We start from the raw sequence: 222,153 nt of genomic DNA, 5'->3' as shown, positions 1-222,153 counted from the left end.
CGGCGGCGTGCTGCGGCTTGATGGCGAGCCCACTTCTGTGGCCGTTGCCGGAGCGAAGGTGCTGGTGGCCGTGAACACCTCGGTCAGCCGCGCCAGCCCGTCCGGCCGTCTGGCCTCGGTCGATCTTGCCTCCAGGGCGGAGGCGGGTACCTGCGAGCTCGGTGGCCAGCCGGACTCCGTTGCGGTCAACAAGGACCGGACGCTGGCGGCCATCGCGATCGAAAACGAGCGTGATGAAGAGGTGAATGACGGCGCATTGCCGCAGATGCCGGCTGGCGATCTCGTCATCCTTCGGCTCAGTGACGGCGTACCGGACTGCGCCTCGATCCGCCATGTCGCGCTGACCGGCCTTGCCGAGATCGAAGGCGGCGATCCGGAGCCGGAATTCGTTTCCTGGAACGGCCGCGACGAGATCGCGCTGACCCTGCAGGAAAACAACCACATCGTCATCCTTGATGGCCGCAGCGGCACCGTGACCGCGCATTTCTCGGCCGGGACGGTCGATCTCGAAAAGGTCGATGCCAAGCGGGATGGCGCACTGTCTTTCACCGAGACCCTGAAGGGCGTGCGGCGGGAGCCGGATGCGGTGAAGTGGCTGGATGACGAGCGTCTGGTGGTTGCCAATGAGGGTGACTGGAAGGGCGGCTCGCGCGGTTTCACCCTCTTCGACAAGGCCGGCACGGTCCTGTTCGAATCGGGCGCGGCCTTCGAGCATGCGGCGGCAGCGATCGGCCACTATCCAGAGAAGCGATCCGCCGCCAAGGGGGTCGAGCCGGAAGGGCTGGAAGCGGCGACCTTCGGCGAGGACCGGCTGTTCTTCCTGCTCGCCGAGCGCGCGTCGCTGGTCGGCGTCTACAAGGACACCGGCAGTGCGCCTCAGCTTCTCCAACTGCTGCCTTCGGGCATCTCGCCGGAAGGCGCCGTGGCCATTCCCGCGCGCAACCTGCTGGTGACCGCCAACGAGGCGGACCTGGTGGAAGACGGCGCAGCCCGCTCGCATGTCATGATCTACGAACGCAAGGACGGCACGCCCGCCTATCCGCAGATCGTCTCGGCCGAGAAGGACGGCGCCCCGATCGGTTTCGGCGCCCTGTCGGGGCTGACCGCCGCAGCAGACAAGCCGGGCATTCTCTATGCCGTCAGCGACTCGGTCTATGGCGGCCAGCCGCGCATCTTCACGCTGGATGCCACGCAGACCCCGGCCGTCATCACCGACGCCATCACCATCACCCGCGACGGCGCGCCGGCGCAGAAGCTCGACATCGAAGGCATCACCGGTGACGGCAAGGGCGGGTTCTGGCTGGCGTCGGAAGGCAACAGCGACAAGCTGGTTCCCCATGCGCTGATCCATGTCGACGCCAAGGGCAAGATCAAGGCCGAGATCCCGCTTCCCGAGGCGCTGCGTGCCGCGGAAACCCGCTACGGCTTCGAAGGCATTGCCCGCGTCGGCGAAGGCGATGACGAGACGCTGTGGATGCCTGTCCAGCGGGAATGGAAGGACGATCCCAAGGGCGAGGTGAAGCTACTGGCCTACAAGCCGGAGAGGAAGGAATGGAGCGGCGTCCGCTATCCGCTGGATACGGTCAAGGGCGGCTGGGTCGGCCTTTCCGAGATGACGATCTCGGGCGACTATGCCTACTTCGTCGAACGTGACAATCTGATCGGCAAGGCAGCGCAGCTCAAGGCACTGACGCGCGTTGCGCTCTCGGCGCTCAAGCCGGCGAAACTCGATGGCGCCCTGCCGCTCGTCGCCAAGGAGCCCGTGCGCGACCTGCTGCCGGATCTCAAAGCCGGCCATGGCTATGTGCTCGACAAGGTCGAAGGCTTCGCGATCGACGCGGCCGGCAACGGTTTCGTGGTGACCGACAATGACGGGGTCGACGATTCCTCCGGCGAGACCATGCTCCTGCGTCTCGGCACCATGGCCGCGATGTAAGCGCCAGGCTGTCCAACAAAAACGAAAGGCGCGCGGGAGACCGGGCGCCTTTTATCCGTCGAGGGACAAAGCGAGGACGATCAGTCCGCCGGTGGCTCCTCGCCGCGCTGGCGGCGCTCGCGGATATCGTCGGCCTTCTCGACCAGGCGGCTGACGATCTCGTGCATCTGGTCGAGCTGCCGGTCGTCGAGCGCGGAGAAGATTTCCTCGATCAGCTGCCGGCGCGGATGCTCGGCCGCTTCAAGCGCGATGCGACCCATTTCGGTGATGGAAACGATCTTCGCGCGGCGATCCTCCGGGTCCGGCTTGCGCATGACCAGCTTGTCGCGCTCCAGCCCGTCGATCGCTTCGGTGACAGTGCGCGGCGCGAAGTTCAGCGCGCCGGCGATGTCGGTCGAGCGGCAGGGCCCGAGCTTGCACAGGAAGAAGAGGAACTTGCTCCGCGCCAGCGAGACACCTTCCTCGGTCATCGACTCGTTGATGAGGCGATGGACGCGGTGATAGAGCTCAAAGAGCTTGTCGGAGACTTCGAGAGGCCTTTTCATGGGGCTGACATGGAACTTGTGAGGGCCCATGTCAAATGGATCATGGCGGCTGCGCGCTGGGCGCAGGGCTGTGGTGCCGGCACCTTGAGAAGGCGAGGGGAATATGTGGGTCGAGGCGCCCGGCGGATTGACCTGCGCCCCTTGCCGGTTGCATGGTCGTTCGCATGACGTTCCGCTTTGTTCACACGGCCGATCTTCACCTCGATTCGCCGCTTCGCAGCCTCGCGCTGCGCAATCCCGAACTGGCCGCCCTGGTGCGCGGCGCCACGCGCGAGGCGCTGTCGGCGATCGTCGACCTCTGCATTGCCGAAGAGGCGGACGCGCTGATCGTTGCCGGCGACCTCTATGATGGCTCGCAGACCTCGATGAACACCGGGCTGTTTCTCGTCGGCGAGTTCCGCCGGCTGCAGGCCGCCGGCATCCGCGTGTTCCTGATCCGTGGGAACCATGACTCCGCCTCGGCCATTCGCCGTGAGCTCAGCTTCCCCGACAATGTCCACCTCTTCTCCGGCCGCAGCCGCTCGGTGCTCGCCAAGGTAATGGAGAGCGGGCGCGCCGTGCATGTCCATGGAATCGGCTTCGATGATCCGCATGCACCGGACAGCCTGCTGCCGCGCTTCCTGCCGCCGGTGCCCGATGCGATCAATATCGGGCTGCTGCATACCAGCCTGGCGGGTGCGCCCGGCCACGACGCCTATGCGCCCTGCAGCATCGCCGATCTCACCGGCCATGGGTTCGATTACTGGGCGCTCGGCCATGTGCATCTGGGCGCCGACCATGCCGAGCGGCCGGCCATCATCATGCCGGGGATCCCGCAGGGGCGGGATATCAACGAGGCAGGCGAGAAGGGCGTGGTGCTGGTCACGGTCTCGCCGGACGGCACGATGGCGCGGGAGCGGCGGCGGATCGGCGCGGCGCGCTTCGAGCGGCTGCCGATCGACCTCACCGCGCTCGAGACCTGGCGCGACATGCTCGCGCGTATTGCTGAGGCGCTCGAAGGGGCGGCGCGGCAGTTCCTCGGCCCGCTGCCCAATGCCCAGTTGATCCTGCGCCTGCAGCTGACGGGCGCGATGCCGCTTGCCTGGCGGCTGCGCCGCGATCCGGATTTCCTTCTCGACGAGGTGACGAGCCTCGCCCAGTCCGTCCCGGGATGCTGGGTGGAGAAGATCGAGATCGACTGCGTGCCGGCGCTCGATGGCGCGCCGCCCACGGCGCTGGATCCCGCTGCCGAACTGGCGGCTCTGGTCGAGCGCGACGTGCTCACCTCGCATGGCTTCCGGCATCAGGCCGGGGAAATCATGGCCGAACTCCTGGCCCAGCTTCCGCGCGAGTTGAAGGAGAGCTTCGGCACTCATGAAGAAGCGGCGCAGATGCTCCTGGCAAGGATTGGCAGCGAAGGCAGCGCCGAGGTGCTGGCGCATCTGCGCACCGAGGGCGATGCGGCAGGGAGCGCAGGCTGATGCGGCTTTCTGCCCTCGATCTCATCCGCTACGGCAAGTTCACCGACCGCCGCCTGATCTTCGGCCCCGCCGAACCAGGCCGACCGGACCTTCACATCGTCTATGGGCCCAATGAGGCGGGCAAATCGACGCTGTTCTCCGCCGTTCTCGATCTCTTCTTCGGCATCGAGACCCGCAGCACCTACGGCTTTCTCCACCCCTACGAGACCATGCGGATCGGCGGGCTGGTCGAGACAGGCGGGACATCCCATGCCGTGGCCCGCCTCAAGCGGCGGCAGAACACGCTGGTCGGGCCGGATGACCAGCCGCTGCCGGAAGGCCTGTTCGCCGCGGCGCTGGCCGGCATCGACCGGGGTACCTACCAGACCATGTTCTCGCTGGACGACGACAGCATCGAGAAGGGCGGCGACAGCATCTTGCGCAGCGAAGGCGAGCTGGGCGCCTTGCTGTTTTCCGCAAGCTCCGGCCTGTCCGACATCGGCCCCTTGCTGACCGGACTGAAGGGAAAGGCGGACGCCTTCTACCGACCCCAGGCGCGCAAGCACCGGCTGGCCGAACTGAAGGCGGAGCTGGAGCGGCTGAAGACCGAGCGGGCCGCCATCGATGTCAGCCACAGCCAGTTCTCCGCCATGCGCAAGGCGCTGGAGGCGGCGCGCGGCCATTATGAGATGGCGGTTGCCGAGCGGGCCGAACTGCGTCTGGCCCTCGATATGGCGCGCCTGCAGCAGGGCGCCCTGCCGATGCGGGCGCGGCTGCGGGCGCTGGAGGCAGAACGGGCGCGCTTCGACGACACGCCGCCGCCGCCCGAAGCTTGGCACCGGCTGCTGCCGGATCTCATGCGCGAAGAGACGGAATTGTCGATGACCGGCCGGCAGATCGCGCATGATCTCGAAGCTTTGGAGGAAACCCTGGCCGGCCTCGGCCAGGATCCGCGAATTCTGACCCTTGCGGCGGACATCAGAGCTGTCGCTGCGGGCGGCTTGGAGGCGCGCTACCGCACGGCGGTCGAGGACCTGCCGGCGCGGCGCGCCGAGCGGGATCGTGTCGCGACGGCACTCTCGGCCAAACTCGTCCAGGCCGGCCGAGCGGGGGACGAAGACCCGACCCCGCTGCTGCTGCCCGCAGCTCGCATCGGGCGATTGCGCATGCTCGGCGAAGCCTATGGGCGGTTGCGGGAACGGGCGGAAGCGGCCGTGCGGGAACACGGGCGCGCCAGCGCGCTGCTGCGCGATCTCGACGCCGCGGCTGAGGACGCAGCCCAGCGCGCGGAGCAGCCCAGCGCGCATCCTGGCCTTGCCGATCTATTCCGCCAGCTCCGCCGTCAGGATTTCGCCGGGCGTCGCCGGACGGCGCAGGCGGCGCTGGAGGAGGCGGAGGATGCGCTTGCCGATCAGCTGGCGACGCTTGGCCTCGCCGACGAGACGGACCTTGGCCGCATCGCTGTTCCAAGCGCCGCCGAGCGGGCGGCATTGGCCGAAGAGACGAGTACTCTTTCCGCGCGTGTGCAGCGTCTCGATGAGCGCTTGGGCGATGAGGCTGCGCGGCTGGCTGCAGCCAGGGCGACGCTTGCTGCCGAGGCCGCCGGCTCGAATTTCGCCGACGATGCGACGGCCAAGGCGCTGCGCGAGGCGCGGGATCGTGCTTGGCAGAAGCACCGTGGAACACTGGACAGCACAACGGCCGATGGGTTCGAGGCCGCGCTGTCGGCCGATGACGCCGCCTCCGCCACTAGGCTTGCCCAGGCTGACCGTCTGGCCGCGCGTCGCGCGCTCGAGCAGAGCGTCGCCGAGCTCGAGGCCCGGCACCAGGCCGGACTTGCCGAGCGGGCGGCGCTCTGCGCGGCGGAAGAGACGCTGTCCGACCGGCGCCTTCGTCTTCTCGAAGCCTGCGGCCTGCCGGCGGAGACGCGCCTTGCCGCCTTTTCCGCCTGGTGCGAGCGCTTCGAACGCACGCTGACGCTTCGCGCCACCTGCCGAACTTCGCGCCGGGCGCTTGCCGCGGTCACCGAAGAGGAGCGCGAGGCGCTGTCGAGCCTTTCCGCCTTCGTCGGTGCCGAACGCACGGACCGTGGCGTAGAGGCCGCGCTCGCCGCAGCGGAAGAGATGCTGGAGGCGGAGCAGGCCGCAGAGGCCGCCCAGCGCGCGCGGACGGAGCAACGGGTTAAGGCGCAAGCGGCCCACGCAGCCCGGGCGCAGGAGCGGGCCGAGGCCGAAGAGGCCTTGGCGGGCTGGCAGGCAGAGTGGCAGGCGGCGCTGGAGGGAAGCTGGCTTGCAACCCTTAACGGCGCGGAAAGCCCGGCGATCATCCAGCCGCTTCTCGACCTCCTCGCCACGATCGAAAGTCTCGCGTCTCAGAAGGCTGGCTTCGACCATCGGATCGACGCCATGGAGGCGGATCTTTCCGTCTTCGCGCAGCGGCTCCAGACCCTGGCGCAGGCAGCCGGCGAGCGCGGCGACGAGGCCCCGCTCGATTGCCTCGCGGCCCTTCAGGCCCGGCTGGCCGAAGCCGAGCGCGTGGACGTGGAACGCGAGCGCCTGGTCGCCCGACAGGCGAGCCGACAGGCGGATCAGGCGGCCCTGGCCGACCGGATCGCCCGCCACGAAGCGGTGCGCGCGGCGATGGCGGCGCATTTCGGCGTGTGGACGCTGCCGGAGATCAATGTGCGCCTGGAGGAAGCGCGGGCGCGGGCGCGGATCGACAGCGACATCGCCGAGCGGACGCAGGAGCTGTGCGAGCGGCTGCGCGTCGAGAGCCGCGCGGCGGCAGACGATATGTTGGACGAACTGGACCCGAGTTTGCTCGACCGGTCGATCGCCGAGATCGGGACGCGGCTCATCCAAGCGGAAGAGCGGCTGCAGGAGCGTCACACGGCGTTGCGCGATGCAGAGCGCATCCTGGAAAAGGCGGCCGGCAGCGACGAGGCTGCCTATCTGGACGAGCGGCGGCGAACCGTGCTGGCCGAGATCGAAGAGGAGGCGCTGCGCTATCTCAGGCTGCGCACCGGTGTGCTCGCCGGCGAAATGGCGTTGCGGCTCTATCGCGAGCGGCACCGCAGCGCGATGATGCGCCGTGCCTCGGATGCCTTCGCCACCATCAGCGGCGGCGATTACAGCCGCCTTTCGACCGAGAGCGCGAAAGAGGGCGAGTATATGATCGCCCATTCCGCCGATGGCGGTACGAAGCTTGCCAGCAATCTTTCCAAGGGCACGCGCTTCCAGCTGTATCTGGCGCTCCGGATCGCAGGCTTTCACGAGATCGCCGCAAGCCGCGAGCCCTTGCCCTTCATTGCCGACGACATCATGGAGACCTTCGATGACAACCGCGCCTTCCACGCCTTCCGCCTGATGGGCGAAATGGCGGGCGTCGGGCAGGTCATCTACCTGACCCACCATGAGCACCTCTGCGCCATTGCCGAAAAAGCCTGCCCCGGCGCCACGCTGCATCGGCTCTAGAGCCTGCCTGCCCGGGAGACAGGGCAGGACTGGCGTCGCGCGCCGCTTGAGGCTAGAACACCGCCGGTTCACCTGCGCGCGGAGCGGACGATGATCAATTTCCATGTCGGTCAGAAGGTCGTCTGCATCGACGACACGTTCAAGCATGTCTCGATCGACCAGGGCATCCGCAAGGGTCAGATCTATACGATCCGCTGGGTGGGGCCCTACAGCCATTATGTCGATGGCGAGTTCATCGGCGTCAAGCTGGAAGAGATCCACCGCGGCAATGACGACGGCCCGGAGGGATACGGCGCCGCCGACATGCCCTACCGCGCCACGCGCTTCCGCCCGCTGCTGAAAGACCGGCTTTCCGCACTGAAGAACCTGCTCGCGCCAACGCCGAAAGGCGAAACGCCCTATATGCCTTCCGCGCCGGAAGAGCCGAAGCGCGCTGCACCTGTGCGTGAGCGGGAGAAGGAAAAGGAAAAGAGCAGGCTGTAGGGCGTCCCAGCATCATCCCGCGCGAGCCCGGCGCTCCGTGCCCTTTCGGACCGTCTCTGTCCGATTCTGACGTTCCATGCTAGACGATTCGCGTGGGGTGTAGCCGCCAGGGAAACCTGCAGCGCGATCCGAAGGTCCGTTCTTGCGGGTGTTCGAAGGGGGTAGGCGTGGGCGAAGCCGAAAAAGCCTTGGAGCCGAAGCGCAAGCTGGCGAGACCGGCGACGCTGGTTGCCTTTGCCGCGCTGTTTTTCTCGGCCGTCATGGCGCTGGTGGCGCTGATGGTCTGGCAGAATTACCGCGCCGCCGTCACGGCCGGTGAGGCACGGGCGCTTGCCTCCGCCCATGTTGTCGCCGCCCATGTCGAATGGATGTTCGCAGCCAGCGATCAGGCGCTGCGCCGGATCGACGACGCCCTGGGCGATGGCCCGCTTTCCGACGACGCGCCGAGCATCAAGGACATTACGCAGGCGGTCGGCGATCTTCCGGTCGGCTTCGAATATTCGGTCTTTGACGACGCGGGCATCCTGCGTCTCTCCAGTCTGGAGCGGTCGGAGACGACCCGGATCGGCGATCGCGATTACTTCCGATCGCTCAAGGACGGAAAGACCGTCATCGTCTCGCCGCAGCTCTCGGATCGCCTGACGGGCTCGACCGCCTTCGTCATCGCCCGGCGCATCGCCCGGAACGGCGTGTTTCGCGGTGTCGCGAGCATTGCCATTCCGCTGGCGCGCATCAATCAGTTCTGGAGCTCCATGGCGCTCGGCCCGCATTCCACGGTCTCGATCGTGCGCGAGGATGGCTGGGTCGTCGCCCGCCACCCGTCCATAGCAAAGCCGCTCAACATCGCCTCGTCGCCGCTGTTCACAACCTGGCTGCCGCAGAGCCCCAGCGGCGTCTATCACAATGCGGCGTCGCCGGCAGATGGTCGGGGCCGAATCGTCGGCTATTGGCGCGTGGAAGGCTGGCCGCTCGTCGCGATCGCCGGCGTGGATGATTCCGAAGCCATGGAGATGTTCTGGAGCGGCTTGCGCTCGCAGTTCGTGCTCGGCTTGCCGCTCGTCTTCCTGCTTCTCCTGAGTGCGACCTGGATCGCCCGCCTGCTGCGCGCCTATGCGCTGCGCAACGAAGAACTGGAGCTCTCGATCGAGCAGAACAATTTCCTGCTTCGCGAAATCCATCACCGGGTGAAGAACAATCTGCAGGCGGTCTCGGCGCTCGTCCGTCTCCAGCCGCTGCCCGAAACGGCGCGGACCGACATGATTCGCCGGATCTCGGCCATGGTCGCTGTCCATGAGCAGATCTACCGCAACGACCAGTTCGCCGATGTCGAGGTGGCGGCCTATGCCGAACGTTTGATCCGCGAGATCGCCGCCGGCTATCCGGGTGCGGTGGATCTGGACGTGGCGCTCGAGCCGGTGGCGGTGAAGCCGGATCACGCCTTGCCGCTCGGCCTCATCATCAATGAGGTGGTCTCGAACGCCTTCAAACATGCCTTTGCAATCACCGGCCGCGGCCGCCTGACCGCGCGTCTGACACATGATGGCGCCGGGCGTGCCTGCCTGACCATTGCCGATGATGGCCCCGGCCTGCCGGCGGAGGTCGGGCGCGGTGGCATGGGCAGTCGCCTCATCGGTGGCTTCGTGGCACAGCTCGGCGGCAGCTACCGCTATGAGAGCGAGGGCGGCACCCGTTTCGTCATGGAGTTCCCCGCCATGGCGGCAAGCCCGGCCGAGCAGGGCGCACTCTCCTGGTCCTGATCGAACTTCAGCGGTAATCGACCCGGCGACTTTTCATGCTCCTTCCGCCCTCGGCGCGCTGAGCTTGCAGGGGCGAACCATCGCCTGCGGAACAAAGCGCGGGCTCTTCCGGTTCCCTTGATCGAGACTGGACGGCGCAGAGCCGTCGATCGAACAAGACAGGAGCCCGATCATGGACGCGATGAACGCCGCCGACCTTGCCAATGCCCCCAGTGAACGGCTGCAGGCCTGCATGGACGCGCTTCGGCCGGCTTTCGAATCGGCTGTCGAAAGCGGCGGCGTTGCGCTCGGCAGTGCGGCCGGCTCGGAGCTGCCGAACGAGTTGGAAACTCTGGCATCGGAGGCCGAGCGCGCCGGGTGGCCCGCGGATCTCGCCCGCCGGGCGATCCACGAGCTTGCGCGCGAGGGCCTCGGTGCCGAAGGCGCGGTCTACGATTGAGGCGCGACCGGCGTCATTGAGAAGGAGAGGGACGATGTTCAAGTCACTGGTGACGGAAGTGCTCGGCGTCGGTGTCGACCCGGAGCAGCAGGGCGCGAGCCTGAAGGATTATGAATGGCGCAGCCGCGTGCTCATCATCTTCTCCGACGAGGAGGGAACGGAGGCAGGCCGGCAGGCGAGCCTGCTTCTTGCCCGGCCGGATGCGTTGCGCGAGCGCGATCTCGTGGTTCTGGAAATCGCTGGCGGCCTCGTTCGCGGCCTCTATGGTGCCGCCGATGAGCTGAGTGCCGAGGCAATCCGCGCCGATTGCGACGTCGCGCCGGGCTTCTTCAGTCTGGTGCTGGTCGGCAAGGATGGCAGCATCAAACTGCGAAACGACCATGTCACGCCGCCGGACGAGATTTTCGCGCGGATCGATTCCATGCCGATGCGCCGCGCCGAAGCGCAGCACTGACCTCGGCGCATAGAGACACAGACGCCACAGCCGCTTTTCGTTCAGTAAGGAAAGGACACGTCCATGAGCCCGCTTCCCGCAGAACCAGGTCCCGTCCCCGGCCGCGAGCCTCCTCCCGGACCTGTGCCGGGACTTCCGCCGGTGCCGCCGATCGGCGAGCCGCAGCCGGACCGACTGCCTGACGAGGAGCCTGTTCCGAACCCGGATGAGAACGACGCGCCGCCACTCTCAGCCATGATCCGCCACCTCGGCGATACGCCGGCCCCGAGCTGGGGCCTGCTGTGCCAGGGAGTGGGCCTCTACGCGCAGAGGTACCGCCAATAGAACAATGCAGAGAAGGGGGAAGGTTTGGTGGGCGATGAGAGACTCGAACTCCCGACATCCTCGGTGTAAACGAGGCGCTCTACCAACTGAGCTAATCGCCCGCCCGCGTTGGTGGCCGTGATCTATTCAGTTCCGCGGCCAAGCGCAAGCCCTTCGGCAGACCTTTTCGGCAAAAATTTCGAGGTGCAGAATTTTTCCCTGCAAATGCGGGATTCCCGGCTGCGAAATCCGGCGACCAAGCGCCTTCAGCGTGTGCGTCCGGAGCAGCTTCGACCGCTGTGGAAAAAGGAAGATACTGCAAGCTTCTGTTTTAAAACAGAAAAACCGATCAGTTGGGCGAGGGGGCGGCACTGGCCGGTCGTTTCCTGTATTCGGTCGGTAAGAAAATTCGCTTCGTCATCATTTTGTCTCGAGGCGCGCTTGACACTCTCCGGAGAACCCCGTAATCAGCCGCTCATCGAACGGCGCAACGCTGATCGACACGGAAAGCGGGGCCAACGGCCATGACTTTCCGGACAATGCGCGGGTGTAGCTCAGTCGGTTAGAGTGCCGGCCTGTCACGCCGGAGGTCGCGGGTTCGAGCCCCGTCACTCGCGCCATTTCACTCTCTCTCTTCTTCTACGAAACGAATACCGGTCGACTTTCGATCGGGAGCAGGTCGCGGACTGCGACCTTTTGTCCGTCAGCATTGAAGAACGCTTCACGCGCACCGAAATAGGCTCTGACCGAACCTTTACGGGGCTTTTCCCGGACGGATCGCCGATGCGGAATTCCCGAACATTGTCACCCTCTTCGTGAGAGCGGTGAAAACATCCGGCAAGGCTTGCGCGGTGGCGCGGGCTGCGCTAACGACTTCGCTATCGCAACATCTTTCGGCCGGCAGGCTTTCAGGATCCATCCTCCCCGGATCCCGCGCTTCGGGACATCGATCCTCTGGCGACCCTGCAGGCAGGGAACAAGACCATGACAGACCTTCTCGGTTCCTATATCCCGATCGCGATCTTCATCGGCATCTCTCTCGTGATCGGCCTGGCGCTGCTGGCAGCGCCCTTTGCGGTCGCCTTCAAGGCGCCCGACTCCGAGAAGCTCTCCGCCTATGAGTGCGGATTCAATGCCTTTGACGATGCACGCATGAAGTTCGACATCCGCTTCTATCTGGTGTCGATCCTCTTCATCATCTTCGATCTCGAAGTGGCCTTCCTCTTCCCCTGGGCTGTCGCCTTCAAGGGCATGGGCTGGTTCGGCTTCTGGTCGATGATGGCCTTCCTCTTCGTGCTGACCATCGGCTTCATCTATGAATGGAAGAAGGGAGCGCTCGAATGGGAGTAGCAACCACGAACACCACCGGCACGCTGGTCTCGCCGGCGCCGAAGGGGATCATCGATCCCAACACCGGCAAGCCGCTCGGCGCCAACGACCCGTTCTTCGGCGAGATCAACAACGAGCTCGCCGACAAGGGCTTTCTGGTCACCTCGACCGACGAGCTGATCAACTGGGCCCGGACCGGTTCGCTGATGTGGATGACCTTCGGTCTCGCCTGCTGCGCGGTCGAGATGATGCAGATGTCCATGCCGCGCTACGACGCCGAGCGCTTCGGTTTCGCGCCGCGCGCCTCGCCGCGCCAGTCGGACGTGATGATCGTCGCCGGCACGCTGACCAACAAGATGGCGCCGGCGCTGCGCAAGGTCTATGACCAGATGCCGGAGCCGCGCTACGTCATTTCGATGGGCTCCTGCGCGAATGGCGGCGGCTACTACCACTATTCCTATTCGGTGGTGCGCGGCTGCGATCGCGTCGTGCCGGTGGATATCTATGTTCCGGGCTGTCCTCCGACGGCGGAAGCGCTGCTTTACGGCGTGCTGATGCTGCAGAAGAAGATTCGCCGGACGGGAACGATCGAGCGCTGATCCGGCGCTCGGGTTTCATGAGGCAGGGGAGGGCCGGGGTCGGCCCTGTCCGGTAAGGCGCGGCGGCGGACTGTCCCGCTCCGGTCAACGACAATCAAGGACACGACATGAGCGACGCTCTGAACAGCCTTGCCACCTATATTCGCGAAAGCCGCGGCGGCCTGATCACCGAAGCGACCTTCGCCTATGGCGAGCTGACGCTGGAGACCCGCGGCGAGACGCTTCTCGAGCTGATCGCCTTCCTGCGCGACGATCCGCGCTGCGGCTTCATCTCGATCATCGATGTCTGCGGCGTCGATTACCCGGGCCGCGCTGAGCGCTTCGACGTCGTCTACCACTTCCTCTCGCCGAAGCAGAACCTGCGCATCCGCGTCAAGGTCGCGACGGCGGAAGACGAGCCGGTTCCCTCGCTCTGCGGCCTTTTTCCCGGGGCCGACTGGTTCGAGCGCGAAGCCTACGACATGTATGGCATCCTCTTCACCGGCCACCCGGACCTGCGCCGCATCCTCACCGACTACGGGTTCGAGGGCTATCCGCTGCGCAAGGACTTCCCGCTGACCGGCTATGTGGAAGTGCGCTACAACGACGAAGCCAAGCGGGTTGTCTATGAGCCCGTCGAACTGAAACAGGAATTCCGCAACTTCGACTTTCTCTCCCCCTGGGAAGGCACGGATTATGTGCTGCCGGGGGATGAGAAGGGGAATAAGTGAGCGGTGATCGGTGAGCAGTAAGCAGGGACAGCAAGAGAAGAGGTGACGGACGGTCTTGGGCGGGGAAAGGATCGCATCCTATCGCGATTTGAAGGTCTGGCAGTTGGCCATCGATATCAGCATTGAATGCTACGACCTGACCCAGACCCTTCCGAGATCGGAGCTGTTCGGGATGACCAGCCAGATACGGCGCTCATCCGTTTCGATTGCGGCGAATATTGCTGAGGGCTACGGAAGGGAAAGTCGAAGCGGGTTCATTCAGTTTCTGAAGATCGCGCAGGGTTCCCTGAAGGAACTGGAAACGCATCTGATTATAGCCTCGCGCGTGGGTCTCTTGGCGGAAGCCGACTGTGATCCGCTGCTCGGCAAATGCGAAGAGAATGGAAGAATGATCAGTGGTCTGATCCGCGCTATCGAGCGCAAGCAGAGAGAGGAATGATTATGTCGCAAGGAACTGATCACTGCTCACTGCTTACTGATCACTGCGGAGCACGCACATGAACGAACACAATATCCGCAACTTCAACATCAACTTCGGCCCCCAGCACCCCGCCGCCCATGGCGTGTTGCGGTTGGTGCTGGAGTTGGACGGGGAGATCGTCGAGCGGGTCGATCCGCATATCGGGCTTCTGCATCGCGGGACCGAGAAGCTGATCGAGGCGAAGACCTATCTCCAGGCCGTGCCCTATTTCGACCGGCTCGATTATGTCGCGCCGATGAACCAGGAGCACGCCTTCGCGCTTGCCGTCGAGCGGCTGACGGGCACGGAAGTGCCGATCCGCGGCCAGCTGATCCGCGTCCTCTATTCGGAAATCGGCCGTATCCTCTCGCATCTCCTGAACGTGACGACGCAGGCCATGGACGTCGGCGCGCTGACGCCGCCGCTCTGGGGCTTCGAGGAGCGCGAGAAGCTGATGGTGTTCTACGAGCGTGCCTCGGGCGCGCGCATGCACGCCGCCTATTTCCGTCCGGGCGGCGTCCACCAGGACCTGCCGCACGAGCTCGTCGAGGACATCGGCAAGTGGATCGACCCGTTCCTGAAGACCGTCGACGATATCGACGAGCTCTTGACCGGCAACCGCATCTTCAAGCAGCGCAACGTCGATATCGGCGTGGTCAGCCTCAAGGAGTGCTGGGAATGGGGCTTCTCGGGCGTCATGGTCCGCGGCTCGGGTGCCGCCTGGGACCTGCGCAAGTCGCAGCCCTATGAATGCTATGCCGACATGGATTTCGACATTCCGATCGGCAAGAACGGCGACTGCTACGACCGCTACCTGATCCGCATGATCGAAATGCGCGAATCCGCCAAGATCATGCGCCAGTGCGTGAACCGGCTGCTGGGCGATGCCAAGGTCGGCCCGGTCTCCTCGCTCGATGGGAAGGTCGTGCCGCCGAAGCGGGGCGAGATGAAGCGCTCGATGGAAGCGCTGATCCACCACTTCAAGCTCTATACGGAAGGCTATCACGTACCGGCCGGTGAGGTTTATGCGGCTGTCGAGGCGCCGAAGGGCGAGTTTGGCGTCTATGTCGTTTCCGACGGCACCAACAAGCCTTATCGCTGCAAGATCCGGGCGCCGGGCTATGCGCATCTGCAGGCCATGGACCATATCTGTCGCGGGCACCAGCTTGCCGACGTGTCGGCCATTCTCGGCTCGCTCGACATCGTCTTCGGCGAGGTCGACCGCTGATGGCGCGCCGCATGGAAGCCGCGCGCCGCTCCGTCATCGTGGCGCTGGACCGGCTGCTCGCCGAGGCTGCAGGCCGCTCGAGCGGCAGCACCGCCGGCGATGCCATCCATTCATCTGCCGAGACGCAGGGTGCGTCCGGCCTGCGCTTCAGCGCGAGACACTAGAGTTAGGGTGCGGGAAGAATGTCCGTTCGTCGTCTAGCCGATGAGAATGTCCAGCCGACCGGCTTTGCCTTCAGCGAAGCCAATTCCAGCTGGGCCGAAGCCACGATCCGCAAATATCCCGCGGGACGCCAGCAGTCGGCGGTCATCCCGCTCCTGATGCGGGCCCAGGAACAGGATGGCTGGGTCACCAAGGCCGCCATCGAGACCGTCGCGGACATGCTGGCCATGCCCTATATCCGCGTGCTCGAGGTTGCGACCTTCTACACCCAGTTCCAGCTCAAGCCGATCGGGACACGGGCGCATGTGCAGGTTTGCGGCACGACGCCCTGCATGCTGCGCGGCTCGGAAGAGCTGATCAGCCTCTGCAAACGCAAGATCCATCCCGAGCCCCTGCACCAGAACGAGAGCGGCACGCTCTCCTGGGAAGAGGTCGAATGTCAGGGCGCCTGCGTCAATGCGCCGATGGTGATGATCTTCAAGGACAGCTATGAGGATCTGACGGTCGAGCGGCTTGAGCAGATCATCGATGCGTTCGAGGCCGGCCGTGGCGCCGAGATCACGCCCGGCCCGCAGATCGAGCGGGTCTATTCCGCACCGATCGACGGCCTGACGACGCTGACCACCGAGCCGAAGCCGCAGCGCAACCAGGTGACCGAAGCGGCGGCGCCGGCCTCCGGCACCGAGGGCGCGGCCGTTCCGCCATCGGAGGCTGGCCGGCCGAAGAGCACGGATGCCGAGACGAACCCGACGATGAAGACGCCGCATACGGCAAAGGGCGAAGCGGCGGCGAATGCCAAGAGCGAAGGCGGCAACGCCGACACCGGCAAGCCCGAGCCGACGGTGGCCCCGGCCAGCTCCGGCTTGAACCACCCGGCCGCGGACACGGACAAGAAGACGGACGGGAAAGCCTGAGGACGGGGCGGTGATGGCCGAGGTTTCAAACGATCTGATCTACGAAGTGCTGAAAGGCATTCAAGGAAGAATGTCCAATGTAGAGCACAAGTTGGGCGAAATTGACGTTCGGCTTGGATCACTCTCTTCGCAAATTCAGGGCTTGTCTCTCGGTGTGAGCGCGACGCAAACCGATATTGCCAACATCTATCACTCGCTCGGCCGCCTGGAGCGGCGTATCACGCGCATCGAAACGCGCCTCGACATCATCGAAGAACCGGCGGATTAAGCCATGCTAGACGATAAAGATCGCATCTTCACCAATCTCTACGGCCTGCACGACAAGTCGCTGAAGGGCGCCATGGCGCGTGGCCACTGGGACGGGACGAAACAGATCCTGGAGAAGGGCCGCGACTGGATCATCAACGAGATGAAGGCTTCCGGCCTTCGCGGCCGCGGCGGCGCTGGCTTCCCGACCGGTCTGAAATGGTCCTTCATGCCGAAGGAGAGCGACGGCCGCCCGCATTACCTCGTCGTCAATGCGGATGAGTCGGAGCCCGGCACCTGCAAGGACCGCGACATCATGCGTCACGATCCGCATACGCTGATCGAAGGCTGCGTGATCGCGAGCTTCGCCATGGGCGCGCATGCCGCCTATATCTATGTGCGCGGCGAATATATGCGCGAGCGCGAGGCCCTGCAGGCGGCGATCGACGAATGCTATGATGCAGGCCTGCTCGGCGCGAACAACAAGCTCGGCTGGGACATGGAGATCTTCGTCCACCATGGCGCCGGCGCCTATATCTGCGGCGAAGAGACCGCGCTGCTCGAGAGCCTGGAAGGCAAAAAAGGCCAGCCGCGCCTGAAGCCGCCGTTCCCGGCCAATATGGGCCTCTATGGCTGCCCGACGACGGTCAACAATGTCGAATCGATCGCGGTCGCGCCGACCATCCTGCGCCGCGGCGCCGGCTGGTTCTCGGCCATCGGCCGTCCGAACAATGTCGGCACGAAGCTGTTCATGGTCTCCGGCCATGTCAACAAGCCCTGCACGGTGGAAGAAGCCATGGGCATTCCCTTCCGCGAGCTGATCGAGCGCCATTGCGGTGGCATTCGCGGCGGCTGGGACAATCTGCTCGCCGTCATCCCCGGCGGCTCGTCCTGTCCGGTCGTGAAGGCCGAAGACATCGCCGATGCGCCGATGGATTTCGACGGCATGCGCGAGGTGAAGTCCTCCTTCGGCACGGCGGCCGTCATCGTCATGGATCGCTCGACGGACATCATCAAGGCGATCTGGCGGCTTGCGGCTTTCTACAAGCACGAGAGCTGTGGCCAGTGCACCCCCTGCCGCGAAGGCACGGGCTGGATGATGCGGGTCATGGAGCGCATGGTGCAGGGTCGCGCGCAGAAGCGCGAGATCGACATGCTGTTCGACGTGACGAAGCAGGTGGAAGGCCACACGATCTGCGCGCTGGGGGATGCGGCCGCCTGGCCGATCCAGGGCCTGATCCGTAACTTCCGCCCGGAAATGGAAAAGCGGATCGACGAATACACGCGCAACGCAAGCAGCCACGGCGCGGTTCTGCAGGCTGCGGAGTAAGGGGCAAAAGGGAGCACTGTTCGGGGTCGCGAGGCTGGAGTTCTTCACGAACGGGTGATATGCCCGAGGGCGAGGGAAACGCCCGGGGTGAACGCGGAAAGTGTGGAGCGGGCGTTCGAGAGGAAGGCAAGTAGACAGTCTCGTCCGTCCTGCAGAGCAGGGACAACAGAAGGAACAGTCCATGTCAGTCTCCGATGCGCAGAACCCCGACACCAGCGACCAGACAGGCCGGACAGCGGAGGCAGAGAGCGCGGATCATGACTTTGCGCAGGATGCCGCCCGTTGGTTCAAGGATCTCGGATCCTTTCCTCCCCTGATGAAGAACCCGACGGCTGCCATGGCGGCGGCCACGGCTGTCGGCTTTGGAATGACGAGCCATTTCGCCGGATTTATGCTCGGCGCAATGCAGGGAATGGTCGAGGCGGCGACGAAGGCTGCCGGAGCTGCCGAGGAAGCTGCCAAACAGGCGGTGGCCGAAGCGGAGCGGGCAAAGGCCGCAGCCGACGCTCTGGCCGAACAGGCGGAGCGGGCCGGCGCGAGCCAGGCGGCGCGCGCAGCCGAGGCCGTTCACCCGGAGGTGCAGCCGGCAGCACCGGTTGCTGCTGTTGCCTGCGTGGCGGAGCCCGGCGTCGCCAAGCTGTCGCAGCCGGCGGTTAGGCCGGTTCAGCCGGCGGCGGACGCGATGATGGCGGTGGCGCCCGCCGTGGCAAAAGCCCCGAAAGGGGAGGGTGCAAGCGAAAAGCCGGCGAGAAGCCGGAAGGCCAAGGTCGACGATCTCAAGCGGATCGGAGGCGTGGGCCCGAAGCTGGAACAGGTGCTGAAAGGGCTGGGCGTCACCCGGTTCGCCGACATCGCCGCCTGGACCGAAGAAGATATTCGGCGTTTCGACGCCGCGCTCGGCATTCCCGGCCGTATTGCCCGGGATCGCTGGGTAGAGCAGGCAAAGGCCCTGTCACGGGGCTGAGTGAGGATGAGAGGGGCGCGGCGTGCCGCGCCTCACAGGGTCTCCGGCCCGACAGGATCGATCCCCGGCATTGCGCCATGCGGATCAAGCACAGGACTGAGTAGGACGATGGCTAAGCTGAAAGTCGACGGAAAAGAAATCGAGGTTCCGGATCATTTCACGCTGCTACAAGCATGCGAGGAAGCCGGCGCCGAGGTTCCGCGCTTCTGTTTCCACGAGCGGCTGTCTGTCGCCGGCAATTGTCGCATGTGTCTGATCGAGGTGAAGGGCGGGCCGCCGAAGCCGGCAGCCTCCTGCGCCATGGGCGTGCGCGACCTGCGCCCGGGTCCGAATGGCGAAGCGCCGGAAGTCTTCACGACCACGCCGATGGTCAAGAAGGCCCGTGAAGGCGTGATGGAATTCCTGCTGATCAACCACCCGCTGGATTGCCCGATCTGCGACCAGGGCGGCGAGTGCGACCTGCAGGACCAGGCCATGGCCTTCGGCGTCGATTCCACGCGCTATCATGAGAACAAGCGGGCGGTGGAAGACAAGTATATCGGCCCGCTGGTCAAGACGGTGATGAACCGTTGCATCCACTGCACGCGCTGCGTCCGCTTCACCACGGAAGTGGCTGGGATCGCCGAGCTCGGCCTGATCGGCCGCGGCGAGGATGCCGAAATCACCACCTATCTCGAACAGGCGATGACCTCGGAGCTGCAGGGCAATGTGGTCGATCTCTGCCCGGTCGGCGCGCTGACCTCGAAGCCCTATGCCTTCAACGCACGCCCCTGGGAACTCGGCAAGACCGAATCGATCGACGTCATGGACGCCGTCGGCTCGGCGATCCGCGTCGATACGCGCGGTCGCGAAGTGATGCGCATCATGCCGCGCGTCAACGAGGAGATCAACGAGGAGTGGATCTCCGACAAGACCCGCTTCATCTGGGATGGTCTGAAGACCCAGCGTCTCGACCGGCCCTATGTGAAGAAGGACGGTCGTCTGCAGCCGGCGAGCTGGGGCGAAGCCTTCGGCGCCATCAAGGCGGCGGTTTCGAAAACCAGCGGCGACCGGATCGGCGCGATCGCCGGCGACCTCGCTTCGGTCGAGGAGCTCTATGCGCTGAAGTCGCTGATGACGGCGCTCGGCTCCACCAATCTCGACTGCCGGCAGGATGGCGTGGCGCTGGATCCAGCGCTCGGCCGCTCGACCTATCTCTTCAACCCGACCATCCAGGGCATTGAAAATGCTGATGCCCTGCTGATCGTCGGCTCCAATCCGCGTTTCGAGGCCTCCGTTCTCAATGCCCGCATCCGCAAGCGTTTCCGCATGGGCAATTTCCCGATCGGCGTGATCGGCGAACCTTCGGAACTGCGCTACGCCTATGACTATCTCGGCGCCGGCACGGATACGCTCGGCGAACTGATTGCCGGCCGCGGCAGCTTCGCCGAGGTTCTGTCCAAGGCTCAGCGCCCGATGATCATCATCGGCCAGGGCGCACTGGCAGGCGAGGGGGGTGGCTCCGTTCTCGCCGCCATCGCCAAGCTTGCCGGTGCGATCGGTGCGGTGACGGGCGAGTGGAACGGCCTGGCCGTTCTGCACACTGCGGCGTCCCGTGTCGGGGCGCTCGATCTCGGCTTCGTGCCGGGCGCGGGTGGCCAGACGGCCGCGCAGATGCTGACCGGAACCGACGTGCTGTTCCTGCTGGGCGCCGATGAGCTCGATTTTTCCGGCAAGACGGCCGGCTTTACGGTCTATATCGGCTCGCACGGCGACAACGGCGCCCATGGCGCCGATGTGATCCTGCCTGCCGCCGCCTATACCGAAAAATCCGGCACCTGGGTCAATACCGAAGGCCGGGTGCAGATGGGCAACCGCGCCGGCTTCGCGCCGGGCGATGCCAAGGAAGACTGGGCGATCCTGCGTGCGCTTTCCGACGTGCTCGGCAAGCGTCTCCCCTTCGATTCGCTCGCCGATCTGCGCCGTCGTCTCTATGTGGAGTACCCGCATTTTGCTGCCGTCGACGAGATCCCGACGGTGGGTGATCGCACGGCGGCGGACGAAATTGCCGCACTCGCACAAAAAGCCGGTGAGATGGTCAAATCCGCGTTTGCGTCGCCGGTGAAAGACTTCTATTTGACGAACCCGATAGCGCGCGCTTCCGCCGTCATGGCCGAATGCTCGGCCCTGGCGCGCAACAATTTCAAAGCTGCCGCGGAATAAGCGCGAGGGATTAGGATATCATGGACGGCTTCTTCTCGACCTATGTCGTGCCGACACTGATCATGATCGGCCAGTCGCTGCTGCTGCTGGTCGCTCTGTTGATCTTCATCGCCTATATTCTGCTCGCGGACCGCAAGATCTGGGCCGCGGTGCAGCTGCGCCGTGGACCGAACGTGGTGGGTCCCTTCGGGCTTTTCCAGTCCTTCGCCGATCTTTTGAAGTTCGTCGTCAAGGAACCGGTGATCCCGGCCGGCGCCAACAAGGTGTTGTTCCTGCTGGCACCGCTGGTATCGGTCACCTTGGCGCTCGCGGCCTGGGCCGTGGTTCCGCTCAATGACAATTGGGTGATGGCCAACATCAATGTCGGCATTCTCTATGTGCTCGCCATCTCCTCGCTCGAGGTTTACGGCATCATCATGGGCGGCTGGGCATCGAACTCGAAATATCCCTTCCTGTCGGCGCTGCGCTCGGCCGCGCAGATGGTGTCCTATGAAGTCTCGATCGGCTTCGTCATCGTCACCGTGCTGCTCTGCGTCGGGTCGCTGAACCTGACGGATATCGTCAATTCCCAGCGCGACGGTCTTGGCACGATGATGGGCCTGCCGGGCTCCTTCCTCGACTGGTACTGGCTGCCGCTGTTCCCGATGTTCATCGTGTTCTTCATCTCCGCACTCGCCGAGACGAACCGCCCGCCCTTCGATCTCGTGGAAGCGGAATCGGAACTCGTGGCCGGCTTCATGGTGGAATACGGCTCGACGCCCTATATGATGTTCATGCTCGGCGAGTATGCCGCCATCTGCCTGATGTGCGCGCTCACCACGATCCTGTTCCTCGGCGGCTGGCTGCCTCCGGTCGATGTGTGGTTCCTGAACTGGGTTCCGGGCATCATCTGGTTCGTGCTCAAATCCGCGCTGGTCTTCTTCATGTTCGCCATGGTCAAGGCTTTCGTGCCGCGCTACCGCTACGACCAGCTGATGCGTCTCGGCTGGAAGGTCTTCCTTCCGCTCTCGCTCGTCATGGTCTTTCTCGTCGCAGTCACGCTGAAGCTCGGTGGATGGGCGTGATGCGCCCCTTCGCCCGCTTCGCGTCAGTCGCCGGTTCTGCCGGCTCATTCGGAGGTCAATGATGGCCGGTCTTACACAAGCCGTCAGCTCACTGTTCCTGAAGGAATTCGTCGGCGCATTCTTTCTCTCCATGCGCTATTTCTTCTCGCCCAAGGCAACCGTGAACTACCCGTTCGAGAAAGGCCCGACCTCGCCGCGTTTCCGTGGCGAGCATGCGCTGCGCCGCTATCCGAACGGCGAAGAGCGCTGCATCGCCTGCAAGCTCTGCGAGGCGATCTGTCCTGCCCAGGCGATCACCATCGAAGCCGGCCCGCGCCGCAATGACGGCACGCGCCGCACCGTGCGCTACGACATCGACATGGTGAAGTGCATCTATTGCGGCTTCTGCCAGGAAGCCTGCCCGGTGGATGCCATCGTCGAGGGGCCGAACTTCGAGTTCTCGACCGAGACGCGCGAAGAACTCTACTACGACAAGGCCCGCCTGCTGGCGAATGGCGACCGGTGGGAGCGCGAACTCGCGCGCAACATCGCCATGGACGCGCCCTACCGCTAAGGGCGTTTCGCGGGGGCCGCCTGCGGCGCTGTGGCGCCGGGCGGCGGGGACGATCGGCGCCGAGAGGCGCGAGAGACTTTAAGCATCGAACGTCGGCCGGGTGCACCATCCGGTCGGCCGGAGCGCGACCGTCCTGGCCGCGCTTTCGGGCAAGACGAAAAAGGCACCGGTCATGGGTCTGCAGACTCTCTTCTTCTATCTTTTCGCCTTCATCGCCGTCGCTTCGGCGTTCATGGTGATTTCGGCCAGGAACCCGGTCTATTCGGTCCTGTTCCTCATCCTCACCTTCTTCAACTCGGCCGGCCTCTTCCTGCTGACCGGGGCGGAGTTCCTGGCGATGATCCTGCTGGTCGTCTATATCGGCGCCGTCGCGGTCCTCTTCCTCTTCGTCGTCATGATGCTCGACATCGACTTCACGCAGCTGCGCTCGGGAGTGATGGAATATGCGCCCGTCGGTGCGCTGATCGGACTGATCCTCGCGGCCGAGCTGATCATTGTCGTGGCCGGCAGCGCGATCTCGCCGGAAATCGCAAGCACCGTGTCGATGCCGATCCCGCCGGTGAGCGAACGGACCAACACCGCCGCGCTCGGCGACGTGATCTACACCCACTACATTTACTACTTCCAGATCGCCGGCCTCGTGCTGCTGGTCGCCATGATCGGCGCCATCGTCTTGACGCTGCGTCATCGCCAGAACATCAAGCGCCAGAACATCTCGGTCCAGGTCGCCCGCGCACCGGCGACTGCGGTCGAGGTGGTCAAGGTCAAGCCCGGGCAGGGCGTGTGAGCGGCACTGAAGGTCAAGGACAGAACACCCCATGGAAATCGGCATCGCCCATTATCTGACCGTCAGCGCCATCCTCTTCACGCTCGGCGTCTTCGGCATTTTCCTGAACCGGAAGAACATCATCGTCATCCTGATGTCGGTTGAGCTGATCCTGCTCGCCGTCAACATCAACATGGTGGCCTTCTCGTCGTTCCTGAACGACATCACCGGCCAGGTCTTTGCCCTGTTCATTCTCACCGTCGCGGCCGCCGAAGCCGCGATCGGTCTTGCGATCCTCGTCGTCTTCTATCGCAACCGCGGCTCCATCGCGGTCGAAGACGTCAATACGATGAAGGGCTGAGCGGCCATGGACCTCCTGATCAAAGCCATCGTCTTCCTGCCGCTGATCGGCTTCCTGGTCGCCGGCCTGTTCGGCACCACCACCGGCGCCAAGGCATCCGAATATGTGACCAGCGGCCTGATGATCCTCGTCGCCGTCTTCTCCTGGATCGTGTTCTTCCACGTCGGGCTGGGTGAAACCGAGATGATCACCGTTCCGGTGATGCGCTGGATCCAGTCCGGCGGTTTCGACACCGAATGGGCCTTCCGCGTCGATACGCTGACGGCCGTCATGTTCGTGGTCGTGAACACGGTCTCCTGCCTCGTTCACATCTATTCGATCGGCTACATGCACCACGATCCGCATCGGCCGCGCTTCTTCGCCTATCTCTCGCTGTTCACCTTCGCCATGCTCATGCTGGTGACGTCGGACAATCTCCTGCAGATGTTCTTCGGCTGGGAAGGCGTGGGCCTCGCCTCCTATCTGCTGATCGGTTTCTGGTACAAGAAGCCGTCGGCAAGTGCTGCGGCGATGAAGGCCTTCATCGTCAACCGCGTTGGCGACTTCGGTTTCGCGCTCGGCATCTTCGGCGTCTTCGTGCTGTTCGGCTCGGTGTCCTTCGAAACGATCTTCGCCGCCGCGGCCAGCTACCTGCCGGCCGAGGGTGCTGCGGAAGGCGGCGAAGCGGTCATCCGCCTGTTCGGCCTGTCGCTCGATCGCGCCGATGCGATCACCGGCGTCTGCCTGCTGCTCTTCATGGGTGCGATGGGCAAGTCGGCGCAGTTCCTGCTGCACACCTGGCTGCCGGACGCCATGGAAGGCCCGACCCCGGTTTCGGCGCTGATCCATGCCGCAACCATGGTCACCGCCGGCGTCTTTCTGGTCGCCCGCATGTCGCCGCTGTTCGAACTGTCGCCGACGGCGCTGACCGTGGTGACCCTGATCGGCGCCATCACGGCGTTCTTCGCCGCCACCGTCGGCCTGGTGCAAAACGACATCAAGCGCGTCATCGCCTATTCGACCTGCTCGCAGCTCGGCTACATGTTCGTGGCGCTCGGCGTCGGCGCCTATGGCGCGGCCGTGTTCCACCTCTTCACCCACGCCTTCTTCAAGGCGCTGCTGTTCCTCTGCGCCGGCTCGGTCATCCATGCCGTCGATGGTGAACAGGACATGCGCCACATGGGCGGCCTGCGCCCGCACATCAAGATCACCTTCGCGATGATGCTGATCGGCACGCTCGCCATCACCGGCGTCGGCATTCCCTTCACCCCGGTCGGTTTTGCCGGCTTCTTCTCCAAGGACGTGATCATCGAGGCGACCTATGCCTCGCATTCGCCACTCGCCGGCTTTGCCTTCACGCTCCTGGTGATCGCCGCGCTCTTCACCAGCTTCTACTCCTGGCGCCTGATGTTCCTGACCTTCTTCGGCAAGCCGCGCGCCTCGCACGAAGTCATGCACCATGTGCATGAGTCGCCGATGGTCATGCTGGTGCCGCTTTTCGTGCTCGGCTTCGGTGCGCTCTTTGCGGGCGTGCTCGGCGAGGGCTATTTCTACGGCCATCACTATGGCGAGTTCTGGCAGGGTGCGCTCTTTACGTCGGCCGAAAACGAGCTGCTGGAAGAGTTCCATCATGTGCCGGCGCTGGTGGCGCTCAGCCCCTTCATCGCCATGGTGCTCGGCTTCGTCACCGCCTGGTATTTCTACATCCGCTCGCCGGAAACCCCGAAGGAGCTGGCGCGCCAGCATCGCGGGCTCTACCAGTTCCTGCTCAACAAGTGGTATTTCGACGAGCTCTATGACTTCCTGTTCGTCCGTCCGGCCAAGCGCATCGGCACCTTCCTGTGGAAGGAAGGCGATGGCCGCGTGATCGACGGCTTCGGCCCGAACGGTGTCGCCGCCCGGGTGATGGACGTGACCCGAGGGGTCGTGCGCCTGCAGACCGGTTATCTCTACCACTATGCCTTCGTGATGCTGCTCGGCATCGCCGCCCTTGTTACCTGGATGATGCTCGGGAGCTCCCTCTGATGACCGATTGGCCCATTCTTTCGGCGGTCACCTTCCTGCCGCTGGTCGGCGTCGTGCTCCTGTTGCTCACGCGCGACGACAGCGCCAGCGGCCGGCGCAATGTGCTCAACATCGCGCTGCTGACGACCGTCGTCACCTTCCTCCTGTCGCTCTTCATCTGGGCCGGCTTCGACAATGCCAATCCGGGCTTCCAGTTCGTCGAAAAGCACGCCTGGCTCGGCACAGGCATCTCCTATCATCTGGGCGTCGACGGCATTTCCATGCTGTTCGTCATCCTGACGACCTTCCTGATGCCCTTCTGCGTGCTCGCCAGCTGGGAGTCGGTGGAAAAGCGCATCAAGTCCTACATGATCGCCTTCCTGCTGCTCGAAGTCGTCATGACTGGCGTCTTCGTCTCGCTCGATATCGTGCTCTTCTACGTCTTCTTCGAAGCGACCCTCATTCCGATGTTCGTCATCATCGGCGTCTGGGGCGGCAAGGAGCGCGTCTATGCGAGCTACAAGTTCTTCCTCTACACGCTGTTCGGCTCGGTGCTGATGATGCTCGCCATCATGGCCATGTACTGGCAGGCCGGCACGACCGATATGATCGAGCTCCTGAAGTTCGGCTTCCCGGCCGGCATGCAGACCTGGCTGTGGCTCGCCTGCTTCGCGGCCTTCGCCGTGAAGATGCCGATGTGGCCGGTGCACACCTGGCTGCCGGACGCCCACGTGCAGGCGCCGACCGCAGGCTCGGTCATCCTGGCCGGCGTCATGCTGAAGCTTGGTGGCTACGGCATGGTACGCATCTCGCTCTCCATGTTCCCGCTCGCCTCCGAGCAGTTCGCACCGCTCGTCTTCACCCTGTCCGTCGTCGCCATCATCTACACCTCGCTGGTGGCGATGATGCAGCAGGACATCAAGAAGCTGATCGCCTATTCCTCCGTCGCCCATATGGGTTACGTGACGATGGGGATCTTCGCGGCCAATGCGCAGGGCATCCAGGGCGCGATCTTCCAGATGCTCTCGCACGGCATCGTCTCCTCGGCGCTCTTCCTCTGCGTCGGCGTGGTCTATGACCGTTTGCACACCCGCGAAATCTCGGCCTATGGCGGTCTCGTCAACAACATGCCGAAGTATGCGGTCGTGTTCATGGTGTTCACCATGGCCAATGTCGGCCTTCCCGGGACCTCCGGCTTCGTCGGCGAAATCACGACCCTGCTCGGCGCCTTCCGCGCCAACACCTGGGTTGCGCTCTTTGCCACCACCGGCGTCATCCTTTCGGCCTGCTATGCGCTCTGGCTCTATCGCCGGGTCATCTGGGGTGCTCTGGAGAAGGAAAAGCTGAAGGGGCTCCTGGACCTCACGACGCGCGAGAAGATCATTCTTTATCCGCTTGTGTTCCTGACGATTTTCTTCGGCGTCTACCCGGCGCCGGTCTTCGATGCCACGGCGGCCTCCGTCGATCTGGTGATCAACAACTACACCGCCGCGCTGCAGGCAGCGCAGTCGGTTGCGCTTTCGGCGAACTGACGGGACGGAGCTTGAGATGACTGCTGAACTCTTGAACGCAAGCCTGCAGCTGTCGCTGCCCGAGCTGACGCTCGCCCTCGGAGCTCTCGCTCTGCTGATGATCGGCGTCTTCATCGGCGAGCGCGCCACCGGGATCGTCACCTGGCTTGCCATCGCGCTCCTGGCCGTGGCCGGCCTGCTGCTCTTCACCACGGGCGACGGCGTCGCCTACAACGGCGCCTTCGTCTCGGATGCTTTCGGGCGCTTCATGAAAGGCCTCGTGCTCATTGCCTCGATCATCGCGCTTTTCCTCGGCGCCGGCCAGTCGAAGCTCTATGGGATTGACCGGTTCGAATATCCGGTGCTGATCGTGCTCGCCACGCTCGGCATGCTGTTGATGGCCTCGGCCAACAATATGATGTCGCTCTATATGGCGCTCGAGTTGCAGTCGCTCGCCGCTTACGTGGTCGCCGCCATGAACCGCGACGACGTGAAGTCGACCGAAGCGGGCCTGAAGTACTTCGTGCTTGGCGCACTGTCCTCCGGCATGCTGCTCTATGGCATGTCGCTGGTCTATGGCTTCACCGGCCATACGGGCTTTACCGAAATCGCGGCTGCCCTGCAGGAGGGACGGTCGCTGGGTCTCGTCTTCGGCCTGGTCTTCGTTCTTGCCGGCGTCGCCTTCAAGATCTCGGCCGTTCCGTTTCATATGTGGACGCCGGACGTCTATGAAGGCGCGCCGACCCCGGTCACGACCTTCTTTGCCGGTGCGCCGAAGATTGCCGCCATCGCCATGCTCATCCGCGTCGTGATCACCGCTTTCGAGCCGGTCACCGCCGACTGGCAGCAGATCATCGTCTTCATTTCGATCGCCTCCATGGTGCTCGGCTCCTTCGCGGCCATTGGCCAGCGCAACCTGAAGCGCCTGATGGCCTATTCCTCGATCGGTCACATGGGCTATGCGCTGGTCGGCCTTTCGGCCGGCTCGGTCGCCGGCGTTCGCGGCGTCGTGCTCTATATGCTGATCTACATGGTCATGACGCTCGGGACCTTCGCCTGCATCCTCGCCATGCGCCGCAAGGACGGCAAGGTGGTCGAAGAGGTCCAGGATCTGGCAGGCCTCTCGCAGACCAATCCGTTCATGGCGGTCGTGCTGACGGCGCTGATGTTCTCACTGGCCGGCATTCCGCCGCTGGCAGGCTTCTTCGCCAAGTACTTCGTGTTCCTGGCAGCCATCGAGGCGAAGCTCTATGCGCTGGCGATCATCGGCGTTCTCGCCTCGGTGGTCGGCGCCTATTACTATCTGCGCGTCGTCAAGCTGATGTGGTTCGATGAGCCGCAGGGCGAGTTCGCGCGTCCGGCGACGCCGCTGAAACTGGTCTACGGCCTTTCCGGCCTGTTCCTGGTTGCCTATGTGCTGATCGGCGGACCGATCGGCTCGGCTGCCGACGTCGCGGCGCGGACGTTCTTTTGAGCGAGGGACGCGCGCTGCCGCAGGCGGCCTATGACGCCTACCGGCACGTCGCGCTCGAGGCGACGGGCTCTACCAATGCCGAGGGGCTGGCCCGCGCGCGGGCCGGCGATCCGGGCAAGCTCTGGATAACCGCCGGGCGGCAGACCGAAGGTCGCGCCCGGCGTGGTCGTTCCTGGACCTCCGAGCCCGGGAACCTCTATGCCTCGCTGCTGCTGATCGACCCAGCGCCCGCGGCCGCCCTTGCCAGCCTGCCGCTTGCCGTTGCGGTGGCCGTGCGCGACGCGGTCCAGTCGGTGCTGCCGCCGGGTGCCGGCGTGCCGGACATCAAATGGCCGAACGATGTGCTGATCCATGGCCGCAAGGTTTCCGGCATCCTGCTCGAGGCCGAGCAACTTCCGGATGGCCGCCAGGCTCTGGTCATCGGCTGCGGGATCAATATTGCGCATGCGCCCGAGGCGGCGCTCTATCCGGTTGCGCGGCTCGGCGCGGAAGGCGCGACGGCCGCGCCGGACGAGGTTTTTGCCCATCTTCTCATCGCCATGGCAGACATGCTGGCGCTTTGGGACCACGGGGCAGGCCTATCTGCGGTCATTGCCCGCTGGCGGCGCCATGCCATCGGGCTCGGGCGCCCTATTACCGTGCGGCTGACGAGCGAAACGCTCCTCGGGCGTTTCGACGACATTGATGACGAAGGCCGCCTTGTCTTGACCGAGGACAGCGGCCGTCGCCGGCTCATTGCCGCCGGCGATGTATTTTTCGGATGATAAAGGACAAAGTCCTCTGATGACGGACAAACATGAATTTGTGTTCCTGCCGCTGGGCGGCGTGGGCGAAATCGGCATGAACCTCGCGCTGTACGGCTACGGGCCGGCCAAGAACCGCGAGTGGATCATGGTGGATTGCGGCGTGACCTTTCCGGGTCCGGATCTGCCCGGCGTCGATCTCGTCCTGCCCGATATCAGCTTCCTGGCGAAGGAGCGGAAGAACCTCAAGGGCATCGTGATCACCCACGCCCATGAGGACCATTACGGGGCGCTTGCCGATCTCTGGCCGGGCCTCAATGTTCCGGTCTATGCCTCGGCCTTCACCGCCGGCATGCTGGAAGCCAAGCGCAATTACGAGCGCTCGCGCAGCGAGGTGCCGATCACCCCGTTCAAGGAAGGTGATCGCATCCAGATCGGACCCTTCGAGGTCGAGGCTGTCGGCGTCAACCACTCGATTCCCGAGCCTATGGCGCTCGTCATCCGCACCCCGCTCGGCAATGTGGTGCACACCGGCGACTGGAAGATCGACCTCCAGCCCTCGCTCGGCCCGCTCACCGACAAGCAGCGCTTCACCGAAATCGGGGACGAGGGCGTGCTCGCGCTGATGTGCGATTCGACCAACGCGATGCGCGACGGTGTCTCCCCTTCGGAAGAAGAGGTGGCGGCCAGCCTGACCGAGGTCATCGGCAAGGCCGAAGGCCGTGTGGCGATAACCACCTTCTCCTCCAATGTCGGCCGCATCCGCTCGATCGCCAAGGCCGCCTCGGCAGCCGGGCGCGAAGTTCTGTTGCTCGGCTCCTCCATGAAGCGCGTCGTGCAGGTGGCGCGCGATGTCGGGCTGATGGACGGTGTCGCGCCGTTTATCGGTGAGGATGAGTTCGGCTATATCCCGCGCGACAAGGTGGTCGTAATCCTGACCGGCAGCCAGGGCGAGCCGCGCGCGGCGCTGGCGAAGATCGCGCGGGACGAGCTGCGCAATGTTGCGTTTTCTGCAGGGGATACGGTGGTGTTCTCCTCACGCGCCATTCCGGGCAATGAGAAGGCGATCAACGACATCAAGAACGGCCTGATCGAGCAGGGCATCCATGTGGTGACCGATCATGAGGCGCTGGTGCATGTCTCCGGCCATCCGCGGCGCAACGAGCTGCAGCAGATGTATCAGTGGATCCGTCCGCGGCTGCTGGTGCCGGTGCATGGCGAGGCCGCACACCTGACCGCCCAGCGCGAGCTCGGCCTGCAATCGGGCATTCCCGAGGTGCCCTTCGTCCGCAATGGCGATATCCTGCGCCTCGCGCCGGGACCGGCCGTCAAGATCGGCGAAGCCGAGCATGGACGCATCTTCAAGGATGGCGACCTGATCGGCGATTTCGAGGAGATGGGGATCGGCGACCGGCGCAAGCTGGCCTTTGCCGGCCATGTTTCGGTGAACGTGCTCCTCGACGAACGCTATGATTTCCTCGGCGATCCGGTGGTCGTGCCGATCGGCCTGCCGGAGTATGACGACGAGGGCGAGGACATGGCCGATACGCTTTACGATGCCGTGCTCGGCGCGGTCGAAAGCATCCCGCGCGGCAAGCGGCGGGATCTGGGCCTCGTCCAGGAGGCCGTTCGGCGCGCAGTGCGGGGCGAGGCAAATTCCGTCTGGGGCAAGAAGCCGCTCGTAACGGTGTTCATCAACCGCGTCGCCTGAGGCCGAAAGCGCCGCGCGAAGGGGCGGGACAGTCTATCGCATTGTCCGCCCCCCATTCGCCGGTGTATGGAGGGACCAGGCGTGAGCAGGGGCATTGGATCGGATGCCGCGTTGCGCGGCGAGGGGAGGGTTCGATGGCGCTGTTTTCGATCTTCGCGATCTATTTCATCATCTGGTGGCTGACACTGTTTCTGGTGCTGCCGCTCGGACTCCGGACGCAGGCGGAAGCCGACGAGGTGGTGCCCGGCACCGTCGAGAGCGCGCCGGCCCGCTTCCGTCCTCTGCTCGTCTTCGGCCTCACCTCGGTGCTGGCGGCCATCATCCATCTGGGGTGGTATCTTTTCTCCGTCAAACTCGGCATCGGGCTCGATACGTTCCCGGACATCGTGCCGAAATTCTACTGACAAAGCCTGGTCTGACATTCCATTCCGCGCGATCTCCCACGGTTCTCCGCACCCGTGGAAAGCCCCTGTAGCTTTTGCCCAAGTTTTGAACAGTTGCTCGCAGTCGCGTTCCAGGGCTTGACGGGCGAGGGCCGCATGAAGCGCCTTTGCAGTGAGTCGCCAGATTGCCGTCGGCAAATGCCCGGGCCGCTTGGCATCAGGACAAAAAAAAACAAGGCAATCGCCTTGTTTTTTGAGTTTCGCGTGATCTGTTTCCGTTTCCGGACGGCTGCGTGTGATCGCGCCGAAGATCTGATCCTCCCAAGACTTGACCGCGAATTCAGCAGGATTTGATGCGCCTGCCTGTTTTGTAAGCTAAAATTATCTGGCTTTTCCCGGCTTGTCACCCGTTTTTTTGCAAATTTGCTACACAGGCAGAAAATTTTTCGATTGACTTTGAATGGCCGTTTTTGCTTATTTCGCTCCCTTTCGCGCATGGCGAAAGCCGGGGCAACAGCTTGATCCCACCGCGTTTTCGCCGCGGCTTTGCGAGTTTCCTTCCCAAGCCGAACCGGCTAAGAACGCTCCGTCCGCGGACATGCGCCGGATTCGCCTGCTCTTGCACGCAGGCGCCGCGCAAGGCCCGCCCTGTACCGAACCTTTTTCCGCCCCAATCCGCTGCTTGATGCGGGGCGCGCGCCACACTGGAACCCTTCATGCGTCTTTCCCGCTATTTCCTGCCGATCCTCAAGGAAAACCCCAAGGAAGCTGAGATCGTGTCTCACCGCCTGATGCTCAGGGCAGGCATGATCCGACAGCAGAGCCAGGGCATCTATTCCTGGTTGCCGCTCGGCAAGCGCGTCCTTGACAAGGTCAACCGCATCATCCGGGAGGAGCAGGACCGCTCCGGCGCCATCGAGCTCCTGATGCCGACGCTGCAATCGGCCGAGCTCTGGCAGGAAAGCGGGCGCTACGACGCCTACGGCAAGGAGATGCTGCGGATCAAGGATCGCCAGGAGCGCCCGATGCTCTATGGCCCGACGAATGAGGAGATGATCACCGACATCTTCCGCTCCTCGGTCAAGTCCTACAAGAACCTGCCGCTCAACCTCTACCACATCCAGCTGAAGTTCCGCGACGAGATCCGCCCCCGTTTCGGCACCATGCGGTCGCGCGAATTCCTGATGAAGGATGCCTATTCCTTCGACCTGACGAAGGAGGGCGCCGAGCACTCCTATCGCAAGATGTTCGCCGCCTATCTGCGCACCTTTGCGCGGCTGGGGCTGCGCGCCATCCCGATGCGCGCCGATACCGGGCCGATCGGCGGCAATCTCAGCCACGAATTCATTATCCTCGCCGAAACGGGCGAATCGGAAGTGTTCAGCCACAAGGACTTCGTGAGTTTCGACATTCCGGCGGAAGACACGAATTTCGACGATGTTGCCGCCCTGCAGGCGATCTTCGACCAGTGGACCTCGGTCTATGCCGCCACCTCCGAAATGCATGACGAGGCCGCCTTTGCGGCGATCCCCGAGAGCGATCGTCTCTCGGCGCGCGGCATCGAGGTCGGCCATATCTTCTATTTCGGCACGAAATATTCCGAGCCGATGGGCGCCAAGGTGCAGGGGCCGGACGGCAAGGAGCATCTGGTCCATATGGGGTCCTACGGCATCGGGCCGACGCGCCTGGTTCCCGCGATCATCGAGGCCTCGCACGACGAGAACGGCATCATCTGGCCGGACTCGGTCGCCCCGTTCGATGCAGTCGTGATCAATATGAAGGCGGGCGACGCGGCCTGCGACACGGCCTGCGAGCGGCTCTACGCCGAACTGACGAAGGCCGGGCTCGATGTGCTCTATGACGACACCGACGACCGCGCCGGGACGAAGTTTGCGACCGCCGACCTCATCGGCGTGCCGCAGCAGATCATTGCCGGGCCGCGCGCCGTTGCCGCCGGCGAGGTCGAGATCAAGAACCGGAAGACCGGCGCGCGCGAAACGCTGTCGATCGACGCGGCCATCGCCAAGCTGACTGCCGCCAGATAAGGATCGCCGATGAGCGCCGCCACCACGGACGAAACCGCGGCCAGCCCGCCTGCGAGCCGACCCTTCTCCGCCTTCGAGCGGCTGGTGGCCTGGCGCTATCTGCGTGCGCGGCGCAAGGAGGCCTTCATCTCCGTCATCGCCGGCTTCTCCTTCATCGGCATCATGCTAGGCGTGGCGACGCTCATCATCGTCATGGCGGTCATGAACGGCTTCCGCACCGAGCTGATCTCGCGGATCCTCGGCATCAACGGGCATATGATCGTGCAGCCGCTCGATGGCCCGCTCGACAATTATGCCGACCTCGCCACCCGCTTTTCCGGTGTGACCGGGGTGACGATGGCGATCCCGATGATCGAGGGGCAGACGCTCGCCTCCGGGCCGGGTGGGGCGGGAACCGGCGCGCTCGTGCGGGGCGTGCGCGCCGAGGATCTGACCAAGATGACCTCGATTTCCGACCATCTGAAATCGGGCGACCTGACCGGCTTTGCCGCCGGCACCGGTGTCGCGATCGGCTCGCGCATGGCCGATCAGCTGGGCCTGCAGGCAGGCAGCACGATCACGCTGGTGGCGCCGGAAGGCGATGTGACGCCGATGGGTGTCAATCCGCGGGTCAAATCCTACACGGTGTCGGCGATCTTCGAGATCGGCATGTCGGAATATGACGCCTCGATCATCTTCATGCCGCTCGAGGAGGCGCAGCTCTATTTCAACGCGGAAGGCATCGTTCAATCGATCGAGCTTTTCGTCCAGAACCCGGATCTGGTCGACAGTCTTCGCCAGCCGGTGGAGGACGCGGCGGGGCGGCCGGTGCTGATCAGCGACTGGCGCGACCGCAACAAGACCTTCTTCTCCGCCCTGCAGGTGGAGCGCAATGTCATGTTCATGATCCTGACCCTGATCGTGCTGGTGGCCGCGCTCAACATCGTGTCCGGCCTCATCATGCTGGTGAAGGACAAGGGCAGCGACATTGCCATTCTGCGCACCATGGGGGCGACCTCTGGGGCCATCATGCGCATCTTCTTCATGACCGGCGCGGCGATCGGCATCGTCGGCACCTTTGCCGGCGTCGGCCTCGGCGTGCTCGTCTGCCTGAACATCGAAAAGATCCGGCAGTTCTTCTCCTGGATCTCCGGCACGACGCTCTTCAACCCGGAGCTCTATTTCCTCAGCCAGCTGCCGGCCGATATGAACCTCGGGGAAACGGTGGCCGTGGTCGGCATGGCGATCGGCCTGTCCTTCCTGGCAACCATCTTCCCCGCCTGGCGCGCATCCCGGCTCGATCCGGTGCAGGCGCTGCGTTACGAATGACCCGGAGTGCATGACATGGCGCCGCGCGTGGCACTGGAACTGGCGGCGGTCGAACGCCGATACGATCAGGGCGAGCAATCGCTTTCGATCCTCAAGGGCGCCGATTTCCGCCTGATGACCGGGCAGACCGTCGCGCTGGTTGCGCCGTCCGGCACCGGCAAATCCACCCTGCTTCATCTGGCCGGGCTTCTGGAGCGTCCGGATGGCGGCGAGGTGATGATCAACGGCCGCGCCTGCGGCACGCTGGACGATGCTGCCCGCACGGCGATCCGCCGCAACGATATCGGCTTCGTCTACCAGTTCCACCATCTGCTGCCCGAGTTCACGGCGGTGGAAAACATCATGATGCCGCAGCTGATCGCCGGGCTTCCGCGCAAGGAAGCGCGCGAGCGGGCCGCCGCCCTGCTCGACTATATGCGCATCGGCCATCGCGGCGAGCATCGCCCGGCCGAGCTTTCGGGCGGCGAGCAGCAGCGCGTTGCGATCGCCCGCGCGGTGGCCAATGCGCCGCGGGTTCTTCTGGCCGACGAGCCGACCGGCAACCTCGACCCGAAGACCGCCGGCTATGTCTTCGAGGCGCTGAAGGCCCTCGTGAAGCAATCCGGCCTTGCCGCCATGATCGCCACCCACAATCACGACCTGGCCGCCATGATGGACCGGCGCGTGACGCTGGAAGCCGGCAAGGTGGTCGAGCTCGACTGAGCCGTTCTCAAGGCACTGCCGCGCAGACCGCTTCGATCCGATGCCCATCCGGATCGAAAAGAGCCGCGCGGCACAAAGGCGTCCCCACGACGGGAAGGCCTGACCCATGGCTGGCCTCGGACCCGCCGGCTGCCAAGCCCGCCAGCCGAAACGCCGCCACCGCCGCGCAATCGGGCGCCGCGAAGACGAGCTGCACGCAGCCGATCACCGGCCCGCCGCCAAGCAGGCTGAAGGCTGGCCCGGTCTCCCCGTAATAGCCGAGGAGGCCGCGCTCTTCGGGCGGAGTGTGGGGAATGTCGACATCGCAGACAATGCCAAGCGGCGTCAGCGCCGCGTTGTAGAAGAGCCGCGCGCGATCGAGGTCGGCGACGGGGATCTCGATATGATCATACATGGTTGGTCTCCGTCTGGGTGATAAGTCGCGCCGTCTTGCTTTCCCAAAGCCAGGCCGGCGCTCAGGCCGGGCTGTGGCAGACGGCTTCGATATTGTGGCCGTCGGGGTCGAGGACGAAGGCGCCATAGTAATCCGCATGATAGTGCGGCCGCAGCCCCGGGGGGCCGTTGTCGCGGCCGCCGGCTGCCAGTGCCGCTGCGTAGAAGGCGTCAACCGTGGGGCGGTCCTTGGCGGCGAAGGCGACGTGCAGCCGGCCCTCGATCGCCCGGCCGTTCGAGATCCAGAAGAAGGGGCCGCCGGGCACGCCATAGCCCAGATGCGCCTCGCCGCCGCTCATCTCCACGGTGACCTCGATCTGACGGCTGATGCCGAGCGGCACGAAGGCCGAGTCATAGAAGGCGGAAGACCGTTCGAGATCCCGCACGGGAAAGCCGAGGTGGTCGATCATCATTGTCTCCTCAAACACGAATCGCGTATATGGCCTTAACCATCCTGCAAATCGCCCTCTTGATCAAGGAACAAAATGAGTACATAAAGGGAACATAACGAAAAGGAGATTCCCATGTCCGACTTCCTGCGTGATCTGGCTGCCCTGACCTCCATCGCCATGTTCATCACCAGCTTCTCGATCCTCCTTCTCGGTCTCTGATCGGAGCACCGGCACGGGGCAAGGCGGAGCGCCCGTCTTCTGCCGGAAAGGCGCTTCGGTTCGCGTGAGGCTGCCCCGTTCGTTGCCGCCGGCAGATGGGGAGAAGCGCAAGGTTCCGGTCGCCCCCGGTGGCGCGACGCTGTATGGTCGAGGCTCGTGACAAGCAGGAGTCGGACATGGCGGAACTCAGCGCAATGCAGGGGACAGGCGAGGAGACCAGGGCGGCGCCGCAGTTCGTGCACCTGCGGGTCCATTCGGCCTTTTCGCTGCTGGAAGGCGCGCTGCCGGTCAAGAAGATCATCGCCAAGGCGGCCGCCGATGCCCAGCCGGCGATCGGCATTGCCGACACCAACAATCTCTTCGCTGCGCTCGAATTCTCGCTCAAATGTATGGATGAGGGCATCCAGCCGCTGATCGGCTGCCAGATGGCCATCGACATGGAAGACGAGGGCGAGGGGGACAAGCGTGGCCACGCACAGCATCTCGTCAAGCTGCCGTCGATCGTGCTGATTGCCGCGAGCGACGCGGGCTATGCCCATCTCGTCTCGCTGGTCAGCCGCGCCTACCTGGACGGGGAGGGCAGCCAGAGTGCCCGCATCGCGCTCTCCTGGCTGCAGGATGGGGCTGCGGATGGGCTGATCGCCCTGACCGGGGCTGCCAGCGGGCCGATCGACCGGGCGCTCCGGGCGGGCAATGCCGCGCTGGCCGAGCGGCGGCTGGAGGGGCTGCGCGCCGCCTTCGGCGATCGGCTCTATGTCGAGCTGCAGCGCCATGGGCGGTATGACAGGCGTCATGAGGGCCGTCTGCTCGAACTCGCCTACCGCATGGACCTGCCCATCGTCGCCACCAACGAACCCTTCTTTCCGACGCCTGACGACTATGACGCGCATGATGCGCTGATGGCCGTGGCGCACAATGCCATGGTCTCCGACGACAGCCGGTTCCGCCTGACGCCCGACCATTATCTCAAGAGCCGCAAGGACATGGCCGCACTTTTTGCCGATCTGCCTGAGGCGATCGACAACACGGTCGAGATCGCGCGGCGCTGCGCCTTCGTGCTGAAGACGCGCGGGCCGATCCTGCCGCGCTTCACGGGCGCCTCCGACGATCCGCAGGAAGCGGAACGCGCCGAAGCGGAGGAACTGCGCCGCCAGTCGGTCGCCGGCCTCGAGATGCGCATCCGGACGCTCGGCATGACGGCCGGCTATACCGAGCAGGATTACCGCGAACGGCTCGATTTCGAGCTGAGCGTCATCGAGCGCATGAAGTTTCCAGGCTACTTCCTGATCGTGTCCGACTTCATCAAATGGGCTAAGCAGAATGATATCCCGGTGGGTCCCGGGCGCGGCTCGGGCGCCGGTTCGCTGGTCGCCTATGCGCTGACCATCACCGATGTCGATCCGCTGCGCTTCTCGCTGCTGTTCGAGCGCTTCCTCAACCCCGAACGCGTCTCGATGCCCGACTTCGACATCGACTTCTGCCAGGATCGGCGCGAAGAGGTCATCCGCTACGTCCAGTCCAAATATGGGCGCGAGCAGGTGGCGCAGATCATCACCTTCGGTTCGCTGCAGGCGCGCGCGGCGCTGCGCGATGTCGGCCGCGTACTGGAAATGCCCTATGGCCAGGTCGACAAGATCTGCAAGCTGGTGCCGAACAACCCGGCCAATCCGACGCCTTTGTCCAAGGCGATCGAGGAGGAGCCGCGGCTGAAGGAGGAGGCCGAGAAGGAGCCCGTGGTCGGCCGTCTGCTCGATATCGCCCAGAAGATCGAGGGCCTCTACCGCCACGCCTCGACCCATGCGGCGGGCATCGTCATCGGCGACCGGCCGCTCTCGCAGCTGGTGCCCATGTATCGCGATCCGCGCTCGGACATGCCGGTCACCCAGTTCAACATGAAGTGGGTGGAGCAGGCCGGCCTCGTCAAATTCGACTTTCTGGGATTGAAAACGCTGACGGTTCTCAAGACAGCGGTCGAATTCGTCGCCAAGCGCAAGATCGACGTCGTGCTGGAGGCCTTGCCGCTCGACGATCAGAAGACCTACGAGATGCTGTCGCGCGGCGATACGGTGGGCGTGTTCCAGGTGGAAAGTTCCGGCATGCGCAAGGCGCTGATCGGCATGCGGCCGGACTGCATCGAGGACATCATCGCGCTGGTCGCGCTCTACCGCCCCGGCCCGATGGAGAACATCCCGGTCTACAATGCGCGCAAGCATGGCGAGGAGGAGATCGAGTCGATCCATCCAACCATCGATTACCTGCTCAAGGAAACCCAGGGCGTCATCGTTTACCAGGAGCAGGTGATGCAGATCGCCCAGGTGCTCTCGGGCTATTCGCTGGGCGAGGCCGATCTCTTACGCCGCGCCATGGGCAAGAAGATCAAGGAGGAGATGGACAAGCAGCGCGCCCGCTTCGTGGACGGCGCGGTGAAGAACGGGGTCAAGAAGGCGCAGGCCGATATGATCTTCGATCTTCTGGCGAAGTTCGCCAATTACGGCTTCAACAAGAGCCATGCGGCGGCCTATGCCATCGTGTCCTACCAGACCGCCTATATGAAGGCGCATTATCCGGTCGAGTTCCTCGCGGCCTCGATGACCTTCGATATGGCGAACACGGAAAAGCTGGTGGATTTCCGCCAGGATGCCGCCCGTCTCGGCATTACCGTCGTCCCGCCCTCCGTGCAGACCTCCTTCCGGCGGTTCGAGACCGGGGAGAACTGCATCTTCTACTCGCTGAATGCGATCAAGGGCGTCGGCGAGGCGGCGGTCGATCACATCGTCGCGGTGCGTGGCGACAAGCCGTTCGAGAGTCTCGAAGATTTCTGCCTGCGCATCGATCCGAAGCTGTTGAACCGGCGGGTCTTCGAAAGCCTGATCTCGGCCGGCGCCTTTGATTGCTTCGGCCATGATCGCGCAGCGCTGGTTGCCGGGCTCGACCGGATCCTCGGTTTCGCGCAATTCGCCGCCGAGAACCGGCTGCGCGGCCAGCACGACATGTTCGGCGCCGGCGCGGCAACGGGGCCGGAGAAGATCAGTCTGCCGGACTATACGCCCTGGCTTGCGTCCGAGAAGCTGCAGCGCGAATTCCAGGTGCTGGGCTTCTACCTCTCCGCCCATCCGCTCGACACCTATAATGACCTCCTGGCGAAGATCCGGGTCCAGACCTTTGCCGATTTCGCCGTGTCGGTGAAGAAGGGAGCAACCGCCGGGCGGCTGGCGGGCACGGTGACCTCCAAGCAGGAGCGCAAGACCCGCACCGGCAACAAGATGGGCATCGTCGCCTTTTCCGACAGTTCGGGCCAGTTCGAGGCGGTGCTGTTTTCCGAAATGCTCGCCCAGTATCGCGATCTCTTGGAGCCGGGAACCTCGCTTGTGATGACCGTGCAGGCGGAGGAGCGGCCGGAGGGCATCGGTCTCAGGATCCAGACCCTGCAATCGCTCGAGGAGCGCTCGCGCGACATGCAGAAGGCGCTGCGGGTGTATGTGCGCGATTCCGGGCCGCTGCGCTCGATCGCGGCGCATCTCAACACGCGCGGTGATGGCGCCGTGTCCTTCATCGTCATCAAGGACAATGGCCAGCGCGAGATCGAAGTGGAACTCTCCGACCGCTATCGCCTGTCGAACGAGATCGCCGCGGCGCTGCGCAGCGCGCCCGGCGTGATCGATGTGGAGCTGGTCTCCTGACCGCATGAGAAAGGCGCCGGCAGAACCGGCGCCTGTGATGATCGATGGGTCGACTGCCGATCGGGCGATCGCCCCTCAGAGATCGAAGAAATCCTTGGTCACCGTGATGGCGGTGTCGAGGCGAAGGGTCAGGTCGGCACGGCCGTCGCCATTGGTGTCGCCGGAGATCAGCGTCTCGCCGTCGATCTTCTCGTAGCGCAGCTCGCCGGCCTTGCCGGTGAAGTCCTTCGTGCCGATGAAGCTGAACTTGCCGTTGCCGGCGGAGAGGCTGTTCGCGTCGATTCCGGCGAGGTCGATCCTGTCGCCGCTCTTGCGGGAGAAGTCGAAGATCGTGTCGGTGCCGAGCCGTTCGTTGGAGTCGGTGACCGAGGCATAGACGAAGCGATCGGCACCGGCGTCGCCGAACAGATCGTCGGCGCCGATGCCGCCCATCAGTTTGTCGTTCCCCTTGCCGCCATGAAGGCTGTCATCGCCGCGCCCGCCCTTCAGCAGGTCGTTGCCGTCAAAGCCCATCAGCGTGTCGTCCTGGTCGCCGCCATAGAGCTTGTCCGGACCGTTGAACGCCTGCTTGAAGAGAGCCGCGAGCCCGCTCTCATTGCCGTCCTCCACGAGATCGTTGATCTTGGCGACCGAAAGCTTGAGCCCGGTCAGCGACAGAACCGGCTCCTTGCCATTCGTCACCTCGAGCCCGAAGATCGTCCCCTTGACCGGGTTGCCTTGGCTGATCGCCAGGTTCTCGCCGCGGATGACGAATTTGAAACCGTCGACGAAACCGACGATCGCCTTCTTGCTCTGCGACTGGATCGTGAAATCCGACATGGTCAGCAGGTCGAGAGAGATCGGCTCGCCGATCTTCAGTGTCACACCCATCAAAATCTCCTCTTGTGTGATGGTGGGGTTCAAGTCGGCGCGGGGCAGGAGAGGGTGAGAGGCGCAGGCCTCACGGCTCAGCCTTTCCGCTCCTGCGTCACCGTGACGAAATCCGTGCCGCGGCCGGTTTCCTGGCCGAGGCCGAGATCGGAAATGGTCAGCGAAGAGCCGTCCGCAAGCAGCGCCTCGATCCGCCGGCGCGCCTCCTCGGGAATGGCGATCCGCTTGAGGCTTGCTTCCGCCGCGCCGTCCGCATGGGAATCGGCCTGGACGGTGATGCCCAGGCGCTTGCGCATCGGGCCGGGCAGGGCATTGTCGAGCGACAGGGCAAACCATTTGCCCTTGCCGCTGTCCGGGTCGCGATCCTGGAACTGGAAGAAGTGGACGCCGAGCGCCACCGTCGGATCGGCGATCGTGACCGGCACTTCGAAGAGCGGCGCGAAATCGCGGCGGACGAGGAGCTGGCCGTTGGGCGGCGGCGGGCGCTTGGTCTTGGCGAAGATCGCTTGCGAAACGGAGGGGCCGTCACGGCCGGTCTCCGGCAGACGCTCCGCCCGTTCGAAGGCGCGAATGGCCTCCGCAGTCTGGCTGCCGGCGGCGCCGTCGAGCGGCCCCGTGTAGAAGCCGAGGTCGGACAGCGCGCCCTGCAGGTCGAGCATGTGCTCGCGCGGGCCGCGGCGGGTGATGAGGATGCGGATCGGCGCCCGGTCGTCCGCCTCGATCCCGGCGTCCTGCGCAGGCGCCGGCGTGCTCATCGCCACTTCCACGGCGGTCCCGGGCGGATGATCCATGCTCGGGCGGAGCGTCGCATCGGTCAGAAGCTGCGGCGTGGGCGGAGTCGGCTGGAAGAGGGCGGGTTCGTCCACAAGGCGTGGCACCAGCTGGTCGCCAGCAATAATCACGTGCAGGCCACGGCCGGTCATCGAGAATAGGCTCTTCGCAAAGCTTTCCGGCAGGCGCACGCAGCCGTGCGAGGCGGGACGCGGCGGGACATGCCGCGCGCCGTGCAGCGCAATGCCGGACCAGGTCAGCCGCTGCATGAAGGGCATCGGCGCGTTGGAATAGATGTTGGAGGCGTGGAACTTGCGCTTCTCCAGGATCGAGAAGATGCCGGTCGGTGTCTCGTGGCCGCGCTTGCCGGTGGAGACATTGGAGGTGGCGACCACCGTGTCGCCATCATAGACCACCAGCGATTGCTGATCCTTCGACACGATCACCTGCAGCGGCGCGCCGCCCGCGGCGAGTGCGCTGCCCGCGCCGAGCACCATTCCAAGCAGACCGAGCATCGGTGAAAAACGAGAAACCATGACCACCATCCCATGCCTGATCTTGCCCCGACACCGGCGCGCCATGCGGCTGACCGGGCGCAGGGGCCTTCCTCCAGCCTAGGCCGGCAAACTTTAAGGAAGCTTTGTCACCTTCGACTGACACACGCTGCGGCTGTGTGCAGGGAGGGCTTTCGGGGCGTTATGCACAGATGATTGTCGAACGAGCCCCGCCGGCGCGATGCGCGAACTACGGCTCTCGATGGTGGGGCGTGCTCTTAGTCGCCCCTTTGGCGGTGGCCAAAGGTATAGCCGGTCTCGACGCTGCCGCGGCCGAACTTGTCCCGCAGCCGGTTCATCGCCGCTTCCGCGGCGGCGCGGCGCGCGGCCTGGTGGTCGACAAGATCCGGCGGGTCGGCGCGGGACGGGTCGGCCAGATCGCTGACGCCGATGCCGATCAGACGGAAGCGGGTGCCATCCGCTTCGCGTTGAAGAAGCGCCAGGCCGGTGCGGAAGATCCGGTCGGCAAGCTGGGTCGGGTCTTCGAGCCTGCGGTTGCGCGTGCGGATCTTGAAGTCGGCAGTCTTGAGCTTGAGGACCACCGTCTGGCCGGCGGTCTGCCCCTTGCGCAGCCGCAGCGCTACTTTTTCGCTCAATCGCCGCAGATGCGGCACCAGATCGGCATGGTCGCAGAGATCGTCGTTGAAGGTCGTCTCGGCGGAGACGCTCTTCGCCTCGCCATTGATCTCGACCGCGCGCTCGTCCTGCCCGCGCGCCAGCCGGGCCAGCCGCTGGCCGATCGTGCCGTAGCGCCGCATGAGGTCGCTCTCCTCCATGCGCTGCAGCTGGCCGATCGTGTGGATCCCATCCCGCGCCAGAGTTTCGGCGAAGGCTTTCCCGACGCCCCAGATCGTCGTGACCGGGCGGTCTTGAAGGAAGGACAGCGCCTCGGCCCTGCCGATCACGGAGAAGCCGCGCGGCTTCTGAAGGTCGGAGGCGACCTTGGCGAGGAACTTGCAATAGGACAGGCCGACCGAAACGCTGATGCCCAGCTCCGCCTCCACCCGCTTGGCGAAGCGGGCGAGCGTGCGGGCGGGGGGATCGCGGTGCAGCCGCTCGGTGCCCTTTAGCTCCAGAAAGGCCTCGTCGATCGAGAGCGGCTGAACAAGCGGGGTCAGATCCTGCATCATGCTGCGGACCTGCCGGCCGACCCGGGCATATTTCTCCATGTCGGGCTTGATGACGACGGCGTCCGGGCAGGCTTCGAGCGCCTTGAACATCGGCATGGCCGAGCGCACCCCATGGATGCGGGCGATGTAGCAGGCGGTCGACACCACGCCGCGCTTGCCACCGCCAATGATGACCGGCTTGTCGGCAAGCTCCGGCGCGTCCCGCTTTTCCACCGAGGCATAGAAGGCATCACAATCGATATGGGCGAGCGTCAGCGCATAGAGCTCGTCATGCTCGACCACCCGCGGGCTGCCGCAGGCGATACACCGGCGCCGCTGCGCAGACAGGCCTGCCTGAAGGCCGGCCAGGCAATCCCGGCAGAAGGCCGGGTGACGTGCAGGATCGAACGACATGGCACGCACCGGAACAAAGATTGAACAAACCGACCCTATGCCCGCCCACGCAAAGGCGCAAGACCGTGGTGCCTGCCGGCTTGGGAAGGATGTGGATAAGAGACCGCTCAGGCCGCGAGGTGGGCGCGGATGAGAGCGGCGGCGTGCGGCCAGTCGGCGGCGGCGGCGATGTCCGGTCCCGGTGTCGGCATCATCGCCCGGAACTCGGCATTGGCGATCAGATGGATCAGCAGGCAGTCCGGCGCGTGGTCGCGCACCGAATGAAGATTGCGCAGGATATCGTCGATGAACACCAGCTTTTGGCTGCGGCCGTCATGAAGGCGCCGAACCACCGGACCCTTCGGCTCTTCCGTCGCGAGCAGCGGGAAGGACAGCGCATGGCGGTCGAGCAGCGCGCGCCGCAGGGCCGCGTGCCGCGGCGGCATGGCGGTGAGGAAGACGATGTCCGCCTCCGCCGAGAGGCTTTCCAGCGTCTCGCAGACCGCGGCGGCCGGTCCCTGCCAGTCGAGCTGGGCTGCGAAGAACGCCTCGATCAGCGCACTGACCTCCGCCTCGCTGATCGGCTCGCCGTCTGCTTGGCGAATGATGTTGCCGTGCAGGCGGAAGGAGCGGGGAAGCAGCGTGCAGCCGCCGGCCTTGAGGAAGCCCTGGAACGGGGTCAGGAACTCCAGCACCACCTCGTCGATATCGCAGACGATCAGAGGTCGGTCGGTCAAGGAAATATGATCGAAGGAGAGGGGCTCGGCCATCAGATGCTGCCGGTATCGCCGCGAGGGCCGGCAAGGACCGCATGGGCGCGCACGACCGTTTCCGGCTTTGTGTCGGTGGCCGCGCAGAAGGCCATCAAGGTCGGTTCGTGGTCCATGACGAAGTCGAGCACGCCGGCCAGAAAACCCGGATCGGCAGCGGAACTGCGGAGCGTCGAGGGGTCGGTTCCGGTCAAGGCAAGGAAGCGGCCGAGCAGGTCCGGTTCGTTGGCAATCCAGGCGAGCACGGCAATGGCCGTTTCGTCGGCGGGGGTCATAAGGCAGGCCTTTTTTCGTGGAGCTCGGCTTTTCTCGCCGATGATTTCCTCTTTTTCAACCAAATAGACCTAACTCTCGATGCGGAGACCGGTCCATTCTTGGCTCGGTCCGCCGCAGGGCCTGGCCTCACAAGGGTCGGCCCGCCCAAAGGAAGGTGCCCATGCCGAAACAGGTGATGATCGTCGAGGACAACGAGCTGAACATGAAGCTCTTCCGCGACCTGATCGAAGCATCCGGCTACACCACGATCCAGACCCGCAACGGCATGGAGGCGCTGGAACTGGCCCGCCGGCACCGGCCCGACCTGATTCTCATGGACATCCAGTTGCCGGAAGTGTCTGGCCTGGAAGTCACGAAATGGCTGAAAGAGGATGATGAATTGCATGTCATCCCGGTGATTGCCGTCACGGCTTTCGCCATGAAGGGGGATGAGGAGCGCATTCGCCAGGGCGGTTGCGAGGCTTATGTCTCGAAGCCCATCTCGGTGCCGAAATTCATTGAAACGATCAAGACCTATCTCGGCGACGGCTAGTCCGTTCCTTGGGGGCGAGAGCCCTGCCGAGCTCATTCATTGACACACGGGCCGCCATGATGGCGGCTTCTCGAGGCCAAATGCTGCGCCATTTTTCGGCTGCAGGGCTCAGACAGGAAAGAACGCATGACCGCACGCATTCTTGTCGTTGACGATATTCCGGCCAACGTCAAATTGCTCGAAGCCCGGTTGCTGGCCGAGTATTTCGACGTGCTGACCGCTGCCGACGGCTTTGCCGCCCTCGCCATTTGCGACCGTCAGCCGGTCGACCTCATCCTGCTCGATGTCATGATGCCGGGCATGGACGGCTTCGAGGTCTGCGAGCGGCTGAAGGCCAATCCCCGCACGTCGCATATTCCGGTGGTCATGGTCACCGCCCTTGACCAGCCTTCCGACCGTGTGCGCGGTCTGAAGGCCGGTGCCGATGATTTTCTGACCAAGCCTGTCAACGATCTGCAGCTGATGTCGCGGGTCAAGAGCCTCGTGCGGCTGAAGAATGTCAGCGACGAGCTGCGGCTGCGGGCCGAAACGGCGCGCACGATCGGCCTCGAGGAGGCGCTGCGCTCCGACCGGCCGGACGAGCCCGGCCATATTCTGCTCGTCGATGCGCGCGCCAGCTCGCAGGAACGAATCGGGCGCGTGTTGCGCCCGGTGGCGGAGATGACCGCCATGGCGGATCCGCAGGCAGCGCTGTTCGAGGCGGCCGAGCGCGCCTTCGATCTCATCATCGTCAACGCCAATTTCGAGGATTACGATCCTTTGCGGCTCTGCTCGCAGCTGCGCTCGCTGGAGCGCACGCGCTACATCCCCATTCTGCTGGTGGTGGAGCAGGGGGCGGAGGAGGTGCTGGTCCGCGCGCTGGACCTCGGCGTCACCGACTATCTGATGCGGCCGATCGAACCCAACGAGCTCATGGCCCGCAGCCTGACCCAGATTCGCCGCAAGCAGTGCAATGACCGGCTGCGCGCGAGCCTTCACCAGACGATCGAGCTCGCCGTGACGGATGGGCTGACCGGGCTTCACAATCGCCGCTATCTCGACAGCCACATCCGCCTCCTGATGGAGCGCGCCGCCCAGCGCAACCGCGCGCTCACCGTCTGCATGACCGATATCGACCGATTCAAGAGCGTCAATGACAGCCATGGCCATGATGTGGGCGACGAGGTTCTGCGCGAGTTCGCGCGCCGCATCCGCTCCGTCGTGCGCGGAGCAGACCTTGCCTGCCGCTTCGGGGGCGAGGAGTTCGTGCTCGTCATGCCGGACACGGATGGGGCGGCAGCCAGCGGCATCGCCGAGCGCCTGCGGCACACGATCGAAAGTCAGCCGTTCCTTATCGATAACGGTGCGCTGTCGCTTTCCATCACCGCCTCGCTCGGGCTGGCGAGCTTCCTGCCGGGCGATACGCCGGAGGGCTTGATGAAGCGTGCGGACACCGCGCTCTATCAGGCCAAGCGCAATGGGCGGAATCAGGTGGTTGCAGCCGCCGCGTGATCGAGTGAGTCGCGCACCAGCCGCGTTTTCCACAGCATGCGGTGGGATTTCGCTGGCCGGCGGGCCTCGGCGCCCGCTAGAGGCTTGAATGTATACAATATTCGGCGTGCGAGGCGACGCGAACTGGGCATTCTCCTATTCGCTTCTCGGTTGTTCCGCAGGTTTTTGCAAAAAACCATCTGCAACAAGGGCTTGCACCGGTCCGCTGTGGCGAAGGGCGAAGAGGGGAAAGAGCGCGCGCCGTTGTGGCACAGCATTCCGGCTCGGCTCTAGTGTCTTGAAATTAACCACAAACGAACGCAAGGGCGTGGTTCTTTTAAGAAAACGTTGACCTTCGCAATTTCTCAGTCATTGTCATCAGCATTGCTTCTGCCTTTCGGGGCAAGACTTACCCCATGATGCTCAGGTCCGCCGCATCTCCTGGGTCGTGGGGTTTGTCGGCTGGTATGCAAGACGGTTCCTCGTGCCGCCGCGTGCCAGCCGACATCCTATCGAACACAACGCCGTTCTGCCTGCCGGGCCGAGCGGCGTTTTGTTTTGGGAAATGGTTGCTCCCCGCTGATCATGATCGGACGACAAGCAAGAGCGCTGCCGCCATCACCGTAATGTTGAGCCCGCACGGCCCCCCGTGCTCCAGGCAAAGAAAAAGGCGCCTGGCAGAGCTGCCGGCGCCTCTTTGCGGGTCTCGAACGACCCGGAACGCGAAGAGCTTACTTGATCTTCGTTTCCTTGAATTCCACGTGCTTGCGGACGACCGGGTCATACTTGGTCTTGGTCATCTTGTCGGTCATCGTGCGGCTGTTCTTCGAAGTCACGTAGAAGAAGCCGGTGTCGGCCGTCGACAGCAGCTTGATCTTGATTTTTGCAGCTTTCGCCATGGTCGTCCTGCCTTTGAAAAAAAGAAGCCGGACTTCGTGAGAAGGCCCCGGCGAACGTGGCGCGAAACTACAAATCGCGCCCGAAATGTCAAGCCCGTTTCGGGTTATAGACGAGGCGGAGCAGGGAGAGCAGGATGTAAAGACCGAAGAAACCGGCAATCGACCAGGCAAAGCCCTGGTTTCCGAACAGATCCATCGAGGTGCCGATCACCTGGGGTCCCGCCACCGTTCCCAGCGCATAGCAGAAGACGAAGGCCGCATTGGCGGCCGCGAGCTCCGGCCCGTGCAGGCGGGAGCCGAGATGGCTGAGGCCGATCGTATAGAGGCCCGAGACGATACCGCCGAACAGCAGCAGCACGACCGCGAGCGTCGCCCAGTGCAGCGCCAGCCAGGGAAGCGAGAGCGCCCCCACGAAGCCGATCACCGTCAGCGCTATCAACAGCTTTCTGCGGTCGCGCATATGGTCGGAGAGCAGGCCGAGCGGAATCTGGAAGATCAGATTGCCGACACCCATGATGGTGAGCAGCAGCGCGGCCTGCGATTCGGTGAAGCCCATGCGCGTGCCATAGACCGGAAAGAGCGAGAGCCCGCCATATTCGACGGCCCCGAACACGAAGACCGCGGCGGTCGCCATCGGCACCATGAAGACATAGCGCAGGAAATGCATCTCTGGCATTTCGTGGATGATCGGGCTTTCCCGCCGGGCGATGATGATCGGGATCGCGGCCAGCGTGATGATGCCGGCCCCGACGGCAAAGGGGAGAATGCCCTCGCTGCCGAGGATCGAGAAGAGCAGCGGGCCGGTCGCGAAGCCGAGCGAGAGCACCGTGCCGTAGATGCCGAAGACCAGGCCACGCCGATGCGAGGGGGCGGTGGCATTGATCCAGAACTCGGAGAGCACGAAGAGAATCGTGATGCCGCTCTGGAAGACGATGCGCAGCGGAAACCAGAGCCAGAAATTGTCGACGAAGTAGAAGCCGAGCGCCGGCAGCGCCGCCATGAACACCGAGAAGACCATGACCGGCGCGACGCCGAATCGATGGGCGAGGCGGGTGGTGAAGGAGGCTGCGACCATGGAGGCAAGGCCGGCCACGGTGGAGTTGAGCCCGATCAGCGTCGAGGAGATGCCGCGCTTCTCCATCATGATCGACAGCAGCGGCACGCCGAGGCCGATGGCGATGCCGACGGTCGTCACCGCCGCCAGGGCGGCGATCAGCGATAGCCAGTGGATCTCCTCAACCGGCAGGGTCTTGCCGGGGGATGGATCAGACATTCGGTGTCCTCACAGTAGGTCGCGGATGAAGCGTCCATGACGCACGTGGAAATAGGGTGCCGGTGCCTCGAAGCCCAACTCCGGATCGGCTGAAAGTCGTTCGGCAAGCGCCGAGAGCACGGTGCGGGTGATGTCGGGCACCGCGACCGGCGAGGGATCGGCGATCGAGACGAGCCGCAGGTCGGACAGCTCGTCGCTGTCGCGCGCGCTCGCCGGGTCGATGCCGACCTCGTCGGCAAAAAGCGCGAAGAAATGCGTGTCATAGCGGCGGGGATGGCCGGGCGGAGTCACCGCACGGGCGATATAGCGCAGATGCTTGAGACCGGCGGAGAGGGGCAGGGCAACCCCCTCGCGCGCGCCGCCGACGATGAGCCCCGTTTCCTCGTGCATCTCGCGAATGGCGGCCAGCGCCAGCGCCCGGGCCCGCGTTGCGCTGAGCCCCAGCCGCCGAAGGCGGGCGAGCACCTCCGGCGCAAGGTCGCTCTCATAGGGGAGGCGATGATCGCCCGCATCGCGGCGCCCGCCGGGGAAGACGTAGACGTCCGGCATGAAGACATGGGCGGAGGAGCGGCGGCCGACGAGAACCTTCGGCTCGGCGCCGGCGCGGCTGATCAGCATCAGCGCCGCAGCCTCGCGCGGGCGCAAGGCTGCGCGACGCGCCGTGATCGGCGTGGCCTCCATCCGCTCCAACCGGTTGATCATCGCGCATCGTCTCGCGGCGACAAGAGGTCCGCCGGCTGGTCGTCTTCTCCACTGAACCCGTGCATACGCAAGGCCCATTGCAGGCCGATGACACCGCCCTTGGCGGGCTGCATCAACAAAAGCGACAGCACGATCGCCACAGGGACCCAGATCGCCAGCTGGCCCCAGCTCGACAGCGTGAGCGTCAGCTCGGTGGCCAGATAGCCTGCCACGACGATATGGCCGATGACGAAGATGACGATATAGGGCGGGAAATCGTCGGCCCGGTGATGGTCCAGCTGCTCGCCGCACACTGCGCATTGATCGACGCTGCGCAGGAAGCCGGAAAAGAGCCGTCCCTCGCCACATTTCGGGCAGCGGTTGAACACGCCGCGGCGGATGGAGCGGGCGACAGGCCGGGGCTCCGGCGCGTCGCCGCCGAGTGTCAGATCGTGGGGGCGGCGGTCGGTCTGGTCGTCCATCGGGTCTCCTGACTTACCGTCGGCCGCGCGGCGGCCGGGTGCCGGGTTTGCGGGCCGGGCTGCGGTCGCGCCGCGTGGCCTTGTGGAAGGACCGCACCGCCGTCGGCAGCTTGCGGCCCTCGCTCAGCATTTCGAAACGCAGTGCGCCGGCAAGCGGCACGGCCTCCACCAGCTTCACCCGCACCGTATCGCCCAGCCGGTAGCCGAGGCCGGTCTTCTCGCCGGTCAGCGCCTGATGAGCCTCGTCATAGATGTAGTAATCCCGGCCGAGCGTGGACACCGGTACAAAGCCATCGGCGCCATACTGTGGCAGGGAGATGAAAAGTCCGGCTTTCGTCACGCCGGAAACGCGGCCGTCGAACTCCTCGTTGATGCGGGCGCTGAGGTGATGGGCGATCAGCCGGTCGACCGTGTCGCGCTCGGCCGCCATGGCGCGGCGCTCGAAGGTGGAGATCTCGGCGGCGATGTCGTCGAGCGCGCCCTCCTCGGCCGGCGTGATGCCGCCTTCGCCCAAATGCAGGGCGCCGACCAGGGCGCGATGCACGATCAGGTCGGCGTAGCGGCGGATCGGCGAGGTGAAATGGGCGTATTTCATCAGGTTGAGGCCGAAATGGCCGATGTTCTCAGGGCTATAGACCGCCTGGCTCTGCGAGCGCAGCACCATCTCGTTGACCATCGTCTCATAGGCCTTGCCCTCGGCCTTCGAGAGGATGCCGTTGAAATGGTTGGCGCGCATGTTGCCGCCCTTGACGAGCGAGAGCTCGAGCGTGGCCAGGAATTCGCGCAGCGTCTCCTGCTTGGCGAGCGACGGCGCATCATGGACCCGGTAGACGAGTGGCTGACGCTTGGCTTCCAGCGTCTCGGCGGCGGCGACATTGGCCTGAATCATCATCTCCTCGATCAGCCTGTGGGCGTCGAGGCGGTCGGGCACGAAAACACGGTCGACCGTGCCATCGGGCTTCAGCAGGATCTTTCGCTCGGGCATGTTCAGCTCGAGCGGCTGGCGCCGGTCGCGGCCGATGGTGAGGATGCGGTAGGCGTCCCACAGCGGCTTCAGGATGGGTTCCAGCAGCGGCCCCGTCTTGTCGTCCGGCTGCCCGTCGATCGCCGCCTGCGCCTGGCTGTAGGAGAGCTTGGCGGCGCTGCGCATCATGATGCGGTGGAAGCTGTGGCCGAGCTTGCGGCCTTCCCTGGTGAAGCGCATGCGCACGGCGAGCGCCGGCCGGTCGACATTCTCCTTGAGCGAGCAGAGCTCGTTGGAAATCCGCTCGGGCAGCATGGGCACGACACGGTCCGGAAAATAGACCGAGTTGCCGCGCTTCAGCGCCTCCTGGTCGAGCGCCGACTTCGGACGCACATACCAGGAGACATCGGCGATCGCGACCGTCACGATCACGCCGCCCGCATTCTCCTCTGCCGTGTCCGGCTCGGCATAGACCGCGTCGTCATGGTCCTTGGCGTCGGCGGGATCGATGGTGATCAGCGGCAGGGTCCGCCAGTCCTCGCGCTTGACCATGCTGGCCGGGCCGGCGGCGTCGGCTTCGCGCAGCACGCTGTCGGGGAAGATATAGGGGATCGAATGGGCATGGATGGCGATCATGGAGATCGCCTTCTCCGAGGCCACCGAGCCGATGATGGACTTCACCTCCGCCCGCGCCAGGCCGAAGCGGCCGGTGCGCGACACATCGACCTCGACGAGATCGCCGTCCTTCGCCTCGCCGACACCGGAGGCCTCTACCTGAAGCTCCTCGCCGCGCTTGTCGATCGGCATGATGCGGCCGGTGCCGCCCGGCATGGCCCGGAACACGCCGAGCGCCGCATTGGCGCTGCGACGACGGTTGAGGACCTTGATGATCCGGGCGGTGTAGGCCGGCCCGGTCGCGTCCTTGTTCGGGAAGATCTTGGCGAGCACGCGGTCGCCCAGCCCGCCGACCGGCGTCTTGCCCTTGGCCTTCTGCGCGCTCGACTGGCGCACCAGCACGGCGGGCGCCACGCCGGCATCCTCCGGCCATTCGGCGGGACGGGCGATCAGCTCGCCATCCTTGTCGCGTGTCGTAATGTCGAGCAGCGCCACCGGGGGCAGGGCGCCCGGACGCGTCAGCGTCTTGCGGGTCTTTTCGACGAGCCCGTCATCCTCCAGCGCCCGCAGCGCCGCCTTCAGCTCGACGCGCGCCTCGCCCTTCAGCCCGAACGCCTTGGCGATCTCGCGCTTGGAGGCGCGGTCCGGGTTTTCGGCGATGAACTGCATCAGCACATCGCGTGGCGGGACGGCACCGTGAATGATCACGGTCTCGGCGGGGAGACGGGCGACCTTCGCCGCCCGGCCGAGGCGGACCGATGGCTTGCCGGTCCGTTCCTTGCCATCGCGGGGAAGCTTGCTCACGGGTTTCAGTCCTTCTTCGCCTTCGCGGCGGTCTTCTTCGCCGCTGCCGGTTTCGCTGTCGTCTTGGCGCCACTCGTCTTCGATGCGGCGCTCTTGCCGGCTGTCTTGGCCTTCGTTGCCTTGGCGGGCTTGACCTCGCCGTCAGCCTCGGCAGCCTTGGCTTTGGTCGTCTTGGCCTTGCTGGTCTTGGCGGCCGCCTTTTTCGGCGTCTTCACGCCGCTCTTGGCTGCCCGTTCCGCCAGAAGCGGCAGGGCTTCCTCCAGCGTGACCGAGGCCGGATCCTTGCCCTTGGGCAGGGTGGCATTGACCTTGCCCCAGTTGACATAGGGCCCGTAGCGGCCATCACGCACGGTGATCGCGCCGCCATCCGGATGCTCGCCCAGCTCCTTCAGCGCCGCAACCGCCGCCCCGCGGCCGGCACCGGCCTTGGACTGCTTGTCGGCCAGTACGGAGACCGCGCGGTTGAGGCCGATCGAGAACACGTCCTCGATCGTTTCCAGATTGGCGTATTTCCCGTCATGCAACACGAAGGGCCCGTACCGGCCGAGGCCGGAAGAAATCATCTTGCCGCTTTCGGGATGCTTTCCGATGTCGCGCGGCAGCGAGAGCAGGGCGACGGCCTTCTCGTGGTCGACGCTTGCCGGTGTCCAGCCCTTCGGCAGGCTCGAGCGCTTGGCATCCTTGCCTTCGCCGCGTTGGACGTACGGGCCGAAGCGACCCGAGCGCAGCGTGATCTCTTCGTCCGTATGCGGGTCCTTGCCAAGCGACTGCGGCTCGTTCGAGGCCTGGGCCTCGGCATCGCCATCGGAGGAAAGCTGACGGGTAAAGTTGCAGTCCGGATAGTTGGAGCAGCCGACGAAGGCGCCGTACTTGCCGAGCTTCAGCGACAGCTTGCCCGTGCCGCAGACCTGGCAGATGCGCGGATCGCTGCCGTCCTCGCGCTTCGGAAAGACCAGCGGCGCCAGCTCTTCGTTCAAGGCGTCGAGCACGTTGGTGACGCGCAGCTCCTTGGTGTCCTCGATCTGGGCGAAGAAGTCCTTCCAGAAGTCGCGCAGCACGTCCTTCCAGTTCAGCTCGCCGGCCGAGATCTGGTCGAGCTTCTCCTCGAGCGAGGCCGTGAAGTCATATTCGACATAGCGCTGGAAGAAGCTTTCGAGGAAGGCGGTGACGAGCCGGCCCTTGGCCTCGGGGATCAGCTTGCGCTTGTCGATCGTCACATATTCGCGGTCGCGCAGCGTGGCGAGCGTCGCGGCATAGGTGGAGGGACGGCCGATGCCGAGCTCTTCCATCTTCTTGATCAGGCTTGCTTCCGAATAGCGCGGCGGCGGTTCGGTGAAATGCTGGGAGGCATTGACCTTCTCGCGGGCCAGCGCCTCGCGGGCGTTGATCTCCGGCAGGCGGCCATCGTCCTCGCCCTCGTCTCCGGCCGGTTCGCCTTCTTCGCGCTGGTCGGTATAGGCGGCGATGAAGCCGTCGAAGCGGATGACCGAGCCGACCGCGCGAAGGCCGGCCTTGCCGCCGCTCGCATCCGCGGTGATTTCCACCGTCGTCCGTTCAATCTCGGCGCCGGCCATCTGGCTGGCGATGCCGCGTTTCCAGATCAGGTCGTAGAGGCGCAGCTGGTCGGCATCGAGGAAGCGCCTCACCTGGTCCGGCGTGCGGTTGAAATCGGTGGGGCGGATCGCCTCGTGCGCTTCCTGGGCATTCTTGGCCTTGGTGGAGTAGATACGCGGCTTGTCCGGCACATAGCGGGCGCCGAACTGCTCGCCGATCGCCTTGCGGGCCGCATCGATCGCCTCGCCGGCCATCTGCACGCCATCGGTTCGCATATAGGTGATGAGACCCACCGTCTCGCCGCCGAGGTCGATGCCCTCATAGAGCCGCTGCGCCACCTGCATGGTGCGGGAGGCGGAAAAACCGAGCTTGGAGGAGGCGGCCTGCTGAAGGGTCGAGGTGGTGAAGGGCGGCGAAGGGTTGCGCTTGACCGGCTTCGCCTCGACGCTGTCCACCACGTAGGATGCGCCTTCAAGCATAGCCTTCAAAGCGGAGGCCTGCTCTCCATTCGAAACGGCGCGCGGGCCGAGGCGCTTGCCGTTTTCCGAGACAAGGCGCGCCTCGAAGCTCTCTCCACGCGGGGTGCGCAGCAGAGCGGAGATGTTCCAGTACTCCTCCGAAACGAAGCGCTCGATCTCGGACTCCCGGTCGCAGACCAGCCGCAGCGCGACGGATTGGACACGACCGGCGGAGCGGGCACCGGGCAGCTTGCGCCAGAGAACCGGCGAAAGGTTGAAGCCGACCAGATAATCGAGCGCGCGGCGGGCGAGATAGGCATCGACCAGCGGCACGTCGATATCGCGCGGATTGGCCATGGCTTCCAGCACGGCCTTCTTGGTGATCGCGTTGAAGACGACGCGCTTGACCGGCTTGTCGCCGATCAGCTTCTTCTTCTTCAAAAGATCGAGGACATGCCAGGAAATGGCCTCGCCTTCGCGATCCGGGTCGGTCGCCAGGATCAGGCCGTCGGAGCCCTTCAGTGCCGCACCGATATCGGCCAAACGCTTGGCCGACGCGCTGTCGACTTCCCACGACATGGCGAAGTCCTCGTCCGGTCGGACGGACCCGTCCTTGGCCGGGAGGTCGCGCACATGGCCGAAGGAGGCCAGAACCTTGTAGCCGGGACCAAGATATTTGTTGATCGTCTTGGCCTTGGCCGGCGATTCGACGACGACGACATTCATGGTCATGAGTGTTGAGAAGCCCTTCAAGGGTCTCCGCCCAGATTTTGCGGGCGGGCCGGAACTATCGATGCCTCGACATGGACAGTGATTTGCCGCCGGTCAAGTGGCGGAGCCGAAATTCGCGGTACAACGCCGCACAACCTAAAAGAGATATGCGAATTATTGCAATTAAAGATATTTGCGATATCGTTCGTTAGGTGTATCGCATCTGCAGCGGGTCGGCGCACACGGCGTCGATCCTGAACCCCCGGTAGAGTTCCTCCGCCGAGCCCCGGCGAGCATCACAGGACAGGACATGGTCGCGACGGACAGACATCAGGCGCATGATCTTTCGGAAGAGTCCCGGTCGAAGATCGGCTATATCCGCCAGATGCTCGGCGAGCTGCGCGGCGTGGCCGAGGCCGAGAATGCCGATATGCTGTGCTATCTGCTGGAGATGGCGTTCACGGAGGCCGGCGACATTCTCTCCGGGCGTCGCACGCTAAGCTGCATCACCGGCCAGAGACACGAGCCCACCGGCGTGCCGCTCCAGCCGCCCGGCAAGATCAAGTTCTAGCAGGACAAGATAGACGGTCCCCATGCCCAGTCCGGTGTGGCGGATGATGTCGTCGATCTCGACAGGGGTGGGGCCCAGCGCATCGATCACGGCGCTGCGTTCGTCCTCGGCGGGCGGAAGCGGCATGCGGCCTTCGCCCTCGTCGGGTTCCTCCGCCTGCGGGCGGGTGAACAGGTCGATGCGCGAGAGGGGCGCCAGGGCTTCGAGAATGTCGCGCGGTTCGGTCACGAGCGTTGCGCCGTCCTTCAAGAGCTGGTTGGTGCCCTGGCAGCGCGGGTCGAGCGGCGATCCCGGAACGGCAAAGACCAGACGGCCGAACTCCCCGGCGAGCCGGGCGCTGATCAGCGAGCCGGAGCGACTGGCCGCCTCCACGACCGCAAGCCCCAGGGCGGTGCCGGCGATCAGACGATTGCGGCGCGGAAAATCCCGTGCCCTCGGCTCCCAGCCGAAGGGCATCTCGCTGATCGCCAAGCCGCGCCCCTCGGTGATCTCCCGCAGAAGATCGGCGTTTTCCGGCGGGTAGGGCTGGTCGAGCCCGCCGGCCATGGCGGCGATCGTGCCGGTATCGAGGCTGGCCCGGTGTGCGGCCGTGTCGATGCCGCGCGCCAGGCCGGAGATGATCGCATAGCCGGAGCGCCCGACATCGCGGGCGATCATCGCCGCAAACTTCGCGCCGCTGATCGAAGCATTGCGCGCCCCGACGATCCCGAGCGCCGGGAGCGCTGTGAGCGACACGTCGCCCTTGACTGCCAGAAGGGGAGGTGCCGCCTCGATCTGGCGGAGGGCAGCGGGGTATTCCGGTTCGCCGATGCCGACGAATCGGGCGCCGAACCGAAGACAGAGCGCCAGTTCCCGCTCCGCCTCGGCAACGGTGGCGATTCGGATGGCGCGGGTGGAGCCGCCCCGGCGGGACAGCTCCGGAAGCATCTGCAGGGCCGTTTCGGCCGAGCCGAAATGGTTGATCAGATCGCGGAAGGTGGCCGGGCCGACATTGTCGCTGCGGATGAGGCGCAGCCAGGCGAGACGCTGGCGGTCGGTGAGGGTGATGCCTCTGCGCGCCTCGCCCGCCATCCGGCCTCAGCCCTTCTGGCCGATCCGGCTTTCCGTGCCGGCGAGGAGGCGCTTGATGTTGGCATGGTGCTTGGCCCAGGTGATGAGACTGAGCAAGACGAAGAGCAGGCCGATCCGGCCATAACCGGCGGCAAGCAGCACGACCGGCACGACGACCGTGGCGCAGAGCGCGGACAGGGAGGAGTAGCGGGTGATTTTCGCGACCCCGAGCCAGACCGCTGCGAAGACCAGCACGACCAGGGGCGCAAGCCCCAGCAGCACGCCGATATAGGTGGCAATCCCCTTGCCGCCCTTGAAGCCAAGCCAGACCGGGAAGAGATGGCCGAGAAAAGCGCCGAGACCGGCGGCAATGCCGGCATCGGGACCCGCATAGTGCCAGGCGATCGTGGCCGCCGCCGTGCCCTTCAAGGCGTCGAGGAGCAAGGTGGCGGCGGCGAGCTTCTTGTTGCCGGTGCGCAGCACATTGGTGGCGCCGATGTTGCCGGAACCGATCTTGCGCACATCGCCCAGGCCGGCGGCCCGGGTCAGCAGCAGGCCGAACGGGATCGAGCCCAGCAGATAGCCGAACAGCAAGAAAAGAAGCGTGACGCCCAGTGGAAGCGGCCAATCGAACATAAGCGAAATGATCCCCCGATCCGCGCCGGCGACTAGCCGAAGACGCGTCGACCGGCAACATAGGTGCGAAGGGCGCGGCCCGTAAAGCGGGCATTTTCGAAGGGCGTGTTCTTCGAGCGCGAGACGAGGGCCTCCCGCGCCACGATCCAGGGTTCCTCGAGGTCGATCAGCGTCACATCGGCACGGGCCCCCGGCTTCAGCGTGCCCGAGTCGAGCCCGAAGATCTTGGCCGGACGGGTCGATAGCGCATCGATGAGACGCATCAGCGGCACGTCCCCGCTGTGATAGAGCCGGAGGGCGGCCGCGAGCATGGTTTCGAGCCCGATCGCGCCATCCGCCGCGTCGGAGAAGGGAAGGCGCTTGGTATCGACATCCTGCGGATCATGCGAGGAGACGATGATGTCGATGCGGTCCTCGGCCAGGGCCTGCACCATGGCAGCGCGATCATCCTCGCCGCGCAGCGGCGGGCTCAGCTTGAAGAAGGTGCGGTACTCGCCGATGTCGTTCTCGTTCAAGGCGAGATGATTGATCGACACTGCGCAGGTGGCCTTCGCGCCGCGAGAGCGCGCAGTCTGGATCGCTTCGACCGATTCGGGCAGCGAGATCTTGGCGGCGTGGTAGGCAGCGCGCGTCAGGCCGGCGATGCGCAGATCGCGTTCGAGCGGAATGATTTCCGCTTCGCGCGGCACGCCGGGAAGCCCGAGCCAGCTCGCCAGCAGGCCTTCGTTCATGACGCCGTTGGCGCCGAGAGTGGGGTCGCGCGTTTCGAGCGCGATGACGGCGCTGAATTCGCGCGCATAGGTCATGGCACGTCGAAGCACGGAGGTGTCGGTAATGCCGCGCCGCCCATTGGTGAAGCAGACGGCGCCGGCTTCGCGCAGGAGCCCGAACTCGGTCATCTCCTCGCCCTTCAGCCCCTTGGTCAGCGCCGCGGCGGGATGGACGGTGATCATGGCCTTGTCGCGCGCGGTCTTCTGCACGAACTCGACCAGCGCGATATCGTCGATCACCGGATCGGTATCCGGCATGGCGATGATGCTGGTGATGCCGCCGGCTGCGGCCGCGCGGGCGGCGGACTCGATCGTCTCGCGATGCTCGGCTCCGGGCTCGCCGATGAAGACCCGCGCATCGACCAGGCCGGGCACGGCAAGAAGGCCGCCGCAGTCTTCCACGGTCGCGCCCTCCGGCATGCCCTGGTTCAGCGCGTCGGGCCCGGCGGCGAGGATCACGCCGTCGCGGATAAGGATGCTGCCCGGTGCGTCGAGGGAGCGCGAGGGATCGAGCACGCGCAGGTTCTGAAGGACAAGCGTGCTCATGCGCGGGGCCCCTTGGTCTGCGAGACGAGCAGGGTTTCCATTACGGCCATGCGCACGGCGACCCCCATCTCCACCTGTTGTTCGATGACGCTTTGCGGCCCGTCGGCGATCTCCGAGGCGATTTCGACGCCGCGGTTCATCGGCCCGGGATGCATGACCAGCGCATCCTCGCGCGCCGCCTTCAGCTTCTCGGCATCGAGGCCGTAATAGCGGAAGTACTCGCGCACCGAGGGCACGAAGGAACCGGCCATGCGCTCGCGCTGCAGCCGCAGCATCATGACGACATCGGCGTCCTTCAGCCCGTCTTCCATGGAGTGGAAGACCTCGGCCCCCATGTCGGCGATGCCGGTCGGCAGGAGCGTCGCCGGTGCGACCACGCGCACCCGGGCACCCATCTGATTGAGAAGCAGGATGTTGGAGCGCGCGACGCGCGAATGCAGGACATCGCCGCAGATCGCCACGATGATGCGCGACAGCTTGCCCTTGGCGCGGCGGATCGTCAGCGCGTCGAGCAGCGCCTGGGTGGGATGTTCATGCTGCCCGTCGCCGGCATTGACAACGGCGCAGGACACCTTCTGCGCAAGCAGTGCCGCTGCACCGGCCGAGGAATGGCGCACCACCAGCACGTCGGGATGCATGGCATTGAGCGTCATCGCCGTATCGATCAGCGTTTCGCCCTTCTTGACCGAGGAATTGCCGACCGACATGTTCATGACATCGGCACCCAGCCGCTTGCCCGCGAGCTCGAAGGAGCTCTGCGTGCGGGTGGAGGCTTCGAAGAACAGGTTGATCTGCGTGAGGCCGCGCAGCGTGGAGGTTTTCTTCTCCCGCTGCCGCGAGATCATGACCGCCTCGTCCGCCTTGTCGAGCAGCAGCGTGATATCCCGCTCCGTCAGACCCTTGATACCGAGAAGATGACGGTGGGGAAAAACATCCATCCAGGGAACTCCCGAAAGATCGCAGCGGCGCAATCGCCGTGGCGTCTATAGGCGGTGTGACCCATGGGAGCAAGCGGCGCAGGCCCCCTTGCGCACAGCAGACTGCTTGCCTTCGATCATCCGGATCCCTATATTAGAAACATGGCCAAGAGGTCCCGACCGCTCTCATACCACATCGATCTCTCCAGCCCGGAGTTTCTGAAGGAATTCCGTAGAACAGCCGCGGCTTTCAACAAGAAACACAATGCGACGCCCGCGACAGCGCTCAAGCAGTTGGTGAAAGAGAAGGTGCTCACACCCACCGGTCGCTTTACGAAGCACTACTCGGGCAACTAGGTGCATCGCCTTTCAACGAGCTTCGTTCTGGGGTATCACGGATGCGACACTGCCGTGGCCGAAGCGCTCCTCGCGGGCGAACCATTCAGAGCTTCGGAAAATGCCTATGACTGGCTTGGACACGGCGTCTATTTCTGGGAAGCCAATCCTGATCGAGGGCTGGATTTCGCGAAGGTGAGCGCTGCGCGCCCGCGCAGCAAGATCTCCGAGCCGACGCTCGTGGGAGCCGTTCTCGACCGGGGACTATGTCTCGACATGACAACGCTCGGATCGATCGCTTTATTTGAAGAGGCATACCAGTCGCTGAGAGAATCCCTTGAGATCTCGGGCAAGCCATTGCCGAGGAACAGCAAAGATATGCTCAGGCGCGATCTCGACTGCGCTGTCGTGAACCGGCTCTACGAAATGCTTGTGGCTCAGAACAACCCCTTCGACACGGTCAAGGGCATCTTCGTCGAGGATGATCCGATCTATGTCGGATCGGGGTTCCATCGCAGCACGCATGTGCAGATTGCGGTGCGCAATCCCGGCTGCATCAAGGGTGTTTTCCGCGTGCCGCGCACCCATCTGGCGCTTCTCGCGCGGGAAACGGGGACGGCCGCTTGAACGCTGTTCCGCTTTGGCCCTTGCTCGGCTAGAACCGCAGCATGACCCAGACTCGGACCGACCCCTCCCTTGCCGATCTCAACCAGCCCAAGCCCTGGTCGGGCATCAATGCCTATCGGTCCGATCCGCTGCTCAGCGACGTCTCGGCCTCGCTGCCGCAGGCAGTGCGCGATGATGTGGAGGCGATCGGCAAATATGTGACCTCGCCGGAAGCGCAGGATCTGGCGCGCATGGCCAACCAGGGCGTGCCGCAGCTGCGCACGCACGGGCCGCGCGGCGAGCGGCTGGATGTCGTCGAGTTTCACCCGGCCTGGCATGCGCTGATGCGCCGCTCCATGGGCGCGGGGCTGCATTCCTCGATCTGGGAGCCGAACCAGGATGAGAGCGGGCGGGCGCACAAGGCGCGGGCCCTGCGCTTCTATCTCACCGCCCAGCTCGAGGCCGGCCATCTCTGCCCGCTGACGATGACGAGCGCCGCGCTGGCCGCCCTGGCTGCCGCCCCGTCGGTCGGCGCCGAATGGAGCCCGAAGATCCTCTCGCGCCGCTATGATTCGACCAATCGGCCGATCACCCAGAAGAGCGCGGTGACGATCGGCATGGGTATGACGGAGAAGCAGGGCGGCAGCGACATGCGGGCGCTGACCTCCAGCGCCGAGCGGGTGGGCGAGGGGATCTACCGCCTGGCGGGCCACAAGTGGTTTCTCTCCGCGCCGATGAGCGACGCCTTCGTGATGCTGGCAAAGACGCGCGAGGGCATCGGCTGCTTTCTCGTTCCGCGCCTGCTGGAGGACGGTTCGGCCAATGGCCTGCGGCTGCAGCGGCTGAAGGACAAGCTCGGCAACCGGTCGAATGCCTCGGCCGAGGTCGAGTTTTCCGAGACATTCGGTTTCGTGCTGGGCGCCCCCGATTCGGGCCTGCGCACCATTCTCGACATGGTGACGCTGACGCGGCTCGACTGCGCGGTCGCGTCCGCCGGCATGATGCGGGCGAGTCTGGCCGAGGCGGTGCACCACACGCGCGGCCGACAGGCCTTCGGGCGGCCGCTGGTGGCGCAGCCGATGATGACGCGGGTTCTGGCGGACATGGCGCTCGATGTCGCGGCCGCGAGCGCGCTGTCCTTCCGCCTGGCGGATGCCTTCGACCGAGCGCCCGGCAACGATGCCGAGGCGGCCTATGCCCGGATCATGACCCCTGTCGCCAAATATTGGGTGACGAAGATCGCACCGGCATTGATTGCCGAGGCGATGGAGTGCCTGGGCGGCAATGGCTATATCGAGGACCGCCCGATCGCCCGGCATTACCGCGAGGCGCCGGTCAACGCCATCTGGGAAGGGTCGGGCAATGTCATGGCGCTTGACGTGCTGCGCGTGCTCTCCCGCGGCCGGGAGACCTTCGAGCCGCTGTTCGAGATCATCGGCCGCGATCTCGGGCCGGCAGCGCGCAAGACGGTGGACGTGCTGCGGGCCGCGCTGTCGCTTTGCGAGCGCGACGAGGGCGCAGCCCGGCTTCTGATGGAGCAGCTTGCGCTTGCGGCGGCGGCGGCGGAACTCTACCGCTTAGGGGCCGGGCGCATCGCCGATGCCTTCCTGGAATCCCGTCTGGCCGCAGGCTGGCGCTCGACCTACGGCATGCTCGATTCGCGCTTCGACTGCGCGGCGATTGTCGATCTGCTCTATCCGGCGGAGAGATAGGCCGTCGCGGCCAGGATCAGAGGGATGGTGAAGAAGGACGCGACCGTCTGAAGCGTCGCGGTCGCGGCGTAAAGCGGTGCGTCGCCCCCCATCTGCTTGGCGAGGATATAGCCGTTCATCGCCGTCGGAACGCTGGCGCCGAGCGCCACGACGCCGAGCGCATCGCCGCGCATGCCGAGCAGATAGCCAGCCCCGACCATGAACACCGGCATCACCACCAGCTTCAGCACCACGCCGATCAGCGCCTCGAGACTCGGTCGCAGCGCATCGCCCAAGCGCAGGCCGGCGCCGACCATGATCAGGCCGAGGCTGAGCGAGGCTCCGGCCATCATTTCCACCGCCGACATCAGCGGCGGATAGACGCCGAGACCGGCTCGGTTGACGAGGATGCCGGCGAGCGAGGCGAGGATCATCGGATTGGAGAGGATGCGCAGCACGAAGGCGCCGAAATTTCTCTGTCCGCCACCGAACCATATGAGCACGGCGATGTTGTAGATGTTGATCGGCAGAATGAGCAGCGTCATGACCAGCGCCGTGAGCGTCAGACCCAGTTCGCCGAACAGCGTATGGGCGGCTGCAAGCGCAATGAAGCCGTTCCAGCGCGTCGAAGTCTGGAAGATCGTCGTGAAGGCGGACGGCGTGACCCCGCGCCTTCGCAGAGGCGGCCAGGCGGCGAGCACGGCGAGCGACATGAGCGTGACGCTGCCGATGGTGGCGAGCCCCGTCGCATCGGCCTGCAGCCCGGTGAAATCGGCGCGGGCAAGGGTGGAGAAGAGCAGGGCCGGAAAGAGGACGAAGAATCCCAGCCGCTCCATGCCGTCCCATTGATCGCCGGACATGACCCGGCAACGCTTCAGCACGGCCCCGAGCACGACCAGGAGGAAGACGGGGAGAATGCTTTCGAAGATGACGAGCATCGGACTGGAAGGCCTTCAAGAGGGCATGCGGGACGTGCGGCAAAGCGTGGCATAGACCCTTGGCAGCGGCGCAGCAACTGCGCTGTTAACCTTAACAAAAGGTTGACGTTGCCTCGCAATGGTTAACGCGCGATGTCAGTTCGGTAACGATGAAGAAGGGAAGCGGCTCATGCGCTCCATCCTGACCTGCACGCTGATGATGCTGTTTGCCCTGCTGGCGCTCGATATCGCCGTGCCGGCGCTCGTGCTGCTGACCGTGGTGCTGATCGAGCAGGTGGCCTTCCGTGTGTTGCCGATGCGGAGCGCCGAACAATGAAGTGGTTTCTCCTTCTCTGGGCCGGGCCCATCGCGTTTCTGGCCGCCTGGTACACGCTCTCCTATTACGACATGAGCTTCGGGCTGTTCATCCTGTCCAGGCAGGGGCATGACCTCGTCTTTTCGATTTATGGCAGCGTGCTCGGCATGCCGCCGGAGGCGATCCCGCCGTTGGTCGCGCGCGCGCTGGCGCTCGATACGCTGCTGGTCTTCGCGCTGATGGCGTTGCGCAAGCGCAAGCGAATCCTCGCCTGGCTGCAGGCGCGGCGAAGCCGCCAGGCTCAGCCTTCGTCGGCCTCGTCCGCCGATCTTGCCAAAAGCGTCAGCCTGTCCAACGCGCCCTGAAGGATGAAGGCTGCGGCCGCCGAATCGATTCGCTCGGCCCGCTTGGCGCGCGAGACATCCATGGCGATCAAGGTGCGTTCCGCCGCGACGGTGGAGAGCCGCTCGTCCCAGTAGACGAAGGGCAGGGCGGTCAGTGCCTCCATGTTGCGCACAAAGGCGCGGGTCGCCTGAACGCGCGGACCGTTCGAGCCATCCATGTTGACCGGCAGGCCGATGATGAAGGCGCCGATCGCCTCGCGCTCCGCGAAGGCCAGCAGCGCCTGCGCATCCGCGCCGAACTTGACGCGCTTGAGCACCGGACGCGGGGTGGCGAAGCGCCGCCCGAGATCGGACATGGCAAGGCCGATGGTCTTGGTCCCGAGATCGAGCCCGGCGACGGCCTGGCGCGGCGGCAGCGTGGCCTGCAGGGCTTCGATCGTCAAAACGCTCATTCTCATGCCTCTTTATCTCCGACCTCCGGGATCCATATGCTTCCCTGCGCAAGAATTCACCTGCCGGCGGCGAGAATCTTCTGCCGCGGCGCTTGAGGAGCTTCCCATGAACATTCGCTGGCTCGGCCACTCCGCCTTTCGCATCGACACGGCAAAGGCCAAGATCCTGATCGACCCCTTCTTCACCGGCAACCCTGCCTTCGACGAATCGACGCGCAAGGACGCGGTCGCCGGCGTCACCACGATCCTCCTGACGCATGGCCACGGCGATCATGTCGGCGATACGGTGCAGATCGCGGCGGAAACCGGCGCGACGGTCGTCGCCAATGCCGATCTCGCCGCCTGGCTGGGCTCCAAGGGCGTCAAGGCGCTGGAAATGGGCAATACCGGCGGCACCATCCACCTGGACGGCTTCTCGACCACCTTCGTCAACGCCTTGCACTCTTCGGCCCAGATTACCGAAGATGGCGTGTCCCATTCGCTCGGCAATGCCAATGGTCTCGTGCTGCACTTCGAGGACGAGCCGACGCTCTATCACATGGGCGATACGGACATCTTCTCCGACATGGCACTGATTGAGGAGCTGCACCAGCCGCAGATCGGGCTCGTGCCGATCGGCGACCGCTTCACCATGGGCGGGGCCGTGGCGGCGCTCGCCTGCCAGCGCTACTTCAACTTCCAAACCGTGCTGCCGTGCCACTATGGCAGCTTCCCGATCATCGCCCAGACGCCGGACACCTTCGTCACCGCCATGGACGGCGTATCGACCAGGGTCGAGACGCCTGCCGTCGGTGGAACGGTCACGCTCTGACACTCGAGGCGGATCCCGCAGCAGCGTGGGGTTCGCCCGTGCCCGCGGCGCGCCTTGATGGTTGCGCCGCCGCGCCCCCGTCAGTATAGCGAGACGACATCAATCCAGCGGAGCCTGCCATGTCCGTCGATCTCGCCACCGTCAAGCGCGTCGCGCGCCTCGCCCGCATCGCCGTGGACGAGGAGGATGCCAACCGGATGACGGGGGAACTCAACGCCATCCTCGGCTTCGTCGAGCAGCTGTCCGAGGTCGATGTCTCGGGTGTCGAGCCGATGACCTCCGTGACGCCGATGGCGATGAAGAAGCGCCAGGACGCGGTGACGGACGGCGGCAAGGCGGACGATATCGTCGCCAACGCCCCGAACAGCGACCGCAATTTCTTCCTGGTTCCGAAGGTCGTCGAATAGGCGGCACTGCCGCGCTCGCCCGTCCTTCCCGGCCTTGCCTCCCTTTGTTCGAAAGCCCGTCCGTTCCATGACCGACCTGACCCGCCTGACCATTGCCGAAGCCCGCGACGCCCTTGCCAAGCGCGAAACAACGGCTCTTGCGCTGACCGATGCCTATCTCGCCGCCATTGACGCCGCCAATGGTGCGCTGAACGCCTACGTCACCGTCACGCCGGAGAAGGCACGGGCCATGGCAAAGGCCTCGGACGAGCGGATCGCTGCCGGCAAGGCCGGTCCGCTGGAGGGCATTCCGCTCGGCATCAAGGACCTCTTCGCGACCGAAGGCGTCCATACCCAGGCCTGCAGCCACATTCTCGACGGCTTTGCACCGCGCTACGAATCGACCGTCACGGCCAATCTCTGGGCCGACGGCGCGGTCATGCTCGGCAAGCTGAACATGGACGAGTTCGCCATGGGCTCGTCGAACGAAAGCTCCTATTACGGCCCGGTGAAGAACCCCTGGCGCGCGGAAGGCTCGAACACCGATCTCGTGCCGGGCGGCTCGTCCGGTGGCTCGGCGGCTGCCGTTGCCGCCTTCCTGTGCGCCGGTGCCACCGCCACCGATACGGGCGGCTCCATCCGCCAGCCGGCCGCCTTCACCGGCACGGTGGGCATCAAGCCGACCTATGGCCGCTGCTCGCGTTGGGGCATCGTCGCTTTCGCCTCCTCGCTCGATCAGGCCGGACCGATCGCCCGCGATGTGCGCGACGCTGCCATTCTGCTGAAATCGATGGCCAGCACGGATTCCAAGGATACGACCTCGGTCGACCTGCCTGTTCCGGATTATGAGAAGGCGCTTGGCGGATCGCTGAAGGGCATGAAGATCGGCATTCCGAAGGAATACCGCGTCGAGGGCATGCCGGAGGAGATCGAGGCGCTCTGGCACAAGGGCATCGCCTGGCTGAAGGACGCCGGCGCGGAGATCGTCGACATCACGCTGCCGCACACGAAATATGCGCTGCCGGCCTATTACATCGTTGCTCCCGCGGAAGCCTCGTCCAACCTCGCCCGCTATGACGGCGTGCGCTACGGTCTGCGTGTCGACGGCAAGGACATTGCCGACATGTATGAGCAGACGCGTGCGGCCGGCTTCGGTCGCGAGGTCAAGCGCCGGATCATGATCGGCACCTATGTGCTCTCCGCCGGCTATTACGACGCCTACTACCTGCGGGCCCAGAAAGTGCGCACGCTCATCAAGCGCGATTTCGAAACCGTGTTCGATGCCGGGGTCGATGCGATCCTGACCCCGGCCACGCCGTCCTCGGCCTTCGGCATTGCCGACCAGGAACTGGCCGCAGATCCGGTGAAGATGTATCTGAACGACATCTTCACCGTGACCGTGAACATGGCCGGCCTGCCGGGCATCGCGGTACCGGCCGGGCTCGACCACAAGGGCCTGCCGCTCGGCCTGCAGCTGATCGGCCGCCCCTTCGAGGAAGAGACCCTGTTCAAGACCGCCCATGTGATCGAACAGGCCGCCGGTCGGTTCTCGCCGACCAAGTGGTGGTAAGCCTCGCGCTGACCGAACCGCGTCTCGAGGCGGATGCGGTCAGGGGATGAGGCAGCGAGCGGAGGCGGCCGAGAGAAACAGCGTCCGGCCGCGCAGGTAGCCCGTTGTCGGCTGGATGGGCGGCAGCGTCGCCGTCCCCTCTGAGGCACAGGCAAAGGGCTTCTCGGTGATCAGCAGCACGCGCGGCGCGTCGCGTGCCGGATCATAGGTCATGTCCTGTTCATAGGCGTTGAGCGGCGGCGCACCGGTCGGGCGCGCGCGGATCGTGAAGGGCCGGTCGCGCAGCGTGTAGACGAGATCGGCCAGGATGTCGCGGTTTCCGGCGACGATCGTGGTCAAGCCCGCCTGTTTCGCCCGCGCGGCCAGGGTTTCGCTCAAGGCCGAGCGTCCGAGGTAGCGGGCAAGGATCGGGGTCTGGCCGCCGGGCACTGTCGTCTGCGGAAAGGCGGCCAGCAGCGGCAGGGCGAGCGTGACCGCGCCGTTGATCGCGAGGCTGGCCCTCAGCCCGCGCTGCCACCCGTTCGTGAGTGTGAGAGTCGCGAGGACGATGCCGGCGACATAGGCCGTGGCCGCCCAGTTGGCATAGGCGCGGGACATCAGGGCCTGGCCGACGATCAAACCGATGATCGGCCAGGAGAGGAGCACGAGCTGGCGCTCGACCGGGTTCCCGCTTCGCCGCGCGACCCGGCAGAGGCCGACGATCATCGCGCCGAAAAGGACCGGGCCGACGACACCGAACTGCGCGGCGAGGAACTCCAGCGCCTTGCCGATGTGGAGGTTCAGGCCGGTCCAGCCGATATTGTCCGAGGTGTGTCGCAGCGTTGCGCCGCCATGATGGGCGTTCCAGATGAGGTTGGGACTGAGGACGACGAGCGCCAAAAGCGCTGCGAAGGCTGCATGCCGCCAGCCGATGCGCGCCTGCGGCAGACGCCAGGCCGCAAGCGCCGCCGTCGCGGGGAAATAGACCATGGCATATTTCGACAGCAGCCCAAGGCCGATGGAGAGGCCCAGCCCACCGGCGAGCGGAAGGCTGGTCCGCGTCTCCTCCGGCTGGCTGCGGCACTCGGCCAGACGCACCGTCAGAAGCATGGCCAGCGCGTAGAAGAACAAAAGGGCGGTATCGGTCGAGATGAAGATCGACGAGAGCGCCACGCCGGGCAGGGTGATGAAGCCGGCGCCGGTCCAGCCGGCGATCCGGTCCGATCCGGTCAGCCGGCCGGCGAGCGCGATGAGCAAGGCGGCAGTGGCGGCGTGCAGCAGGGGGGAGGAGAGGCGAATCCAGAACAGCGACTGAAATCCGCCGAGTGCGGTCGTCGCGTGAATCGTCCAGGCGATCATTGGTGGCTTGGAATAATAGCCGAAGGCAAGCGCGCGCGACCACATCCAATATTGCGCCTCATCGACGAAAAGGTCCGTCCGGTCGAGGGCGAGCATCAGGATCCGGTAGGCGGTCACCACGAGAATGAGCAGCGCGGCGCGACGCGACGTCATGTCAGCGGTCGGCAAGCAGCGACCGGGCTTCGCCGCGCTCCCTGCGCTCGGCCTTGTGGATCAGCACGATGTTGCGGGCATAGATGACGACGCCCATGGCTTGGCCGATAATCAGAACCGGCTCACGCCGATGCAGGCCATACGCAAGCAGCGTCAGCCCGCCGAACAGCGAGAACCACCAGAAGGCGGTGGGGATGACCGAGCGCTTCTCCCGCTCCGAACTCAGCCACTGGATGATGAAGCGCAGCGAGAACATGACCTGCGCGAAGAGACCGATGATCAGCCATGCGAGGTCCGTGGCAGAGTCGATACCGAAGAAGAGGAGGATGTCGTGCATGAGGCTTGGCCTTGTTCCTCGGGGCGAACGGTTTTGCGCCGCTTGATCAGCCAGACGACGCCGATGAGATCGTAACACCCAACCAGCGCCCGCTGCAGATTGGTATAGTTCGACGCCCCGGCATGGCGCGCCCGATGCGCCACGTCGACATGGGCGATCGCATGGCCCTGTGCTGCAAACAGGGCCGGCAGGTAGCGATGCATGTGATTGAAATAGGGAAGAGCCAGAAAGGCCTCACGCCGGAACGCCTTCAGACCGCAGCCGGTGTCTCGCGTGGAATCGGCGAGGACGCGGACGCGAATCGCATTGGCAATCCGTGAGGCTAGCCGCTTCGACAGCGTGTCGGCGCGGGCGACTCGCTGCCCGGCGACCAGCGCGAGCCTTTCCGGAGCGTCCGGCACCAGGAAGGGCGCAAGCAGATGCGGGATCTCGGCCGGCGGGTTCTGTCCGTCGCCATCCAGCGTGCAGATCAGCGGCGCGCGGGCGGCAAGCACGCCGGAATGCACGGCCGCCGATTGCCCGCCGGAGCGCGGATGGCTGAGGAGCCGGAGCCAGGGTCGGCCCCGCATGGCCTCCGACACCCGCGTGCGGGTCTCGTCGCTCGAGCCGTCATCGACCAGGATCGCCTCGAAGGCCATGTCTCGGCAGGCCGCCTCGATCTCCTCGATCAGCAGCGCGACATTGTCCGCCTCGTTGCGCATGGGAACGACGATGCTGGCAAGGAGCGGCTCTTCAAGCGCTGGCGAGGACGGCATGATCTTGATCCCGAACTGACGGCCGTGCGCCCGACCCCTGAAGCCATGGCGGCAAGTGCCGGCGCGATCACGGGCCATAGCCTGCGCAGATCACGCTTTTGTGTCAATTGCCGTATGAGCGATGTATGATCGAGCCTGTGGCCGCCCGCTGCGTCGGTGGATCGTCCTTGAAGGCCATAGTGTCGCGTGGCAGGCTGTTTGGCTTGCAAGCCGAGATAGAGGGAGCAGGGCGGCGGTGATTACGGTGAGGACGGCTTTCGAGCGGGAGGTTCCGCGTCTTGCCGAGATCGGGCTTATCGCTTGGGAGCAGGCGATCCTCGGCGCCGCGTCGCAGGCCGAGCGCGATGGCCTGCGTCGCGTTGCGCAACTGGCCTTTCTCTCCTTTGCGGGATCAGGCTGGTCGCGCATAAGGGTCGCAGAACAGGGCGGCCAATTGCTCGGCTGGGCCGCCTGCGAGCGACCGGACGGGACGGTGACGGACCTCTGGATACGGCCGGAGGCCCAGCGGCAGGGCATCGGCAGCCTGTTGATGACGCAGATCGAGGCCGAGATTGCTGCCGATGGCTTCGAAACCGCCGAGGTGAGCTCGCATGCCGACAACCGCGCCGCCATCGCCTTCTTCCAGCAGCGCGGCTATCGCATTGCCTGGCTTTCGACCCGCTATGCTCAGCGGCTCGACCGCGATGTCGAACAGATCGGCCTTCGCAAGGCGCTGCAGGAAGCGACTCGCCCCTGATCCCGGCCTGCGAAACCACGCCGGTTGGCGACCGCAATGGCGAGGCTTGCTAAGGGAGCCGAAATTGACAGTCCTGTCTTTATAAGCGTATTGGCATCTTGGGGGCGAGGCTCAACGGAGAGCATCACAGTGCAGGTAGTCTTCGAAATCATCGAGAACGGCGAAGCACGCGCTTATGTCGTCGATGTCAGCAAGATCGACGAGCGGACCCTGTTCGGCATGCACAAGGGGGAGATGCGCGAATTCGCGCTGGGCGAGATCCGCCACGCGACCACGGTCTCGGGTCGGCCCTTTTCCCTGCGCCCCTTCGACGCGCGGACGATGGTGGTCCGCAGCTAGGCGGATCCTGCGCGGAACGGATCGAGCGGACAAGGCGATCGGCGGCAAGCCTTGCGCCACCCTGTCAGATGTTTTACCGAACCGGCTGTCCGACTGCGAAAGAACCGAGAGCCGCCATGACGATTGTCGATGTCCGCACCCCCGATCCGAAACGCTTCATCCCCGGTGCGACCGGCGATTGGGAGGTGATCATCGGCATGGAGGTGCATGCCCAGGTCACAAGCCGCTCCAAGCTCTTCTCCGGCGCCTCGACCGAGTTCGGCCAGCCGGCCAATGCGAATGTCTCGCTGGTCGATGCCGCCATGCCCGGCATGCTGCCGGTCATCAACGAGGAATGCGTCCGCCAGGCAGTGCGCACCGGTCTCGGGCTCAAAGCCCAGATCAACACGCGGTCGATCTTCGACCGGAAAAACTATTTCTATCCCGACCTGCCGCAGGGCTATCAGATCTCGCAGTTCAAGGATCCGATCGTCGGCGAAGGCACGATCGTCATCTCGCTCGGTCCCGACCGCCAGGGCCAGTTCGAGGATATCGAGATCGGCATCGAGCGGCTGCATCTGGAACAGGATGCCGGCAAGTCGATGCACGACCAGCACCCGACCATGTCCTATGTCGATCTCAACCGCTCCGGCGTGGCGCTGATGGAAATCGTTTCCAAGCCCGACATGCGCTCCTCGGACGAGGCCAAGGCTTATATGACCAAGCTGCGCGCGATCGTGCGCTATCTCGGCACCTGCGACGGCAATATGGACGAGGGTTCGATGCGCGCCGACGTCAACGTGTCCGTCCGCCGCCCGGGCGAAGGCTTCGGTACGCGCTGCGAGATCAAGAACATGAACTCGATCCGCTTCATCGGCCAGGCGATCGAATATGAGGCACGCCGGCAGATCGCCATTCTCGAGGATGGCGGCACGATCGATCAGGAGACGCGCCTTTTCGACCCGAACAAGGGCGAGACGCGCTCGATGCGCTCCAAGGAAGATGCGCATGACTACCGCTATTTCCCCGACCCCGATCTCCTGCCGCTCGAATTCGACGAGGCTTTCGTCGAGGCGCTGAAGCACGACCTGCCGGAACTGCCCGACGACAAGAAGGCGCGTTATGTCCGCGAGCTCGGGCTCTCGATCTACGACGCCTCGGTTCTCGTCTCGGAGAAGGCGATCGCCGATTATTTCGAAGCGGTCGCAGCGGGACGCGACGGCAAGGCGGCGGCGAACTGGGTCATCAATGACCTGCTGGGCGCCTTGAACAAGGCCGGAAAAGCCATTGAAGAGACTCCGGTTTCGCCCGCCCAGCTCGGCGGCATTCTCGATCTCATCAAGTCGGAAGTGATCTCCGGCAAGATCGCCAAGGATCTGTTCGAAATCGTCTTTGCCGAAGGCGGCGACCCGGCGGAGATCGTCGAACGCCGCGGCATGAAACAGGTGACCGATACCGGGGCGATCGAGAAGGCCGTGGACGAGATCATCGCCGCCAATCCCGATCAGGTCGCCAAGGTCAAGGCCAAGCCCTCGCTCGCCGGCTGGTTCGTCGGCCAGGTGATGAAGTCGACCGGCGGCAAGGCCAATCCGCAGGCGGTGCAGGCCTTGGTGAAGGCGAAGCTCGGCATCGAGGAGTAGGCGGATGTTCTTCATCCGCACCGCCACCGACCGCGACCTGCCGCAGGTCCAGGCGCTCCTGAAGGAGACCTGGCACGCGACCTATGACGCGATTCTCGGCGTGGAGCAGGTGAATGCCCTGACGGCCAAATGGCACGACATGGCCTCTCTCAAGCGTCGCCTCGCGACCCGCGATGCCGAGTTCGTCGTGGCGGATGACGGCAAGCAGCTGGCCGGCATGGGCTATGCCGCGATGGCGAGCTCGGAGCCGAACCTGGCGATCCTGCACCAGCTCTATGTTCTGCCTGCCCATCAGGGCCACGGCATTGGCGGCGATCTGGTGGCGGAGCTCGAGACCTGCTTTCCCAATGCCTCCCGGATGCGCCTCGAGGTCCTGAGCGCGAACGCCCGCGCCATCCGCTTCTACCAGAGCCTCGGCTTCGAGCAGACCGCGACGATCGAAAACGACGCCGGGACAGGGCAGCCGGCGGCCGTGTTCGAAAAGGACCTGCCAGGCTAGGCGAACCGAAGCGTCGTGCGCCATGAATATCGGTTTTCCCTAAAACAGAGATAGCTTTTCCCGGTTTGCTTCTTTACCCTTTGCGCGGCGCATTTCGGTGCTGCAGGTTCGCGGAGATGGAAATGGCTGTCATCAAGGCGCAGGCTGTCGGACGGGACGGGTTCAACACGAGCACCGACCTGTTGATCGGGCTTCTTCGGCAGTACACGCAGTTCACGACGCGTCCGACCGAAGCCCGGTTCTATACGGATGCCGACAACGAAACGGCATTCGGCGGTACCGGTTTCAAATACGTCATCAAGAACGGCCGGTTGGCCGATGTTCTCGCCGGAACGATCACCAGCATCACGGTGCAGGTGAAGGGTGTCGAGACGGTCGCGATCAGCGACATCGGCCTCTCCGCTGCCAGGGTCTTCGACTTCTACAAGGCGGGCGCCGACGTGAAGGAGATCGAATACCTGCTGGGGGGCGCTGACAGGATCACCGGCACCAAGGTCGGCGATTATATCGATGGTTTTCGCGGCAATGACACGCTGAACGGCGGCGGTGGACAGGACGTTCTCGTGGGCGGGCAGGGCGATGATGTGCTCACCGGTGGCGCAGGGCGCGACCAGTTCGTCTTCGTCGGCGTCGCCAGGAAACTCGGAACCGACGTCATCACCGATTATCACCGCAGCCAGGGCGACACGATCGACCTGTCGGTGTTCACCATGTCCTTCGTCGGCACCGACAGATTCTCCGGCGACCATCCGGAACTGCGCTTTCACAAGACTGCGGGAAAGACCTATGTGGAAGCAGATACCGACGGAGACGGCGTCAAGGACTTCACCATTGTCCTCAAGGGAAGCTTTGCGCTGACGGCCCACGACTTCCTGCTGTGAAAGTGCTGCGACAGGGCCGCCGGTCTGGACATCGGCGGCGCATCGCGCCATAAGCGGGGCAGTACGTCATGGTCTGTCCGGCGGGCAAAGCTGCCGGATCAAGGATGGTTCGATGAAGACTCTGCTTCAGATTTTCACCTGGTGGAACGGCTCCACGATCGGCACGCGCTTCCACACCTGGCGCTTCGGCAAGCGTGTGGGCGAGGACCAGTTCGGCAATGTCTACTACGAAGGTGGCCGCGACTCCGAAGGCCGGACGCGTCGCTGGGTGTCCTATAACGGCTATGCCGAGGCTTCGGCCATTCCGCCCGGCTGGCACGGCTGGATGCATCACCGCACCGATATTTCTCCGGCGCATGAAAACTACGTGGCGCGCGAATGGGAACAGGCTCATCGCAGCAACAAAACCGGGACGGCGGAAGCCTATCGTCCGCTCGGATCCCTGGCGCGCGCCGGCGAGCGCCCGCGCGTGACGGGCGATTACGACGCCTGGACGCCCCGCTCCTAAGTCCCTGGCGATGGCGCCGTCGGCCGGCGGACGCCATCTTGCCCCAGCCACATTTCCTCTTTAGCGCCAGATCGACCGGAGCTTGTCCGGAGATCGACGGGAGTACGCTCATATGGCAGCTCAGCGCGGCTTGTGCGGCAGGCAGACCCTGCGAGCCATCGCCTCATGCGCTCTGGCGATCGGCATGCTGAGCGCGGTGCCGGCCATGGCTGCCCGGATCGAAAACCCCGTTGCGGTCTTCTCCGGCATCGACAAGATCACCGGCCGTATCACCACCTTCGATGTCTATATCGGCGAAACGGTTCAGTTCGGCGCGCTGCAGGTGACGCCGCGCGTCTGCTACAGCCGCGACGAGACCGAGGCCCAGCAGACGACCACCTTCGTCGAGGTGGATGAGATCACGCTGGACCGGAAAATCCGCCGGATCTTCACCGGCTGGATGTTCGCCGACAGTCCCGGCCTCAACGCGGTCGAGCATCCGGTCTATGATGTCTGGCTGCAGTCCTGCAAGGCAAAGTCCGACCTGCCGCCGCCAGATGCCAGCGGGCAGACGCAATAGCCGCCGACGCCGCACACTCAGGTTCGGGTCAGTCTGGCGTCAGAAGCGCTTGCGCGGCATGCCCACCGCCTTGGCGAGCATCGCCGCATATCGCGCCTTCGGCACGTCGATCGCGCCGAATGTCTTCAGATGATCGGTGGTGAACTGGGTGTCGAGCAGCACGAAGCCCTGCGCGCGCAAATGCTCGACAAGATGGACCAGGCAGATCTTGGATGCATCGGTCCTGCGGGAGAACATGCTCTCGCCGAAGAAGGCGGCGCCGAGTGATACGCCATAGAGACCGCCCACCAGTGAATCCCCCTCCCAGGCCTCCACCGAATGGGCGTGGCCGAGCGCGTGCAGCTCCGTATAGAGCGCCCGGATGCGGCCGTTGATCCAGGTGGTGGGGCGGTCGGGAGCAGGGGCCGCACAGCCGTCCATGACAGCGGCAAAGGCCGTGTTGCGCCGGATCTCGAAGGGAGCGCGGCGGATCGTCTTGGCGAGGCTTTTGGAAATATGGAAGTCGTCGAGCGGAATGATCCCGCGGATTTCCGGCTCGACCCAGAAAATCTCCGGGTCGTCTGCCGAATCGGCCATCGGAAACAGTCCGATGGAATAGGCCCGCAGCAGCAGGTCCGGAGTCACGTCCGGCTGCCGGCTGCGGCCCCGCATCGCCGGGCTACTCGGCCTGCGGCTGGGCGAGATACTGCTCCAGCCAGTGGATGTCGTAGTCGCCGTTGGCGATGTCCTGGTTGTTGATCAGGTCCTGGAACAAGGGGAGCGTGGTCTTGATCCCGTCGATGACGAACTCGTCCAGCACGCGGCGCAGGCGCATCATGCATTCGACGCGGGTGCGCCCATGCACGATGAGCTTGCCGATCAGGCTGTCGTAGTAGGGCGGGATCCGGTAGCCCTGATAGGCGCCCGAATCGACGCGCACGCCGAGACCGCCCGGCGCGTGGAAATGCGTGATCGTGCCGGGCGACGGCACGAAGGTGCGCGGATCCTCGGCATTGATGCGGCACTCGATCGCGTGACCCTGGAAGCTGATCTCATCCTGCGTGACCGACAGACCGGCCCCGGAGGCGACGCGGATCTGCTCATGGACAAGGTCGATGCCGGTGATCGCTTCAGTGATCGGGTGCTCCACCTGAAGACGCGTGTTCATCTCGATGAAATAGAACTCGCCGTTCTCGTAGAGGAACTCGATCGTGCCGGCGCCGCGATATTTCAGCTTCTTCATCGCCTCGGCGCAGACCCGGCCGATCTCCATCCGCTGCGCGACATTGAGCGCCGGAGAGTTGGCCTCTTCCCAGACCTTCTGGTGGCGGCGCTGCAGCGAACAATCCCGCTCGCCGAGATGGATGGCATTGCCCTCGCCATCGCCGACCACCTGGATTTCGATATGGCGCGGCTTGCCAAGATATTTTTCCATGTAGACCGCGTCATTGCCGAAGGCTGCGGCCGCTTCCGAGCGGGCGGTCGAGATCGCCTCTTCGAGCGAGTCCTCGTCCTTGGCGACCTTCATGCCGCGACCGCCGCCACCGGCGGTGGCCTTGATCAGCACGGGGAAGCCGATCTTGCGGGCGATCTCCAGCGCGTTCTCCGGCTTCACCTCGCCGTCCGAACCGGGAACGACGGGAATGCCGAGCGACTCGGCGGTTTTTTTCGCCGTGATCTTGTCGCCCATGATGCGGATGTGGTCCGCCGTGGGCCCGATGAAGGTGATGCCGTGCGCATCGAGAATATCGGCGAACTTGGCGTTTTCCGACAGGAAGCCATAGCCCGGATGCACCGCGTCCGCGCCGGTGATTTCGCAGGCGGCAACGATCTGGTGGATGTTTAGATAGCTCTCGCGCGAAGGCGGCGGACCGATGCAGACGCTTTCGTCGGCGAGGCGCACATGCATGGCGTCGGCATCGGCGGTGGAGTGAACCGCGACGGTGGCGATGCCGAGCTCCTTGCAGGCGCGCAGCACCCGCAGGGCGATTTCGCCGCGATTGGCGATGAGGACCTTGGAAATGGTGGGCATCGGCGTCACTCGATGACGATCAGGGCTTCGCCGTACTCGACGGGGGCGCCATCTTCGACGAGGACATCGACCACCTTGCCGGAGCGCGGCGCCGGGATCTGGTTCATGGTCTTCATGGCCTCGATGATCAGAATGGTCTGGCCTTCCTTCACGCTGGCGCCGACTTCGACGAAGGGACGGGCGCCGGGGGCGGGGGAGAGATAGGCGGTGCCGACCATCGGCGCCGTGACCGCATTCTTCGAGGTCCGCGCGCTTTCGGCGGCGGCCGCTGGCGCGGCGCTGCTGCCCGCGGGGGCGGCGGCCGGAGCAGGCGCCTGCAGCGGCGCCGTGACGTAGTGCGGGGTGCCGGCGCGCGAGACGCGGATGCGCAGGTCTTCCTGCTCCACCTCGATCTCCGTCAGGTCGGTTTCGTTCAGGATATTGGCGAGATCGCGAATAAGCGCCTGATCGATGCCGGTCTTCTTGTCAGCCATGAGAATGCCTCTTGTTCTTTTTATTCCGCGGTATGCGTGAGTGTCTTTAGCGCATTGAGCGCGAGAATGTAACTCTGGGCCCCGAAGCCGCAGATAACGCCTTTCGCCGCCGGGGCAATCATGGATTTGTGGCGAAATTCCTCTCGCGCATGCACATTGGAGAGATGCAGCTCCACCATGGGGATGCGGATGGCGCGCGCCGCGTCGTGGAGCGCGATCGAGGTGTGGGTGTAGGCGCCGGCATTGACGGCAATCCCCGCCGCCACCTCATTGGCCTCGTGGAACCAGTCGACCAGCACGCCCTCGTGGTTGGTCTGGCGAAAATCGATCGACAGGCCCAGCCTTTCGCCCTCGCTGCGGCAGAGCGCCTCGATATCCGCAAGCGTCTGCCCGCCATAGATGCCGGGCTCGCGCTTGCCGAGCGCGTTGAGATTGGGACCGTTGAGAACGAAGATGATGGGCATGGGATCCGACGTCTTGCTCAGGCGGGCATGCTCTTGGGCGGGGGCGCCGCTTTCGGCAGGGGCAATGCGGCAGGCTGCCGCATCAGGGGTTCGGCGGCAAGCTATAGCCGCTTGGCGTGCTGAAAAAAAGTCCTGACTGACACTGCAGCCGCTGCTCCACAAGCGAGCGGGATCAGCACGCGGTCTTGCCGCAGGCGCGCATGGCGGCGATCTTGGTGGCGAGGTCCTCCGCCCCGACAGCTCCGAACACGGCCTCCTTGCCGATGACATAGGTGGGCGTCCCGGAAATGCCCAGCGCATTGGCGAGCGTGTAGGATTCCCGCACCTCGTCATCATGGTCGCCATCGACCATCAGCTTGCGCAGATCTGCTTCCGCGACACCGAAGCGCCCCGCAACGGCAATCGCGATCGCCTCGTCGGCGCGATCCTCTCCGCCGAGCAGCGCACGGTGGAAATCGCCATACTTCTCCGGGGCGAGCCGGCGGAAGGCGGAGGCGACGCGATGGGCGGCAAGCGAGTCGGGCCCGAGGATCGGCAGCTCCTTCAGCACGAAGCGCACATTCTTGTCGGTCTGCAGGATCATGTCCATGTCCGACAGCGCCCGTTTGCAGTAGCCGCAATTGTAGTCGTAGAACTCCACGACGGTGACGTCGCCATCCGGATTGCCGAGCGTCACATCATAGGCGGAGTGAAAGATCGCCTGTTCATTGTCGCTGATGGCGGCGGTGGCGAGCTTTTCCTGCTCGGCCATCTGCTTGGCCTTGAGCGCCGACTGCACCTCCAGCATGATCTCTGGATTGGCGATCAGATATTCCTTGATGAAGGCGCCGATCTCTTTCTTCTGTGCGTCATCCAGTGCCCGGGCCGGAGCGGGCAGGGCGGCCGTGGCGGCAAGCATCATCAAGGCGGCGATCGGCCGGCGGCTGTGGGCAAGCATGGCAGTCCCTTCATAACTGGCGCGACGGGGCGCTCGGGTCGATCGCGCTTAGCACAGCCAGGCGTGCGCGCAAAGCGGGTGCGACCGCCGCACGGGTATCGGATGCGCTCTCGCAGGGCTGTCGCGCCCCTTTGTTCTTGTGATGCTGCAGCGGATCGGGCACAGGCAGAGACTTGTCTGGCATGCCCCGCAGGAGATCCCCATGAGCACGCTTTCCGCCCGCAGCACGGTCGAGCCCTTCCACGCGATGGATGTGCTGGCGGAGGCAAACCGGCGGCGTGACGCGGGACATCCGGTCATCTCGCTGGCAGTGGGCCAGCCGAGCCACCCGGCCCCGCGCGCAGCGCTGGAGGCGGCCGAGGCCGCGCTCAGGCATGGGCGCATCGGCTATACGGACACGCTCGGCACCGCGACTCTGCGCGCTGCGATCGCCGACCACTATCGCAGCCATTACGGCGTCGAGGTCGATCCGCGGCGGATCGCGGTAACGACCGGTTCCTCGGCGGGCTTCAACCTGGCCTTCCTGGCGCTGTTCGACCCGGGCGACAGGGTGGCAATCGCCCGGCCCGGCTACCCCGCCTATCGCAATATCCTCGGCGCGCTCGGGCTGGAAGTGGTAGAGGTCGAAGCGGATGCCGCCGCCGGCTTCACGCTGACGCCGACAGCGCTGGAGGAGGCGGCCAGGGTCCATGGGCCGCTCAAGGGCGTGCTGCTGGCGAGCCCGGCGAACCCCACCGGAACGGTGACCGGGCGCGCGGCTTTGAAAGCTCTGAGCGACTATTGCGCCGCCACCGGCATGGCCTTCCTGTCCGACGAGATCTATCACGGCCTGACCTTCGTCGGCGAGGAAACGACGGCGCTTTCCGTCAGCGACGACGCCGTCATCATCAATTCCTTCTCGAAATACTATTGCATGACCGGCTGGCGGATCGGCTGGATGGTGTTGCCGGAGGACAAGGTGCGCGGCTTCGAGAGGATTTCCCAGAGCCTCTACATTTCCCCGCCCGAACTCTCACAGATCGCCGCGCAGGCCGCGCTCGGCGCCGGGGCAGAGCTCGACGTCTACCGCGAAAGCTACGCCGCCAACCGCGCGCTCCTCACGCGGCGGCTGCCCGAGATCGGGCTTTCCATCGCCTCACCGATGGACGGCGCCTTCTACGCCTATGTCGATGTCAGCCGCCTGACCAATGACAGCATGGACTTCGCCCGCCGCATGCTGCTGGAGACCAATGTGGCCGCAACGCCCGGCCGCGATTTCGACCCCGTCAACGGACACCGCACCCTGCGCTTCTCCTATGCCGGCGCGCCGGAGGAGATTGCCGAGGCTGTGGAGCGGATCGCCGACTGGCTGAAATGAGTCTCGAATGAACGGCTTGGCGCGGAGGGCGGATTCATTCTGTCAGGCCCTTCATCCCACACTGCAGCTTCAATGAAAGGGTTCGCTTAAGCTTGGCGCTCTAACGGTAAGCTGAGAGCGCAGTATCTTTGTGCCTGCGCGTCAACGGTTAGCCGGGAGTCGCCATGGCGATGCGAGATCATCTTCGTCAGCTGACACTGTGCCTGCCGAGCCACCGCCCCTTGTCGGCGGCGCGCTCCTCGATCGAAAGCCTGCTTCGCTTCGGCGAAGAGACGGGCTGCCGCATGGTGATCTCCGACAATTCGGGCGATCCGGAGAAGCGCGAGGCCTTCGAGGGGCGCTCGCCCCATCTCATCTACCTCGTGCCGGAGGGGGACGACCCGCTCGACAATCTCACGACGGCGCTGTCTGCCGTCGAGACCGAATTCGTGATGCCCATGGGAGACGACGACTGGATCCGGACGGGCGAGGGGGTGGCACTGCCGGATCTTTCGACGATCGCGCCCGACGTGGCCGTGATCCGGCCCGAGACGGAGATCTGGGCGGAGGGGCGCGTCGTCGACATCAACCGGTTCACGATCGATGGCAGCAGCGCCGAAGCGCGGATGCTGGACTATGTGCGGAAAGCCCCAGCCACCAATGCGCTCTACTACAGTGCGTTTCGAAGCCGCATCTTCCTGCCGCTGATGCAAAGCTTTGCTGCGGGACACCCGACGCGCGGCGGCTACTGCGATTGGGCGGTCATGTTCACGCTCCTTGCCTGCGGGCGGGCGATCCATGCACCGGGGATCCTCTATCGCTACGATCTCGGCCGCTGGACCTCGAGCGTTTCGCTTCAGGAGAGCAAACGCTCGCTGTTTGCGGCTGCGGGGCTGCCTGCGGAGGCGGAGAACTATTCGGCCCTCTTGACCTTTCTCGATCTCTACACGCTCCTGTCGATCAGGGCGCTGCCGCTCGGCGCGCAGGAGCGCGACCAGGCGCTCGGGGCCAGCCTCTCCGTTTCTCTCGGTGCTTTCGTCGCCGCGGTTCGTGCGCGGCCGTGTGACTATGACGAGGTGGCCGTCTACCTGACGGAGCTGCTGGCCGAGGAGACGGAGCTGAACGGCATCTTCGCTCTGGCGCTGATGATTGCCGACTGTCTGCAGCCGGGGCTGAGGGAGCGCTATGTGCGCTTCTTCCAGGCCGTGTCGGCCGGCTGAGAGCCCGACGAGATCAAGCACAAAAAAACCGCCGGGAGCGCCGGCGGTTTTTCGCAAGTCTATTGGCTTGGCGGCTCTCAGAAGAAGCCGCGCTTCTGCCACCAGCCACCGCGCTTCGGCTTGGCCGCCTCTTCGCCGTCCGCGTCGCTGCTTGCGACGGAAGAGCGCACCACCGGTTCGGTGGCGATGGCATCGAGATTGCGGTTGTTGCGAACCGGGCGGTCCGTCTCTTCCGCAGTCCCCTCGGCCGTCTCGGCGACAGCCTCTGCTGCGGTCTCCGCAGGCTCTGCCGGTTCCACTGCAGCAGCCGGCTCCGCGGCGACAGGCTCGGCTTCGACTGCGGCGTCCAGGCCCGCATCGGCGGTCGGTGCGTCCGCCTCGTCCGGAGTTTCGGCCACGACCGCTGCTTCGCTACCCTCGGCCGCGCGGCCACGGCGGCTGCGACGGCGCGGGGCTTCGACGGCCTCGGCCACTTCTTCCGTGTCAGCGGTCTCGCTGCCCGTCAGTTCGACCTCGGTGATCGCATCGTCGTCGCCCACGCTGGCAGCCGCGTCGTCTTCGTCCGCCTCGTCCGAGGCGAGCGTGGTCGAAAGGGCGCCGGCATCGCCGGCATCCGCCGTGCCATCCTCATCGCGATTGCGGCGACCACCGCGCTTGCCGCGCCGGCGGCGCTTGCGCTTCTGGCGATCCTCGCCGGACTCGCCGGCCGTGGTGTCGACTCCGTCGCCCGTTGCTGCGGCTTCGTCCTCGTCGTCACCCTCGTCGCTGTCGTCGTCGGATTCGGCGGAGCCTTCGTCCGAACCGCCGGCCTCGCCATTGGCTTCGCCTTCACCGCGGCCACCACGACGGCGGCGACGGCGCTTGCGCTTACGGCCGTTCTGGTCGTCACCCTGCTCACGCTCGGCCTTCGCCTCGGCGACGACCGGCTCGTCCTCTTCGTCGATCTCCTCCTCGATGACGATATCGTCGTCCTCGTCTTCGGGGATCGCTTCGAACTGCATCAGCTGCTCGATCCGGACCGGGTTCTCCACGGCTTCGCCGCGGTCGATCGCGAAGTGCTGCGCCCCGACCAGCCCGTCCGCCGCCACGATGATCTGGACGCCGAAGCGCGCCTCGTAGTCGGTGATGGTCGAGCGCTTGTGGTTGAGCAGGTAGAGCGCGATGTCCGGCGTGGTGCGGACGGTGATGTTGTGGGTCGTGTTCTTGAGCAGATATTCCTCGACGCCGCGCAGCACATGCAGCGCGACAGACGACTGCGAGCGCACATGGCCGGTGCCGCCGCAATGCGAGCAGACCTGGGTGGTCGATTCCAGCACCGAGGCGCGGATGCGCTGGCGCGACATTTCGAGCAGGCCGAAATGCGAGATGCGGCCGACCTGGATGCGCGCGCGATCGTTCTTCAGATGGTCCTTCAGACGCTTCTCGACCGCGCGGTTGTTGCGCTTTTCTTCCATGTCGATGAAGTCGACCACGATCAGGCCGGCAAGGTCGCGCAGACGCAGCTGGCGCGCCACCTCTTCCGCGGCTTCCAGATTGGTCTGGAGCGCCGTGTCCTCGATCGAATGCTCGCGCGTCGAACGGCCGGAGTTGACGTCGATCGCCACAAGCGCTTCGGTCTGGTTGATGATGATGTAGCCGCCCGACTTCAGCGTGACCTGCGGCTGCAGCATGCGGTCGAGCTGGGCTTCGATGCCGGAGCGCGAGAAGATCGGATGCACGTCGCGATAGGGCTGAACCACCTTGGCGTGGCTCGGCATCAGCATCTTCATGAAGGCCTTGGCTTCGCGGTAGCCGTTCTCGCCGGCGACGACGATTTCGGAAATGTCCTTGTTGTAGAGGTCGCGGATCGAGCGCTTGATCAGCGATCCTTCCTCATAGACGAGGCACGGCGCGGTCGACGAGAGCGTCAGCGTCCGGACATTCTCCCACAGGCGCATCAGATATTCGAAGTCGCGCTTGACCTCGACCTTGGTGCGGTTGGCGCCGGCGGTGCGCAGGATGACGCCCATGCCCTGCGGCACGTCGAGCATCTTGGCGATTTCCTTCAGGCGCTTGCGGTCCTGCGGGTTGGTGATCTTGCGGGAAATGCCGCCGCCGCGCGCCGTGTTCGGCATCAGGACCGAATAGCGGCCGGCGAGCGAGAGATAGGTGGTCAGCGCCGCGCCCTTGTTGCCCCGCTCTTCCTTGGCGACCTGCACGAGCAGGATCTGCCGGCGCTTGATCACTTCCTGGATGCGGTACTGCTTGCGCGGGCGGCGGGCCTGGCGGTCCGGCACCTCTTCCATGGCGTCTTCGGCGCCAACGGATTCGATGACTTCCTTCTCTTCGACATGACCATCGTCATCGTCGTCATCGGAAGACCGGCGGGCCTCGGAGATCGTGTCGGCATCGACCATGGCGGCCATGGAGCCGTTCGGGCCACGGCCCTCGTCGCTCTCGTTCGCGTCATCCTGATGGTCGCCGGACTGATCATCGACGGACTGTTCATCAACGGACTGTTCGCCGGACGCGTCTGTCTCGCCCTCTGCAGCATCGGCCGTCGTCGTGCCGATCGTATCTTCGGCAGACGGTTCGTCGGCCACGCCGGCTTCGGCTGCGGCTTTGGCCTCGAGAGCGGCGGCCTCGGCGGCGATTGCCTTCTTGGAGCGGCGGGCGCGCTTCGGCTTGGCCTTCGGCTCTTCGGCGGGAACCTCCGCAGCCTCGACCGGTTCGAGGGCGGCCGCCTCGCCGGTGTCGCTGACGGTGTCGATCGTCTCGGTTTCGGATGAGTCTTCGACGATCTCTTCGACCGAGCCGCGCGCGGCGAGGGGAGCCTCGTCGTCCGCCTCGTCGCTCTCGGCGGTGTCACCGAGGTTGGTGCCGGTCTCGACATGCTCGATGTCGTCGTCGCGGCGGGCTTCCTCGGCTTCGGCACGCAGCAGCGCCTGGCGGTCGGCAAGCGGGATCTGGTAATAATCGGGGTGGATTTCCGCGAAGGCCAGGAAACCGTGGCGGTTGCCGCCGTAATCGACGAAGGCCGCCTGCAGCGACGGCTCGACCCGGGTCACCTTGGCCAGGTAGATGTTGCCGCGGATCTGTTTCTTGTGTTCGGACTCGAAGTCGAACTCTTCTATGCGGTTGCCGCGTACGACAACGACGCGCGTCTCCTCGGCGTGAGACGCGTCGATAAGCATTTTCTCTGCCATTTACGTGGTGCTCCTCGGCGCGGCCGCGAGGGAAGAGCACATCCCGAAGGAAGCGTCCCGCCGAATTCGCGGCGATCGCCGGATAGATGATGTCCTGCCGGTCCGTGCTGATGCGCGGGCAGCCGGGCGGCAACCGGAAGCGACGTGCTACCGGGTCTTTCCGCTACCGACCGATCCTGCTGCGACACCATCGAAGACCAAACAAGAATGCCAATGTCCAAGACCCGTTCGGGCCCGTTGAAGATGCCCGATCATCGGGCTTGGTGCTCACAGCACCGTCCGGCCACCGCCGGTTGTTCTCGATTCGAAATGCGGTGCAAAGTGGGGCGACGGCGGATGAAACGCTCTTCAAGCGAGCAGGGAGCCAAATGCGGGCACTGTGCCCAGTCCGGATCATGCTCTGGCGCCTGGATCGAGAGACCCTGGCGGCCGGTCGTCGATTCTATCCCGTCAACACTTTTAACCTATGACGCTTTTATGGTTTCCATGTCACAATGGCAAGGGAAAAGCCGGGATTGCCATAATTCAGGTCCATTTGCTTGATGGCGTCGCCCGCCTCGCTTCGTCCCCGTCAAGCTCGGCAAGCTTTGGTTAACCATCCTCCTTCATGGATGGGATCTGCCTCGCCCGCAGACGCGCCCGGGTAAGTCTCGACGTAAGGTCGTTGCGAACGCCGGAGACGGGCGAGCCGTGTTCGAACGATGCGTGCCTTGCGCGCCACGAGGGAGCCTTTTCGCTTTGCCGATCCTGCAACGCCTGGTCCTGTCGCTCGCTCTCGCCTTCGCTTTCCCCGCCTTTGCGCAGGACGGCGCAGCCGCCGACGCAGGTCCGGGAGACACCGCTTCCAAGCCGCTTCTGGCCTATGGCGCGCGCATTGCCGGCGATGACGCGCGAACGCGTGTCGTGCTCGATTTCGACCGTAAGCCGGAGTTTCTGGTCCGCTATGTCGACAACCCCGTCCGGGTCATCGTCGACCTGCCCGAGACCGCTTTCGGCGTGAAGGCGGAGGACATGCAGGCCCGGGGCCTGTTCCGCGAGATCCGCTATGGCGCCATGGGCGCCCGCAGCGCCCGCATCGTGTTCACAGCCATCAAGCCCGTCGCGGTGACCGCCGCGGACGTCAAGAGCGATGACGGCGGCAAGAGCTTCCGGCTGGTGCTGGATGCCGAGCGGGTGGATCGCGCGCGCTTCCGGGGTCTCCTCGACGAGCAGAAATGGACCGGAAGCATCGCCGTGCCCAAGGTCGCGCAGCCGGCCAAGACCGATCCCGGGCAGTTCGTCATCGCGGTCGATGCCGGACATGGCGGGATCGATACCGGAGCCATCGGCGTCGATTCCAAGATGGAAGAGAAGACCATCACGCTCGCCTTCGCCCGCGAACTCGCCGAACGGCTGAACCGGGAGCAGGGGGTGAAGGCCGTGCTGACCCGCGACGCGGACGAGTTTCTTTCGCTGAACGAGCGCGTGCAGATCGCCCGGCAGAAGGGGGCGAACCTCTTTATCTCCCTGCATGCCGATACGTTGAAGCAGCACGATATCCGCGGCGCCACCGTCTACACGATCTCCGACAAGGCATCCGACCACTTGGCGGCTAGCCTTGCGGAACGGGAGAACCTCTCCGACCAGATCGCCGGCGTCGCGCTCAGCGACGAACCCGCCGAGGTGGCCGATATCCTGATCGATCTCACCCGGCGCGAGACTCAGGCTTTTTCGATCAACCTCGCGCGATCGGTGGTGTCCTCCTTCGAGGGGCAGATCAACCTGATCAACAATCCGCACCGCTTTGCGGGCTTTCGCGTGCTGCAGGCCCCCGATGTCCCGTCGATCCTGCTCGAGATCGGCTTCATGTCGAACAAGGACGACGAAAAACTGCTCGTCGATCCCGCATGGCGGCGCAAGGTTGCCGATCATCTGGCCGAGGCCGTGCGTCGCTATCGGCTCGGTGGCGCAAAGAACGGCGGCTGACAGCCGGCCGCCACGGCGTGGCGAGCGGGCAACAGACGGGGACCGCGCCCCGCGCTTTCCCGCGCCAATTCCGGCGAAAGCCCTATTTTCCTCACATTCCGATCGCTTACCGGCTAGAGTGTCAGTCACGGCAATGACTCGCGCACCGGGCTCGGTGCTCCCTCTGCCCGTGCATTGCACCGGCTGTGACAACGCTTGCCGAAAAGTGACGGGCATGACGGCAGGTTGGGCTGGATTGTCCGGGCTGCAGGGGCTATGCGCTGCCGCGTGCCATGAAGCCTGCCGCCCTGTCTTTTCGACAGGCGACGACGGCACCAGATGGATGGAAGGGACCGGTACCCAAGCAATGATCAGATTGATTGGCTATTTCTTCGGCGCAGGCGCATTCCTGATCCTGCTGGCAGCAGGCGGAGCGGCTCTCTACCTCGCCAATGTGACGCGCGATCTGCCGGATTACGAGGTGCTGAGCACCTATGCCCCGCCGGTCACCACCCGCGTCCATGCCGGCAATGGCGAGCTCATGGCCGAATATGCGCGCGAACGCCGCCTCTATCTGCCCATCCAGGCCATTCCCGACCGTGTGAAGGCCGCCTTCATCTCGGCCGAAGACAAGAACTTCTACCAGCACCCGGGCGTCGACCTGACCGGTCTCGGCCGCGCCATCCTCGTCAATGCGCAGAACATCGGGTCCGGTCGCCGCCCTGTCGGCGCGTCGACCATCACCCAGCAGGTCGCCAAGAACTTCCTGCTGACGGCCGACCAGACCTTCGATCGCAAGATCAAGGAGGCCATTCTCTCCTTCCGGATCGAGCAGGCCTATTCGAAGGATCGAATCCTCGAACTCTATCTCAACGAGATCTTCTTCGGCCTCAATGCCTATGGCATTGCCGGCGCCGCGCTGACCTATTTCGACAAGTCGGTCACCGAACTGACCATTGCCGAAACCGCCTATCTCGCCGCGCTGCCGAAGGGGCCGGCCAATTACCATCCGTTCCGCCGCGAGGCTGCCGCCTTGGAGCGACGCAACTGGGTCATCGATCGCATGGTCGAGAACGGCTATGTGACGCATGCCGATGGCGAGGAAGCCAAGAAGCAGCCGCTCGGCGTCCGCGTGCGTCGCGGCGGGTCGCATCTCTTCGCGTCGGATTACTTCTCCGAGGAAGTGCGCCGGCAGATCATCCAGAAATACGGCGAGAACGCGCTGCTCGAAGGCGGGCTTTCCGTGCGCACCTCGCTCGATCCGCAGATGCAGATCGCCGCGCGCAAGGCGCTGCAGGACGCGCTGGTCAGCTATGACGAGCGGCGCGGGTTCCATGGCCCCCTGAAGACGATCGAGATCGGCAGCGACTGGGGTCCGGCGCTGGGCAAGCTCGACGGGCTCTCCGACGTTCCGGAGTGGAAGCTTGCCGTCGTGCTCTCCGCCGACAAGACCGGCGTCGACATCGGACTGCAGCCGAGCAAGGATGCCGGCGGCAAGGTGGGCGAAGACCGGGTGACCGGGCGGATCCCGGCCAATGCGATGGAATGGGCCTATCGCTCCTCCAGCAGCCAGCGTCGATCCGCCCGCTCGCCGGATGGCGTGCTCAGCGCCGGCGATGTCGTCTTCGTCGAGCCGCTCGGCAAGGACGGGACCTATCGCCTGCGCCAGCCGCCGAAGGTGCAGGGCGGGCTTGTCGCCATGGACCCGCAGACCGGCCGCGTGCTCGCCATGGTCGGCGGTTTCTCCTATGCCCAATCGGAATTCAACCGCGCCACCCAGGCCATGCGGCAGCCCGGCTCCTCCTTTAAGCCCTTCGTCTACGCTGCGGCGCTCGACAACGGCTATACGCCCGCTTCCGTTATCCTCGACGCGCCCTTCGAGCTGGTCACCAACGGCCAGGTCTGGCGGCCGGAGAATTATGGGGGCGGATCGGCGGGTCCATCGACCTTGCGGCTCGGCATCGAAAAGTCGCGCAACCTGATGACCGTCCGGCTTGCCAACGACATGGGCATGAACCTGGTTGCCGAATATGCCGAACGCTTCGGCATCTACGACAAGATGCTGCCGGTGCTCGCCATGTCGCTCGGCTCGGGCGAAACGACGGTGCTGCGCATGGTTTCGGCCTATTCGGTCATTGCCAATGGCGGCAAGCAGATCAAGCCGTCGATGATCGACCGCATCCAGGATCGCTACGGCAAGACCATCTTCCGGCATGAGGAGCGCGGCTGCGACACCTGCAACGCCGCCGATTGGGAGAACCAGAGCGAGCCGGTGCTGACCGACAATCGCCAGCAGGTGCTGGATCCGATGACGGCCTACCAGATCACCTCGATGATGGAAGGCGTGATCACGCGCGGCACCGCGGCCGGCAAGATCACCCTCGACCGTCCGGTCGCCGGCAAGACCGGCACGACCAATGACGAAAAGGACGCTTGGTTCGTCGGCTATACGCCCGACCTCGTGGCCGGCCTCTATCTCGGCTTCGACAATCCGGCTCCGCTCGGCCGCGGCGCCACCGGCGGCGGGCTGGCCGCACCGGTGTTCAACGAATTCATGCAGGCGGCGTTGAAGGATACGCGCCCGACCCAGTTCGTGCCGCCGGAGGGCATGAGCCTCATCCCGGTCAACCGCAAGACCGGCATGGCCTCCGCCGAGGGGGATCCGGACATGATCATGGAAGCCTTCAAGCCCGGCACGGGTCCGGCTGACGACTATCAGGTCATCGGCGGCACCGATGCCTATGTGCCGCCGGAGGAAATCCTGCGGACCTCGCCGCAGGCCAACCAGGCGGTCACCTCCGGCACCAACGGGCTCTTCTGACCCGCACCGTCTTCCAATGCCCCGCCGCCGCCTTTGACAGATGCGGCGGCGCTGGCTATGGACGGCCACTCCTTGAACGGACTTCTGACAGAGCAGGACAATGCGCACCGAAATCGAGAATATTGTCGACGACATCAAGCAGGCCATAAGCCTGCTGAGGAGGCATCTTTGACTGGGATCAGGCGGTAAGACGACTGGACTGGTTGAACAACAAGGCGGAAGACCCGACGCTTTGGAACGATGCCGGCGAAGCGCAGAAGCTGATGCGCGAGCGCCAGAACCTCGACGACGCCATCAGCGGCGTGCGCGCGCTGGAAACCCAGATGCGCGACAGCATCGAGCTCATCGAGCTCGGCGAGGAAGAGGGCGATACGGATATCGTCAAGGATGCTGAAGCGGCGCTCAAGACCCTGAGCGCGGAAGCAGCACGGCGCCAGGTGGAAGCCATGCTGTCCGGCGAGGCCGACAGCAACGACACCTATCTGGAAGTGCATTCCGGCGCCGGCGGCACGGAAAGCCAGGACTGGGCGAACATGCTTCTGCGCATGTACACGCGCTGGGCCGAACGCCAGGGCTTCAAGGTCGAGCTGATGGAAATCCATGACGGGGAAGAAGCGGGCATCAAGTCCGCAACGCTGCTCGTCAAGGGCCAGAACGCCTATGGCTGGCTGAAGACCGAATCGGGCGTTCACCGCCTGGTGCGGATTTCGCCCTATGACAGCAATGCGCGGCGCCACACCTCGTTCTCGTCCATCTGGGTCTATCCGGTCGTCGACGATTCGATCCAGATCGACATCAACGAAAGCGACTGCCGGATCGATACCTATCGCTCCTCGGGCGCTGGCGGTCAGCACGTCAACACCACCGACTCGGCCGTGCGGATCACGCATATCCCGTCCGGTATCGTCGTGCAGTGCCAGCAGGAACGCTCCCAGCACAAGAACCGGGCCAAGGCCTGGGACATGCTGCGCGCGCGGCTCTACGAAGCGGAGCTGAAGAAGCGGGAAGAGGCGGCCAATGCCGAAGCCGCATCCAAGACCGAGATCGGCTGGGGCCACCAGATTCGCTCCTACGTCCTCCAGCCCTACCAGCTGGTGAAGGACCTGCGGACCGGCGTGGAAAGCACGGCGCCCTCCGATGTGCTGGATGGGGCACTGAACCCGTTCATGGAAGCGGCGCTGGCGCATCGCGTCGCCGGCGGCGCCGATGCCGTGGTGGACGATATCGCCTGACCTCGTGTCGCCGGCCCCTCATGGGGCCGGCAGGCCACCCGCCGGCGAAAGGTCAGTTGCTGGCCCGCTCGATGCGGATATCGCCGATGTCGTCGATCAGCACCGTCCATCCCTGCGGCTCGGCTTCGGACGGGTCCGTGCGCAGATAGACGGTGGCGAAGAGCCCCGGCTGCGATGTGACGCCATCCGAGCTCTCCGGCCGGATATCGGTGACGAAGGCTTTCATTCGACTGAATTCCTCCAGCTCCGCCGAGGTCACCACCTTGGGGCCTTCGGCTTCGAGCGCGATCTGCTGCAGCACGATATGGGCATTGCCTTCCGGCTGGCGCAACGCGATCAGCTTGTAATAGCCACGCCGCCCTGCGGACGCAGGTTTGGCATCGCCGGATTGGGCTGCCGCGTCGGCGCTTTCTTCCCAGAAGCCGGTGCTGGTCACGAAGGTCACGTTCTCCGGCAGCACGTTTTCCGGCAGCACGCTCTGCTGCGCATGCAGCGGCGGGGCGGAGAGGAGCAGGAGGGCGGAAACGGCGAGGGTGGTCCAGCGGGCCATGGGAGAGTCCGTTCGATCGAATGAGAGAAACCGTTTCAGCATGCATAAGCCTTGCCCGCGAAGGGGAACCGCTTTCCGCCTCGTCGAGGCGTTGCCATTGTGACCGCTTGGCTGCGGAACGGCAAGTCGCTGGCATGACGAGCAGGGCTGTGCCGAAACGAGCGAAGCCTCAATTGGAAAACTGTTCGGCCAGGATCCGGTCCGCCCAGGAATAATCCGGATCGGAGAGGATGCGCGCGGTCATTTCCTCCGATTCGGCAATTCTGACTTTGACGACCGACTTCACTTCGACATGGTCCGCCACGGCATTGACCGGCCGCTTTTCCGCCTCGAGAATATCGATCTCCACCGTGACCCGGTTGGGCAGCAGCGCGCCACGCCAGCGGCGCGGACGAAAGGGGCTGACCGGCGTCAACGCCAGCAGCGGTGCCTCGAGCGGCAGGATCGGCCCATGGGCGGAGAGATTGTAGGCCGTCGATCCGGCCGGGGTCGCAAGCAGAACGCCATCGCAGATCAGCTCTTCCAGCCGGATACGCCCGTCGACGCTGATCTGCAGCTTGGCGGCCTGGTAGGACTGGCGGAAGAGATAGACCTCGTTGATGGCAAGCGCGCTGAACTGCCGGCCGTCCGCATCGGTCGTCGCCATTTCGAGCGGACGGAACGCGTTTTCCACCGCTTTCGATACCCGCTCGCGCAGGCCCACCGTGCTGTAGCGATTCATGAGAAAGCCGACCGAGCCGCGGTTCATTCCATAGACGCGCTTGCCGCTGTTCATGGTCTGATGAAGCGTCTGGAGCATGAAGCCATCACCGCCGAGCGCAACGATGATATCGGCCTCTTCCTGTTCCACCGAGCCGTAGATGGCCCGCAACTCCTCGGCCGCCTGCTGCGCCTCTTCGGTCGGCGAGGCGGCAAAGGCGATGGTGTCGAAGGGTCTTCCCATGGCCGACTGACGTCTTTCCTGATCCGCAGCACTCGCCGCATCTTTTCCGAAAACGCTGCAGGATCAAGGGGAAAATGTTCGAGTGGCGGGGTCGCAGAGGAAACGGCGGGAAAGCCTGCCGGATGACACGGCGCGGATCGACCCGATTGCCTTCGCCTTCCGGCTCGGTGCCTCGCAGCGACGCTGGTGTCCTCTGCGCCCACCGCCGCGGAAATTCACCTATCGCTCAAATCTTAACATCGCAGGGAACTCGCTTTTAGGGGCCCTTCGGCGATGGTGCTCGGCAACAAGAAACTTACAGATGAGGAGACATTCATGATCCGTGTAAAGCGTGCATTTCTGACGGCTGTGCTGACGGCAGGCCTGATCCTGTCGGGCGTCGCCCTGCCTTCGCTCGGCCAGGCTCTCGCCAAGCGCGGCGAGGCGCGCAGCGAGACGAAGTCCGAAACCGGGTCGCAGAAGTCCGACAAGGCGGCCAAGGACCAGTCGAAGTCCGACAAGAAGGCCAGCAAGGACCAGACCAAATCGGACAGGAAGGCCACCAAGGATCAATCGAAATCCGACAAGAAAACCACCAAGGCCGAGGACAAGGCGACCAAGCAGACGACGGAGTCCGAGAAGAAGGCCAAGCACGAGCAGGACAAGGCGGACAAGAAGGCCAAGCAGGAGCAGGACAGAGCCGACAAGAAGGCGCTCAAGGACAAGAAGACGCTCGAAAAGAAGCAGAAGGTCGATGACGACGATTCCGCGACCGAAGACGATGCATCGGACGAGGATCAGCAGGGCTCCGCCGACGATCAGTCCGGTTCGAACGACGACCAGGCCGATTCGCTCGACGACTGAGATCAGCTTGCGGAGCGAAAATCACCGGGTGAGGCCGAAGCTTCACCTGGTGTTTCCGCGTTCGCTAAGACGGCAACGCGAGTCCGTGGCCGTCAGCGCGGAAGAATTGCTCGAAGATAAAAATGGTGCCCCCACCAGGACTCGAACCCGGGACCCCCTGATTACAAATCAGGTGCTCTACCAACTGAGCTATAAGGGCAGCGGAACCGCACTAGCATATTGAGCTGGTGTGTAAAGCGAAAAGACGGTCGGTCTATTCTGCGGCCTGCGGGAGCGGCCTGGGCAGGGCGGTGCGGGCCTTGGCGGCCTGGGGATGGTCGACCTCGCGGCAGCGGGCCATGGTTGCGGGCAGCATCTCGGCGAAGTGGTCGATCAGGGCGCGCACGGCGGGCAGCATGCCCTGCCTTGTCGTGAAGACGAGATGCGCGACGGCAGCGTCGGTCGACCAGTCCGGCAGGACGCGGACGAGCAATCCCGCGCGAATCGCCCGGTCGGTCATGTGTTCGGGCAGAAGCGCGACGCCGATGCCTTCGATGGCCGACGTTTCCAGCAGATTGAAATCGCCGCAGCCGATCAGCGGCCGGTGGACGATGTCCCTGCGCTCCCCATGCGTGCTGATCAGGCTCCAATGGTCCTCGGCGCGCTCCTCCGCCATGGAGAGGGTCGGAAACTGCGACAGCGTATCGATCGTCGGTTGCCCCAGCCGGTCGATGAGGGACGGGCTGGCGACGAGATGGCTGGCATTGTCCCCCATCCGGCGCACGACGAGCTGCTCGTCCATCTCCACCTCCGGCCGCGCCCGCAGCGCCACGTCGATCCGCTCGGAGACGAGATCGACACGCCGGTTGGACACGATGATCCGCAGGGTCACTTCGGGAAACCGCCGGTGAAACTCGGGAAGGATGAAGGACAGAAGCGGCGCAAAGCCGAGCGGGCAGGCGAGGCGGACGAGGCCGCGCGGCGCGGACCGCGCCATGGCCGCCGCCGCCTCTGCCGCCTCGATGCTGGCAAGCGCCTGTTCGCAGTGATCGAAAAAGTGCTGGCCGACATCGGTCACCCGCAGCATGCGCGTCGAGCGTTCGAGGAGACGAACGCCCAGCTGCCGTTCGAGCTCGGCGACATGCTTGCTCAACAGCGATTTCGGCAGATCGAGCGCGCGGGCGGCGGCGGAGAAGCCGCCATGCCGGACGACGGCGACGAAATGGGCGATGTCGTTCAGGTCCTGCATCAGCGCATCCCCTCTTTAAACGGCGGCAGCGTTTCCCAAAGGAAACGCTGTGTCGGAATCCGGCCGTCTACCGGCCCCATCGTTTCTGTCGCCATATGGTTAGCCAAGACCACCGCACTCTTCAATCCTGCAAGGCGAGGCTCGCTCCCATGAACATTCTCCATCTCGATTCCGGCATCCTCGGCGACCAGTCGGTCTCGCGCGGCCTGACGGCGGCAATCGTCGCCCGGCTCACGGCCGAACATCCCGGCTCGTCCGTGACCTATCACGATCTGGTCTCGGAACCGCTCGACCATCTGGCCGCGACCGATCTCGGCGCCGCGCCGGCGGGGCGCGATGTGCTGGCCGAATTCCTGGCGGCCGACGTCGTCGTCATCGGCGCACCCATGTACAATTTCACCGTCCCGACGCAGCTCAAGGCCTGGCTCGACCGGATTCTCGTGGCTGGCAAGACCTTCCGCTACGGCGCAGCGGGCGTCGAAGGTCTGGCGGGCGGCCGCAAGGTGGTGATCGCCTCGGCGCGCGGCGGCGTCTATGGCGAGGGATCGCCGGCCGCCATCATGGACCACCAGGAGCCGCTGCTGGTCAACACGCTCGGCTTCATCGGCGTGACGGATGTCGAGATCGTTCGCGCCGAGGGCCTGGCGCTCGGTCCGGATGCGCGGACCGCCGCCATCGATGCGGCGCATGAAACGATCAAGACCCATGAAGGTCTTGCCCGGGCTGCCTGAGCGCCGGTTCTCGACGTGAGACAACGAAATCCCCGGCCAGTCCGGGGATTTCGCGTTAGAGGCAGAGGTGCCGCCGCGTGGCGTAGAGCGCGATGGCGGCGGCGTTGGACACGTTCAGGGATTTTATTGCGCCGGGCATGTCGAGCCTTGCGAGCGCCTGGCAGGTGGCGCGCGTCTTCTGCCGCAGGCCCTTTCCTTCCGCGCCGAGCACCAGGGCCACCTTGGTGCCGGAGAGCGTGGCTTCGAGCGGCGCCGGCCCCTCCGAATCGAGCCCGATGGAGGAGAAGCCGAGGCCGTGCAGCTCTTCGAGTGCATCGGCGAGATTGGTGATCTGGATATAGGGGATCAGCTCCAGCGCGCCGGAGGCGGACTTGGCGAGCACGCCCGATTCGGTCGGGCTGTGGCGCATGGTGGTGATGACGGCCCCGGCGTCGAAGGCGACCGCCGAGCGCATGATCGCGCCGACATTGTGCGGGTCGGTCACCTGATCGAGGACAAGCACCAGCGGACTGTTCGACAGCGCGGACAGGCGGCGCACCGGCAGGGGCCGCGTTTCGAGCAGGGCGCCCTGGTGGATGGCATCGGGGCCGAGCACGCGGTCCAGCGCCTGCGGCGACACGAGCTCGACCGGGAAGGGCAGGGCCTCCGGCTCGCCGATCTCCAGCCGCGCCAGGGCATTCTGCGTGACCTTCAAACCGAGAATCGTCCGCTCGGGATTGGCGATTGCCGCTTTCACCGTATGAATGCCGTAAAGCTGCACGAGATCGGGGCTGACCGCCGGCGGCGACCAGGGCTCGGCGGGCCGACGTCGGTCGTGCTTGGGCGTCGGGATCTCGCCGCGCTCCCGCTTCTGGTCTCGATGCGCCCGCCGCAGCGTGGCGTAATGGCTGTCCTTGGCGGTCTTGTCGCCGGGAATATCTTTTGTCATGCGCTGCTTATAGCGGCCGGCAGGGCAAGGCGAAACCGTTTTCACACATGAGGGGCCGGCGCGAAGGGCAGGGGCGGAACGGTCTGTGGATCGGCCGGCATTTTTTCCCGAAGCTCGTGTTGACAGGAGGAAACGGGGCGGTCATATAGCCCGCGCAGCACGGCAACGGAGCAACCGCCGAAGACGATGCTGCACACTGGTCGCTCGATCCAGACGGAAGACTGGAGGGATGCCCGAGTGGTTAAAGGGGACGGACTGTAAATCCGTTGGCTCAGCCTACGTTGGTTCAAATCCAACTCCCTCCACCATTCCGCACTCGGATCGAGACCCCCGCGGGTATAGCTCAATGGTAGAGCAGCAGCCTTCCAAGCTGAATACGCGGGTTCGATTCCCGCTACCCGCTCCACACATTCATCCTGCTTCATTCACTATCGCTGACGCGCGTGTCTTCCTGAGCGGATTTGATGCTGCCGGGAATGAGGCGTTCGCTGATACGGACGAGGGTGAGGATCATTGCGCCGAAGGCGAGGCCGATGAGGAGAAGCTTGGTCTGCCCCGCGCCGGCCGCGATGCCGAGAGCGGCGGCAAGCCAGATATTGGCGGCGGAGGTCAGGTTGTGAACGGCACCGCGTGACACGAAGATGGCGCCGGCAGCGATGAAGCCGACGGCCTGTGCCAGTCCCTGGATCACCCGGAGCGGATCGCTGCCGGACGCGCCGTGCTGGCCAAGGTCCTCATGGATCAGCAGGGCCGAGATGGTGATGAGCGCCGCGCTGAGCGCGACCAGCGCATGGGTGCGGATACCGGCAGCGATGCCCCGAACCTCGCGGTCAAGGCCGAGCAGCAGGCCAGCCGCGCTGGCAAGACCAAGCCGGAAAACCATCTCCTCGAGACTCATGCCGGCTTGCCCCTTCGCGGCTCGCTGCGCGTGACAGTGGGCAGGACGAAGGACCAGCCGAGGCCTGAGTGCGTCGGATCCCTTGGCTGCAACGCCGGCATTGAAGCGCGCCCTTGCTCCTTCACTGTCGAGCCCTCCCTTTGGGCGGCCAAACTGGGGCCGGTGCGAATGGTTCGCAAGAAGGCGGTCAGGCCGCCTGGCGGTGTGGCGGCCAAGAGCGGCCAGCCTCACGCGGCGGCGCGGCGCCGCGCAGATAGCCATCGATCGCCTCGACCTGACGCAGGCTGCGCCAGTAGATGTCTTCCATGAGGATATGGGCGAATTCGCCGTTGCGGCCGATGCTGTAGAGACCGTCGATGCCGGTCGACTGGCCGAAGCGCTTGCGGTCGTCCTCATAGGCATTGAGATAGACAGGATAGGCGATCGGCGTGCGCAGGACGCCGCCGAGGCCGAGATAGCGATGCGCCAGAGCAGGGTTGAGGCGCGTCAGCCCTTCCAGGCAGAGCCGAGCGAGCGCCTCGTCCGACATCGACCAGGCGGCATCATCCCGGTCGCAGCCGATATCGAAAGTGATCAGGGTTTTTCCCTCCGGCGCCAGCCAGGGCATGGAGCGCGGCGCCTCGGTCAGGCGGAAAAACGGCTGGCTGCGGTCCGGCACCCAAAGCATGGTGTCCGGCAGGAGATTGCGACCGGCAAAGCGCAAATTGACGAAGATCATCGGCCGATAGCGGAAGGCAGAGAGGTGGTCGAGCCGGCGGCTGCCCTGCACCAGCTTCGGCAGAACGGTGACGGGGGCGGTGCTGATCACGGCGGAAACCGCGATGGTTTCGCCGCGAACCCGAACCGCGCGAACCCGTTCACCCTCGACGATCACCGCTTCGACAGGGGCATTGAGGCGGATCGTGTCGCTGACCTCGCGGGCTGTGGGTTCCAGTAGGCGTGCAATGCCACCTTCGGGGTAGACATGGTAGACCGAGGGGCGTTCCGGCATCTCATGCGAATAGCCGATGCAGACGGCGCGGTCCGTGAGGCGGGCGGCGGCCTTCAGCATCAACGAGCGGGCCATGCCGCCGCGCATCTTCTCGCCCACGGAGGGTGCAAGATCCTCGGCGCTCGCCCCGGACCAGGCTTCCGCGAGCGGAATGGCGACGTCGCGGGCAAGGGCGGCGCCGTAGTTCCGGGTGAACCAATCGGCCGCGTTGCGGACCGGCGGTTCCGAAAGCCGTGCCGCAAGTGCACTCGCCACATAATGCGGCGCGCGCAGCAGGCCGAAGGGGTAGCCATAGCGCCTGTCGCCCACCTGCACGGCCTCGCCATAGCGCGTCACCGTGCGGCAGATGGTTTCCGCGTCGAGCTCCCGCGCCAGCCGATTCGAGACGAAATGCGCGCCCATGTCGTAGGAGAAGCCTTCGGCATCCTTGTAGGACCCTGCGAGCCCGCCGATGACCTTGGCGGCTTCGAAAAGGATGACGGGGATGCCGCGGCGCTTGAGTTCGCGTGCCGCCACAAGGCCGGCGAGACCTGCACCGAGAATGGCGACCGGCTTCATGCCGTCTGCACCGCCGGAGACCGGTCCTGGCATTGTCGGTGGGGTCATGGCGCGTCATCCTTTTCCGTGAGCGGCAACGGGCAGGCCGTGTCCATCCGATCTATGAGGCAAGGCTGAAATCCACCTCTCGAAAATCGGTCGCATTTGAAGGAAGCGATTGTTTTGCGCAGCCTTGGCGGGCGCTGGCGGCCATTTCGTCCCAAATGGAAACGCCCCACTGACCGACAAGCGGCGGGATCGGTCCCCGGTTCCACGCAGGGCGCCGGGGGAGGGCGCGGCGGGTTCGCCTTGCCGTCGATGCTGGCGCAAATAGCCCTTGCGCAATCCTTGCGAAACCCTTAAGTGCCTCCCCAAACCGGAGGCCCGTTGCAAGAAAAACGGGGCTTTGGACGCATTCCTTATCGATCACAGGATAATGACCCATGGCAAAGAGCAAGTTTGAGCGCAACAAGCCGCACGTGAACATCGGGACGATCGGTCACGTCGACCATGGCAAGACGTCGCTGACGGCGGCGATCACGAAGTATTTCGGCGAGTTCAAGGCGTATGACCAGATCGACGCGGCTCCGGAAGAAAAGGCCCGCGGCATCACCATCTCGACGGCCCACGTCGAATACGAGACGGCCAACCGTCACTATGCCCACGTCGACTGCCCCGGCCACGCCGACTATGTGAAGAACATGATCACCGGTGCTGCCCAGATGGACGGCGCGATCCTCGTCTGCTCGGCCGCCGACGGCCCGATGCCGCAGACCCGCGAGCACATCCTGCTCGCCCGTCAGGTCGGCGTTCCGGCGATCGTCGTGTTCCTGAACAAGGTCGACCAGGTTGACGATGCCGAGCTTCTCGAGCTCGTCGAGCTGGAAGTGCGCGAACTGCTGTCGTCCTACGACTTCCCCGGCGACGACATTCCGATCGTCAAGGGTTCGGCTCTGGCCGCTCTCGAAGACTCGGACAAGAAGATCGGCGAAGACGCGATCCGCGAGCTGATGGCTCAGGTCGACGCCTATATCCCGACCCCGGAACGTCCGATCGACCAGCCCTTCCTGATGCCGATCGAAGACGTGTTCTCGATCTCGGGCCGCGGTACGGTCGTGACCGGCCGCGTCGAGCGTGGCATCGTCAAGGTCGGCGAGGAAATCGAGATCGTCGGCATCCGTCCGACCACCAAGACGACCTGCACCGGCGTTGAAATGTTCCGCAAGCTGCTCGACCAGGGCCAGGCCGGCGACAACATCGGCGCGCTGCTGCGCGGCGTGAACCGTGACGGTGTCGAGCGTGGCCAGATTCTCTGCAAGCCGGGTTCGGTCAAGCCGCACAAGAAGTTCAAGGCCGAAGCCTACATCCTGACGAAGGAAGAAGGCGGCCGTCATACGCCGTTCTTCACGAACTATCGTCCGCAGTTCTACTTCCGCACGACGGACGTGACGGGCATCGTCACGCTTCCGGAAGGCACGGAAATGGTCATGCCGGGCGACAACGTCACGGTTGACGTCGAGCTGATCGTTCCGATCGCGATGGAAGAAAAGCTGCGCTTCGCCATCCGCGAAGGCGGCCGCACCGTCGGCGCCGGCATCGTCGCCTCGATCGTCGAGTAATCGACGATCCACGATGCCGTCAGCGAGCCGACGGCGTTGAAGGATGTGCAGATGGCGCGCAAGCGCGATCTGCACGCGGCGCCGGCATCGTCGCTTCGATCGTCGAGTAAGCGACGATCCACGATGCCGTCAGCGAGCCGACGGCGTTGAAGGATGTGCAGATGGCGCGCAAGCGCGATCTGCACGCGGCGCCGGCATCGTCGCTTCGATCGTCGAGTAAGCGACGATCCACGATGCCGTCAGCAAGCCGACGGCACGGATGACATGATAGACTTTGGAAGACGCGCTGCCCGGACGGGTGGCGCGTTTTTCGTTGTGGATGGGGCAAGCCATGCCCTGTCTTGCGCGGGGCAGGGCGCTATGTCGGTTGCAACGAACGCAGTGGAGGACCCGACATGGGCAAGCGTATTCTCTTTACCGGTGGCGCAGGCAAGGCGGGGCGGCACGTGGTGCCCTATCTGGTGGACGCCGGATACGAGGTTCACAATCTCGACCTCGTGCCGCTCGATCATCCGGGCGTCAGCAACCTGATCGTCGACATCACCGACGCTGGTCAGGTGTACAGCGCGCTCAGCATGCATCGCGATCTCGACGACCTCGACACGGGCGGCCGCCCCTATGATGCCGTCGTCCACTTCGCCGCCATTCCGCGCATCCTCATCAAGCCGGACAACGAGACCTTCCGCATCAACACCATGGGGACCTACAACATCGTCGAAGCGGCGGTGAAGCTCGGCATCCGCAAGATCATCGTCGCGTCCAGCGAGACCACCTACGGCGTCTGCTTCGCCGAGGGCCATCGCGACTTCCATCACTTCCCTCTGGAAGAGGATTACGACGTCAACCCGATGGACAGCTACGGGCTCTCCAAGGTGTTGAACGAGAAGACCGCGCGGGCCTTCGCCGAGCGCTCCGGCTTCGACATCTACGCCTTGCGGATCGGCAATGTCATCGAACCGCATGAATATGCCAATTTTCCGACCTATTTCGCCCATCCGGAGATGCGCAAGCGAATCGCCTGGAGCTATATCGACGCCCGCGACCTCGGCCAGATCTGCAAACTGTGCATCGAAAAGGACGGACTCGGCTTCGAGATCTTCAACGCCTGCAACAATACCGTCTCCGCCAACACGCCGACCCGCGAGCTGGCCGAGCGATTCTTCCCGAACGTCCCCTTCCGCCGCGAGATCGACACCTATGAGGGGCTGCTCTCCAACCGCAAGATTCGCGAGGTTCTCGGTTTTACGGAGGAGCATGACTGGCGGCGCTATGTGAAAGTCTGACCCTCCGGCCTTCGCGATCGCAGCATGGGGAAAAGGCGAGGGCTGGCGCGACAAAGCTCTTGCCAACCTGCCTTCTCCGCCTTAAAGGAGCACCACGGTTCAGACGGGGCGGCACTTGATGCCCCGGACGAACGGGATAGGGGTATAGCTCAGTTGGTAGAGCGGCGGTCTCCAAAACCGCAGGTCGTCGGTTCAAGCCCGGCTGCCCCTGCCAGTCTTCCCAGGCTTTTTCGATCAGCGCCCCTCGGCAGCGGCGAGCAAGACGACAGGGAAGAGGCCGGACGCCCATGCGTCCACTTGTCGTGAAAAGGCTGGAAAGCCCTTGTGGTTTTCGGAATCGGTCTTTATGTAGGGTTCAACAGACACGCGGCGCGTGGGGCTGATTCATCGGCTTTACGGGCCGTTAAGGCGTGAGCATTCAATGGCATCCAAAACCGATCCAGTTACGTTCCTGAAGCAGGTGCGCTCCGAGACCGCGAAGGTGACCTGGCCGTCGCGTCGGGAAACCGTGATTTCGACCTTGATGGTCTTCGTCATGGTCATTCTGGCTGCAGCCTTCTTCTTCGCTGCGGATCAGCTTATGGGCTGGGTGATCGGCCTCGTCCTGAATGCACAGTTCTGAGCGGGTGGGGATGAACATGGCTTCGCGTTGGTACATCGTCCACGCCTATTCGAATTTTGAGAAGAAGGTCGCCGAGTCGATCGAGGAGAAGGCGAAGCAGAAGGGTCTGACCCATCTGTTCGAGAAGATCCTTGTTCCGACCGAGAAGGTCGTCGAGGTTCGTCGCGGCCGCAAGGTCGATGCCGAGCGCAAGTTCTTCCCCGGCTATGTTCTGGTTCGTGCGAACCTGACGGATGAGGCCTATCACCTCATCAAGAACACGCCGAAGGTCACCGGGTTCCTTGGCTCCGACAACAAGCCGGTTCCGATCCCGGACTACGAAGCCGAGCGCATCCTCGGCCAGGTTCAGGACGGCGTCGATCGTCCCAAGCCCTCGATCTCCTTCGAGATCGGCGAACAGGTGCGGGTCTCCGATGGCCCCTTCGCCTCGTTCAACGGCACGGTCCAGGATGTGGACGAGGAGCGGTCGCGCCTCAAGGTCGAGGTGTCGATCTTCGGTCGCGCCACGCCGGTCGATCTGGAATTTGCGCAGGTCGAGAAGGTTTGACGATCTGACACGGAATGGAAGCCGGCCGCGCGAGCGTCCGGCTTTCGGCGGCGTTGCCGCCACAGCGCGTGGAAGGCGAGGGGCCTTCAAGCCGGGTCTCTTTCGAGCCGCACCACGCAACCGCAGCCGCCGCTGAGCCCGAGAGGCCGGCGGCATAGGGGCCGGGCAACCGGCCATCACGGCCTGCCGACGCCTCCTTGCGAGGTTGAAGCGCAGGCTCAAGACAAAGGCAGAGAGCAATGGCTAAGAAAGTCGCCGGTCAGCTCAAGCTTCAGGTCAAGGCAGGGTCGGCCAATCCGTCTCCGCCGATCGGTCCTGCGCTTGGTCAGCGTGGCATCAACATCATGGAATTCTGCAAGGCGTTCAATGCCGCTACGCAGGAAATGGAAAAGGGTATGCCGATCCCGGTCGTCATCACCTATTACCAGGACAAGTCGTTCACCTTCGCGATGAAGCAGCCGCCGGTCAGCTACTTCCTCAAGAAGGAAGCCAAGATCACCTCCGGCTCCAAGACGCCGGGCAAGGGTGGCTTTGCAGGCAAGCTCACCAAGGCTCAGATCAAGTCGATCGCCGAAGCCAAGATGAAGGACCTGAATGCCGCTGACATCGACGGTGCAATGACCATGATCGAGGGCTCTGCCCGCGCCATGGGTCTGGAAGTGGTGGGCTGATCATGGCGAAGGTAGCAAAGCGCATCCAGAAGATCCGCGAAGGCGTTGATCCGACCAAGACCTACGGCCTCACCGAGGCTGTCTCGATGGTCAAGGAACGGGCTGTCGCCAAGTTCGACGAAACCATCGAAGTCGCCATGAACCTCGGCGTCGATCCGCGTCATGCCGACCAGATGGTCCGCGGCGTGGTCAACCTGCCTAACGGCACCGGTCGCGACGTTCGCGTCGCCGTCTTCGCGCGTGGCGCCAAGGCTGACGAAGCCAAGGCCGCCGGCGCAGACGTCGTCGGTGCGGAAGATCTCGTCGAGATCGTCCAGGGCGGCAAGATCGATTTCGATCGCTGCATCGCCACTCCGGACATGATGCCGCTCGTCGGCCGCCTCGGTAAGGTGCTCGGCCCGCGCGGCATGATGCCGAACCCGAAGGTCGGCACCGTGACCATGGACGTCGCCGGCGCCGTCAAGGCATCGAAGGGCGGCGCAGTCGAGTTCCGCGTCGAGAAGGCAGGCATCGTGCATGCCGGCATCGGCAAGGCCTCCTTCGCACCGGCCGCTCTGGAAGAGAACATCCGCGCTTTCGCGGATGCCGTGATCAAGGCGAAGCCGACGGGTGCCAAGGGCAACTACGTCAAGCGCGTCGCGATCTCCTCGACCATGGGTCCGGGCGTCAAGATCGATCCGTCGACGCTGAGCGTCGCCTGATCGCACGAGCCGGCCATCGGTCGGCGCGCATGAATTCCGGCCCTTCGGGGCCGGATATCCGGGCTCTCAAAGGCCCGGAACTCCTGTCCGAGATTGCAGGTGGTTATCCCTTAATCACTTTTGCCTGCATGAGACGGGTGAGACCCGAAATTTCGGTGCCTCCGGGCACTTTCGGTTCGAACCTCGGCTTGCCTTGTGAGCGCTGTCAGCGCTTCGCAGGGGACAGGATCCTCGAGCGTCGCTCGGGATCGGTTTCGGTCCCGCGCGGCAAAGGCAAACCCGGCAGGCCTGCAGGATTGCGGTCTGCCAACTGGAGATAGGCAGTGGAAAGAGCGGAAAAACGCGAATTCGTCACGGAGCTGAACGAAGTCTTCAAGGCTTCCGGTTCGGTTGTCGTGGCCCACTATGCCGGCGTCACCGTTGCGCAAATGAACGACTTCCGTTCGAAGATGCGCGCTGCGGGCGGCACCGTCAAAGTCGCGAAGAACCGCCTGGCCAAGATTGCCCTTCAGGGTACGGAGTCCGAAGGGATCGTCGATCTCTTCAAGGGCCAGACGCTGATTGCTTACAGCGTCGACCCGATCGTGGCTCCCAAGGTCACCGTGGATTTCGCCAAGACCAACGACAAGGTCGTTGTTCTGGGCGGCGCCATGGGAACGACAACGCTCAATGCGGAAGCTGTCAAGTCGCTTGCGACCCTGCCTTCGCTGGACGAGCTGCGTGGCAGGTTGCTGGGCATGATCCAGACCCCGGCCACCCGGATCGCGGGCGTTGTTGCGGCACCGGCAAGCCAGCTTGCCCGCGTGTTCGCGGCCTATGCCAAGAAGGACGAAGAAGCCGCGTGAGGCGGTTTTTCGCTGTTTACATCAACATCGGTTCGAACTGAACAAAAGGACTAAAGACAATGGCTGATCTCTCTAAGATCGTTGAAGACCTCTCCTCGCTGACCGTTCTGGAAGCTGCAGAACTGTCGAAGATGCTCGAAGAAAAGTGGGGCGTTTCCGCCGCTGCTCCGGTTGCCGTTGCTGCTGCCGGCGGTGGTGCCGCTGCTGCTCCGGCTGAAGAAGAAAAGACCGAGTTCGACGTCATCCTCGCTGATGCCGGCGCGAACAAGATCAACGTCATCAAGGAAGTCCGCGCGATCACCGGCCTTGGCCTCAAGGAAGCCAAGGACCTGGTCGAAGCTGCTCCGAAGGCCGTCAAGGAAGGCGTGTCCAAGGGCGAAGCTGCCGACCTCAAGAAGAAGCTCGAAGACGCTGGCGCCAAGGTCGACGTCAAGTAATCGTGCTCCATATCAGGGGGAGGCGGCCCGAAAGGGCTGCCTCTCTTTGACCGTTTTCCGAACGTATTACCCAAAAGCCCTTGATTGAGGCTTTTGGGTAATGGGTTCTCAAGAGGATGGTTCCGGCCGAAGGCAGCTCAGCAATCCGCGCTGTGCGTTTTCGGACGTTGAACGAGATTGAGCCACTCATGTCGACGGGGCCGACTGGCCATCTGTTCCCGTCCGTTGCAGGCCCGGATGCAAAACATTGAAGGAGCGACGATGGCTCAGACCCTTTCGTTCAACGGTCGTAGGCGCGTACGCAAGTTTTTCGGCAAAATCCCTGAAGTGGCAGAAATGCCGAACCTCATCGAGGTTCAGAAGGCCTCCTACGACCAGTTCCTGATGGTTGACGAGCCGGTCGGCGGCCGTCCCGAGGAAGGGCTGCAGGCCGTCTTCAAGTCCGTCTTCCCCATCACCGACTTCTCGGGCGCTTCGATGCTCGAATTCGTGTCCTACGAATTCGAACCGCCGAAGTTCGACGTCGACGAGTGCCGTCAGCGCGATCTGACCTATGCAGCGCCGCTTAAGGTGACGCTGCGCCTCATCGTGTTCGATATCGACGAGGATACCGGCGCGAAGTCGATCAAGGACATCAAGGAACAGAACGTCTACATGGGCGACATGCCGCTCATGACGAACAACGGCACGTTCATCGTCAACGGCACCGAGCGCGTCATCGTTTCGCAGATGCACCGTTCGCCGGGCGTGTTCTTCGACCATGACAAGGGCAAGAGCCATTCCTCCGGCAAGCTGCTCTTCGCAGCCCGCGTCATCCCCTATCGCGGCTCCTGGCTCGACATCGAGTTCGACGCCAAGGACATCGTGCATGCGCGCATCGACCGTCGCCGCAAGATCCCCGTCAGCTCGCTCCTGATGGCGCTCGGCATGGATGGCGAGGAGATCCTCGACACCTTCTACACGAAGTCCTTCTACCAGCGTGACGGTAAGGGCTGGCGCATTCCCTTCCAGCCGAACGCGCTGAAGGGCCAGAAGGCGCTGACCGACCTGATCGACGCCGATACCGGCGAAGTCGTGGTCGAATCCGGCAAGAAGCTGACGCCGCGCCTGCTCCGCCAGCTGTCGGAGAAGGGCCTGAAGGCGATCAAGGCCAGCGACGACGATCTCTACGGCAACTACCTTGCCGAAGACCTCGTCAACATGCAGACGGGCGAAATCTTCCTCGAAGCCGGCGACGAGATCGACGAGAAGACTCTCGGCGTCATCCTCGGCGCAGGGTTCGAAGAAATCCCGGTTCTCGACATCGACCATATCAATGTCGGCGCCTACATCCGCAACACGCTCGCCGTCGACAAGAACGAGAACCGTCAGGACGCTCTGTTCGACATCTACCGCGTCATGCGCCCGGGCGAGCCGCCGACCATGGATTCGGCCGAAGCCATGTTCAACACGCTGTTTTTCGATCCGGAGCGCTACGATCTCTCCGCCGTCGGCCGCGTGAAGATGAACATGCGTCTCGACCTCGACGCCGCCGACACCGTGCGCATCCTGCGCAAGGAAGACATTCTGGCTGTCGTCAAGATGCTGGTCGAGCTGCGTGACGGCAAGGGCGAGATCGACGACATCGACAACCTCGGCAACCGCCGCGTCCGTTCGGTCGGCGAGCTCATGGAGAACCAGTATCGCCTGGGTCTTCTGCGCATGGAGCGCGCCATCAAGGAGCGCATGTCGTCGATCGAGATCGACACGGTCATGCCGCAGGACCTGATCAACGCCAAGCCGGCGGCTGCCGCCGTGCGCGAATTCTTCGGCTCCTCGCAGCTGTCGCAGTTCATGGACCAGGTGAACCCGCTCTCGGAAATCACCCACAAGCGCCGTCTTTCGGCACTTGGCCCGGGCGGTCTGACCCGCGAGCGCGCCGGCTTCGAAGTCCGCGACGTTCACCCGACCCATTATGGCCGCATCTGCCCGATCGAGACGCCGGAAGGCCCGAACATCGGTCTGATCAACTCGCTCGCCACCTTTGCCCGCGTCAACAAGTACGGCTTCATCGAAAGCCCGTACCGCAAGATCGTCGACGGCAAGGTGACGAAGGACGTCGTCTATCTCTCCGCCATGGAAGAGGCCAAGTACCATGTCGCCCAGGCGAATTCGGTGCTGACCGCCGACAATGAATTCGAGGAAGAATTCGTCGTCTGCCGCCATGCCGGCGAAGTGATGCTCGCGCCGCGCGATCAGATCAACCTGATGGACGTCTCGCCGAAGCAGCTCGTCTCCGTCGCCGCCGCTCTCATCCCGTTCCTCGAGAACGACGATGCGAACCGCGCGCTGATGGGCTCGAACATGCAGCGCCAGGCCGTGCCGCTTCTGCGTGCCGAAGCGCCGTTCGTGGGCACCGGGATGGAGCCGATCGTTGCGCGTGACTCCGGTGCTGCGATCGCGGCGCGCCGCGGCGGCATCGTCGACCAGGTCGACGCGACCCGTATCGTCATCCGCGCCACGGAAGATCTCGAAGCCGGCAAGTCCGGCGTTGATATCTACCGCCTGCAGAAGTTCCAGCGGTCGAACCAGAACACCTGCGTCAACCAGCGTCCGCTGGTCACCGTCGGCGACGTTCTGAACAAGGGCGACATCATTGCCGACGGCCCGTCGACGGATCTCGGCGATCTGGCGCTCGGCCGCAACGCACTCGTCGCCTTCATGCCCTGGAACGGCTACAACTACGAAGACTCGATCCTGCTTTCCGAGCGGATCGTGCGCGACGACGTGTTCACCTCCATCCACATCGAGGAATTCGAAGTGATGGCGCGTGACACGAAGCTGGGTCCGGAAGAAATCACCCGCGACATTCCGAACGTCTCGGAAGAAGCGCTGAAGAATCTGGACGAAGCCGGCATCGTCTATATCGGTGCGGAAGTGCAGCCGGGCGATATCCTGGTCGGCAAGATCACGCCGAAGGGCGAAAGCCCGATGACGCCGGAAGAAAAGCTCCTGCGCGCCATCTTCGGCGAAAAGGCATCGGATGTGCGCGACACCTCCATGCGCATGCCGCCCGGCACCTTCGGCACCATCGTCGAAGTGCGCGTCTTCAACCGCCACGGGGTGGAAAAGGACGAGCGCGCCATGGCGATCGAGCGCGAGGAAATCGAGCGCCTGGCCAAGGACCGCGACGACGAACAGGCGATCCTGGACCGCAACGTCTATGCCCGTCTGATCGACATGCTGCGTGGCCACGTGGCCGTCGCCGGCCCGAAGGGCTTCAAGAAGGGCACGGAACTGACCAATGCGGTTGTGTCCGAATATCCCCGCTCGCAGTGGTGGATGTTTGCCGTCGAGGACGAGAAGGCCCAAGGCGAGATTGAAGCGCTGCGTGGTCAGTACGACGAGTCCAAGTCGCTGCTCGAGCATCGCTTCATGGACAAGGTCGAGAAGGTCCAGCGCGGCGATGAAATGCCCCCGGGCGTCATGAAGATGGTCAAGGTCTTCGTCGCTGTGAAGCGCAAGATCCAGCCGGGCGACAAGATGGCGGGCCGTCACGGCAACAAGGGCGTCGTCTCCCGCATCGTGCCGATCGAGGACATGCCGTTCCTCGAAGACGGGACGCATGTGGACGTCGTTCTCAACCCGCTCGGCGTGCCCTCGCGCATGAATGTCGGCCAGATCCTCGAGACCCACCTTGGCTGGGCCTGCGCGGGCATGGGCCGCCAGATCGGCGATATGCTGGATGCCTACAAGGCAGGCGGCAGCATCGAGCCGCTGCGCGACACCATCGACAGCGTCATCGGGTCCGGTCCGAAGGGCGAGCCGATCAAGCAGTATGACGACGAGTCCATCGTTCGCCTTGCCGAACAGACCCGCCGCGGCGTCTCCATCGCCACGCCCGTCTTCGACGGCGCGGTCGAGAAGGACGTCAACGAGATGCTTGCGCAGGCAGGCCTGAAGGTCACCGGTCAGTCCACGCTCTATGACGGGCGTACGGGCGACCAGTTCGACCGGCAGGTCACCGTCGGCTACATCTACATGCTGAAGCTCAACCACTTGGTGGACGACAAGATCCACGCCCGTTCGATCGGCCCCTACTCGCTGGTCACCCAGCAGCCGCTCGGCGGCAAGGCGCAGTTCGGCGGTCAGCGCTTCGGCGAAATGGAGGTCTGGGCGCTGGAAGCCTATGGTGCGGCCTACACGCTGCAGGAGATGCTCACGGTCAAGTCGGACGACGTGGCCGGCCGTACGAAGGTCTACGAGGCCATCGTGCGCGGCGACGACACCTTCGAGGCCGGCATTCCCGAGAGCTTCAACGTTCTCGTCAAGGAAATGCGCTCGCTGGGTCTCTCGGTCGAGCTCGAGAACTCCAAGCTGGAAGACGTGCCGGCAACCCAGCTGCCGGACGCGGCTGAATAAGGATCGAAAAGGCGCGTGCCGCTCCTCTGCGGCGCGCGCTGCCCACCCGATGAGGGCAGGGCAGGGCCGCTCGAACGAGCGGCGTCATCCGATAGACGAGCAGGGCCGGCGCCCGGGAAAGCCGGCAACCCGCTCATGATAAGGGCGTCACGCCCACAAGGAGACAGGCATGAACCAAGAGGTCATGAATCTTTTCAATCCGCAGGTGCCTGCACAGACCTTTGATTCCATCCGCATCTCGATCGCCTCGCCGGAAAAGATCCTTTCCTGGTCCTATGGCGAGATCAAGAAGCCGGAAACGATCAACTACCGCACGTTCAAGCCGGAGCGCGACGGTCTCTTCTGCGCGCGCATCTTCGGGCCGATCAAGGACTACGAGTGCCTGTGCGGCAAGTACAAGCGCATGAAGTACAAGGGCATCATCTGCGAAAAGTGCGGCGTCGAAGTCACGTTGTCGCGCGTTCGCCGCGAGCGCATGGGCCATATCGAGCTCGCCGCTCCCGTTGCCCATATCTGGTTCCTGAAGTCGCTGCCGAGCCGCATCGCCACGCTGCTCGACATGACGCTGAAGGATATCGAGCGCGTTCTCTATTTCGAGAACTACATCGTCACCGAACCAGGCCTGACCTCGCTCAAGGAGAACCAGCTTCTCTCCGAGGAGGAGTACATGCTGGCCGTCGACGAGTTCGGCGAAGACCAGTTCACGGCGATGATCGGCGCGGAAGCCATCTATGAGATGCTCGCCGCGATGAATCTCGAAAAGATCGCGGGCGATCTGCGTTCGGACATGGCGGATACCACGTCCGAGCTAAAGCAGAAGAAGCTGATGAAGCGCCTGAAGATCGTCGAGAACTTCATGGAATCCGGCAACCGTCCGGAATGGATGATCATGAAGGTCGTTCCGGTGATCCCGCCGGATCTGCGTCCGCTCGTGCCGCTCGATGGCGGCCGCTTCGCGACGTCGGATCTCAACGATCTCTATCGCCGGGTCATCAACCGCAACAATCGTTTGAAGCGGCTGATCGAACTGCGGGCGCCGGGCATCATCATCCGCAACGAAAAGCGCATGCTGCAGGAATCCGTCGATGCGCTGTTCGACAACGGCCGTCGCGGCCGCGTCATCACGGGGGCCAACAAGCGCCCGCTGAAGTCGCTCTCCGACATGCTGAAGGGCAAGCAGGGCCGGTTCCGCCAGAACCTGCTCGGCAAGCGCGTCGACTATTCCGGCCGCTCGGTCATCGTGACCGGCCCGGAGCTGAAGCTGCACCAGTGCGGCCTGCCGAAGAAGATGGCGCTCGAGCTGTTCAAGCCGTTCATCTATGCCCGTCTTGACGCCAAGGGCTTCTCCTCGACCGTCAAGCAGGCCAAGAAGCTGGTCGAGAAGGAAAAGCCGGAAGTCTGGGATATCCTCGATGAGGTCATCCGCGAGCATCCGGTTCTCTTGAACCGCGCACCGACGCTGCACCGCTTGGGCATCCAGGCCTTCGAACCGACGCTCGTCGAAGGCAAGGCCATCCAGCTGCATCCGCTCGTCTGCACGGCCTTCAACGCCGACTTCGACGGCGACCAGATGGCCGTTCACGTGCCGCTGTCGCTCGAAGCCCAGCTCGAAGCCCGCGTGCTGATGATGTCGACCAACAACATCCTGCATCCGGCAAACGGCGCGCCGATCATCGTGCCGTCGCAGGACATGGTTCTCGGCCTCTACTATCTCTCGATCATGAACCAGAACGAGCCGGGCGAAGGCATGGCCTTCTCCGACATCGGCGAGCTGCATCATGCTCTCGAGACCAAGTCGGTCACGCTGCACGCCAAGATCCGCGGTCGCTACAAGACGGTCGACGAGAACGGCAATCCGGTCTCGAAGATCTATGAGACGACGCCCGGTCGCATGCTCATCGGCGAACTTCTGCCGAAGAGCGCCAATGTGCCGTTCGATGTCTGCAACCAGGAACTGACCAAGAAGAACATCTCCAAGATGATCGACACGGTCTACCGTCATTGCGGCCAGAAGGACACGGTCATCTTCTGCGACCGGATCATGCAGCTCGGCTTTGCCCATGCCTGCCGCGCCGGCATTTCGTTCGGCAAGGACGACATGGTGATCCCGGAAACCAAGGCGAAGATCGTCGGCGACACCGAAAATCTCGTCAAGGAATACGAGCAGCAGTACAATGACGGCCTGATCACCCAGGGCGAGAAGTACAACAAGGTCGTCGACGCCTGGGGCAAGGCCACCGAAAAAGTCGCCGAAGACATGATGGCGCGCATCAAGGCGGTGGAGTTCGACGACAACGGTCGCCAGAAGCCGATGAACGCCATCTACATGATGTCGCACTCTGGCGCCCGCGGTTCGCCGAACCAGATGCGCCAGCTCGGCGGCATGCGCGGCCTGATGGCCAAGCCCTCCGGTGAAATCATCGAGACGCCGATCATCTCGAACTTCAAGGAAGGCCTGACGGTTAACGAGTACTTCAACTCCACCCACGGCGCCCGCAAGGGTCTCGCGGATACGGCGCTGAAGACGGCGAACTCCGGCTACCTGACCCGTCGTCTCGTCGACGTCGCGCAGGATTGCATCGTCAACTCGACCGATTGCGGCACCGAGAACGGCCTCACCATGACCGCCATCGTCGATGCCGGCCAGGTGGTTGCCTCGATCGGCGCGCGCGTCCTTGGCCGCACCGCACTCGACAACATCGACCACCCGATCACCGGCGAGCGCATCGTCGATGCCGGCCGCATGATCCTCGAGGCCGATGTCATCGAGATCGAAAAGGCGGGCATCCAGTCGATCCGCATCCGCTCGGCGCTGACCTGCGAAGTGCAGACCGGCGTCTGCGGCGTCTGCTACGGTCGCGACCTGGCACGCGGCACGCCCGTCAACATGGGCGAAGCCGTGGGCGTCATCGCGGCCCAGTCGATCGGCGAGCCGGGCACCCAGCTCACCATGCGCACCTTCCACCTCGGCGGCACCGCCAACGTGGTCGACCAGTCGTTCCTCGAAGCCTCCTACGAGGGCACGATCCAGATCAAGAACCGCAACATGCTGCGCAACTCCGAAGGCGTTCTCATCGCCATGGGCCGCAACATGGCGATCCAGATCCTGGACGAGCGTGGCGTGGAACGGTCCTCTCAGCGCGTGGCCTATGGCTCGAAGATCTTCGTGGACGACGGCGACAAGGTTCGCCGCGGTCAGCGTCTGGCGGAATGGGATCCCTATACCCGCCCGATGATGACGGAAGTCGAAGGCACCGTTCACTTCGAAGACATCGTCGACGGCATCTCGGTGCTGGAAGCGACCGACGAAGCGACCGGCATCACCAAGCGCCAGGTCATCGACTGGCGCTCGACGCCGCGCGGCACGGACCTGAAGCCGGCGATCGTCATCAAGGACAAAAACGGCGCGGTTGCCAAGCTGTCCCGCGGTGGCGAAGCCCGCTTCATGCTCTCGGTCGATGCGATCCTGTCGGTCGAGCCGGGTCAGAAGGTCTCCCAGGGTGACGTTCTGGCACGCTCGCCGCTCGAAAGCGCCAAGACCAAGGACATTACCGGCGGTCTGCCGCGTGTGGCCGAACTCTTCGAGGCGCGTCGTCCGAAGGACCATGCGATCATCGCCGAGATCGACGGCACCATCCGCTTCGGCCGCGACTACAAGAACAAGCGTCGCGTGCTGATCGAGCCGGCGGAAGACGGTGTCGAGCCGGTCGAGTACCTGATCCCGAAGGGCAAGCCCTTCCACCTTCAGGACGGCGACTATATCGAAAAGGGTGACTACATCCTCGACGGTAACCCGGCGCCGCACGACATCCTGGCGATCAAGGGCGTGGAGGCTCTGGCCTCCTACCTCGTCAACGAGATCCAGGAAGTCTACCGCCTGCAGGGCGTTGTCATCAACGACAAGCACATCGAGGTGATCGTTCGCCAGATGCTGCAGAAGGTCGAAATCACCGATGCCGGTGACTCGACCTACATCGTGGGCGACAGCGTCGACCGGATCGAACTGGAAGATGTCAACGATCAACTGATTGAACAGGGCAAGAAGCCGGCCTACGGCGAGCCTGTCCTGCTCGGCATCACAAAGGCCTCGCTGCAGACCCCGTCCTTCATCTCGGCCGCGTCCTTCCAGGAAACGACCAAGGTGCTGACGGAAGCGGCGATCGCCGGCAAGACCGACGGCCTGCAGGGCCTGAAGGAAAACGTCATCGTCGGCCGTCTGATCCCGGCCGGTACCGGTGGCACCATGACCCAGATCCGTCGCATCGCCACCGCGCGCGACGAGATGATCCTGGAGGAACGCCGCAAGTCCTCGGGCGCGGACACCGCGACCCCGATGCTGGCCGACCTCAACGCAGACACGACCCCGGCAGAATAAGCCGGGGCAAGGAGTGCAGGCATGAAGAAAGCCGCCCGGAGCGATCCGGGCGGCTTTTTTGGTATTCGTTCAGAAGCAGTCGAACAGCGCGGTGCGCAGCTCGCGCATCAAACGTGGTCGAGTGGAGGCATGGGCATTATCCAAACCGGATGATCGCGACTTCACCCGTCAGGGCGCCCTTGTAGGCCGAAGCATGCGGCTCTTCGTCAGGCTCGCCTTCCAGCACGCCGATCTGGTCGAGGTCGGCTTCGAGGAAGCCTTCGTCGGCGAGCGCGTTCAGGGCCTCGCGGACGGCGGTGTCGTCATCGGGGGCGCGCAGGATGACGTGGATATCCACGCCTTCTTCGCCGGTCTCCTTTTCGAAGGCCTTGCCGATGATGATGAAGACCATGGGCCCATCGGAATTGTTGTCGTTGTCGGGGATGACGCTCATGGCAGGTCCTTGCTGACTGTCCGGGAGGGTAATGTTCGACCTATAGCAGAAGATCCGGCCGCCACAATTCGTTCCCGGAAAAACAACCGTGCCGGCATCGATTCTCGCCAAGCCCCTGTCAAAGCGATTCCCGCGGCGGGGAACGGAATGGCCGCGCCCATGGCTAGCGAGTGGGGCCGCATCCACCGCAAAAACCAGCTCGAAAGCCCTGTTTCTCGGGGTTGGCGTGCGATCGGCGGGGAGAATCTTGTGCCTGAACCCTTGACGGGGAGGGGTGAAATCAGTAAACCCCGCCCCATCGGAGCCCATGTGAGGCTGGCTGGTTCGGAACGACGCGTTCTGGAGTTCGCCTCAAACAAGGTTCAAACGCACGCTGAAGACCAAGAATGCTGCACGCACGACGCCGTTTTGAAGCGGCGTCCTCTGCTTTGGTGGGGCCATCCGCGAAAAGGCGGATCGGCCCTTGTTTTGCGCATTTGCACGCGTTCGCGCCCGCCGGAGACGGCATCGATCCGCCCGAAAGGGCATTGAGATTAAGATTTGCAAGGGATGGTTCTATGCCTACCGTAAACCAGCTGATCCGCAAGCCGCGTCAGGCACAGGTCAAGCGCAACAAGGTCCCGGCTCTGCAGGAAAACCCGCAGAAGCGTGGCGTCTGCACCCGCGTCTACACGACGACGCCGAAGAAGCCGAACTCGGCTCTGCGTAAGGTCGCCAAGATCCGTCTGACCAATGGCTTCGAAGTCATCGGCTATATTCCAGGCGAAGGCCACAACCTGCAGGAACACTCCGTCGTCATGATCCGTGGCGGCCGCGTCAAGGACTTGCCGGGCGTTCGCTACCACATCATCCGCGGCGTTCTCGACACCCAGGGCGTCAAGAACCGCAAGCAGCGCCGCTCCAAGTACGGCGCGAAGCGTCCGAAGTAATCGATCACCGGCGCCATTTCGCCGGGCAAACAAAGATAAAGTTGAGAGACGAAACCTATGTCCCGTCGCCACAGTGCAGAAAAGCGTGAGATCAACCCGGATCCGAAGTTCGGTGATCTGGTCGTCACGAAGTTCATGAACGCCATCATGCTTCATGGTAAGAAGTCTGTTGCCGAAAACATCGTGTACGGTGCCTTCGATGCCGTTCAGGCGAAGATGAAGCAGGAACCGGTGACCGTGTTCCATTCGGCTCTCGACAACATCGCTCCCCATGTCGAAGTCCGCTCCCGCCGCGTCGGCGGTGCGACCTACCAGGTTCCGGTCGATGTGCGTCCGGAGCGCCGTCAGGCTCTCGCCATCCGCTGGCTGATCTCCGCTGCCCGCAAGCGCAATGAAACGACCATGATCGATCGCCTCTGCGGCGAACTCATGGATGCCGCCAACAACCGCGGCAGCGCTGTGAAGAAGCGTGAAGACACCCACAAGATGGCTGACGCCAACCGCGCTTTCTCGCACTACCGCTGGTAATCGACGACATCTTTCGAAAGGCAGTCCATCATGGCTCGCGAATATAAAATCGAAGACTACCGCAACTTCGGCATCATGGCGCATATCGACGCCGGCAAGACGACGACGACCGAGCGGATTCTTTACTACACCGGCAAGTCGCACAAGATCGGCGAAGTGCACGACGGCGCTGCCACCATGGACTGGATGGAGCAGGAGCAGGAACGCGGCATCACCATCACCTCTGCCGCCACCACGACCTTCTGGAAGGGCCGTGACGGCAAGATGCGCCGCTTCAACATCATCGACACCCCCGGCCATGTCGACTTCACCATCGAAGTCGAGCGTTCGCTGCGCGTTCTCGACGGCGCGATCGCCCTCCTCGACGCCAATGCCGGCGTCGAGCCGCAGACCGAAACCGTGTGGCGCCAGGCTGAAAAGTACAACGTCCCGCGGATGATCTTCTGCAACAAGATGGACAAGACCGGTGCGGACTTCTACCGCTCGGTGTCGATGATCAAGTCGCGCCTCGGCGCGATTCCGGTCGTCATGCAGCTGCCGATCGGCGCTGAAAGCGACTTCAAGGGCGTGATCGACCTCGTCGAGATGAACGCGCTCGTCTGGCGCGACGAATCGCTCGGCGCCCAGTGGGATGTCGTCGAGATTCCAGAAGACATGAAGGCCCAGGCCGAGGAATATCGCGAAAAGCTGATCGAGACCGTTGTCGAGATCGACGAAGACGCGATGGAAGCCTATCTGAACGGCGATATGCCGGACAACGACAAGATCCGTGCGCTGGTTCGCCGTGGCACGATCGACGTCAAGTTCCACCCGATGTTCTGCGGCACGGCCTTCAAGAACAAGGGCGTTCAGCCGCTGCTCGACGCTGTCGTCGACTACCTGCCGTCGCCGATCGACATTCCGGCGATCAAGGGCATCGACGTGAAGACGGAAGGCGAAATCGAGCGTCATGCCGATGATGCCGAGCCGCTTTCCATGCTCGCCTTCAAGATCATGAACGACCCCTTCGTCGGTTCGCTCACCTTCGCCCGCATCTATTCCGGCAAGCTCGAAAAGGGCTCGTCGGTCATGAACACGGTCAAGGAAAAGCGCGAGCGCGTCGGCCGCATGCTGCAGATGCACTCCAACTCGCGTGAAGACATCGAAGAAGCCTTTGCTGGCGACATCGTTGCTCTCGCCGGTCTCAAGGAAACCACGACGGGCGACACGCTCTGCGATCCGCTGAAGCCGGTCATCCTCGAGCGCATGGAATTCCCCGAGCCGGTCATCCAGATCGCGATCGAGCCGAAGTCCAAGGGCGACCAGGAAAAGATGGGCCTCGCGCTCAACCGCCTGGCGGCCGAAGACCCGTCCTTCCGCGTCAAGACCGACCAGGAATCCGGCCAGACGATCATCGCCGGCATGGGCGAACTGCACCTCGACATCATCGTCGACCGCATGCGTCGCGAGTTCAAGGTCGAGGCGAACGTCGGTGCGCCGCAGGTTGCCTACCGCGAAACCATCACGCGGAAGACCGAGAAGGACTACACGCACAAGAAGCAGACCGGTGGTACCGGCCAGTTCGCCCGCGTCAAGCTGGTGTTCGAACCCAATCCGGATGGCGAAGATTTCGTTTTCGAATCGAAGATCGTCGGCGGTTCCGTTCCGAAGGAATACATTCCCGGCGTCCAGAAGGGCATCGAGAGCGTTCTGTCCTCCGGTCCGCTGGCAGGCTTCCCGATGCTCGGCGTCAAGGCGACGCTGATCGACGGCGCCTTCCACGACGTCGACTCCTCGGTTCTCGCCTTCGAAATCGCGTCGCGTGCCTGCTTCCGTGAAGCATCCCGCGAAGCTGGCGCACAGCTGCTCGAGCCGATGATGAAGGTGGAGGTCGTGACGCCCGAAGATTACGTCGGTGACGTGATCGGCGACCTCAACTCCCGTCGCGGCCAGATCCAGGGCCAGGAAAGCCGCGGCGTTGCCGTGGTGATCAGCGCCAATGTGCCGCTTGCCAACATGTTCAAGTATGTCGACAACCTGCGCTCCATGAGCCAGGGCCGCGCCCAGTACTCGATGGTCTTCGACCATTACGCACCGGTCCCGAGCAATGTCGCCACCGAAATCCAGGCGAAGTACTCCGGTCAGAAGTGACCGGAGCGACCCTCTAGCCGCAACAGAATTCGACCCCTTCTGGGGCAAGAAATGGAGAGCCGAAAATGGCAAAGAGCAAGTTTGAGCGCAACAAGCCGCACGTGAACATCGGGACGATCGGTCACGTCGACCATGGCAAGACGTCGCTGACGGCGGCGATCACGAAGTATTTCGGCGAGTTCAAGGCGTATGACCAGATCGACGCGGCTCCGGAAGAAAAGGCCCGCGGCATCACCATCTCGACGGCTCACGTCGAATACGAGACGGCCAACCGTCACTATGCCCACGTCGACTGCCCCGGCCACGCCGACTATGTGAAGAACATGATCACCGGTGCTGCCCAGATGGACGGCGCGATCCTCGTCTGCTCGGCCGCCGACGGCCCGATGCCGCAGACCCGCGAGCACATCCTGCTCGCCCGTCAGGTCGGCGTTCCGGCGATCGTCGTGTTCCTGAACAAGGTCGACCAGGTTGACGACGCCGAGCTTCTCGAGCTCGTCGAGCTGGAAGTGCGCGAACTGCTGTCGTCCTACGACTTCCCCGGCGACGACATTCCGATCGTCAAGGGTTCGGCTCTGGCCGCTCTCGAAGACTCGGACAAGAAGATCGGCGAAGACGCGATCCGCGAGCTGATGGCTCAGGTCGACGCCTATATCCCGACCCCGGAACGTCCGATCGACCAGCCCTTCCTGATGCCGATCGAAGACGTGTTCTCGATCTCGGGCCGCGGTACGGTCGTGACCGGCCGCGTCGAGCGTGGCATCGTCAAGGTCGGCGAGGAAATCGAGATCGTCGGCATCCGTCCGACCACCAAGACGACCTGCACCGGCGTTGAAATGTTCCGCAAGCTGCTCGACCAGGGCCAGGCCGGCGACAACATCGGCGCGCTGCTGCGCGGCGTGAACCGTGACGGCGTCGAGCGTGGCCAGATTCTCTGCAAGCCGGGTTCGGTCAAGCCGCACAAGAAGTTCAAGGCCGAAGCCTACATCCTGACGAAGGAAGAAGGCGGCCGTCATACGCCGTTCTTCACGAACTATCGTCCGCAGTTCTACTTCCGCACGACGGACGTGACGGGCATCGTCACGCTTCCGGAAGGCACGGAAATGGTCATGCCGGGCGACAACGTCACGGTTGACGTCGAGCTGATCGTTCCGATCGCGATGGAAGAAAAGCTGCGCTTCGCTATCCGCGAAGGCGGCCGCACCGTCGGCGCCGGCATCGTCGCTTCGATCGTCGAGTAATCGACCGGGCGGGCAGGGCCGCTTGCCTCAAGCAGGGACGGGAGCTTCTCCGGTCCCTGCGTTTTTTGACAAAGAGCGGCCGGCCGTAACAATTTGAAGATTTGGCGTATGGCACTGCCATACGGAAACCAGCAAGGACTAGTCGAATGAACGGCCAGAATATCCGCATCCGCCTGAAGGCGTTCGATCACCGGATCCTCGATGCCTCCACGCGCGAAATCGTGTCGACCGCCAAGCGCACCGGCGCCAGCGTTCGCGGCCCGGTTCCGCTTCCCACGCGGATCGAGAAGTTCACCGTCAACCGCTCGCCCCACATCGACAAGAAGAGCCGCGAGCAGTTCGAGATGCGCACCCACAAGCGCCTTCTCGACATCGTCGATCCGACCCCCCAGACGGTCGACGCCCTGATGAAGCTCGACCTCGCCGCTGGTGTCGACGTCGAAATCAAGCTTTAAGTCCCGCGCGAGCGGCGATAGAAGGCCTCCGCAGGACAGAGTGTGATTCCGCTGCTTCGTGTGGCGGCGATCGGGCTCTTGCCGGCGGATATAACAAGGAAGGTACGTGAGCCCAAGGCTCAACGGCTTCCAGAAACGGGTGACCAAAGGCGGAAATGCCGGATGGAAGCCTTGAACAAGAGGCTGGAGGGGCTTGCCCCGACAGGGACTCGAAGAGGAATGAACCGATGCGTTCAGGTGTGATTGCACAGAAAGTGGGAATGACCCGGGTCTATAACGACGCCGGCGAACATATCCCGGTAACCGTCCTGCGGATGGAGAACTGCCAGGTCGTCTCTCACCGGACCGAAGAAAAGAACGGCTACGTTGCCGTTCAGCTCGGCGCCGGCCAGACGAAGGTCAAGAACACGACCAAGGCACAGCGCGGCCACTTCGCCGCTGCCAACGTCGAGCCGAAGGCCAAGCTCGTCGAATTCCGCGTGACCGAAGACAACCTGATCGACATCGGCGCCGAGCTGACGGCGTCCCATTTCGTCGCCGGCCAGCTGGTCGACGTCACGGGCACCTCGATCGGTAAGGGCTTCGCCGGCGCCATGAAGCGCCACAACTTCGGCGGTCTGCGTGCGACCCACGGCGTCTCGGTCTCGCACCGTTCGCATGGTTCGACCGGTTCCAACCAGGATCCGGGCCGCGTCTGGAAGGGCAAGCGCATGGCCGGCCACATGGGCCAGACCCGCATCACCACCCAAAACCTCGAAGTCGTATCCACCGATGAAGACCGCGGTCTGATCCTCGTCAAGGGTGCCGTTCCCGGCTCCAAGGGCTCCTGGATCGTCGTCCGCGACGCCATCAAGGCCAGCATCCCGGAAAACGCTCCGCGTCCGGCCGGTGTCCGTGCAGCAGCCAATGAGGGAGCCGAATAATGGATCTCACCGTCACCACCCTGGAAGGGAAGGACGCCGGCAAGGTCTCCCTCTCCGACGCCATCTTCGGCCTCGAGCCGCGTGAAGACATCATCGCCCGCGTTATTCGCTGGCAGCTCGCCAAGAAGCAGCAGGGCACGCACAAGACCCTGACGCGTGGCGAAGTGTCCCGCACGGGCGCCAAGATGTACAAGCAGAAGGGTACGGGCCGCGCCCGCCATCACTCTGCCCGCGCTCCGCAGTTCCGCGGCGGCGGCAAGGCCCACGGCCCGGTTGTCCGCAGCCACGAGCATGATCTTCCCAAGAAGGTCCGCGCGCTCGGCCTGCGTCACGCGCTTTCGGCCAAGGCAAAGGCTGCCGAACTGATCGTCGTCGACGACCTGGTTGCTGCCGAAGCCAAGACCAAGCTGCTGACGGGTCACTTCGCGACCCTCGGCCTCACCAATGCGCTGATCATCGGCGGCGCCGAGCTCGACAACAACTTCGCGCTCGCTGCCAAGAACATCCCGAACGTGGATGTGCTGCCGGTTCAGGGCATCAACGTGTACGACATTCTGCGCCGCGGCAAGCTCGTGCTTTCCAAGGCAGCGATCGAGGCTCTGGAGGAGCGGTTCAAGTGACGGATCTTCGCCATTACGATGTGATCGTCTCTCCGTCGATCACCGAAAAGTCGACGCTCATCTCCGAGCAGAACCAGATCGTGTTCAACGTCGCCAAGGGTGCCTCCAAGCCTGAGATCAAGGCTGCGGTCGAAGCATTGTTCGGCGTCAAGGTCATGGCCGTCAACACGCTTGTCCGCAAGGGCAAGACGAAGCGGTTCCGTGGTTTCGCCGGCCGGCAGAAGGACGTGAAGAAGGCGATCGTCACGCTTGCGGACGGTCAGTCGATCGACGTCTCCACCGGGCTCTAAGGTTTCGTCCAGCGCGGTTTGAACAACCCCTGACAAAGCCTCTCAAGGGAACAAGAAAATGGCATTGAAAAGCTACAATCCGACGACCCCGAGCCAGCGCCAGCTGGTCATCGTCGACCGGTCGGACCTCTGGAAGGGCAAGCCTGTCAAGGCGCTGACCCAGGGTCTGACCAAGAGCGGCGGTCGTAACAACCTCGGCCGTATCACCGCCCGCTTCATCGGCGGCGGTCACAAGCGGACCTACCGTCTGATCGACTTCAAGCGTCGCAAGTTCGACGTGGAAGGCACGGTCGAGCGTCTGGAATACGACCCGAACCGCACGGCCTTCATCGCGCTCATCACCTATGCGGACGGCGAGCAGGCCTACATCATCGCCCCGCAGCGCCTCGCCGTCGGCGACAAGGTCATCGCGTCCGAAAAGGCGGTTGACGTGAAGCCCGGCAATGCGATGCCGCTGCAGTACATCCCGGTCGGCTCCATCGTCCACAATGTGGAAATGAAGCCCGGCAAGGGTGGCCAGATCGCCCGTTCGGCCGGCACCTATGTGCAGCTGGTCGGTCGCGACCAGGGCATGGCGATCCTTCGCCTGAACTCGGGCGAACAGCGCCTCGTGCACGCCTCGTGCCTGGCCAGCGTCGGCGCCGTGTCGAACCCCGACCACGGCAACATCAACGACGGCAAGGCCGGTCGCACGCGCTGGCGCGGCAAGACCCCGCACAACCGCGGCGTTGTCATGAACCCCGTCGACCACCCGCACGGCGGTGGTGAAGGCCGCACCTCGGGTGGCCGTCATCCGGTCTCCCCGTGGGGCAAGCCGACCAAGGGCAAGCGCACCCGTTCGAACAAGTCGACCGACAAGTTCATCATGCGCTCGCGCCACCAGCGTAAGAAGTAAGAGAGGTAGTCTGAAATGGCTCGTTCAGTTTGGAAAGGTCCGTTCGTCGACGGCTATCTTCTCAAGAAGGCTGAGAAGGTGCGCGAAGGCGGCCGCAATGAAGTGATCAAGATCTGGAGCCGTCGCTCCACGATCCTGCCGCAGTTCGTCGGCCTGACCTTCGGTGTCTACAATGGCTCGAAGCATGTTCCGGTCAGCGTCAACGAAGACATGGTCGGTCACAAGTTCGGTGAATTCTCTCCGACCCGGACCTATTACGGTCACGGTGCGGACAAGAAGGCGAAGAGGAAGTAACGATGGCCAAGGCTAAAGCCGCACGCCGCCTGGCGGATAACGAGGCGCAGGCCGTCGCCCGCACGATCCGCGTCAGCCCGCAGAAGCTGAACCTGGTTGCCGCGATGATCCGCGGCAAGAAGGTTGATCGCGCCCTCGCTGAGCTGGAATTCTCCCGCAAGCGCATCGCCGGCACCGTCAAGAAGACGCTTGAATCGGCGATCGCGAACGCCGAAAACAACCACGACCTCGACGTCGACGCACTCGTCGTCGCGGAAGCGTTCGTCGGCAAGTCGATCACCATGAAGCGTTTCCACGCGCGTGGCCGCGGCCGCGCGTCGCGCATCGAAAAGCCGTTCGCCCACCTGACGATCGTCGTTCGTGAAGTGGAAGCCAAAGGGGAGGCCGCATAATGGGCCAGAAGATTAATCCGATCGGTTTCCGTCTCGGCATCAACCGGACCTGGGACAGCCGCTGGTTCGCGGACAATGCCGAATATGGTCAGCTGCTCCACGAAGACCTGAAGATCCGCAAGTATCTGATGGCCGAACTGAAGCAGGCCGGCATCTCCAAGGTGGTCATCGAGCGCCCGCACAAGAAGTGCCGCGTGACGATCCACTCGGCTCGCCCGGGCCTCATCATCGGCAAGAAGGGCGCGGACATCGAAAAGCTGCGTCGCAAGCTTTCCGAGATGACCAATTCCGAAACGCACCTCAACATCGTTGAAGTGCGTAAGCCGGAAGTGGACGCGACGCTCGTCGCCCAGTCGATCGCCCAGCAGCTCGAGCGCCGCGTGGCGTTCCGCCGCGCCATGAAGCGTTCGGTCCAGTCGGCCATGCGTCTCGGCGCCGAAGGCATCAAGATCACCTGCGCCGGCCGTCTCGGCGGTGCAGAAATCGCCCGGACCGAATGGTACCGCGAAGGCCGCGTTCCGCTGCACACGCTGCGGGCCGACATCGACTACGGCGTTGCCGAAGCCGAAACCGCCTTCGGGATCTGCGGCATCAAGGTCTGGATCTTCAAGGGCGAAATCCTCGAGCATGATCCGATGGCTTCGGAGCGTCGCGCGAGCGAGAATGACAGTCAGGGTCCGGGCAGCCGCGAACGCGGTGACCGCGATCGCGACCGTCGTCGTGAAAACGCGTAACAGTCGCGTTTGGCAGCCAATATCGGAGAAGTAAAAAAATGTTGCAGCCAAAGCGTACGAAATATCGCAAGCAGTTCAAGGGCCGCATCAAGGGTGTGGCCAAGGGCGGCTTCGATCTCGCATTCGGCGAATTCGGCCTGAAGTCGCTGGAGCCCAACCGCGTCAATGCACGCGAGATCGAGGCGGCCCGCCGCGCGATCACGCGTCATATGAAGCGTGCCGGCCGCGTCTGGATCCGCGTGTTCCCGGACGTTCCGGTCACTGCGAAGCCGACCGAAGTCCGCATGGGTAAGGGTAAGGGTTCGGTCGAATACTGGGCCTGCAAGGTCAAGCCCGGCCGCATGATGTTCGAAATCGACGGCGTGAGCGAAGAACTTGCTCGCGAAGCTCTTCGCCTCGGCGCGGCCAAGCTCTCCGTCAAGACGCGCTTCGTTCAGCGCATTGCGGAGTAAGGAGACCGAGATGAAAGCCAGTGACGTTCGGGCGCTCAGCGCCGATCAGCTCAACGACGAGCTTGCCAAGCTGAAGAAGGAGCAGTTCAACCTGCGCTTCCAGAAGGCGACCGGCCAGCTTGAGAAGTCGTCGCGCATCAACGAAGTCCGCAAGGACATCGCGCGCATCAAAACCATTGCCCGCCAGAAGGCGGCAGAAGCCAAGGCCTAAGGACCAAGAACAATGCCGAAACGCATTCTGCAGGGCACGGTTGTTTCCGACAAGAACGACAAGACCATCGTCGTTCGCGTCGAGCGCCGATTCGCACACCCGCTGCTCCAGAAGACCGTCCGCCGTTCCAAGAAGTACAAGGCGCATGACGAAGCCAACCAGTTCAAGGTCGGCGATGTCGTTTCCATCCAGGAATGCGCTCCGATCTCCAAGGACAAGCGCTGGACGGTCGTCACGACCTCTGCCGAGGCGTAAAGACGCCTGAGATGACGCGTTGGGCCTTGCGCCCGGCGCCGAATCCTGTATGAAGCAGCCACGGAACGCTCGGAGGGACGGGCGTTCTTTTGCTTTGAGCGCACGGAAGGTCCTGGTTTCAGGAAACCACCCTGGCAAAACCATCCCGCGCTGTCGCATGCCGTCTGCCTGGCGTTCACCGCCCGGACGGGAAATGCCAAAACAAGGCACTGTGTCGAAGAGGACCTTCTCCTCGGTGAGGGGAGGGCGCTGCGGCGCAGGTGATTTTTCATAGCTGGAACAGGGGAGCCCTGCCGCAAGGCGCAGCGCTCCAACCGGTCCGGTTCAACAAGAAGGCGACCTGACATGATTCAGATGCAAACAAACCTCGACGTGGCGGATAATTCCGGCGCACGTCGTGTCATGTGCATCAAGGTGCTGGGCGGCTCCAAGCGCAAATATGCTTCGGTCGGCGACGTGATCGTCGTGTCGATCAAGGAAGCTATTCCGCGCGGCCGCGTGAAGAAGGGCGACGTGATGAAGGCGGTCGTCGTTCGCACCGCCAAGGACATCCGCCGCGCCGACGGCAGCGTCATCCGCTTCGATAACAACGCAGCCGTTCTTATCGACAACAAGAAAGAGCCGATCGGCACCCGCATCTTCGGACCGGTTCCGCGCGAACTTCGCGCCAAGAACCACATGAAGATCATCTCGCTGGCTCCGGAAGTACTGTAAGGGAGCGACGAGAGATGAACAAGATTCGCAAGGGCGACAAGGTCGTCGTACTCGCCGGCAAGGACAAGGGCCGCACCGGCGAAGTTGTCCAGGTCATGCCGAAGGAAGATCGCGCGGTCGTGCGCGGCATCAATCTGGTCAAGCGCCACCAGCGCCAGACCCAGAGCCAGGAAGCCGGCATCATCACCAAGGAAGCGCCGATCCACCTGTCCAACATCGCGATCGCCGACAAGGACGGCAAGCCGACCCGCGTCGGTTTCCGGATCGAAGGCGACAAGAAGGTCCGCGTGGCCAAGCGTTCGGGAGAAGTGATCGATGTCTGACGCCAAGACCTACGAGCCGCGGCTCAAGAAGGAATACAACGAGCGGATCCGCGCGGCGATCAAGGAGAAGTTCTCCTACGCCAACGAGATGCAGATCCCGAAGCTCGAAAAGATCGTCATCAACATGGGCGTCGGCGAATCCACCGGCGACAGCAAGAAGCCGACCGTTGCGGCGGCCGATCTTGCAGCGATCGCCGGCCAGAAGCCGGTCATCACCCGTGCCCGCACCTCCATCGCCGGCTTCAAGCTGCGCGAAGGCATGCCGATCGGCGCAAAGGTCACCCTTCGCGGCGCCCGCATGTATGAGTTCCTGGACCGTCTCGTGAACATCGCTCTGCCGCGCGTTCGCGACTTCCGGGGCTTGAATCCGAAGTCCTTCGACGGCCGTGGCAACTTCGCCATGGGCATCAAGGAGCACATCGTGTTCCCCGAGATCAACTACGACAAGGTTGATCAGATGTGGGGCATGGACATCATCGTTTGCACGACGGCAAAGACGGACGAGGAAGCGCGGGCTCTGCTCACGGAATTCAACTTCCCGTTTCGCCAGTAAGCCGTAACGACAAGCAGAAGGATTACGTTTCATGGCGAAAACGAGCGCAGTCGAAAAGAACAAGCGCCGCCGCAAGACGGTTGCCCAGCAGGCCGGCAAGCGTGCCGAGCTGAAGGCAATCATCATGAACCAGTCTCTTCCGATCGAAGAGCGGTTCCAGGCAACTCTGAAGCTGGCAAGCCTGCCGCGTGACGGGTCGAAGACCCGCATTCGCAACCGTTGCGAAGTCACCGGCCGTCCGCGCGCCTATTACCGGAAGCTCAAGATGTCCCGTATCGCGCTGCGCGAACTCGGCAACTTCGGCCGGGTTCCGGGCATCGTGAAGTCGAGCTGGTAAGGAGACGGGCACATGACTATGACTGATCCCTTGGGCGATATGCTCACCCGTATCCGCAACGGTGCTGCCCGCCGCAAGTCCAGCGTCACGACGCCGGCCTCCAAGCTGCGCGCGCGCGTGCTCGACGTTCTCCAGGCCGAAGGCTACATCCGCGGCTATTCCGAAGTCGAATTCGACAACGGCAAGACCGAGCTCTCCATCGAGCTCAAGTACTATGAAGGTGCGTCCGTGATCCGCGAGATCGGCCGCGTCTCCAAGCCGGGCCGCCGGGTCTATGTCTCGGTCAAGTCCATTCCGCAGGTCGCGAACGGTCTCGGCATCACCATCCTTTCGACCCCGAAGGGTGTGATGGCTGATCACCAGGCACGCGAACAGAACGTTGGCGGCGAGGTTCTCTGCTCCGTATTCTAAGACGGATCAGGAATCTCCATAACGAACAGACAGGTTGAACAATGTCTCGTATCGGTAAAAAACCCGTTCAGGTTCCGGCCGGCGTCACCGCATCTGTCGAAGGACAGAAGGTCACCGCGAAGGGCCCGAAGGGCGAACTCGTCTTCGTCGCCAATGACGAAGTCTCCGTGAAGCTGGAAGACAACGCCGTTGTCGTCCAGCCGGTCGGCCAGACGAAGGATGCTCGGTCGAAGTGGGGCATGTCCCGCACGATGATCGAAAACCTCTTCAAGGGCGTCAAGGACGGTTACGAGCGCAAGCTCGAAATCAACGGCGTCGGTTATCGTGCGTCCATGCAGGGCAAGAACCTGCAGCTGGCGCTCGGTTTCAGCCACGACGTCGTCTATCAGACGCCGCAGGGCATCACGATCGCTGTCCCGAAGCCGACGGAAATCATCGTCTCCGGCATCAACAAGCAGCAGGTCGGCCAGGTCGCTGCCGAGATCCGCGAATATCGCGGTCCTGAGCCCTACAAGGGCAAGGGCGTCAAGTATGCGGAAGAGCGGATCGTCCGCAAAGAAGGCAAGAAGAAGTAAGGATCACGCGAAATGGCTAGCAGGAAAGATACTCTTGTACGTCGCGCCACCCGCGTGCGTCGTCAGCTCAAGGCGGTCGCCAACGGTCGTCCGCGCCTGTCGGTTCATCGCTCGTCGAAGAACATCTACGCTCAGGTCATCGATGACGTGGCCGGCCGCACGCTTGCGTCCGCCTCCACGCTCGACACGGGTCTGCGCGGCGATCTGAAGACGGGTGCCGACACCGCAGCCGCCGCTGCGGTTGGCAAGCTCCTTGCCGAACGCGCCTCTCAGGCCGGCGTAAAGGACGTGGTCTTCGACCGTGGCGCCTTCATCTATCACGGCCGCATCAAGGCGCTTGCCGACGCTGCCCGCGAGGGTGGCCTGAACTTCTAAGGTTCGTTCGGCCCGGCTTGTCCGGGCCGAGCCATGCCTTGGTCGCGCCGCCTGCCTCCAGCGAGGGGCAACAAGGGCGGCATCCAGTCAATCTGCCGATTGCACCCGGAAAAGAAAAAGGAAAAGGACAATGGCACAAGAAAGAAGAGGTTCTCGCGAGGATCGCCAGAACCGCGAGGAGCGCGACAGCGAATTCGTCGACAAGCTCGTCGCCATCAACCGCGTCGCCAAGGTGGTGAAGGGCGGCCGTCGTTTCGGCTTTGCTGCTCTCGTCGTCGTCGGCGACCAGAAGGGCCGCGTCGGCTTCGGCCACGGCAAGGCACGCGAAGTGCCGGAAGCCATCCGCAAGGCCACCGAAGCCGCCAAGCGCGAACTGATCTTCGTTCCGCTGCGCTCCGGCCGCACCCTGCATCATGACGTGCATGGCCGCCACGGCGCCGGCAAGGTCCTGCTGCGTTCGGCCAAGGCCGGTACCGGCATCATCGCCGGCGGTCCGATGCGCGCCGTTTTCGAAACCCTCGGCATGCACGACGTCGTCGCCAAGTCGACCGGGTCCTCGAACCCCTACAACATGATCCGCGCCACCTTCGACGCTCTGAAGAACCAGATGCACCCGAAGGACATCGCTGCCCAGCGCGGTCTCAAATACGCCACCCTGCAGGCTCGTCGCGAGTCCGCCGGCGTGTCCTCCGAAGAATAAGGGAGACCCGATCGATGGCTAAGTCGGAAAACACCGGTAAGACGGTCACTGTCGAGCAGATCGGCAGCCCCATCCGCCGCCCCGCCGTCCAGCGCGCCACGCTGATCGGCCTGGGTCTCAACAAGATGCACCGGGTTCGCACGCTCGAGGACACCCCGTCCGTTCGCGGCATGATCCGGTCCGTCCAGCACCTCGTTCGCGTTATCGACGAGAAGTGAGGGAGATCAGATCATGAAGCTGAACGAAATCAAGGATAATGAAGGCGCCACCCATTCGCGCAAGCGTCTGGGTCGCGGTATCGGCTCCGGCTCCGGCAAGACGGCCGGCCGCGGTGTGAAGGGCCAGAAGGCGCGCTCGGGCGTTGCCATCAACGGCTTCGAAGGCGGTCAGATGCCCATCTACCGTCGTCTGCCGAAGCGCGGCTTCACCAACATCTTCGCCTCGGACTATGTCGTCGTCTCGCTCGGCCGTATTCAGAAGGCGATCGAAGCCGGCAAGCTCGACGCTGGCCAGACGGTCGATGCCGCAGCGCTGAAGGCTGCCGGCGTGATCCGCCGCGTCAAGGATGGCGTTCGCGTCCTCGCCGACGGCGATGTCTCCTTCAAGCTGACGCTTGAAGTGGCTGGCGCCTCCAAGTCGGCTGTCGAGAAGATCGAAAAGGCCGGTGGCTCGATCAAGCTGCTCGCCGCCGCTGCTGCCGCTGAATAAGCCTTGAAGATGAGCCGCCCGGAGTGTTAAGCACCGGGCGGTTTTTCATGTCCGGAGGAGGCGGATCGCCAGCCGGCCGGATAGGGAAGGGCAGGCGGACAGACGGGATCGCGAAGGGGCCGGGGGGAATCGGCTCGATTGCGTCACGGATGCGACACAGCGCCCCCATAAACTTGATGTCACGCATGTTTTCCCTTTCAACCGATTTGAATTTGGGAAAGACTGCATCCACGAAATGAAAGCTTTTCCGGAGTCGGCCGGGTCTGACGCCGCGGGTTCGGAACTGGCTACGCGGAGAATCGCATGGCTTCTGCAGCGGAACAGCTCGCCTCCAATTTGAATTTCTCGACCTTCGCCAAGGCGGAGGATCTGAAGAAGCGCCTCTGGTTCACGCTCGGCGCGCTGCTGGTCTATCGTCTCGGCACCTATATCCCTCTGCCCGGTTTGAATCCGGAAGCTTTCGCGCAGGCCTTCCAGGGGCAGAGCGGCGGTATCCTCGGCCTCTTCAACATGTTCTCGGGCGGCGCCGTGTCGCGCATGGCGATCTTCGCGCTCGGCATCATGCCCTATATCTCCGCCTCCATCATCGTTCAGCTCATGACGTCGGTCGTTCCCTCGCTCGAGCAGCTGAAGAAGGAAGGCGAGCAGGGCCGCAAGATCATCAACCAGTACACCCGCTACGGAACGGTGCTGCTCGGCCTGCTGCAGGCCTATGGCATTGCCGTGGGCCTTGAAAGCGGGCAGAACCTGGTGGCCGATCCTGGCTGGTTCTTCCGCATTTCCACCATCATCTCGCTGCTCGGCGGCACGATGTTCCTGATGTGGCTCGGTGAGCAGATCACCTCGCGCGGCATCGGCAACGGTATCTCGCTGATCATCTTCGCCGGCATCGTCGCCCATCTGCCGACGGCGCTCGCCGGTACGCTCGAGCTCGGCCGCACTGGCGCCCTGTCGACGCCGCTGATCCTCGCCATCATCGTCATGGTCGTCGGCGTCATCGCGCTGATCGTCTTCGTGGAGCGCGCCCAGCGCCGCCTTCTGATCCAGTATCCGAAGCGCCAGGTGGGCAACCGCATGTTCCAGGGCGACACCTCGCACCTGCCGCTGAAGCTCAACACGGCCGGCGTCATCCCGGCGATCTTCGCGTCCTCGCTACTCCTGCTGCCTGCCACCATTGCCGGTTTCGCCAACAGCGCCACCCTGCCGTCCTGGGCGACCGCGATCGTCGGGTCGCTCGCCCATGGTCAGCCGCTTTACATGGTGCTCTATGCAGCGCTGATCGCCTTCTTCGCCTTCTTCTACACGGCCATCGTCTTCAATCCGAAGGACACGGCCGACAATCTGAAAAAGCATGGCGGCTTCATCCTCGGCATCCGGCCGGGCGAACGGACCGCGGAATATATCGATTACGTCCTCACCCGCATCACGGTGGTCGGCGCAATCTACCTGATTTTCGTCTGCATTCTGCCTGAGTTCCTCATCGCTCGCACCGGCGTGCCATTCTACCTTGGTGGTACATCGCTGTTGATCGTTGTCAGCGTTACGCTCGATACGGTAGCACAGATCCAGGGTCATCTGATCGCCCAGCAATATGAAGGGCTGATCAAGAAGTCGAAGCTGCGTGGAGGAAAGAGGGGACGATGAGACTGATATTTCTGGGGCCGCCGGGGGCCGGAAAAGGGACCCAGGCGAAGCTGCTGACCGAACGGTTCGGCATTCCGCAACTCTCGACCGGGGATATGTTGAGAGCGGCTGTCGCGGAAGGAAGCGATGTCGGCAAGCGGGCCAAGGCGGTCATGGATGCCGGCGGGCTCGTGTCGGACGAGATCGTCAACGAGATCGTTTCCGAGCGCATCGATATGGATGATTGCGCTCGAGGCTTCATCCTCGACGGGTATCCGCGCACCGTGCCGCAGGCCGTGGCGCTCGGCCGCATGCTCGAAGGCAAGGGGCTGAAGCTCGATGCCGTGATCGAGCTCAAGGTCGACGAAGCCGCTCTGGTGCGGCGAATCGAGAATCGCGTGGCCGAGACGATGGCGGCCGGGGGCAAGGTTCGCGCCGACGACAACCCCGAATCGGTGCGCAAGCGTCTGGTCGAGTATCGCGAGAAGACCGCGCCGCTGTCCCAGCACTACGCCTCGACCGGCGATCTGCGGACCGTCGATGGCATGGCCTCGGTCGAAACCGTGACGCGCCAGATCAGCGACATCCTGGCCACCGCTGCGGCGGAGGCTTGACGAACAGGGGCGAAGTGCCTGTATACAGGGGCTTGCCCGGGAAAAAGGACCCGGCCGGGAGTTGACTTTTCCGGCCGATTCCGCGTAAAGACCGCGCTAACTCGCAACATGCAGAGATCGGCGCGGATTTCGAGAGGAAGTCCGGGCGCGATCTTTTTCACGTGTTCCGAACCGACAACTGAAACGGACGGCTATTTAAGGCTGCATCAAAGCACCTATTGCCGGATGGCAACTGGAAGCAAGGAGAACGGACGTGGCACGTATCGCTGGCGTCAACATCCCGACGGCAAAGCGCGTTGTAATCGCGCTGACCTATATCCACGGGATTGGACCGAAATTCGCACAGGAAATCGTCGAGAAGGTCGGCATCCCGGCCGAGCGCCGCGTGCATCAGCTGACCGACGCAGAAGTTCTGCAGATTCGCGAAGCCATCGACCGCGAATACCAGGTCGAAGGTGACCTGCGTCGCGAGACCTCGATGAACATCAAGCGCCTGATGGACCTCGGCTGCTATCGCGGCCTGCGTCATCGTCGCTCGCTGCCGGTTCGCGGCCAGCGCACGCACACCAATGCCCGCACCCGCAAGGGTCCGGCCAAGGCGATCGCCGGTAAGAAGAAGTAATTTCTGAGCGAATAGCGATTGGCGAATAGCGGATAGGCTCGATCTATTCGCTATTCGCCTTTGACTATTCGCTTCGAAGGTGGAGCCGCTGGAATTACGGCGGCGAAGAGATCAACGAAAGGGAATCCATGGCCAAGGAAGCCACACGCGTCCGCCGTCGCGAACGCAAGAATATCTCGTCGGGCGTTGCCCACGTGAACTCCTCGTTCAACAACACCATGATCACCATCACCGACGCGCAGGGCAATGCGATTGCCTGGTCGTCGGCCGGTTCGAAGGGCTTCAAGGGTTCGCGCAAGTCGACCCCCTTCGCCGCTCAGATCGCTGCTGAAGATGCTGCCAAGAAGGCGCAGGAACACGGCATGAAGACGCTGGAAGTCGAAGTTTGCGGTCCGGGTTCCGGTCGCGAATCGGCACTGCGCGCTCTGCAGGCTGCCGGCTTCATGATCACCTCCATCCGTGACGTGACGCCGATCCCGCACAATGGCTGCCGTCCGCGCAAGAAGCGTCGCGTCTGATTTACCGTCGTGTCTCCGGAGAGATTGAACCCTCTCTCCGGCGCTTCAGGGCTCGGTTGCCACGATTGAATGGTGGCAACGAACGGAAGGCAAAATTATGATTCAGAAAAACTGGCAGGAATTGATCAAGCCGAACAAGGTCGAGTTCACGTCTTCCGGCCGCACCAAGGTAAGCCTTGTGGCGGAGCCGCTGGAGCGTGGCTTCGGTCTGACACTCGGCAATGCGCTGCGTCGCGTGCTGCTGTCGTCGCTGCGCGGTGCGGCCGTGACCGCCGTGCAGATCGACGGCGTTCTGCACGAGTTCTCCTCCATTCCCGGCGTTCGCGAAGATGTCACCGACATCGTCCTGAACATCAAGGAAATCGCGATCAAGATGGACGGCGACGATGCCAAGCGCATGGTTGTCCGCAAGCAGGGTCCGGGCGTCGTCACCGCCGGCGACATCCAGACGGTCGGCGACATCGAGATTTTGAACCCCAACCACGTGATCTGCACGCTCGACGAGGGCGCCGAGATCCGCATGGAGTTCACGGTCAACAACGGCAAGGGCTACGTGCCGGCCGAGCGCAACCGCTCGGAAGACGCGCCGATCGGCCTCATTCCGGTCGACAGCCTCTACTCGCCGGTCAAGAAGGTCTCCTACAAGGTGGAAAACACCCGTGAAGGCCAGGTTCTCGACTATGACAAGCTGTCGATGACCATCGAGACCGACGGCTCCGTCACCGGTGAAGACGCCGTGGCCTTCGCGGCGCGCATCCTTCAGGACCAGCTCGGCGTTTTCGTCAACTTCGACGAGCCGCAGAAGGAAACCGAAGAGGAAGCCGTCACCGAACTGGCCTTCAACCCGGCGCTCCTCAAGAAGGTGGACGAACTCGAACTTTCGGTTCGCTCGGCCAATTGCCTGAAGAACGACAACATCGTCTACATTGGCGATCTCATCCAGAAGACGGAAGCCGAAATGCTTCGCACGCCGAACTTCGGCCGCAAGTCGCTGAACGAGATCAAGGAAGTCCTCGCCTCCATGGGCCTGCATCTCGGCATGGAAGTGCCGGCCTGGCCGCCGGAGAACATCGAAGACCTCGCCAAGCGCTACGAAGACCAGTACTAAAAAACAAAAAAGGCAGGTGTGACTTGCCTTTCCCCGTCAAACAGCAGGCCCTCCCGAAGAGGATGGTGCCTGTATGTGCCAGGAAACGGCAGGCCCATCAGAGGGGCACCTGCACCAAAGGAGACTAGCAATGCGCCATCGTAAAGCCGGCCGCAAGCTGAACCGGACCGCCAGCCACCGCAAGGCGATGTTCGCCAACATGGCGGCGTCGCTGATCCAGCACGAGCAGATCGTCACGACCCTGCCGAAGGCCAAGGAAATCCGCCCGATCGTCGAAAAGCTCGTCACGCTCGGCAAGCGCGGCGACCTGCACGCCCGTCGTCAGGCCATCGCCCAGATCCGTGACGTCGCCGTCGTCGCCAAGCTGTTCGACACGATCGCCACGCGCTACGCCACCCGCAATGGCGGCTATATCCGCATCATGAAGGCCGGCTTCCGCTATGGCGACAATGCCGCCGTGGCCGTCGTCGAATTCGTCGACCGTGACGTGGACGCCAAGGGCGCCGCCGACAAGGCCCGCGTTGCCGACGAGCAGGCTGCTGCCGAAGCCGCTTGATCGATCGATTGCAGACCGACGAGAAGCCGGGCGGTAAACCGTCCGGCTTTTTTCGTGTGTGCAAGCCTGGACGTCGGAGCTTGAGTGGGAAGGGCGGTCGGCTCCGGGTGGAGAGGCGTGTTGAGGGTCAGCCGGGTGCCGACCAGGCTCGGGGATCCTCTCTTGTCTTTGCTTTTCGTCGTTTATCGCCTATCTCGACACGCATCCCGTTTGCATCCTGTAGGGTCCGACGCATGTCCCGTACTCCCCTGTCGCTCGTTCTGTCCGGTATCGCCGGGCTGGTCCTCATTCTCCTTCTCTCGCACGCGGTGGCACCCACGGGCCTCAGCGAGTCCTCGCCCTCTGTCGATCCGATGGAGACGGCTGCCGTGGCGCAGAGCGTGCCGCCCAAGGCCGTTCCGGAAAGCCGGACGGAGATGCAGCTGTCCTTCTCGCCGCTCGTCAAGCAGACGGCCAATGCGGTGGTGAACGTCTATGCCGAGAAGCTCGTGGAGCGGGCCTCTCCCTTCGATGGCGACCCCTTCTTCGAGCGCTTCTTTGGCCAGCGCATGCCGAACCGTTCGGAAAAGCAATCCTCGCTCGGCTCCGGGGTCATCGTCGGCGCGGACGGCACGGTGGTGACCAACAACCACGTCATCGAGGGCGCGGACGACATCAAGGTCGCGCTCGCCGATGGTCGCGAGTTCGAATCGAAGGTGGTGCTGAAGGATGACCGGCTGGATCTGGCGGTGCTGAAGATCCAGAATGGCGGCCCTTTCGAAACCATCCCGCTCGGCGATTCCGACAGGGTCGAGGTCGGCGATCTGGTTCTTGCCATCGGCAATCCCTTCGGCGTCGGCCAGACGGTGACGAGCGGAATCGTCTCGGCGCTGGCGCGTAACCAGGTGACGCCGGGCAGCGATTTCGGCTTCTTCATCCAGACGGACGCCGCCATCAATCCCGGCAATTCGGGCGGCGGCCTGATCGATATGTCGGGCCGGCTGATCGGCATCAATACGGCGATCTTCTCCCGCGGCGGCGGATCGAACGGCGTCGGCTTCGCCATTCCCGCCAATCTCGTCAAGGTCTTCGTCGAATCGGCCAAGGGCGGCAATGGCAGCTTCGTGCGTCCCTTCATCGGCGCAACCTTCGAGCCGGTCACCTCCGACGTTGCCGAATCGCTGGGACTCGATCGCGCACGCGGTGCGCTGGTCAGCGCCGTGATCGAGGGCGGACCAGCCGAACAGGCGGGCATCAAGCCGGGCGAGGTCGTGACCGCCGTCAACGGCATCGCTGTCGAACATCCGGATGCGCTCGGCTATCGCCTGACCACTGTCGGCATCGGCAAGGAGGTACGCCTGACGATCGCCAGCAATGGCAAGACGCATGAAGTCACGCTGAAGCTCGACCGGGCTCCCGAAACCCAGCCGCGCGACGAGCGGCTGATCGAGGGCCGCAGCCCGTTTGCCGGCGCGGTCGTCGGCAATTTGTCGCCGCGGCTTGCCGACGAGCTGCGCCTGCCGGCCACCTCCAGCGGCGTGGTGGTCACCGCGGTCAATCGCGGTTCGCCGGCCGCACGCGTGGGCTTTGCGCCGAAGGATATCATCGTCGCCGTCAATGGCGTGGCCATCGATACGACGCAGACGCTGGAGAAGGTCTCGCAGGATGATCCCTCCTTCTGGCGGGTGGAAATCGAGCGGGATGGGCAGCGCATCCGCCAGTTCTTCCGATGAGCGATCTCTTCGCCCCGCATGAGCCGCCGGCCATGGAGGCGAAGCGGCCGCTGGCCGACCGGCTGCGGCCGAAGACGCTCGGCGAGGTAACCGGCCAGCCGCATTTGACCGGCGAGGATGGCACGCTTCGGCGAATGATCGAGTCGGGCTCGCTCGGCTCGATGATCTTCTGGGGCCCGCCCGGCACCGGCAAGACAACGGTCGCGCGGCTGCTGTCGGGCGAAACCGGACTCGCCTTCGAACAGATCTCGGCCATCTTCTCCGGCGTCGCCGATCTGAAGAAGGTTTTCGAAGGCGCGCGCGCACGGCGCATGTCCGGCCGCCAGACGCTGCTGTTCGTCGACGAGATCCACCGCTTCAACCGCGCCCAGCAGGACAGCTTTCTGCCTGTGATGGAGGACGGCACGATCATCCTGGTCGGGGCCACCACGGAGAACCCGTCCTTCGAGCTCAACGCCGCGCTTCTCTCCCGCGCCCGCGTTCTCACCTTCCGCGCCCATGACGAACAGAGCCTGCGCGAGCTGCTGGCCCGCGCGGAGGCAGCCGAGGGCAGGGCGCTGCCGCTGGACGACGAGGCGCGCGCCAGCCTGATCCGCATGGCGGATGGCGACGGACGCGCCGCGCTGACGCTTGCGGAGGAGGTCTGGCGTGCCGCCCGCACGAAGGAGATTTTCAATGCAGCGGCCTTGCAGGAGATCGTCCAGCGCCGCGCCCCGGTTTATGACAAGAGCCAGGACGGCCATTACAATCTGATCTCGGCGCTGCATAAGTCGGTCCGCGGCTCTGATCCGGACGCCGCCCTCTATTATCTCTGCCGCATGTTCGACGCCGGCGAGGACCCGCTGTATCTCGGGCGGCGGCTGGTGCGCATGGCGGTCGAAGATATCGGGCTTGCCGATCCGCAGGCGCTCGTCATCTGCAATGCCGCCAAGGATGCCTATGATTATCTCGGCTCCCCGGAGGGCGAACTGGCGCTGGCCCAGGCCTGCGTCTATCTGGCCACCGCACCGAAGTCGAACGGCGTCTACACGGCCTACAAGGCGGCACTGCGCGCAGCCAAGGAACACGGCTCGCTGCTGCCGCCCAAGCACATCCTTAACGCGCCGACCAAGCTGATGAAGGGCGAGGGATATGGCGACGGCTATCGCTACGACCATGACGAGCCGGACGCCTTCTCAGGCCAGGATTACTTCCCCGAAAAGATGGGCCGCCGCACCTTCTACGATCCGCCGGAGCGCGGTTTCGAGCGGGAGATTCGCAAGCGGCTCGACTGGTGGTCGAAGCTTCGCAAGGAGCGCGGCGGCGCTTGAGCCGCCCGTACTTGGGTCCCGGTCTTGCCGATCAGGGGCGGGTGTGGCATAAAACACGGACCGCGGACGGCCGCGGGCGCGATCACGCGCAACGCCCGCGGGGACGGCCTCGCTTCTTGCAAAGGAGCGACATCATGGCCTGGTTCACCCTCTTCCTCGCCGGACTTCTCGAAATTGGCTGGGCCGTCGGGCTTAAATATACCGACGGCTTCACACGGCCTTTGCCGACCGTTCTGACCGTTGGTTCGATGGTCCTCTCCGTCGCGCTGCTCGGGCTCGCCGTACGCAGCCTGCCGCTCGGCACGGCCTACGCCATCTGGACCGGCATCGGCACGGTCGGCACGGTCGCGCTCGGCATCTTCCTCTTCGCAGAACCCGTCACGGCAGCACGACTCGGCTGCATCGGGCTGATCGTGGCAGGGATCGCGGGGTTGAAGCTGACGGCGTGAGGGCGACTCCAAGGTCCCCATCTGGACGTCCGCAAAGTGAGTGGGTCTTGAGCTTGGTCACGCTCCTGAGCGCGCTGACCATTGTTACAGCGGTCGATTCTCCGTTGCTCGAAGCGGGCCTCCCACGACGTGCGCGGAGCATACGGTCCCAACCGCTTCCCATTTATACAGCGTACACCGCGTCTCGAACAGCCGTCGGAAAGGCGCCTGCGAGTCCTTCCGGTGCCGTGTTGCTGAGGATGACCACGGAGAATCCATTCGCGGAATCGACAAACCAACGATGGCCGTACACGCCGCCCCATTGCAGTGTTCCACGCGCCTGCGGGGTGCCGGTTCCGGTGGGATCACAGAGCACTGCCCATCCGTATCCGAAACCCCAACCAGGGCCTTGCGTCTCGGCCTCGAGTCCAACGTGGTTATGCGTCATCTGAGACACGGTGTCCGTGGAGAGGATCGGCTGGCCGCCAGCTCGAATGACGTCCAAGAAGGTGAGAATGTCACCTGCGGTGCCGACCATTCCTCCTCCCCCCCGACTCATAGGAGTTGGCACCAAAGATCCAGCTGGGCCAGAAACTCAACGTCATCGTCGGGAGGGTGACGATCGTTCCGTCCTGCATCCTCTCCGGTCCGTCGCTTCGGTTGACGTAAGGTGTAACAAGCCGCGAGGGGTCTCTCACCGAAAAGCCGGTTTCGAACATTTCCAACGGCTCTGTCACATGCTCTCGAACAAGTTCCGAGAGCGCATGACCTGTCGCCTTCTCCAGGACGCCGCCGAGCACATCGAGTGCTAGAGAATATCGCCACCCTTTGCCGGGACGGAATCGCAGGGTCGTGCTTCCAATTCTTTCGAGATTCTCAGCGAGGGACAAGCCGGGTTGCTCCATCCCATCCGATACGTTCAGCCTGTGGTAGTCACTGCCTTCGAACTCAGAGAGCCTATAGCTCAGCCCAGATGAGTGGGTTAGCAGGTGGGCGATGGTGATTTCAGGAGAAGAGCCATCTTGCAGACGCGGACGAAAGCCCGGCAGCCAGCGCGTGATCGGCTCATCGAGGGTGATGGTCCCTTTTTCGACAAGCCGCATCGCCGCGGCAGAAACGATCGGTTTCGTGATCGACGCAAGACGAAAAACTGCATCCTCGCGCATGGCCAAGCCAGCCTCCCGGTCTGCATAGCCACCGGCTCTGCAGTAGACAATCTCGCCGTGGCGCGAGACGATGACAACAGCGCCGACGAGACGCTGCTCAGCCAGAGCTTGATCGAAAGCTGCATCAAGGGCGGCAGCCTGCTTCGAGAGAGAAGATGGGCACATTCTTGGAAACTCCTGCGGTGGTCGGAACCTTAGGAGATTCTAAATTTCAAGACAACGCTGGATACGACCAGTTGAGGACGGCGGAAACTCCGCTTATCGTCCTGTTGCGTGGCTCGCAGATCGCACAAACACCTACGAAGCTGCGAACCCATTTACCGCAGCGTGCCCAGCACCTTTGCTGCGGCCTGCATGTCCTTCCAGCGGGCTTCGCGTCGCTGGAAGGCTTCTTCGTCGGTGCCCCAGTGCTCGATCTGCCAGTCTTCGTCGAGATGGGCGAGCGACCAGGCCTCCTCGGCGGAGAGGCGAGCGTCGGCGACGGCGAGCGCCAGGATGGCGGAGCCGGTGAGCGTGGTCATGGCATGGAGGCAGGCAAGGCCGAGTGGGGTCGCATAGGCGCGCAGCGCTTCGGCGAAGGCGTCGATTGCCGGGCGCGGCTGGGCTTGGTGCATGATGCCTTCCGCCAGGATGAAGCGGGCGCCATGGGTTTCCGCCGCCCAGCGCAGGACCGGATCCCAGCGGCCCGTCTGCCGCTCTACCAGGCCCTCGGGCTCGGCGGCGCGGTAGCAGAGCATGTCGGTGCCCGAGAAGGCGAGGATATCGTCGAAGACGCCGCGCACATCCTTGGCAACGCCGTCGAGCGCCGTGTTGACGAGCCGGGTCACCGGCATCGCGCCGGGATCGATCACCTCGGCCTGGGCGCGCCATTCCTCCGCGACCAGCTCGGCCAGGCTTGCCGTCGGCACGGTCAGCGGCTGGCGTGCCGGCGTGCGCACGCTGCGCCCGTCGAGCAGGATCTGGTGGGCGCCAGTCTCGTCCCGGCCCACGGTCACATCTTTGTAGAAGCGCTTCGGCAGCGGCTTCAGCATCTGGATTTGGGCCCGGCGCACCGGGTCGGGATCGCTGAAGGCATTGGCGAGCTCATCGCGTATATCAGTCATGCAGGGTCTCCAGCATGTCGAGGATCTCTTGCGGGTCGCGCACGATCCGGTCGGCGCCGGCGGCAACCAGGGAGTCCACCGGGGCATATCCCCAGGCGACGCCGACAGCCAGCGCACCCGCGGCTTTGGCCATCTGCATATCGTAAACCGCATCGCCGATAACAACCGTTCGCCCGGGCAAAATGCCGGCTTCGGCGCAGCATTCGCTGACCATGGCCGGGTGCGGCTTGGAGGGGCAATCATCCGCCGTGCGGCTGACGCGGAAGCTCCGTTCCATCCCATGGCTGGTCTCGATCATCACAAGCCCGCGGCGCGACTTGCCGGTGACGGCACCGAGCACGCAGCGTTGATCCTGCTCGAGCGTCGCCATCATCGGCGCGATGCCGGAAAAGAGCGGCTCGATGAATCCGTCTGCCCGCACGGCCGCATAGATGCTCTTGTAATGGGCCGTCATCGCGATCGCCTCATCGTCCACATGCGGCGAGGCTTTGAGCTTTGCGATGGCGATATCGAGGGTTAGGCCGATGATCGACTTGGTCTCGGACAGGCTCGGCGGGGTAAGGCCGAAGGCGCGGAACGTGCGGGCCATGGTCTCGTTGATCAGCGCCGCGCTGTCGACCAGCGTGCCGTCGCAATCGAAGAGGACGAGATGCATCAGTCTTCCCCGGCATTGTCGAGGTCGAAGCCGAACAGGTTCCAGCTCTGCTGCATATGCGGCGGCAGGGGCGCGGTGACGCTTAACCGGCCGCCATCGGGATGGGGAATATCGATATGGCGGGCAAGCAGGTGGAGCTTGTTCTGCACCCCGCCCGGGAAGGTCCAGTTGAGATCGGCGTCGAAATATTTCGGATCGCCCAGAATCGGATGGCCGATATGGGCGGCGTGGACGCGCAGCTGGTGGGTGCGACCCGTATAGGGCTCCATCTCCAGCCAGGCAAAATCCTGCCCGGCCTGTTCAAGGATTCGGTAGTAGGAGATCGCGTGGTCGGCCCCGTCCTCGCCATGCTTGGCGATGCGCATGCGGTCGCCATCCGGTGTCTGCTCCTTGACGAGCCAGGTCGAGATCTTGTCCTCGCGCTTGCGCGGCACGCCCTTGACCAGCGACCAGTAGGTTTTCTTCGTGTCGCGCTCGCGGAAGGCAGCAGTCAGTTTCTGCGCCGCGCCGCGGGTGCGGGCGATGACGAGAACGCCGGCGGTGTCGCGGTCGAGGCGGTGGACGAGACGCGGCTTCTCGCCCTTCGGGCTGACCCAGGCGTCCAGCATCTGGTCGATATGGCGATTGACGCCCGAGCCGCCCTGTACGGCGATGCCGGCCGGCTTGTTGAGCACGATGACCTTCGCATCCTCGTGCAGCACCATGCGGCGCAGCAATTCGGCATCGGGCGCATGTTTCAGGTCGCGTCCGGCGATCGGACCGGCGGCACGCTTGGCGTCGACATCCATCGGCGGAATGCGGATCGACTGGCCGGGCTCGATCCGCGTATCGGATTTGACCCGCCCGCCATCGATGCGGATCTGGCCGGAGCGCAACAGCTTTTGCAGGGCTCCAAAGCCGAGGCCGGGGAAATGCAGCTTGAACCAGCGGTCCAGCCGCATGCCGGCTTCGTCGGCGTCCACAGTCCTGTGCTCAATTCCGGCCACGTCGTCTTCCTTCAGTCCGTCGCTGGCGCATCCATCGCGGCGCCCGTCATCGCTTGCTCTGTCGCCCCGTTCCTACAGAATGGTCCGCATCAGGGCCAGTCCCGCAAAGACCGCGGCAATGGAAAAACCGACGCTCACGAGCAGATAGAGCGCCGCCAACCCGCTGTCTCCACGCTCCAGGAGCGTGACGACGTCGAGCGAAAAGGCGGAGAAGGTCGTGAAGCCGCCGAGGCACCCGGTGATCAGGAAGACCCGCAGCTCCTGCGGCGCTTCCGCCCGTATGGCGAAGACGCCGGCCACCAGGCCGATCAGGAATCCGCCGACGAGGTTGACGGTCAGTGTTCCGAAGGGGAAGACGGGGCCGAGGCTGCGGGCGGCGGCCAATCCCACGAGATAGCGCAGAACCGATCCGATGGCGCCGCCTGCGGCGACGAGGGCGATATTCAGCATGGCAGTTTCCTTTGCGGGCAGAGGCGAGACGGCGGCGCACGGTGCAGGAATGAGGTCAGGACCAGAGTTAGGCGATCTGGACGAAGACGCGTTCAAGGGGTGTGAAACAGGTTCGGGTTTGCAAACCTTTTCTTAAACGCTCATGCCTCATACTCACGTCGCCCATGAGCCGGGCGACATGGCGTCCGGAGTGGGAGAGCTCCGGACGCTTCCGTCCATGGTTTCGATATTTGGGAGCTGAACGCAGGGCTGAGCATGGCATCCACATCGCAATCCATCAACTTCACCCATTACGATCTCAAGGAGCAGCGCGCTGATACGGTCGTCGAAATCACGCTTTCAGCGGTCGCCAATGTCCGCCTGATGACGGACGCGAACTTCAAGCTCTACAAGCAGGCCGCCAAGCACCAGTTTCTCGGCGGAGTGGCCAAGAAGTCGCCGCTGCGGCTTGCCGTGCCCGCCTCCGGTCATTGGCACCTTGTGGTCGACATGCAGGGCCTGAACGGCTTGGCGCAGTCGAAAATCCGCGTCATCGATGCCGCGCCCGCTCAAAGGGCACAGTCAGCCGGATAGGACGGACGCGCACCGCTCTGTCAGAGCATCCGGGGCGCCCTTGAGGGTTTCCGGTCAGGCGAGACGTGTGGCATGCCATCTCAAGTGGTCGTCCATGAAGGTGGAGATGAAGAAATAGGAATGATCGTAATGCGGCTGCATGCGCAGCGTCAGGGCGATCTCCGTGCCTTCAACCGCTTTCTCGAACAGCCAGGGACGCAGGCCCTTCTCGAGGAACCCGTCGGCCGAGCCCTGGTCGATCAGGATCTCCGGGAAGCGGGCGCCATCCTCGACCAGCGCGCAGGCGTCATAGGCCCGCCACGCCGCGCGGTCTGGCCCGAGATAGGCCTCGAAGGCACCGATCGACCAGTCGGCCGTGGACGGGGCGACGATCGGAGCGAAGGCAGAGCAGGAGCGGAAGCGGCTCGGGTTCTTCAGCGCCATCGTCAGCGCGCCATGGCCGCCCATGGAGTGGCCGAAGATTCCCTGACGGCTCATATCGGCGGGAAAGGCGGCGGCGATCAGCGCAGGCAGGTCTTCGGTCAGATAGCGCGACATCTGGTAGTGTTGCGCCCAAGGTTCCTCCGTCGCGTCGAGGTAGAAGCCGGCGCCCTTGCCCATCTGCCAATTGTCCGGCTCGTCGGCGGCGTCCGGTCCGCGTGGGCTCGTATCCGGGCAGACGATGATCAGACCAAGCTCCGCCGCCATCCGCCGGTACTCGCCCTTGTCCATGACATTGGCATGGGTGCAGGTCAGGCCGGAGAGATACCAGAGAACGGGGCAGGGCGCTTCGGCCGCCTGTGGCGGAACGAAGACCGCGAAGGTCATCTCGCAGGCACATGCCGTCGAGGCATGGCTGTAGACGACCTGGCGACCGCCGAAGGCAACGGCTTCTGAAATCGTTTTCATCCATGATCCTTTTCTGAAGCGCCACGGGTGAGGGTCGGTTCACCGAAGGCTGCTCCCACTCGTGAAGGTCTCTGCTTCGACCGGATTCTCTAGAGCAGGGCCACGGCCGCGTTCACCGCAACCGCCACCAGCACCGCATTGAAGAAGAACGAGACGATGGCGTGCACCAGATTGACGCTTCGCATCTCGGTCGAGGTGATTGCGACATCCGAGGTCTGTGCCGTCATGCCGATCACGAAGGCAAAATAGAGGAAATCGACGATGCCGGGCAGAGGCGTGCGCGGAAAATCGAGCCCGCGGTTCGGCGTGTTCATTTCCGTGGTTTCTCCGCCCGTCTTGGCCGCGGGGGACAGCATGTCCGGGCTCCAGTAGCGGTGGGCATAATGAAAGGCGGCCATGGTGTGCACGGTCAGCCAGCCGCTCGCCACCGCCGAAAAGGCGAGCAAACGCTCGATGATCGGCGCCCCCTTCTGTTCGTTCAGCACCTGGAAGAGCGCGCCGAGACTGATGACGACTGCGGCCACGGTAACGAGGAAGATGACGATGGCCGGCTCGTCGGTGCCGGCCGCATTGTCGCGCAGATAGGGCCCGTCGAGCCGCGGTACCTTCAGAGCCGCAAGGATCAGATAGGTCAAGAAGAACGACACCGCAGCAAGCTCGATGGCAAGCCGCCTATCGAGCGTGGCAAGGCCGAGGACCAGCGCAAGGCTGGCGACGCCGAAGGCCACCAGAAAGGGTCGGTGGCGGCGGTGCAGAAGCGTCAGGGCATCGGCCATCGGTCAGGCCTGTTTCGCCCGCCGGCAGAGCCGGTCGAGGGATTCGAGAAAGGCGGAGCGGTCGCGGGGGGAAAAAGCGGCGTTGTAGCCCTTGCTCTCCCCCGTCTCACGCAGGTGCGCCCCGAGTTCGCGCATGGCGGTCGCCATGCCGATATTGGCGGTGTCGAAGATCCGGCCTGTCGGCCCGGTCACCAGCGCGCCCGCCGCTACGCAGCGACCGGCCAGCGGCACGTCGGCCGTCACCACCACATCGCCTGGACGCGCCCGCTCGGCGATCCAGTCGTCGGCCGCATCGAAACCCGCGGAAACGATGACATTGACCACCATCGGATCCCGCGACGGCCGCAACCCGGAATTGGCGACGAAGGTCACCTTCATCCCGTGCCGCTCGGCGACCTTGAGGATCTCCGGCTTGACCGGACAGGCATCGGCATCGACATAGATTTCGGGCATTGCGGTCAGCGTTGCTTCTGCTTGGACATGGTCCGGGCGTAGGATTCGAGAACCGCGTTCATGCGGGTCTGGTAGCCTTTACCGGTCTCTCGATAGGCCTGCAGCACAGACTTTTTCACGCGGAGGGTGATCTGTTCTGTTCCTTCGGGACGGACCAAGCGCGCGTCCTGCCAGAACGTCTCGTTCAGCTCGGGCAGATCGCCCATATCGATCTCATCATCCGGAAGAGCGGCGAGCTCCTCAAGACTCAGTTCCTTTTCGAAGTTCTTCGGCATAGCGAGCTCTCTCCCTGCGGCTGGCGCGACGGGCGGAGATCAGTCTTCGCACGCCGTGCCTGTTGGTATGGGTCACCGCGAGGCACAACACGCCGTCAACCATACCAAGACTGTTTTCCCTGACTTCGCCATAGTCAAAACGACGGTCGATGCTGGTGAAGACGGGCCCATCGAAGATCCGCACGGCGGTGGCAAAGCCGACGCCGTGCTTGGCAATGTTCAGCTCATTCTTGGCATCGTCCCATTCGAACATGAGCCGCCAGTGTAGTTACAAATGTAACTCCATGCAACACGGTCAGTACACCACCACGCTGCGGATCGATTTGCCTTCGTGCATCAGGTCGAAGCCGGTGTTGATGTCTTCGAGCGGCAGGAGATGGGTGATCATCGGGTCGATCTCGATCTTGCCCTCCATGTACCAATCGACGATCTTCGGCACGTCGGTGCGGCCGCGGGCGCCGCCGAAGGCCGTTCCCATCCAGGTGCGGCCGGTGACGAGCTGGAAGGGGCGGGTGGCAATTTCCTGCCCGGCGCCGGCGACGCCGATGATGACCGACTTACCCCAGCCGCGATGCGAAGCCTCGAGCGCCTGGCGCATGACTTTGGTGTTGCCCGTGCAGTCGAAGGTATAGTCCGCCCCGCCGATCTGGTCCGCGCCACGCTTGGTCATGTTGACGAGATAGGCGACGAGATCGCCCTCGATCTCCTTGGGGTTGACGAAATGCGTCATGCCGAAGCGCTCGCCCCAGGCCTTCTTCTCATTGTTGAGGTCGACGCCGATGATCATGTCGGCGCCGGCAAGCCGCAGGCCCTGGATGACGTTGAGGCCGATGCCGCCGAGGCCGAAAACGATCGCGGTCGCGCCGATTTCCACCTTGGCTGTGTTGATGACCGCGCCGACGCCGGTCGTCACGCCGCAGCCGATATAGCAGATCTTGTCGAAGGGGGCGTCCGGATTGACCTTGGCCAGCGCGATCTCCGGCAGGACCGTGAAATTGGCGAAGGTGGAGCAGCCCATGTAATGGTGGATCTTGTCCTTGCCGATCGAGAAGCGCGAGGTGCCGTCCGGCATCAGGCCCTGGCCCTGGGTGGAGCGGATGGCGGTGCAGAGATTGGTCTTGCGCGACAGGCAGGAGGGGCAGGTTCGGCATTCCGGCGTGTAGAGCGGAATGACATGATCGCCCTTCTTCAGCGAGGTGACGCCGGGGCCGACATCCACCACAACGCCCGCGCCTTCATGGCCGAGGATCGCCGGGAAAATTCCCTCCGGGTCCGCGCCGGACAGGGTGAACTCGTCCGTGTGGCAGATGCCGGTCGCCTTGATTTCCACCAGCACCTCGCCGGCCTTGGGGCCTTCCAGGTTCACGGTCATGATTTCCAGCGGCTTGCCGGCCTGAACGGCAACAGCGGCGCGAACGTCCATGGGGTTTCCTCCTGCGAAGTGTTCGGTTCGATGCAAGGGCGGCAAGAAGATTCGCCGCGATGGGGTCAGATGTCTTGCAGAACGCGGGAAAGCGCAAGCTCCAGGGCGGCGATTGCGCGAGCCGTCTCGGCGTGCAGCGCCCTGATTTTTGACAGCTCTTCGGCCAGGGCCTCGGCAGGGCCGAGCGAAAGTCCATCGCGCGGCGCTTCGCCGCGGCCTTCCATCAGCCAGGCCGGCGTGACCTTCAGCAGGCCGGCCAGAACGAAGAGACGGCTGGTTCTTGGTTCGGATCGGTCGCGCTCCCAGGCAGAGATCGTGTCGGGGCGCACGCCGAGCTGCCGGGCGAGGTCGGCGGTCGAAAGATTGAGCGCGGTGCGCGCCCGCCAGATCCGTCCGCCCAGCGTGTCGTCGTCCTGTCGCTGCCCGATCAGGGACAGCATCTTCTCCGTCGACATGCGCATGGTCGTCTCCACTAAAGCCGCGAGGGAGAAGAAAGCATAGACGAGCCGCCGCAGGAAAAGCATCGAAATTGCGCCGGTTCGCGCCGCTCAAGGTCAAGGAGAGGCTGAATTTTGCGGGGCCGGGGACGCTTGGAGGACAGGGTTGAATCGGCTAACTCTGAGCCACGCAGCCGCAGGAAGCAACCGCATGCAACAGGCCTCGTCCGACTCCGCACGCGCGACGGGCATGGCCATCATGCTCGGCGCCATGCTCATTCTGCCCGGCATGGATGCGATCGCCAAATACATGGCCGTCTCGGCCGGCATGTCGCCAGCGCAGGTGACCTTCTACCGGTTCTTCTTCCAGCTCGTCGCCACGCTGCCGATGCTCGTCAGGCTGGGCGGACTTCGGGCACTGACGCCGGAGCGGCCGTGGTTCAATCTCCTGCGCGGCGTGCTGCTGGCCGCCGCGGCGCTGCTCTTCTTCACCGCGGTCAAATACATGCCGCTCGCCGATGTCTTCGCGATCTATTTCGTCGAGCCCTTCATGCTGACCTGCCTTTCGGCCTTAATTCTCGGCGAACGGGTCGGCTGGCCGCGCTGGGTGGCGATCGCGGTCGGCTTCGGCGGCGCGATGATCGTCATCCAGCCGAGTTTCCAAGCTTTCGGCCTGACGGCGCTTCTGCCTGTCGGCTGTGCCTTTCTGTTTGCCTGCTATCTGCTGATGAACCGCGCCTCCGGCCCGGCCGACACGCCGCTCGCCATGCAGACCTTCGCCGGCATCGGCGGCACGCTGTTCATGGGGGCGACGATTCTGCTCGGACACGGGGCAGCGCTGCCGGATTTCGCCCCGTCCCTGCCGCAGACGCCGCTCGGTTGGCTGCTGGTCATGACGCTCGGCACGCTGTCCGGCTATGGGCATCTGATGGTGGTGAAAGCCTTCCGCGCCGCGCCCGCCTCGCTGCTCGCACCGTTCCACTATTTCGAGATCGTCAGCGCGACCGCGCTCGGCTTTCTGGTGTTCGGAGAGTTTCCCACCGCCTCGAAATGGCTCGGTGTCGCGATCATCGTCGGGTCCGGCCTGTTCATGATCTGGCGGGAACGCCGCGCGGTGCCGGAACCGAGCGTGCCCTGATCGCCCCGTCAGCCGGCTTCGCGATCGAGCCGCGTCGGGCCGAAAATTTCCTCGAAGGCGCCGCGCAGCTGCATGTCGACCTCCGGCATGGAGATGAGCAGGCCGAGATCGGCAAGGCTGGTGACGCCATAGCCCCGGATGCCGCAGGGAACGATCCCGTCGAAATGGTCGAGTTCCGGATCGACGTTCAGCGACAGGCCATGAAAACTGACCCAGCGCCGCAGGCGGATGCCGATCGCCGCGATCTTGTCCTCCGCGGGTGAGCCATCGGGCAGAGGCGGTTTTTCCGGCCGCCGCACCCAGACCCCGACGCGATCCTCCCGCCGCTCGCCCGTGACGTTCATGGCCGCCAGCGTGCCGATCGCCAGCGATTCGAGCGCGGCGACGAAGGCGCGCACATCCTGCCGGCGGCGCTTCAGATCCAGCATCACGTAGACCACGCGTTGTCCTGGCCCATGATAGGTATATTCGCCGCCGCGGCCGGTGGCATGGACCGGGAAACGATCGGGCGAGACGAGGTCGGCGGCATCGGCACTGGTTCCGGCCGTATAGAGCGGCGGGTGCTCGACCAGCCAGACGAGCTCATCGGCCTCGCCACGCGCAATCCGCTCGAGCTCGGCTTCCATCCGCGTGACCGCCTCAGAATAGGGGACGAGATCCGGCGCGATCCGCCAGCGCACCGGCGGATGGCCGGGCGCGGGGAGAAAGCGGCTGTCGAGGCTGTCGCGCTGCATGGGATCGAAGGCTCCGTGGCAATTTTGCCTTAGATGGTACGGGTTTGCAGGCGTGTAAAGCGGGGAGGACGGCACAGGATGACGGCCCGCCAAGAAGTTTTCCACCGCTGTCAGAAATCTCATCCATCGCCCTTGTGTGCCCCAGAACCTTTTGCTACATGCAGCCGCGCCGGAGCAATTCGGCGCCTACCACGATGCGGTCGTGGCGGAATTGGTAGACGCGCAGCGTTGAGGTCGCTGTGGGGCAACCCGTGGAAGTTCGAGTCTTCTCGACCGCACCAACAGAACCGGCTTCGGCCGGTTTTTTTGTGTCTTCCTTCCGACGATCTGCGCGCTTTTGAGGCCTGCTTTCCATCCTCGGTTCTTCTTTCATCGGCATTTGAGCGATGGCTTTGAGGATCGCTTGAAGTTTGCGTGGTACAGAGACCATCACGCAGCCTTCGTCCGCCATCGCCGATCCTTTGGTCGTCCCCCTGACTGGTTCAAGACTCGTTCCACCCTGACGCAGACCTTTCGGCTGAAGGATCGTTTCATGTCTCTTGCGTCCCTTTTCTCCATCTCCACCCAAGGCATGCAGGCGCAGAGCACGCGGCTCTCTGCCCAGGCGAACAACATCGCCAACCTCCAGTCTACCGGCTACAGGCCGCAGTCCGTGCTTCTCAGCGCGCAGGCGGAGGGCGGCGTCGAGGCGCGGGTGACGGAGAAGGAGCCGGGCGAGGGCAATGTGCAGGACGATGTGCTCGGCATCATCGAAAGCGCAGCCAGCTTCGCGCTGACCGCCGACGTGTTCGCGACCGGTGCCGATCTCTGGAACATGCTCGCCACCGTGAAGCGCTAAGGCGCCCGCGGGAGCCGAGCTGCCTGCATATCGGCTCTCTTATTGACTCATCGCTTATAAAGATTCTGCGTTTATGATCGCGCTCAAAAATCGGAGCTCGATCCCTATGCTATTCTGGCGTGACCGGTCCGGGAATTTCAGCATCATGGCTGCGCTGGTCATGGTGCCGCTGCTGGCGGTGTCGGCCATGGCTGTCGATTTCGGTCTGGCGCTCTCGCGCAAGGCGCAGGTTCAGGCGGCGCTCGATGCCGGCGTGCTCGCCGCCGCTTCGATGCCGAAGACGACGGCTCTCGTGATGCAGGCGGAGGCGACCAAAGTTTTCCGCGCCAATCTGCCCGGCGAACTGCGCACGACGGCCGTCGTCGACTCCTTCGATCTGTCGACCGCCAACCTCATCACCATGACGGCGCATGCGGAGGTGCCGCTGACCGTGGGCCGGATTGCCTTCGGCAAGGCCGTCGATGTCAAAGTGATCTCCCAGTCGATCCGCGGCGACACTCAGAAGGGTGAGATCGCCCTGGTGCTCGACAACACCTATTCGATGACGGGGCAGAAGCTGATCGATCTCAAAGCTGCGGCCACCGAATTGATCCAGGTCATCGAGGCGGCAAAAAGTGGCACGATACGCATCTCGGTCGTGCCGTTCGCACGGTACGTGAATGTCGGCTTGCAAAACAGAAGCCAGCCCTGGTTGTCGGTTCAGCCAGATTCCTCGACCACGTCGCAGGCCTGCAGCACGACGACGAAGGTGCTGTCCAAATCCGGTTGCACGATCAGCACGGTCCAGACCTTCAAGGACGGCATCCCGCAAATATCCAAAAAGGAAACCTGCACAAACTATGTCTATGGCGATCCTGTCACCGTCTGCGCACCGAAAACCACGACCTACACATGGTCTGGCTGCGTCGGTTCCCGGCGGAGCCCGCTGGACGTCTCGGATGCGGCTCCTGAGGTTCGCTATACCGGCCTTATCAATGTCGGCTGCGGCCGTCCGATTGTCTTTCTGACCAGCGATTTCGATTCGCTGCGCAAGTCGATCGCAGCCATGTCTGCGTCTGACGAGACCTACATAACGGCCGGGATACTCTGGGGCTGGAACACGCTTTCATCCATCGGCGGCGCTGAGCCGCCGTCGCGCTCACTCAGCAAATATATGGTCGTGATGACCGATGGGGCGAACACCCTGTCCCCGAGTGCCAGCAATTACACATACCATAACGGATCCAGTACCGCGCAAGCCGACCTCCTGATGGAGAGGGTGTGCACCAATGCGAAGGCTGCAGGCATTACGATCTTCACTGTTGCCGTCGGCGTCAGCGGATCGACCGCCGGCGCGCTGGAGCACTGCGCCAGCGATTCGTCCAAAGTCTATACGGTGAGCGAATCCAGCCGCCTGGTGCACATCTTCCGCACCATCGCCGGCCAGATCATGACGCCAAGGCTGACGCAATAAGCCCGAAGGTTCAGCCGCGAGAAGACTTGAGGGCGCGTTTTACCAGGCGGTCGCGACGCAGGCGCGAGAGGCGGTTGATCCAGAAGATGCCGTTGATCTGGTCGATCTCGTGCTGAAGGCAGGAGGCCATGAACCCATCTGCCGTCTCCTCCGCCTGCGTGCCGTCAAGCCTCTGGAAGCGAATGGTGACAGGACGCGCGCGCTCGACCTCGTCCGTGAAGCCGGGCATCGACACACTGCCTTCCACGTGGCGAATCGTGCCGGGGCCGGTCGCGATCACCTGCGGATTGACATAGACGCGGCGTTCCGCCGCCGGGTCGAGCGCGATCACGGTAACGGCGAGCGGCACGCCGATATGCGGCGCGGTGATGCCGACGCCCGGAGCCGCCTGCATCGTCTCCGTCAGGTCCGCTACGAGCGCCGCAAGAGCTTCGTCGAACATGGTGACGGGGGCGGCCCGAAGGGTCAGGCGGGGGTCAGGGTAGCGCAGGATCTCGCGGATCGCCATGGGGGTACTCCCAGCTTGGTGCACCCGGCAAGAGCTATCGGATTTTGAAGCTTTTGCAACAGCTTAAAGAAAAGGGCGCGGGGAGGACGAGAAGAGCCGCAGGATGGGTGGACCTCGCCCCCGCCTTGGGCTAGCAGGAAAGGGTTCGGGCTCTATGTGGAACTGCGAACGAACCTTCACCGGACATTGCCATCGCAAGCGGCGCAACCGCCGCCTCGACGGTGCCATGCGCAGGAGCGAGCGGGCGGGCCTTCCCATGCTCGGCCCCTGCGACAGAGAATAGACAGGGCTTGTCCGGCGCACGGGGTTCGCCGCGGCAGCTCCAAGGATCGCGAGGCGGGCGGATGAGCGACACCGGCGACGAGAAGGACCTGCGCGTCCTCGAACCCGCTTTGACGGCGGAAGAGGCCGACATCTATTCCGAGGAAGGCTCCGTCCGATCCGACTATCTGATGCATGTCGGCGCGGCGATCGCCGACCGCGACGTGCTCTATCTCCGCCAGCATGTCGCGCGCCTGCACGCCTCCGAAATGGGCGACCTGCTGGAGGCGATCAGCCCCGACCAGCGCAACGCGCTCGTCAGCCTGCTCGGTGACGAATTCGATCTTTCGGCGCTGACCGAGGTGGACGAGGCGATCCGCCTCGACATTGTCGAACACCTGCCGAACGAACGGATCGCCGCAGCACTCGGCGAGATGGATTCCGACGACGCGGTCTATATCCTCGAGGATCTCGACCAGGAAGACCAGGAAGAGATCCTCTCCAAGCTGCCCTTTACCGAGCGCGTGCGCCTGCGCCGCTCGCTCGATTATCCGGAAGCCACCGCCGGCCGGCGCATGCAGACGGAATTCGTCGCCGTGCCGCCCTTCTGGACCGTCGGCCAGACCATCGACTACATGCGCGACGATTCCGACCTGCCGGAGAGCTTCACGCAGATCTTTGTCATCGACCCGACCTTCCGCCTGCTCGGCGCCGTCGATCTTGACCGCATTCTGCGCACCAAGCGCTCGATCAAGATCGAGACGATCATGCGCGAGACCAACCATCCGGTGCCGGCCGAGATGGACCAGGAAGAGGCGGCGCAGCTCTTCGAGCAATACGACCTGCTCTCCGCCGCCGTGGTGGACGACAATGGCCGTCTGGTCGGCGTGCTGACCATCGACGACGTCGTCGACGTGATTCAGGAAGAGGCCGAGGAGGACATCATGCGCCTCGGCGGCGTCGGCGACGAAGAGCTGTCCGACTCGATCCTCGTCACCTCGCGCTCGCGCATGGTCTGGCTGTCGGTCAATCTCGTCACCGCCTTTCTCGCCGCCTCCGTCATCGGCATTTTCGACATGGCCATCGAAAAGATCGTGGCGCTCGCCGTGCTGATGCCGATCGTGGCCGGGATGGGCGGCAATGCCGGCTCGCAGACCATGACCGTGACCGTGCGGGCGCTGGCGACCCGCGATCTCGACATCCACAACGCCTTCCGGGTGATCCGGCGCGAGGCGGGCGTGGGGCTGCTGAACGGTCTTCTGTTCGGCTGCCTGATCGGCATCGCCGCCGGAACCTGGTTCCAGAGCGTCGATCTCGGCTGCATCATCGCCACCGCCATGCTGATCAACATGATCGCAGCGGCGCTGGCCGGCATCTTCATCCCGCTTCTGCTCGATCGCTTTGGAGCCGACCCGGCCGTTTCCTCGGCCGTGTTCGTGACGACGGTGACCGACGTGACCGGCTTTTCCTCCTTCCTCGGCCTCGCCACCTGGTGGTTCAGCATCTCCTGAGCCTGCAACATCGATCGCGCCCCAGCCGCTGTTTGACATTTACGTGCAAGTCAATAAAGCTGCGAGGGTGGGGGATGCCTCGACTGAGCGGAATGAGTGCCTTGGAACGATTTTATACCATCACCGAATTGACGCGCGAGTTCGGCGTTTCGACCCGGACCCTGCGGTTCTACGAGGACGAGGGGCTCATTCATCCAGAACGGCGTGGCCGCACGCGGCTGTTTCGCCCGGCCGATCGTCGGCTGATCCAGGAGATCCTGCGCGGCCGGCGCATCGGCTTCACCATCGCCGAAATCCGCGAGATCATTCAGGTCTACAAGGATCCGCCAGGCGAGGCGGGGCAGCTGCGCCTGCTGATGAAGCGTGTGGAAGAGAAACGCGCCGAACTCGTGCAGAAGCGTCGCGATATCGACGAGACGCTCGATGAGCTGAACAGCGTCGAGGAAGCCTGCCTGACCCGCCTTGCCGAAATCGGCGTCGGCACCTGAGCCATCGGCAGCTGCATCGCCTCGCAGAGAGGCGCCCTATCCTTCATTGCGGCGGCTGCTCCAGCGCCTTGCTGGTGCATTGATTGGCCAGCGCGCCGATCCGCGGATCTTCCATCGTCACCTGGCCCCGGTTGAAGGGCTCGAACAGCGACTGTGCCCGCATCTGGTCGAGCGTACAGCCGCAGAAGCTCTGGCAGAAGGCGCTGTCGGAGGTCTGGCTGCAGCTTGCCACGCAGCTCGACAGATAGGCGGGGCCGAGATCGGGCGGCGAAACCAGGCTCACCGCATAGACAATGCCGTAAAGCAGCGGCTGGTGGATCAGGTAGATCGGCAGGCTGTGCCGCCCGGCCCAGGCGAGCGCACGGGCCGGTGCTGCGGCGGATCGATCGGCCGCGGGTTCGGTCGAACGCTGGGCGAAGCGGAGGTAGAGTTTCGCCAGCACGATGCCGACCAGGAACGGCGCCAGCCAGGGCAGCAGCGGGACATAGTCGTTGGAGCGTGGCAGGGTTTGCGGCAGGCCGAGCCAGAGGAGGGCCGGGTGGTCGAAGGCGGGGCCGCGCAGGTAATCCGGCGCGATAAAGACGGCAAGAGCGACGATCAGCGTCACCGCGATCGGCAGGTGCAGGAACAGCAGGCCGATCAGGCTTGCGGCGGCGATGGCGTGGAGAATGCCGAAGAAGATGTAGCTGTCGGGGAAGAGAACAGAGGTGGCAATGGTGATGACCAGCGCCGCGGCGACGATCTTGGCAAGCCGGATTGCAAAAGGACGCCAGCGGATCGCCGGCGTGTGGCCAAGCACGAGGCCGAAGCCGGCAAGCATCAGGAAGGTCGAGGCGATTATTCGGGCGTAAAGCCGAAACAGACCGCTGCCGACCGTGCCAGCCTGAAGATAGCCGAAATGCTCGAGATCCCAGGAAAAATGATAGCTCGCCATGGCGAGAATGGCGAGGCCGCGCACCACGTCCAGCCAGAGGAGACGGGACGGGCTGCGGGCGAAAGCAAGGGTCATGATGCGGTCTCGATCATCAGCGCATCCCGCGCTTCGGAAAAGAATTGCCGGCGGATCAGCACGAAGATCACGAAGGCGGTCAGGGTCATTAGTGCGTAAGGGCTGACGAACCAGCCGAGATAGCCGATCGACAGGAAGATGGTGCGCAGGCCGGCATTGAAGTGTTTGGCGGCGACGACATTCATGCGCACCGCCCGCTCGGCCGCCTTCACCGCCGCCGCCCGGTCTTCCTTGGTCTCGTGCATCATCGGAATGGCGCCGACGAGGATCGAGCAATAGTTGAAGAGCCGGTAGGACCAACCGAACTTGAAGAAGGCATAGCCGAACAGGCAGGTGAGCCCGACCACCTTCAGCTCGAAGGCCGACCGTCCGCCCTGGAAGAAATAGGGAAGATCGTCGAACAGCGCATAGGCCTCGGCCGCCCGGCCGAGCAGCGCGAAACAGCCGCCGAGCGCGAAGATGCAGGTCGAGGCGAAGAAGGCGGTGCCGGCCTGCAGTCCGGCAATGATCTGCGTGTCGATCATCTTCAGGTCGCGGTTCAGCGAGTTCATGATCCAGGCCCGCCGCCGCTCGACCATCAGTTTCGACAGGCTGACGCGGCCGAAGGCGGTGCTCTGATCCGTGATGCGGACATAGCCCGCCCAGAGCAGCGCGAAAACGAGGAGTGCGATGGTGTCGATCAGGGCCATGCGGGTCTTCTGCCATGGTTTACGAGTCGTGCCTATGCTGCCACTGCTAGAGGTACGAACGGGACCGGAGCTTGCGGCCGGGGCTGCGGCACCCCATGTCGCGGCGGTGAAACAGGATGTCGGTCGCTTCACGCGCGAAGACCCTCTAAAGCGTCTAGTTTGCCGATCATGGAAAGTTCGCCGCGCATCGTGCCGGCGGAGGGGGAGTTGGGTTCGATGTTTCTTTCGGTTTTCGACGTGTTCAAGATCGGCATCGGCCCGTCGAGTTCGCACACCATGGGGCCCATGTCGGCCGCCGCGCGCTTCCTGTCATTGATCCTGTCCAGCGACTGGCCGCGGCCGGTGGGGGCCAGCGTCGCCTCGATCGCCGTTTCCCTCCACGGCTCGCTCGCCCATACGGGCATCGGCCATGGATCGGGTCGCGCCGTGATTCTCGGGCTGATGGGCGAGGTGCCGCACAAGGTCGATCCCGACCGCATGGATGCGATCATCGAGACGGTGGAGCGGACCGGACGCATCACGCCGCCCGGCCATCCCGCCTATCAGTTCCTGCCGAAGACGGACCTCGTCTTCGACAAGAAGGTGCCGCTGCCCGGCCACGCCAACGGCATGAGTTTCTCCGCGCTCGACCGCGATGGCCGACTGCTCCTGAAGCGCATCTATTATTCGATCGGCGGCGGCTTCGTGGTGACCGATACGGAGCTCGACGCCATGCGCGCCTCCAAGGCCAAGCCCGGCGGCCCCAAGGTGCCGTTCCCTTTTTCCACCGCAGCCGAGATGCTGGACATGGCCCGTCGCTCGGGCCTTACCATCGCCCAGATGAAACGGGCGAACGAGGAGGTGACGCTGTCCTCCGTCGAGCTCGATGCCGGGCTCGACGAGATCTGGGCGGCGATGAAGGGCTGTATCGACCGCGGGCTGGCGCAGGAAGGCATCTTGCCCGGAGGCTTGCGGGTGCGCCGCCGCGCCCGGCCGATCCATGACAAGCTGGAGCAGGAATGGCGCTCCAACAAGATCAACCCGCTGCTCGCCAACGACTGGCTGAGCGTCTATGCCATGGCGGTGAACGAGGAGAATGCGGCGGGAGGAAGGGTGGTGACCGCGCCGACCAATGGCGCGGCCGGCGTCATCCCGGCGACGCTGCGCTATTATCTTCATTTTCACGAGGATGCGGACGAGCACGGCATTCGCGACTATCTGCTGACCGCCGCGGCCATCGGCGGCATCATCAAGTTCAATGCCTCGATTTCCGGTGCCGAAGTCGGCTGCCAGGGGGAGGTGGGCTCCGCTTCGGCCATGGCGGCGGCCGGTCTGGCGGCGGTCATGGGCGGCACACCGGAGCAGATCGAGAATGCGGCCGAGATCGCGCTCGAACATCATCTCGGCATGACCTGCGATCCCGTTGCCGGTCTCGTGCAGGTGCCCTGCATCGAGCGCAACGCGCTTGGCGCCGTCAAGGCCGTCACCGCGGCCTCGCTGGCGGTGAAGGGCGATGGCCAGCATTTCGTGCCGCTCGACGCCTGCATCGAGACCATGCGCCAGACCGGCGTCGACATGCACGACAAATACAAGGAAACCTCGACCGGGGGGCTTGCCGTGAATGTCGTGGAGTGCTGAGCGGAACGCTTCAATCAGGATGACGGGGCAGCTGCGGCAAAGACGCGCTTGACGGCGCGGCGCGGCCGGTATTGAAGGGCGCCATGGCCTTGCATCTTCTCAAGCTTTGTGTCGGCGCGGATTCGATCGAGGATCTGCGCGACTGGGTCTCGCAGCGGGCGCTGAGCGCGATCGCCGCCGGCCTCGAACCGCACTCCGTCCACACGACCCGCATGGTGCCGAAGCGGATGGACGAACTGCTTGAGGGTGGATCGCTCTACTGGGTCATCAAGGGCCAGGTGCAGGCCCGCCAGCGCCTGCTCGACATCGAGACCTTTACCGATGGCGAAGGGATCGGCCGCTGCCGGCTGATCCTCGGTCCCGAGATCATCGATACGGCCTTCCAGCCCCGCCGCCCCTTCCAGGGCTGGCGCTATCTTCTGGAAAAGGATGCCCCGGCCGATCTCGCAGCCGGGGCTCATGAGCTGCCGCATGATCTGCGGCGCGAACTCTCCGAACTCGGCCTTCTGTGAAGCCGCGCCCCGCCTCTACTTGACGCGCATCCGCACGGCGCGGCGGCGGCGATCGGTATCGACGACGTGGAGATGGATGCTGACATCCGGCTGGGTGGAGCGCCAGGCGCGGGCGCCGTGGGTCATCAGCAGCGAGACGAGATCCTTGGTCTTGGACCGCGGCTTGGCGCCGATCTCGGCGATGCGCATCGCCGCCTCGTGCAGCGGATGCAGGGCCGAGCGCGGATTACGCCGCAGCGGTGTGGCGGGCAGCGCCTCGCCTCTCACGTTCCGGTCCGGGGCAAAGCCCAGTTCCGGCGCGGGCGTGGCGCCCTGGCCATTCTCGATGGTCGACATGAAAACCTCGTTACGCACAACAAATCCGAGGGAAAACGACCGCCATGCATTTGCCATGGCGGCCGGGGGTATCGATGCTTATTGCGCGGCTGCCCAGCAGGCAAACCCGGCGCGCTTGAGCGACTTGCAGGCGTTGAGCGCCTTGTCCTGGCTGGAGAAACCGCCGAACCGGGCGCGGTAGAGCTGACCGTTGCCATTGGCGAAAGCGACGGTGAAGGGGGTGGCGCTGGACAGAGCCTTGCCGCCCTTGACCTTGGCATTTTCGAGCAGGCTCATGGCCTGGCTCTTGTCCGGCGTGGCGCCGACCTGGATGATCCAGCCTTCGACCGGAGCCGCAGCCTCTTCGCGCGCTGCCTTGCCGGTGGCGACGGAATTGGTGACCTGGCTGTCGACGGCCGCAACGCGGGGAGCGCTTGCGAGCTTGCGGCTCTGTGCCTGCAGCGTGTTCGGCATCACGGCTTCGGTGGCCGCCTCGGCCTGGCTTTCCCGCTCCGGAGCCGCATAGGCCACCTCGACGCTCTTCGTCACCTCTTCCGAATAACGGGTGCCCGGCAGCGGGCCGCTGCTCGGCAGGTTGAAGCTGCCGCCGGTGGAAGCGATGACGGGACGGCTGTCCCCGGCGCTCAAGGTCGGGGCATCGGTGGTTTCGGCGACCAGATTGCCGCTGCCGCTGCGCGAGGCGGTCGGCATGTATTTGGCGACCAGCGCCCGCATCTGCGCATCACGCGCACCGCCCGACTTGCCGCCCATGACGACGCCGACGATGCTGCGGCCATCGGCCTGGGCCGAGGTGACGAGGTTGAAGCCCGCAGCACGCGTATAGCCGGTCTTGATGCCGTCCACGCCGCGGACATTGCCGAGCAGGCGGTTGTGGTTGCCGATGACCTGGCGGCCGAAGGTGAAGGAGCGGGTGGAGAAATAGCCGTAATATTGCGGGAAATGCTGGCGCAGCGCGATGCCGAGGCGGGCCTGGTCGCGGGCCGTCGTCATCTGCTGGTCGTTCGGCAGGCCGTTGGCATTGCGATAGGTGGTGCGCGTCATTCCGAGCGCCCGGGCCTTGCTGGTCATGATGCGGGCGAAGCGGTCTTCCGAGCCGCCCAGGAACTCGCCGAGCGCGGTGGCCGCGTCATTGGCGGAGCGGGTGACGAGCGCCATGATCGCCTGTTCGACCGTGATCGTCTGGCCTGCGCGAACGCCGAGCTTCGACGGCGGTTCGGCCGAGGCATGCTTGGAGAAGGGAACAGGCGTGTTCTTGGCGATCTTGCCGGCCTCGAGCGCCTCGAAGGTCAGATAGAGCGTCATCATCTTGGTCAGCGAGGCGGGATAGCGCAGGCTGTCGGCATCCTCGCTGTAGAGAACCTTGCCGGTCTTCGCATCAACGACGATGCCTGCATATCTGGCGGCGAGCGCCGAGCCCGAAAAGGCACAGACGGCAATCGTAGCGGCAATGGCGAGGCGGGACACCTTCTTGAAGAAAGGGAGCGCTGGACGCTCTGCGGAACCGGTCGAGGGGACTGTGGACACTACGCTTCTCTTTATTCTCGAATCGAAACTGTCTTCCGGGCAGGTCGCACGGCACGAACATGCCCGAAACTCTAGCGGCTTAGCGTTACCAATCTGTTTATGATGAACGATCGGTTTCGCCCTTGCGAAAGTCCGACAGGACTTACGGAATAAGAGTCTGGTCGACAAAGCGGGCGACATGGTCGTCGATGGCCCGCCATTGTGGCAGCAATTGGCTGGAGAACCGGTAGACCACAACAAGATCTTTCCCGGCATGAACGTCGCGCTGGCAATCGGCAGCGGTGGACAGCGATGGATCGGCGGGGATGATGCAGCGCACGGCGTAGCCATCCGCGCGTCCGTCCTCGCCGGTGAACAGGGTCTCATGTCCGTAGCCGGAATTCTCACGCAGGCGGTGCGCGGTCAGCCCGGCGGGACCCTTCGTCGCCGGTCCCTCGAACAGGAAACGATAGATCGGTGCCACGCGGCCCGACATGTCCCGCGACATGGTGCTCTGTGAAATCTGCAGGAAGATGAGCTGGTCGGGCCGGCGAACATCGTTGAACCGGTCGCGCCGATCGTCGCTGTAGCCGAGCATCTCCGGCCAGGTCGCGTAGAGATCGACCCGCTCGGCGGTGCCTGTCGCCCGCTGTTCGGCGAAGCGCATCACATTGGCGGGCAGGCGCAGGTGATCCTGGCCGATGAAGAGATCATAGGTATCCGTCGAGGCCGTGTGGCCGGCCAGCGCCAATGTCTCGCCCCACCAGGGGCCGGCGGTCAGAATGGCGGCCGTGCCGAGCGCCAGGCCCGCAAGCAGCCCGCCGAGCCGCAGGACGAAGCCGCGGCCGAGAAAGGGCGGAGCGAGCGCAGAGGCGGCAGAGAGCGAAGCGGGCATGGCAGCAGATCTCGGACGGAGGGACGACGGACAGGGTTGCGCCGGACCGGCGCTCTGGACGACGAAAAACTTGCACCAGGAGACGGGAGCAAGGCTGCGCTGCGTCGGTTAATTTTTCGTAAAGACTGTCCCGGTTCGGCCCGCGGGATGCGGCGGGGCCAAACGGAAAGAGGCCGGCTCCGGGGACAGCGGAGCCGGCCTCTCGCGGCGCGGAGGATTGGTACGGGGATGGACCTCCGCCGCGCCGGTTCGAAAGAACGGGCGAGGGCTTACTGGCTGCGAACGCTGCCGACGGCGACGGTGCGGCCATCCTGCAGCTTGACCCATCGGCCGGAATGCTCGACCGACTGTCGCTTGAGGTAGGTATATTCGGTGTCCGACCAGAGCAGCACCTTGTTGCGCATATTGTCGAGCACGAAGTCGCCGCGGTCGGTGCGGACGGTCAGCACGGCATGGCCATCGCCATTCGGCTGCAGGACAACGGTGATCAGCAGGTCGGCGGGCGAAATCCCGGCCTGCATCAGCAGGCGGCGCTTCTCCAGCACGTAATCCTCGCAGTCGCCCACGGCATCCGGATAGGCCCAATATTCCTCGACGCCGTAGATCTCCTTGTCGGTCATCGGCATGATGCGGGTATTGGTGTCGTAATTGACCTCGAGGATCGTCTTCCAGTTGTCATGCGTCAGTGTCAGCGGTGCCGTGTCCCCGGCGTTGCTCTGACATTCGCGTGGGCTGCGCTTGCAGAACTCGTAATGTCCGATCGGCGGATTGGTCGCGCCTTCGGTGGTCATGTTGGCCGGGAACGCCCAGGAGCTGTGCGCCAGCGTCACAGTCAGAAGCGTGCCCAGGAGTGCAGCCGTTGTGGCTTGCTTTTTTGTCATTGTCAGTCTCCCCGTTACAGGATCAGACTGACACAGAGACTTTGACCGCTCGCGAAATCGCGAAGTAAAAAAAAGATCAAAGGCGCCGAGAGTTTGAAGAAAACTTGAGCGGTATTTGAAGAAGATTTGACGAGACTTTAGCGAAAAAACGCATAAAAACCGAACGAACCTGGAAAGGGATGCGGGCGCGGAGACCGGGAAGTCCCTGTTGCGACGCGTAGTTTAGGGTGTCGTGGACAATGGGTTTCTCGGCGGTAAGAAACTTGCGGGGCTGCTCTGTCACAAAACCGGACAGGCTGTGCCATTTCGAAACGCTTGTGCGGGAGGTTTTCGGTCCTCGGGGCCAGGAAAAAAAATTCGAGGTGACCAGCTTAGACGGGCGGAGAAACGAAAACGCCGCCCGGGGGGGCGGCGCTGGCGGAGGGGCTGACGGTGGGACTTACAGGAACTCTCGCAGGCTTTCTCGCGACTGAATGCCGGTGAACTCGATCGCCATGCCTTCCTGGAAAACGCGGACGACGCGACCCTTCATCGTGCCGACGAGGATGGGCGTTCCGATCGGCACCCGCATTTCCGTGTCCACGGCCGCGCCGGAGAGCGACAGGTCGAGAAGGCGTGCGGCGTATTTCTCGCCGCTCTCCAGCGTCAGTTGCGTCAGCGTACGGCGTGGCGCCAGTCGGTCGTGACGGCGATCTTCGGGCAGGCCCAGCTCGTGCTTGTTGGCGATCCAGGTCAGCTGCGCGGCAAGCTTCTCGCGCTTGCGGTCGGTCGCATTGATCTGCAGCACGAAGCTTTGATCCTGAAGGCGGGAGACCGCACCTTCGACACGGCCGACATGATCGAGATAAGCGATGATGCGCTCACCATTGCGCGGCCGAACGGGGCAGCTCAGCACGACATCGCCCGGCGACATGTCCACGGCCGTGCAGTCGAACTCCTCGCGCGAATCGAGCATGAGGCGTCCGGGCAGATTGACGCTCACGCGCTGGAATGCCCCTTCCTCATAGGTCTTCGATGCCGCCGTTTTCGTCTGCCGGAATTGGTACATCGCTCAGCCCGCATATTTGTCTCGCGCCAAGTTTAGCAAGCTCGGGTTAATAGACTGTTGGAAAAGCCTTTCGATTGCCGTCAGATCACCGGGCGAGCCGCGCCGGGCCCGGTTCAGTCGGACCGCCCGCCCTCGAGGACGGCGAGATGCAGGACCCGGCGAACCGCCTGGCTCAAGGGGTTCTCGCGCAGTCGCGGCGGGTTCGGCGCGGGCGAGGGGCCGGCATGGTCCGGGGCAAGGTGACGAATGCGCTCGACCGACAGGAAGTGCAGGGGCTCGGCCCCGATCCAGGCTGCCCGCTCGAGCGGAGCGAGCGCGCCGAGAATGCGGTCGACCCTCTCGCCCTTTGCCCGCATGGGCAGCAGCAGTCCCTCAAGGCCAAGGCGTCGGTGCTGCGCGCCGAGCCCCATCGCGCGGATCAGCACGGGACGGGGCGTCGCCATCATGCCGCGCGCTTCCGCCGCGATCTGGTCCATCTCCTCATAAGGCCAGAGACTGTCGAAGGTGACGCCGCGCAGCTCGCGCGCAAAGAGGGCGCAGAGGCGGGTGCCGGCCAGGCGGAAGCGGATGTCGCCCCGCTCGTCGGCTTCGAGGATGAAAAGGTCGCCAAGGATGTGGCGGATCTTGTCGGGTTCGATCCGGTTGCGCAGCGGTGCGACATGCTCGCCCTTCGCGCTCTGCCAGTATCGAAACAGGTCGGTCGCGGTTTTTGTCTGCATGAAAAATCCTGTTTTGAGCCGCGATCTGTCCCGGAACGGCACGAAATCCCGTCTGCAAGCGCCAGTTTCTCCTCTCCCTGCACAGATCGTGCCAGCAAGAATTAAGGCTGACGAATCACTGAAAACCGGCCCGTCAAGGAGAGCCTGACCGAAACGCCGCTTCCCCTCGCGCTGGCGACGTCCTACATCCGCGAAGGACGCGCGTTGGTAAAGGATCGGCGAATGGGTGGCGGGACAGGTGGGACGGATGATCGGGACGGCGCGGCTGGGAGCGAGACGGGCGCAGGCCAATCGGCTGGGGACGACCAGCGAAGGCTGGACCCTGACACGGCTGACCGCGCAGTCGAGCCAAGCCCCGAGTGGGATCAGACTGCCGGGAGGGACGCCTCTGCTCCCGCGCCAGCGCCGATCCGGCGGCGCGAACCGGCCTTCAACCTGCCGTCCAGCCTCGTCTGGGTTCTCGCGGTCCTCCTGGTGATCCACGCGGTCCGGGTCTTCCTTCTGCCGGAAGATCTGGATGCGGAACTCGTCTTCACCTTCGCCTTTCTTCCGGCGCGCTACGCCATGTCTCTCGCGGTGCAGGGTTTTGCCTGGCTCTGGAGCCCCATCACCTATTCCTTCCTGCATGGCAGCTGGGAACATGTGATCTTCAACGCCTTCTGGATGGTCGCGTTCGGCGCGCCGGTGGTCCGGCGCATCGGCTCGGTGCGGTTCGCGCTTTTCTGGTGCTGCTCGGCGGTGGCGGCGGTCGCGCTCCATCTCCTCCTCCACTGGGGCGAGATCGGTGTGGTCATCGGTGCATCCGGGGTCGTCTCGGGATTGATGGGGGCTGCGGCGCGCTTCGTCTTCGCGCCCTCCGGCGCCATCGACCGCCAGCGCGCGCATCTCAATCCACGGCTAAGCATCGGGCAGGCGCTGGCCAACCGCTCCGTCCTGTTCTTCACCGGAATCTGGTTCGTCATGAACCTCCTGGTCGGTCTCGGTCTCTTCGCCATTGCCGGGGCGGAGACGGTGGCCTGGGAGGCGCATATTGGCGGATTCCTGTTCGGCTTCCTGCTCTTCGGCCTCTTCGATCCGCAGCCGCGCGTCTCCGTCGATCACCCTTGAAGCCCGCCCCGAGTTTGCTACAGTGCCTGCGTCAAATTGTAGCACTCGTCGGACTGGGAGGTTTCGAATGTCGGTGAAGGCAATTCTGAACGAAAAGGGCCGCAAGGTGGTGACCGTGACGCCGCAGGCAACGGTCGGGGAGGCGGCGCAACTGTTGAGTGCCAACCGGATCGGCGCCGTGGTGGTGCTGGATGGCGAGCGCATCGTCGGGCTGATGGCCGAGCGCGATGTCGTGGCAGCCATTGCCGCTTCCGGCGGCGCCTGCCTCGGCGAGCCTGTCGATGCGCATATGAGCCGGGACGTGCCGTTCTGCGCGGAGGAAAGCGAGATCGAGGCGCTGATGGAGGTGATGAACAACCGCCGTGCCCGCCATCTGCCCGTCGAACGCAACGGCCGCCTGGTCGGCATCGTCTCGATCGGCGATGCGGTCCGCGCCCATATCCGCGCCATCGAGCACGAGGCCGCGCAGATCAAGGCCTATATCGCCGGGTAAGCGCGCCTCATCCGGGGTAAGACCTCCATCCGGGGCGAGCCCGCACCGGCTGGCTCACCGCAGCACGACCTCCTGCAGGCGCTTGAGGTCGCTGAGGCGGGCTTTGGCTTCGGTATAGCCGCGGTCGATCGCTTCGCCGGCGCGGTGGAATTCCGACAGGCCGATGTCGTTGAGCTTTGGGTGGAGCGCCAGGTCGGGCGGGTCGCCGGCGAGCTTGGCGCGGGAAATCCGGTCCTGGATGACGTTGAAGGCCTGGACCATGACGCCGGTCATGCCGAGGCGGGAGGGCTGTGGGGCGGCGGGCGCCTCCTTGCCGGCCGTGCCCGATGGCGGATCGCTGGCCTTGAGCTTGATGACGGCGGAGCGGCCGTAGAGGTCGTAATGCAGGTTGACGGCGACGACGAGCGGCTGCTCGTAGGCGCGGCAAACCGAGACCGGGACGGGATTGACGAGCGCGCCGTCAACCAGCGTGCGGCCATTGCAGCGCACCGGCTCGAAAATGCCGGGCAGGGCGTAGGAGGCGCGGATGGCGGTGATCAGCGATCCCTCCGCCAGCCAGACCTCGTGGCCGGAATTGATCTCGGTGGCAACCGCGACGAAGGGGCGATCAAGCGCCTCGATCCGCATGTCGCTCAGGTGATCCTGCATGCGCTTGGTGAGCCGCAGGCCGCCGAACAGGCCGCCGCCGCCGATGGCAAAATCGAGGAGACCGGCAATGCGTCGCATGGTCAGCGACCGGGCAAAGGCCTCCAGCTCGTCGAGCCGGCCGGCCAGATAGCAGCCGCCGACGAGGGCGCCGATCGAGGTGCCGGCGATCATGCCAATTTCGAAGCCTTCCTCGTCGAGCGCGCGCAAAACACCGATATGGGCCCAGCCGCGGGCCGCCCCGCCGCCAAGCGCCAGCGCGATGCGCGGCTTGGCCGGCGGCAGTGCTGCGGCCGCGGCATCATGCGGCGCGGAGAGCTCCGTGCCGAAGCCATGCAGGGGAAACGTCCAGGTCAGCATCCGGCACCTCCACGCCGCGCAGGCTTCCGCCCCAGCCTGCTACCCTTTTCGGCACCCGATCCGCTGCGCCAGCCCTTAATCGAAAGACCGTCGCGCCGGACCGACCGCTGCGCCGGATGACCCGGGCGCCGTCGATGCGCCGTCCGCTTATTGAGCGCAGCTCATCCTTGCCAGAAGATGAAGATAGGACTCTTCCTGCGCCGGAAAGCAGCAGCTGCTTAAATTTTGCTGTAGACGGATGAAGGATCGAAATGGCGGTGGTCGTCGCGCAGCGTCAGGACGACGGCGCCGTTCTCGACCGCGACGCTGCGGTAGAAGCAGGAGCGCCGCCCGGTGTGGCAGGTGGCGTCATGGCCGGCCACCTCGACCGTCAGCCAGAGCGCGTCCTGGTCGCAATCGGTGCGCAGGTCGACCACGCGCTGCAGGTTGCCGGAGGTTTCCCCCTTCTTCCACAGCGCCTTGCGCGAGCGGCTGTAATAATGGGCGATCCCGGTCTCGATCGTCAGCGACAGAGCTTCGGCATTCATATGCGCGACCATCAGCAGCACGCCGTCGCGATGATCGGTGACCACGGCGGTGATCAATCCCTGCGCATCAAAACGGGGCGTGAAGGCGGGACCTTCCTCCAGCGATGCCTTGTCGGAAGAGGGGCTGGCGAACAGGAGGGACATGGCGAACTCCGAAACGAAGAGCGGGCCGCAGCGGCCCGCTTCCTCTTTACAAATCGTCAGAGCCGGCTGCAACGGCCGGCCACGCTTGGCTGATCGAAGGTCAGCGGAAGCCGCGGATCATGCTCATGAACCGGGCCTGCTCGGCAGCCTCCGTCTTGAAGCTGCCGGTAAAGGTCGTCGTCAGCGTCGTCGAGCCCTGTTTCTGCACACCGCGCATGGCCATGCACATATGCTCCGCCTCGATCATGACCGCCACGCCGCGCGGGCGCAGCGTCTCGTCGATCGCCTGGGCGATCTGCGCGGTCATGGTTTCCTGCGTCTGCAGGCGGCGGCCGAAAATATCGACGACGCGGGCGATCTTCGACAGACCCAGGACACGACGATCCGGCAGATAGGCGACATGCGCCTTGCCGATGATCGGCACCATGTGATGCTCGCAATGGGAGAAGAACGGAATGTCCCTGACGAGGACGATATCGTCATAGCCGCCGACTTCCTCGAAGGTCCGGCCGAGGACGTCTTCGGGAGCCTGGGCATAGCCCGAGAACAGCTCCTTATAGGCCTTCGCGACGCGAGCGGGCGTGTCCAGCAGGCCCTCGCGCTCCGGATCGTCTCCGGCCCAGCGCAGGAGAACGCGGACGGCCTCCTCGGCCTCCTTCTGGGTCGGGCGGGTGTCGCCGGTGCCGGGCGACGGGAAAGACTTCACGATAGCGTCCATACTGGTTCCTGACGGCGATACGTGTGAGTGACGATGGTCTCTCGGCCCTCGCCGCAGCGTTCGGCCTGCGCATGCTGCAGGCGGTGAGTGGCCCCGATGCTTTTCGATACGAAGGAACTTCTTCCCTGGATCGTCCGCCGCCGCTCACCCGGTAAAGGACAGCCTGCCGATCTCCATTGGCGCCGTCCGTCGCCTTAGCATATAATGGCTGGGGAAGGGGACGAAAGAGGCGATCAGCGCCGCTGCCGTTCTTTTTTGCGCCGTTCGGCGGAAAATCCTCCGCATCGTTCCTATCTTTTGGGCAAAAGCAAACCGCGGGGTCATCGTCATGGACGATCTCTACAACACGCGCATCCTTGATCTCGCCGGCAATATTCCGCGCACCGGCAGGCTGTCCGCGCCCGATGCCGAGGCGGCGGCGCATTCCAAGCTTTGCGGATCGAAAGTGCGCATCACGCTGACGATGGCAGACGGGGTGGTGACCGATTTTGCCCACGAGGTGAAGGCCTGTGCCCTAGGCCAGGCTTCGTCCTCGCTGATGGCGCAGGTCGTGGTGGGCGCAACGGCGGAGGAGATTCGCGACGCGCGCGCCGCCATGATCGCCATGCTGAAGGCCGATGGCGAAGGTCCGGACGGCCGCTTCGTCGAGATGCGGGTGCTCAAGCCCGTCAAGGACTACAAGGCCCGCCACGCCTCGACCCTTCTCACCTTCGACGCGGTGGTCGACGCCATCGACCAGATCGAGGCACGCAGCCTGGAAAAGGCAGGATGACGGCGGACTGTCATCGCGGGCATGCCGCACGGGGCGGGCGCGCGTCGCGCCTGATGGTACCTCACGTCAACCGCATCAGAGAGAGAGGCCGGACGACGTCCCGCCGGGTGCACCGGCATGTGTGACGCTCCCAAATGCGCCGGCCCGAACCGCGGCGCAAGCCGGAACTGGCAGGGGCCCTTCCGCCGCACGCCCGGCCGCCTTCTCGGCATGGGCCTCATCCGCCTCTATCAGCTCACGCTCTCCGGCTTCATCGGCCATGGCTGCCGGCACCTGCCGACCTGTTCGGAATATGGCTATGAGGCGATTGCCCGGCATGGCGCCTGGACCGGCGGCTTCCTCGCGCTCTTCCGCGTCCTCCACTGCGGCCCCGGCGGCACCAGCGGCTTCGACCCCGTTCCGGAGCGCCTCGGCCGGCGCGGTGTGTGGTGGGCGCCGTGGCGGCTTTGGGGGGTGTCGGGGAAAAATGATCCGCCATAACGGCAGTCTCCGCCGACAAGGGGTCTGGTCACCCCGCTTGCGGGGACTCTCCGGCCAGCCCGAGAAACACCAAGATGCCTGTGTTCAGCCTCTGCAGATCTTCCGGGTCGAGACGTCCGACCCGTTTCCCGATTTTGACTTTCGGCACGGTGGTGATCTTGTCGACCATCACGCGCGACGGCGCCTTCAGCCCATTGACCGCGCTGGGCTCGATGAGAAGCCTGAAAAGGGGAGCCTCCGTCGGGTCCGAGGTAAAACCGCAGAGGGTGATGGAGAGCGTTCCGTCGAAGGCATCGTCTTGAACGATGACCACTGGTCGCGGCTTGCCCGCATAGTCGGGACCGCCTGAGACAGTCCAGATCTCGCCGCGCCTCACATCCAATCCCGGTCAGAAACGGCATCGACGAAAGACTGATCCTCGCCCGCCTCGCGGCTCTTCGCCACCGCTGCCGACTGCCGCTGCGCTTCCAGCCTAAAGCCAGGAAGGCGGACACCGGAAACGCGGATTCCCTTCGGCTCCGAACCCTGGGACTCCAGACGTTCGTGATCGACATCGACTCTGGCGTGCTGTGACTTCGGTTGCTTCGGCATGGCGGAGACTTCGTTTAATTTGATTGAAGGTAGCACCTCCGGGGCTGGACTCAAGCTGGACCTTGCCGTCTCCCTCCACCGCCTCACCCTTCCCATTGCCCCGTTTTCCCCTTATACCCGCCCGCGCACATGCCGGGCCGTCCCGGTTTTCCCACACCACCCGCATTCGTTGGCGGGACTGGATCGGAGGTTTTCGATGTCCACTGTTTCTCTGACGTTTCCCGATGGCTCGGTTCGCGATTATCCCGCCGGCTCGACCGGTCGCGATGTGGCGGAAGCCATTTCCAAGTCGCTCGCCAAGAAGGCCGTCGCCATCGCGCTCGATGGCACGCTGCGCGATCTCTCCGAACCGGTCGAGACCGGCCGGATCGAGATCGTCACCCGCGAGGACGCCCGCGCGCTCGAACTGATCCGCCACGACGCCGCCCATGTGATGGCCGAGGCCGTGCAGGAGCTCTGGCCCGGCACGCAGGTCACCATCGGGCCGGTGATCGAGAACGGCTTCTATTACGATTTTGCCAAGAACGAGCCCTTCACGCCCGACGATCTGCCGAAGATCGAGAAGCGGATGAAGGAGATCATTCAACGCAACAAGCCGTTCACCCGCGAAGTCTGGTCGCGCGACAAGGCACGCCAGGTCTTTGCCGACAAGGGCGAGAGCTACAAGGTCGAGCTGGTCGATGCGATCCCCGAAGGCCAGGACCTGAAGATTTACTACCAGGGCGACTGGTTCGACCTCTGCCGTGGCCCGCATATGGCCTCGACGGGGCAGATCGGTACGGCCTTCAAGCTGATGAAGGTGGCCGGCGCCTATTGGCGCGGCGACAGCAGCAACCCGATGCTGACCCGCATCTACGGCACCGCCTGGCAGAGCCAGGAGGATCTCGACCGCTATCTTACCATCTTGGCGGAAGCCGAGAAGCGCGACCACCGCCGCCTCGGCCGCGAGATGGACCTGTTCCATTTCCAGGAGGAAGGGCCGGGCGTCGTCTTCTGGCACGGCAAGGGCTGGCGCATGTTCCAGACGCTGGTCTCCTATATGCGCCGGCGGCTGTCCGGCACCTATCAGGAGGTCAACGCCCCCCAGGTGCTCGACAAATCGCTCTGGGAAACTTCCGGCCACTGGGGCTGGTACCGCGACAACATGTTCAAGGTGACGGTTGCCGGCGACGAGACCGATGACGATCGCGTCTTCGCGCTGAAGCCCATGAACTGCCCGGGCCATGTGCAGATCTTCAAGCACGGCTTGAAGTCCTACCGCGAACTGCCGATCCGGCTTGCGGAATTCGGCACTGTGCACCGCTACGAGCCCTCCGGCGCGCTCCACGGCCTGATGCGCGTGCGCGGCTTCACGCAGGACGATGCGCATGTCTTCTGCACCGACGAGCAGATGGCCGCAGAATGCCTGCGCATCAACGACCTCATCCTCTCCGTCTACCAGGACTTCGGCTTCGACGAGATCGTCGTCAAGCTCTCCACCCGGCCGGAGAAGCGGGTCGGCTCGGACGAGCTCTGGGACCGCGCCGAGAGCGTGATGATGGAGGTCCTAAAGACCATCGAAGAGCAGTCGGGCGGGCGCATCAAGACCGGCATCCTGCCGGGCGAGGGCGCCTTCTACGGGCCGAAGTTCGAATATACGCTGAAGGACGCGATCGGCCGCGAATGGCAGTGCGGCACCACGCAGGTCGATTTCAACCTGCCGGAACGCTTCGGCGCCTTCTATATCGACAGCAATTCAGAGAAGACCAAGCCGGTGATGATCCATCGCGCCATCTGCGGCTCGATGGAGCGCTTCCTCGGCATTCTGATCGAGAACTTCGCCGGCCACATGCCGCTCTGGGTCTCGCCGCTGCAGGTGGTGGTCGCCACCATCACCTCCGAGGCCGACGCCTATGGCGAGGAAGTGGCGGAGCTTCTGCGCGAGGCGGGCCTGACGGTGGACACCGACTTCCGCAACGAGAAGATCAACTACAAGGTCCGCGAACACTCGGTGACCAAGGTGCCGGTCATCATCGTGCTCGGCAAGCGCGAAGCCGAAGAACGCTCCGTCAACATCCGCCGCTTAGGGTCCCAGGCGCAGACGCCGATGTCGCTTGACCACGCAATCGCCGCCCTCGTGGACGAGGCCACACCGCCGGATCTCAAGCGCAAGGCGGCGGCGAAGGCGGCACGTTCGGCGGCCTGAGACGGGTACGACACAAGTAAAGCCGGCGGCTCAGTTTCTTGAGCGGCCGGCTTTCTTGTATCTTGACGGTGGTTGATCTGCTCCGAGTTCCTCACTTCGCGCCAGTCTGCGTTGACGGCCGAAATCAATCCTGCGCATTCGCATTCGCCGCTGCCTGGGCGGTGGGGGCCGAGTCGCTCAGCAGCACCTCGACATCGGTGTTCACCCCGGCGCTGACGGTGAAGTTGCGTTGGTAGATCTTTTCGTTGTTGCGGGCGATGGCGGTATATTCGCCTTCGGCGAGCACGAGCGTCGGGAAGGCGCCGACGGATTCGGAGACGACGTCGCCGGAGGAGGTGAGGATCGACCAGGCGGTGTCGGCGATCGCCTCACCGCCGGGTTCGGAGACGAGCTTCAAGGTGAGCTTGGCGGCGCGGTGCTGGATCGTCGCCTCCGTCAGCTTGCCGGCTTCCACCTGAATGTCGGCGCGGATGACCGCGTTGACCGAGCCGTAGTTGGAGACGACGTGATAGGTGCCGCTGTTCAGCCGCACGACCGTTTCCGGCTTCACATCGGCGACCACCAGCGCCCGCTCGCCATCCTCCTTCACGTCGGAGGAGAAGATCGAGAAGGAGAGTTCGCCGCGCGGAATGCGCATGTCGTTGCCGGACACGGCGTTGAGCATGACACCGCCGGCATCGAGAATCAGCGACTGGCGGTCGATAGCGCCGCTTTCGGGCACGCGAATCTTGCGCGTGGCGCCGGCCCGGCCGAAGGCGACGTTGACGAAATATTCGCCGGGGACGAGCTGAAAGCTCGCCGAGCCGCCTTGCGCGGTGGCGACCAGCGGCAGCTTGCCGTCGGAACCGGGGATCGGGCTGAAGACCCGCCAGATCAGCCCCTGTTCGACCGGGCCGCCCTTTTCCTTCAAGAGCGCGTCGAGCCGCACGTCGCGCACCGTCGGCCCCGAGGTCGAAGCGCCCGGCAGCGTCGGGCTGAAGCTGTTCAGCTTCGGCATCTTCTGGGGCTGGGACACCGTCGGGAAGCTTTTGAACGGATCGTCCTTCGCCTGGGCGAAGGCCAGCGCCGGCGCTGTGGCGAGAAGCAGGACAAGGAGGCCGGCTGGGTTACGCATGACGATGGTTGACTTCCTCTGAAGGTGGTTCCACTTGAGGGGCCGGTATGGCAATTTCGTGGCCTGCTGATGTTCCTCCGCGGCGCGCACGGATGCGCGAGCCCGCCGCGAACTTAGAGAAAACGGACCTTCATGAAAACCGAAATCAGCCTGCGCGACTATCTCGCCACGCGACGCTCCATTCCCGCCTTCCAGATGACCGGTCCGGGGCCAGACGAGGCGGAAATCCGCGAGATCCTGACGCTCGCCTCCCGCGTGCCGGACCATGGCAAGCTCGCGCCCTGGCGCTTCATCGTTTATCGCGGCGAGGAGCGGGCCCGCATCTCCGCCGGCCTGAAGGCGCTTGCGCTGGCCGCCAATCCGGCGCTGTCGGAGGAGATGATCAAGGTGGAGGAAACCCGGCTGACGCGGGCGCCGCTGGTGATAGCGGTCATCAGCACCGCCGCGCCGCATTTTAAGGTGCCGGAGTGGGAGCAGGTCATGTCGGCGGGCGCGGTCTGCCTCAATCTGCTCATGGCGGCCAATGCCTTCGGCTATTGCTCCAACTGGCTGACCGAATGGTATGCCTTCGACGAGCGGGCTTTTCCGCTGCTCGGCATCAAGCCGGGTGAAAAGGTGGCGGGCTTCATCCATATCGGCATGCCGCAACTGCCGCCGACCGAGCGGCCGCGTCCGAACCTCGACGAGATCGTCACCTATATCGGCATGCCGGACCAGGGCGCCGGGCAGGGCGGAGCGGCCTGATGTTCTACGAGACCCGCGAGAACCGCCATGGCCTGGCGCATGATCCGTTCAAGGCGATCGTCGCGCCGCGGCCGATCGGCTGGATCGGCACGCGGGCGGCCGACGGGCGGTTCAACCTTGCGCCCTATAGCTTCTTCACCGCCATCAGCGACGTGCCGAAGATGGTGATGTTCTCCTCCTCCGGCCGCAAGGATTCCGTGCGCAACATCGAGGAAACCGGCGTCTTTACCGCCAGCGTCGCCGGCCATGCTCTCGCCGAGCCGATGAACACGAGCTCCAAGCCCTTGCCGCACGGGGAGAGTGAATTTGCACATGCCGGCCTGACCCCGGTCATGGGGCAGCTGATCGAGGCGCCCTTCGTCGGCGAAGCCTATGCGGCGCTCGAATGCCGGGCGACCGAGCTGTTCCAGCCGAAGACGCTCGCCGGCACGCTGTCGGACAATCACGTCGTCATCGCCGAGGTGGTCGGCATCCATATCCGCGAGGAGGCGATCCGCGATGGCCGCTTCGACATGGCCATGGTCCGCCCCCTGGGCCGACTTGGCTACATGGACTATTGCGATGCCGGCGATGTCTTCGAGATGATGCGGCCAGGGCGATAAAGCAAAGTCGGCGGGAGCACGATTGCTCCCACCTTGGCGAACGCACGCTCAAGCATGCCCGCGCAATGCGGCCATCTGCGCGTCCTGCGCAGACAGGAGGCCGGCAAAACCGTCGGCCTTGGCAACAGCGTCGAGGCGGCCGAGCGCAGAGGGGTCGTCCAGCGTCTCCGGAAGAGCCAGATAGGCAGGAACCCGCGCATCGGCGGCGAGCAGCACGCAGCGAGCGCGTGCGGCCTGCAGGACGGCCGGGGCGCCCCGGCCGTCCGCCTCCGGCAGGCCGAGCGCGCGCGCCAGCGCCGGTTCGTCGTAGACGAGGCCACCGAGCCGGCGGGACAGGGCGCTGAACCGCGTGGGATCGAGAAAGAGCGAGGGGTGCGCGCAATGGGCGATGAGGATGGTCGACCCCACCGCCCGCCCGCTCTCCGCCTCAATGACCGAAAGCGCCACATCCGCCCGCTGCATATCGGCCGCCGCCTCCAGGCCGCTGACGAGGATGACCGAAGGCGCGAGCAGCTGGACGAGACCGTCCGGCACCTCCGTGTCGATCTGCGAGAGGTCGAGCCGCAGGCCGGGGGAGGCGGACCCGTCCGGCGGCGCCGGGCCTTCATGCTGGGTGAGATCGAGAAGCAGCATGACATCCTCCCTGGCCGATGCGCGCGCGGCAGCCTCCGGCGTGAGGCAAAGGAGGAGGGGAGCGGCAAGGGGGTTAAGGAGCATGGTGAACCAATCGTAAACCTTTGGCTGATAGGGTTTTTCTACGGGTTGATCGGGCTATCGAGTGGGGCGTACGTGATCATACAGGCTTTTCTGCGCTGGGTAGAGCGCGCCAGGACGTCCGATCGTGTCAAGGCAGCCCATACGCTCGCCTCCGCCTATGCCGGAACGAGCGGCGAGACGCTCGATCGCCAGGCGGCCGAAATGGCCATGACCTTCCTCCTCGATGATCCTTCTCCCAAGGTGCGGCTGGCGCTGGCCGAGGCCCTCGCGCCATGCCCGCATGTGCCGCGCGCGCTTCTGTTGAGCCTCGCGGAAGACCAGCCGGAAATCGCCTTTCCCATCCTCTCCCGCTCCCCCGCGCTCCTCGAGGACGACCTGATCGAACTCGCTGCCCGCGGCAGCTGCGAGCTGCGGGCCTTCATCGCCGTGCGGGAGGGCCTTTCCCGGTCCGTCTCGGCCGCCATTGCCGAGATTGGTGGTGAGGGCGAAGCCCTGCTTCTTCTGGAAAACGCGAGCGCGCGGATAGCCCGGCGGACCCTGAAACGGCTGAGCGAGCGGCTGGGCGACCGGCCGGCGCTGCGCGATGCGCTGCTGGCGCGCGCCGACCTGCCGGCCGATGCCCGCCAGCTTCTGGCCGAGCAGGTGGGCGCGGCGCTCCGCTCCACGTCCCTCGTGCAGCAGACCGTGGGCGAGGCGCGGATGCTGCGCATCACCCGCGAGGCTTGCGCCTCCGCCGCGCTCGACATGGCCGCCACCGCCGATCATGACGACATTCCGGCGCTCGTCGAGGAGCTGCGCGCCACGGACCGCCTGACCCCGAGCCTGCTTCTGCATGCGCTCTGCCTCGGGCGCATCGATTTTTCCGCCGCGGCCCTCGTCGTGCTGACGGGCCTCGCCGAGCGGCGCGTCCGGTCGATCCTCTCCGACGGCCGCGTCCATGCGGTGCGTGCGCTCTACGAAAGCGCCGGCCTCGGCCGGGACGTGAGCGCGCTCTTTGCCGAAGCCATGCTGATGCGCCGGCGCGAAAGCCGGAAAGGCGACGGCGAGGTTGCAGCCTCGATTGCCGCCGCGCTGCTGCTGCGCCTGCGGGACAGCGCCGACACGCAGGCCCTGCCGTCCGGTCTGGCAGAACTGGTCGAACGCCTGGCAATCGCCGAGGAGCGGCGCAGCGTGCGCCACTATGCGCTGCAGAGCACCCGCGAAGCGGCCTGAAACGCGGCTCGGCGCCATCCGATTTGCAAATCCAAAAACCGAACACAGGATTTGACCTGTGCTCTCAGGTGAGCGGGCCTTGGATTGACCGCGCCGCGCCACATCTTCGGGTGGGTCCGCGTTCTTCGATGGAGCCGAAAATGACCGAAGCCCTGCATTCGCCTGCGCGCCTGGTCCTGACGGGGATCGGCGGCTATCTCGGCCGCCACGTGGCGCTCACCCTTCTCGGCCACGGATACGACGTGACCGGAACGCTGCGCGACCTGCGCAAGGCGGACGGAATCCGTTCGGCCCTTGCAGCGGCGGGCGCGCCGGTGGAGCGCCTTCGCCTCGTCGCCGCGGACCTGATGGAGGATCGCGGCTGGGCCGAGGCTTTCGAGGGGGCTGAGGCGCTGGTCCACACGGCCTCGCCCTTTCCGGCGCGCAACCCGCGGGATGAAGCGCAGGTGACGGGCCCGGCCGTCGAAGGCACGCGCCGCGTGCTGCATGCCGCGGCGAAGGCCGGTATCCGCCGCATCGTGCTCACCTCCTCGATTGCCGCGGTCAGCTACGGGAGCGGGCGGGCGCCCTTTGCCGAGACCGACTGGACGGACCCGGACGGGCCGCTGGCAACGCCCTATTACCGATCCAAGACGCTCGCCGAGCGGGCAGCCTGGGAACTGGCGGCGCAGGAGAGGCTCGACCTCACGGTGCTCAATCCCGGCATGATCCTCGGGCCGATGATCGGGCAGACGGTGGGAACCTCGGTCGGCGTGCTGCGCAGCCTGCTTGCGGGCAAGTACCCGGCGCTGCCGGATTTCGCGGTGCCGGCCGTCGATGTGCGGGATGTGGCCGAGGCGCACCGGCTGGCGCTAGTCACGCCCGCCTCCGGGGGCGAACGCCTGATTCTTGCCGGCAGACCGCTCTCCATGGCCGAGATTGCCGCCACCCTGAAGGCGGTTCAGCCGGAGCGGGCGGCCAAGGTGCCGCGCATCGTGCTGCCGACCTGGCTGGCGCGAATTGCCAGCCGCTTCGATCCCGGCCTTGCCATGATCGCGAAGGAACTTGGCCGCGATGCACGGGTTTCGAGCGCCAAGGCCGAGCGGCTGCTCGGCTGGACGATGCGCCCGCAGGACGAGATGATCCACGACACAGTAACGAGCCTCGTCGCGCAGAAGATGGTCTGAGCACGGGTGGCCGAGCCCGCCGCGACAGAGCGGACTAGAAGCTGACCTTGCGTGCAATCCAGGAATAGCCCTGGCCGATCGAATGGACCGGTCCGGTGAGGACCCGCTTCAGCCTCTGGCCGTCCGGCAGGGCTCCCTTCAATAGGGCATAGGCGCGCTGCGGCAGCGGCGGAGGCGGGGCAGGCGCCGGCTCGACCGTCATGCCGGCGGCAGGCATGGCGGGCGTGACACCTGCCTGCGCCTGCGGGCTTCCCCCAGCAGCAGACTTTTCTGCATTCGGCCCCACAGCGGCGGAGGGTGGCGGGGCGGCAATCGCGCCATTGGGCGCTAGCGGGCCGGCGGCAGAGGCGATCGGCGCGTCGCCGCTCGTCTCGCACATGGCGACGACCACGGGATAGTGGGCGTCCTTCATGGCGGGAAGCTGCGTCTGCGACTGCCGATCGCAGGCCGCCACGCTCTCCCACTCACCCTTGACGGTCTTGATATAGTGGCACTGGCTGACACTGTCGTCACAGCCGAGAATCGTCATGAAAATGAGGGCGGCATTGACCATCTGCGTCTCCTTCGATTCTCTCCAGGCTAGGACAACAGCGGGCATGGAATTAAGGCGGTCGGCAAGCCGCTTCGTATCGATTTGTCACGGGCCCTCGAAGGCGCAGTGGTCGGTGAAACGCTTGTGCGTCAGAGACTTGGACCAGGTGCAGGACTCAAACTGTCAATCAATCAGCGGAAATTGCCAGACGGAATGAGAAGGAGCGTGCAAGTGTCTGTCTTGATTCAGGAAGAGCCGCCGCGGCAGCCGGAGGTCGAGAAACTGCTGCAGCAGTCGGATCGCTATGCCGCCGCGCTCTATCCCGCAGAGAGCAACCATATGGTCGATCTCGCCACGCTCGAGGGTGAAACCGTCTCCTTCTTCGTGGCGCGTCTGGAAGGGCGGGCCGTCGGCTGCTGCGCGCTCCTCGTTGCAGGCGACGGAACGGGTGAGATCAAGCGGCTCTTCGTCGAGGCCCGCGCGCGTGGAAAGCAGGCAGGCCGCGCTTTGCTGACCCGCGTGGAGGCGCGGGCGGTGGAACGGGGTCTCGCTGTGCTCCGGCTCGAAACCGGCATCCGCCAGCCGGAGGCGATTGGTCTCTATCGCGCCTTCGGCTATCGCGAAATCCCGCCCTTCGGCCCTTACGGGCCGGATCCGCTCAGCCTGTTCATGGAGAAGCGGCTGCCGGATCCAATATCGGAACGTGATCGATCAAGCCGCTGAAGAGAAACGAGAATGGGCCGCCCTCTCACGCAGCCCTTCCCTGATCGAACCCGTTTTCGGCACCTTCAGATATCGAGGTTGTCGGCGAAGGCGGCGCGTTCCTGGATGAAGCGGAAGCGGGCATCCGGCCGCGTGCCCATCAGATTGTCGACCGCATCGCGCGTCCCCTCGAAATCGACCTCGTCGATGGCGACCTTCAGGAGCGTGCGGTTCTTCGGATCCATCGTCGTATCCTTCAGCTGCGCCGGCATCATTTCGCCGAGGCCCTTGAAGCGGCCGATTTCGACCTTGCCGCGGCCGTTGAATTCCTTCTTCATCAGCTCCGCCCGGTGCGCATCGTCGCGGGCATAGAGCGTCTTCGCCCCTTGCGTGATGCGGTAGAGCGGCGGCACGGCGAGGAAGAGATGGCCGTCGCGGATCAGGTCCGGCATTTCCTGGTAGAAGAAGGTAATGAGCAGCGAGGCGATATGGGCACCGTCGACATCGGCATCGGTCATGACGATGATCCGCTCGTAGCGCAGGTCCTCGCTGCGATATTTCGAGCGCGTGCCGCAGCCGAGTGCCTGGATGAGATCGGCGAGCTGCTGGTTGGCCCCGAGTTTCTCGCGGCCGGCGCTGGCCACATTCAGGATCTTGCCGCGCAGCGGCAGAATCGCCTGGTTGGCGCGGTTGCGGGCCTGCTTGGCCGAGCCGCCGGCCGAATCGCCCTCGACGATGAAGAGCTCGGCGCCATCGGCGGTGTTCTGCGCGCAATCGGCCAGCTTGCCGGGCAGGCGCAGCTTGCGGACCGCGCTCTTGCGGTTGACTTCCTTCTCCTTGCGGCGCCGCAGTCGTTCGTCCGCGCGCTCGATCACCCAGTCCAGCAGCTTGGCGGCCTCCTGCGGATTGTCGGCCAGGAAGTGGTCGAAAGGATCCCGCAGCGCATTCTCGACGATCCGCTGCGCCTCGACGGTCGCCAGCTTGTCCTTGGTCTGGCCAACGAATTCCGGCTCGCGGATGAAGACGGACAACATGCCCGCCGCCGAGATCATCACGTCATCGGTGGTGATGATCGCGGCGCGCTTGTTCTGCGTCAGCTCCGCATAGGTCTTAAGACCCTTGGTCAGCGCAATGCGCAGGCCGGCCTCATGCGTGCCGCCTTCCGGGGTGGGAATGGTGTTGCAATAGGAGTGGACGACCGAGTCGCCCCCATACCAGGTCACCGCCCATTCGAGCGAGCCGTGGCCGCCGGACTTTTCGCTCTTGCCGGCGAAGATCTCGCGGGTCACGGTGAACTCGCTGCCCATCGTCGCCTTGAGATAGTCCTTCAGGCCGCCGGGGAAGTGGAAGACCGCCTTGTCCGGCGTCTCCGTGCCTTCGACCAGGCTCGGATCGCAAGACCAGCGGATTTCGACGCCGCCGAAGAGATAGGCCTTGGAGCGCGCCATGCGGAACAGGCGCGCCGGATCGAACTTCGCATGGGCGCCGAAGATGTCCGGATCGGGGTGGAAGCGCACGCGGGTGCCGCGGCGGTTCTGCACCTCGCCCAGCTCCTCCAGCCCCCCCTGCGGAATGCCGCGCGAGAAGCGCTGGCGGAAAAGACGGCGGTTGCGCGCCACCTCCACCTCGAGCAGATCGGACAGCGCATTGACGACCGAAACGCCAACGCCATGCAGGCCGCCGGAGGTTTCGTAGACCTTGCTGTCGAACTTGCCGCCGGCATGCAGCACGGTCATGATGACTTCGAGCGTCGACTTGCCCGGAAACTTCGGATGGTTCTCGACCGGAATGCCGCGGCCATTGTCGGTCACCGTCAGGCAACCTTCGGCATCCAGATGCACGTCGATGAAATTGGCATGGCCGGCCACCGCCTCGTCCATCGAATTGTCGATGACTTCGGCAAAGAGATGGTGCAGCGCCTTCTCGTCCGTCCCGCCGATATACATGCCGGGCCGGCGGCGCACCGGCTCCAGCCCTTCGAGGACCTCGATGGCGGAGGCGTCATACTCCGCTTCCTTGCCTTTCGAGGGCGGCGGGGCAGGGGTTTCGCGCGGGCGAGGCTCGGGCTTTGGCGTGCCGCTGCCGCTCTGCGGTGCCGGCTGGCGGGGACGCTTCGGCGGCTCATCGGAGAAAAGGTCGTTGCTGTCGGTCATCTCTTCCGTCAAACGTCTGGTCGTGAAAGGGGCGCGATTCCGGTCCACGAGATGTTGAACCGCGCCGGAATGGTGGTCCTTCATAGCGCCGCACTGCTCCCGGCGGAAGGGCCGAAGCGCCCTTGAGATCAAAAAGGGAACAAATTCTCGCCCATGGCCCGCTTTTTCCGCCTTGCCGCCGCAGCGGCCCTCGTTGCATCTTTCGTTTCCGGTCCCGCAGCCGCGTTGACCCTCAAGCCGTTCAAGGACGAGCTGTTCGCCTATGGCCCCGTGCTGGAGGAGAAGGATGGCGGCGACTGGAGCGTGATCGACTATCAGGAGATGCGCGACATCAACGGGCGTGACGACGTGCCGGAGCGGCGCGTCAAGCGCGCCTATGTCTCGCTCGGCGTCAAGCGGCAGCAGGCCAACGAGACCCTGCAGCTCGGCGGGCGGAGCCTCGACGTGTTTCGGGCGGGGCAGGCGGATGGAGCGGCCTTCACGGTCATCTTCATCCATGGGCGCGGCGGCGACCGGCGGCTCGGCGCAAACGACTATTCCTTCGGCGGCAATTTCAACCGGCTGAAGAACCTCGCCGTCGAGAATGGCGGTGTCTACTACGCCCCAAGCGCGCGCAGCTTCGACATGGATGGGGTCGGCGACATCGCGGCCCTGATCGCCGAAAGCGCCCGGCGGTCGCCCGGCCGTCCGATCGTCCTGTCCTGCGCATCGATGGGCAGCTTTCTCTGCTGGGGCGTGACGCGGAATGCCGAGGCGGTCTCGCATCTTGCGGGCATGATGATCATGGGCGGCGCCACCGATCCGAACTTCTTGAAGAGTGCCGCCTTCAAGGCCCGCCTGCCGATGTTCTTCAGCCATGGCAGCGCCGACAAGACCTATGCCGCCACCGACCAGGCCGAGCTCTACCGGCAATTGAAGGCCAGGAACTACCCGACCCGGTTCGTGCTGTTCGAGACCGGATCGCACGGCACCCCGGTCCGTATGACGGATTGGCGCGCTGCGCTGAACTGGATCATGATGCGATCAAGTTGAACGATCGCATTCGTCTGGCTTTAACCAGGGTTCGACTTTGGCGCCCGGTGGACAAGGCGCGTTTGGATTTCGGAAAGCGTCCTCTGCCAGTCTCCCCCGCAACTGTTCAAGCGGGGTTTACCTTTCATGGATGCGCGTACAGATAGCCGGCATATTCCGCTCTGTGTCGATCTCGACGGCACGTTGCTTGCGGCCGACACGCTTTGGGAGGGGGCGGCCGTCGTCCTCTTCCGCAATCCGTTCATGATCGTCGCCATGATCTACTGGGCGCTGTGCGGCAAGGCCCGGCTCAAGCACGAGGTCGCCGCGCGTTCGGGCCGCGAGGCCCGCGACTGGCCCTATCGCGAAGCGGTGCTGGCACGGCTCCAGGTGGAGAAGCAGACGGGCCGGCCGATCCTTCTCGTGACCGGTGCCGCCGAAAAGGTGGCACTCGGCGTTGCGGACCATGCCGGCGTCTTCGATGGCGTCATCCATTCGTCGAAGGATCTGAACCTCACCCACTCTTCCAAGCGCGCAGCCTTGGTCGCCCGGTTCGGGGAGGGCGGCTTCGACTATATGGGCAACAGCCGCGACGACATTCCGGCCTTCGACGCCGCGCGCCGCGCGATCGTCGTCGCACCGGATGGCGCGGCCGAGGCCTGGCGCCGCAGCCATGATGCCGAACGACTCGACACCGGCCCGGTCAGCCCGTTGACGCCGCTGAAGTCGATCCGCGTCCATCAATGGGCCAAGAACGTGCTGATCGGCGTGCCGATGGTTTTGAACCACGACATCCTGCACATGGATGCGCTGATCAACACCGTGGTTGCCTTCTTCGCCTTCTCGTTCCTCGCCAGCGCCGTCTATGTCATCAACGATCTCTCGGACCTGACCAACGACCGCCGTCACCCGAAGAAGCGGAACCGGCCGCTGGCGAGCGGCAAGATGTCGGTGCCGGTCGGGCTCGCTCTGGCCGCGGCCCTGCTGCTTGCCTCGCTGTCGCTGACGCTGACCATGCCGATCGAGTTCATGGGCGTGCTGGCGCTCTATGCCGCGACGACCACGGCCTATACCTTCGTGCTCAAGCGCAAGCTGCTGATCGACGTCTTTACCCTGGCCGGGCTTTACACGGTGCGCATCGCCGCCGGCTCTGCAGCCACCGATACCGAGCTCTCCTTCTGGCTGCTCGCCTTCTCGATCTTCTTCTTCCTCAGCCTGGCGCTGGTGAAGCGCTATGTCGAACTGGACGAGCATGGCGGTCTCGATGGAACCGCCGTTCCCGGGCGCGGCTATGTGCCGGTGGATTTCGAAATGGTCGGACAGGCCGGCGTGTCGGCCGCCTTTGCCGCCGCTCTCGTCCTTGCGCTCTATATCCAGAGCAAGGAAATGATGGAGATGTATGCCCAGCCCTGGGCGCTCTGGCCGCTCTGCCCGCTCGTGCTCTATCTTCTGCTGCGCATCTGGATGCTCGCCCGCCGCTCCAAGCTGCACGAGGATCCGGTCGTGTTCATCATGCGCGACTGGCGCAGCCTGCTGACCATGGCGATCGGGGCCTGCCTCGTCGTCGTCGGGGCGATCGGTCACTGATGGCAGCCTCCACACATCCAAGCTGGGGCCGGTTGACCAGCGGGTTCCACCCAGCCATCAGCGTCGAGGCCTATGAAGGCGCGGTCGCGGCCGGCGGATCAGGCGAGGGGGCGCGGGCGATCGGCGAGGGCAGCTTCCTGCCCTATGGCAATGGCCGCTCCTATGGCGACAGCTGCCACAACGACCGCGGGGCCCTGATCGAGGTGCGCCCGCGCGCCCGCATCCTCTCCTTCGATCCCGGCACCGGCGTGATCCTGTGCGAGGCGGGCGTGACGCTGCGGGAGGTTCTGGAGCGGGCGATCCCGCATCGCTTCTTCCTGCCGGTCACGCCCGGCACCGCCTTCGTGACCGTCGGCGGCGCGCTCGCCAATGATGTCCATGGCAAGAACCACCATGCCCGCGGGACCTTCGGCCATCATGTCAGGCGCTTCACACTGCTGCGCTCGTCCGGCGATCTGCTCACCTGCTCGCCGAGCGAGAATGCCGCGCTCTTTGCCGCCACGATCGGGGGGATGGGGCTGACCGGCCTGGTGCTGACCGTCGAGCTCACCTTGATGAAGGTGCCGTCGCCGCATGTGCAGCAGCACGCGATCCGTTTCAATACGCTCGACGACTACTTCGCCATGATCGACCGGGTGGATGGCGAGCACGAATATTCGGTCGCCTGGATCGACCAGCTGGCCCGCGGCCGCAAGACGGGCCGGGGGATCCTGCTGGCCGGCGACCATGCCGACGGCTCCTGCGAGTTTCCCGACTTGCCGCGAGGCCTCACTCTCGGCGTCCCCTTTTCGCCGCCGGTCAATCTGCTCAACCGATTGACCCTGACGGCGTTCAACGCCGCCTATCTGCGCAAGGCAAAGGCGGGCGAGACGGTCGAGACCGTCAAATGGCCGGGCTATTTCTACCCACTCGACGCGGTCGCCGACTGGAACCGCCTCTATGGCCCCAACGGCCTCTACCAGCACCAGAGCGTCTTTCCGGAAGCGCATGCTCCCGACATCGTCGTCCGGCTGATGGAGACGGCACGCAGGGCCGGCCACGCCTCGTTCCTCACCGTGCTGAAGCGCTTCGGCAGCCTTGCGCCACGTGGCCTCCTGTCCTTTGCGCGGCCCGGTTTCACCTTGACGCTCGATTTCGCCAACCAGGGTGAACAGACCCTGAAGCTTCTCGATGCGCTGGACGCGATCGTCCTTGAGGCCGGTGGGGCGATCAACCCCTACAAGGATGCCCGCATGCGGCCCGAGACCTTCGTGGCCTCCTTCCCGAACTACAGGAACCTGGAGGCGCTGCGCGACCCCGCCATGGTTTCGAATTTCTGGACGCGCACCGCGCTCGCTGTCGAAAAATGAGAATGCATAAAATTTGAATCAAAGAAATCAATGCGTTTCACGGAATTTTGGACTCTGCTTGATAGAGACGGTGACGTGAAAAGAGGACCAGTCGATGAAGTACATCCCTTTCATTTTGTTCACCGTGGCGACCAACGCCGCCGCTCAGCTGATGCTGAAGCAGGGCATGATGTCGCTCGGTCCGCTGAGCTTTACCGGTGAGACGCTGATCGCCCGGATCTTCCAGATCCTGTTCAATCCGTGGGTCTTTGCCGGCCTTGCCACCTTCGCCATCTCCATGGCCTCGCATCTTTTCGTCCTCTCCAAGGTCGAGCTGTCCTTCGCCTATCCCTTCCTGTCGCTCGCCTATGTCGTGGTCGCGGTCATCGCCTACTTCGTCTTTCGCGAGGACATCAACAGCTGGCGCATCGCCGGCATCGCCTTCATCTGCGTCGGCACGGTGCTGATCGCCCAGTCGGGCCGCGGCCCGGCGGATGCGCCCGCCCCCCTCGACGCCGCCCATGCCAACACTGCTCAAATCGGGAGCCCGACATGAAACATGTGATCTTCGGTGGCGATGGTTTCGTCGGCCGCCACCTTGCCGAACGCCTGGTCAATGAAGGCGAAGAGGTTCTCGTCGCCGACATCGTCAAGTCCGACCTGCCGCATTACGGCCGTGTCGCCTTCGTCCACTGCGATGTGACCGACCCCGCCCAGGTCGCCAAGGTCTCGATCGGCCCGGACGACATGGTCTACAACATGGCGGCCAAGATGCTCTCGCCGCTGCAGATCCGCTCCAAGCGCTGGCAGTTCTTCTGGCCGGTCAATTATTATGGCGCAGAGAACATCATGAAGGCGACGGCCGCGGCCGGCGCCAGCCGGCTGGTGCAGTTCACCACCGACATGATCTACGGCCACACCGTGCAATCGCCGCAGACCGAGGATCATCCGGCCAAGCCGCTCGGCGAGTATGGCAAGTCCAAGCTCGCGACCGAAGAGCTCGCCTATGAATGGCGCAAGCACGGGCTGAACATCTCGATCTTCCGCCCGCGCCTCATCATCGGTCCCGGCCGGCTCGGCATTCTCGAAAAGCTGTTCAAGCTGATCGATGCCAATCTGCCTGTGCCGATGATCGGCTCCGGCAAGGCGCCTTACCAGTTCATCTCGGTCTTCGATTGCGCCGAGGCCGCGCGTCTTGCCTGGAAGGGCGGCGTGCCGAATGCGGAATACAATCTCGGCTCCGACAACCCGCCCTCCGTACGCCAGCTGCTCGGCGGCCTCATCCAGCATGCAGGCTCAAAGTCGATCCTCATCCCGACGCCGGGCTTTGCCGTCAAGGCCACACTCGCCGCCTTCGATGCGATCAACCTGCCGATCATGGATCCCGAGCAATATCTCATCGCCGATGAGATGTGCGTGCGGGAAACCGGCAAGCTGAAGCGCGAGCTCGGCTGGCGGCCGCAATACAATGACGGCGCCATGCTGATCGCTGCCTACGACGAATACCGCGCCAAGAAGACCAGGGGCGCTTATGCCACTCCCGCCGCCGTGCCGGCCGAATAAGGAAAGAGGGAATCATCATGCTCGATAAGCCCGCCCGCGTCGTTCTCGATGCGCCGTCCCTCGACAGCCCGCCGCCGGCCCTGCCGAAGCCGAAGCTCCTCACCGTCGACGACGCCAAGGCGCTGACCGTTCCGGAGATGACGACCCTCTTCAAAGACCACGTGAACCCCGGCCAGCTGCATTTCATGAAGCTGCTCGGCTTCCACAAGGTCAAGGTCGAGAGCGCGGAGGGGATGTATTACACCGACCAGAACGGGCGGAAGATCCTCGACTTCTTCGGCGGTTTCGGCTCGCTCGCCTTCGGTCATAACCATCCCCGCATCGTGGCGGCCCGCAAGGCCTTCCAGGATGAGAAGCGCCACGAGATCGCCATCGCCTTCATGTCGCAATATGCGGCGGCCTTCGCCAAGAACCTCGCAACCATCGCGCCGGGCGACCTCGACATGGTCTTCCTCGGCTCCTCCGGCTCCGAGGTCATGGAAGCGGCGATGAAGCTTGCGGAGCGGGCGGCGGGGCCGAAGCGGCCGAAGGTCGTCTACGCCGAGAATTCCTTCCACGGCAAGACGAAGGGCGTGCTGAACATCACCGATGGCCAGCTCTACCGCGCCGACTTTGCCGTCTCCGGCAATACGGTGCGCGTGCCGTTCGGCGATCTGCAGGCGATCGAGGCCGCCTTCCGCGCCGATCCGCAGATCGGGTCGATCGTGCTCGAAACCATCCAGGGCGGCGGCGGCATCATCCGTGCCCCCGATGGTTTCTGGAAGGAGCTGCGCGCGCTCTGCGACCGCTACGGTGTCATCTGGGTGGCCGATGAAGTGCAGTGCGGCTATGGCCGCTCGGGCCGCTTCTTCGCCTTCGAGCATGAGAATGTCGTGCCCGACATCACCGCGCTCGCCAAGTCGCTCGGCGGCGGCAAGGCGGCGGTGGGCGCGATGATCGCGCGGCGCGAGATCTACATGAAGGCCTATGGCACGCCGAAGACGGCGATGATTCACGCCATGGCGACCTTCGGCGGCATGGGCGAGGCCTGCGTCACCGCAATCGAGGCCCTCAATGTCATGTATGACGAGGACCTGATCGAAAACGCGGCCGTCCAGGGCGACTACCTGCTGGAGCGCCTGGAGGCGCTGCGTGCGAAGTATCCGAAGATCATCAAGGACGTCCGCGGGCAGGGGCTCATGGTCGGCCTCGAGTTCCAGGATTTCAGCCAGACGCTGCCGATGGTGCTGCGTCCGGTCGTCGCGATGCTCGACGACAAGCTGAAGGGCTCGCTGTCCGGCTTTATCGGCGCCTTGCTGCTGCGTGATTACAACACGCTCGTCGCCTTTACGGAGTACAACCGCAACGTCATCCGCCTGGAGCCGCCGCTCATCTGCGAGCGCCACCATGTCGACCAGTTCGTCGATGCGCTGGACGACCTGCTTGGCCGCGGCATCGTCCGCATCGTGAAAGACTTCGTCGGCAGCCAGATGGGCTGAGGACGCACGCCCTTGGGAGCGAGGACGGAAAGGCCGGACCCGGAGGAGGGGTTCGGCCTTTTTTGCTTGTGGTGTATTGAGAATGTCTCATATACCGTCCCAATGAAGCCGATCATCTTTCTTGGCGATGCCTTGGACGGACTTCGTCGCTTTCCCAACGATGCGCGGAGGGAGGCCGGTTACCAGCTCGACAAGGTGCAGAAGGGCGCCGATCCCTCGGACTGGAAGCCGATGCCGTCGATCGGGCGGGGTGTGCGCGAGATCCGCATCCGCGACCTCGCAGGAGCCTTTCGCGTCCTCTATGTCGCGCATTTCCCCGACGCCGTTTTCGTGCTTCACTGCTTTGAGAAGAAGACGGAGAAGACGGCACGTCGGGATCTCGAACTCGCCGCGAAGCGGTATCTGCAGCTGAGAAGGGAGGCGGACAAACGATGAGGCAGAGCTTTTCCAGTGTGTGGGATGCGATCGAAGACTCCGCTCCCGCAGTCGAAAACATGAAGTTCCGGGCGACGATCATGCAGGCTCTCGAGGAGCATCTCAAGGCGAAGCGCTGGACGCCGGCCGAAGCGGCGGACAATCTCGGGCTGTCTGAGGCGCGGGTCTCGGATCTGATGGACGGGAAGATTACGCAGTTTAGCCTCGACAGTCTCGTCAACCTAGCCGCGGTTGCCGGATTGCATATCGAGCTCAGCGTTTCAACCGCTGCCTGACGCCGATTGCCTGCCCTTCGGGAAACCGAAAGCAGGCTCTTCACGCGCTTGCGAACACTGCTTCCCACCGTCACCGCGATTTGTTAGTCGAATGGCTTGATGGTTTGGGAGGAGAGGCTGAATGACCCCGGATGTGCGCCCGCTCGTGGCAGGCAATTGGAAGATGAACGGGCTGCGCGCCTCGCTGGATCAGCTGAAGGCGATCGGCGAGGGGGTCAAGGGGCCGCTGTCGGACAAGGTGGAGAGCCTGATCTGCCCGCCCGCAACGCTGCTCTATGTCGCGACTGCGGTGGTGACGGAAAGCCCGCTGGCGATCGGCGCCCAGGACTGCCACACCGCCATATCCGGCGCGCATACCGGTGACATTTCCGCCGAGATGATCGCGGACTGCTTCGGCACCTATGTCATCGTCGGCCATTCCGAGCGGCGCACCGACCATGCGGAAAGCGATGCGCTGGTGCGCGCCAAGGCGGAGGCCGCCCTGGCTGCCGACGTGGCGGCGATCATCTGCATCGGCGAGACGGGGGACGAGCGCAAGGCGGGCCAGACCCTGGACGTGCTGGAGCGACAGCTGCGCGACTCGGTGCCGGATGGCGCAACGGCGGCACGCGTCGTGATCGCCTACGAGCCGGTCTGGGCGATCGGCACCGGGCTCACACCCTCCGCTGCCGATGTCGAGGAGGCGCATGCCTTCCTGCGGGCCGAGCTGATCGCGCGCTTCAGCAGCGAAGGCAAGTCGATCCGTATCCTCTATGGCGGATCGGTGAAGCCGGGCAATGCTGCGGACCTGATGGCGATCGCCAATGTCGATGGCGCCCTGATCGGCGGGGCGAGCTTGAAGGCGGAGGATTTCCTCGCCATCTATCGGTCCTATGAAACACTGCTTGCCTGAGGGCAGGGCGAAAACCCCGTGCCTTGCGCGCGGGGCTTGGAATAGCGGGCGGCTTGGTGTAGTGAGCCCCGAAACCGAAATTTGAGCTGCGCAGGCGCGGCCGACGAAACGCGGCCGCGGCCGCGCTCGGCCGGTTCCGGCGCGTGGCTGAGGCAGGACTGGACCTATGCAGACCGTATTGCTTGTCATCTATCTCATGGTCGTGCTGGCGCTGATTGGCGTCGTGCTGATCCAGCGTTCCGAAGGCGGCGGTCTCGGCATCGGCGGCGGCTCGGGCTTCATGTCCGCCCGCGGCACGGCCAATGCGCTGACCCGCACCACCGCCATCCTGGCCGCTCTGTTCTTCATCCTGGCGCTGGCCATGGGCATCTATGCGCGCTACCAGCCGAGCCCGACCAGCGTTCTCGACCGAATCCCCGGCACGACGAACAACGGCAATGGCGTCCTGGATTCGCTTGGCGGCGGCGAGGCGACGACGCCTCCGGCCAACCAGACCAACGGCCAGGCTCCGGCCACCGAGATCCCGTCCGCCCCGGCCCAGCAGGCGCCCGCCGCTCCGGCGGGCGATGCCCCGGCCGCGCCGGCTGCCCAGGCTCCGGCAGCGGATGCACCGGCACCTTCGGCACCGGCCACGCAGGCTCCGGCCACCGAAGCTCCGGCTTCGACGCCGGCCGCCCCGGCGGCTTCCACGCCTGCCGCTCCGACCACCGATTCGGCACCCGCCTCGGGGGCCGCACCTGCCACGCCTCCGGCAACCGGAACGCAGGTCCCGAGCGGGCAGTAAGCCGCTCCTGAACTGAACCGACCGGCGGGACGAAAACTCCCGCCGGTTTTCATTTGTGTCCGTACTCTCAGCGAACCGACCGGGAAAACCGGGCGCGGGCGAATTTTTGGGTGGCGGAATCGTTTCCAAGAAGGTATCCGGTCAAGCCCATGGCGCGATATGTCTTCATCACCGGCGGCGTGGTTTCTTCCCTTGGTAAGGGGATTGCCGCAGCCGCTCTCGGCGCGTTGCTGCAGGCTCGGGGTTACCGGGTGCGGCTTCGCAAACTCGACCCCTATCTCAACGTCGATCCCGGCACGATGAGCCCGACCCAGCACGGCGAAGTCTTCGTGACCGACGACGGTGCGGAGACCGATCTCGATCTCGGTCACTACGAGCGCTTCACCGGCCGCTCGGCGACCCGAACGGACAACATCACCACCGGGCGGATCTACAAGAACATCATCGACAAGGAACGGCGCGGCGACTATCTCGGCGCCACCGTTCAGGTGATCCCGCACGTCACCAACGAGATCAAGGCCTTCGTCACCGAAGGCAATGACGACTATGATTTCGTGATCTGCGAGATTGGCGGCACGGTCGGCGACATCGAGGCCATGCCCTTCATGGAGGCGATCCGCCAGCTTGGCAACGATCTGCCCCGCAACACGGCTGTCTACGTCCATCTGACGCTGATGCCCTATATCCCGGCTGCCGGGGAATTGAAGACCAAGCCGACGCAGCATTCGGTCAAGGAACTGCAGGCGCTCGGCATTCATCCGGACATTCTGCTGGTGCGCGCCGATCGCGAGATCCCCGAAGCTGAGCGGCGCAAGCTGTCGCTGTTCTGCAATGTCCGCGCTTCGGCGGTCATCCAGGCGCTCGACGTCCAGTCCATCTACGACGTGCCGATCGCCTATCACAAGGAAGGCCTCGACTCGGAAGTGCTGGCCGCCTTCGGCATCGAGCCGGCGCCGAAGCCGCGGCTGGAGAATTGGGAAAACGTTTTCGACCGCATCCGCACGCCGGAGGGCGAGGTCACGATCGCGATCGTCGGCAAATATACCGGCCTGAAGGACGCCTATAAGTCGCTGATCGAAGCGCTTTACCACGGCGGGATCGCCAATCGGGTGAAGGTGAAGCTCGAATGGATCGAGTCGGAGATCTTCGAGAAGGAGGATCCGGCTCCCTGGCTCGAAAAGGTCAACGGCATTCTCGTTCCCGGCGGCTTCGGCGAGCGCGGCTCGGAGGGCAAGATCCTGGCGGCGCGGTTTGCCCGCGAGCGAAAGGTGCCCTATTTCGGCATCTGCTTCGGCATGCAGATGGCGGTCGTCGAGGCGGCGCGCAATCTAGCCGGCATCGAACAGGCATCGTCCACCGAATTCGGCCCGACAAGCGAGCCGGTCGTGGGCCTCATGACCGAGTGGATCAAGGGCAACGCGCTGGAGAAACGCTCGGCGGCCGGCGACCTTGGCGGAACCATGCGGCTCGGCGCCTACAAGGCGGCCCTGAAGAAGGGCACGAAGATCGCCGAAATCTATGGCTCCAGCGACATTTCCGAGCGCCATCGCCACCGCTATGAGGTCAATGTCGATTACAAGGATCGGCTGGAGCAGTGCGGCCTCGTCTTCTCCGGCATGTCGCCGGATGGCGTGCTGCCGGAAACGGTGGAATATCCCGACCATCCCTGGTTCATTGGCGTGCAGTACCACCCGGAGCTGAAATCGCGTCCCCTCGATCCGCATCCGCTGTTCTCAAGCTTCATCGAAGCGGCGGTGGAGCAGGGCCGCCTTGTCTGAGCCTCGGGCCGAGCCGCGCATCCGCCCGGCCAGAGCCGATGAGGCAGACGCCATCCTCGCGCTGATCCTGCCGATCCAGCGCGAGGAGTTCGGGATCGAGATTTCGGCCGCAGACCAGCCGGATCTTTTCAACCTCGACCCATTCTACCGTCAGGGCGCCGGCCAGTTCTGGGTCGCGGAGATCGACGGGACAATCCTCGGCACCATCGCGCTCAAGGATCTGGGAGGCGGGGTGGGGGCGTTGCGGAAGATGTTCGTGGCCGCGGGATGGCGCGGCCGGGACCATGGCATTGCCACATCCCTCCTCGACACGCTTCTCGCGCACGCATCAGCGCATGATCTGACCACGATCGTCCTCGGAACGACGGATCGTTTCCTTGCCGCCCATCGGTTCTACGAGAAACATGGTTTCGAGGCGATCGCCGCCCATGACCTGCCTGAGGTCTTCCCCCGCATGGCGGTCGACACCAGGTTCTATCGACGGCTGTTGTGACGAGGCTGGCTTCGGTGTAATCTGAGCGGAGTCTAAAGGAGCGCGAGCGATGCCTGCCATGCGCAAACTCACCATCGAAATTCCGGAAGACCTCGCGCTCTTCGTCGATGCGCAGGTCGCGGCCGGGCATTATGCCTCTGCCGACGAGGTGCTCGCCGAAGGCCTTGCGGGCCTGGCGGAAGATGATGCCGAGCTCGAAGCGTGGATCGAGAAGGAGGTCATCCCGGTCTATGACAGGGTGATGGCCAATCCGTCAGAGCTGCTCACCCACGAAGAAGTTTTCGGTGGGATCGAAGCAAGGCTGAAGGCGCGTCGAGGGTCGTAGTGCCCAGCGTTTATCGGGTTCGGTTCTCGCCCACTGCCGCCCGCGATATCGAGGCCTTGTTCGCCTATGTCGAGGAGCAAGCTGGTCCGGATGTTGCTCTCGACTATCTCGGTCGTCTTCAGCGCTACATAGATGGATTCGAGACATTTCCGAAACGTGGCTCGATCTTGAAGCTGCGCCGCAAAAACGTTCGTGTCGTTGGCTTCGAACGTCGGATTGCAATCGTTTTCACCGTTGGGCGAGGCGAGGTTGTGATCCTGCGGGTGATTTCCAAAGGCCAACGCATCCGTTTGTGATCGTTCAAAACCAATCCTTAACGTTTACCTGTCATTCATACTCGCACCTCCAGAGACCGAGCGATGCGTGTACTGATTATCCTCGCCCTTCTGGCCCTTGCCGGTTGCGCAAGCGCGCCCAAGAACACCCGGAACGCCTGCGCGATCTTCGAGCAGCGCGACGGGTGGTTCAACAATTGGGAGCGTGCGGCGCGGAAGACCGAGCGGGAATTCGGTGTTCCCGTTCCGATCCTGATGGCGACCATCTATACCGAATCGGGTTTCCGGCCCTATGCGCGCCCGCCGCGCAAGAAGCTGTTCGGCTTCATCCCCTGGGGGCGCGTCTCTTCGGCCTATGGCTATTCTCAAGCACTCGACGGCACCTGGGCGCAGTACAAGCGCGCCACCGGACGCTGGACCGCCAAGCGCTCCAACTTCGCCGACGCTGTCCACTTCGTCGGGTGGTACCATGCCTATAACCACAGCAAGAACGGCATTGCGCTGACGGACGCCTACAATCTCTACCTCGCCTATTACTCCGGCGATGCGGGCTATGCGCGGGGCTCCTGGCGAGGCAACAGTGCGATCCAGGCGACCGCACGGCGCTCCGCTCAGCTGGCCGCGACCTATGCCCAGCAACTGCGCTCCTGCGACTGACGCGCCGGCCTGCCTTTCACCGTGCTGCGCGTGGCCGACACACTCCAGCCTTGAAATCTGACGCCGAAGATGCCAAGCACCGGGCGCTGCCGCAGAGGCTGCCGCATTCGCTGCAGGGGCTGGGCCGCGTGGGAGGATTTCCGCAATGGGCGAAGGCGAGGCGACAATGGCAGGCACGCGCCGGCTCGATCATCTGGTCCTTCCCGTCTCGTCCCTTTCCATTGCGCGCACCCGGCTGACGACGCTGGGCTTCACGGTCGCCGAGGACGCGTCCCATCCCTTCGGCACGGAGAATGCCTGCGTCTTCTTCGCCGATCAGACCTATCTCGAACCACTCGCCGTCGGCGAACGCGAGACCTGCGAGGCGGAAGCGCGGCGCGGCAATGTGTTCGTCGCACGCGACCAGGCCTATCGGTTCCGGCGCGGGCCGGATGGCTTTTCTGCGGCGGTGTTCCTGACCGACGATGCGGCGCGCGATCATGCGGGCTTCGTCGATGCCGGTTTGTCCGCCGGCGCGATGCTCGAGTTCGGTCGCTCGATGCGCCGGGCGGACGGAACCATGGCCGAAGCGCGGTTCCGGCTGGCCTTTGCCGGCGATCTCCGCTCGCCGGATTTTTTCGGCTTCACCTGCCAGCGCCTTCAGCCGCTGCCCGCCGATCGCGGCAGTTTGCAGCAGCACGAGAACGGGGTCACCGGCATCCGCGGGATCGTGCTGTCGGAGAGAAACCCGACGGATTTCCAGTATGTCCTGCAGGAACTGGTCGGCACGCGCGCTGTCGAGGCGCATTCCTTTGGCATGGATCTCCAGGCGGCGAACGCCCGGATCTCGGTGCTCAATGACGACGGCCTCGCCGCGTTCTTCGGTCTTGCGCGCGCCGATGGCGAGCGGGGCTTGAGAGCCTGCGCGATCCTGTTCACCGTTGCCGATCTTGCCGCGACCGAGCGCCTGTTGGCAAAACGGCAGATTGCCTATGAGATCCGTGGCGGGCGTCTGCTCGTCGCGCCGGCGCCCGGTCAGGGCGCGCTTCTTGCCTTTGGAGACTAGATCATGATCGCCAACCAGACCGTTATCGCCGGCGAAGGAACAAAGGCCGTTACCTTCTCGCAGAGCGCGCCGCTGTCGCTGATCGCCGGCCCTTGCCAGATGGAGAGCCGCGACCATGCCTTCATGATCGCTGGACGCCTGGCCGAGCTCTGCGCCGGGCTCGGCATCGGCCTGGTCTACAAGTCGTCCTTCGACAAGGCCAATCGCACCTCGCTCTCCGGCAAGCGGGGCATCGGGCTCGACAAGGCGATGGAGATCTTTGCCGATCTGAAGGCAGAGTTCGGCTTCCCGGTTCTGACCGACATCCATACCGAGGAACAATGTGGTCTCGTCGCGCCGACCGTCGATATCCTGCAGATCCCGGCCTTCCTCTGCCGCCAGACGGATCTGCTGATTGCCGCGGCCAGGACGGGGCGGGTGATCAATGTCAAGAAGGGCCAGTTCCTCGCGCCCTGGGACATGAAGAACGTGCTGTCCAAGTTCACCGAAAGCGGCAATCCGAACGTGCTGCTGTGCGAGCGTGGCGCCTCCTTCGGCTACAACACGCTGGTTTCCGACATGCGGTCGCTGCCGATCATGGCGGGGCTCGGCGCACCTGTCGTCTTCGATGCCACCCATTCGGTGCAGCAGCCGGGCGGGCAGGGCACGTCTTCGGGCGGCCAGCGCGAGTTCGTGGAAACGCTGGCCCGCGCGGCGGTTGCCGTGGGTGTCGCCGGCGTCTTTATCGAAACGCATGAGGACCCCGACAATGCGCCGTCCGACGGGCCGAACATGGTGCGGATCGAGGAGATGCCGCGCCTGCTCGAAACGCTGCTGGCCTTCGACGCGATTGCCAAGCGCTGAGCAGCGGTCCGCCGCCATTGAAATTTCATGCCCGTCGATTATGACGGGCCATCCGTCCATCATCGATCAGACAGGAAAGAGATCATGACCGCAATCATCGACATCATCGGCCGCGAAATTTTGGACAGCCGGGGCAATCCGACGGTCGAGGTCGACGTGCATCTGGAAGACGGAAGCTTCGGCCGCGCTGCCGTTCCCTCCGGCGCCTCCACCGGCGCGCATGAGGCGGTCGAACTGCGCGACGGCGGCTCGCGCTATCTCGGCAAGGGCGTCGAAAAGGCTGTCGACGCCGTGAACGGCGAGATCTACGAGGCCGTCGCCGGTCTCGAGGCCGAAAACCAGATCGAAGTCGACCAGACGATGATCGAGCTCGATGGCACGCCGAACAAGGCCCGCCTCGGCGCAAACGCCATCCTCGGCGTGTCCCTCGCCGTTGCCAAGGCTGCCGCCCAGGCGGCCGGTCTGCCGCTCTATCGCTATGTCGGCGGCCCGAACGCCCGCGTTCTGCCGGTTCCGATGATGAACATCATCAATGGCGGCGCGCATGCCGACAACCCGATCGATTTTCAGGAATTCATGATCGTGCCGGTCGGCGCCGAAACCCTGCGCGACGCCGTCCGCATGGGCTCGGAAGTCTTCCACACGCTGAAGAAGCAGCTCTCGGCCGATGGCCACAACACCAATGTCGGCGATGAAGGCGGCTTCGCGCCTGGCCTCGCCTCCGCTCCGGCCGCGCTCGACTTCATCATGCGCTCGATCGAAAAGGCCGGCTACAAGCCCGGCGAAGACATGTTCATCGCGCTCGACTGCGCCTCGACCGAATTCTTCAAGGACGGCAAGTATCACCTCGAGGGCGAAGGCCGCGTGCTGGAGCCGGAAGCCATGGCCGACTACCTGGCCGAGCTCGCCGGCAAGTACCCGATTTTCTCGATCGAGGACGGCATGTCGGAAGACGACTGGACCGGCTGGAAGGCGCTGACCGACAAGATCGGCACGAAGACGCAGCTGGTCGGCGATGACCTGTTCGTCACCAACTCCGCCCGCCTGCGCGACGGCATCAAAATGGGCGTCGGCAACTCGATCCTCGTCAAGGTCAACCAGATCGGTTCGCTCTCGGAAACGCTGGACGCTGTCGAGACCGCGCACAAGGCGCGCTACACGGCTGTCATGTCGCACCGCTCGGGCGAGACCGAGGATTCCACGATCGCCGACCTCGCCGTTGCCACCAATTGCGGGCAGATCAAGACCGGCTCGCTGGCGCGCTCCGACCGCACCGCCAAGTACAACCAGCTGATCCGCATCGAGGAGCAGCTGGGCGCCCAGGCAAAGTTTGCCGGCCGCGACATTCTGAAGGGCTGAGCGACCGCGATCGCGTCAATCCACACCAGACCGAACGGGCGCCTCGTGCGCCCGTTTTGCATTGGAGGAGAAGCGGGCCGCATCGGGGTGAGGGCAAGACTCGGTTAAGCAATTTCCTTCATAGATTGCTGAGCATTCCCACCGTTCTGCGTCAGGCCCGTTCATGTGGACCAAGCATCATAAGAAGCGCAAACTCGGCCGGTTCGTCATGCCGCTCGTTACTGTCGCCTTTCTTTCCTATTTCGGCTACCATTCCGTCCACGGCGATTTCGGCCTGCGGGCGACCGAGGTCTTCGACAAGCAGCGCGTCGACCGCGAGGCACGCCTGAAGACACTGACGGAGAAGCGCATGATCCTCGAAAAGGAGGTCGCGCTCTTGAGCGACGGTTCGCTCGAGCGCGACATGCTGGACGAAAAGGCGCGACTCTCGCTCAACATGTCCCGCGCGGACGAAGTGGTGATTTTCCACTGATCGGCGGATTAACCTGAAATTTGTTAATTCAAAATTCCTCAGCCGAATGAGTGGCTTAAGGGGAATATAAGCTATGCAAATATAGCATTGCCGTGGTCCTTCAGTTTCCCTATGGTAGCCGCCAAACGCCAACCATAGGGAGGATATGCATGGCTCCGCGAAAGAACGCGTCCGTGTCCAACCGCAATACGCTGTCGGCCAAGCCCGTCGGCCGGGATTTCACCAGCGGATCCATCGCCGAATTCTCCAAGGACGAGGATCTCAAGGCCTATCGCGAGATGCTGCTGATCCGCCGCTTCGAGGAAAAGGCCGGCCAGCTTTATGGCATGGGCTTCATCGGCGGCTTCTGTCACCTCTATATCGGCCAGGAAGCGGTCGTCGTTGGCATGCAGATGGCGCTGAAGGAGGGTGATCAGGTCATCACCGGCTATCGCGACCACGGGCACATGCTGGCCACCGGCATGAGCGCACGCGGCGTGATGGCGGAACTGACCGGGCGCCGGGGCGGCTACTCCAAGGGGAAGGGCGGCTCCATGCACATGTTCTCCAAGGAAAAGCAGTTCTACGGTGGTCACGGCATCGTCGGCGCCCAAGTGTCGCTCGGCACGGGCCTCGCGTTCGCCAATGCTTACCGGCAGAACGACAATGTCTCTCTCGCCTATTTCGGCGACGGCGCGGCCAATCAGGGCCAGGTCTATGAGAGCTTCAACATGGCGGCGCTCTGGAAGCTGCCCTGCATCTACATCATCGAGAACAACCGCTACGCCATGGGCACCTCGGTCGCCCGCGCCTCCGCCGGCGTCGACTTCTCGCAGCGCGGCTCGGCGATCGGCATTCCCGGCATGCAGGTGGACGGCATGGACGTGCGCGCCGTCAAGGCTGCCGCCGACCAGGCCGTTGCCCATTGCCGCGACGGCAAGGGCCCGGTGATCCTGGAAATGCAGACCTATCGCTATCGCGGTCACTCCATGTCCGACCCGGCGAAGTATCGCTCCAAGGACGAAGTGCAGAAGATGCGGTCGGAGCATGACCCGATCGAGCAGGTCAAGGCGCGCCTTCTCGAAAAGGGCTGGGCCAGCGAAGAGGAACTGAAGGTGATCGACAAGGACGTCCGCGACATCGTCGCCGACAGCGCCGATTTCGCGCAGTCCGATCCGGAGCCGGATGTATCCGAGCTCTACACCGACATTCTGCTCTGATCCGGGACGAGGGACGAGACCCATGCCTATTGAAATCCTGATGCCCGCCCTTTCCCCGACCATGGAGGAGGGTACTCTCTCCAAATGGTTGAAGAAGGAAGGCGACACAGTATCCTCCGGCGACGTGATCGCCGAAATCGAGACCGACAAGGCGACCATGGAAGTGGAAGCCGTGGATGAAGGCACGATCGGCAAGATTCTGATCGCGGCCGGCACCGAGAACGTCAAGGTCAACACCGCCATCGCGCTTCTCCTGCAGGAGGGCGAAAGCGCCGACAGCGCGGCATCCGCCGCCGCTCCGGCCGCACCGAAGGCCGATGCCGAAACCCCGGCTGCCGCCGCGGGCGATGCCGGCGGCAAGGCCCGCCAGTCGGCCGACGAGCCGACGGCAAAGGCCGACAGCAAGGTTCCGGCCGCGCCGAAGGTCGATGTTGCCGCCGATCCGGACATTCCGGCCGGCACGGAGATGGTATCGACCACCGTTCGCGAAGCATTGCGCGACGCGATGGCCGAGGAAATGCGCCGCGACCCGGACGTCTTCGTCATGGGTGAAGAGGTCGCCGAGTACCAGGGCGCCTACAAGATCACGCAAGGGCTGCTGCAGGAGTTCGGGGCGCGCCGCGTCGTCGATACGCCGATCACCGAGCACGGCTTTGCCGGCGTCGGCGTCGGTGCGGCCATGGCCGGTCTGAAGCCGATCGTCGAGTTCATGACCTTCAACTTCGCCATGCAGGCGATCGACCAGATCATCAACTCCGCCGCCAAGACGCTCTATATGTCCGGTGGTCAGATGGGCGCGCCGATCGTCTTCCGCGGCCCGAACGGCGCCGCCGCCCGCGTGGCAGCCCAGCACAGCCAGGACTATGCTGCCTGGTATAGCCATATTCCGGGCCTCAAGGTGATCCAGCCCTATACGGCGGCCGATGCCAAGGGCCTCTTGAAGGCCGCGATCCGTGACCCGAACCCGATCATCTTCCTCGAGAACGAGATCCTCTACGGCCACTCCTTCGACGTGCCGAAGATGGACGACTTCGTTCTGCCGATCGGCAAGGCGCGGGTCCACAAGACCGGCAAGGATGTCACCATCGTCTCCTTCGGCATCGGCATGACCTATGTGGTCAAGGCGCTGGCCGAACTGGAGAAGGACGGCATCGATGCCGAGGTGATCGACCTGCGCACCATCCGTCCGATGGACCTGCCGACGGTCATCGAATCGGTGAAGAAGACCGGGCGTCTCGTGACCGTCGAGGAAGGCTATCCGCAGTCCTCCGTCGGCACCGAAATCGCCACGCGCGTCATGCAGCAGGCCTTCGACTACTTGGATGCGCCGATCCTGACGATCGCCGGCAAGGACGTTCCCATGCCCTATGCCGCCAATCTCGAGAAGCTGGCGCTTCCCAATGTCGGCGAAGTCGTCCAGGCGGTGAAGACCGTCTGCTACAAGTAAGGGAGCGGGTTCATGCCGATCAACATCACCATGCCCGCGCTCTCCCCCACCATGGAGGAGGGCAACCTGGCCAAGTGGCTGGTCAAGGAAGGCGATACGGTCAAGTCCGGCGATGTCATCGCCGAGATCGAGACCGACAAGGCGACGATGGAAGTGGAAGCGGTCGACGAGGGCGTGGTTGCCAAGATCGTGGTGCCCGCCGGCACGGAATCGGTCAAGGTCAACGCGCTGATCGCGATCCTCGCCGCCGACGGCGAGGATGTCTCGGCTGCGGCCTCCGGTTCTGCAGCGGCGCCGAAGGCCGAGGCCGCGCCGGCCAAGGCCGAGGCACCGGCTGAAGCACCGCAGGCCGCCGCACCCGCGCCCCAGGCTGCACCGGCAGCTGCTCAGGCGCCGGCGAAGTCGGGCGGCCAGCGCACCTTCGCGTCGCCGCTCGCCCGGCGCCTCGCCAAGGAGGCCGGCATCGACCTCTCGAGCGTGAGCGGATCCGGTCCGCATGGCCGCGTCGTCAAGAGCGACATCGAGAAGGCGGCCGCCGGCGGTTCGGCCAAGCCTGCGTCGGCTGCCGCGCCGACGGCCGGCTCTGCTGCGCCTGCCGCCGCTGCACCGGCGCCGAAGGGCCAGTCGGACGAAGCGATCCTCAAGAACTTCGCCGAAGGCTCCTACCAGCTCGTGCCGCATGACGGCATGCGCAAGACGATCGCCAAGCGCCTGCAGGAATCCAAGCAGACCATTCCGCATTTCTACGTGTCGGTCGATTGCGAACTCGACGCGCTGCTCTCGCTGCGGGCGCAGCTCAACGCCGCCGCGCCGGAAAAGGACGGCAAGCCGGCCTACAAGCTTTCGGTCAATGACATGGTCATCAAGGCGCTTGCGCTGGCGCTGCGCGACGTTCCGGAGGCGAATGTCTCCTGGACCGAAGCCAACATGGTCAAGCACAAGCACTCGGATGTCGGCGTTGCCGTTTCCATTCCGGGTGGTCTGATCACCCCGATCGTGCGCTCCGCGGAGCTGAAGAGCCTTTCGGCTATCTCCAACGAGATGAAGGACCTGGGCGCCCGCGCCAAGGGCCGGAAGCTGAAGCCCGAGGAATATCAGGGCGGCACCACGGCGGTCTCGAACATGGGGATGATGGGCGTCAAGAACTTCGCCGCCGTCGTCAATCCGCCGCATGCGACCATTTTGGCCGTGGGTGCCGGCGAGGAGCGCGTGGTCGTCAAAAAGGGCGAGATGAAGATCGCCAATGTCATGACCGTGACGCTCTCCACCGACCACCGCGCCGTCGATGGCGCGCTCGGCGCCGAACTGCTCGGCGCCTTCAAGCGCTACATCGAGAATCCGATGGGCATGCTGGTGTAAGGGGCTTCTCCGCGAATGCGCGGAGGATCTTGTCGTGGATCACAACAGTTCCGGCCACCGGCACTGTTGTGATTGTCCCGCAGTCGCAGGACTGCGGCGGCGTTCTGCTGAATATGGAAGACTCAGGGTGGACGTCGCTTTCAGGCGTCGCCATATGTTAGCGAAGAGGATTGATCTCGGTACCAGGAGCGCTCTGATGGCCAAGGACGTAGACAGCATGATCATTCCACTTCTTCGGGAGATGCGAGCCGAAATCAAGCATCGGTTCGATGTGATCGATCTGCGATTCAACAGCCTGGAGGAGCGCCTGGACAAGCTGGAGAGCGGCCAGAAGACCATACGTCAAGCGATGGGCGCCGATACGCTCATGCGAAATTGGTAACCGGGGATTTCGAGGATCGGATCTTCGAGCTGGAGCGCAAGGTCGCGGCGCTGTCGAAGGATCGATGACATGAGCCTGGCCGGTTCTGCGGCAGGGTCGGCAGACATGGCCGGGAGGAATGCATGAAGACAGTGCTTTGCTATGGAGACAGCCTGACCTGGGGCTATGATGCCGCAGCGCTTGGGCGCCATGCTCTGGCGGATCGCTGGTCGAGCGTCCTGGCTGCGGGTCTGGGCGAGGGCGTTCAGGTGATCGCCGAAGGCCTGAACGGCCGCACGACCGCCTATGACGACCATCTGGCGGATTGCGACCGGAACGGCGCCCGTATCCTTCCGACCGTGCTCCACAGCCACGACCCGCTTGATCTCGTGATCCTCCTGCTCGGCACCAATGACATGAAGCCGGTGATCCACGGCAATGCCTTTGGCGCCGTGCAGGGCATGGAGCGCCTGATCGAATTGACCCGTCACCATGCCTGGTCGTTCGAGCAGACTGCGCCGGAAATCCTGATCGTCTCGCCGCCGCCGCTCTGCGAGACGGCCAACAGTGCCTTCGCCGCCATGTTTGCCGGCGGGGTCGAGCAGTCGGCGATGCTGGCTTCGCTCTACCGCGACCTGGCCGACGACAAGGGCTGCGGCTTCTTCGATGCCGGCTCGGTGGCGCAGACGACACCGCTCGATGGCGTGCATCTCGATGCGGAGAACACCCGCGCTGTCGGCCGTGGGCTCGAGCCGATCGTTCGGATGATGCTCGGCGTGTGAGCGGCATCGGGACCTGTTTTAGCGCTTTGACCAGGATCAAGGAGAGGAGCGCTCAAGCGGTCTAGGACAGGGCATCACCAACAGGAGATGATGCCATGCCCAAGGGATTGCATGAACTGGCGAAGGCGTTTCCGGAGCATCTCGCCATGATCCGTCACCTGAACGAGACGGATGGACATTTCCACCGCATCAGTGGCGCTTTCCGCGAGGTCAGCGCGGCGCTGGTGAAGGCGGACGGCAAGGCTGGAGCCGAGCGCGAAGCGCTTGCGCACCGCCAGTCCGCACTCAAGGCGGAGATCCTTGAGCTTCTGACACGGCCGGAAACGGTCGAAGACATTCTGCCCTGAGAGGCGCCGTCCGCGACGTCGCTCAAGGGTTCTCAAAGCAGGGGGTGCCGGGCCGCGTGGCAGGCTCCCCTCAGCATCTGCCCGCACCGGCTCGCCGGGGCCAACGGATGCAGGACCAACGCGAAGAAGTGGACGCGCTCATGTCGAATGCCTATGACGTCATCATCATCGGGTCGGGCCCGGGTGGCTATGTCACCGCCATCCGGTCCGCCCAGCTCGGCCTGAAGACGGCGATTGTCGAGCGCGAGCATCTGGGCGGCATTTGCCTCAACTGGGGGTGCATCCCCACCAAGGCCCTGCTGCGCTCGGCCGAGATCATGGACCATGCCAACCACGCCAAGGCTTACGGCCTGACGCTGAACGGCACGATGACGGCGGATGTGAAGGATGTCGTCGCCCGCTCGCGCGGCGTCTCGCAGCGCCTGAACGGCGGCGTCGGCTTCCTGATGAAGAAGAACAAGATCGACGTCATCTGGGGCGAGGCGAAGTTCACCAAGCCCGGCGAGATCGTCGTCTCGGCCCCCTCCAAGCCGGCGGTCCAGCCGCAGAACCCGGTGCCGAAGGGCACGCTCGGCCATGGCACCTATACCGCCAAACACATCATCCTCGCCACCGGCGCCCGACCGCGCGCGCTGCCGGGTATCGAGCCGGATGGCAAGCTGATCTGGACCTATTTCGAGGCGATGAAGCCGGACTTCATGCCGAAGTCGCTGGTGGTCATGGGGTCGGGCGCGATCGGCATCGAATTCGCCTCCTTCTATCGCTCCATGGGGGTCGACGTGACGGTCATCGAGCTGCTGCCGCAGATCATGCCGGTGGAAGATGCGGAGATCTCCGCCTTCGCGCGCAAGCAGCTCGAAAAGCGCGGCCTGAAGATCGTCACCGACGCTAAGGTGACCAAGGTCGAAAAGGGCAGCGACTCGATCACCGCCCATGTTGAGACCAAGGACGGCAAGGTGAGCCAGATCACGGCCGACCGGCTGATCTCGGCCGTCGGCGTACAGGGCAATATCGAGAATCTGGGTCTCGAAGCGCTCGGCGTGAAGACCGACCGCGGCTGCGTCGTCATCGACGGCTATGGCAAGACCAATGTCGCCGGCCTCTATGCGATTGGCGACGTTGCAGGCCCGCCGATGCTTGCGCACAAGGCCGAGCATGAAGGCGTCATTTGCATCGAGAAGATCGCCGGCCTGCCGCATGTTCACCCCATGGACAAGGCCAAGATTCCGGGCTGCACCTATTGCAACCCGCAGGTTGCCTCGGTGGGGATGACGGAAGCCAAGGCCAAGGCGGAAGGCCGCGACATCCGCGTCGGCCGCTACTCCTTCGCCGCCAACGGCAAGGCGATCGCGCTCGGCGAAGATCAGGGCATGATCAAGACGATCTTCGACAGAAAAACCGGCGAACTGATCGGCGCCCATATGGTCGGGGCAGAAGTCACCGAACTCATCCAGGGCTTCGTCGTCGCCATGAACCTGGAGACGACGGAAGAGGAACTGATGCACACGATCTTCCCGCATCCGACGCTCTCCGAAATGATGAAGGAAAGCGTGCTCGACGCCTATGGGCGCGTCTTGAACGCGTGACATCGTGAGCAGCTGGCTGTTGTTCATGGACGAAAGCGGGCATGATCACAAGGTCATGCCGTTCGAGGTTCGCGGTGGCGTAGCATTGCCTGCCGCGAAGCTCTGGAGCTTCATCCAACAATGGCGCCGGCTTGAAGAGGATTGTTTCGGAACGCTCCTCGCATCCTTTGGAAAAGAAGCGAAAGGTGAAAAGCTGCTTGATCGCGATCGGTTCAAATGGGCAGCGCAAAGCGAACGGATGCCGGACGCTCAAAGGCGTCGTCTAGCCCGTGCCTTCCTCGAGCGCGGCGCCGCGAAGCAGCCTCAGACCCGGGAGACTTTCACCGCCTATGGGCAAGCATCGCTTGAAATGGCGCGGGGCGTATTTGATCTCCTTGCGGCACACGATGCGAAACTTTTTGCTGCTCTCATTCCGCGCGGAACACGGGCCCCGTTGGGATATGAATTCCACGAATTTCTTCGAAAGGATCATGTCTTCCTGTTGGAGCGGTACTTCTACTTTCTGGAGGCTGTAGCGTCGCATGGCCTTCTCGTGATGGACGAAACGGAGAAGGTTCAGGATCGACGTTTTGTAAACAGACTCGAAGCCTACTTCGAGAAAACCGCAACCGGGCGAAATCGCTCTACGTGGATCGTCCCATCACCACTGTTCGTAGCGTCGGATACGAGCTATGCAATACAAGCTGCAGATATTTGTCTCTACTGCCTCAACTGGGGTTACCGGTTCCGAACGTGGTCGAAAGAATTTCCAGTCAGGCAGGAGATCGAACTCGAATTCGGACCGAAAGTTGCCAGGCTTCGGTGGTCGGGTGACATAATGCGAGAAGGAAGGTCATTCAAAAGTGACGGGATAGTTCTAGTCCCCGATCCTTTTGCAGCACGGGCATGAAAAAGGAGGCAATGCTTCAAGCGATCTCCCTTTAAGGGCCCTCGCATGAACCGAGCCTCCGCAAGAATATATGGCGTTCGCCGTCCGATGAGTCAACCCAGCGTACAGGCGCGGAACGAGCAGGAAGAGTAGATGGTCACGATCCTCGATCGCACACAGAATGCAGCCGAGGCGCCGCGCGCGCGCCACCCGGAAAAGGCGCATCGCCCCGACACCGAGGTGATGCGCAAGCCGGAATGGATCCGCGTGAAAGCCCCAACCTCGAAGGGCTATCACGAGACGCGCGAGCTGGTGCGCTCGCACAAGCTCGTTACCGTCTGCGAAGAGGCGGGCTGCCCGAATATCGGCGAGTGCTGGGACAAGAAGCACGCGACCTTCATGATCATGGGCGAGATCTGCACCCGCGCCTGCGCCTTCTGCAACGTGACCACCGGCAAGCCGCATGCGCTGGATCTGGCCGAGCCGGAGAATGTCGCCAAGGCCGTCAAGCAGATGGGCTTGAGCCACGTCGTCATCACCTCGGTCGATCGCGACGATCTCGAGGATGGGGGCGCCGAGCATTTCGAAAAGGTGATCTTAGCGATCCGCGCCGCTTCGCCGCTGACGACGATTGAGATCCTGACGCCCGATTTCCTGCGCAAGCCCGGTGCGCTGGAGCGCGTCGTGGCCGCCAAGCCCGACGTCTTCAACCACAATCTCGAAACCGTGCCGTCCAACTATCTGACGGTTCGCCCCGGCGCGCGCTATTTCCACTCCATCCGCCTGCTGCAGCGGGTGAAGGAGCTCGATCCGACCATGTTCACCAAGTCCGGCATCATGGTCGGTCTCGGGGAGGAGCGCAACGAGGTGCTGCAGCTGATGGACGACCTGCGCACCGCCGATGTCGACTTCCTGACGATCGGCCAGTACCTGCAGCCGACCCGCAAGCACCACAAGGTAGAAGCCTTCGTGACACCGGAGGAGTTCAAGTCCTACGAGACGGTCGCCTACACCAAGGGCTTCCTCATGGTCGCCGCCTCGCCGCTCACCCGCTCCTCCCACCACGCCGGCGACGACTTCGCCCGGCTGAAGGCGGCGCGCGAGCGCAAGGGGCTGATGGCGGCGGAGTGATCGGCTGGCGGGGTTGGAAATTTGACGAAACCGGTCCGCTCGGGCGCTCTCATTCGTCATGGAGGTGACGCATGACCGTGCTGAGAATCACGCTTCCAGACGAGATGATCGACTGGATCGACGAGATTATCGACTCCGGCCGCTATGGCGATCCGGATACCTATGTTTATGACCTGATCCAAAAGGACAGGGATCGGCGCGCGGCTATTGCGTCCATGCAGCATCATGTGGACGAAGGGTTGGCAAGCGGTATCAGCCCGTCCTCCATGCAGGACATTCTCGAGTCGCTGCAGGCGACCAAAGACTAGCGCATGCTCTATCGGCTCTCGAACCTGGCAGAAGCCGATATTCGCCAGATATACCGGTCCAGTCTCGCGCTGTTCGGGCGGGTGCAGGCTGATCGCTATGTCCGCGAAATGGAAGCCACCCTCTGTCTTCTCAGTGATCGCCGAAGCTTGCACGGCTGCGGCGCGAAATCGATCCGCCTGTGCGCATCCACCCGTTCGGCTCGCACCTGATCGTCTATCGCGAAGACGGCAGCGAGGGTATTCTTGTCATTCACGTGCGCCACCAGCGCGAGAACTGGCAGGAAGAGATGTGAGGACGCAAGGATGAGAAGCCTGTTTTCAAAGCGTCCTGTCGTGCCTCTTGGACCTCTGCTTAGAATTGAGTAAGTTCGCGTGAAGACACTCAGCGCTGCGGAATCATCATGACGACGAAGACTCTTTCCAGCCGGCTTGCCGGCCTTGCCCTGACGCCGCTCCACGCGTTGCAGATCGTGACCGGCCGCAAGGACTTCAAGAACGACGTGCTGGGCAGCGAGGCGCTGAACCGCAAGGGTCTGCATGTCTGGCGCGTGCTGGCAGCCGCACGGGTGACCGCCCGGCGGCGGAGCAAGCTGGAGCGTTTCGTTTCGCCGCAGGAGCGGGCGTTCTTTGCCGAAAACGGCTATATCGAACGCCGCAATCTCTTGCCGGATGCCGAATTCGCAAAGCTGGTCGCCGAGGTCGAGGCTCTGAAGGCGCCGGCGCGGGAGATGCGCGAGGGCGGGGCGGTGACACGGCGGATTCCGCTCACACCGGATGTTTTGAAGAACGCGCCAACGCTCGCGGCCTTCCTCAAGGACGAGCGCTGGACGGGGCCGATCCGCTATGTCGGCGGCTTCGATGTCGAGCCGGTTCTCAGCATCCAGACGATCTTCGGCGAACCCTCGGCGGCGGCCGGGTCCAAGGATCCGCAGACCGACCTGCACATGGATACCTTCCATTCGACCGCCAAGGCCTGGTATTTCCTCTATGATGTGCCGGAAGACGAGGGGCCCTTCACGTATGTCGCCGGATCGCACAAGCTGACCCCGCGCCGGCTTGCCTGGCACAAGCGGCAGAGCCTGCTGGCGGCGGCGCGGCGGGGAGGCGGAGCCTTCCGCATTCCGCTCTCGGCGCTCAAACTCCTGCGCTTGCCGCAGCCGACCAAGTTTGCCGTGCCGGCCAATACGCTGGTGGTCGGCGACACCTTCGGTTTCCACGCACGCGGTCACTCCGCCCGTCGCTCGATCCGGGTGGAGCTCTATGCCTCCCAGCGGCCCAACCCGTTCCTGCCCTTCACCAGCCTCGACAGCGCGAAGCTGCCCTATGTCAGCGGTCGCAAGGAGGTCATCTCCTGGTTTTTCGAGGACTGGCTGGTGAAGCTGAAGATGCAACGCCTGATCTGGCGCCCCGTCGGCGCGGTGAAGGCGCGCGATGCCGTGGCAGAGAAACGGTAGGGGGCCGCCACCCCGGCCTTGATGCTGCCCTGCAGCATTGGAGGCTGGCAAAGCGAATGCCGAGGCCTAGATCCGTCTCCTTCTGACAGGAGACATCATGACCAACAGAGCTTTGATCGTCGGCGCCAGCGGCATCGTCGGCAGTGCGACCGCCCGGATACTCGACGATGCCGGCTGGGAGGTCTTCGGGCTGGCGCGCAAGCCTCTCGCGCAAGGACGGGTCAAGCCCGTGTCCGCGGATCTCCTTGATCCGGGCTCGCTGAAGGCCGCCTTGTCCGACATCGCGCCGACCCATGTCTTTCTCTCGACTTGGCTCAGGCAACAGACGGAAGCCGAGAACATCCGCGTCAATGGCGCCATGGTGCGCAACCTGCTGCAGGTTCTCTCCGGTGCCGGGTCTGTCCGCCATGTCGCTCTCGTCACCGGCCTCAAGCACTATCTCGGTCCGTTCGAGGCCTATGGAAAAGGCGTGCTGCCCCAGACCCCGTTTCGGGAGGAGCAGGGGCGGCTTGAGGTGGAGAATTTCTACTACGCGCAGGAAGACGAGGTCTTTGCCGCGGCGCAGCGGGATGGCTTCACCTGGAGCGTGCATCGGCCGCACACCATCGTCGGCAAGGCGGTCGGCAATGCGATGAATATGGGCACCACGCTCGCCGTCTATGCGGCGATCTGCAAGGAAACCGGGCGCCCGTTCCGCTTTCCCGGCGTCGCGATCCAGTGGAACGGGCTGACGGACATGACCGATGCGTCGCTGCTCGGGCGGCACCTTGTCTGGGCGGCGACGACGCCGTCCGCCGCCAACGAGGACTTCAACGTCGTCAATGGCGATGTTTTCCGCTGGAAGTGGATGTGGGAGCGCATTGCCACCTGGTTCGGGCTCGAAGCTGCGGCCTTCGACGGCACCGTTCAGCCGCTCGAACGCCAGATGGCCGAGGACGCGCCGGTCTGGCGGGACATGGCGCAGCGCTATGGCCTTGCAGAGCCCGACATCACCCGGCTGGTCTCGCCCTGGCATACGGATGCGGATCTGGGGCGGCCGATCGAGGTCGTCACCGACATGTCGAAGAGCCGCCGTCTCGGCTTTCTCGACTATCAGGCGACGGACGAGGCCTTCATCCGTCTGTTCGAAAGCCTGCGCGCCGATCGGCTCATCCCCTGAGCACGCACGGAAACGCAACCAGCAAAAAGTCGCGGCGAAACGGCGCGGCTGCTTGATCTGATCACCTGTCCCGACTAACTGGCTGGCATGCCCAAGTTTGAAACGAAACGTATCGTCCAGCACTCGCCCGAGCAGATGTTCGACCTCGTGGCCGATGTGGAACGTTATCCCGAATTCCTGCCGCTCTGCGAGGCGCTGACCGTGCGGTCCCGCAAGGAGCGGGACGGCAAGGAACTGCTGCTTGCCGATATGACGGTGGGCTACAAGGCGGTGCGGGAAACCTTCACCACCCAGGTGCTGCTCAACCGCTCGGAACGCACGATCGATGTCAAATATATCGACGGTCCCTTCCGCTACCTCGACAATCGCTGGCGATTCGAGGGGGAGGGCGAGGGGCGCTGCGCGGTCCACTTCTTCATCGACTACGAGTTCAAGAGCCGCATTCTCGGCGCGCTGATGGGCTCGATGTTCGACCGCGCCTTCCGGATGTTCGCCGAAGCCTTCGAGAAGCGGGCCGATACCGTCTACGCCTGAGGGAGCTCGGCAAGCTCGATAAGAAGCGTAAGCGCGGTGCGGAGCGTGGCGAGCCGGATTTCGGTTCGCCCGAGATCGCCATAGCGCATCTCCCGGTGGATCAGGCGGGTGCGGCTGGCGGCGGCGAGGTGAACCAACCCCACCGGCTTTTCCGCGCTGCCGCCCCCGGGCCCGGCAATGCCGGTGACGGCGACGGTCAGGCTGGCGCCCGAACGGGACTGCGCGCCGCGCGCCATCTCTTCCGCTGTCTGCCGCGATACCGCGCCGACGGCGGCCAGCGTCTCGGCGCGAACGCCGAGCATGTCCTGCTTTGCCTGGTTGGAATAGGTGACGAAGCCGCGATCAACGACCTTGGACGATCCGGCGATCTCGGTCAGCGCCGCGGCGATCAGCCCGCCCGTGCAGGACTCGGCGGTCGCCACGGTCAGGTCCCTGGCCGCGAGGGTGTCGAGAAGCACGCGGACCAGGCTTTCGATCTCGGTCGGAAACAAGCTCATTCGGCAGGCCTCTGGTAGAGAACGCTGGCGGTCGCGATGGCGGCGATGCCCTCGCGTCGCCCGACGAAGCCGATCGCTTCGTTCGTGGTCGCCTTGACCGAACAGCGGTCGAGCGAAATCTCAAGCATGGTGGAGAGCGCTTCGCGCATTGCCTGTCGGTGCGGGCCGATCTTCGGCGCTTCGGCGATCAGCGAGATATCGGCGTTCAGGATCGTGCCGCCCTTCTCGCGCACCAGGCGGGCCGCATGGTCGAGGAAGATTCGCGAGGGCGCGCCGCGCCATTGCGGATCGGAGGGCGGGAAATGATCACCGATATCGCCGGCCCCGCAGGTGGCGAGCAGGGCATCGGTCAGCGCGTGCAGGGCGACATCGGCATCGGAATGGCCGAGCAGCGCCTGGTCATGCGGCAGGAACACGCCGCACAGGGTCACGCCATCGCCCTCGACCAGACGGTGAACGTCATAGCCATTGCCGGTGCGGATATCGGGCAGAACTGGGCGTTCGCGGCTCAGCATCTCGTCGGCCATGGAAATATCCCTCTTCACGGTCAGTTTTCGATTGTCGACCGATCCCTCGACCAGCACGACCGGCAGCCCGGCCCATTCGGCGATCGAGGCATCGTCGGTAAAGTCGGTCCGGCCGGAACTTGCCGCGTCCCGATGTGCGCCGAGGATAAGCTTGAGGTCGAAGGCCTGCGGTGTCTGCGCCGCGTAGAGCCCCTCGCGCGACACCGTTTCGCCGACGAGCGGGCTCTCTGCGTCTGATCCGAACTGGGCGCGTTTCAGCGTGTCGGCAACCGCGATGGCCGGCAGGACGGCCACCGCGCCTCCCGTAAGCGGCGCCAGGCAGCGGTCGAGCAAAGCGGCGTCGATGAAGGGGCGAACGGCATCCTGGATGAAGACATGGCTGAGGCCGCGGGCGGCCAGCGCTTCGAGACCGGCGAGAACGGAGGCCTGACGGGTGCTGCCGCCGAAGACGGTGAGGCACTCCGCCCCGCCCTCGCTTTGGCGGAGAGCCTCGTCGTAGAGCGCCCCATCGTCCGGGTGGATCACGGTGACGATGAGGTCGGCCTTGCCCCACCGGGTGAGGGCGTCGAGCGTGTGGCTCAGCACCGGGCGGCCGCCGATGCGGCGATACTGCTTCGGCCCTTCCACCGAGGCACCAGCCCGCTCGCCGCGCCCGGCTGCCACGATCACCACCCCGAGCCGAATCTCGCTCACCTCATTCTCTGCCACGCCGCCGATCCTTGTTCCTGGTCTCCCCGCGGGTGTAGCGCGGACGCCGGATTTGCGCCATAAGGTCGTCCTCGCATCCAAGTCTTTTGCGTGCTTCCGCGCAAAGCGCTCGCATTTTCAGCAGTCTTGAGAAAATCTTGCATTGCGGCAACGGAATCCGCTTGGCAACCTGCGAGCTGCTGGCTAAAAATGGTGCAGGACAGTCGTTTGCCTGAAAGATAATCACGTGACCGTGCCGAATTTGTCATCGCCTTTGGATGTCGCGGGCATCACGCTTCGCAACCGCGTCGTGCTGGCGCCAATGTCGGGGGTCACCGATCTGCCCTTCCGCCAGCTGGCCTGGCGCCATGGTGCCGGCCTGGTGGTCACCGAGATGGTGGCGAGCCGGGAGCTGGTGGGCAATGCCGGCGAGAGTTGGGCGCGCCTGAAAGGCGCCGGCATCCGCCCGCACATGGTGCAGCTCGCCGGTCGCGAGGCCCACTGGATGGCGCAGGCAGCGCGTATCGTCGAGGATCAGGGCGCCGATCTCATCGATATCAACATGGGCTGCCCCGCCAAGAAGGTCACCGGCGGCTATTCGGGCTCGGCTCTCATGCGCGATCCGGATCACGCACTCTCGCTGATCGAGGCAACGGTGAAGGCGGTGCGCATTCCCGTGACTCTGAAGATGCGGCTCGGCTGGGATGACACCACGATCAATGCACCCGAGATCGCCCGCCGGGCGCAAGCGGCCGGGATCAGGCTGGTGACGATCCACGGCCGCACCCGCATGCAGTTCTATACCGGCCGTGCTGATTGGCCGGCAATCCGGGCGGTCCGCGACGCCATCTCGATCCCGCTGATCGCCAATGGCGATGTGGAGAGCGAGGCGGATGCCGCGGAGATCCTGCGCGTCTCCGGCGCCGATGCCGTTATGGTCGGCCGCGGCGCACAGGGGCGTCCCTGGCATGCAGGCGTGCTCGCCAGCGCCGGACAGGCGCCGGAGGGACGCGAGCGCCTGGAGCTGATCGCGGAACATTACGAGATGATGCTCGGCTTCTACGGCATTGAAACCGGGCTGCGCCACGCCCGCAAGCATCTTGGCTGGTACATGGACCGCTTTGCGCCGGACGCTGCAAAGGGGCCGGTGCTGACGGCGACCGATCACCGCGTTGCGCTTGCACGGCTGATGGAGGCGCTCGAGGCCGCCCCGTCGGCGCATGCGCCGAACGCAGACTCAGAAGCGAGGGCAGCATGAGCGCAGGAGCCAAGAGCGGCGAGGACGACAAGAAGAACGCCTTGCCGATGGCGGTGTTGAACGCCATCCAGAACCCCGTCGTTCTCGTCAACGAGACGGGGCTCGTGGTCTTCGCCAATTGGGAGGCAGAGGCCTTTTTCGGAGCAAGCGCCACCTATCTGGCACGCCACAATATCAGCGCCTTCATTCCCTTCGGCAGCCCGCTCCTAACGCTGATCGACCAGGTGCGCGAGCGCCGGGCGGCCGTCAACGAATACCGCGTCGATCTCTCGTCACCGCGGCTCGGCGCCGACAAGCTGGTCGACCTCTATGTGGCGCCGGTTCTGTCCGAGCCGGGCTCGGTGGTCATCGTGTTCCAGGAACGCTCGATGGCCGACAAGATCGACCGGCAGCTGACGCATCGCGCCGCCGCCCGTTCGGTCACCGGCCTTGCCTCCATGCTGGCGCATGAGATCAAAAATCCGCTCTCGGGCATTCGCGGCGCGGCGCAACTGCTGGAAACCGCCGTGTCCGACGAAGATCGCGCGCTGACACGGCTGATCTGCGACGAGACAGACCGCATCGTCTCGCTGGTCGACCGGATGGAGGTGTTCTCCGACGAGCGGCCCGTCGATCGCCAGCCGGTCAACATCCATTCGGTGCTCGACCATGTGAAGGCGCTTGCCCGCGCCGGGTTTGCGCGCAAGATCCGCATCACCGAAAACTACGACCCCTCCCTGCCGCCGGTCTATGCCAACCGCGACCAGCTGGTGCAGGTGTTCCTGAACCTGGTGAAGAACGCCGCCGAAGCCATTGGCGACAAAGCCGACGGCGAGATCCAGCTGACGACCGCCTATCGACCCGGCATCCGGCTTTCGGTCGCGGGAACGCGGGAAAAGATCTCGCTGCCGCTCGAATTCTGCGTGCATGACAACGGCCCCGGTGTGCCGCCCGACCTGCTGCCGCATCTCTTCGATCCCTTCATCTCCACCAAGACGAACGGCTCCGGCCTGGGCCTGGCGCTGGTGGCCAAGATCATCGGCGGCCATGGCGGCATCGTCGAATGCGACAGCCAGACCCATCGAACGACCTTCCGTGTCCTCATGCCGGCCTCCAAGGGCCCGACCGCCGAGGACTCTGACCTTACGACCGCAAAAGGATAACGCCGATGACGGGCGCCACCATTCTCGTTGCCGACGACGACGCAGCCATTCGCACCGTGCTGAACCAGGCGCTGAGCCGGGCCGGCTATGATGTGCGGATCACCTCCAATGCCGCCACCCTCTGGCGATGGATCGCCGCGGGGGACGGCGATCTCGTGGTCACCGACGTGGTGATGCCGGATGAAAATGCCTTCGATCTGCTGCCCCGCATCAAAAAGGCGCGGCCGGACCTGCCGGTTCTGGTCATGAGCGCGCAGAACACCTTCATGACCGCGATCAAGGCCTCGGAGAAGGGCGCCTATGACTACCTGCCAAAACCCTTCGACCTGACCGAGCTGATCGCGATCATCGGCCGGGCGCTGTCCGAGCCGAAGCGCAAGCCGGTCAAGATGGACGACGACACGCAGGATGGCATGCCGCTCGTCGGCCGCTCGGCGGCCATGCAGGAAATCTACCGGGTGCTTGCCCGTTTGATGCAGACGGATCTGACGCTGATGATCACCGGTGAATCGGGCACCGGCAAGGAGCTCGTCGCCCGCGCGCTGCATGATTACGGCAAGCGTCGCAACGGCCCGTTCGTCGCCATCAACATGGCCGCCATCCCGCGCGACCTCATCGAGTCGGAGCTGTTCGGCCACGAGAAGGGCGCCTTCACCGGCGCGCAGAACCGTTCGACCGGACGCTTCGAGCAGGCGGAGGGCGGCACGCTGTTTCTGGACGAGATCGGCGATATGCCGATGGATGCGCAGACCCGATTGCTGCGTGTGCTGCAGCAGGGCGAATATACGACGGTCGGCGGCCGCACGCCGATCCGCTCGGATGTGCGCATTGTCGCGGCCACCAACAAGGACCTGAAGCAGTCGATCAATCAGGGCCTGTTCCGCGAGGATCTCTACTACCGGCTGAACGTGGTGCCCCTGCGCCTGCCGCCGCTGCGCGACCGGGCCGAGGACATTCCCGATCTCGTCCGCCATTTCGTGCAGATGGCCGAGAAGGAGGGGCTAGACGTCAAGCGCTTCGACCAGGAGGCGCTGGAACTGATGAAGGCGCATCCCTGGCCCGGCAATGTACGCGAACTGGAAAACGTCGTTCGCCGCCTGACCGCCCTCTATCCCCAGGAGGTCATCACCCGCGAGATCATCGAGAACGAGCTGCGCGCCGATATTCCGGACAGCCCGATCGAGAAAGCCTCCGGCCGCTCGGGCCCGATGTCGATCTCGCAGGCGGTGGAAGAAAACATGCGGCAGTATTTCGCGAGCTTTGGCGATGGCCTGCCGCCGACCGGCCTTTATGACCGCGTGCTGGCTGAAATGGAGTATCCGCTGATTCTCGCAGCACTCACCGCAACCCGTGGTAATCAGATCAAGGCTGCCGACCTGCTCGGCCTCAACCGCAACACGCTTCGCAAAAAGATCCGCGAACTCGGCGTTTCCGTCTACCGCAGCTCCCGCACCGCTTGACAACGCGGCCGCACCGTTGCATTTCCGCCACATTGTGTTGCTTAAGCAGCACAGTGGGAAGTGCGTTGAAAATGGTGGAGCGGGTTTGACGACGGCGGCGGGTGTCTCCGCAGCGCGCGTTGAGCCGGCGACCGGGAGCGGCACGCACGGCACCTGCGACTGCGGGCCGTGCGGTGGGCGAGGGCGGACATGGCCGAAGGGCTGATCATGCCGATGGCGAAGGACGAGGGGACGACGGCCGGATACGACCGGCGCGCCTCCTTTGCGCTGCCGGGTCTGGTGCTCGCCAGCGGCGCGCTGATCTGCGCCATCATCTCGCTCCTCGTCCTACTCGGCCTGACGCCGATCAAGCCCGAGACCAATATCGTGATCGCGTCCGCGACCGTGAATGCGGTCTTCGTGATCGGGCTCATCTATCTCATCACGCGTGAAATCATGCGGCTGATGCGGGCGCGCAGCAAGGGCCGGGCCGCGGCCCGCCTGCATGTGCGCATCGTGGCGCTGTTCTCGATCGTCGCCATTACCCCCGCGATTCTGGTGGCGATCTTCGCCTCGATCACGCTCGATGTCGGGCTGGACCGCTGGTTCTCGCTGCGCACCCAATCGATCGTGCGCTCCTCGATCGATGTCGCCCAGGCCTATGTGCTGGAGAATGCCAGCTATCTGCAGGGCCAGACCGCCTCCATGGCCAATGATCTGGAACGCAACCGCCAGCTCTATAGCCTCGACCGCACCGGCTTCACCGAGCTGATGACCCGGCAGGCCCGCGCCCGCGGCATGCTGGGCGCCTTTCTGGTGCGTGGCGACGGCAGCGCGATCCTGCAGGCCGATATCCCGACCGACCGCCCGCTTCCGGCCATTCCGCGCGATGCGCTGGCCAGCACCGTCTCCGGCCAGCCGACGCTGATCCCGCCCGGCATCACCAATCTCGTCGGCGCGGTGATCCCGCTCGAAAACATCGCCGGCGCCTATCTCTACACGGTGCGCACCGTCGATCCGAAGGTCATGAACTCCATGCGGCTGATGGAGGAGAATGTTGCCGAATACCGCAACCTCGCCGCCGGCCGCACCTCGCTGCAGATCGCCTTCGGCGTTCTCTATCTGGGCTTCGCGCTGATCGTTCTGCTTGCCGCGATCTGGGCGGCGATTGCGGTTGCCGACCGGATCGTCCGGCCGATCCGCCTGCTGATCAGCGCTGCCGACAGTGTGGCGACCGGCAACCTCAATGTCGTCGTGCCCGTGCACACGGTGGATGGCGACGTTGGTTCGCTGTCGCGCACCTTCAACAAGATGATCGCCCAGATCCGCAGCCAGCGTGACGAAATCCTCGAAGCCCGCGACGAGATGGACCATCGCCGCCGCTTCATCGAAGCGGTGCTGTCGGGCGTGACCGCGGCCGTGATCGGTGTCGAGGACGATCGTCGCATCACCATCGCCAATCCGTCGTCGGAGGATTTCCTCGCCCGGCATGCGCTCGACATCGTCGGCGAGCGCCTGAGCGACATCGCACCGGAGATCGACGAGGTGCTGACAGAGGCCGAGAGCCGGCCGCGCAGCGACTTCCGCAAGCAGATCAACATCATGCGGAACGGCAAGGAGCGCACGCTCAATGTGCAGGTGACGCGCGAGGAATCGACCGACGCCAAGCAGTCTTGGGTCATCACGCTCGATGACATCACCGATCTCGTCATCGCCCAGCGCTCGACCGCCTGGGCGGATGTGGCGCGCCGCATCGCACACGAGATCAAGAACCCGCTGACGCCGATCCAGCTCTCCGCCGAACGGCTGAAGCGCCGCTACGGCAAGCAGATCGACCAGGAGGACCGGACCGTCTTCGACCAGTGCACGGACACGATCGTCCGCCAGGTGGAAGACATCGGCCGCATGGTCGACGAGTTCTCCTCCTTCGCCCGCATGCCGAAGCCGACCAAGGAACGCTCCGATCTGCGCGCCATCCTGAAGGATGCGGTGTTCCTGCGCGAGATGGGCAATACCGAGATCAGCTTCATTCGCGATTTCGGCGACGAGCCGCTCGACGGCTTCTTCGACAGCCGCATGCTTGGCCAGGCCTTCGGCAACATCGTCAAGAATGCGGTGGAGGCGATCGAGGCGCTGCCGGCCGAGGCGGTGCGCGGCGAGCGCAAGATCATGGTCCGCTCCCGGCCGGACGAGCGGTCGGGCGCCTTCGTGGTCGACATCATCGACAACGGCAAGGGGCTGCCGACCGAGAACCGCCATAGGATTCTCGAGCCCTACATGACCATGCGCGAGAAGGGCACAGGCCTCGGTCTCGCCATCGTCAAAAAGATCATCGAGGACCATGGCGGGCACCTCGAGCTGCATGATGCGCCCGCCGACTTCGACAATGGCCACGGCGCCATGATCCGCATCATCCTTCCGCCGGGCAACCCGGCGGAAGCACGAGAGAACAAGGAACGCATCCATGGCCGCTGACATCCTGGTCGTCGACGACGAAGAAGACATCCGCGAGATCGTCTCCGGCATCCTGTCGGACGAGGGCCATGAGACCCGCACCGCGCATGACAGCGACAGCGCGCTTGCCGCCATTTCCGATCGCGTGCCGCGGCTGGTGTTCCTCGATATCTGGATGCAGGGCAGCCGGTTGGACGGGCTGTCGCTGCTCGACGAGATCAAGAGCCGCCATCCGGAACTGCCCGTGGTGATGATCTCCGGCCATGGCAATATCGAAACCGCCGTGTCCGCCATTCGCCGCGGCGCCTATGATTTCATCGAGAAGCCGTTCAAGGCCGACCGGCTGATCCTGATCGCCGAACGGGCGCTCGAAAACTCGAAACTGCGCCGCGAGGTCTCCGAGCTCAAGAAGCGCTCGGGCGATCCGGTCGAACTGATCGGCACCTCGGTCGCCGTCTCGCAGCTGCGCCAGACGATCGACAAGGTGGCGCCGACCAACAGCCGCGTCATGATTCATGGCCCCTCTGGTTCCGGCAAGGAGCTGGTGGCGCGGATGATGCACCGCAAATCCTCGCGCGCCGGCGGCCCCTTCGTGGCGCTGAACGCAGCGGCGATCACGCCTGACCGCATGGAGATCGCCCTGTTCGGCACCGAGGGCACGGCCGGCCAGCCGCGCAAGACCGGGGCGCTCGAAGAAGCCCATGGCGGCATGCTCTATCTCGACGAAGTCGGCGAAATGCCGCGTGAAACGCAGAACAAGATCCTGCGCGTGCTGGTCGACCAGCAGTTCGAACGGGTCGGCGGCTCCAAGCGGGTGAAGGTCGATGTGCGCATCATCTCTTCCACCGCCTACAATCTCGAAAGCCTGATCGCCGAAGGCGCCTTCCGCGAGGATCTCTATCACCGGCTGGCGGTCATCCCCGTCCGCGTGCCGGCACTGGCCGAGCGGCGGGAGGACATTCCGTTTCTCGTCGACATGTTCATGCGCCAGATCAGCGAGCAGGCCGGCATCCGCTCGCGCAAGATCGGCGACGATGCGCTGGCCGTGCTGCAGGCCCACGACTGGCCGGGCAATATCCGCCAGCTGCGCAACAATATCGAACGGCTGATGATCCTCGCCCGGTCCGACGGGCCGGATTCGGTCATCACCGCTGATATGCTGCCGACCGAAGTGGGCGACAGTCTGCCGAAGATCGCCGCCCAGGGCGACCAGCACATCATGACCCTGCCGCTGCGCGAAGCGCGCGAAATGTTCGAACGCGATTACCTGATCGCCCAGATCAACCGCTTCGGCGGTAACATCTCCCGCACCGCCGAATTCGTCGGCATGGAACGCTCCGCGCTGCATCGCAAGCTGAAATCGCTCGGGGTGTGAGGTAGATCTGCCCGATGCTCGCCGCTGCCCCGGGCAAAGCGGCAGCAATGCCCTGAACCGTTTCTTGCTTCAAGCAGCGTGGTCGGATCGCGGCTGGTCTGAAGGGGTGAGAGAAACCGCAGTCTTGCCGTCCAGTTTGTCCTCCACAGCCTGGCAGACCCAGGCATTGAGCGATCGTCCCTCATCGCTCGCCCTTCGCGCCGCCCTCTCATGAAGACCCGGCGGCATGCGGACATTGAAGCTGCCCTTGAACGGCTTCGAAGGGGCGCGTCCGGCCTGCCGGCAGTCATCGAGATAAGCGTCGATCAATTCGCCGGCCACACGTGCGGCGTCTGACGCCCGGTCGCATTCGGCGATGAGCAGATCGTCGATGTGGAGCACCTTGATAAACAGTGCTCCGTCTTCGAACTCGACGGAGGCCTGATATCCTTTATGCGAAACCGTCCTCATAAAAACCCCTGTTCCTGGAGGCTGTCACGGATCTGACGAACGACGTAGGCTTTCACGTCCTTGTCTGGATGCGGCTCGTGCAGACGGATGATATGGTTGGTAACGGAATGGACAAATTTGCGCCGTGATCCACCGCCTGTCGATAGCTCGTCATATCCCAGACCTCGCAGCAAGGTGAGAAGGGAGCGGTAAGAGAAGCCGCCCGTGCACGCCCGGAACTCGTCAAGCAAACGCTCACTGCGCGTCATGGCTCGCCACGATCCTCTCATCATCGCTAGACGTATGCAACTGGAATTCAGTCGCAATTCAATAACCGTCGTGGGTTTAGGTCAAAAGCCTTATGGAGTTATACCGAATTGACAAGCCTGCTGCTATAAAGTGGGAGACTGCGGGTTTCGCTCCACCACAGATTCAAACCCCTTGCGGCCAAGCGCCGGCTTACCTTCGTGCTTGTGGTGGGGGAGTCTGATTTCCAGATTGCGGAACAGGGCCCGATTTGATACCAGAAAACGTTCGGCGCATGCGGGGGACTTCACACGTGCGCCAATTCCGATCGAGAATTCAACCGGTTGAACAAGCACCGGCAATCAGAAAGAAGCGGCGCCATGGCGGAACGTTCTCAGAATCTCCAGGACCTTTTTCTCAACACGGTTCGCAAGCAGAAGATCTCGCTGACGATCTTCCTCATCAACGGCGTCAAGCTGACCGGCGTCGTCACTTCCTTCGATAATTTCTGCGTGCTTCTGCGCCGCGATGGCCATTCGCAGCTGGTCTACAAGCATGCCATCTCGACGATCATGCCCGGCCAGCCGATGCAGATGTTCGAGAGCGAAGACGCCGCATCCTGATTGGACGTTGCCATTACCAAGCGCGATACGAAATCCTCTCCCATCATTCCCGAAACCGAGAAGCACCGCGACGACATGCGCGCGCTGGTGCTGGTGCCGGTCGTCAAGAAAAGCGGCCGCCAGGCTGCCGAGGCTGCCCCATCCGTGCGCTCCGACGAGGCGCGGCTGGAAGAGACGATCGGTCTCGCGCTCGCGATCGACCTGACCGTCGCCCATGGCCTGATCGTGCCCGTTGCGCAGCCGAAGCCGGGCACGCTGCTTGGCTCGGGCAAGATCGAGGAGGTCAAGCAGCTTCTCGACGCGCATGATGCCGGCCTCGTCATCGTCGATCATCCGCTGACGCCGGTGCAGCAGCGCAATCTCGAGAAGGAATGGAACGCCAAGGTCATCGACCGGACGGGCCTGATTCTTGAAATCTTCGGCCGCCGCGCTTCCACCAAGGAAGGCACGCTGCAGGTCGATCTGGCGCATCTCAATTACCAGAAGGGCCGGCTGGTTCGCAGCTGGACCCACCTGGAGCGCCAGCGCGGCGGTGCCGGCTTCATGGGCGGCCCCGGCGAAACCCAGATCGAAGCCGACCGGCGCATGCTGCAGGACAAGATCATCAAGCTCGAAAAGGAGCTGGAGCAGGTGCGACGCACCCGCCAGCTCCATCGCGCCAAGCGACGCAAAGTGCCGCATCCGATTGTCGCGCTCGTTGGTTACACCAATGCCGGCAAATCGACGCTCTTCAACCGTATCACAGGCGCGGGCGTTCTGGCCGAGGACATGCTGTTCGCTACCCTTGATCCGACGCTGCGCCGCATGAAGCTTCCGCAGGGCCGCACTGTCATCCTGTCCGATACGGTCGGTTTCATCTCCGACTTGCCGACCCATCTCGTCGCCGCCTTCCGCGCCACGCTGGAAGAGGTGCTGGAAGCCGATCTCATCCTGCATGTGCGCGATGTGTCCGACCCCGACCATCCCGCCCAGGCCGCAGATGTCGAGCGGATTCTCGAGGACCTCGGCATCGACGAAAAGGCGCGTGGCGAGCGCATTCTCGAGGTCTGGAACAAGATCGATCGGCTGGATCCCGTCCAGCATGACGTCATGATCGAAAAATCCGCGCATACGCCGAACTCTCTTCCCGTCTCCGCCTTCACCGGCGAGGGGGTCGACGCGCTGATGCAGGAGATCAATCGCCGCTTGTCGGGCGTCATGACCGAGACGACGGTGACGGTCCCCCTGGACCGGCTGCAGCTCCTGCCCTGGATCTATGAACACGCCGTCATCGACGAGCGCGAAGACCTGGAGGACGGCACGGTCCGCCTCGACCTGCGCCTGACCGAAACCGAAGCCACCGAACTCGACCGCCGCCTGGGGGTGACTGGCCGCAGCGAGAGGGAAGAGTGGGAGCAGTAGGGGGCGAGGCTGGGTCATGTTCCGTCTGGGGGCGACTGCTCGGCTTCTTGTTTGCGCCCAGTAATCGCCAGGCGCGAGCGCCATGGCGGCTACCGGTTTCACAAAGGAAGTCTCTTCCAGGGTCCCTCAAAGAACCGGTTCAGGCTGGGGAAACAGTTCGTCGTGGGTGGCGAAGAAGCGGTCGGTGCCGTAGCGCTGGCCGAACATCATGTCGTGCTGCAGGAAGCGATAGTCGCGCAGGAGCGGCGGGACGGAGGGTTTCTGCAGCCAGCCGGGCGTGCCCTTGCCGGCGGCATTGACGAGCATGTAGCGGTCGAGCACGCGGTAGCGATCGAACAGGTTGCCGAGGAACCCGGTGTAATAGGGATGCTCGAAGCCGGAGGCCTTGACGATCTGATAGGACAGATAGGCCGGGCTGATCGTGCCGATGTCCTTGACCGGGCCGGTCTTGCTCGACCAGACGATCAACGGCGTCTCGTGCTGGCGCATCATGTCCGGCAGGGCGCCTTTGCGCGGCGCTGTCACGTCCGGCATGAAGCCTGTCGAGGTGTAGACCGTGTTCAGCGGCGGCAGGTGGTCGCCGAACAGCACGATGATCGTTTCGCGCTCGCGGGTCTTTGCCCAGTCCATCAGCATCTTCAGGCTGTCGTCGGCCTCCTTCACGCCCTGCGCATAGGTGGCGAGCGCGGCGCGGTCGGCCTCCGGCAAATCGCCTTCGACCGCGATCGTGTTCTGCGCATAGCGGTTCGCCTCGTAGGGACCGTGCCCCTGCAGCGTGAC

231 protein-coding genes, 7 tRNA genes and 1 pseudogene (2 of these 239 running past the window's edge) are annotated in these 222,153 nt (G+C 64.2%); 165 read left to right on the top strand and 74 right to left on the bottom strand.

Going from position 1 to position 222,153, the window contains the following annotated elements; translation table 11 throughout:
- Window positions 1-1,936: the 3' portion of an esterase-like activity of phytase family protein gene (locus U8330_RS10995; protein WP_323105322.1), read on the top strand. The gene continues 272 nt to the left of window position 1, outside the view; only the last 1,936 of its 2,208 coding nucleotides appear in the window; its start codon lies beyond the left edge, outside the window; it ends in the stop codon at window positions 1,934-1,936.
- Between the two features lie 80 nt (window positions 1,937-2,016).
- Here U8330_RS10995 and U8330_RS10990 read toward each other — a convergent pair whose 3' ends face one another.
- A complete protein-coding gene (locus tag U8330_RS10990) occupies window positions 2,017-2,481 on the bottom strand; it encodes a MarR family winged helix-turn-helix transcriptional regulator (protein ID WP_323105321.1) in 465 nt (154 codons plus the stop codon).
- A 164-nt stretch (window positions 2,482-2,645) separates the two neighbouring features.
- Between U8330_RS10990 and U8330_RS10985 the strand changes: the two genes are divergently transcribed.
- The 6 genes from U8330_RS10985 to U8330_RS10960 all read left to right on the top strand — a co-directional run bounded on the left by U8330_RS10985 (window position 2,646) and on the right by U8330_RS10960 (window position 10,526).
- Window positions 2,646-3,941: a DNA repair exonuclease gene (locus U8330_RS10985; protein ID WP_323105320.1), complete on the top strand. Its 1,296-nt coding sequence runs from the start codon at window positions 2,646-2,648 to the stop codon at window positions 3,939-3,941.
- Window positions 3,941-7,393, top strand: a complete 3,453-nt coding sequence (locus tag U8330_RS10980) for an AAA family ATPase (RefSeq protein WP_323105319.1) — start codon at window positions 3,941-3,943, stop codon at window positions 7,391-7,393. The genes U8330_RS10985 and U8330_RS10980 overlap by 1 nt, the downstream gene beginning before the upstream one ends.
- Before the next feature lie 90 nt (window positions 7,394-7,483).
- On the top strand, window positions 7,484-7,876 hold the full coding sequence (locus tag U8330_RS10975) for a CAP-Gly domain protein (RefSeq protein WP_323105318.1): 393 nt from the start codon (window positions 7,484-7,486) through the stop codon (window positions 7,874-7,876).
- A gap of 167 nt (window positions 7,877-8,043) precedes the next feature.
- Window positions 8,044-9,633, top strand: coding sequence for a sensor histidine kinase (locus U8330_RS10970; protein ID WP_323105317.1), 1,590 nt, complete (start codon window positions 8,044-8,046; stop codon window positions 9,631-9,633).
- Window positions 9,634-9,805: 172 nt separating this feature from the next.
- Window positions 9,806-10,072 (top strand): hypothetical protein, encoded by a 267-nt coding sequence (locus tag U8330_RS10965; protein ID WP_323105316.1) that lies wholly within the window; start codon window positions 9,806-9,808, stop codon window positions 10,070-10,072.
- 34 nt (window positions 10,073-10,106) lie between these two features.
- Window positions 10,107-10,526, top strand: a complete 420-nt coding sequence (locus U8330_RS10960) for a DUF4174 domain-containing protein (RefSeq protein WP_323105315.1) — start codon at window positions 10,107-10,109, stop codon at window positions 10,524-10,526.
- Window positions 10,527-10,875: 349 nt separating this feature from the next.
- On the opposite strand, the gene U8330_RS10955 is transcribed toward U8330_RS10960, so the two are convergent.
- Window positions 10,876-10,951, bottom strand: a tRNA-Val gene (locus tag U8330_RS10955).
- A 421-nt stretch (window positions 10,952-11,372) separates the two neighbouring features.
- On the opposite strand from U8330_RS10955, the gene U8330_RS10950 reads away from it, so the two are divergent.
- From U8330_RS10950 to U8330_RS10830, 25 genes are all read left to right on the top strand, one after another.
- Window positions 11,373-11,449, top strand: a tRNA-Asp gene (locus U8330_RS10950).
- A gap of 364 nt (window positions 11,450-11,813) precedes the next feature.
- Entirely contained in the window at window positions 11,814-12,179 is a 366-nt protein-coding gene (locus U8330_RS10945) for an NADH-quinone oxidoreductase subunit A (RefSeq protein ID WP_323105314.1), read from the top strand.
- The gene (locus U8330_RS10940) at window positions 12,170-12,757 is read left to right on the top strand and encodes an NADH-quinone oxidoreductase subunit B (protein ID WP_323105313.1); all 588 of its coding nucleotides are present in this window, start codon (window positions 12,170-12,172) and stop codon (window positions 12,755-12,757) included. Before U8330_RS10945 ends, U8330_RS10940 begins: the two co-directional genes overlap by 10 nt.
- 107 nt (window positions 12,758-12,864) lie before the next feature.
- Window positions 12,865-13,467 carry an NADH-quinone oxidoreductase subunit C gene (locus U8330_RS10935; protein WP_323105312.1) on the top strand — a complete coding sequence of 201 codons (603 nt, stop codon included), beginning with the start codon at window positions 12,865-12,867 and terminating at the stop codon, window positions 13,465-13,467.
- Between the two features lie 55 nt (window positions 13,468-13,522).
- Window positions 13,523-13,906: a four helix bundle protein gene (locus tag U8330_RS10930; protein WP_323105311.1), complete on the top strand. Its 384-nt coding sequence runs from the start codon at window positions 13,523-13,525 to the stop codon at window positions 13,904-13,906.
- Window positions 13,907-13,964: 58 nt separating this feature from the next.
- Entirely contained in the window at window positions 13,965-15,155 is a 1,191-nt protein-coding gene (locus U8330_RS10925; RefSeq protein ID WP_323105310.1) for an NADH-quinone oxidoreductase subunit D, read from the top strand.
- Window positions 15,155-15,319: a hypothetical protein gene (locus U8330_RS10920; RefSeq protein ID WP_323105309.1), complete on the top strand. Its 165-nt coding sequence runs from the start codon at window positions 15,155-15,157 to the stop codon at window positions 15,317-15,319. The genes U8330_RS10925 and U8330_RS10920 overlap by 1 nt, the downstream gene beginning before the upstream one ends.
- Window positions 15,320-15,337: 18 nt before the next feature.
- Window positions 15,338-16,231 carry an NADH-quinone oxidoreductase subunit NuoE gene (nuoE, locus tag U8330_RS10915; RefSeq protein WP_416236842.1) on the top strand — a complete coding sequence of 298 codons (894 nt, stop codon included), beginning with the start codon at window positions 15,338-15,340 and terminating at the stop codon, window positions 16,229-16,231.
- A gap of 13 nt (window positions 16,232-16,244) precedes the next feature.
- The gene (locus U8330_RS10910; protein ID WP_323105308.1) at window positions 16,245-16,499 is read left to right on the top strand and encodes a hypothetical protein; all 255 of its coding nucleotides are present in this window, start codon (window positions 16,245-16,247) and stop codon (window positions 16,497-16,499) included.
- Window positions 16,500-16,502: 3 nt separating this feature from the next.
- Window positions 16,503-17,807, top strand: a complete 1,305-nt coding sequence (gene nuoF, locus U8330_RS10905) for an NADH-quinone oxidoreductase subunit NuoF (RefSeq protein ID WP_323105307.1) — start codon at window positions 16,503-16,505, stop codon at window positions 17,805-17,807.
- A gap of 181 nt (window positions 17,808-17,988) precedes the next feature.
- Window positions 17,989-18,771, top strand: coding sequence for a 5' DNA nuclease (locus tag U8330_RS10900; RefSeq protein ID WP_323105306.1), 783 nt, complete (start codon window positions 17,989-17,991; stop codon window positions 18,769-18,771).
- Between the two features lie 108 nt (window positions 18,772-18,879).
- Entirely contained in the window at window positions 18,880-20,973 is a 2,094-nt protein-coding gene (nuoG, locus tag U8330_RS10895; RefSeq protein ID WP_323105305.1) for an NADH-quinone oxidoreductase subunit NuoG, read from the top strand.
- Window positions 20,974-20,993: 20 nt separating this feature from the next.
- Complete coding sequence (gene nuoH, locus U8330_RS10890) at window positions 20,994-22,037, top strand: NADH-quinone oxidoreductase subunit NuoH (protein WP_323105304.1); 1,044 nt, start codon at window positions 20,994-20,996, stop codon at window positions 22,035-22,037.
- Window positions 22,038-22,098: 61 nt separating this feature from the next.
- Complete coding sequence (nuoI, locus tag U8330_RS10885; RefSeq protein WP_323107254.1) at window positions 22,099-22,590, top strand: NADH-quinone oxidoreductase subunit NuoI; 492 nt, start codon at window positions 22,099-22,101, stop codon at window positions 22,588-22,590.
- Window positions 22,591-22,762: 172 nt separating this feature from the next.
- The gene (locus U8330_RS10880; protein ID WP_323105303.1) at window positions 22,763-23,377 is read left to right on the top strand and encodes an NADH-quinone oxidoreductase subunit J; all 615 of its coding nucleotides are present in this window, start codon (window positions 22,763-22,765) and stop codon (window positions 23,375-23,377) included.
- Between the two features lie 31 nt (window positions 23,378-23,408).
- Window positions 23,409-23,717: an NADH-quinone oxidoreductase subunit NuoK gene (gene nuoK, locus U8330_RS10875; RefSeq protein ID WP_323105302.1), complete on the top strand. Its 309-nt coding sequence runs from the start codon at window positions 23,409-23,411 to the stop codon at window positions 23,715-23,717.
- A gap of 6 nt (window positions 23,718-23,723) precedes the next feature.
- Window positions 23,724-25,721 (top strand): NADH-quinone oxidoreductase subunit L, encoded by a 1,998-nt coding sequence (gene nuoL / locus U8330_RS10870; protein WP_323105301.1) that lies wholly within the window; start codon window positions 23,724-23,726, stop codon window positions 25,719-25,721.
- Entirely contained in the window at window positions 25,721-27,232 is a 1,512-nt protein-coding gene (locus U8330_RS10865) for an NADH-quinone oxidoreductase subunit M (RefSeq protein ID WP_323105300.1), read from the top strand. The genes nuoL and U8330_RS10865 overlap by 1 nt, the downstream gene beginning before the upstream one ends.
- A 16-nt stretch (window positions 27,233-27,248) precedes the next feature.
- Complete coding sequence (gene nuoN / locus U8330_RS10860) at window positions 27,249-28,685, top strand: NADH-quinone oxidoreductase subunit NuoN (protein ID WP_323105299.1); 1,437 nt, start codon at window positions 27,249-27,251, stop codon at window positions 28,683-28,685.
- The gene (locus tag U8330_RS10855) at window positions 28,682-29,449 is read left to right on the top strand and encodes a biotin--[acetyl-CoA-carboxylase] ligase (protein ID WP_323105298.1); all 768 of its coding nucleotides are present in this window, start codon (window positions 28,682-28,684) and stop codon (window positions 29,447-29,449) included. Before nuoN ends, U8330_RS10855 begins: the two co-directional genes overlap by 4 nt.
- A gap of 19 nt (window positions 29,450-29,468) precedes the next feature.
- Window positions 29,469-31,139: a ribonuclease J gene (locus U8330_RS10850; RefSeq protein WP_323105297.1), complete on the top strand. Its 1,671-nt coding sequence runs from the start codon at window positions 29,469-29,471 to the stop codon at window positions 31,137-31,139.
- A 134-nt stretch (window positions 31,140-31,273) separates the two neighbouring features.
- On the top strand, window positions 31,274-31,543 hold the full coding sequence (locus tag U8330_RS10845; RefSeq protein ID WP_323105296.1) for a DUF1467 family protein: 270 nt from the start codon (window positions 31,274-31,276) through the stop codon (window positions 31,541-31,543).
- 695 nt (window positions 31,544-32,238) lie between these two features.
- Entirely contained in the window at window positions 32,239-33,567 is a 1,329-nt protein-coding gene (proS, locus tag U8330_RS10840; RefSeq protein ID WP_323105295.1) for a proline--tRNA ligase, read from the top strand.
- Between the two features lie 9 nt (window positions 33,568-33,576).
- A complete protein-coding gene (locus U8330_RS10835) occupies window positions 33,577-34,875 on the top strand; it encodes a lipoprotein-releasing ABC transporter permease subunit (RefSeq protein WP_323105294.1) in 1,299 nt (432 codons plus the stop codon).
- A gap of 15 nt (window positions 34,876-34,890) precedes the next feature.
- Complete coding sequence (locus U8330_RS10830; RefSeq protein ID WP_323105293.1) at window positions 34,891-35,577, top strand: ABC transporter ATP-binding protein; 687 nt, start codon at window positions 34,891-34,893, stop codon at window positions 35,575-35,577.
- A 7-nt stretch (window positions 35,578-35,584) separates the two neighbouring features.
- Here U8330_RS10830 and U8330_RS10825 read toward each other — a convergent pair whose 3' ends face one another.
- Together U8330_RS10825 and U8330_RS10820 are read right to left on the bottom strand one after the other, a co-directional pair.
- Window positions 35,585-35,971 (bottom strand): VOC family protein, encoded by a 387-nt coding sequence (locus tag U8330_RS10825; protein WP_323105292.1) that lies wholly within the window; start codon window positions 35,969-35,971, stop codon window positions 35,585-35,587.
- A 61-nt stretch (window positions 35,972-36,032) separates the two neighbouring features.
- Window positions 36,033-36,419, bottom strand: coding sequence for a VOC family protein (locus U8330_RS10820; protein WP_323107253.1), 387 nt, complete (start codon window positions 36,417-36,419; stop codon window positions 36,033-36,035).
- A 377-nt stretch (window positions 36,420-36,796) separates the two neighbouring features.
- Here U8330_RS10820 and dnaE point away from each other — a divergent pair, with 377 nt between their 5' ends.
- On the top strand, window positions 36,797-40,300 hold the full coding sequence (dnaE, locus tag U8330_RS10815; protein ID WP_323105291.1) for a DNA polymerase III subunit alpha: 3,504 nt from the start codon (window positions 36,797-36,799) through the stop codon (window positions 40,298-40,300).
- A gap of 75 nt (window positions 40,301-40,375) precedes the next feature.
- Here the strand turns inward: dnaE and U8330_RS10810 are convergent, their stop codons facing one another.
- From U8330_RS10810 to U8330_RS10790, 5 genes are all read right to left on the bottom strand, one after another.
- Entirely contained in the window at window positions 40,376-41,170 is a 795-nt protein-coding gene (locus U8330_RS10810; protein ID WP_323105290.1) for a M10 family metallopeptidase C-terminal domain-containing protein, read from the bottom strand.
- A gap of 77 nt (window positions 41,171-41,247) precedes the next feature.
- The gene (locus U8330_RS10805; RefSeq protein WP_323105289.1) at window positions 41,248-42,477 is read right to left on the bottom strand and encodes a L,D-transpeptidase family protein; all 1,230 of its coding nucleotides are present in this window, start codon (window positions 42,475-42,477) and stop codon (window positions 41,248-41,250) included.
- 236 nt (window positions 42,478-42,713) lie between these two features.
- Window positions 42,714-44,018 carry a DNA polymerase IV gene (locus U8330_RS10800; protein WP_323105288.1) on the bottom strand — a complete coding sequence of 435 codons (1,305 nt, stop codon included), beginning with the start codon at window positions 44,016-44,018 and terminating at the stop codon, window positions 42,714-42,716.
- Window positions 44,019-44,125: 107 nt separating this feature from the next.
- Entirely contained in the window at window positions 44,126-44,770 is a 645-nt protein-coding gene (locus U8330_RS10795) for a hypothetical protein (protein WP_416236916.1), read from the bottom strand.
- Entirely contained in the window at window positions 44,767-45,042 is a 276-nt protein-coding gene (locus tag U8330_RS10790) for a DUF3572 domain-containing protein (protein ID WP_323105286.1), read from the bottom strand. The genes U8330_RS10795 and U8330_RS10790 overlap by 4 nt, the downstream gene beginning before the upstream one ends.
- A 161-nt stretch (window positions 45,043-45,203) precedes the next feature.
- Between U8330_RS10790 and U8330_RS10785 the strand changes: the two genes are divergently transcribed.
- Together U8330_RS10785 and U8330_RS10780 are read left to right on the top strand one after the other, a co-directional pair.
- Window positions 45,204-45,575 carry a response regulator gene (locus U8330_RS10785; RefSeq protein WP_323105285.1) on the top strand — a complete coding sequence of 124 codons (372 nt, stop codon included), beginning with the start codon at window positions 45,204-45,206 and terminating at the stop codon, window positions 45,573-45,575.
- A 126-nt stretch (window positions 45,576-45,701) separates the two neighbouring features.
- On the top strand, window positions 45,702-47,066 hold the full coding sequence (locus U8330_RS10780) for a PleD family two-component system response regulator (RefSeq protein WP_323105284.1): 1,365 nt from the start codon (window positions 45,702-45,704) through the stop codon (window positions 47,064-47,066).
- 710 nt (window positions 47,067-47,776) lie between these two features.
- Here U8330_RS10780 and rpmG read toward each other — a convergent pair.
- From rpmG to topA, 6 genes are all read right to left on the bottom strand, one after another.
- The gene (gene rpmG, locus U8330_RS10775) at window positions 47,777-47,944 is read right to left on the bottom strand and encodes a 50S ribosomal protein L33 (RefSeq protein ID WP_323105283.1); all 168 of its coding nucleotides are present in this window, start codon (window positions 47,942-47,944) and stop codon (window positions 47,777-47,779) included.
- Between the two features lie 88 nt (window positions 47,945-48,032).
- On the bottom strand, window positions 48,033-49,217 hold the full coding sequence (locus U8330_RS10770; protein WP_323105282.1) for an MFS transporter: 1,185 nt from the start codon (window positions 49,215-49,217) through the stop codon (window positions 48,033-48,035).
- Between the two features lie 9 nt (window positions 49,218-49,226).
- Window positions 49,227-49,919, bottom strand: a complete 693-nt coding sequence (locus U8330_RS10765) for an NUDIX hydrolase (protein ID WP_323105281.1) — start codon at window positions 49,917-49,919, stop codon at window positions 49,227-49,229.
- Entirely contained in the window at window positions 49,916-50,380 is a 465-nt protein-coding gene (locus tag U8330_RS10760; RefSeq protein ID WP_323105280.1) for a DUF983 domain-containing protein, read from the bottom strand. The genes U8330_RS10765 and U8330_RS10760 overlap by 4 nt, the downstream gene beginning before the upstream one ends.
- A gap of 13 nt (window positions 50,381-50,393) precedes the next feature.
- Window positions 50,394-52,763 carry a ribonuclease R gene (rnr, locus tag U8330_RS10755; RefSeq protein WP_323105279.1) on the bottom strand — a complete coding sequence of 790 codons (2,370 nt, stop codon included), beginning with the start codon at window positions 52,761-52,763 and terminating at the stop codon, window positions 50,394-50,396.
- 5 nt (window positions 52,764-52,768) lie between these two features.
- On the bottom strand, window positions 52,769-55,501 hold the full coding sequence (topA, locus tag U8330_RS10750; RefSeq protein WP_323107252.1) for a type I DNA topoisomerase: 2,733 nt from the start codon (window positions 55,499-55,501) through the stop codon (window positions 52,769-52,771).
- 295 nt (window positions 55,502-55,796) lie between these two features.
- Here topA and U8330_RS10745 point away from each other — a divergent pair, with 295 nt between their 5' ends.
- A complete protein-coding gene (locus U8330_RS10745) occupies window positions 55,797-56,057 on the top strand; it encodes a hypothetical protein (protein WP_323105278.1) in 261 nt (86 codons plus the stop codon).
- Here the strand turns inward: U8330_RS10745 and dprA are convergent.
- Genes dprA through U8330_RS10725 form a run of 4 tightly spaced genes read right to left on the bottom strand, consistent with a single transcriptional unit; the run spans window position 55,983 to window position 59,997 of the window.
- Entirely contained in the window at window positions 55,983-57,128 is a 1,146-nt protein-coding gene (dprA, locus tag U8330_RS10740) for a DNA-processing protein DprA (protein WP_323105277.1), read from the bottom strand. The genes U8330_RS10745 and dprA overlap by 75 nt on opposite strands.
- Window positions 57,129-57,134: 6 nt before the next feature.
- Window positions 57,135-57,743, bottom strand: a complete 609-nt coding sequence (plsY, locus tag U8330_RS10735; protein WP_323105276.1) for a glycerol-3-phosphate 1-O-acyltransferase PlsY — start codon at window positions 57,741-57,743, stop codon at window positions 57,135-57,137.
- A 32-nt stretch (window positions 57,744-57,775) separates the two neighbouring features.
- Window positions 57,776-59,059, bottom strand: a complete 1,284-nt coding sequence (locus U8330_RS10730) for a dihydroorotase (RefSeq protein ID WP_323105275.1) — start codon at window positions 59,057-59,059, stop codon at window positions 57,776-57,778.
- Window positions 59,056-59,997, bottom strand: coding sequence for an aspartate carbamoyltransferase catalytic subunit (locus tag U8330_RS10725; RefSeq protein ID WP_323105274.1), 942 nt, complete (start codon window positions 59,995-59,997; stop codon window positions 59,056-59,058). The genes U8330_RS10730 and U8330_RS10725 overlap by 4 nt, the downstream gene beginning before the upstream one ends.
- A gap of 390 nt (window positions 59,998-60,387) precedes the next feature.
- Between U8330_RS10725 and U8330_RS10720 the strand changes: the two genes are divergently transcribed.
- Window positions 60,388-60,939, top strand: a complete 552-nt coding sequence (locus U8330_RS10720) for a hypothetical protein (RefSeq protein ID WP_323105273.1) — start codon at window positions 60,388-60,390, stop codon at window positions 60,937-60,939.
- Window positions 60,940-60,980: 41 nt separating this feature from the next.
- On the top strand, window positions 60,981-62,630 hold the full coding sequence (locus U8330_RS10715; protein ID WP_323105272.1) for an acyl-CoA dehydrogenase family protein: 1,650 nt from the start codon (window positions 60,981-60,983) through the stop codon (window positions 62,628-62,630).
- Here the strand turns inward: U8330_RS10715 and U8330_RS10710 are convergent.
- Window positions 62,612-63,547, bottom strand: coding sequence for an AEC family transporter (locus U8330_RS10710; RefSeq protein WP_323105271.1), 936 nt, complete (start codon window positions 63,545-63,547; stop codon window positions 62,612-62,614). The genes U8330_RS10715 and U8330_RS10710 overlap by 19 nt on opposite strands.
- A 169-nt stretch (window positions 63,548-63,716) precedes the next feature.
- Here U8330_RS10710 and U8330_RS10705 point away from each other — a divergent pair, with 169 nt between their 5' ends.
- Window positions 63,717-63,863 carry a hypothetical protein gene (locus tag U8330_RS10705; RefSeq protein WP_323105270.1) on the top strand — a complete coding sequence of 49 codons (147 nt, stop codon included), beginning with the start codon at window positions 63,717-63,719 and terminating at the stop codon, window positions 63,861-63,863.
- Window positions 63,860-64,207 carry a DUF6105 family protein gene (locus tag U8330_RS10700; RefSeq protein WP_323105269.1) on the top strand — a complete coding sequence of 116 codons (348 nt, stop codon included), beginning with the start codon at window positions 63,860-63,862 and terminating at the stop codon, window positions 64,205-64,207. The genes U8330_RS10705 and U8330_RS10700 overlap by 4 nt, the downstream gene beginning before the upstream one ends.
- Here U8330_RS10700 and ruvX read toward each other — a convergent pair.
- On the bottom strand, window positions 64,144-64,638 hold the full coding sequence (ruvX, locus tag U8330_RS10695) for a Holliday junction resolvase RuvX (protein ID WP_323105268.1): 495 nt from the start codon (window positions 64,636-64,638) through the stop codon (window positions 64,144-64,146). The two genes, U8330_RS10700 and ruvX, sit on opposite strands and share 64 nt — an antisense overlap.
- Window positions 64,639-64,744: 106 nt before the next feature.
- Between ruvX and U8330_RS10690 the strand changes: the two genes are divergently transcribed.
- From U8330_RS10690 to gatA, 3 genes are all read left to right on the top strand, one after another.
- On the top strand, window positions 64,745-65,449 hold the full coding sequence (locus U8330_RS10690; RefSeq protein WP_323105267.1) for a metal-dependent hydrolase: 705 nt from the start codon (window positions 64,745-64,747) through the stop codon (window positions 65,447-65,449).
- A 119-nt stretch (window positions 65,450-65,568) separates the two neighbouring features.
- Entirely contained in the window at window positions 65,569-65,856 is a 288-nt protein-coding gene (gatC, locus tag U8330_RS10685; RefSeq protein WP_323105266.1) for an Asp-tRNA(Asn)/Glu-tRNA(Gln) amidotransferase subunit GatC, read from the top strand.
- 67 nt (window positions 65,857-65,923) lie between these two features.
- Window positions 65,924-67,405, top strand: a complete 1,482-nt coding sequence (gene gatA, locus U8330_RS10680) for an Asp-tRNA(Asn)/Glu-tRNA(Gln) amidotransferase subunit GatA (protein WP_323105265.1) — start codon at window positions 65,924-65,926, stop codon at window positions 67,403-67,405.
- Window positions 67,406-67,444: 39 nt separating this feature from the next.
- Here the strand turns inward: gatA and U8330_RS10675 are convergent, their stop codons facing one another.
- Genes U8330_RS10675 through U8330_RS10665 form a run of 3 tightly spaced genes read right to left on the bottom strand, consistent with a single transcriptional unit; the run spans window position 67,445 to window position 69,988 of the window.
- Window positions 67,445-68,896, bottom strand: coding sequence for an ArnT family glycosyltransferase (locus U8330_RS10675; protein WP_323105264.1), 1,452 nt, complete (start codon window positions 68,894-68,896; stop codon window positions 67,445-67,447).
- Window position 68,897: 1 nt separating this feature from the next.
- Complete coding sequence (locus tag U8330_RS10670; RefSeq protein WP_323105263.1) at window positions 68,898-69,233, bottom strand: lipid-A-disaccharide synthase N-terminal domain-containing protein; 336 nt, start codon at window positions 69,231-69,233, stop codon at window positions 68,898-68,900.
- Window positions 69,176-69,988, bottom strand: coding sequence for a glycosyltransferase family 2 protein (locus U8330_RS10665; RefSeq protein ID WP_323105262.1), 813 nt, complete (start codon window positions 69,986-69,988; stop codon window positions 69,176-69,178). Before U8330_RS10665 ends, U8330_RS10670 begins: the two co-directional genes overlap by 58 nt.
- Window positions 69,989-70,223: 235 nt before the next feature.
- Here U8330_RS10665 and U8330_RS10660 point away from each other — a divergent pair, with 235 nt between their 5' ends.
- From U8330_RS10660 to U8330_RS10630, 7 genes are all read left to right on the top strand, one after another.
- A complete protein-coding gene (locus U8330_RS10660; protein WP_323105261.1) occupies window positions 70,224-70,724 on the top strand; it encodes a GNAT family N-acetyltransferase in 501 nt (166 codons plus the stop codon).
- Between the two features lie 129 nt (window positions 70,725-70,853).
- Window positions 70,854-71,063, top strand: coding sequence for a hypothetical protein (locus U8330_RS10655; protein ID WP_323105260.1), 210 nt, complete (start codon window positions 70,854-70,856; stop codon window positions 71,061-71,063).
- A 116-nt stretch (window positions 71,064-71,179) separates the two neighbouring features.
- Complete coding sequence (gene gatB, locus U8330_RS10650; protein WP_323105259.1) at window positions 71,180-72,682, top strand: Asp-tRNA(Asn)/Glu-tRNA(Gln) amidotransferase subunit GatB; 1,503 nt, start codon at window positions 71,180-71,182, stop codon at window positions 72,680-72,682.
- 4 nt (window positions 72,683-72,686) lie between these two features.
- The gene (locus tag U8330_RS10645) at window positions 72,687-73,181 is read left to right on the top strand and encodes a GNAT family N-acetyltransferase (RefSeq protein WP_323105258.1); all 495 of its coding nucleotides are present in this window, start codon (window positions 72,687-72,689) and stop codon (window positions 73,179-73,181) included.
- Between the two features lie 122 nt (window positions 73,182-73,303).
- On the top strand, window positions 73,304-74,062 hold the full coding sequence (locus U8330_RS10640) for a calcium-binding protein (RefSeq protein WP_323105257.1): 759 nt from the start codon (window positions 73,304-73,306) through the stop codon (window positions 74,060-74,062).
- Between the two features lie 112 nt (window positions 74,063-74,174).
- Window positions 74,175-74,570 (top strand): NADH:ubiquinone oxidoreductase subunit NDUFA12, encoded by a 396-nt coding sequence (locus U8330_RS10635; RefSeq protein WP_323105256.1) that lies wholly within the window; start codon window positions 74,175-74,177, stop codon window positions 74,568-74,570.
- A 112-nt stretch (window positions 74,571-74,682) separates the two neighbouring features.
- On the top strand, window positions 74,683-75,129 hold the full coding sequence (locus U8330_RS10630; protein WP_323105255.1) for a DUF2155 domain-containing protein: 447 nt from the start codon (window positions 74,683-74,685) through the stop codon (window positions 75,127-75,129).
- Between the two features lie 39 nt (window positions 75,130-75,168).
- Here the strand turns inward: U8330_RS10630 and aat are convergent, their stop codons facing one another.
- The 5 genes from aat to U8330_RS10605 form a co-directional block, all read right to left on the bottom strand.
- Entirely contained in the window at window positions 75,169-75,780 is a 612-nt protein-coding gene (aat, locus tag U8330_RS10625) for a leucyl/phenylalanyl-tRNA--protein transferase (RefSeq protein ID WP_323105254.1), read from the bottom strand.
- A 7-nt stretch (window positions 75,781-75,787) separates the two neighbouring features.
- Window positions 75,788-77,140 (bottom strand): acetyl-CoA carboxylase biotin carboxylase subunit, encoded by a 1,353-nt coding sequence (gene accC / locus U8330_RS10620; protein WP_323105253.1) that lies wholly within the window; start codon window positions 77,138-77,140, stop codon window positions 75,788-75,790.
- Window positions 77,141-77,145: 5 nt separating this feature from the next.
- On the bottom strand, window positions 77,146-77,613 hold the full coding sequence (accB, locus tag U8330_RS10615; protein ID WP_323105252.1) for an acetyl-CoA carboxylase biotin carboxyl carrier protein: 468 nt from the start codon (window positions 77,611-77,613) through the stop codon (window positions 77,146-77,148).
- A 20-nt stretch (window positions 77,614-77,633) separates the two neighbouring features.
- Complete coding sequence (gene aroQ / locus U8330_RS10610; RefSeq protein ID WP_323105251.1) at window positions 77,634-78,077, bottom strand: type II 3-dehydroquinate dehydratase; 444 nt, start codon at window positions 78,075-78,077, stop codon at window positions 77,634-77,636.
- A 172-nt stretch (window positions 78,078-78,249) separates the two neighbouring features.
- Window positions 78,250-79,014, bottom strand: a complete 765-nt coding sequence (locus U8330_RS10605) for a DsbA family protein (RefSeq protein ID WP_323105250.1) — start codon at window positions 79,012-79,014, stop codon at window positions 78,250-78,252.
- Between the two features lie 202 nt (window positions 79,015-79,216).
- On the opposite strand from U8330_RS10605, the gene U8330_RS10600 reads away from it, so the two are divergent.
- Window positions 79,217-80,371, top strand: a complete 1,155-nt coding sequence (locus U8330_RS10600; protein ID WP_323105249.1) for a pyridoxal phosphate-dependent aminotransferase — start codon at window positions 79,217-79,219, stop codon at window positions 80,369-80,371.
- A 164-nt stretch (window positions 80,372-80,535) separates the two neighbouring features.
- Entirely contained in the window at window positions 80,536-81,570 is a 1,035-nt protein-coding gene (locus tag U8330_RS10595; protein WP_323105248.1) for a hypothetical protein, read from the top strand.
- Window positions 81,571-81,647: 77 nt separating this feature from the next.
- Here the strand turns inward: U8330_RS10595 and U8330_RS10590 are convergent, their stop codons facing one another.
- Window positions 81,648-84,755: an Rne/Rng family ribonuclease gene (locus U8330_RS10590; RefSeq protein ID WP_323105247.1), complete on the bottom strand. Its 3,108-nt coding sequence runs from the start codon at window positions 84,753-84,755 to the stop codon at window positions 81,648-81,650.
- Window positions 84,756-85,445: 690 nt separating this feature from the next.
- Here U8330_RS10590 and U8330_RS10585 point away from each other — a divergent pair.
- The 3 genes from U8330_RS10585 to prfB all read left to right on the top strand — a co-directional run bounded on the left by U8330_RS10585 (window position 85,446) and on the right by prfB (window position 90,752).
- Window positions 85,446-86,720 (top strand): N-acetylmuramoyl-L-alanine amidase, encoded by a 1,275-nt coding sequence (locus U8330_RS10585; RefSeq protein ID WP_416236841.1) that lies wholly within the window; start codon window positions 85,446-85,448, stop codon window positions 86,718-86,720.
- A 346-nt stretch (window positions 86,721-87,066) separates the two neighbouring features.
- Entirely contained in the window at window positions 87,067-89,520 is a 2,454-nt protein-coding gene (locus U8330_RS10580; protein WP_323105245.1) for a penicillin-binding protein 1A, read from the top strand.
- Between the two features lie 100 nt (window positions 89,521-89,620).
- Window positions 89,621-90,752 (top strand): peptide chain release factor 2 gene (gene prfB, locus U8330_RS10575; RefSeq protein WP_323105244.1). Its coding sequence is split into 2 segments (ribosomal slippage): window positions 89,621-89,689 and window positions 89,691-90,752, totalling 1,131 coding nucleotides; the frame shifts between segments, so codons are not numbered across the junction.
- Between the two features lie 52 nt (window positions 90,753-90,804).
- Here the strand turns inward: prfB and U8330_RS10570 are convergent.
- Together U8330_RS10570 and U8330_RS10565 are read right to left on the bottom strand one after the other, a co-directional pair.
- Window positions 90,805-91,302 carry a hypothetical protein gene (locus U8330_RS10570; RefSeq protein ID WP_323105243.1) on the bottom strand — a complete coding sequence of 166 codons (498 nt, stop codon included), beginning with the start codon at window positions 91,300-91,302 and terminating at the stop codon, window positions 90,805-90,807.
- 169 nt (window positions 91,303-91,471) lie between these two features.
- A complete protein-coding gene (locus U8330_RS10565; RefSeq protein ID WP_323105242.1) occupies window positions 91,472-92,245 on the bottom strand; it encodes an NAD kinase in 774 nt (257 codons plus the stop codon).
- Window positions 92,246-92,560: 315 nt separating this feature from the next.
- Between U8330_RS10565 and U8330_RS10560 the strand changes: the two genes are divergently transcribed.
- The gene (locus U8330_RS10560; RefSeq protein ID WP_323105241.1) at window positions 92,561-93,088 is read left to right on the top strand and encodes a hypothetical protein; all 528 of its coding nucleotides are present in this window, start codon (window positions 92,561-92,563) and stop codon (window positions 93,086-93,088) included.
- Between the two features lie 123 nt (window positions 93,089-93,211).
- On the opposite strand, the gene U8330_RS10555 is transcribed toward U8330_RS10560, so the two are convergent.
- A tRNA-Thr gene (locus tag U8330_RS10555) sits at window positions 93,212-93,287 on the bottom strand.
- Window positions 93,288-93,341: 54 nt separating this feature from the next.
- Window positions 93,342-94,316: a LysR substrate-binding domain-containing protein gene (locus U8330_RS10550; protein WP_323105240.1), complete on the bottom strand. Its 975-nt coding sequence runs from the start codon at window positions 94,314-94,316 to the stop codon at window positions 93,342-93,344.
- A 149-nt stretch (window positions 94,317-94,465) separates the two neighbouring features.
- Here U8330_RS10550 and U8330_RS10545 point away from each other — a divergent pair, with 149 nt between their 5' ends.
- A complete protein-coding gene (locus U8330_RS10545) occupies window positions 94,466-95,047 on the top strand; it encodes an FMN-dependent NADH-azoreductase (RefSeq protein ID WP_323105239.1) in 582 nt (193 codons plus the stop codon).
- Between the two features lie 55 nt (window positions 95,048-95,102).
- On the opposite strand, the gene U8330_RS10540 is transcribed toward U8330_RS10545, so the two are convergent.
- Window positions 95,103-95,975, bottom strand: a complete 873-nt coding sequence (locus tag U8330_RS10540) for an RNA methyltransferase (RefSeq protein WP_323105238.1) — start codon at window positions 95,973-95,975, stop codon at window positions 95,103-95,105.
- A 223-nt stretch (window positions 95,976-96,198) separates the two neighbouring features.
- Between U8330_RS10540 and U8330_RS10535 the strand changes: the two genes are divergently transcribed.
- Window positions 96,199-96,283 (top strand) — tRNA-Tyr (locus U8330_RS10535).
- 24 nt (window positions 96,284-96,307) lie between these two features.
- A tRNA-Gly gene (locus U8330_RS10530) sits at window positions 96,308-96,381 on the top strand.
- A 15-nt stretch (window positions 96,382-96,396) separates the two neighbouring features.
- Here the strand turns inward: U8330_RS10530 and U8330_RS10525 are convergent.
- Both U8330_RS10525 and U8330_RS10520 read right to left on the bottom strand, forming a co-directional pair.
- On the bottom strand, window positions 96,397-96,873 hold the full coding sequence (locus U8330_RS10525; protein WP_323105237.1) for an MgtC/SapB family protein: 477 nt from the start codon (window positions 96,871-96,873) through the stop codon (window positions 96,397-96,399).
- Between the two features lie 187 nt (window positions 96,874-97,060).
- Window positions 97,061-98,470, bottom strand: coding sequence for a protoporphyrinogen/coproporphyrinogen oxidase (locus U8330_RS10520; protein ID WP_323105236.1), 1,410 nt, complete (start codon window positions 98,468-98,470; stop codon window positions 97,061-97,063).
- Window positions 98,471-98,844: 374 nt separating this feature from the next.
- Here U8330_RS10520 and tuf (U8330_RS10515) point away from each other — a divergent pair, with 374 nt between their 5' ends.
- From tuf (U8330_RS10515) to U8330_RS10460, 12 genes are all read left to right on the top strand, one after another.
- Entirely contained in the window at window positions 98,845-100,020 is a 1,176-nt protein-coding gene (gene tuf / locus U8330_RS10515; protein ID WP_323105222.1) for an elongation factor Tu, read from the top strand.
- Between the two features lie 395 nt (window positions 100,021-100,415).
- A complete protein-coding gene (locus tag U8330_RS10510; RefSeq protein ID WP_323105235.1) occupies window positions 100,416-101,303 on the top strand; it encodes an NAD(P)-dependent oxidoreductase in 888 nt (295 codons plus the stop codon).
- A 138-nt stretch (window positions 101,304-101,441) separates the two neighbouring features.
- Window positions 101,442-101,517 (top strand) — tRNA-Trp (locus tag U8330_RS10505).
- 207 nt (window positions 101,518-101,724) lie between these two features.
- A complete protein-coding gene (gene secE / locus U8330_RS10500; protein ID WP_323105234.1) occupies window positions 101,725-101,925 on the top strand; it encodes a preprotein translocase subunit SecE in 201 nt (66 codons plus the stop codon).
- A gap of 16 nt (window positions 101,926-101,941) precedes the next feature.
- Entirely contained in the window at window positions 101,942-102,472 is a 531-nt protein-coding gene (gene nusG / locus U8330_RS10495) for a transcription termination/antitermination protein NusG (protein WP_323105233.1), read from the top strand.
- Window positions 102,473-102,711: 239 nt separating this feature from the next.
- Window positions 102,712-103,143 (top strand): 50S ribosomal protein L11, encoded by a 432-nt coding sequence (gene rplK, locus U8330_RS10490; protein ID WP_323105232.1) that lies wholly within the window; start codon window positions 102,712-102,714, stop codon window positions 103,141-103,143.
- A gap of 2 nt (window positions 103,144-103,145) precedes the next feature.
- On the top strand, window positions 103,146-103,844 hold the full coding sequence (rplA, locus tag U8330_RS10485) for a 50S ribosomal protein L1 (RefSeq protein ID WP_323105231.1): 699 nt from the start codon (window positions 103,146-103,148) through the stop codon (window positions 103,842-103,844).
- Between the two features lie 323 nt (window positions 103,845-104,167).
- The gene (rplJ, locus tag U8330_RS10480; protein ID WP_323105230.1) at window positions 104,168-104,689 is read left to right on the top strand and encodes a 50S ribosomal protein L10; all 522 of its coding nucleotides are present in this window, start codon (window positions 104,168-104,170) and stop codon (window positions 104,687-104,689) included.
- A 59-nt stretch (window positions 104,690-104,748) separates the two neighbouring features.
- Entirely contained in the window at window positions 104,749-105,126 is a 378-nt protein-coding gene (gene rplL, locus U8330_RS10475; RefSeq protein WP_323105229.1) for a 50S ribosomal protein L7/L12, read from the top strand.
- Between the two features lie 261 nt (window positions 105,127-105,387).
- Complete coding sequence (gene rpoB, locus U8330_RS10470) at window positions 105,388-109,527, top strand: DNA-directed RNA polymerase subunit beta (RefSeq protein WP_323105228.1); 4,140 nt, start codon at window positions 105,388-105,390, stop codon at window positions 109,525-109,527.
- A gap of 169 nt (window positions 109,528-109,696) precedes the next feature.
- A complete protein-coding gene (gene rpoC, locus U8330_RS10465) occupies window positions 109,697-113,902 on the top strand; it encodes a DNA-directed RNA polymerase subunit beta' (RefSeq protein WP_323105227.1) in 4,206 nt (1,401 codons plus the stop codon).
- Between the two features lie 21 nt (window positions 113,903-113,923).
- Complete coding sequence (locus U8330_RS10460; RefSeq protein WP_323105226.1) at window positions 113,924-114,055, top strand: hypothetical protein; 132 nt, start codon at window positions 113,924-113,926, stop codon at window positions 114,053-114,055.
- Here the strand turns inward: U8330_RS10460 and U8330_RS10455 are convergent.
- On the bottom strand, window positions 114,039-114,335 hold the full coding sequence (locus U8330_RS10455) for a transcriptional regulator (RefSeq protein ID WP_323105225.1): 297 nt from the start codon (window positions 114,333-114,335) through the stop codon (window positions 114,039-114,041). The two genes, U8330_RS10460 and U8330_RS10455, sit on opposite strands and share 17 nt — an antisense overlap.
- A gap of 557 nt (window positions 114,336-114,892) precedes the next feature.
- Between U8330_RS10455 and rpsL the strand changes: the two genes are divergently transcribed.
- The 34 genes from rpsL (at window position 114,893) to U8330_RS10285 (ending at window position 137,892) form a co-directional block, all read left to right on the top strand.
- A complete protein-coding gene (gene rpsL / locus U8330_RS10450; RefSeq protein WP_003507760.1) occupies window positions 114,893-115,264 on the top strand; it encodes a 30S ribosomal protein S12 in 372 nt (123 codons plus the stop codon).
- A 57-nt stretch (window positions 115,265-115,321) separates the two neighbouring features.
- The gene (gene rpsG / locus U8330_RS10445) at window positions 115,322-115,792 is read left to right on the top strand and encodes a 30S ribosomal protein S7 (RefSeq protein WP_323105224.1); all 471 of its coding nucleotides are present in this window, start codon (window positions 115,322-115,324) and stop codon (window positions 115,790-115,792) included.
- Window positions 115,793-115,822: 30 nt separating this feature from the next.
- Window positions 115,823-117,922 (top strand): elongation factor G, encoded by a 2,100-nt coding sequence (gene fusA, locus U8330_RS10440; protein ID WP_323105223.1) that lies wholly within the window; start codon window positions 115,823-115,825, stop codon window positions 117,920-117,922.
- 65 nt (window positions 117,923-117,987) lie between these two features.
- A complete protein-coding gene (gene tuf / locus U8330_RS10435; protein ID WP_323105222.1) occupies window positions 117,988-119,163 on the top strand; it encodes an elongation factor Tu in 1,176 nt (391 codons plus the stop codon).
- A gap of 146 nt (window positions 119,164-119,309) precedes the next feature.
- On the top strand, window positions 119,310-119,618 hold the full coding sequence (gene rpsJ, locus U8330_RS10430) for a 30S ribosomal protein S10 (protein ID WP_003547547.1): 309 nt from the start codon (window positions 119,310-119,312) through the stop codon (window positions 119,616-119,618).
- 227 nt (window positions 119,619-119,845) lie between these two features.
- A complete protein-coding gene (gene rplC, locus U8330_RS10425; protein WP_323105208.1) occupies window positions 119,846-120,541 on the top strand; it encodes a 50S ribosomal protein L3 in 696 nt (231 codons plus the stop codon).
- Window positions 120,541-121,161: a 50S ribosomal protein L4 gene (gene rplD / locus U8330_RS10420; RefSeq protein ID WP_323105207.1), complete on the top strand. Its 621-nt coding sequence runs from the start codon at window positions 120,541-120,543 to the stop codon at window positions 121,159-121,161. Before rplC ends, rplD begins: the two co-directional genes overlap by 1 nt.
- Window positions 121,158-121,451 carry a 50S ribosomal protein L23 gene (locus tag U8330_RS10415; RefSeq protein WP_323105206.1) on the top strand — a complete coding sequence of 98 codons (294 nt, stop codon included), beginning with the start codon at window positions 121,158-121,160 and terminating at the stop codon, window positions 121,449-121,451. The genes rplD and U8330_RS10415 overlap by 4 nt, the downstream gene beginning before the upstream one ends.
- Before the next feature lie 58 nt (window positions 121,452-121,509).
- On the top strand, window positions 121,510-122,346 hold the full coding sequence (rplB, locus tag U8330_RS10410; RefSeq protein ID WP_323105205.1) for a 50S ribosomal protein L2: 837 nt from the start codon (window positions 121,510-121,512) through the stop codon (window positions 122,344-122,346).
- A gap of 15 nt (window positions 122,347-122,361) precedes the next feature.
- A complete protein-coding gene (gene rpsS / locus U8330_RS10405; protein ID WP_075627127.1) occupies window positions 122,362-122,640 on the top strand; it encodes a 30S ribosomal protein S19 in 279 nt (92 codons plus the stop codon).
- A 2-nt stretch (window positions 122,641-122,642) separates the two neighbouring features.
- Window positions 122,643-123,032, top strand: a complete 390-nt coding sequence (gene rplV, locus U8330_RS10400; protein ID WP_323105203.1) for a 50S ribosomal protein L22 — start codon at window positions 122,643-122,645, stop codon at window positions 123,030-123,032.
- Window positions 123,032-123,766 (top strand): 30S ribosomal protein S3, encoded by a 735-nt coding sequence (gene rpsC, locus U8330_RS10395; RefSeq protein WP_323105202.1) that lies wholly within the window; start codon window positions 123,032-123,034, stop codon window positions 123,764-123,766. The genes rplV and rpsC overlap by 1 nt, the downstream gene beginning before the upstream one ends.
- 38 nt (window positions 123,767-123,804) lie before the next feature.
- Window positions 123,805-124,218, top strand: a complete 414-nt coding sequence (gene rplP / locus U8330_RS10390) for a 50S ribosomal protein L16 (RefSeq protein ID WP_323105201.1) — start codon at window positions 123,805-123,807, stop codon at window positions 124,216-124,218.
- 10 nt (window positions 124,219-124,228) lie between these two features.
- Window positions 124,229-124,429, top strand: a complete 201-nt coding sequence (gene rpmC, locus U8330_RS10385) for a 50S ribosomal protein L29 (protein WP_323105200.1) — start codon at window positions 124,229-124,231, stop codon at window positions 124,427-124,429.
- A gap of 12 nt (window positions 124,430-124,441) precedes the next feature.
- The gene (rpsQ, locus tag U8330_RS10380; RefSeq protein WP_323105199.1) at window positions 124,442-124,684 is read left to right on the top strand and encodes a 30S ribosomal protein S17; all 243 of its coding nucleotides are present in this window, start codon (window positions 124,442-124,444) and stop codon (window positions 124,682-124,684) included.
- 345 nt (window positions 124,685-125,029) lie between these two features.
- Window positions 125,030-125,398 (top strand): 50S ribosomal protein L14, encoded by a 369-nt coding sequence (rplN, locus tag U8330_RS10375; RefSeq protein ID WP_029620133.1) that lies wholly within the window; start codon window positions 125,030-125,032, stop codon window positions 125,396-125,398.
- A gap of 14 nt (window positions 125,399-125,412) precedes the next feature.
- Window positions 125,413-125,721, top strand: a complete 309-nt coding sequence (gene rplX, locus U8330_RS10370; RefSeq protein WP_323105198.1) for a 50S ribosomal protein L24 — start codon at window positions 125,413-125,415, stop codon at window positions 125,719-125,721.
- Window positions 125,714-126,274, top strand: a complete 561-nt coding sequence (gene rplE, locus U8330_RS10365) for a 50S ribosomal protein L5 (RefSeq protein ID WP_323105197.1) — start codon at window positions 125,714-125,716, stop codon at window positions 126,272-126,274. The genes rplX and rplE overlap by 8 nt, the downstream gene beginning before the upstream one ends.
- Before the next feature lie 31 nt (window positions 126,275-126,305).
- Window positions 126,306-126,611, top strand: coding sequence for a 30S ribosomal protein S14 (gene rpsN / locus U8330_RS10360; protein WP_323105196.1), 306 nt, complete (start codon window positions 126,306-126,308; stop codon window positions 126,609-126,611).
- A gap of 12 nt (window positions 126,612-126,623) precedes the next feature.
- Window positions 126,624-127,022 carry a 30S ribosomal protein S8 gene (gene rpsH, locus U8330_RS10355; protein WP_323105195.1) on the top strand — a complete coding sequence of 133 codons (399 nt, stop codon included), beginning with the start codon at window positions 126,624-126,626 and terminating at the stop codon, window positions 127,020-127,022.
- 41 nt (window positions 127,023-127,063) lie between these two features.
- A complete protein-coding gene (gene rplF, locus U8330_RS10350; protein WP_323105194.1) occupies window positions 127,064-127,597 on the top strand; it encodes a 50S ribosomal protein L6 in 534 nt (177 codons plus the stop codon).
- A 12-nt stretch (window positions 127,598-127,609) separates the two neighbouring features.
- Window positions 127,610-127,972 (top strand): 50S ribosomal protein L18, encoded by a 363-nt coding sequence (rplR, locus tag U8330_RS10345; RefSeq protein ID WP_323105193.1) that lies wholly within the window; start codon window positions 127,610-127,612, stop codon window positions 127,970-127,972.
- Between the two features lie 130 nt (window positions 127,973-128,102).
- Window positions 128,103-128,672 carry a 30S ribosomal protein S5 gene (rpsE, locus tag U8330_RS10340; RefSeq protein WP_323105192.1) on the top strand — a complete coding sequence of 190 codons (570 nt, stop codon included), beginning with the start codon at window positions 128,103-128,105 and terminating at the stop codon, window positions 128,670-128,672.
- A 14-nt stretch (window positions 128,673-128,686) separates the two neighbouring features.
- A complete protein-coding gene (gene rpmD, locus U8330_RS10335) occupies window positions 128,687-128,890 on the top strand; it encodes a 50S ribosomal protein L30 (protein WP_323105191.1) in 204 nt (67 codons plus the stop codon).
- A gap of 13 nt (window positions 128,891-128,903) precedes the next feature.
- Window positions 128,904-129,380, top strand: coding sequence for a 50S ribosomal protein L15 (gene rplO / locus U8330_RS10330; RefSeq protein WP_323105190.1), 477 nt, complete (start codon window positions 128,904-128,906; stop codon window positions 129,378-129,380).
- Window positions 129,381-129,683: 303 nt separating this feature from the next.
- Window positions 129,684-131,024: a preprotein translocase subunit SecY gene (gene secY / locus U8330_RS10325; RefSeq protein ID WP_323105189.1), complete on the top strand. Its 1,341-nt coding sequence runs from the start codon at window positions 129,684-129,686 to the stop codon at window positions 131,022-131,024.
- Window positions 131,021-131,617 carry an adenylate kinase gene (locus U8330_RS10320; RefSeq protein WP_323105188.1) on the top strand — a complete coding sequence of 199 codons (597 nt, stop codon included), beginning with the start codon at window positions 131,021-131,023 and terminating at the stop codon, window positions 131,615-131,617. Before secY ends, U8330_RS10320 begins: the two co-directional genes overlap by 4 nt.
- Before the next feature lie 253 nt (window positions 131,618-131,870).
- Window positions 131,871-132,239 (top strand): 30S ribosomal protein S13, encoded by a 369-nt coding sequence (rpsM, locus tag U8330_RS10315; RefSeq protein ID WP_062468258.1) that lies wholly within the window; start codon window positions 131,871-131,873, stop codon window positions 132,237-132,239.
- Between the two features lie 128 nt (window positions 132,240-132,367).
- The gene (gene rpsK / locus U8330_RS10310; protein ID WP_323105186.1) at window positions 132,368-132,757 is read left to right on the top strand and encodes a 30S ribosomal protein S11; all 390 of its coding nucleotides are present in this window, start codon (window positions 132,368-132,370) and stop codon (window positions 132,755-132,757) included.
- A gap of 97 nt (window positions 132,758-132,854) precedes the next feature.
- Window positions 132,855-133,865, top strand: coding sequence for a DNA-directed RNA polymerase subunit alpha (locus U8330_RS10305; protein ID WP_323105185.1), 1,011 nt, complete (start codon window positions 132,855-132,857; stop codon window positions 133,863-133,865).
- Between the two features lie 130 nt (window positions 133,866-133,995).
- A complete protein-coding gene (gene rplQ / locus U8330_RS10300) occupies window positions 133,996-134,421 on the top strand; it encodes a 50S ribosomal protein L17 (RefSeq protein ID WP_323105184.1) in 426 nt (141 codons plus the stop codon).
- A 353-nt stretch (window positions 134,422-134,774) separates the two neighbouring features.
- Window positions 134,775-136,133 (top strand): DegQ family serine endoprotease, encoded by a 1,359-nt coding sequence (locus U8330_RS10295; protein ID WP_323107251.1) that lies wholly within the window; start codon window positions 134,775-134,777, stop codon window positions 136,131-136,133.
- Window positions 136,130-137,443: a replication-associated recombination protein A gene (locus tag U8330_RS10290; protein ID WP_323105183.1), complete on the top strand. Its 1,314-nt coding sequence runs from the start codon at window positions 136,130-136,132 to the stop codon at window positions 137,441-137,443. The genes U8330_RS10295 and U8330_RS10290 overlap by 4 nt, the downstream gene beginning before the upstream one ends.
- 134 nt (window positions 137,444-137,577) lie before the next feature.
- Entirely contained in the window at window positions 137,578-137,892 is a 315-nt protein-coding gene (locus tag U8330_RS10285) for an SMR family transporter (protein ID WP_323105182.1), read from the top strand.
- Window positions 137,893-138,055: 163 nt separating this feature from the next.
- Here U8330_RS10285 and U8330_RS10280 read toward each other — a convergent pair.
- From U8330_RS10280 to crcB, 5 genes and pseudogenes are all read right to left on the bottom strand, one after another.
- Window positions 138,056-139,202, bottom strand: a pseudogene (locus tag U8330_RS10280) (serine hydrolase domain-containing protein).
- A gap of 152 nt (window positions 139,203-139,354) precedes the next feature.
- Window positions 139,355-140,140 carry an ATP12 family chaperone protein gene (locus U8330_RS10275; protein ID WP_323105181.1) on the bottom strand — a complete coding sequence of 262 codons (786 nt, stop codon included), beginning with the start codon at window positions 140,138-140,140 and terminating at the stop codon, window positions 139,355-139,357.
- Complete coding sequence (locus tag U8330_RS10270; protein ID WP_323105180.1) at window positions 140,133-140,795, bottom strand: HAD-IA family hydrolase; 663 nt, start codon at window positions 140,793-140,795, stop codon at window positions 140,133-140,135. The genes U8330_RS10275 and U8330_RS10270 overlap by 8 nt, the downstream gene beginning before the upstream one ends.
- On the bottom strand, window positions 140,795-141,781 hold the full coding sequence (locus tag U8330_RS10265) for an RluA family pseudouridine synthase (protein WP_323105178.1): 987 nt from the start codon (window positions 141,779-141,781) through the stop codon (window positions 140,795-140,797). The genes U8330_RS10270 and U8330_RS10265 overlap by 1 nt, the downstream gene beginning before the upstream one ends.
- A gap of 72 nt (window positions 141,782-141,853) precedes the next feature.
- The gene (gene crcB / locus U8330_RS10260; protein ID WP_323105177.1) at window positions 141,854-142,231 is read right to left on the bottom strand and encodes a fluoride efflux transporter CrcB; all 378 of its coding nucleotides are present in this window, start codon (window positions 142,229-142,231) and stop codon (window positions 141,854-141,856) included.
- Between the two features lie 255 nt (window positions 142,232-142,486).
- Between crcB and U8330_RS10255 the strand changes: the two genes are divergently transcribed.
- Window positions 142,487-142,804, top strand: a complete 318-nt coding sequence (locus tag U8330_RS10255) for a DUF1883 domain-containing protein (RefSeq protein ID WP_323105176.1) — start codon at window positions 142,487-142,489, stop codon at window positions 142,802-142,804.
- A gap of 54 nt (window positions 142,805-142,858) precedes the next feature.
- On the opposite strand, the gene fghA is transcribed toward U8330_RS10255, so the two are convergent.
- The 7 genes from fghA to U8330_RS10220 all read right to left on the bottom strand — a co-directional run bounded on the left by fghA (window position 142,859) and on the right by U8330_RS10220 (window position 147,080).
- A complete protein-coding gene (gene fghA, locus U8330_RS10250; RefSeq protein WP_323105175.1) occupies window positions 142,859-143,692 on the bottom strand; it encodes an S-formylglutathione hydrolase in 834 nt (277 codons plus the stop codon).
- An 89-nt stretch (window positions 143,693-143,781) separates the two neighbouring features.
- The gene (locus tag U8330_RS10245) at window positions 143,782-144,468 is read right to left on the bottom strand and encodes a DUF1345 domain-containing protein (RefSeq protein WP_323105174.1); all 687 of its coding nucleotides are present in this window, start codon (window positions 144,466-144,468) and stop codon (window positions 143,782-143,784) included.
- Window positions 144,469-144,471: 3 nt separating this feature from the next.
- Complete coding sequence (locus tag U8330_RS10240; protein ID WP_416236840.1) at window positions 144,472-144,921, bottom strand: YaiI/YqxD family protein; 450 nt, start codon at window positions 144,919-144,921, stop codon at window positions 144,472-144,474.
- Window positions 144,922-144,926: 5 nt separating this feature from the next.
- A complete protein-coding gene (locus U8330_RS10235; protein ID WP_323105173.1) occupies window positions 144,927-145,196 on the bottom strand; it encodes a BrnA antitoxin family protein in 270 nt (89 codons plus the stop codon).
- On the bottom strand, window positions 145,162-145,449 hold the full coding sequence (locus tag U8330_RS10230; protein ID WP_323105172.1) for a BrnT family toxin: 288 nt from the start codon (window positions 145,447-145,449) through the stop codon (window positions 145,162-145,164). Before U8330_RS10230 ends, U8330_RS10235 begins: the two co-directional genes overlap by 35 nt.
- Window positions 145,450-145,491: 42 nt before the next feature.
- Complete coding sequence (locus U8330_RS10225) at window positions 145,492-146,619, bottom strand: S-(hydroxymethyl)glutathione dehydrogenase/class III alcohol dehydrogenase (RefSeq protein ID WP_323105171.1); 1,128 nt, start codon at window positions 146,617-146,619, stop codon at window positions 145,492-145,494.
- Between the two features lie 65 nt (window positions 146,620-146,684).
- The gene (locus tag U8330_RS10220; RefSeq protein ID WP_323105169.1) at window positions 146,685-147,080 is read right to left on the bottom strand and encodes a helix-turn-helix domain-containing protein; all 396 of its coding nucleotides are present in this window, start codon (window positions 147,078-147,080) and stop codon (window positions 146,685-146,687) included.
- Window positions 147,081-147,267: 187 nt separating this feature from the next.
- Here U8330_RS10220 and U8330_RS10215 point away from each other — a divergent pair, with 187 nt between their 5' ends.
- Entirely contained in the window at window positions 147,268-148,194 is a 927-nt protein-coding gene (locus tag U8330_RS10215; protein WP_323105168.1) for a DMT family transporter, read from the top strand.
- Window positions 148,195-148,202: 8 nt separating this feature from the next.
- Here the strand turns inward: U8330_RS10215 and lipB are convergent, their stop codons facing one another.
- Window positions 148,203-148,928, bottom strand: a complete 726-nt coding sequence (gene lipB / locus U8330_RS10210; RefSeq protein WP_323105167.1) for a lipoyl(octanoyl) transferase LipB — start codon at window positions 148,926-148,928, stop codon at window positions 148,203-148,205.
- A 196-nt stretch (window positions 148,929-149,124) separates the two neighbouring features.
- On the opposite strand from lipB, the gene U8330_RS10205 reads away from it, so the two are divergent.
- The 3 genes from U8330_RS10205 to U8330_RS10195 all read left to right on the top strand — a co-directional run bounded on the left by U8330_RS10205 (window position 149,125) and on the right by U8330_RS10195 (window position 151,219).
- A tRNA-Leu gene (locus U8330_RS10205) sits at window positions 149,125-149,209 on the top strand.
- A 251-nt stretch (window positions 149,210-149,460) separates the two neighbouring features.
- Entirely contained in the window at window positions 149,461-149,766 is a 306-nt protein-coding gene (locus tag U8330_RS10200; protein WP_323105166.1) for a flagellar basal body protein, read from the top strand.
- 73 nt (window positions 149,767-149,839) lie between these two features.
- Complete coding sequence (locus tag U8330_RS10195; RefSeq protein WP_323105165.1) at window positions 149,840-151,219, top strand: pilus assembly protein; 1,380 nt, start codon at window positions 149,840-149,842, stop codon at window positions 151,217-151,219.
- A gap of 10 nt (window positions 151,220-151,229) precedes the next feature.
- On the opposite strand, the gene U8330_RS10190 is transcribed toward U8330_RS10195, so the two are convergent.
- Complete coding sequence (locus U8330_RS10190; protein WP_323105164.1) at window positions 151,230-151,727, bottom strand: peptide deformylase; 498 nt, start codon at window positions 151,725-151,727, stop codon at window positions 151,230-151,232.
- A gap of 344 nt (window positions 151,728-152,071) precedes the next feature.
- On the opposite strand from U8330_RS10190, the gene mgtE reads away from it, so the two are divergent.
- Both mgtE and U8330_RS10180 read left to right on the top strand, forming a co-directional pair.
- A complete protein-coding gene (gene mgtE / locus U8330_RS10185; protein WP_323105163.1) occupies window positions 152,072-153,499 on the top strand; it encodes a magnesium transporter in 1,428 nt (475 codons plus the stop codon).
- A 92-nt stretch (window positions 153,500-153,591) separates the two neighbouring features.
- A complete protein-coding gene (locus U8330_RS10180; RefSeq protein WP_416236839.1) occupies window positions 153,592-153,987 on the top strand; it encodes a MerR family transcriptional regulator in 396 nt (131 codons plus the stop codon).
- A 43-nt stretch (window positions 153,988-154,030) separates the two neighbouring features.
- Here U8330_RS10180 and U8330_RS10175 read toward each other — a convergent pair whose 3' ends face one another.
- Window positions 154,031-154,996, bottom strand: a complete 966-nt coding sequence (locus U8330_RS10175; protein ID WP_323105160.1) for a DUF1624 domain-containing protein — start codon at window positions 154,994-154,996, stop codon at window positions 154,031-154,033.
- On the bottom strand, window positions 154,993-155,685 hold the full coding sequence (locus U8330_RS10170; RefSeq protein ID WP_323105159.1) for a DUF599 domain-containing protein: 693 nt from the start codon (window positions 155,683-155,685) through the stop codon (window positions 154,993-154,995). The genes U8330_RS10175 and U8330_RS10170 overlap by 4 nt, the downstream gene beginning before the upstream one ends.
- Before the next feature lie 216 nt (window positions 155,686-155,901).
- Here U8330_RS10170 and U8330_RS10165 point away from each other — a divergent pair, with 216 nt between their 5' ends.
- Together U8330_RS10165 and U8330_RS10160 are read left to right on the top strand one after the other, a co-directional pair.
- Window positions 155,902-157,302, top strand: coding sequence for an L-serine ammonia-lyase (locus U8330_RS10165; RefSeq protein WP_323105158.1), 1,401 nt, complete (start codon window positions 155,902-155,904; stop codon window positions 157,300-157,302).
- Between the two features lie 83 nt (window positions 157,303-157,385).
- Window positions 157,386-157,814 (top strand): DUF1489 family protein, encoded by a 429-nt coding sequence (locus U8330_RS10160; protein WP_323105156.1) that lies wholly within the window; start codon window positions 157,386-157,388, stop codon window positions 157,812-157,814.
- A 15-nt stretch (window positions 157,815-157,829) separates the two neighbouring features.
- Here U8330_RS10160 and U8330_RS10155 read toward each other — a convergent pair whose 3' ends face one another.
- From U8330_RS10155 to U8330_RS10130, 6 genes are all read right to left on the bottom strand, one after another.
- A complete protein-coding gene (locus U8330_RS10155) occupies window positions 157,830-158,150 on the bottom strand; it encodes a hypothetical protein (RefSeq protein ID WP_323105155.1) in 321 nt (106 codons plus the stop codon).
- Window positions 158,151-158,228: 78 nt separating this feature from the next.
- The gene (locus tag U8330_RS10150; RefSeq protein WP_323105154.1) at window positions 158,229-159,674 is read right to left on the bottom strand and encodes a D-alanyl-D-alanine carboxypeptidase; all 1,446 of its coding nucleotides are present in this window, start codon (window positions 159,672-159,674) and stop codon (window positions 158,229-158,231) included.
- A gap of 142 nt (window positions 159,675-159,816) precedes the next feature.
- Entirely contained in the window at window positions 159,817-160,548 is a 732-nt protein-coding gene (locus U8330_RS10145; protein ID WP_323105152.1) for a hypothetical protein, read from the bottom strand.
- A 269-nt stretch (window positions 160,549-160,817) separates the two neighbouring features.
- Complete coding sequence (locus U8330_RS10140) at window positions 160,818-161,429, bottom strand: transglutaminase-like cysteine peptidase (RefSeq protein WP_323105150.1); 612 nt, start codon at window positions 161,427-161,429, stop codon at window positions 160,818-160,820.
- A 439-nt stretch (window positions 161,430-161,868) separates the two neighbouring features.
- Window positions 161,869-162,477 (bottom strand): PilZ domain-containing protein, encoded by a 609-nt coding sequence (locus U8330_RS10135; protein WP_323105148.1) that lies wholly within the window; start codon window positions 162,475-162,477, stop codon window positions 161,869-161,871.
- A 113-nt stretch (window positions 162,478-162,590) separates the two neighbouring features.
- Window positions 162,591-163,196 carry a PAS domain-containing protein gene (locus tag U8330_RS10130; RefSeq protein WP_323105147.1) on the bottom strand — a complete coding sequence of 202 codons (606 nt, stop codon included), beginning with the start codon at window positions 163,194-163,196 and terminating at the stop codon, window positions 162,591-162,593.
- Between the two features lie 315 nt (window positions 163,197-163,511).
- Here U8330_RS10130 and U8330_RS10125 point away from each other — a divergent pair, with 315 nt between their 5' ends.
- Together U8330_RS10125 and U8330_RS10120 are read left to right on the top strand one after the other, a co-directional pair.
- Complete coding sequence (locus U8330_RS10125) at window positions 163,512-164,303, top strand: rhomboid family intramembrane serine protease (protein WP_416236915.1); 792 nt, start codon at window positions 163,512-163,514, stop codon at window positions 164,301-164,303.
- Between the two features lie 67 nt (window positions 164,304-164,370).
- Window positions 164,371-164,796 carry a CBS domain-containing protein gene (locus tag U8330_RS10120; protein ID WP_323105144.1) on the top strand — a complete coding sequence of 142 codons (426 nt, stop codon included), beginning with the start codon at window positions 164,371-164,373 and terminating at the stop codon, window positions 164,794-164,796.
- Window positions 164,797-164,850: 54 nt separating this feature from the next.
- On the opposite strand, the gene U8330_RS10115 is transcribed toward U8330_RS10120, so the two are convergent.
- The 3 genes from U8330_RS10115 to folE form a co-directional block, all read right to left on the bottom strand.
- A complete protein-coding gene (locus U8330_RS10115; RefSeq protein WP_323105142.1) occupies window positions 164,851-165,801 on the bottom strand; it encodes a patatin-like phospholipase family protein in 951 nt (316 codons plus the stop codon).
- Between the two features lie 218 nt (window positions 165,802-166,019).
- Window positions 166,020-166,472 (bottom strand): phosphoribosyl-AMP cyclohydrolase, encoded by a 453-nt coding sequence (gene hisI / locus U8330_RS10110; RefSeq protein WP_323105140.1) that lies wholly within the window; start codon window positions 166,470-166,472, stop codon window positions 166,020-166,022.
- A 100-nt stretch (window positions 166,473-166,572) separates the two neighbouring features.
- Window positions 166,573-167,190 (bottom strand): GTP cyclohydrolase I FolE, encoded by a 618-nt coding sequence (gene folE / locus U8330_RS10105; RefSeq protein WP_323105138.1) that lies wholly within the window; start codon window positions 167,188-167,190, stop codon window positions 166,573-166,575.
- A 328-nt stretch (window positions 167,191-167,518) separates the two neighbouring features.
- Here folE and U8330_RS10100 point away from each other — a divergent pair, with 328 nt between their 5' ends.
- Window positions 167,519-167,962, top strand: coding sequence for an iron-sulfur cluster assembly scaffold protein (locus U8330_RS10100; protein ID WP_323105137.1), 444 nt, complete (start codon window positions 167,519-167,521; stop codon window positions 167,960-167,962).
- A gap of 117 nt (window positions 167,963-168,079) precedes the next feature.
- On the top strand, window positions 168,080-168,442 hold the full coding sequence (yidD, locus tag U8330_RS10095; protein ID WP_323105135.1) for a membrane protein insertion efficiency factor YidD: 363 nt from the start codon (window positions 168,080-168,082) through the stop codon (window positions 168,440-168,442).
- 28 nt (window positions 168,443-168,470) lie between these two features.
- On the opposite strand, the gene U8330_RS10090 is transcribed toward yidD, so the two are convergent.
- Complete coding sequence (locus tag U8330_RS10090; protein WP_323105133.1) at window positions 168,471-168,818, bottom strand: type II toxin-antitoxin system PemK/MazF family toxin; 348 nt, start codon at window positions 168,816-168,818, stop codon at window positions 168,471-168,473.
- Complete coding sequence (locus U8330_RS10085) at window positions 168,815-169,033, bottom strand: antitoxin MazE-like protein (protein ID WP_323105131.1); 219 nt, start codon at window positions 169,031-169,033, stop codon at window positions 168,815-168,817. Before U8330_RS10085 ends, U8330_RS10090 begins: the two co-directional genes overlap by 4 nt.
- A 196-nt stretch (window positions 169,034-169,229) precedes the next feature.
- Here U8330_RS10085 and thrS point away from each other — a divergent pair, with 196 nt between their 5' ends.
- Entirely contained in the window at window positions 169,230-171,218 is a 1,989-nt protein-coding gene (gene thrS, locus U8330_RS10080; RefSeq protein WP_323105130.1) for a threonine--tRNA ligase, read from the top strand.
- Between the two features lie 124 nt (window positions 171,219-171,342).
- Here thrS and U8330_RS10075 read toward each other — a convergent pair whose 3' ends face one another.
- A complete protein-coding gene (locus U8330_RS10075; protein ID WP_323105128.1) occupies window positions 171,343-172,332 on the bottom strand; it encodes a hypothetical protein in 990 nt (329 codons plus the stop codon).
- 132 nt (window positions 172,333-172,464) lie between these two features.
- On the opposite strand from U8330_RS10075, the gene U8330_RS10070 reads away from it, so the two are divergent.
- Window positions 172,465-173,076: a nitroreductase gene (locus tag U8330_RS10070; protein ID WP_323105126.1), complete on the top strand. Its 612-nt coding sequence runs from the start codon at window positions 172,465-172,467 to the stop codon at window positions 173,074-173,076.
- On the top strand, window positions 173,076-173,678 hold the full coding sequence (locus tag U8330_RS10065) for a flavin reductase family protein (RefSeq protein ID WP_323105125.1): 603 nt from the start codon (window positions 173,076-173,078) through the stop codon (window positions 173,676-173,678). The genes U8330_RS10070 and U8330_RS10065 overlap by 1 nt, the downstream gene beginning before the upstream one ends.
- Window positions 173,679-173,726: 48 nt before the next feature.
- On the opposite strand, the gene U8330_RS10060 is transcribed toward U8330_RS10065, so the two are convergent.
- On the bottom strand, window positions 173,727-174,311 hold the full coding sequence (locus tag U8330_RS10060) for a hypothetical protein (protein WP_323105124.1): 585 nt from the start codon (window positions 174,309-174,311) through the stop codon (window positions 173,727-173,729).
- A 156-nt stretch (window positions 174,312-174,467) separates the two neighbouring features.
- Here U8330_RS10060 and U8330_RS10055 point away from each other — a divergent pair, with 156 nt between their 5' ends.
- Together U8330_RS10055 and U8330_RS10050 are read left to right on the top strand one after the other, a co-directional pair.
- Window positions 174,468-175,607, top strand: coding sequence for a DUF2336 domain-containing protein (locus tag U8330_RS10055; protein ID WP_323105123.1), 1,140 nt, complete (start codon window positions 174,468-174,470; stop codon window positions 175,605-175,607).
- A 140-nt stretch (window positions 175,608-175,747) separates the two neighbouring features.
- The gene (locus U8330_RS10050) at window positions 175,748-176,773 is read left to right on the top strand and encodes an NAD-dependent epimerase/dehydratase family protein (RefSeq protein WP_323105122.1); all 1,026 of its coding nucleotides are present in this window, start codon (window positions 175,748-175,750) and stop codon (window positions 176,771-176,773) included.
- 34 nt (window positions 176,774-176,807) lie between these two features.
- On the opposite strand, the gene U8330_RS10045 is transcribed toward U8330_RS10050, so the two are convergent.
- Window positions 176,808-177,326, bottom strand: a complete 519-nt coding sequence (locus tag U8330_RS10045) for a hypothetical protein (protein WP_323105121.1) — start codon at window positions 177,324-177,326, stop codon at window positions 176,808-176,810.
- Window positions 177,327-177,518: 192 nt separating this feature from the next.
- Here U8330_RS10045 and U8330_RS10040 point away from each other — a divergent pair, with 192 nt between their 5' ends.
- Window positions 177,519-178,028, top strand: coding sequence for a GNAT family N-acetyltransferase (locus U8330_RS10040; RefSeq protein WP_323105120.1), 510 nt, complete (start codon window positions 177,519-177,521; stop codon window positions 178,026-178,028).
- 65 nt (window positions 178,029-178,093) lie between these two features.
- Here the strand turns inward: U8330_RS10040 and parE are convergent, their stop codons facing one another.
- Window positions 178,094-180,160 carry a DNA topoisomerase IV subunit B gene (gene parE, locus U8330_RS10035; protein WP_323105118.1) on the bottom strand — a complete coding sequence of 689 codons (2,067 nt, stop codon included), beginning with the start codon at window positions 180,158-180,160 and terminating at the stop codon, window positions 178,094-178,096.
- Between the two features lie 153 nt (window positions 180,161-180,313).
- On the opposite strand from parE, the gene U8330_RS10030 reads away from it, so the two are divergent.
- The 34 genes from U8330_RS10030 (at window position 180,314) to U8330_RS09865 (ending at window position 209,295) form a co-directional block, all read left to right on the top strand.
- Window positions 180,314-181,192: an alpha/beta hydrolase gene (locus U8330_RS10030; protein ID WP_323105116.1), complete on the top strand. Its 879-nt coding sequence runs from the start codon at window positions 180,314-180,316 to the stop codon at window positions 181,190-181,192.
- A gap of 126 nt (window positions 181,193-181,318) precedes the next feature.
- Window positions 181,319-182,758 carry a UbiA family prenyltransferase gene (locus tag U8330_RS10025; RefSeq protein ID WP_323105115.1) on the top strand — a complete coding sequence of 480 codons (1,440 nt, stop codon included), beginning with the start codon at window positions 181,319-181,321 and terminating at the stop codon, window positions 182,756-182,758.
- On the top strand, window positions 182,758-184,107 hold the full coding sequence (locus tag U8330_RS10020; RefSeq protein ID WP_323105114.1) for an FAD-binding oxidoreductase: 1,350 nt from the start codon (window positions 182,758-182,760) through the stop codon (window positions 184,105-184,107). Before U8330_RS10025 ends, U8330_RS10020 begins: the two co-directional genes overlap by 1 nt.
- Before the next feature lie 94 nt (window positions 184,108-184,201).
- Window positions 184,202-184,642, top strand: coding sequence for a transporter (locus U8330_RS10015; RefSeq protein WP_323105112.1), 441 nt, complete (start codon window positions 184,202-184,204; stop codon window positions 184,640-184,642).
- Window positions 184,639-185,649: an NAD(P)-dependent oxidoreductase gene (locus U8330_RS10010; protein WP_323105110.1), complete on the top strand. Its 1,011-nt coding sequence runs from the start codon at window positions 184,639-184,641 to the stop codon at window positions 185,647-185,649. Before U8330_RS10015 ends, U8330_RS10010 begins: the two co-directional genes overlap by 4 nt.
- 17 nt (window positions 185,650-185,666) lie before the next feature.
- The gene (locus U8330_RS10005) at window positions 185,667-187,127 is read left to right on the top strand and encodes an aspartate aminotransferase family protein (protein WP_323105108.1); all 1,461 of its coding nucleotides are present in this window, start codon (window positions 185,667-185,669) and stop codon (window positions 187,125-187,127) included.
- Window positions 187,128-187,229: 102 nt separating this feature from the next.
- Window positions 187,230-187,562 carry a type II toxin-antitoxin system RelE/ParE family toxin gene (locus U8330_RS10000; protein WP_323107249.1) on the top strand — a complete coding sequence of 111 codons (333 nt, stop codon included), beginning with the start codon at window positions 187,230-187,232 and terminating at the stop codon, window positions 187,560-187,562.
- Complete coding sequence (locus tag U8330_RS09995) at window positions 187,559-187,837, top strand: helix-turn-helix domain-containing protein (protein ID WP_323105106.1); 279 nt, start codon at window positions 187,559-187,561, stop codon at window positions 187,835-187,837. Before U8330_RS10000 ends, U8330_RS09995 begins: the two co-directional genes overlap by 4 nt.
- A gap of 121 nt (window positions 187,838-187,958) precedes the next feature.
- The gene (gene tpiA / locus U8330_RS09990; protein WP_323105105.1) at window positions 187,959-188,729 is read left to right on the top strand and encodes a triose-phosphate isomerase; all 771 of its coding nucleotides are present in this window, start codon (window positions 187,959-187,961) and stop codon (window positions 188,727-188,729) included.
- A 166-nt stretch (window positions 188,730-188,895) separates the two neighbouring features.
- Window positions 188,896-189,513, top strand: coding sequence for a preprotein translocase subunit SecG (gene secG / locus U8330_RS09985; protein WP_323105103.1), 618 nt, complete (start codon window positions 188,896-188,898; stop codon window positions 189,511-189,513).
- 149 nt (window positions 189,514-189,662) lie between these two features.
- On the top strand, window positions 189,663-191,291 hold the full coding sequence (locus U8330_RS09980) for a CTP synthase (RefSeq protein ID WP_323105101.1): 1,629 nt from the start codon (window positions 189,663-189,665) through the stop codon (window positions 191,289-191,291).
- Complete coding sequence (locus U8330_RS09975) at window positions 191,284-191,784, top strand: GNAT family N-acetyltransferase (RefSeq protein WP_323105099.1); 501 nt, start codon at window positions 191,284-191,286, stop codon at window positions 191,782-191,784. The genes U8330_RS09980 and U8330_RS09975 overlap by 8 nt, the downstream gene beginning before the upstream one ends.
- A gap of 49 nt (window positions 191,785-191,833) precedes the next feature.
- Window positions 191,834-192,109, top strand: coding sequence for a ribbon-helix-helix domain-containing protein (locus U8330_RS09970; RefSeq protein WP_323105097.1), 276 nt, complete (start codon window positions 191,834-191,836; stop codon window positions 192,107-192,109).
- Window positions 192,109-192,405 (top strand): type II toxin-antitoxin system RelE/ParE family toxin, encoded by a 297-nt coding sequence (locus U8330_RS09965; RefSeq protein WP_323105096.1) that lies wholly within the window; start codon window positions 192,109-192,111, stop codon window positions 192,403-192,405. The genes U8330_RS09970 and U8330_RS09965 overlap by 1 nt, the downstream gene beginning before the upstream one ends.
- A 63-nt stretch (window positions 192,406-192,468) precedes the next feature.
- Window positions 192,469-193,041: a transglycosylase SLT domain-containing protein gene (locus tag U8330_RS09960; protein WP_323105095.1), complete on the top strand. Its 573-nt coding sequence runs from the start codon at window positions 192,469-192,471 to the stop codon at window positions 193,039-193,041.
- 166 nt (window positions 193,042-193,207) lie between these two features.
- Window positions 193,208-194,086 (top strand): VOC family protein, encoded by an 879-nt coding sequence (locus tag U8330_RS09955; RefSeq protein WP_323105094.1) that lies wholly within the window; start codon window positions 193,208-193,210, stop codon window positions 194,084-194,086.
- A gap of 3 nt (window positions 194,087-194,089) precedes the next feature.
- Window positions 194,090-194,929: a 3-deoxy-8-phosphooctulonate synthase gene (gene kdsA, locus U8330_RS09950; RefSeq protein ID WP_323105093.1), complete on the top strand. Its 840-nt coding sequence runs from the start codon at window positions 194,090-194,092 to the stop codon at window positions 194,927-194,929.
- Window positions 194,930-195,013: 84 nt separating this feature from the next.
- A complete protein-coding gene (eno, locus tag U8330_RS09945) occupies window positions 195,014-196,288 on the top strand; it encodes a phosphopyruvate hydratase (RefSeq protein WP_323105092.1) in 1,275 nt (424 codons plus the stop codon).
- Window positions 196,289-196,451: 163 nt separating this feature from the next.
- Complete coding sequence (locus tag U8330_RS09940; protein WP_323105090.1) at window positions 196,452-196,760, top strand: septum formation initiator family protein; 309 nt, start codon at window positions 196,452-196,454, stop codon at window positions 196,758-196,760.
- Between the two features lie 149 nt (window positions 196,761-196,909).
- The gene (gene pdhA / locus U8330_RS09935; RefSeq protein WP_323105089.1) at window positions 196,910-197,959 is read left to right on the top strand and encodes a pyruvate dehydrogenase (acetyl-transferring) E1 component subunit alpha; all 1,050 of its coding nucleotides are present in this window, start codon (window positions 196,910-196,912) and stop codon (window positions 197,957-197,959) included.
- A 22-nt stretch (window positions 197,960-197,981) separates the two neighbouring features.
- The gene (locus U8330_RS09930; RefSeq protein WP_323105087.1) at window positions 197,982-199,406 is read left to right on the top strand and encodes a pyruvate dehydrogenase complex E1 component subunit beta; all 1,425 of its coding nucleotides are present in this window, start codon (window positions 197,982-197,984) and stop codon (window positions 199,404-199,406) included.
- A gap of 12 nt (window positions 199,407-199,418) precedes the next feature.
- Entirely contained in the window at window positions 199,419-200,765 is a 1,347-nt protein-coding gene (locus U8330_RS09925; RefSeq protein ID WP_323105085.1) for a pyruvate dehydrogenase complex dihydrolipoamide acetyltransferase, read from the top strand.
- A gap of 196 nt (window positions 200,766-200,961) precedes the next feature.
- Window positions 200,962-201,147, top strand: a complete 186-nt coding sequence (locus tag U8330_RS09920; RefSeq protein WP_323105084.1) for a hypothetical protein — start codon at window positions 200,962-200,964, stop codon at window positions 201,145-201,147.
- Between the two features lie 122 nt (window positions 201,148-201,269).
- Window positions 201,270-201,908, top strand: coding sequence for an SGNH/GDSL hydrolase family protein (locus U8330_RS09915; RefSeq protein ID WP_323105083.1), 639 nt, complete (start codon window positions 201,270-201,272; stop codon window positions 201,906-201,908).
- A 95-nt stretch (window positions 201,909-202,003) separates the two neighbouring features.
- Window positions 202,004-202,255 (top strand): hypothetical protein, encoded by a 252-nt coding sequence (locus U8330_RS09910; protein WP_323105082.1) that lies wholly within the window; start codon window positions 202,004-202,006, stop codon window positions 202,253-202,255.
- Window positions 202,256-202,395: 140 nt separating this feature from the next.
- Entirely contained in the window at window positions 202,396-203,841 is a 1,446-nt protein-coding gene (gene lpdA / locus U8330_RS09905) for a dihydrolipoyl dehydrogenase (RefSeq protein ID WP_323107248.1), read from the top strand.
- Between the two features lie 4 nt (window positions 203,842-203,845).
- Window positions 203,846-204,730, top strand: a complete 885-nt coding sequence (locus U8330_RS09900; protein ID WP_323105081.1) for a DUF3800 domain-containing protein — start codon at window positions 203,846-203,848, stop codon at window positions 204,728-204,730.
- 132 nt (window positions 204,731-204,862) lie between these two features.
- Window positions 204,863-205,840, top strand: coding sequence for a lipoyl synthase (lipA, locus tag U8330_RS09895; RefSeq protein ID WP_323105080.1), 978 nt, complete (start codon window positions 204,863-204,865; stop codon window positions 205,838-205,840).
- A 71-nt stretch (window positions 205,841-205,911) separates the two neighbouring features.
- Entirely contained in the window at window positions 205,912-206,148 is a 237-nt protein-coding gene (locus U8330_RS09890) for a type II toxin-antitoxin system ParD family antitoxin (protein ID WP_323105079.1), read from the top strand.
- 3 nt (window positions 206,149-206,151) lie between these two features.
- Window positions 206,152-206,358 (top strand): type II toxin-antitoxin system RelE/ParE family toxin, encoded by a 207-nt coding sequence (locus U8330_RS09885; protein WP_323105078.1) that lies wholly within the window; start codon window positions 206,152-206,154, stop codon window positions 206,356-206,358.
- Window positions 206,328-206,441: a type II toxin-antitoxin system RelE/ParE family toxin gene (locus tag U8330_RS09880; protein WP_323105076.1), complete on the top strand. Its 114-nt coding sequence runs from the start codon at window positions 206,328-206,330 to the stop codon at window positions 206,439-206,441. Before U8330_RS09885 ends, U8330_RS09880 begins: the two co-directional genes overlap by 31 nt.
- A 108-nt stretch (window positions 206,442-206,549) precedes the next feature.
- Window positions 206,550-207,602: a phytanoyl-CoA dioxygenase family protein gene (locus U8330_RS09875; RefSeq protein ID WP_323105075.1), complete on the top strand. Its 1,053-nt coding sequence runs from the start codon at window positions 206,550-206,552 to the stop codon at window positions 207,600-207,602.
- Window positions 207,603-207,699: 97 nt separating this feature from the next.
- The gene (locus U8330_RS09870) at window positions 207,700-208,761 is read left to right on the top strand and encodes an SDR family oxidoreductase (RefSeq protein WP_323105074.1); all 1,062 of its coding nucleotides are present in this window, start codon (window positions 207,700-207,702) and stop codon (window positions 208,759-208,761) included.
- A gap of 87 nt (window positions 208,762-208,848) precedes the next feature.
- Entirely contained in the window at window positions 208,849-209,295 is a 447-nt protein-coding gene (locus U8330_RS09865) for a type II toxin-antitoxin system RatA family toxin (RefSeq protein ID WP_323105073.1), read from the top strand.
- Here the strand turns inward: U8330_RS09865 and U8330_RS09860 are convergent.
- Together U8330_RS09860 and U8330_RS09855 are read right to left on the bottom strand one after the other, a co-directional pair.
- Window positions 209,286-209,792 carry a CinA family protein gene (locus U8330_RS09860; protein ID WP_323105072.1) on the bottom strand — a complete coding sequence of 169 codons (507 nt, stop codon included), beginning with the start codon at window positions 209,790-209,792 and terminating at the stop codon, window positions 209,286-209,288. The two genes, U8330_RS09865 and U8330_RS09860, sit on opposite strands and share 10 nt — an antisense overlap.
- The gene (locus U8330_RS09855) at window positions 209,789-211,003 is read right to left on the bottom strand and encodes a bifunctional 2-C-methyl-D-erythritol 4-phosphate cytidylyltransferase/2-C-methyl-D-erythritol 2,4-cyclodiphosphate synthase (RefSeq protein ID WP_416236914.1); all 1,215 of its coding nucleotides are present in this window, start codon (window positions 211,001-211,003) and stop codon (window positions 209,789-209,791) included. The genes U8330_RS09860 and U8330_RS09855 overlap by 4 nt, the downstream gene beginning before the upstream one ends.
- 235 nt (window positions 211,004-211,238) lie before the next feature.
- Here U8330_RS09855 and dusB point away from each other — a divergent pair, with 235 nt between their 5' ends.
- From dusB to U8330_RS09830, 5 genes are all read left to right on the top strand, one after another.
- Window positions 211,239-212,264: a tRNA dihydrouridine synthase DusB gene (gene dusB / locus U8330_RS09850; RefSeq protein WP_416236913.1), complete on the top strand. Its 1,026-nt coding sequence runs from the start codon at window positions 211,239-211,241 to the stop codon at window positions 212,262-212,264.
- Window positions 212,261-213,406: a nitrogen regulation protein NR(II) gene (locus U8330_RS09845; protein WP_323105069.1), complete on the top strand. Its 1,146-nt coding sequence runs from the start codon at window positions 212,261-212,263 to the stop codon at window positions 213,404-213,406. The genes dusB and U8330_RS09845 overlap by 4 nt, the downstream gene beginning before the upstream one ends.
- A gap of 5 nt (window positions 213,407-213,411) precedes the next feature.
- Window positions 213,412-214,866 carry a nitrogen regulation protein NR(I) gene (gene ntrC / locus U8330_RS09840; RefSeq protein WP_323105068.1) on the top strand — a complete coding sequence of 485 codons (1,455 nt, stop codon included), beginning with the start codon at window positions 213,412-213,414 and terminating at the stop codon, window positions 214,864-214,866.
- Between the two features lie 189 nt (window positions 214,867-215,055).
- A complete protein-coding gene (locus U8330_RS09835) occupies window positions 215,056-217,320 on the top strand; it encodes a PAS domain-containing sensor histidine kinase (protein ID WP_323105067.1) in 2,265 nt (754 codons plus the stop codon).
- Window positions 217,310-218,674, top strand: a complete 1,365-nt coding sequence (locus tag U8330_RS09830) for a sigma-54 dependent transcriptional regulator (protein WP_323105066.1) — start codon at window positions 217,310-217,312, stop codon at window positions 218,672-218,674. The genes U8330_RS09835 and U8330_RS09830 overlap by 11 nt, the downstream gene beginning before the upstream one ends.
- 69 nt (window positions 218,675-218,743) lie before the next feature.
- Here the strand turns inward: U8330_RS09830 and U8330_RS09825 are convergent, their stop codons facing one another.
- The gene (locus U8330_RS09825; RefSeq protein WP_323105065.1) at window positions 218,744-219,124 is read right to left on the bottom strand and encodes a type II toxin-antitoxin system HicB family antitoxin; all 381 of its coding nucleotides are present in this window, start codon (window positions 219,122-219,124) and stop codon (window positions 218,744-218,746) included.
- The gene (locus U8330_RS09820) at window positions 219,121-219,372 is read right to left on the bottom strand and encodes a type II toxin-antitoxin system HicA family toxin (protein WP_323105064.1); all 252 of its coding nucleotides are present in this window, start codon (window positions 219,370-219,372) and stop codon (window positions 219,121-219,123) included. Before U8330_RS09820 ends, U8330_RS09825 begins: the two co-directional genes overlap by 4 nt.
- A gap of 357 nt (window positions 219,373-219,729) precedes the next feature.
- Here U8330_RS09820 and hfq point away from each other — a divergent pair, with 357 nt between their 5' ends.
- On the top strand, window positions 219,730-219,972 hold the full coding sequence (gene hfq / locus U8330_RS09815) for an RNA chaperone Hfq (RefSeq protein ID WP_323105063.1): 243 nt from the start codon (window positions 219,730-219,732) through the stop codon (window positions 219,970-219,972).
- A gap of 75 nt (window positions 219,973-220,047) precedes the next feature.
- Window positions 220,048-221,373: a GTPase HflX gene (gene hflX, locus U8330_RS09810; RefSeq protein WP_323107247.1), complete on the top strand. Its 1,326-nt coding sequence runs from the start codon at window positions 220,048-220,050 to the stop codon at window positions 221,371-221,373.
- A 126-nt stretch (window positions 221,374-221,499) separates the two neighbouring features.
- Here the strand turns inward: hflX and U8330_RS09805 are convergent, their stop codons facing one another.
- A protein-coding gene (locus tag U8330_RS09805) for an LTA synthase family protein (protein WP_416236838.1) crosses the window boundary here: on the bottom strand, window positions 221,500-222,153 show its 3' portion. It continues 1,272 nt past the right edge of the window; the window shows 654 of its 1,926 coding nt (coding positions 1,273-1,926); the start codon falls outside the window, past its right edge; it ends in the stop codon at window positions 221,500-221,502.

Source organism: Rhizobium sp. CC-YZS058, from assembly GCF_034720595.1.
In the GTDB taxonomy this organism is placed as follows: Bacteria; Pseudomonadota; Alphaproteobacteria; order Rhizobiales; family Rhizobiaceae; genus Ferranicluibacter.
The sequence above is the reverse complement of the archived record's forward strand: the minus strand, read 5'-3'. Positions and strand labels throughout refer to the sequence as shown.

Excerpts from the sequence above, each read along its gene's own strand:
- U8330_RS10990 (WP_323105321.1), bottom strand. The coding sequence starts at position 2,481 with ATGAAAAGGCCTCTCGAAGTCTCCGACAAGCTCTTTGAGCTCTATCAC.
- U8330_RS10985 (WP_323105320.1), top strand. The coding sequence starts at position 2,646 with ATGACGTTCCGCTTTGTTCACACGGCCGATCTTCACCTCGATTCGCCG.
- U8330_RS10980 (WP_323105319.1), top strand. The coding sequence starts at position 3,941 with ATGCGGCTTTCTGCCCTCGATCTCATCCGCTACGGCAAGTTCACCGAC.
- U8330_RS10975 (WP_323105318.1), top strand. The coding sequence starts at position 7,484 with ATGATCAATTTCCATGTCGGTCAGAAGGTCGTCTGCATCGACGACACG.
- U8330_RS10965 (WP_323105316.1), top strand. The coding sequence starts at position 9,806 with ATGGACGCGATGAACGCCGCCGACCTTGCCAATGCCCCCAGTGAACGG.
- U8330_RS10960 (WP_323105315.1), top strand. The coding sequence starts at position 10,107 with ATGTTCAAGTCACTGGTGACGGAAGTGCTCGGCGTCGGTGTCGACCCG.
- U8330_RS10945 (WP_323105314.1), top strand. The coding sequence starts at position 11,814 with ATGACAGACCTTCTCGGTTCCTATATCCCGATCGCGATCTTCATCGGC.
- U8330_RS10940 (WP_323105313.1), top strand. The coding sequence starts at position 12,170 with ATGGGAGTAGCAACCACGAACACCACCGGCACGCTGGTCTCGCCGGCG.
- U8330_RS10935 (WP_323105312.1), top strand. The coding sequence starts at position 12,865 with ATGAGCGACGCTCTGAACAGCCTTGCCACCTATATTCGCGAAAGCCGC.
- U8330_RS10925 (WP_323105310.1), top strand. The coding sequence starts at position 13,965 with ATGAACGAACACAATATCCGCAACTTCAACATCAACTTCGGCCCCCAG.
- U8330_RS10920 (WP_323105309.1), top strand. The coding sequence starts at position 15,155 with ATGGCGCGCCGCATGGAAGCCGCGCGCCGCTCCGTCATCGTGGCGCTG.
- nuoE (WP_416236842.1), top strand. The coding sequence starts at position 15,338 with ATGTCCGTTCGTCGTCTAGCCGATGAGAATGTCCAGCCGACCGGCTTT.
- U8330_RS10910 (WP_323105308.1), top strand. The coding sequence starts at position 16,245 with ATGGCCGAGGTTTCAAACGATCTGATCTACGAAGTGCTGAAAGGCATT.
- nuoF (WP_323105307.1), top strand. The coding sequence starts at position 16,503 with ATGCTAGACGATAAAGATCGCATCTTCACCAATCTCTACGGCCTGCAC.
- U8330_RS10900 (WP_323105306.1), top strand. The coding sequence starts at position 17,989 with ATGTCAGTCTCCGATGCGCAGAACCCCGACACCAGCGACCAGACAGGC.
- nuoG (WP_323105305.1), top strand. The coding sequence starts at position 18,880 with ATGGCTAAGCTGAAAGTCGACGGAAAAGAAATCGAGGTTCCGGATCAT.
- nuoH (WP_323105304.1), top strand. The coding sequence starts at position 20,994 with ATGGACGGCTTCTTCTCGACCTATGTCGTGCCGACACTGATCATGATC.
- nuoI (WP_323107254.1), top strand. The coding sequence starts at position 22,099 with ATGGCCGGTCTTACACAAGCCGTCAGCTCACTGTTCCTGAAGGAATTC.
- U8330_RS10880 (WP_323105303.1), top strand. The coding sequence starts at position 22,763 with ATGGGTCTGCAGACTCTCTTCTTCTATCTTTTCGCCTTCATCGCCGTC.
- nuoK (WP_323105302.1), top strand. The coding sequence starts at position 23,409 with ATGGAAATCGGCATCGCCCATTATCTGACCGTCAGCGCCATCCTCTTC.
- nuoL (WP_323105301.1), top strand. The coding sequence starts at position 23,724 with ATGGACCTCCTGATCAAAGCCATCGTCTTCCTGCCGCTGATCGGCTTC.
- U8330_RS10865 (WP_323105300.1), top strand. The coding sequence starts at position 25,721 with ATGACCGATTGGCCCATTCTTTCGGCGGTCACCTTCCTGCCGCTGGTC.
- nuoN (WP_323105299.1), top strand. The coding sequence starts at position 27,249 with ATGACTGCTGAACTCTTGAACGCAAGCCTGCAGCTGTCGCTGCCCGAG.
- U8330_RS10850 (WP_323105297.1), top strand. The coding sequence starts at position 29,469 with ATGACGGACAAACATGAATTTGTGTTCCTGCCGCTGGGCGGCGTGGGC.
- U8330_RS10845 (WP_323105296.1), top strand. The coding sequence starts at position 31,274 with ATGGCGCTGTTTTCGATCTTCGCGATCTATTTCATCATCTGGTGGCTG.
- proS (WP_323105295.1), top strand. The coding sequence starts at position 32,239 with ATGCGTCTTTCCCGCTATTTCCTGCCGATCCTCAAGGAAAACCCCAAG.
- U8330_RS10835 (WP_323105294.1), top strand. The coding sequence starts at position 33,577 with ATGAGCGCCGCCACCACGGACGAAACCGCGGCCAGCCCGCCTGCGAGC.
- U8330_RS10830 (WP_323105293.1), top strand. The coding sequence starts at position 34,891 with ATGGCGCCGCGCGTGGCACTGGAACTGGCGGCGGTCGAACGCCGATAC.
- U8330_RS10825 (WP_323105292.1), bottom strand. The coding sequence starts at position 35,971 with ATGTATGATCATATCGAGATCCCCGTCGCCGACCTCGATCGCGCGCGG.
- U8330_RS10820 (WP_323107253.1), bottom strand. The coding sequence starts at position 36,419 with ATGATCGACCACCTCGGCTTTCCCGTGCGGGATCTCGAACGGTCTTCC.
- dnaE (WP_323105291.1), top strand. The coding sequence starts at position 36,797 with ATGGCGGAACTCAGCGCAATGCAGGGGACAGGCGAGGAGACCAGGGCG.
- U8330_RS10810 (WP_323105290.1), bottom strand. The coding sequence starts at position 41,170 with ATGGGTGTGACACTGAAGATCGGCGAGCCGATCTCTCTCGACCTGCTG.
- U8330_RS10805 (WP_323105289.1), bottom strand. The coding sequence starts at position 42,477 with ATGGTTTCTCGTTTTTCACCGATGCTCGGTCTGCTTGGAATGGTGCTC.
- U8330_RS10800 (WP_323105288.1), bottom strand. The coding sequence starts at position 44,018 with ATGTCGTTCGATCCTGCACGTCACCCGGCCTTCTGCCGGGATTGCCTG.
- U8330_RS10790 (WP_323105286.1), bottom strand. The coding sequence starts at position 45,042 with ATGACCCCCGCCGACGAAACGGCCATTGCCGTGCTCGCCTGGATTGCC.
- U8330_RS10785 (WP_323105285.1), top strand. The coding sequence starts at position 45,204 with ATGCCGAAACAGGTGATGATCGTCGAGGACAACGAGCTGAACATGAAG.
- U8330_RS10780 (WP_323105284.1), top strand. The coding sequence starts at position 45,702 with ATGACCGCACGCATTCTTGTCGTTGACGATATTCCGGCCAACGTCAAA.
- rpmG (WP_323105283.1), bottom strand. The coding sequence starts at position 47,944 with ATGGCGAAAGCTGCAAAAATCAAGATCAAGCTGCTGTCGACGGCCGAC.
- U8330_RS10770 (WP_323105282.1), bottom strand. The coding sequence starts at position 49,217 with ATGTCTGATCCATCCCCCGGCAAGACCCTGCCGGTTGAGGAGATCCAC.
- U8330_RS10765 (WP_323105281.1), bottom strand. The coding sequence starts at position 49,919 with ATGATCAACCGGTTGGAGCGGATGGAGGCCACGCCGATCACGGCGCGT.
- U8330_RS10760 (WP_323105280.1), bottom strand. The coding sequence starts at position 50,380 with ATGGACGACCAGACCGACCGCCGCCCCCACGATCTGACACTCGGCGGC.
- topA (WP_323107252.1), bottom strand. The coding sequence starts at position 55,501 with ATGAATGTCGTCGTCGTCGAATCGCCGGCCAAGGCCAAGACGATCAAC.
- U8330_RS10745 (WP_323105278.1), top strand. The coding sequence starts at position 55,797 with ATGGTCGCGACGGACAGACATCAGGCGCATGATCTTTCGGAAGAGTCC.
- dprA (WP_323105277.1), bottom strand. The coding sequence starts at position 57,128 with ATGGCGGGCGAGGCGCGCAGAGGCATCACCCTCACCGACCGCCAGCGT.
- plsY (WP_323105276.1), bottom strand. The coding sequence starts at position 57,743 with ATGTTCGATTGGCCGCTTCCACTGGGCGTCACGCTTCTTTTCTTGCTG.
- U8330_RS10730 (WP_323105275.1), bottom strand. The coding sequence starts at position 59,059 with ATGAGCACGCTTGTCCTTCAGAACCTGCGCGTGCTCGATCCCTCGCGC.
- U8330_RS10725 (WP_323105274.1), bottom strand. The coding sequence starts at position 59,997 with ATGGATGTTTTTCCCCACCGTCATCTTCTCGGTATCAAGGGTCTGACG.
- U8330_RS10715 (WP_323105272.1), top strand. The coding sequence starts at position 60,981 with ATGACCCAGACTCGGACCGACCCCTCCCTTGCCGATCTCAACCAGCCC.
- U8330_RS10710 (WP_323105271.1), bottom strand. The coding sequence starts at position 63,547 with ATGCTCGTCATCTTCGAAAGCATTCTCCCCGTCTTCCTCCTGGTCGTG.
- U8330_RS10705 (WP_323105270.1), top strand. The coding sequence starts at position 63,717 with ATGCGCTCCATCCTGACCTGCACGCTGATGATGCTGTTTGCCCTGCTG.
- U8330_RS10700 (WP_323105269.1), top strand. The coding sequence starts at position 63,860 with ATGAAGTGGTTTCTCCTTCTCTGGGCCGGGCCCATCGCGTTTCTGGCC.
- ruvX (WP_323105268.1), bottom strand. The coding sequence starts at position 64,638 with ATGAGCGTTTTGACGATCGAAGCCCTGCAGGCCACGCTGCCGCCGCGC.
- U8330_RS10690 (WP_323105267.1), top strand. The coding sequence starts at position 64,745 with ATGAACATTCGCTGGCTCGGCCACTCCGCCTTTCGCATCGACACGGCA.
- gatC (WP_323105266.1), top strand. The coding sequence starts at position 65,569 with ATGTCCGTCGATCTCGCCACCGTCAAGCGCGTCGCGCGCCTCGCCCGC.
- gatA (WP_323105265.1), top strand. The coding sequence starts at position 65,924 with ATGACCGACCTGACCCGCCTGACCATTGCCGAAGCCCGCGACGCCCTT.
- U8330_RS10675 (WP_323105264.1), bottom strand. The coding sequence starts at position 68,896 with ATGACGTCGCGTCGCGCCGCGCTGCTCATTCTCGTGGTGACCGCCTAC.
- U8330_RS10670 (WP_323105263.1), bottom strand. The coding sequence starts at position 69,233 with ATGCACGACATCCTCCTCTTCTTCGGTATCGACTCTGCCACGGACCTC.
- U8330_RS10665 (WP_323105262.1), bottom strand. The coding sequence starts at position 69,988 with ATGCCGTCCTCGCCAGCGCTTGAAGAGCCGCTCCTTGCCAGCATCGTC.
- gatB (WP_323105259.1), top strand. The coding sequence starts at position 71,180 with ATGACGATTGTCGATGTCCGCACCCCCGATCCGAAACGCTTCATCCCC.
- U8330_RS10645 (WP_323105258.1), top strand. The coding sequence starts at position 72,687 with ATGTTCTTCATCCGCACCGCCACCGACCGCGACCTGCCGCAGGTCCAG.
- U8330_RS10640 (WP_323105257.1), top strand. The coding sequence starts at position 73,304 with ATGGCTGTCATCAAGGCGCAGGCTGTCGGACGGGACGGGTTCAACACG.
- U8330_RS10635 (WP_323105256.1), top strand. The coding sequence starts at position 74,175 with ATGAAGACTCTGCTTCAGATTTTCACCTGGTGGAACGGCTCCACGATC.
- U8330_RS10630 (WP_323105255.1), top strand. The coding sequence starts at position 74,683 with ATGGCAGCTCAGCGCGGCTTGTGCGGCAGGCAGACCCTGCGAGCCATC.
- aat (WP_323105254.1), bottom strand. The coding sequence starts at position 75,780 with ATGCGGGGCCGCAGCCGGCAGCCGGACGTGACTCCGGACCTGCTGCTG.
- accC (WP_323105253.1), bottom strand. The coding sequence starts at position 77,140 with ATGCCCACCATTTCCAAGGTCCTCATCGCCAATCGCGGCGAAATCGCC.
- accB (WP_323105252.1), bottom strand. The coding sequence starts at position 77,613 with ATGGCTGACAAGAAGACCGGCATCGATCAGGCGCTTATTCGCGATCTC.
- aroQ (WP_323105251.1), bottom strand. The coding sequence starts at position 78,077 with ATGCCCATCATCTTCGTTCTCAACGGTCCCAATCTCAACGCGCTCGGC.
- U8330_RS10605 (WP_323105250.1), bottom strand. The coding sequence starts at position 79,014 with ATGCTTGCCCACAGCCGCCGGCCGATCGCCGCCTTGATGATGCTTGCC.
- U8330_RS10600 (WP_323105249.1), top strand. The coding sequence starts at position 79,217 with ATGAGCACGCTTTCCGCCCGCAGCACGGTCGAGCCCTTCCACGCGATG.
- U8330_RS10595 (WP_323105248.1), top strand. The coding sequence starts at position 80,536 with ATGGCGATGCGAGATCATCTTCGTCAGCTGACACTGTGCCTGCCGAGC.
- U8330_RS10590 (WP_323105247.1), bottom strand. The coding sequence starts at position 84,755 with ATGGCAGAGAAAATGCTTATCGACGCGTCTCACGCCGAGGAGACGCGC.
- U8330_RS10580 (WP_323105245.1), top strand. The coding sequence starts at position 87,067 with ATGATCAGATTGATTGGCTATTTCTTCGGCGCAGGCGCATTCCTGATC.
- U8330_RS10570 (WP_323105243.1), bottom strand. The coding sequence starts at position 91,302 with ATGGCCCGCTGGACCACCCTCGCCGTTTCCGCCCTCCTGCTCCTCTCC.
- U8330_RS10565 (WP_323105242.1), bottom strand. The coding sequence starts at position 92,245 with ATGGGAAGACCCTTCGACACCATCGCCTTTGCCGCCTCGCCGACCGAA.
- U8330_RS10560 (WP_323105241.1), top strand. The coding sequence starts at position 92,561 with ATGATCCGTGTAAAGCGTGCATTTCTGACGGCTGTGCTGACGGCAGGC.
- U8330_RS10550 (WP_323105240.1), bottom strand. The coding sequence starts at position 94,316 with ATGCAGGACCTGAACGACATCGCCCATTTCGTCGCCGTCGTCCGGCAT.
- U8330_RS10545 (WP_323105239.1), top strand. The coding sequence starts at position 94,466 with ATGAACATTCTCCATCTCGATTCCGGCATCCTCGGCGACCAGTCGGTC.
- U8330_RS10540 (WP_323105238.1), bottom strand. The coding sequence starts at position 95,975 with ATGACAAAAGATATTCCCGGCGACAAGACCGCCAAGGACAGCCATTAC.
- U8330_RS10525 (WP_323105237.1), bottom strand. The coding sequence starts at position 96,873 with ATGAGTCTCGAGGAGATGGTTTTCCGGCTTGGTCTTGCCAGCGCGGCT.
- U8330_RS10520 (WP_323105236.1), bottom strand. The coding sequence starts at position 98,470 with ATGACCCCACCGACAATGCCAGGACCGGTCTCCGGCGGTGCAGACGGC.
- tuf (WP_323105222.1), top strand. The coding sequence starts at position 98,845 with ATGGCAAAGAGCAAGTTTGAGCGCAACAAGCCGCACGTGAACATCGGG.
- U8330_RS10510 (WP_323105235.1), top strand. The coding sequence starts at position 100,416 with ATGGGCAAGCGTATTCTCTTTACCGGTGGCGCAGGCAAGGCGGGGCGG.
- secE (WP_323105234.1), top strand. The coding sequence starts at position 101,725 with ATGGCATCCAAAACCGATCCAGTTACGTTCCTGAAGCAGGTGCGCTCC.
- nusG (WP_323105233.1), top strand. The coding sequence starts at position 101,942 with ATGGCTTCGCGTTGGTACATCGTCCACGCCTATTCGAATTTTGAGAAG.
- rplK (WP_323105232.1), top strand. The coding sequence starts at position 102,712 with ATGGCTAAGAAAGTCGCCGGTCAGCTCAAGCTTCAGGTCAAGGCAGGG.
- rplA (WP_323105231.1), top strand. The coding sequence starts at position 103,146 with ATGGCGAAGGTAGCAAAGCGCATCCAGAAGATCCGCGAAGGCGTTGAT.
- rplL (WP_323105229.1), top strand. The coding sequence starts at position 104,749 with ATGGCTGATCTCTCTAAGATCGTTGAAGACCTCTCCTCGCTGACCGTT.
- rpoB (WP_323105228.1), top strand. The coding sequence starts at position 105,388 with ATGGCTCAGACCCTTTCGTTCAACGGTCGTAGGCGCGTACGCAAGTTT.
- rpoC (WP_323105227.1), top strand. The coding sequence starts at position 109,697 with ATGAACCAAGAGGTCATGAATCTTTTCAATCCGCAGGTGCCTGCACAG.
- U8330_RS10460 (WP_323105226.1), top strand. The coding sequence starts at position 113,924 with ATGAAGAAAGCCGCCCGGAGCGATCCGGGCGGCTTTTTTGGTATTCGT.
- U8330_RS10455 (WP_323105225.1), bottom strand. The coding sequence starts at position 114,335 with ATGAGCGTCATCCCCGACAACGACAACAATTCCGATGGGCCCATGGTC.
- rpsL (WP_003507760.1), top strand. The coding sequence starts at position 114,893 with ATGCCTACCGTAAACCAGCTGATCCGCAAGCCGCGTCAGGCACAGGTC.
- rpsG (WP_323105224.1), top strand. The coding sequence starts at position 115,322 with ATGTCCCGTCGCCACAGTGCAGAAAAGCGTGAGATCAACCCGGATCCG.
- fusA (WP_323105223.1), top strand. The coding sequence starts at position 115,823 with ATGGCTCGCGAATATAAAATCGAAGACTACCGCAACTTCGGCATCATG.
- tuf (WP_323105222.1), top strand. The coding sequence starts at position 117,988 with ATGGCAAAGAGCAAGTTTGAGCGCAACAAGCCGCACGTGAACATCGGG.
- rpsJ (WP_003547547.1), top strand. The coding sequence starts at position 119,310 with ATGAACGGCCAGAATATCCGCATCCGCCTGAAGGCGTTCGATCACCGG.
- rplC (WP_323105208.1), top strand. The coding sequence starts at position 119,846 with ATGCGTTCAGGTGTGATTGCACAGAAAGTGGGAATGACCCGGGTCTAT.
- rplD (WP_323105207.1), top strand. The coding sequence starts at position 120,541 with ATGGATCTCACCGTCACCACCCTGGAAGGGAAGGACGCCGGCAAGGTC.
- rplB (WP_323105205.1), top strand. The coding sequence starts at position 121,510 with ATGGCATTGAAAAGCTACAATCCGACGACCCCGAGCCAGCGCCAGCTG.
- rpsS (WP_075627127.1), top strand. The coding sequence starts at position 122,362 with ATGGCTCGTTCAGTTTGGAAAGGTCCGTTCGTCGACGGCTATCTTCTC.
- rplV (WP_323105203.1), top strand. The coding sequence starts at position 122,643 with ATGGCCAAGGCTAAAGCCGCACGCCGCCTGGCGGATAACGAGGCGCAG.
- rpsC (WP_323105202.1), top strand. The coding sequence starts at position 123,032 with ATGGGCCAGAAGATTAATCCGATCGGTTTCCGTCTCGGCATCAACCGG.
- rplP (WP_323105201.1), top strand. The coding sequence starts at position 123,805 with ATGTTGCAGCCAAAGCGTACGAAATATCGCAAGCAGTTCAAGGGCCGC.
- rpmC (WP_323105200.1), top strand. The coding sequence starts at position 124,229 with ATGAAAGCCAGTGACGTTCGGGCGCTCAGCGCCGATCAGCTCAACGAC.
- rpsQ (WP_323105199.1), top strand. The coding sequence starts at position 124,442 with ATGCCGAAACGCATTCTGCAGGGCACGGTTGTTTCCGACAAGAACGAC.
- rplN (WP_029620133.1), top strand. The coding sequence starts at position 125,030 with ATGATTCAGATGCAAACAAACCTCGACGTGGCGGATAATTCCGGCGCA.
- rplX (WP_323105198.1), top strand. The coding sequence starts at position 125,413 with ATGAACAAGATTCGCAAGGGCGACAAGGTCGTCGTACTCGCCGGCAAG.
- rplE (WP_323105197.1), top strand. The coding sequence starts at position 125,714 with ATGTCTGACGCCAAGACCTACGAGCCGCGGCTCAAGAAGGAATACAAC.
- rpsN (WP_323105196.1), top strand. The coding sequence starts at position 126,306 with ATGGCGAAAACGAGCGCAGTCGAAAAGAACAAGCGCCGCCGCAAGACG.
- rpsH (WP_323105195.1), top strand. The coding sequence starts at position 126,624 with ATGACTATGACTGATCCCTTGGGCGATATGCTCACCCGTATCCGCAAC.
- rplF (WP_323105194.1), top strand. The coding sequence starts at position 127,064 with ATGTCTCGTATCGGTAAAAAACCCGTTCAGGTTCCGGCCGGCGTCACC.
- rplR (WP_323105193.1), top strand. The coding sequence starts at position 127,610 with ATGGCTAGCAGGAAAGATACTCTTGTACGTCGCGCCACCCGCGTGCGT.
- rpsE (WP_323105192.1), top strand. The coding sequence starts at position 128,103 with ATGGCACAAGAAAGAAGAGGTTCTCGCGAGGATCGCCAGAACCGCGAG.
- rpmD (WP_323105191.1), top strand. The coding sequence starts at position 128,687 with ATGGCTAAGTCGGAAAACACCGGTAAGACGGTCACTGTCGAGCAGATC.
- rplO (WP_323105190.1), top strand. The coding sequence starts at position 128,904 with ATGAAGCTGAACGAAATCAAGGATAATGAAGGCGCCACCCATTCGCGC.
- secY (WP_323105189.1), top strand. The coding sequence starts at position 129,684 with ATGGCTTCTGCAGCGGAACAGCTCGCCTCCAATTTGAATTTCTCGACC.
- U8330_RS10320 (WP_323105188.1), top strand. The coding sequence starts at position 131,021 with ATGAGACTGATATTTCTGGGGCCGCCGGGGGCCGGAAAAGGGACCCAG.
- rpsK (WP_323105186.1), top strand. The coding sequence starts at position 132,368 with ATGGCCAAGGAAGCCACACGCGTCCGCCGTCGCGAACGCAAGAATATC.
- U8330_RS10305 (WP_323105185.1), top strand. The coding sequence starts at position 132,855 with ATGATTCAGAAAAACTGGCAGGAATTGATCAAGCCGAACAAGGTCGAG.
- rplQ (WP_323105184.1), top strand. The coding sequence starts at position 133,996 with ATGCGCCATCGTAAAGCCGGCCGCAAGCTGAACCGGACCGCCAGCCAC.
- U8330_RS10295 (WP_323107251.1), top strand. The coding sequence starts at position 134,775 with ATGGAGACGGCTGCCGTGGCGCAGAGCGTGCCGCCCAAGGCCGTTCCG.
- U8330_RS10290 (WP_323105183.1), top strand. The coding sequence starts at position 136,130 with ATGAGCGATCTCTTCGCCCCGCATGAGCCGCCGGCCATGGAGGCGAAG.
- U8330_RS10285 (WP_323105182.1), top strand. The coding sequence starts at position 137,578 with ATGGCCTGGTTCACCCTCTTCCTCGCCGGACTTCTCGAAATTGGCTGG.
- U8330_RS10275 (WP_323105181.1), bottom strand. The coding sequence starts at position 140,140 with ATGACTGATATACGCGATGAGCTCGCCAATGCCTTCAGCGATCCCGAC.
- U8330_RS10270 (WP_323105180.1), bottom strand. The coding sequence starts at position 140,795 with ATGCATCTCGTCCTCTTCGATTGCGACGGCACGCTGGTCGACAGCGCG.
- crcB (WP_323105177.1), bottom strand. The coding sequence starts at position 142,231 with ATGCTGAATATCGCCCTCGTCGCCGCAGGCGGCGCCATCGGATCGGTT.
- U8330_RS10255 (WP_323105176.1), top strand. The coding sequence starts at position 142,487 with ATGGCATCCACATCGCAATCCATCAACTTCACCCATTACGATCTCAAG.
- fghA (WP_323105175.1), bottom strand. The coding sequence starts at position 143,692 with ATGAAAACGATTTCAGAAGCCGTTGCCTTCGGCGGTCGCCAGGTCGTC.
- U8330_RS10245 (WP_323105174.1), bottom strand. The coding sequence starts at position 144,468 with ATGGCCGATGCCCTGACGCTTCTGCACCGCCGCCACCGACCCTTTCTG.
- U8330_RS10240 (WP_416236840.1), bottom strand. The coding sequence starts at position 144,921 with ATGCCCGAAATCTATGTCGATGCCGATGCCTGTCCGGTCAAGCCGGAG.
- U8330_RS10235 (WP_323105173.1), bottom strand. The coding sequence starts at position 145,196 with ATGCCGAAGAACTTCGAAAAGGAACTGAGTCTTGAGGAGCTCGCCGCT.
- U8330_RS10230 (WP_323105172.1), bottom strand. The coding sequence starts at position 145,449 with ATGTTCGAATGGGACGATGCCAAGAATGAGCTGAACATTGCCAAGCAC.
- U8330_RS10225 (WP_323105171.1), bottom strand. The coding sequence starts at position 146,619 with ATGGACGTTCGCGCCGCTGTTGCCGTTCAGGCCGGCAAGCCGCTGGAA.
- U8330_RS10220 (WP_323105169.1), bottom strand. The coding sequence starts at position 147,080 with ATGCGCATGTCGACGGAGAAGATGCTGTCCCTGATCGGGCAGCGACAG.
- U8330_RS10215 (WP_323105168.1), top strand. The coding sequence starts at position 147,268 with ATGCAACAGGCCTCGTCCGACTCCGCACGCGCGACGGGCATGGCCATC.
- lipB (WP_323105167.1), bottom strand. The coding sequence starts at position 148,928 with ATGCAGCGCGACAGCCTCGACAGCCGCTTTCTCCCCGCGCCCGGCCAT.
- U8330_RS10200 (WP_323105166.1), top strand. The coding sequence starts at position 149,461 with ATGTCTCTTGCGTCCCTTTTCTCCATCTCCACCCAAGGCATGCAGGCG.
- U8330_RS10195 (WP_323105165.1), top strand. The coding sequence starts at position 149,840 with ATGATCGCGCTCAAAAATCGGAGCTCGATCCCTATGCTATTCTGGCGT.
- U8330_RS10190 (WP_323105164.1), bottom strand. The coding sequence starts at position 151,727 with ATGGCGATCCGCGAGATCCTGCGCTACCCTGACCCCCGCCTGACCCTT.
- mgtE (WP_323105163.1), top strand. The coding sequence starts at position 152,072 with ATGAGCGACACCGGCGACGAGAAGGACCTGCGCGTCCTCGAACCCGCT.
- U8330_RS10180 (WP_416236839.1), top strand. The coding sequence starts at position 153,592 with ATGAGTGCCTTGGAACGATTTTATACCATCACCGAATTGACGCGCGAG.
- U8330_RS10175 (WP_323105160.1), bottom strand. The coding sequence starts at position 154,996 with ATGACCCTTGCTTTCGCCCGCAGCCCGTCCCGTCTCCTCTGGCTGGAC.
- U8330_RS10170 (WP_323105159.1), bottom strand. The coding sequence starts at position 155,685 with ATGGCCCTGATCGACACCATCGCACTCCTCGTTTTCGCGCTGCTCTGG.
- U8330_RS10165 (WP_323105158.1), top strand. The coding sequence starts at position 155,902 with ATGTTTCTTTCGGTTTTCGACGTGTTCAAGATCGGCATCGGCCCGTCG.
- U8330_RS10160 (WP_323105156.1), top strand. The coding sequence starts at position 157,386 with ATGGCCTTGCATCTTCTCAAGCTTTGTGTCGGCGCGGATTCGATCGAG.
- U8330_RS10155 (WP_323105155.1), bottom strand. The coding sequence starts at position 158,150 with ATGTCGACCATCGAGAATGGCCAGGGCGCCACGCCCGCGCCGGAACTG.
- U8330_RS10145 (WP_323105152.1), bottom strand. The coding sequence starts at position 160,548 with ATGCCCGCTTCGCTCTCTGCCGCCTCTGCGCTCGCTCCGCCCTTTCTC.
- U8330_RS10140 (WP_323105150.1), bottom strand. The coding sequence starts at position 161,429 with ATGACAAAAAAGCAAGCCACAACGGCTGCACTCCTGGGCACGCTTCTG.
- U8330_RS10135 (WP_323105148.1), bottom strand. The coding sequence starts at position 162,477 with ATGTACCAATTCCGGCAGACGAAAACGGCGGCATCGAAGACCTATGAG.
- U8330_RS10130 (WP_323105147.1), bottom strand. The coding sequence starts at position 163,196 with ATGCAGACAAAAACCGCGACCGACCTGTTTCGATACTGGCAGAGCGCG.
- U8330_RS10120 (WP_323105144.1), top strand. The coding sequence starts at position 164,371 with ATGTCGGTGAAGGCAATTCTGAACGAAAAGGGCCGCAAGGTGGTGACC.
- U8330_RS10115 (WP_323105142.1), bottom strand. The coding sequence starts at position 165,801 with ATGCTGACCTGGACGTTTCCCCTGCATGGCTTCGGCACGGAGCTCTCC.
- hisI (WP_323105140.1), bottom strand. The coding sequence starts at position 166,472 with ATGTCCCTCCTGTTCGCCAGCCCCTCTTCCGACAAGGCATCGCTGGAG.
- folE (WP_323105138.1), bottom strand. The coding sequence starts at position 167,190 with ATGGACGCTATCGTGAAGTCTTTCCCGTCGCCCGGCACCGGCGACACC.
- U8330_RS10100 (WP_323105137.1), top strand. The coding sequence starts at position 167,519 with ATGGACGATCTCTACAACACGCGCATCCTTGATCTCGCCGGCAATATT.
- yidD (WP_323105135.1), top strand. The coding sequence starts at position 168,080 with ATGTGTGACGCTCCCAAATGCGCCGGCCCGAACCGCGGCGCAAGCCGG.
- U8330_RS10085 (WP_323105131.1), bottom strand. The coding sequence starts at position 169,033 with ATGCCGAAGCAACCGAAGTCACAGCACGCCAGAGTCGATGTCGATCAC.
- thrS (WP_323105130.1), top strand. The coding sequence starts at position 169,230 with ATGTCCACTGTTTCTCTGACGTTTCCCGATGGCTCGGTTCGCGATTAT.
- U8330_RS10075 (WP_323105128.1), bottom strand. The coding sequence starts at position 172,332 with ATGCGTAACCCAGCCGGCCTCCTTGTCCTGCTTCTCGCCACAGCGCCG.
- U8330_RS10070 (WP_323105126.1), top strand. The coding sequence starts at position 172,465 with ATGAAAACCGAAATCAGCCTGCGCGACTATCTCGCCACGCGACGCTCC.
- U8330_RS10065 (WP_323105125.1), top strand. The coding sequence starts at position 173,076 with ATGTTCTACGAGACCCGCGAGAACCGCCATGGCCTGGCGCATGATCCG.
- U8330_RS10060 (WP_323105124.1), bottom strand. The coding sequence starts at position 174,311 with ATGCTGCTTCTCGATCTCACCCAGCATGAAGGCCCGGCGCCGCCGGAC.
- U8330_RS10050 (WP_323105122.1), top strand. The coding sequence starts at position 175,748 with ATGACCGAAGCCCTGCATTCGCCTGCGCGCCTGGTCCTGACGGGGATC.
- U8330_RS10045 (WP_323105121.1), bottom strand. The coding sequence starts at position 177,326 with ATGGTCAATGCCGCCCTCATTTTCATGACGATTCTCGGCTGTGACGAC.
- U8330_RS10040 (WP_323105120.1), top strand. The coding sequence starts at position 177,519 with ATGAGAAGGAGCGTGCAAGTGTCTGTCTTGATTCAGGAAGAGCCGCCG.
- parE (WP_323105118.1), bottom strand. The coding sequence starts at position 180,160 with ATGACCGACAGCAACGACCTTTTCTCCGATGAGCCGCCGAAGCGTCCC.
- U8330_RS10030 (WP_323105116.1), top strand. The coding sequence starts at position 180,314 with ATGGCCCGCTTTTTCCGCCTTGCCGCCGCAGCGGCCCTCGTTGCATCT.
- U8330_RS10025 (WP_323105115.1), top strand. The coding sequence starts at position 181,319 with ATGGATGCGCGTACAGATAGCCGGCATATTCCGCTCTGTGTCGATCTC.
- U8330_RS10020 (WP_323105114.1), top strand. The coding sequence starts at position 182,758 with ATGGCAGCCTCCACACATCCAAGCTGGGGCCGGTTGACCAGCGGGTTC.
- U8330_RS10015 (WP_323105112.1), top strand. The coding sequence starts at position 184,202 with ATGAAGTACATCCCTTTCATTTTGTTCACCGTGGCGACCAACGCCGCC.
- U8330_RS10010 (WP_323105110.1), top strand. The coding sequence starts at position 184,639 with ATGAAACATGTGATCTTCGGTGGCGATGGTTTCGTCGGCCGCCACCTT.
- U8330_RS10005 (WP_323105108.1), top strand. The coding sequence starts at position 185,667 with ATGCTCGATAAGCCCGCCCGCGTCGTTCTCGATGCGCCGTCCCTCGAC.
- U8330_RS10000 (WP_323107249.1), top strand. The coding sequence starts at position 187,230 with ATGAAGCCGATCATCTTTCTTGGCGATGCCTTGGACGGACTTCGTCGC.
- U8330_RS09995 (WP_323105106.1), top strand. The coding sequence starts at position 187,559 with ATGAGGCAGAGCTTTTCCAGTGTGTGGGATGCGATCGAAGACTCCGCT.
- tpiA (WP_323105105.1), top strand. The coding sequence starts at position 187,959 with ATGACCCCGGATGTGCGCCCGCTCGTGGCAGGCAATTGGAAGATGAAC.
- secG (WP_323105103.1), top strand. The coding sequence starts at position 188,896 with ATGCAGACCGTATTGCTTGTCATCTATCTCATGGTCGTGCTGGCGCTG.
- U8330_RS09980 (WP_323105101.1), top strand. The coding sequence starts at position 189,663 with ATGGCGCGATATGTCTTCATCACCGGCGGCGTGGTTTCTTCCCTTGGT.
- U8330_RS09970 (WP_323105097.1), top strand. The coding sequence starts at position 191,834 with ATGCCTGCCATGCGCAAACTCACCATCGAAATTCCGGAAGACCTCGCG.
- U8330_RS09960 (WP_323105095.1), top strand. The coding sequence starts at position 192,469 with ATGCGTGTACTGATTATCCTCGCCCTTCTGGCCCTTGCCGGTTGCGCA.
- U8330_RS09955 (WP_323105094.1), top strand. The coding sequence starts at position 193,208 with ATGGCAGGCACGCGCCGGCTCGATCATCTGGTCCTTCCCGTCTCGTCC.
- kdsA (WP_323105093.1), top strand. The coding sequence starts at position 194,090 with ATGATCGCCAACCAGACCGTTATCGCCGGCGAAGGAACAAAGGCCGTT.
- eno (WP_323105092.1), top strand. The coding sequence starts at position 195,014 with ATGACCGCAATCATCGACATCATCGGCCGCGAAATTTTGGACAGCCGG.
- U8330_RS09940 (WP_323105090.1), top strand. The coding sequence starts at position 196,452 with ATGTGGACCAAGCATCATAAGAAGCGCAAACTCGGCCGGTTCGTCATG.
- pdhA (WP_323105089.1), top strand. The coding sequence starts at position 196,910 with ATGGCTCCGCGAAAGAACGCGTCCGTGTCCAACCGCAATACGCTGTCG.
- U8330_RS09930 (WP_323105087.1), top strand. The coding sequence starts at position 197,982 with ATGCCTATTGAAATCCTGATGCCCGCCCTTTCCCCGACCATGGAGGAG.
- U8330_RS09925 (WP_323105085.1), top strand. The coding sequence starts at position 199,419 with ATGCCGATCAACATCACCATGCCCGCGCTCTCCCCCACCATGGAGGAG.
- U8330_RS09920 (WP_323105084.1), top strand. The coding sequence starts at position 200,962 with ATGGCCAAGGACGTAGACAGCATGATCATTCCACTTCTTCGGGAGATG.
- U8330_RS09915 (WP_323105083.1), top strand. The coding sequence starts at position 201,270 with ATGAAGACAGTGCTTTGCTATGGAGACAGCCTGACCTGGGGCTATGAT.
- U8330_RS09910 (WP_323105082.1), top strand. The coding sequence starts at position 202,004 with ATGCCCAAGGGATTGCATGAACTGGCGAAGGCGTTTCCGGAGCATCTC.
- lpdA (WP_323107248.1), top strand. The coding sequence starts at position 202,396 with ATGTCGAATGCCTATGACGTCATCATCATCGGGTCGGGCCCGGGTGGC.
- lipA (WP_323105080.1), top strand. The coding sequence starts at position 204,863 with ATGGTCACGATCCTCGATCGCACACAGAATGCAGCCGAGGCGCCGCGC.
- U8330_RS09890 (WP_323105079.1), top strand. The coding sequence starts at position 205,912 with ATGACCGTGCTGAGAATCACGCTTCCAGACGAGATGATCGACTGGATC.
- U8330_RS09885 (WP_323105078.1), top strand. The coding sequence starts at position 206,152 with ATGCTCTATCGGCTCTCGAACCTGGCAGAAGCCGATATTCGCCAGATA.
- U8330_RS09875 (WP_323105075.1), top strand. The coding sequence starts at position 206,550 with ATGACGACGAAGACTCTTTCCAGCCGGCTTGCCGGCCTTGCCCTGACG.
- U8330_RS09870 (WP_323105074.1), top strand. The coding sequence starts at position 207,700 with ATGACCAACAGAGCTTTGATCGTCGGCGCCAGCGGCATCGTCGGCAGT.
- U8330_RS09865 (WP_323105073.1), top strand. The coding sequence starts at position 208,849 with ATGCCCAAGTTTGAAACGAAACGTATCGTCCAGCACTCGCCCGAGCAG.
- U8330_RS09860 (WP_323105072.1), bottom strand. The coding sequence starts at position 209,792 with ATGAGCTTGTTTCCGACCGAGATCGAAAGCCTGGTCCGCGTGCTTCTC.
- U8330_RS09845 (WP_323105069.1), top strand. The coding sequence starts at position 212,261 with ATGAGCGCAGGAGCCAAGAGCGGCGAGGACGACAAGAAGAACGCCTTG.
- ntrC (WP_323105068.1), top strand. The coding sequence starts at position 213,412 with ATGACGGGCGCCACCATTCTCGTTGCCGACGACGACGCAGCCATTCGC.
- U8330_RS09835 (WP_323105067.1), top strand. The coding sequence starts at position 215,056 with ATGGCCGAAGGGCTGATCATGCCGATGGCGAAGGACGAGGGGACGACG.
- U8330_RS09830 (WP_323105066.1), top strand. The coding sequence starts at position 217,310 with ATGGCCGCTGACATCCTGGTCGTCGACGACGAAGAAGACATCCGCGAG.
- U8330_RS09825 (WP_323105065.1), bottom strand. The coding sequence starts at position 219,124 with ATGAGGACGGTTTCGCATAAAGGATATCAGGCCTCCGTCGAGTTCGAA.
- U8330_RS09820 (WP_323105064.1), bottom strand. The coding sequence starts at position 219,372 with ATGACGCGCAGTGAGCGTTTGCTTGACGAGTTCCGGGCGTGCACGGGC.
- hfq (WP_323105063.1), top strand. The coding sequence starts at position 219,730 with ATGGCGGAACGTTCTCAGAATCTCCAGGACCTTTTTCTCAACACGGTT.
- hflX (WP_323107247.1), top strand. The coding sequence starts at position 220,048 with ATGCGCGCGCTGGTGCTGGTGCCGGTCGTCAAGAAAAGCGGCCGCCAG.